Origin of the sequence: Halomonas huangheensis (genome assembly GCF_001431725.1) — a bacterium.
GTDB classification, from domain to species: domain Bacteria; phylum Pseudomonadota; class Gammaproteobacteria; order Pseudomonadales; family Halomonadaceae; genus Halomonas; species Halomonas huangheensis.
Window position 1 is genome coordinate 2,128,663 of the sequence record NZ_CP013106.1, and the last position, 230,686, is coordinate 2,359,348.

At 57.6% G+C, this 230,686-nt stretch carries 207 protein-coding genes, 5 tRNA genes and 2 pseudogenes (1 of these 214 cut by a window edge); 97 read left to right on the forward strand and 117 right to left on the reverse strand.

Features of this window, described 5'->3' with window-relative positions:
- Together AR456_RS21725 and AR456_RS09400 are read left to right on the forward strand one after the other, a co-directional pair.
- Positions 1–4,674 carry the 3' portion of a YadA-like family protein gene (locus AR456_RS21725; protein ID WP_269465165.1) on the forward strand. It extends 8,997 nt beyond the left edge of the window, so 4,674 of the gene's 13,671 nt are visible here — the last part of the coding sequence; its start codon lies beyond the left edge, outside the window; the stop codon is at positions 4,672–4,674.
- A gap of 17 nt (positions 4,675–4,691) precedes the next feature.
- Complete coding sequence (locus tag AR456_RS09400) at positions 4,692–5,507, forward strand: OmpA family protein (RefSeq protein WP_081694576.1); 816 nt, start codon at positions 4,692–4,694, stop codon at positions 5,505–5,507.
- 342 nt (positions 5,508–5,849) lie between these two features.
- Here the strand turns inward: AR456_RS09400 and AR456_RS09405 are convergent, their stop codons facing one another.
- Positions 5,850–6,764 carry an SH3 domain-containing protein gene (locus AR456_RS09405; RefSeq protein ID WP_021817661.1) on the reverse strand — a complete coding sequence of 305 codons (915 nt, stop codon included), beginning with the start codon at positions 6,762–6,764 and terminating at the stop codon, positions 5,850–5,852.
- 254 nt (positions 6,765–7,018) lie between these two features.
- On the opposite strand from AR456_RS09405, the gene AR456_RS21270 reads away from it, so the two are divergent.
- From AR456_RS21270 to AR456_RS09430, 5 genes are all read left to right on the forward strand, one after another.
- Positions 7,019–7,192, forward strand: coding sequence for a hypothetical protein (locus AR456_RS21270; protein ID WP_155829152.1), 174 nt, complete (start codon positions 7,019–7,021; stop codon positions 7,190–7,192).
- A 1,275-nt stretch (positions 7,193–8,467) separates the two neighbouring features.
- Entirely contained in the window at positions 8,468–10,429 is a 1,962-nt protein-coding gene (locus AR456_RS09415; protein WP_021817659.1) for a TolC family outer membrane protein, read from the forward strand.
- A gap of 144 nt (positions 10,430–10,573) precedes the next feature.
- Positions 10,574–12,775 (forward strand): type I secretion system permease/ATPase, encoded by a 2,202-nt coding sequence (locus AR456_RS09420; protein ID WP_021817658.1) that lies wholly within the window; start codon positions 10,574–10,576, stop codon positions 12,773–12,775.
- Positions 12,775–14,202, forward strand: coding sequence for an HlyD family type I secretion periplasmic adaptor subunit (locus AR456_RS09425; protein ID WP_021817657.1), 1,428 nt, complete (start codon positions 12,775–12,777; stop codon positions 14,200–14,202). The genes AR456_RS09420 and AR456_RS09425 overlap by 1 nt, the downstream gene beginning before the upstream one ends.
- Positions 14,203–14,808, forward strand: coding sequence for a response regulator transcription factor (locus AR456_RS09430; protein ID WP_021817656.1), 606 nt, complete (start codon positions 14,203–14,205; stop codon positions 14,806–14,808).
- Between the two features lie 92 nt (positions 14,809–14,900).
- On the opposite strand, the gene mtnN is transcribed toward AR456_RS09430, so the two are convergent.
- The 3 genes from mtnN to folD form a co-directional block, all read right to left on the reverse strand.
- Positions 14,901–15,641 (reverse strand): 5'-methylthioadenosine/S-adenosylhomocysteine nucleosidase, encoded by a 741-nt coding sequence (gene mtnN / locus AR456_RS09435; protein WP_031207098.1) that lies wholly within the window; start codon positions 15,639–15,641, stop codon positions 14,901–14,903.
- Between the two features lie 117 nt (positions 15,642–15,758).
- A complete protein-coding gene (locus tag AR456_RS09440; protein WP_031207097.1) occupies positions 15,759–16,226 on the reverse strand; it encodes an S-ribosylhomocysteine lyase in 468 nt (155 codons plus the stop codon).
- A 110-nt stretch (positions 16,227–16,336) separates the two neighbouring features.
- Entirely contained in the window at positions 16,337–17,206 is an 870-nt protein-coding gene (folD, locus tag AR456_RS09445; RefSeq protein ID WP_021817653.1) for a bifunctional methylenetetrahydrofolate dehydrogenase/methenyltetrahydrofolate cyclohydrolase FolD, read from the reverse strand.
- A gap of 356 nt (positions 17,207–17,562) precedes the next feature.
- Between folD and AR456_RS09450 the strand changes: the two genes are divergently transcribed.
- The 11 genes from AR456_RS09450 to AR456_RS09500 all read left to right on the forward strand — a co-directional run bounded on the left by AR456_RS09450 (position 17,563) and on the right by AR456_RS09500 (position 28,087).
- Positions 17,563–17,639: transfer RNA gene (locus AR456_RS09450), tRNA-Pro, on the forward strand.
- A 67-nt stretch (positions 17,640–17,706) separates the two neighbouring features.
- A tRNA-Arg gene (locus tag AR456_RS09455) sits at positions 17,707–17,783 on the forward strand.
- Positions 17,784–17,828: 45 nt separating this feature from the next.
- Positions 17,829–17,903, forward strand: a tRNA-His gene (locus AR456_RS09460).
- A gap of 44 nt (positions 17,904–17,947) precedes the next feature.
- Positions 17,948–18,022, forward strand: a tRNA-His gene (locus AR456_RS09465).
- 286 nt (positions 18,023–18,308) lie between these two features.
- Positions 18,309–19,655: a trigger factor gene (gene tig, locus AR456_RS09470; protein WP_021817652.1), complete on the forward strand. Its 1,347-nt coding sequence runs from the start codon at positions 18,309–18,311 to the stop codon at positions 19,653–19,655.
- A 71-nt stretch (positions 19,656–19,726) separates the two neighbouring features.
- Positions 19,727–20,347, forward strand: coding sequence for an ATP-dependent Clp endopeptidase proteolytic subunit ClpP (gene clpP, locus AR456_RS09475; protein ID WP_021817651.1), 621 nt, complete (start codon positions 19,727–19,729; stop codon positions 20,345–20,347).
- A gap of 79 nt (positions 20,348–20,426) precedes the next feature.
- Positions 20,427–21,713 carry an ATP-dependent Clp protease ATP-binding subunit ClpX gene (clpX, locus tag AR456_RS09480; RefSeq protein ID WP_021817650.1) on the forward strand — a complete coding sequence of 429 codons (1,287 nt, stop codon included), beginning with the start codon at positions 20,427–20,429 and terminating at the stop codon, positions 21,711–21,713.
- A 174-nt stretch (positions 21,714–21,887) separates the two neighbouring features.
- On the forward strand, positions 21,888–24,296 hold the full coding sequence (lon, locus tag AR456_RS09485; protein WP_021817649.1) for an endopeptidase La: 2,409 nt from the start codon (positions 21,888–21,890) through the stop codon (positions 24,294–24,296).
- 177 nt (positions 24,297–24,473) lie between these two features.
- Positions 24,474–24,746, forward strand: coding sequence for a nucleoid-associated protein HU-beta (hupB, locus tag AR456_RS09490; RefSeq protein WP_021817648.1), 273 nt, complete (start codon positions 24,474–24,476; stop codon positions 24,744–24,746).
- A gap of 242 nt (positions 24,747–24,988) precedes the next feature.
- Complete coding sequence (locus AR456_RS09495) at positions 24,989–26,812, forward strand: SurA N-terminal domain-containing protein (RefSeq protein WP_021817647.1); 1,824 nt, start codon at positions 24,989–24,991, stop codon at positions 26,810–26,812.
- A 255-nt stretch (positions 26,813–27,067) separates the two neighbouring features.
- Positions 27,068–28,087, forward strand: coding sequence for a CobW family GTP-binding protein (locus tag AR456_RS09500; protein WP_021817646.1), 1,020 nt, complete (start codon positions 27,068–27,070; stop codon positions 28,085–28,087).
- 22 nt (positions 28,088–28,109) lie between these two features.
- On the opposite strand, the gene AR456_RS09505 is transcribed toward AR456_RS09500, so the two are convergent.
- Positions 28,110–28,880: a UDP-2,3-diacylglucosamine diphosphatase gene (locus AR456_RS09505; protein WP_021817645.1), complete on the reverse strand. Its 771-nt coding sequence runs from the start codon at positions 28,878–28,880 to the stop codon at positions 28,110–28,112.
- 80 nt (positions 28,881–28,960) lie between these two features.
- The gene (locus AR456_RS09510; protein ID WP_021817644.1) at positions 28,961–29,461 is read right to left on the reverse strand and encodes a peptidylprolyl isomerase; all 501 of its coding nucleotides are present in this window, start codon (positions 29,459–29,461) and stop codon (positions 28,961–28,963) included.
- A 223-nt stretch (positions 29,462–29,684) separates the two neighbouring features.
- On the opposite strand from AR456_RS09510, the gene AR456_RS09515 reads away from it, so the two are divergent.
- Both AR456_RS09515 and cysS read left to right on the forward strand, forming a co-directional pair.
- The gene (locus AR456_RS09515; RefSeq protein WP_021817643.1) at positions 29,685–31,364 is read left to right on the forward strand and encodes a glutamine--tRNA ligase/YqeY domain fusion protein; all 1,680 of its coding nucleotides are present in this window, start codon (positions 29,685–29,687) and stop codon (positions 31,362–31,364) included.
- A gap of 1 nt (position 31,365) precedes the next feature.
- Entirely contained in the window at positions 31,366–32,769 is a 1,404-nt protein-coding gene (cysS, locus tag AR456_RS09520; protein ID WP_021817642.1) for a cysteine--tRNA ligase, read from the forward strand.
- Here cysS and AR456_RS09525 read toward each other — a convergent pair.
- The gene (locus AR456_RS09525) at positions 32,754–33,821 is read right to left on the reverse strand and encodes a DUF1853 family protein (protein WP_021817641.1); all 1,068 of its coding nucleotides are present in this window, start codon (positions 33,819–33,821) and stop codon (positions 32,754–32,756) included. The genes cysS and AR456_RS09525 overlap by 16 nt on opposite strands.
- Before the next feature lie 120 nt (positions 33,822–33,941).
- Between AR456_RS09525 and osmF the strand changes: the two genes are divergently transcribed.
- The 9 genes and pseudogenes from osmF (at position 33,942) to AR456_RS09565 (ending at position 43,855) form a co-directional block, all read left to right on the forward strand.
- Positions 33,942–34,817, forward strand: coding sequence for a glycine betaine ABC transporter substrate-binding protein OsmF (gene osmF, locus AR456_RS09530; protein WP_051995694.1), 876 nt, complete (start codon positions 33,942–33,944; stop codon positions 34,815–34,817).
- Positions 34,818–34,832: 15 nt separating this feature from the next.
- Positions 34,833–36,083, forward strand: coding sequence for an ABC transporter permease (locus AR456_RS09535; RefSeq protein ID WP_081694574.1), 1,251 nt, complete (start codon positions 34,833–34,835; stop codon positions 36,081–36,083).
- On the forward strand, positions 36,080–37,024 hold the full coding sequence (locus AR456_RS09540; RefSeq protein WP_021817638.1) for an ABC transporter ATP-binding protein: 945 nt from the start codon (positions 36,080–36,082) through the stop codon (positions 37,022–37,024). Before AR456_RS09535 ends, AR456_RS09540 begins: the two co-directional genes overlap by 4 nt.
- Positions 37,017–37,751: an ABC transporter permease gene (locus AR456_RS09545; protein ID WP_021817637.1), complete on the forward strand. Its 735-nt coding sequence runs from the start codon at positions 37,017–37,019 to the stop codon at positions 37,749–37,751. The genes AR456_RS09540 and AR456_RS09545 overlap by 8 nt, the downstream gene beginning before the upstream one ends.
- Before the next feature lie 295 nt (positions 37,752–38,046).
- Positions 38,047–39,261 (forward strand): thiamine pyrophosphate-dependent dehydrogenase E1 component subunit alpha, encoded by a 1,215-nt coding sequence (locus tag AR456_RS09550; RefSeq protein WP_021817636.1) that lies wholly within the window; start codon positions 38,047–38,049, stop codon positions 39,259–39,261.
- Between the two features lies 1 nt (position 39,262).
- Complete coding sequence (locus tag AR456_RS09555; protein ID WP_021817635.1) at positions 39,263–40,240, forward strand: alpha-ketoacid dehydrogenase subunit beta; 978 nt, start codon at positions 39,263–39,265, stop codon at positions 40,238–40,240.
- Positions 40,241–40,256: 16 nt separating this feature from the next.
- Positions 40,257–40,415, forward strand: a pseudogene (locus AR456_RS21815) (biotin/lipoyl-containing protein); the annotation flags it as partial.
- Positions 40,416–40,583: 168 nt separating this feature from the next.
- On the forward strand, positions 40,584–41,942 hold the full coding sequence (locus tag AR456_RS09560) for a 2-oxo acid dehydrogenase subunit E2 (protein WP_417935338.1): 1,359 nt from the start codon (positions 40,584–40,586) through the stop codon (positions 41,940–41,942).
- Positions 41,943–41,986: 44 nt separating this feature from the next.
- Positions 41,987–43,855, forward strand: a complete 1,869-nt coding sequence (locus AR456_RS09565; protein ID WP_031207091.1) for a protein kinase domain-containing protein — start codon at positions 41,987–41,989, stop codon at positions 43,853–43,855.
- Positions 43,856–43,918: 63 nt separating this feature from the next.
- Here AR456_RS09565 and AR456_RS09570 read toward each other — a convergent pair whose 3' ends face one another.
- From AR456_RS09570 to rarD, 5 genes are all read right to left on the reverse strand, one after another.
- Complete coding sequence (locus AR456_RS09570; protein ID WP_021817632.1) at positions 43,919–44,131, reverse strand: ribbon-helix-helix protein, CopG family; 213 nt, start codon at positions 44,129–44,131, stop codon at positions 43,919–43,921.
- Between the two features lie 136 nt (positions 44,132–44,267).
- Positions 44,268–44,954, reverse strand: a complete 687-nt coding sequence (gene csiR / locus AR456_RS09575; protein ID WP_021817631.1) for a DNA-binding transcriptional regulator CsiR — start codon at positions 44,952–44,954, stop codon at positions 44,268–44,270.
- A 100-nt stretch (positions 44,955–45,054) separates the two neighbouring features.
- Positions 45,055–46,767 (reverse strand): SulP family inorganic anion transporter, encoded by a 1,713-nt coding sequence (locus tag AR456_RS09580; protein WP_021817630.1) that lies wholly within the window; start codon positions 46,765–46,767, stop codon positions 45,055–45,057.
- A 51-nt stretch (positions 46,768–46,818) separates the two neighbouring features.
- A complete protein-coding gene (locus AR456_RS09585) occupies positions 46,819–47,964 on the reverse strand; it encodes an NAD(P)/FAD-dependent oxidoreductase (RefSeq protein ID WP_081694573.1) in 1,146 nt (381 codons plus the stop codon).
- A gap of 153 nt (positions 47,965–48,117) precedes the next feature.
- The gene (gene rarD, locus AR456_RS09590) at positions 48,118–48,978 is read right to left on the reverse strand and encodes an EamA family transporter RarD (RefSeq protein ID WP_021817628.1); all 861 of its coding nucleotides are present in this window, start codon (positions 48,976–48,978) and stop codon (positions 48,118–48,120) included.
- Positions 48,979–49,149: 171 nt separating this feature from the next.
- Between rarD and AR456_RS09595 the strand changes: the two genes are divergently transcribed.
- Both AR456_RS09595 and AR456_RS09600 read left to right on the forward strand, forming a co-directional pair.
- Positions 49,150–49,965 (forward strand): amidohydrolase, encoded by an 816-nt coding sequence (locus AR456_RS09595; RefSeq protein ID WP_021817627.1) that lies wholly within the window; start codon positions 49,150–49,152, stop codon positions 49,963–49,965.
- Positions 49,965–50,669 carry a pseudouridine synthase gene (locus AR456_RS09600; RefSeq protein WP_021817626.1) on the forward strand — a complete coding sequence of 235 codons (705 nt, stop codon included), beginning with the start codon at positions 49,965–49,967 and terminating at the stop codon, positions 50,667–50,669. The genes AR456_RS09595 and AR456_RS09600 overlap by 1 nt, the downstream gene beginning before the upstream one ends.
- A gap of 137 nt (positions 50,670–50,806) precedes the next feature.
- On the opposite strand, the gene AR456_RS09605 is transcribed toward AR456_RS09600, so the two are convergent.
- The 7 genes from AR456_RS09605 to gloB form a co-directional block, all read right to left on the reverse strand.
- Entirely contained in the window at positions 50,807–53,107 is a 2,301-nt protein-coding gene (locus AR456_RS09605) for a GGDEF domain-containing protein (RefSeq protein WP_021817625.1), read from the reverse strand.
- Positions 53,108–53,302: 195 nt separating this feature from the next.
- Positions 53,303–54,886, reverse strand: a complete 1,584-nt coding sequence (locus AR456_RS09610) for an ABC transporter ATP-binding protein (protein ID WP_021817624.1) — start codon at positions 54,884–54,886, stop codon at positions 53,303–53,305.
- Positions 54,876–55,970, reverse strand: a complete 1,095-nt coding sequence (locus tag AR456_RS09615; RefSeq protein ID WP_031207089.1) for an ABC transporter permease — start codon at positions 55,968–55,970, stop codon at positions 54,876–54,878. Before AR456_RS09615 ends, AR456_RS09610 begins: the two co-directional genes overlap by 11 nt.
- A 2-nt stretch (positions 55,971–55,972) precedes the next feature.
- On the reverse strand, positions 55,973–57,046 hold the full coding sequence (locus AR456_RS09620) for a microcin C ABC transporter permease YejB (protein ID WP_021817622.1): 1,074 nt from the start codon (positions 57,044–57,046) through the stop codon (positions 55,973–55,975).
- A gap of 124 nt (positions 57,047–57,170) precedes the next feature.
- The gene (locus AR456_RS09625; protein WP_021817621.1) at positions 57,171–58,997 is read right to left on the reverse strand and encodes an extracellular solute-binding protein; all 1,827 of its coding nucleotides are present in this window, start codon (positions 58,995–58,997) and stop codon (positions 57,171–57,173) included.
- 75 nt (positions 58,998–59,072) lie between these two features.
- Positions 59,073–60,260, reverse strand: coding sequence for a transglycosylase SLT domain-containing protein (locus tag AR456_RS09630; protein WP_031207088.1), 1,188 nt, complete (start codon positions 60,258–60,260; stop codon positions 59,073–59,075).
- Positions 60,261–60,336: 76 nt separating this feature from the next.
- Complete coding sequence (gene gloB, locus AR456_RS09635) at positions 60,337–61,104, reverse strand: hydroxyacylglutathione hydrolase (RefSeq protein WP_021817619.1); 768 nt, start codon at positions 61,102–61,104, stop codon at positions 60,337–60,339.
- Positions 61,105–61,228: 124 nt separating this feature from the next.
- Between gloB and AR456_RS09640 the strand changes: the two genes are divergently transcribed.
- The 4 genes from AR456_RS09640 to nudC are packed head-to-tail and all read left to right on the forward strand — an operon-like array spanning position 61,229 to position 64,171.
- Positions 61,229–62,104, forward strand: a complete 876-nt coding sequence (locus tag AR456_RS09640; RefSeq protein WP_081694572.1) for a class I SAM-dependent methyltransferase — start codon at positions 61,229–61,231, stop codon at positions 62,102–62,104.
- A 23-nt stretch (positions 62,105–62,127) separates the two neighbouring features.
- Positions 62,128–62,607: a ribonuclease HI gene (gene rnhA / locus AR456_RS09645; RefSeq protein ID WP_021817617.1), complete on the forward strand. Its 480-nt coding sequence runs from the start codon at positions 62,128–62,130 to the stop codon at positions 62,605–62,607.
- Between the two features lie 14 nt (positions 62,608–62,621).
- Complete coding sequence (dnaQ, locus tag AR456_RS09650; protein ID WP_021817616.1) at positions 62,622–63,392, forward strand: DNA polymerase III subunit epsilon; 771 nt, start codon at positions 62,622–62,624, stop codon at positions 63,390–63,392.
- The gene (gene nudC, locus AR456_RS09655) at positions 63,392–64,171 is read left to right on the forward strand and encodes an NAD(+) diphosphatase (RefSeq protein ID WP_031207085.1); all 780 of its coding nucleotides are present in this window, start codon (positions 63,392–63,394) and stop codon (positions 64,169–64,171) included. Before dnaQ ends, nudC begins: the two co-directional genes overlap by 1 nt.
- Before the next feature lie 65 nt (positions 64,172–64,236).
- On the opposite strand, the gene AR456_RS09660 is transcribed toward nudC, so the two are convergent.
- Positions 64,237–64,554 carry an SCP2 sterol-binding domain-containing protein gene (locus AR456_RS09660; RefSeq protein WP_257721117.1) on the reverse strand — a complete coding sequence of 106 codons (318 nt, stop codon included), beginning with the start codon at positions 64,552–64,554 and terminating at the stop codon, positions 64,237–64,239.
- Between the two features lie 166 nt (positions 64,555–64,720).
- Here AR456_RS09660 and sohB point away from each other — a divergent pair, with 166 nt between their 5' ends.
- Positions 64,721–65,734, forward strand: coding sequence for a protease SohB (gene sohB / locus AR456_RS09665; RefSeq protein ID WP_021817613.1), 1,014 nt, complete (start codon positions 64,721–64,723; stop codon positions 65,732–65,734).
- 38 nt (positions 65,735–65,772) lie between these two features.
- Here the strand turns inward: sohB and AR456_RS09670 are convergent, their stop codons facing one another.
- On the reverse strand, positions 65,773–66,105 hold the full coding sequence (locus AR456_RS09670; RefSeq protein ID WP_021817612.1) for an ArsR/SmtB family transcription factor: 333 nt from the start codon (positions 66,103–66,105) through the stop codon (positions 65,773–65,775).
- Between the two features lie 546 nt (positions 66,106–66,651).
- Between AR456_RS09670 and AR456_RS09675 the strand changes: the two genes are divergently transcribed.
- Together AR456_RS09675 and AR456_RS09680 are read left to right on the forward strand one after the other, a co-directional pair.
- Positions 66,652–67,338: a 7-cyano-7-deazaguanine/7-aminomethyl-7-deazaguanine transporter gene (locus AR456_RS09675; RefSeq protein ID WP_021817611.1), complete on the forward strand. Its 687-nt coding sequence runs from the start codon at positions 66,652–66,654 to the stop codon at positions 67,336–67,338.
- 116 nt (positions 67,339–67,454) lie between these two features.
- Entirely contained in the window at positions 67,455–68,228 is a 774-nt protein-coding gene (locus tag AR456_RS09680; RefSeq protein WP_021817610.1) for an alpha/beta fold hydrolase, read from the forward strand.
- A gap of 108 nt (positions 68,229–68,336) precedes the next feature.
- On the opposite strand, the gene AR456_RS09685 is transcribed toward AR456_RS09680, so the two are convergent.
- Positions 68,337–69,665 (reverse strand): ABC transporter substrate-binding protein, encoded by a 1,329-nt coding sequence (locus AR456_RS09685; protein WP_021817609.1) that lies wholly within the window; start codon positions 69,663–69,665, stop codon positions 68,337–68,339.
- A 423-nt stretch (positions 69,666–70,088) separates the two neighbouring features.
- On the opposite strand from AR456_RS09685, the gene AR456_RS09690 reads away from it, so the two are divergent.
- The 4 genes from AR456_RS09690 (at position 70,089) to AR456_RS09705 (ending at position 73,654) form a co-directional block, all read left to right on the forward strand.
- Positions 70,089–71,795 (forward strand): potassium/proton antiporter, encoded by a 1,707-nt coding sequence (locus AR456_RS09690; RefSeq protein WP_021817608.1) that lies wholly within the window; start codon positions 70,089–70,091, stop codon positions 71,793–71,795.
- 37 nt (positions 71,796–71,832) lie between these two features.
- Positions 71,833–72,624: a M48 family metallopeptidase gene (locus tag AR456_RS09695; RefSeq protein ID WP_031207082.1), complete on the forward strand. Its 792-nt coding sequence runs from the start codon at positions 71,833–71,835 to the stop codon at positions 72,622–72,624.
- A gap of 147 nt (positions 72,625–72,771) precedes the next feature.
- Positions 72,772–73,317 carry an HD domain-containing protein gene (locus AR456_RS09700; protein ID WP_021817606.1) on the forward strand — a complete coding sequence of 182 codons (546 nt, stop codon included), beginning with the start codon at positions 72,772–72,774 and terminating at the stop codon, positions 73,315–73,317.
- A 10-nt stretch (positions 73,318–73,327) separates the two neighbouring features.
- Positions 73,328–73,654, forward strand: a complete 327-nt coding sequence (locus AR456_RS09705) for a YnfA family protein (protein ID WP_021817605.1) — start codon at positions 73,328–73,330, stop codon at positions 73,652–73,654.
- Between the two features lie 127 nt (positions 73,655–73,781).
- Here the strand turns inward: AR456_RS09705 and AR456_RS09710 are convergent, their stop codons facing one another.
- Positions 73,782–74,129, reverse strand: coding sequence for a hypothetical protein (locus tag AR456_RS09710; protein WP_021817604.1), 348 nt, complete (start codon positions 74,127–74,129; stop codon positions 73,782–73,784).
- A gap of 568 nt (positions 74,130–74,697) precedes the next feature.
- On the opposite strand from AR456_RS09710, the gene AR456_RS09715 reads away from it, so the two are divergent.
- Entirely contained in the window at positions 74,698–74,886 is a 189-nt protein-coding gene (locus tag AR456_RS09715; protein WP_021817603.1) for a hypothetical protein, read from the forward strand.
- Positions 74,887–75,010: 124 nt separating this feature from the next.
- On the opposite strand, the gene AR456_RS09720 is transcribed toward AR456_RS09715, so the two are convergent.
- Positions 75,011–75,101, reverse strand: a tRNA-Ser gene (locus AR456_RS09720).
- Between the two features lie 291 nt (positions 75,102–75,392).
- Between AR456_RS09720 and AR456_RS09725 the strand changes: the two genes are divergently transcribed.
- The 9 genes from AR456_RS09725 (at position 75,393) to AR456_RS09765 (ending at position 81,717) form a co-directional block, all read left to right on the forward strand.
- Positions 75,393–75,638 carry a hypothetical protein gene (locus tag AR456_RS09725; protein WP_021817602.1) on the forward strand — a complete coding sequence of 82 codons (246 nt, stop codon included), beginning with the start codon at positions 75,393–75,395 and terminating at the stop codon, positions 75,636–75,638.
- Positions 75,635–77,107, forward strand: a complete 1,473-nt coding sequence (locus AR456_RS09730; protein ID WP_021817601.1) for a sulfotransferase — start codon at positions 75,635–75,637, stop codon at positions 77,105–77,107. The genes AR456_RS09725 and AR456_RS09730 overlap by 4 nt, the downstream gene beginning before the upstream one ends.
- Positions 77,108–77,130: 23 nt before the next feature.
- Positions 77,131–78,411 (forward strand): arylsulfotransferase family protein, encoded by a 1,281-nt coding sequence (locus AR456_RS09735; RefSeq protein WP_155829149.1) that lies wholly within the window; start codon positions 77,131–77,133, stop codon positions 78,409–78,411.
- A gap of 264 nt (positions 78,412–78,675) precedes the next feature.
- Positions 78,676–79,347 (forward strand): Bax inhibitor-1/YccA family protein, encoded by a 672-nt coding sequence (locus tag AR456_RS09740; protein ID WP_021817599.1) that lies wholly within the window; start codon positions 78,676–78,678, stop codon positions 79,345–79,347.
- 73 nt (positions 79,348–79,420) lie between these two features.
- On the forward strand, positions 79,421–79,813 hold the full coding sequence (gene tusD / locus AR456_RS09745) for a sulfurtransferase complex subunit TusD (RefSeq protein ID WP_021817598.1): 393 nt from the start codon (positions 79,421–79,423) through the stop codon (positions 79,811–79,813).
- A gap of 101 nt (positions 79,814–79,914) precedes the next feature.
- The gene (locus AR456_RS09750; protein ID WP_021817597.1) at positions 79,915–80,319 is read left to right on the forward strand and encodes a DsrE family protein; all 405 of its coding nucleotides are present in this window, start codon (positions 79,915–79,917) and stop codon (positions 80,317–80,319) included.
- 42 nt (positions 80,320–80,361) lie between these two features.
- Complete coding sequence (tusB, locus tag AR456_RS09755; RefSeq protein WP_021817596.1) at positions 80,362–80,652, forward strand: sulfurtransferase complex subunit TusB; 291 nt, start codon at positions 80,362–80,364, stop codon at positions 80,650–80,652.
- A 109-nt stretch (positions 80,653–80,761) separates the two neighbouring features.
- On the forward strand, positions 80,762–81,115 hold the full coding sequence (locus tag AR456_RS09760; RefSeq protein ID WP_021817595.1) for a TusE/DsrC/DsvC family sulfur relay protein: 354 nt from the start codon (positions 80,762–80,764) through the stop codon (positions 81,113–81,115).
- 17 nt (positions 81,116–81,132) lie between these two features.
- The gene (locus tag AR456_RS09765; RefSeq protein ID WP_021817594.1) at positions 81,133–81,717 is read left to right on the forward strand and encodes an acyl carrier protein phosphodiesterase; all 585 of its coding nucleotides are present in this window, start codon (positions 81,133–81,135) and stop codon (positions 81,715–81,717) included.
- Here AR456_RS09765 and AR456_RS09770 read toward each other — a convergent pair.
- The 5 genes from AR456_RS09770 to AR456_RS09790 all read right to left on the reverse strand — a co-directional run bounded on the left by AR456_RS09770 (position 81,709) and on the right by AR456_RS09790 (position 85,670).
- Positions 81,709–82,929 carry a molybdopterin molybdotransferase MoeA gene (locus AR456_RS09770; RefSeq protein ID WP_021817593.1) on the reverse strand — a complete coding sequence of 407 codons (1,221 nt, stop codon included), beginning with the start codon at positions 82,927–82,929 and terminating at the stop codon, positions 81,709–81,711. The genes AR456_RS09765 and AR456_RS09770 overlap by 9 nt on opposite strands.
- Positions 82,919–83,446 (reverse strand): molybdenum cofactor biosynthesis protein B, encoded by a 528-nt coding sequence (gene moaB / locus AR456_RS09775; protein ID WP_021817592.1) that lies wholly within the window; start codon positions 83,444–83,446, stop codon positions 82,919–82,921. The genes AR456_RS09770 and moaB overlap by 11 nt, the downstream gene beginning before the upstream one ends.
- Positions 83,443–83,778 carry a DUF1244 domain-containing protein gene (locus tag AR456_RS09780; protein ID WP_021817591.1) on the reverse strand — a complete coding sequence of 112 codons (336 nt, stop codon included), beginning with the start codon at positions 83,776–83,778 and terminating at the stop codon, positions 83,443–83,445. Before AR456_RS09780 ends, moaB begins: the two co-directional genes overlap by 4 nt.
- Before the next feature lie 167 nt (positions 83,779–83,945).
- Complete coding sequence (locus AR456_RS09785) at positions 83,946–84,572, reverse strand: helix-turn-helix domain-containing protein (protein WP_021817590.1); 627 nt, start codon at positions 84,570–84,572, stop codon at positions 83,946–83,948.
- Positions 84,573–84,731: 159 nt separating this feature from the next.
- The gene (locus AR456_RS09790) at positions 84,732–85,670 is read right to left on the reverse strand and encodes a histone deacetylase family protein (RefSeq protein WP_021817589.1); all 939 of its coding nucleotides are present in this window, start codon (positions 85,668–85,670) and stop codon (positions 84,732–84,734) included.
- Between the two features lie 231 nt (positions 85,671–85,901).
- On the opposite strand from AR456_RS09790, the gene AR456_RS09795 reads away from it, so the two are divergent.
- Entirely contained in the window at positions 85,902–88,643 is a 2,742-nt protein-coding gene (locus tag AR456_RS09795) for a bifunctional acetate--CoA ligase family protein/GNAT family N-acetyltransferase (RefSeq protein WP_021817588.1), read from the forward strand.
- 53 nt (positions 88,644–88,696) lie between these two features.
- On the opposite strand, the gene pdxH is transcribed toward AR456_RS09795, so the two are convergent.
- The 7 genes from pdxH to AR456_RS09830 form a co-directional block, all read right to left on the reverse strand.
- A complete protein-coding gene (gene pdxH, locus AR456_RS09800; RefSeq protein ID WP_021817587.1) occupies positions 88,697–89,338 on the reverse strand; it encodes a pyridoxamine 5'-phosphate oxidase in 642 nt (213 codons plus the stop codon).
- 193 nt (positions 89,339–89,531) lie between these two features.
- Positions 89,532–89,942 (reverse strand): DUF2069 domain-containing protein, encoded by a 411-nt coding sequence (locus AR456_RS09805; RefSeq protein ID WP_021817586.1) that lies wholly within the window; start codon positions 89,940–89,942, stop codon positions 89,532–89,534.
- Positions 89,942–90,562, reverse strand: a complete 621-nt coding sequence (gene wrbA, locus AR456_RS09810) for an NAD(P)H:quinone oxidoreductase (protein WP_021817585.1) — start codon at positions 90,560–90,562, stop codon at positions 89,942–89,944. The genes AR456_RS09805 and wrbA overlap by 1 nt, the downstream gene beginning before the upstream one ends.
- Before the next feature lie 52 nt (positions 90,563–90,614).
- The gene (locus tag AR456_RS09815; protein WP_021817584.1) at positions 90,615–90,965 is read right to left on the reverse strand and encodes an arsenate reductase family protein; all 351 of its coding nucleotides are present in this window, start codon (positions 90,963–90,965) and stop codon (positions 90,615–90,617) included.
- A gap of 98 nt (positions 90,966–91,063) precedes the next feature.
- Positions 91,064–91,498 (reverse strand): gamma-glutamylcyclotransferase family protein, encoded by a 435-nt coding sequence (locus tag AR456_RS09820; protein ID WP_021817583.1) that lies wholly within the window; start codon positions 91,496–91,498, stop codon positions 91,064–91,066.
- Positions 91,495–92,478: a GlxA family transcriptional regulator gene (locus tag AR456_RS09825; protein WP_021817582.1), complete on the reverse strand. Its 984-nt coding sequence runs from the start codon at positions 92,476–92,478 to the stop codon at positions 91,495–91,497. Before AR456_RS09825 ends, AR456_RS09820 begins: the two co-directional genes overlap by 4 nt.
- A gap of 10 nt (positions 92,479–92,488) precedes the next feature.
- Entirely contained in the window at positions 92,489–93,049 is a 561-nt protein-coding gene (locus AR456_RS09830) for an isochorismatase family protein (protein ID WP_021817581.1), read from the reverse strand.
- A gap of 211 nt (positions 93,050–93,260) precedes the next feature.
- On the opposite strand from AR456_RS09830, the gene AR456_RS09835 reads away from it, so the two are divergent.
- Positions 93,261–93,623, forward strand: a complete 363-nt coding sequence (locus tag AR456_RS09835) for a hypothetical protein (protein ID WP_021817580.1) — start codon at positions 93,261–93,263, stop codon at positions 93,621–93,623.
- Between the two features lie 123 nt (positions 93,624–93,746).
- On the forward strand, positions 93,747–94,340 hold the full coding sequence (smrA, locus tag AR456_RS09840; protein WP_021817579.1) for a DNA endonuclease SmrA: 594 nt from the start codon (positions 93,747–93,749) through the stop codon (positions 94,338–94,340).
- An 81-nt stretch (positions 94,341–94,421) separates the two neighbouring features.
- Here smrA and AR456_RS09845 read toward each other — a convergent pair whose 3' ends face one another.
- The 4 genes from AR456_RS09845 to metH form a co-directional block, all read right to left on the reverse strand.
- On the reverse strand, positions 94,422–94,955 hold the full coding sequence (locus tag AR456_RS09845; RefSeq protein ID WP_021817578.1) for a DUF934 domain-containing protein: 534 nt from the start codon (positions 94,953–94,955) through the stop codon (positions 94,422–94,424).
- The gene (locus AR456_RS09850) at positions 94,945–96,600 is read right to left on the reverse strand and encodes a nitrite/sulfite reductase (RefSeq protein WP_021817577.1); all 1,656 of its coding nucleotides are present in this window, start codon (positions 96,598–96,600) and stop codon (positions 94,945–94,947) included. Before AR456_RS09850 ends, AR456_RS09845 begins: the two co-directional genes overlap by 11 nt.
- 140 nt (positions 96,601–96,740) lie before the next feature.
- A complete protein-coding gene (locus tag AR456_RS09855) occupies positions 96,741–98,060 on the reverse strand; it encodes an MATE family efflux transporter (RefSeq protein ID WP_021817576.1) in 1,320 nt (439 codons plus the stop codon).
- Positions 98,061–98,123: 63 nt separating this feature from the next.
- Positions 98,124–101,825: a methionine synthase gene (gene metH, locus AR456_RS09860; RefSeq protein WP_021817575.1), complete on the reverse strand. Its 3,702-nt coding sequence runs from the start codon at positions 101,823–101,825 to the stop codon at positions 98,124–98,126.
- Positions 101,826–102,162: 337 nt separating this feature from the next.
- Between metH and nfuA the strand changes: the two genes are divergently transcribed.
- Together nfuA and AR456_RS09870 are read left to right on the forward strand one after the other, a co-directional pair.
- Positions 102,163–102,753 carry a Fe-S biogenesis protein NfuA gene (nfuA, locus tag AR456_RS09865; RefSeq protein WP_021817574.1) on the forward strand — a complete coding sequence of 197 codons (591 nt, stop codon included), beginning with the start codon at positions 102,163–102,165 and terminating at the stop codon, positions 102,751–102,753.
- A 207-nt stretch (positions 102,754–102,960) separates the two neighbouring features.
- Positions 102,961–103,401 (forward strand): VOC family protein, encoded by a 441-nt coding sequence (locus AR456_RS09870; protein ID WP_021817573.1) that lies wholly within the window; start codon positions 102,961–102,963, stop codon positions 103,399–103,401.
- A 20-nt stretch (positions 103,402–103,421) separates the two neighbouring features.
- Here the strand turns inward: AR456_RS09870 and AR456_RS09875 are convergent, their stop codons facing one another.
- The 3 genes from AR456_RS09875 to AR456_RS09880 form a co-directional block, all read right to left on the reverse strand.
- The gene (locus tag AR456_RS09875; protein ID WP_021817572.1) at positions 103,422–104,468 is read right to left on the reverse strand and encodes a DNA-binding protein; all 1,047 of its coding nucleotides are present in this window, start codon (positions 104,466–104,468) and stop codon (positions 103,422–103,424) included.
- 605 nt (positions 104,469–105,073) lie between these two features.
- Complete coding sequence (locus AR456_RS21275; RefSeq protein WP_021817571.1) at positions 105,074–105,217, reverse strand: hypothetical protein; 144 nt, start codon at positions 105,215–105,217, stop codon at positions 105,074–105,076.
- On the reverse strand, positions 105,217–105,627 hold the full coding sequence (locus AR456_RS09880; RefSeq protein WP_155829146.1) for a hypothetical protein: 411 nt from the start codon (positions 105,625–105,627) through the stop codon (positions 105,217–105,219). The genes AR456_RS21275 and AR456_RS09880 overlap by 1 nt, the downstream gene beginning before the upstream one ends.
- Positions 105,628–105,974: 347 nt before the next feature.
- On the opposite strand from AR456_RS09880, the gene AR456_RS09885 reads away from it, so the two are divergent.
- Entirely contained in the window at positions 105,975–107,102 is a 1,128-nt protein-coding gene (locus AR456_RS09885; RefSeq protein ID WP_051995693.1) for a tyrosine-type recombinase/integrase, read from the forward strand.
- Positions 107,103–107,174: 72 nt separating this feature from the next.
- Here the strand turns inward: AR456_RS09885 and AR456_RS09890 are convergent, their stop codons facing one another.
- Positions 107,175–108,791: an acyl-CoA dehydrogenase family protein gene (locus tag AR456_RS09890; RefSeq protein ID WP_021817568.1), complete on the reverse strand. Its 1,617-nt coding sequence runs from the start codon at positions 108,789–108,791 to the stop codon at positions 107,175–107,177.
- 231 nt (positions 108,792–109,022) lie between these two features.
- Between AR456_RS09890 and AR456_RS09895 the strand changes: the two genes are divergently transcribed.
- From AR456_RS09895 to AR456_RS09920, 6 genes are all read left to right on the forward strand, one after another.
- Positions 109,023–110,687 (forward strand): GMC family oxidoreductase, encoded by a 1,665-nt coding sequence (locus AR456_RS09895; protein ID WP_021817567.1) that lies wholly within the window; start codon positions 109,023–109,025, stop codon positions 110,685–110,687.
- Complete coding sequence (locus AR456_RS09900) at positions 110,684–112,312, forward strand: long-chain fatty acid--CoA ligase (protein ID WP_021817566.1); 1,629 nt, start codon at positions 110,684–110,686, stop codon at positions 112,310–112,312. Before AR456_RS09895 ends, AR456_RS09900 begins: the two co-directional genes overlap by 4 nt.
- Positions 112,309–114,051: an aldehyde dehydrogenase family protein gene (locus AR456_RS09905; RefSeq protein ID WP_021817565.1), complete on the forward strand. Its 1,743-nt coding sequence runs from the start codon at positions 112,309–112,311 to the stop codon at positions 114,049–114,051. Before AR456_RS09900 ends, AR456_RS09905 begins: the two co-directional genes overlap by 4 nt.
- Positions 114,052–114,216: 165 nt before the next feature.
- Complete coding sequence (locus AR456_RS09910; RefSeq protein ID WP_155829143.1) at positions 114,217–114,858, forward strand: TetR/AcrR family transcriptional regulator; 642 nt, start codon at positions 114,217–114,219, stop codon at positions 114,856–114,858.
- 168 nt (positions 114,859–115,026) lie between these two features.
- A complete protein-coding gene (locus AR456_RS09915) occupies positions 115,027–115,452 on the forward strand; it encodes a SufE family protein (RefSeq protein ID WP_021817563.1) in 426 nt (141 codons plus the stop codon).
- 44 nt (positions 115,453–115,496) lie between these two features.
- Entirely contained in the window at positions 115,497–116,018 is a 522-nt protein-coding gene (locus AR456_RS09920) for a GNAT family N-acetyltransferase (RefSeq protein WP_236995553.1), read from the forward strand.
- Positions 116,019–116,034: 16 nt separating this feature from the next.
- Here AR456_RS09920 and yidD read toward each other — a convergent pair whose 3' ends face one another.
- From yidD to AR456_RS09945, 6 genes are all read right to left on the reverse strand, one after another.
- Complete coding sequence (gene yidD / locus AR456_RS21020; protein ID WP_236995574.1) at positions 116,035–116,337, reverse strand: membrane protein insertion efficiency factor YidD; 303 nt, start codon at positions 116,335–116,337, stop codon at positions 116,035–116,037.
- Positions 116,338–116,365: 28 nt separating this feature from the next.
- Entirely contained in the window at positions 116,366–116,812 is a 447-nt protein-coding gene (hisI, locus tag AR456_RS09925) for a phosphoribosyl-AMP cyclohydrolase (protein ID WP_021817561.1), read from the reverse strand.
- A gap of 87 nt (positions 116,813–116,899) precedes the next feature.
- Complete coding sequence (locus AR456_RS09930) at positions 116,900–117,337, reverse strand: transcriptional repressor (RefSeq protein ID WP_021817560.1); 438 nt, start codon at positions 117,335–117,337, stop codon at positions 116,900–116,902.
- A gap of 79 nt (positions 117,338–117,416) precedes the next feature.
- Complete coding sequence (locus AR456_RS09935; RefSeq protein WP_021817559.1) at positions 117,417–118,400, reverse strand: alpha-L-glutamate ligase-like protein; 984 nt, start codon at positions 118,398–118,400, stop codon at positions 117,417–117,419.
- Between the two features lie 3 nt (positions 118,401–118,403).
- The gene (locus AR456_RS09940; RefSeq protein ID WP_021817558.1) at positions 118,404–119,918 is read right to left on the reverse strand and encodes an inactive transglutaminase family protein; all 1,515 of its coding nucleotides are present in this window, start codon (positions 119,916–119,918) and stop codon (positions 118,404–118,406) included.
- 107 nt (positions 119,919–120,025) lie between these two features.
- A complete protein-coding gene (locus tag AR456_RS09945) occupies positions 120,026–120,754 on the reverse strand; it encodes an ATP-dependent zinc protease family protein (RefSeq protein WP_236995554.1) in 729 nt (242 codons plus the stop codon).
- An 880-nt stretch (positions 120,755–121,634) separates the two neighbouring features.
- Between AR456_RS09945 and AR456_RS09950 the strand changes: the two genes are divergently transcribed.
- From AR456_RS09950 to AR456_RS09965, 4 genes are all read left to right on the forward strand, one after another.
- The gene (locus AR456_RS09950; protein WP_021817556.1) at positions 121,635–122,405 is read left to right on the forward strand and encodes a sugar phosphate isomerase/epimerase family protein; all 771 of its coding nucleotides are present in this window, start codon (positions 121,635–121,637) and stop codon (positions 122,403–122,405) included.
- 56 nt (positions 122,406–122,461) lie between these two features.
- Positions 122,462–124,147 carry a GMC oxidoreductase gene (locus AR456_RS09955; protein ID WP_021817555.1) on the forward strand — a complete coding sequence of 562 codons (1,686 nt, stop codon included), beginning with the start codon at positions 122,462–122,464 and terminating at the stop codon, positions 124,145–124,147.
- On the forward strand, positions 124,147–124,734 hold the full coding sequence (locus AR456_RS09960; protein WP_021817554.1) for a gluconate 2-dehydrogenase subunit 3 family protein: 588 nt from the start codon (positions 124,147–124,149) through the stop codon (positions 124,732–124,734). Before AR456_RS09955 ends, AR456_RS09960 begins: the two co-directional genes overlap by 1 nt.
- Positions 124,735–124,804: 70 nt before the next feature.
- Positions 124,805–125,617, forward strand: a complete 813-nt coding sequence (locus tag AR456_RS09965) for a 3-keto-disaccharide hydrolase (protein WP_021817553.1) — start codon at positions 124,805–124,807, stop codon at positions 125,615–125,617.
- Between the two features lie 110 nt (positions 125,618–125,727).
- On the opposite strand, the gene nhaC is transcribed toward AR456_RS09965, so the two are convergent.
- Together nhaC and AR456_RS09975 are read right to left on the reverse strand one after the other, a co-directional pair.
- On the reverse strand, positions 125,728–127,209 hold the full coding sequence (nhaC, locus tag AR456_RS09970; RefSeq protein ID WP_021817552.1) for a Na+/H+ antiporter NhaC: 1,482 nt from the start codon (positions 127,207–127,209) through the stop codon (positions 125,728–125,730).
- Positions 127,210–127,229: 20 nt separating this feature from the next.
- Complete coding sequence (locus tag AR456_RS09975; protein ID WP_021817551.1) at positions 127,230–128,369, reverse strand: trans-sulfuration enzyme family protein; 1,140 nt, start codon at positions 128,367–128,369, stop codon at positions 127,230–127,232.
- Between the two features lie 191 nt (positions 128,370–128,560).
- Here AR456_RS09975 and AR456_RS09980 point away from each other — a divergent pair, with 191 nt between their 5' ends.
- Entirely contained in the window at positions 128,561–129,235 is a 675-nt protein-coding gene (locus AR456_RS09980; RefSeq protein WP_021817550.1) for a FadR/GntR family transcriptional regulator, read from the forward strand.
- Positions 129,236–129,258: 23 nt separating this feature from the next.
- On the opposite strand, the gene fabF is transcribed toward AR456_RS09980, so the two are convergent.
- Complete coding sequence (gene fabF, locus AR456_RS09985; protein WP_021817549.1) at positions 129,259–130,530, reverse strand: beta-ketoacyl-ACP synthase II; 1,272 nt, start codon at positions 130,528–130,530, stop codon at positions 129,259–129,261.
- A 158-nt stretch (positions 130,531–130,688) separates the two neighbouring features.
- On the opposite strand from fabF, the gene AR456_RS09990 reads away from it, so the two are divergent.
- On the forward strand, positions 130,689–131,387 hold the full coding sequence (locus AR456_RS09990; RefSeq protein WP_021817548.1) for a TetR/AcrR family transcriptional regulator: 699 nt from the start codon (positions 130,689–130,691) through the stop codon (positions 131,385–131,387).
- A gap of 186 nt (positions 131,388–131,573) precedes the next feature.
- Complete coding sequence (locus AR456_RS09995) at positions 131,574–133,208, forward strand: dihydroxyacetone kinase subunit DhaK (protein WP_021817547.1); 1,635 nt, start codon at positions 131,574–131,576, stop codon at positions 133,206–133,208.
- A 15-nt stretch (positions 133,209–133,223) separates the two neighbouring features.
- Here AR456_RS09995 and AR456_RS10000 read toward each other — a convergent pair whose 3' ends face one another.
- The 3 genes from AR456_RS10000 to AR456_RS10010 form a co-directional block, all read right to left on the reverse strand.
- Positions 133,224–133,796 carry a GrpB family protein gene (locus AR456_RS10000; RefSeq protein WP_021817546.1) on the reverse strand — a complete coding sequence of 191 codons (573 nt, stop codon included), beginning with the start codon at positions 133,794–133,796 and terminating at the stop codon, positions 133,224–133,226.
- Between the two features lie 171 nt (positions 133,797–133,967).
- Positions 133,968–134,864, reverse strand: a complete 897-nt coding sequence (gene bla, locus AR456_RS10005) for a class A beta-lactamase (protein WP_021817545.1) — start codon at positions 134,862–134,864, stop codon at positions 133,968–133,970.
- A gap of 302 nt (positions 134,865–135,166) precedes the next feature.
- Positions 135,167–135,982, reverse strand: a complete 816-nt coding sequence (locus tag AR456_RS10010; RefSeq protein ID WP_021817544.1) for an aminotransferase class IV family protein — start codon at positions 135,980–135,982, stop codon at positions 135,167–135,169.
- A 92-nt stretch (positions 135,983–136,074) separates the two neighbouring features.
- Between AR456_RS10010 and AR456_RS10015 the strand changes: the two genes are divergently transcribed.
- Positions 136,075–136,428 (forward strand): MerR family transcriptional regulator, encoded by a 354-nt coding sequence (locus AR456_RS10015; RefSeq protein WP_021817543.1) that lies wholly within the window; start codon positions 136,075–136,077, stop codon positions 136,426–136,428.
- Positions 136,429–136,456: 28 nt separating this feature from the next.
- On the opposite strand, the gene AR456_RS10020 is transcribed toward AR456_RS10015, so the two are convergent.
- The 8 genes from AR456_RS10020 to AR456_RS10055 form a co-directional block, all read right to left on the reverse strand.
- Complete coding sequence (locus AR456_RS10020; protein ID WP_021817542.1) at positions 136,457–136,732, reverse strand: type II toxin-antitoxin system RelE/ParE family toxin; 276 nt, start codon at positions 136,730–136,732, stop codon at positions 136,457–136,459.
- Positions 136,732–137,007, reverse strand: a complete 276-nt coding sequence (locus AR456_RS10025; protein ID WP_236995555.1) for a CopG family ribbon-helix-helix protein — start codon at positions 137,005–137,007, stop codon at positions 136,732–136,734. The genes AR456_RS10020 and AR456_RS10025 overlap by 1 nt, the downstream gene beginning before the upstream one ends.
- 367 nt (positions 137,008–137,374) lie before the next feature.
- Positions 137,375–137,800: a YeeE/YedE family protein gene (locus AR456_RS10030; protein WP_021817540.1), complete on the reverse strand. Its 426-nt coding sequence runs from the start codon at positions 137,798–137,800 to the stop codon at positions 137,375–137,377.
- Between the two features lie 9 nt (positions 137,801–137,809).
- Positions 137,810–138,241 carry a YeeE/YedE family protein gene (locus tag AR456_RS10035; RefSeq protein ID WP_021817539.1) on the reverse strand — a complete coding sequence of 144 codons (432 nt, stop codon included), beginning with the start codon at positions 138,239–138,241 and terminating at the stop codon, positions 137,810–137,812.
- Complete coding sequence (locus AR456_RS10040) at positions 138,238–138,567, reverse strand: ArsR/SmtB family transcription factor (protein ID WP_021817538.1); 330 nt, start codon at positions 138,565–138,567, stop codon at positions 138,238–138,240. Before AR456_RS10040 ends, AR456_RS10035 begins: the two co-directional genes overlap by 4 nt.
- A 350-nt stretch (positions 138,568–138,917) precedes the next feature.
- On the reverse strand, positions 138,918–139,397 hold the full coding sequence (locus AR456_RS10045; RefSeq protein ID WP_021817537.1) for a cupin domain-containing protein: 480 nt from the start codon (positions 139,395–139,397) through the stop codon (positions 138,918–138,920).
- A 16-nt stretch (positions 139,398–139,413) separates the two neighbouring features.
- The gene (locus AR456_RS10050) at positions 139,414–141,612 is read right to left on the reverse strand and encodes a protein-disulfide reductase DsbD family protein (protein ID WP_051995692.1); all 2,199 of its coding nucleotides are present in this window, start codon (positions 141,610–141,612) and stop codon (positions 139,414–139,416) included.
- A gap of 69 nt (positions 141,613–141,681) precedes the next feature.
- Complete coding sequence (locus AR456_RS10055; RefSeq protein ID WP_021817535.1) at positions 141,682–142,785, reverse strand: redoxin domain-containing protein; 1,104 nt, start codon at positions 142,783–142,785, stop codon at positions 141,682–141,684.
- A gap of 143 nt (positions 142,786–142,928) precedes the next feature.
- Here AR456_RS10055 and pdxR point away from each other — a divergent pair, with 143 nt between their 5' ends.
- Positions 142,929–144,335 carry a MocR-like pyridoxine biosynthesis transcription factor PdxR gene (pdxR, locus tag AR456_RS10060; RefSeq protein ID WP_021817534.1) on the forward strand — a complete coding sequence of 469 codons (1,407 nt, stop codon included), beginning with the start codon at positions 142,929–142,931 and terminating at the stop codon, positions 144,333–144,335.
- A gap of 101 nt (positions 144,336–144,436) precedes the next feature.
- Here pdxR and AR456_RS10065 read toward each other — a convergent pair whose 3' ends face one another.
- Positions 144,437–144,745, reverse strand: a complete 309-nt coding sequence (locus AR456_RS10065; protein ID WP_021817533.1) for a YrhK family protein — start codon at positions 144,743–144,745, stop codon at positions 144,437–144,439.
- A gap of 275 nt (positions 144,746–145,020) precedes the next feature.
- Here AR456_RS10065 and katG point away from each other — a divergent pair, with 275 nt between their 5' ends.
- On the forward strand, positions 145,021–147,228 hold the full coding sequence (gene katG / locus AR456_RS10070; RefSeq protein ID WP_031207050.1) for a catalase/peroxidase HPI: 2,208 nt from the start codon (positions 145,021–145,023) through the stop codon (positions 147,226–147,228).
- A gap of 119 nt (positions 147,229–147,347) precedes the next feature.
- Here katG and AR456_RS10075 read toward each other — a convergent pair whose 3' ends face one another.
- The gene (locus AR456_RS10075; RefSeq protein ID WP_031207049.1) at positions 147,348–147,875 is read right to left on the reverse strand and encodes a GNAT family N-acetyltransferase; all 528 of its coding nucleotides are present in this window, start codon (positions 147,873–147,875) and stop codon (positions 147,348–147,350) included.
- A gap of 254 nt (positions 147,876–148,129) precedes the next feature.
- Between AR456_RS10075 and AR456_RS10080 the strand changes: the two genes are divergently transcribed.
- The 5 genes from AR456_RS10080 to AR456_RS10100 all read left to right on the forward strand — a co-directional run bounded on the left by AR456_RS10080 (position 148,130) and on the right by AR456_RS10100 (position 154,185).
- Positions 148,130–149,659, forward strand: a complete 1,530-nt coding sequence (locus AR456_RS10080) for an ABC transporter substrate-binding protein (protein WP_021817530.1) — start codon at positions 148,130–148,132, stop codon at positions 149,657–149,659.
- Positions 149,656–150,624, forward strand: a complete 969-nt coding sequence (locus tag AR456_RS10085) for an ABC transporter permease (RefSeq protein ID WP_021817529.1) — start codon at positions 149,656–149,658, stop codon at positions 150,622–150,624. The genes AR456_RS10080 and AR456_RS10085 overlap by 4 nt, the downstream gene beginning before the upstream one ends.
- Entirely contained in the window at positions 150,621–151,457 is an 837-nt protein-coding gene (locus tag AR456_RS10090) for an ABC transporter permease (protein WP_021817528.1), read from the forward strand. Before AR456_RS10085 ends, AR456_RS10090 begins: the two co-directional genes overlap by 4 nt.
- On the forward strand, positions 151,454–152,872 hold the full coding sequence (locus tag AR456_RS10095; protein ID WP_021817527.1) for an ABC transporter ATP-binding protein: 1,419 nt from the start codon (positions 151,454–151,456) through the stop codon (positions 152,870–152,872). The genes AR456_RS10090 and AR456_RS10095 overlap by 4 nt, the downstream gene beginning before the upstream one ends.
- A 119-nt stretch (positions 152,873–152,991) precedes the next feature.
- A complete protein-coding gene (locus AR456_RS10100) occupies positions 152,992–154,185 on the forward strand; it encodes an MFS transporter (RefSeq protein WP_021817526.1) in 1,194 nt (397 codons plus the stop codon).
- A 10-nt stretch (positions 154,186–154,195) separates the two neighbouring features.
- Here the strand turns inward: AR456_RS10100 and AR456_RS10105 are convergent, their stop codons facing one another.
- The 19 genes from AR456_RS10105 to gorA form a co-directional block, all read right to left on the reverse strand.
- Positions 154,196–155,245: an ABC transporter permease gene (locus AR456_RS10105; protein WP_051995690.1), complete on the reverse strand. Its 1,050-nt coding sequence runs from the start codon at positions 155,243–155,245 to the stop codon at positions 154,196–154,198.
- A gap of 41 nt (positions 155,246–155,286) precedes the next feature.
- Entirely contained in the window at positions 155,287–156,915 is a 1,629-nt protein-coding gene (locus tag AR456_RS10110) for a sugar ABC transporter ATP-binding protein (RefSeq protein ID WP_021817524.1), read from the reverse strand.
- A 5-nt stretch (positions 156,916–156,920) separates the two neighbouring features.
- Entirely contained in the window at positions 156,921–157,559 is a 639-nt protein-coding gene (locus AR456_RS10115; RefSeq protein ID WP_021817523.1) for a DUF2291 family protein, read from the reverse strand.
- Positions 157,560–157,830: 271 nt separating this feature from the next.
- Complete coding sequence (locus tag AR456_RS10120; protein ID WP_021817522.1) at positions 157,831–158,805, reverse strand: D-ribose ABC transporter substrate-binding protein; 975 nt, start codon at positions 158,803–158,805, stop codon at positions 157,831–157,833.
- A gap of 86 nt (positions 158,806–158,891) precedes the next feature.
- A complete protein-coding gene (locus AR456_RS10125) occupies positions 158,892–159,689 on the reverse strand; it encodes a GolD/DthD family dehydrogenase (RefSeq protein WP_021817521.1) in 798 nt (265 codons plus the stop codon).
- Between the two features lie 57 nt (positions 159,690–159,746).
- Positions 159,747–160,544, reverse strand: coding sequence for an SDR family NAD(P)-dependent oxidoreductase (locus AR456_RS10130; protein WP_021817520.1), 798 nt, complete (start codon positions 160,542–160,544; stop codon positions 159,747–159,749).
- Between the two features lie 66 nt (positions 160,545–160,610).
- Positions 160,611–161,579, reverse strand: coding sequence for a sugar-binding transcriptional regulator (locus AR456_RS10135; protein WP_021817519.1), 969 nt, complete (start codon positions 161,577–161,579; stop codon positions 160,611–160,613).
- Positions 161,576–163,114 carry an FGGY-family carbohydrate kinase gene (locus AR456_RS10140; RefSeq protein ID WP_021817518.1) on the reverse strand — a complete coding sequence of 513 codons (1,539 nt, stop codon included), beginning with the start codon at positions 163,112–163,114 and terminating at the stop codon, positions 161,576–161,578. The genes AR456_RS10135 and AR456_RS10140 overlap by 4 nt, the downstream gene beginning before the upstream one ends.
- Before the next feature lie 42 nt (positions 163,115–163,156).
- Positions 163,157–164,092: a transketolase family protein gene (locus AR456_RS10145; protein ID WP_236995556.1), complete on the reverse strand. Its 936-nt coding sequence runs from the start codon at positions 164,090–164,092 to the stop codon at positions 163,157–163,159.
- A gap of 65 nt (positions 164,093–164,157) precedes the next feature.
- Entirely contained in the window at positions 164,158–164,979 is an 822-nt protein-coding gene (locus tag AR456_RS10150) for a transketolase (RefSeq protein ID WP_031207040.1), read from the reverse strand.
- A 444-nt stretch (positions 164,980–165,423) separates the two neighbouring features.
- Positions 165,424–166,182, reverse strand: a complete 759-nt coding sequence (locus AR456_RS10155) for a FadR/GntR family transcriptional regulator (RefSeq protein ID WP_021817515.1) — start codon at positions 166,180–166,182, stop codon at positions 165,424–165,426.
- Positions 166,183–166,320: 138 nt separating this feature from the next.
- A complete protein-coding gene (locus tag AR456_RS10160) occupies positions 166,321–167,121 on the reverse strand; it encodes an NAD-dependent epimerase/dehydratase family protein (protein WP_021817514.1) in 801 nt (266 codons plus the stop codon).
- Between the two features lie 130 nt (positions 167,122–167,251).
- Entirely contained in the window at positions 167,252–168,532 is a 1,281-nt protein-coding gene (locus AR456_RS10165) for a TRAP transporter large permease (protein ID WP_021817513.1), read from the reverse strand.
- A 2-nt stretch (positions 168,533–168,534) separates the two neighbouring features.
- Positions 168,535–169,092 (reverse strand): TRAP transporter small permease, encoded by a 558-nt coding sequence (locus AR456_RS10170; RefSeq protein WP_021817512.1) that lies wholly within the window; start codon positions 169,090–169,092, stop codon positions 168,535–168,537.
- A gap of 64 nt (positions 169,093–169,156) precedes the next feature.
- Positions 169,157–170,155 (reverse strand): TRAP transporter substrate-binding protein, encoded by a 999-nt coding sequence (locus AR456_RS10175; protein WP_021817511.1) that lies wholly within the window; start codon positions 170,153–170,155, stop codon positions 169,157–169,159.
- A gap of 320 nt (positions 170,156–170,475) precedes the next feature.
- Positions 170,476–170,865, reverse strand: a complete 390-nt coding sequence (locus tag AR456_RS10180) for an ectoine synthase (RefSeq protein ID WP_021817510.1) — start codon at positions 170,863–170,865, stop codon at positions 170,476–170,478.
- 130 nt (positions 170,866–170,995) lie between these two features.
- Positions 170,996–172,261 carry a diaminobutyrate--2-oxoglutarate transaminase gene (gene ectB, locus AR456_RS10185; RefSeq protein WP_021817509.1) on the reverse strand — a complete coding sequence of 422 codons (1,266 nt, stop codon included), beginning with the start codon at positions 172,259–172,261 and terminating at the stop codon, positions 170,996–170,998.
- Between the two features lie 100 nt (positions 172,262–172,361).
- Entirely contained in the window at positions 172,362–172,940 is a 579-nt protein-coding gene (ectA, locus tag AR456_RS10190; protein ID WP_021817508.1) for a diaminobutyrate acetyltransferase, read from the reverse strand.
- 310 nt (positions 172,941–173,250) lie between these two features.
- Complete coding sequence (gene gorA, locus AR456_RS10195) at positions 173,251–174,612, reverse strand: glutathione-disulfide reductase (RefSeq protein ID WP_031207037.1); 1,362 nt, start codon at positions 174,610–174,612, stop codon at positions 173,251–173,253.
- A gap of 192 nt (positions 174,613–174,804) precedes the next feature.
- Here gorA and can point away from each other — a divergent pair, with 192 nt between their 5' ends.
- From can to AR456_RS10235, 8 genes are all read left to right on the forward strand, one after another.
- On the forward strand, positions 174,805–175,452 hold the full coding sequence (can, locus tag AR456_RS10200) for a carbonate dehydratase (RefSeq protein ID WP_021817506.1): 648 nt from the start codon (positions 174,805–174,807) through the stop codon (positions 175,450–175,452).
- Positions 175,453–175,732: 280 nt separating this feature from the next.
- Positions 175,733–177,301 (forward strand): ABC transporter substrate-binding protein, encoded by a 1,569-nt coding sequence (locus AR456_RS10205; RefSeq protein WP_021817505.1) that lies wholly within the window; start codon positions 175,733–175,735, stop codon positions 177,299–177,301.
- Between the two features lie 118 nt (positions 177,302–177,419).
- The gene (locus tag AR456_RS10210) at positions 177,420–178,466 is read left to right on the forward strand and encodes an ABC transporter permease (protein WP_021817504.1); all 1,047 of its coding nucleotides are present in this window, start codon (positions 177,420–177,422) and stop codon (positions 178,464–178,466) included.
- Complete coding sequence (locus tag AR456_RS10215; protein ID WP_031207035.1) at positions 178,463–179,422, forward strand: ABC transporter permease; 960 nt, start codon at positions 178,463–178,465, stop codon at positions 179,420–179,422. The genes AR456_RS10210 and AR456_RS10215 overlap by 4 nt, the downstream gene beginning before the upstream one ends.
- Positions 179,423–179,439: 17 nt before the next feature.
- Positions 179,440–180,462 carry an ABC transporter ATP-binding protein gene (locus tag AR456_RS10220; protein ID WP_021817502.1) on the forward strand — a complete coding sequence of 341 codons (1,023 nt, stop codon included), beginning with the start codon at positions 179,440–179,442 and terminating at the stop codon, positions 180,460–180,462.
- Positions 180,459–181,514: an ABC transporter ATP-binding protein gene (locus AR456_RS10225; RefSeq protein WP_021817501.1), complete on the forward strand. Its 1,056-nt coding sequence runs from the start codon at positions 180,459–180,461 to the stop codon at positions 181,512–181,514. Before AR456_RS10220 ends, AR456_RS10225 begins: the two co-directional genes overlap by 4 nt.
- 206 nt (positions 181,515–181,720) lie before the next feature.
- On the forward strand, positions 181,721–182,650 hold the full coding sequence (locus AR456_RS10230) for a LysR family transcriptional regulator (RefSeq protein ID WP_021817500.1): 930 nt from the start codon (positions 181,721–181,723) through the stop codon (positions 182,648–182,650).
- 2 nt (positions 182,651–182,652) lie between these two features.
- Positions 182,653–183,633, forward strand: a complete 981-nt coding sequence (locus AR456_RS10235; RefSeq protein WP_051995681.1) for a hydrolase — start codon at positions 182,653–182,655, stop codon at positions 183,631–183,633.
- 87 nt (positions 183,634–183,720) lie between these two features.
- On the opposite strand, the gene tamB is transcribed toward AR456_RS10235, so the two are convergent.
- Genes tamB through AR456_RS10250 form a run of 3 tightly spaced genes read right to left on the reverse strand, consistent with a single transcriptional unit; the run spans position 183,721 to position 190,548 of the window.
- On the reverse strand, positions 183,721–187,767 hold the full coding sequence (tamB, locus tag AR456_RS10240; RefSeq protein WP_021817498.1) for an autotransporter assembly complex protein TamB: 4,047 nt from the start codon (positions 187,765–187,767) through the stop codon (positions 183,721–183,723).
- Between the two features lie 46 nt (positions 187,768–187,813).
- Positions 187,814–189,679 carry an autotransporter assembly complex protein TamA gene (gene tamA, locus AR456_RS10245; RefSeq protein ID WP_021817497.1) on the reverse strand — a complete coding sequence of 622 codons (1,866 nt, stop codon included), beginning with the start codon at positions 189,677–189,679 and terminating at the stop codon, positions 187,814–187,816.
- 29 nt (positions 189,680–189,708) lie between these two features.
- Entirely contained in the window at positions 189,709–190,548 is an 840-nt protein-coding gene (locus AR456_RS10250; RefSeq protein ID WP_021817496.1) for a hypothetical protein, read from the reverse strand.
- 279 nt (positions 190,549–190,827) lie between these two features.
- On the opposite strand from AR456_RS10250, the gene AR456_RS10255 reads away from it, so the two are divergent.
- Positions 190,828–191,406, forward strand: a complete 579-nt coding sequence (locus tag AR456_RS10255; RefSeq protein ID WP_021817495.1) for a superoxide dismutase — start codon at positions 190,828–190,830, stop codon at positions 191,404–191,406.
- Between the two features lie 118 nt (positions 191,407–191,524).
- Here the strand turns inward: AR456_RS10255 and AR456_RS10260 are convergent, their stop codons facing one another.
- Both AR456_RS10260 and galU read right to left on the reverse strand, forming a co-directional pair.
- Entirely contained in the window at positions 191,525–192,820 is a 1,296-nt protein-coding gene (locus AR456_RS10260; RefSeq protein ID WP_021817494.1) for a nucleotide sugar dehydrogenase, read from the reverse strand.
- Between the two features lie 4 nt (positions 192,821–192,824).
- Positions 192,825–193,718: a UTP--glucose-1-phosphate uridylyltransferase GalU gene (gene galU, locus AR456_RS10265; RefSeq protein ID WP_021817493.1), complete on the reverse strand. Its 894-nt coding sequence runs from the start codon at positions 193,716–193,718 to the stop codon at positions 192,825–192,827.
- A 310-nt stretch (positions 193,719–194,028) separates the two neighbouring features.
- On the opposite strand from galU, the gene ubiG reads away from it, so the two are divergent.
- Together ubiG and AR456_RS10275 are read left to right on the forward strand one after the other, a co-directional pair.
- Entirely contained in the window at positions 194,029–194,754 is a 726-nt protein-coding gene (gene ubiG / locus AR456_RS10270; RefSeq protein ID WP_021817492.1) for a bifunctional 2-polyprenyl-6-hydroxyphenol methylase/3-demethylubiquinol 3-O-methyltransferase UbiG, read from the forward strand.
- Positions 194,751–195,434, forward strand: a complete 684-nt coding sequence (locus tag AR456_RS10275) for an HAD-IA family hydrolase (RefSeq protein WP_021817491.1) — start codon at positions 194,751–194,753, stop codon at positions 195,432–195,434. Before ubiG ends, AR456_RS10275 begins: the two co-directional genes overlap by 4 nt.
- Positions 195,435–195,591: 157 nt before the next feature.
- Here the strand turns inward: AR456_RS10275 and AR456_RS10280 are convergent, their stop codons facing one another.
- From AR456_RS10280 to ruvC, 10 genes are all read right to left on the reverse strand, one after another.
- Positions 195,592–196,368, reverse strand: coding sequence for a YciK family oxidoreductase (locus AR456_RS10280; RefSeq protein WP_021817490.1), 777 nt, complete (start codon positions 196,366–196,368; stop codon positions 195,592–195,594).
- 14 nt (positions 196,369–196,382) lie between these two features.
- Positions 196,383–197,225 (reverse strand): tol-pal system protein YbgF, encoded by an 843-nt coding sequence (gene ybgF / locus AR456_RS10285; RefSeq protein ID WP_021817489.1) that lies wholly within the window; start codon positions 197,223–197,225, stop codon positions 196,383–196,385.
- A 32-nt stretch (positions 197,226–197,257) separates the two neighbouring features.
- Complete coding sequence (gene pal / locus AR456_RS10290; protein WP_021817488.1) at positions 197,258–197,794, reverse strand: peptidoglycan-associated lipoprotein Pal; 537 nt, start codon at positions 197,792–197,794, stop codon at positions 197,258–197,260.
- A 68-nt stretch (positions 197,795–197,862) separates the two neighbouring features.
- Complete coding sequence (gene tolB / locus AR456_RS10295) at positions 197,863–199,113, reverse strand: Tol-Pal system beta propeller repeat protein TolB (protein ID WP_051995688.1); 1,251 nt, start codon at positions 199,111–199,113, stop codon at positions 197,863–197,865.
- An 89-nt stretch (positions 199,114–199,202) separates the two neighbouring features.
- Positions 199,203–200,417 (reverse strand): cell envelope integrity protein TolA, encoded by a 1,215-nt coding sequence (gene tolA, locus AR456_RS10300; RefSeq protein WP_056933002.1) that lies wholly within the window; start codon positions 200,415–200,417, stop codon positions 199,203–199,205.
- Between the two features lie 3 nt (positions 200,418–200,420).
- Positions 200,421–200,867: a protein TolR gene (gene tolR / locus AR456_RS10305; protein ID WP_021817485.1), complete on the reverse strand. Its 447-nt coding sequence runs from the start codon at positions 200,865–200,867 to the stop codon at positions 200,421–200,423.
- A gap of 13 nt (positions 200,868–200,880) precedes the next feature.
- Positions 200,881–201,570 carry a protein TolQ gene (gene tolQ / locus AR456_RS10310; protein ID WP_035587788.1) on the reverse strand — a complete coding sequence of 230 codons (690 nt, stop codon included), beginning with the start codon at positions 201,568–201,570 and terminating at the stop codon, positions 200,881–200,883.
- Positions 201,571–201,588: 18 nt separating this feature from the next.
- The gene (ruvB, locus tag AR456_RS10315) at positions 201,589–202,617 is read right to left on the reverse strand and encodes a Holliday junction branch migration DNA helicase RuvB (protein WP_021817483.1); all 1,029 of its coding nucleotides are present in this window, start codon (positions 202,615–202,617) and stop codon (positions 201,589–201,591) included.
- Positions 202,618–202,698: 81 nt separating this feature from the next.
- Positions 202,699–203,307 carry a Holliday junction branch migration protein RuvA gene (gene ruvA / locus AR456_RS10320; RefSeq protein ID WP_021817482.1) on the reverse strand — a complete coding sequence of 203 codons (609 nt, stop codon included), beginning with the start codon at positions 203,305–203,307 and terminating at the stop codon, positions 202,699–202,701.
- Positions 203,308–203,442: 135 nt separating this feature from the next.
- A complete protein-coding gene (gene ruvC / locus AR456_RS10325) occupies positions 203,443–203,979 on the reverse strand; it encodes a crossover junction endodeoxyribonuclease RuvC (protein ID WP_031207027.1) in 537 nt (178 codons plus the stop codon).
- A gap of 455 nt (positions 203,980–204,434) precedes the next feature.
- On the opposite strand from ruvC, the gene ubiM reads away from it, so the two are divergent.
- Positions 204,435–205,652 carry a 5-demethoxyubiquinol-8 5-hydroxylase UbiM gene (gene ubiM, locus AR456_RS10330; protein ID WP_021817479.1) on the forward strand — a complete coding sequence of 406 codons (1,218 nt, stop codon included), beginning with the start codon at positions 204,435–204,437 and terminating at the stop codon, positions 205,650–205,652.
- A 111-nt stretch (positions 205,653–205,763) separates the two neighbouring features.
- On the opposite strand, the gene aspS is transcribed toward ubiM, so the two are convergent.
- Positions 205,764–207,542 carry an aspartate--tRNA ligase gene (gene aspS / locus AR456_RS10335; protein WP_021817478.1) on the reverse strand — a complete coding sequence of 593 codons (1,779 nt, stop codon included), beginning with the start codon at positions 207,540–207,542 and terminating at the stop codon, positions 205,764–205,766.
- A gap of 46 nt (positions 207,543–207,588) precedes the next feature.
- Entirely contained in the window at positions 207,589–207,846 is a 258-nt protein-coding gene (locus tag AR456_RS10340; RefSeq protein ID WP_021817477.1) for an FmdB family zinc ribbon protein, read from the reverse strand.
- 171 nt (positions 207,847–208,017) lie between these two features.
- Here AR456_RS10340 and AR456_RS10345 point away from each other — a divergent pair, with 171 nt between their 5' ends.
- From AR456_RS10345 to AR456_RS10355, 3 genes are all read left to right on the forward strand, one after another.
- Positions 208,018–208,959, forward strand: coding sequence for an NAD(P)-dependent oxidoreductase (locus AR456_RS10345; RefSeq protein ID WP_031207025.1), 942 nt, complete (start codon positions 208,018–208,020; stop codon positions 208,957–208,959).
- Between the two features lie 314 nt (positions 208,960–209,273).
- Positions 209,274–210,182, forward strand: a complete 909-nt coding sequence (locus tag AR456_RS10350) for a ribokinase (RefSeq protein WP_021817474.1) — start codon at positions 209,274–209,276, stop codon at positions 210,180–210,182.
- The gene (locus AR456_RS10355) at positions 210,179–211,120 is read left to right on the forward strand and encodes a nucleoside hydrolase (protein ID WP_021817473.1); all 942 of its coding nucleotides are present in this window, start codon (positions 210,179–210,181) and stop codon (positions 211,118–211,120) included. Before AR456_RS10350 ends, AR456_RS10355 begins: the two co-directional genes overlap by 4 nt.
- A gap of 105 nt (positions 211,121–211,225) precedes the next feature.
- Here the strand turns inward: AR456_RS10355 and yccX are convergent, their stop codons facing one another.
- Both yccX and AR456_RS10365 read right to left on the reverse strand, forming a co-directional pair.
- Positions 211,226–211,495: an acylphosphatase gene (yccX, locus tag AR456_RS10360; protein ID WP_021817472.1), complete on the reverse strand. Its 270-nt coding sequence runs from the start codon at positions 211,493–211,495 to the stop codon at positions 211,226–211,228.
- 233 nt (positions 211,496–211,728) lie between these two features.
- Positions 211,729–212,625: pseudogene (locus tag AR456_RS10365) on the reverse strand (YihY/virulence factor BrkB family protein); the annotation flags it as partial.
- Positions 212,626–212,814: 189 nt separating this feature from the next.
- Between AR456_RS10365 and AR456_RS10370 the strand changes: the two are divergent.
- Complete coding sequence (locus tag AR456_RS10370; RefSeq protein ID WP_021817470.1) at positions 212,815–213,906, forward strand: bifunctional nicotinamide-nucleotide adenylyltransferase/Nudix hydroxylase; 1,092 nt, start codon at positions 212,815–212,817, stop codon at positions 213,904–213,906.
- A 37-nt stretch (positions 213,907–213,943) separates the two neighbouring features.
- Here the strand turns inward: AR456_RS10370 and AR456_RS10375 are convergent, their stop codons facing one another.
- The 8 genes from AR456_RS10375 to AR456_RS10410 form a co-directional block, all read right to left on the reverse strand.
- On the reverse strand, positions 213,944–214,861 hold the full coding sequence (locus AR456_RS10375) for a LysR substrate-binding domain-containing protein (RefSeq protein ID WP_021817469.1): 918 nt from the start codon (positions 214,859–214,861) through the stop codon (positions 213,944–213,946).
- Between the two features lie 191 nt (positions 214,862–215,052).
- A complete protein-coding gene (cls, locus tag AR456_RS10380) occupies positions 215,053–216,471 on the reverse strand; it encodes a cardiolipin synthase (protein WP_021817468.1) in 1,419 nt (472 codons plus the stop codon).
- Between the two features lie 185 nt (positions 216,472–216,656).
- Positions 216,657–218,162, reverse strand: coding sequence for a fumarate hydratase (locus AR456_RS10385; RefSeq protein WP_021817467.1), 1,506 nt, complete (start codon positions 218,160–218,162; stop codon positions 216,657–216,659).
- Between the two features lie 316 nt (positions 218,163–218,478).
- The gene (locus tag AR456_RS10390; protein WP_021817466.1) at positions 218,479–219,984 is read right to left on the reverse strand and encodes a tripartite tricarboxylate transporter permease; all 1,506 of its coding nucleotides are present in this window, start codon (positions 219,982–219,984) and stop codon (positions 218,479–218,481) included.
- Between the two features lie 9 nt (positions 219,985–219,993).
- Positions 219,994–220,464, reverse strand: coding sequence for a tripartite tricarboxylate transporter TctB family protein (locus AR456_RS10395; protein ID WP_021817465.1), 471 nt, complete (start codon positions 220,462–220,464; stop codon positions 219,994–219,996).
- A 4-nt stretch (positions 220,465–220,468) separates the two neighbouring features.
- On the reverse strand, positions 220,469–221,494 hold the full coding sequence (locus AR456_RS10400) for a Bug family tripartite tricarboxylate transporter substrate binding protein (protein ID WP_202903925.1): 1,026 nt from the start codon (positions 221,492–221,494) through the stop codon (positions 220,469–220,471).
- A gap of 121 nt (positions 221,495–221,615) precedes the next feature.
- Positions 221,616–222,296 (reverse strand): RraA family protein, encoded by a 681-nt coding sequence (locus tag AR456_RS10405; protein WP_021817463.1) that lies wholly within the window; start codon positions 222,294–222,296, stop codon positions 221,616–221,618.
- Positions 222,297–222,300: 4 nt separating this feature from the next.
- Positions 222,301–223,296: a hydroxyacid dehydrogenase gene (locus AR456_RS10410; protein WP_021817462.1), complete on the reverse strand. Its 996-nt coding sequence runs from the start codon at positions 223,294–223,296 to the stop codon at positions 222,301–222,303.
- A 165-nt stretch (positions 223,297–223,461) separates the two neighbouring features.
- Here AR456_RS10410 and AR456_RS21280 point away from each other — a divergent pair, with 165 nt between their 5' ends.
- Positions 223,462–224,121: a GntR family transcriptional regulator gene (locus tag AR456_RS21280; protein WP_021817461.1), complete on the forward strand. Its 660-nt coding sequence runs from the start codon at positions 223,462–223,464 to the stop codon at positions 224,119–224,121.
- 123 nt (positions 224,122–224,244) lie between these two features.
- Here the strand turns inward: AR456_RS21280 and uvrB are convergent, their stop codons facing one another.
- The 3 genes from uvrB to AR456_RS10430 form a co-directional block, all read right to left on the reverse strand.
- Positions 224,245–226,272, reverse strand: a complete 2,028-nt coding sequence (gene uvrB / locus AR456_RS10420; RefSeq protein ID WP_021817460.1) for an excinuclease ABC subunit UvrB — start codon at positions 226,270–226,272, stop codon at positions 224,245–224,247.
- 110 nt (positions 226,273–226,382) lie between these two features.
- Positions 226,383–226,796 carry an OsmC family protein gene (locus AR456_RS10425; RefSeq protein WP_021817459.1) on the reverse strand — a complete coding sequence of 138 codons (414 nt, stop codon included), beginning with the start codon at positions 226,794–226,796 and terminating at the stop codon, positions 226,383–226,385.
- Positions 226,796–226,993 carry a hypothetical protein gene (locus AR456_RS10430; protein WP_021817458.1) on the reverse strand — a complete coding sequence of 66 codons (198 nt, stop codon included), beginning with the start codon at positions 226,991–226,993 and terminating at the stop codon, positions 226,796–226,798. Before AR456_RS10430 ends, AR456_RS10425 begins: the two co-directional genes overlap by 1 nt.
- A gap of 199 nt (positions 226,994–227,192) precedes the next feature.
- Between AR456_RS10430 and ygfZ the strand changes: the two genes are divergently transcribed.
- Entirely contained in the window at positions 227,193–228,257 is a 1,065-nt protein-coding gene (gene ygfZ / locus AR456_RS10435) for a CAF17-like 4Fe-4S cluster assembly/insertion protein YgfZ (protein WP_021817457.1), read from the forward strand.
- On the opposite strand, the gene AR456_RS10440 is transcribed toward ygfZ, so the two are convergent.
- Together AR456_RS10440 and prfC are read right to left on the reverse strand one after the other, a co-directional pair.
- The gene (locus tag AR456_RS10440; RefSeq protein WP_021817456.1) at positions 228,240–229,019 is read right to left on the reverse strand and encodes a TatD family hydrolase; all 780 of its coding nucleotides are present in this window, start codon (positions 229,017–229,019) and stop codon (positions 228,240–228,242) included. The two genes, ygfZ and AR456_RS10440, sit on opposite strands and share 18 nt — an antisense overlap.
- 45 nt (positions 229,020–229,064) lie before the next feature.
- Positions 229,065–230,654, reverse strand: coding sequence for a peptide chain release factor 3 (gene prfC, locus AR456_RS10445; protein WP_021817455.1), 1,590 nt, complete (start codon positions 230,652–230,654; stop codon positions 229,065–229,067).
- Positions 230,655–230,686: the final 32 nt, after the last annotated feature.

Consider the following 230,686-nt stretch of genomic DNA (forward strand, 5'->3'; position numbering starts at 1 on the left):
GGGGATGTGGTGGCCGATGACACCGACGTGACGCGTTTGAGCTATGAAGATGGCGACGGCAACAACCACACCGTGGCGACGCTGGAGAATGATGGCCTGCGTTTCTCGGGCAACGACAACACCGGTACGGCTAACGGCCAGTACCTCACGCGTAACCTGAACGAGGAGCTGCCGATTGTCGGCGGTGCACAGACGGCGGGCAATTACTCCTCGGACAACATCAATACGGTGGCGACCGAAGCGGGCGGCATCGAGGTGCAACTGGCCGATTCGCCGAAGTTCGGCAATGTGACCATCAACGACGGCGACACCGGCAGGATTACCGGCGTCACGGCGGGCACTGAGGACAACGATGCGGTCAACGTCAGTCAGCTCAACGACGTCAGCGAGGTGGCCAACACCGGCTGGAACCTGACTGCCGAGGGCGCCGATGGCACCAATGTGGCGCCGGGCAACACGGTGGACTTGAGCAACAGCGACGGCAACCTGGTGATCGCCAAGAATGCCACCGATGGTGCTGAGGAAGAGGTGACCTTCGATCTGGCTGACGACGTAACGATCGGCAACAGCCTGACCGTCGAGGGTGATACCACGGTCAATGGTGACACCATCGTCAATGGCGACACCTTCCTGGGCGATAACTTCTCGGTGGTCAACAACGAGGCGTACTACGACGGCCCGATCACCGACGAGACCCACATCGTCAACAAGCAGTATGTCGACGATCAAGGCGATGCCAGCGCGGGTGGAGGCTTTGGCCTGGCCGATGCCTCTGATGTCGAGGTCAAGGAGGACCTGGGCCAGACCATCAAGATCTACGATCCGAATGGTGACATCACCACGACAGCGGACAACGCCAACGGCGAACTGCAGCTCGGCCTGTCCAGTGACCTGAGCGTAGGGGGACCGGGTGCCGACGGCGCCGACGGTGAAGATGGCTACATCGGCATCGATGGCGCGGATGGCGAGACGGGGGTTGGCATCGACGGTTCGGACGGCTCCATCGGCCTGAGAGGGCCGGCCGGCGCCGACGGCCAGACGCCAGAATTGACCCTGCGTCCGACCATCGAGCCGGGGGATGTGGTGGCCGATGACACCGACGTGACGCGTTTGAGCTATGAAGATGGCGACGGCAACAACCACACCGTGGCGACGCTGGAGAATGATGGCCTGCGTTTCTCGGGCAACGACAACACCGGTACGGCTAACGGCCAGTACCTCACGCGTAATCTGAACGAGGAGCTGCCGATTGTCGGTGGTGCACAGACGACGGGCGATTACTCCTCGGACAACATCAAGACGGTGGCGACCGAAGCGGGCGGCATCGAGGTGCAACTGGCCGATTCGCCGCAGTTCGGCAATGTGACCATCAACGACGGCGACACCGGCAGGATTACCGGCGTCACGGCGGGCACTGAGGACAACGATGCGGTCAACGTCAGTCAGCTCAACGACGTCAGCGAGGTGGCCAACACCGGCTGGAACCTGACTGCCGAGGGCGCCGATGGCACCAATGTGGCGCCGGGCAACACGGTGGACTTGAGCAATACCGACGGCAACCTGGTGATCGCCAAGAACGCCACCGATGGTGCTGAGGAAGAGGTGACCTTTGATCTCGCTGACGACGTAACGATCGGCAACAGCCTGACCGTCGAGGGTGATACCACGGTCAATGGTGACACCATCGTCAATGGCGACACCTTCCTGGGCGACAACTTCTCGGTGGTCAACAACGAGGCGTACTACGACGGCCCGATCACCGAAGAGACCCACATCGTCAACAAGCAGTATGTCGACGATCAAGGCGATGCCAGCGCGGGTGGAGGCTTTGGCCTGGCCGATGCCAGTGATGTCGAGGTCAAGGAGGACCTGGGCCAGACCATCAAGGTCTACGATCCGAATGGTGATATCACCACGACAGCGGACAACGCCAACGGCGAACTGCAGCTTGGCCTGTCCAGTGACCTGAGCGTAGGAGGGCCGGGTGCCGACGGCGCCGACGGTGAAGATGGCTACATCGGCATCGATGGCGCGGATGGCGAGACGGGGGTTGGCATCGACGGTTCGGACGGCTCCATCGGCCTGAGGGGGCCGGCCGGCGCCGACGGCCAGACGTCAGAATTGACCCTGCGTCCGACCATCGAGCCGGGCGATGTGGTGGCCGATGACACCGACGTGACGCGTTTGAGCTATGAAGATGGCGACGGCAACAACCACACCGTGGCGACGCTGGAGAATGATGGCCTGCGTTTCTCGGGCAACGACAACACCGGTACGGCTAACGGCCAGTACCTCACGCGTAATCTGAACGAGGAGCTGCCGATTATCGGTGGTGCACAGACGACGGGCGATTACTCCTCGGACAACATCAAGACGGTGGCGACCGAAGCAGGCGGCATCGAGGTGCAACTGGCCGATTCGCCGAAGTTCGGCGGCGTGACCATCAACGACGGCGACACCGGCAGGATCACCGGCGTCACGGCGGGCACTGAGGACAACGATGCGGTCAACGTCAGTCAGCTCAACGACGTCAGCGAGGTGGCCAACACCGGCTGGGAGCTGAGAGCCGGGAATGGGACGGCCAGCAACGTGGCACCGGGGGGGGAGGTCCATCTGGACAACGATGATGACAACCTGGATATCACCCGAGAGACCAGGGCGGACGGTGTCGAGCGCGTGAACTTCGCTCTGTCGGACAATGTGACGATCGCCAACAGCCTGACCGTCGAGGGTGATACCACGGTCAATGGCGACACCTTCCTGGGCGATAACTTCTCGGTGGTCAACAACGAGGCGTACTACGACGGCCCGATCACCGAAGAGACCCACATCGTCAACAAGCAGTATGTCGATGACGCCGGAAATGATCTGACCACCGCGGGTATGAATTTCTCGGGCAACGAGGGCGATAGCGTCCATCGTGACCTGGGCCAGACTCTGGCAGTGACCGGCGAGGCGAGTGCCGATGGCACCTTCAGTGGCACCAATCTGAAGACGGTGACCGATCCGGACACCGGTGCCATCCAACTGCAGATGGCGGATGCGCCGCAGTTCGGCGATGTGACCATCAACGACGGTGGCAGTGGCAAGATATCTGGGGTCGCTGATGGTGATATCAATGCAGCCAGCACCGATGCGGTGAATGGCAGTCAGCTGTGGGAAGCCCAGCAAGCCCTGGAAGGGGAGCAGGTGCACTACTACAGCGTCAACGACGGCGGCACCCAAAGTGGCAACTACGCCAACGACGGTGCGACAGGCGCGAACGCCATTGCCGCGGGGGTGGATGCTACAGCCACGGCTGATGGTGCCATCGCCATTGGCGCTGGTGCCACAGCCAGCGAAGCCGGCAGTGTAGCGCTCGGCGCTGCATCAACAACTGATGCAGTAGTCGGAACCGCCGGTACTACTATCGGAGGTCAGACTTATACCTTTGCCGGGGCTGCACCGATCGGCACGCTCAGCGTGGGCACCGCCGGTGCCGAACGCACTATTACTCACGTAGCGGCAGGGCGAATTTCGGCCGACAGCACCGATGCGGTAAATGGCAGTCAGCTGTATGCCACCAATCAGGCAGTGGAGAGTATCGATAACCGAGTGGGGGATGTCGAGGGAGACGTCAGTGTGCTTGGTGACCGAGTGACCAATGTCGAGGGTGATGTGAGTAACATCAGCAACGACCTTGGGGAGTTGGCCGATCAGGCGGTGAAGTACGATACCAACGACGACGGTAGCGTCAATTATGAATCGGTTACCCTGGCGGGTGGAGAAGGAACCACAATCACTAATCTGGCGGACGGTGAAGTGTCTGAAGGCAGTAGTGACGTGGTCAACGGCAGCCAGCTTTGGGCGGTTCAGAACCAGATCAACAACAGCCTCACAACAGGCGAGACAAAGTACTTCAAGGCCAACTCTGAAGCAGCGGCTGCGCGTGCTGAGGGTGCCGAGAGCGTGGCGATGGGGCCGGAGAGCGTGGCCGCTGGCGATAACAGCGTGGCAGTTGGCAACGGAGCTCGAGCCGAGAGCGACGGCGGGGTGGCCCTGGGGGCTGGCTCGCAGGCAACTCGCGAAGGGATGAATGGCGCAGAGGAAGCCTTCTCCAACGAATCTGTCGCCTCGACACAGGGTGCGGTTTCAGTGGGTAGTCAAGGCGGTGAGCGCCAGATCACCCATGTGGCGGGTGGTACTGAAGCCACGGATGCGGTCAACGTGCGCCAACTGAAATCGGTGCAGGCAGGCTCGGTGAACTATGATCGCCACTCGGACGGCAGCGTGGATTACAGTTCGGTGACGCTTGGTCAGAAAGGAACACCGACGCAGATCCATAACGTTGCGCCTGGCATCGCGCCGACTGATGCGGCTAACGTGGGACAGCTGCAGGAACTGAATCAGCAGTTCAGTCAGCAGTTCGGTAGTCTCAACAATCGTATCGATGATGTTGAAGACCAGGCCAACGCGGGTACGGCCAGTGCTCTTGCTGCTGCCTCTGTACCGCAAGCTTATCTGCCAGGCAAAAGCATGGTGGCGGCGGGGGCGGGCACCTATAACGGTGAATCAGCAATGGCCGTAGGGGTGTCTCGTCTTTCTGATAACGGACGTTGGGCAGTAAAGCTTAATGCCACAGGTGACACGCAGAGTAACTTTGGTGCCGGTGTCGGTGTGGGTTTCCACTGGTAATCGACTAGAGAGTGACTATGAAGTATCTAGATTATTGCAGAACGATACTGGTGTTGGGGGGAGTCGGCTTGTCGCTCTTGAGTCTACAAGGTTGTGTCACCAGTGGGCATACTGGGGGGGAGAGCCCCCCCCAGGCCGGAGACGAAGAGCAAGTGATCTTTCCTGACCCTGAAGATGCATGGATGGAAGAGGGGACCTACGTCAATATCGAGAATCTGCGCAAGATGCAGGCGGGGCTATCCAAGGACCAACTCTATGATCTGCTTGGGCGCCCGCACTTTTCCGAGGGACTGGTTGGTGTGCGTAAGTGGAACTATATCTTCCAGTTGCCCACGGGGAATGGCCATTACATGACCTGCCAGTATCAGGTGCAATTCGATGCTGACATGCTGGCCGAGCGCATGCATTGGCGTGAGTCGAGCTGTGCCGCCTTGCTTGAGCCCCAAGAGAGCGAGCCGACCCGAATGACACTATCTGCCGATACGCTTTTTGATTTCGATAGCGCCCAGTTATCGCATGAAGGGCAGCAGCGGGTAGCCGATCTGGCCGGGCGTATTCGTGACGACTTCGTCGAGCCCAGCGTCATGGTCGTAGGCCACACGGACCGATTGGGCAGCGATGCTTATAATCAGGCATTGTCTGAGCGGCGCGCTGCCACGGTCCGTTCAGCCCTGGTCAGTAATGGAATCGCACCAATGACAATGCAGAGTCGCGGTGTCGGTGAACGTCAGCCAGTGACGCATTGTGAGGGGGATCGGAGCACGCCAGGGCTGAAGGCTTGTTTACGACCCAATCGTCGTGTCGATGTTGAGGTGAGTGGCGAAGCGCGCTGAACAATGACACTTCTACCCACGGTTGGGAAAGGTTGGGTAAGCTGTAGTAATCATGCTCAATTATCATGCTATAGCTGCCATCCTGTGCAGCTATAGTCTAGATGAATAACCTTTTTATTCTAGAAGGCTTCAGGAATTCAGAAGGCCTCAAAATGCAGGGCTCAGGCACCGGTATACCGCGTTCGGACTGTGTCAGAATTTCCATGGTCCGGCTGTTGGGAGCACGAGATTTTCTATACAGAACCTTCTTGCATTCGGGGGTATGCAAAACCCAACTTTCAAGCACTCTGATGGCTCGGAGGCGGGAATGCTGACGCTGATGAGTACGTCTGTAGTTTATGGTTATTCCAGCAAGCTGGACGATATCCAGCCGAGGCGCTGCTGCTGGGGAACATAGACTTGAGTCCAACCATCTGTGCTGCCCAGGACATGGAGAGCATCTCCCCGCTGCACCTTGCTGATGACATCATGCTCGGTGGATGTGCCGGCACGAATGTTGGCGACGCGGGGCTTGACCTCCCTGGATTGCAAGTGTTCAAGGCTGGACGCTATGTTGCTTGCAGCCACCTCATTGCCTTGCTGGGCTGACATTGCAAACCAGAAAACCGCCCAGGCATGATTTCGGTCGACTCCCTTCCCACGCGCATACATCGCGCCAAGATTGTTCTGCGCGTAAGGGTCGCCGGCTCGAGCGGCTTCCTGGTACCAGCGGATGGCAGTGGAATGGTCCTGTTCAACGCCGAGGCCGTTTTCATATAGTGACCCAAGGTTGTTCTGGGCGGGAATGACATCTTGCTCGGCTGCGGCTTCGAGCCAACGTGCCGCTTCTGCTGCATCCTGTTCAACACCTCGACCATCAAGATAGAGTAGTGCCAATTGAAACTGTGCCTGAGCCTCACCTTGTTCTGCTGCACGCTTATACCAGTGGGCGGCTGTCCTGGGGCTGGCATTCGCACCGTTGCCGTTCAGAGACTGCTCGGCGAGCTTCATCTGAGAGGGGAGGTGGCCTAAGTCTGCTGCCAGTTGATACCACTTGTGGGCTTCCTCGAGGTTCCTGGTGGTGCCCTGACCGCGCTCATACATGGTGGCCAGCCGGAACTGGGAATCGGCATCACCTTGTTCGGCAGACTGTCTCCACTCATAGATAGCGGAGGCGAAATTGCCGCGCTGATATTCGTCGACACCTTGCTCGTATCCAGCTATGGACAGGGATGCGTGGAGGCCAACGAGACCGACCATGACTCGTTTCCAATACATGATTATTCCCTTCTATTCCGGCCCACAGGCGCCGCGAGTAAAGTCTGTAGAGTAAGATGCATTATATGGTGCCGATAGTGCCTGTGTACCTATCACGAAGATATCCATTTGGCGTCGTTATCGACTGGTTGTAGTTAGCAGCTATCGGCATCAGTCTACTGGCTGTCCTGAGTGGTATTCTGTGAGGAGTTTTCCTGCTGTGCCTCCATACCTGAAGCTGTGGACGTGCTGCCAGTTAGCATGTTGATTCGCTGATGAGTCATGACACACATGACACCGGCATCATTCGTGAAGATGGGGTAGTTGGTGTCACAGTAGAGAGCCGCGGTATTCAGGGTGTTGAAGGCACGAATATTTGGGTCGGGCTGTGTCAGTCGAGCCAGGAAGAGCTCACCTTCAGGGCATTCCATGGCTTGTTCATCTGTTGAAGCGATGCACAATCGAGATTGATCCACCGTTTGGGACCATGGAGCGTCGGAAAAACAGCCTGTCAACAGCAATGGAGTGCAGAGAAAAAGTATCGAGCATTGCAGTGTGCGTGTCATGTTGTAGTTGCCTATAGATTTGTGAGTTCCCGAAAGGGAGGGTGGTATTTCGTTACCGGACAAGGTGCGTAAGACAGATGATAGTACGATGTGTAAGTCGGTTGGTTTTCAGCTTGTCGTTGAAAGCTCTTTATGGCCAAGGTACATACATCCAACCCATTGGGTCTCCCGTTTCTGTCATTCCAGGAAGGCTATGTAATAGGTGTTTTCAAGTTATCATGCCTTTGATAGCGGCGTCTCTCTGCACCTTGATAAGAGTCATGGCGGGCTCTTTAGTTGCTGCCCGAGATTTTAGTCTCTCGTCTAACCAATTTACCAATACTCACCCACGTGTCACTAGAAAAAGTACGCCAGATAATTGTGTAAGGATCCCCTCCTGATTCTGCACATCCACCCAGTCAATGTAAGTTGTGCTTGGGTGCTACTCAGTCTGGAGACTGATGTGGTCGTTTTCGTGGTCGTCCCTGAATTATTGTAGTTCTTTAGCTGTGGCTCCTGATGTGTAGTATGGGATTTCGTGATCGGTCAATATCCTGGGCTGGAAATTTGAACCGATGAAGCCACATGTGCTCCGCAGGGGTGTCGTGAAATCTTGTGCAAGACGTCACCTGTGTAAGGCTTCATCAGCCTCCAATCGCGCCCTGCCTGGCTCGCTAGTTCTTATGCCGAAGGATAAGTGCGCCCTCTTCAGTATGGTTTCCAATGCTCGAATTGATATTGATCACATGGCGACCCGGCTCGGGGGACGGTAATACAGCGTTCGCCGGGCAGCCACCGCCACCGCATTGCTAACTGCTCTGGCATCCCGAAGATCAGTTGTGGATCCAGACGCCGTAGGCCTATTGAAACTTAAGAAAAATTTAATCTTCTTTGACTATCCATGTTACTAAATGTGTTTTATTGTGGCAATGTTGTTATTGGCTGTGTGCTGAATGACGCTTTTTGTGCCTGAAAGACACATGGAGAGTATTCAGGGCGAGAGCAGAGGCGGAAATAGTAGCTGGAGTGAGAATCCGCGCCTGGATAGGAGGTGTCGTACTGGCTGCAAGCGCAGCATGGGCATCGGAAAGACATCAGTTTGATGTTGTCGGCCCAGTGTATCGGCACTAGTTTCTAATAATAGCCATATCGGCAAATGATAATATCAAGAGAACGCATATGAACCCTGAACTGCAAGGAGCAAGGTATTCGGTCCTGAAGCCTATCGTCGCAGCAGTGGCTGTTGGATCGATGATGGCAGTAGTCGCTGTGGCACATGCGCAGACACAAGCTCAGGGCCAGGCCCAAGGGACTCTTCCGCCAGGCACATCGTCGCCGGGTGCGACGACATTGCGTGATGTGGTAGAGCAGACCATCAATACCAACCCTGAAGTGCTTGCTGCCTGGAACGGCTTTCAAGCGTCCGGGTACGATTCGCGCGTGGCGTTTGGTGGCTTCCTGCCGTCGGTAGATGTCAGTGGTGGTGTTGGTCTGGAAAGTCGCGAAAACGACGGTCTTGGCAGTTATGACACCGACTATGCAGAAGTGTCTTTAACGCAAATGCTCTACGATGGCTTTGCCACCGCCAACGAGGTCGAGCGTCTCGATCGTGCCGAACTGGTGAGCTATTACGAGTTGCTGGGTGCCAGTCAGAATGCAGCCCTTGAGGCGACAGGGGCCTATCTCGATGTACAGCGCTATCGTCAGTTGGTTGGCCTGGCTCAGGAAAACTACCAGAAACACCTTACTGTCTTTCAACAAATCGAAGCTCGTGCCTTGTCGGGTGCCGGGCGTCGAGTTGACCTGGAACAGATTTCCGGGCGACTTGCTCTTGCAGAGTCCAACCTGATTACTGAAGCGTCCAACCTGCATGATGTGTCTGCACGCTTCCAGCGTCTGGTCGGTGAGCTACCGCCGCAGTCGCTGGCTGAGACTCCAGATCTCTCCACGAATCTACCAGGTGATGTGTCCGAGGCACTGCGCCTGGCCTACGAAGGTAACCCGGACTTTCATGCTGCAATAGAGAACATCGAGGCGTCTCGTGCGGCGCGCGAAGGTACCAGGGCTGCGTTTCAGCCGCGACTTGATCTGGTCGGTCGTGCCGGACGGTATCGGGACGGTGACAATGACGACGCACCTCCCGGCAGCGAACCAGAATCACATGAGGATCGCAGCAGTATCGAATTGGTTGCGAGTATGAATCTGTACCGTGGCGGCAGCGATCTTGCGTCCTTCCGTGCAGCCAGTGAGCGCGTTGAACAATCCGTCAATCTGCGCGACAAGGCTTGTGTTGACATCCGGCAGACCACCTCCATTGCCTACAACGACACCAGGCGCTTGCGGGACCAGCTCTCGTATCTCAATGAGCATCAACTGACCACTGACCGCGTACGACGCGCCTACAAGCAGCAATTCGATATCGGCCAACGCTCGTTGCTCGATTTGTTGGACATCGAGAATGAGTACTTCGAAGCCAGTCGCGCATACGCCAACGCACAGTACGATGTGGCGCTGGCCGATGCTCGCACTCTGGCCGCCATGGGAGACCTCCTCGAGGTACTGGATGTGCGCAAGAAGGGATTGCCATCCCTATCTGACCTCGGTAGTGACGGCGTAGAAATTTCGCCGGAGACGATCTGTCCTGCCATGGGGGCTCGGGCCTATACGGTCGAGGAACTGACCGGTAATACCCGTGCGCCGGATGTTGTGCTGTCTTCCGATACTCTGTTCGATGTGAATAGCTACGTGCTCAGCCCTGGCGCAATGGGGGAGCTGGAAGCGCTCGCTGGCCGTATTCGTTCCCGCTCTGACCTGGAACGAGTGTTCATTGCCGGCCATGCCGACATCACCGGGTCGGACGCTATCAATGATCCCTTGTCACGTAACCGAGCTGCTGCGGTGGGTGAGTACCTGGTTAGTCAGGGCGTGGATGCTTCGCTTATCGAGTCACGTGGTTATGGCTCCCATCGTCCGACTGCAAGCAATGATACCGAACAGGGACGACGTCAGAATCGCCGTGTCGAGATTACCCTGGAGCGAACAGGGGAGAACCTTGATCTCAGCATGAAGGGAAATGCCGGTAGTGACCCTGTGTCGTTGATCTGGGCGGAGACGAGTTCACGTCAGCCTGCCTTAGGTTGAGGTGTAAGACATCAGCTACCTCGGAGTGCCTCCGAGGTAGCTGATAGCTTTTGATGCTGCTGATTGCGTTGAGCAATTTCTCAGCGACTATGGTTGCCAATAACCAGGGTTTACTGCGACCAGGGTTCCGATAGAGAGGTGAGCGTGGAGCACTCTGATGTCGAGCAACACGACGTTCCAACGTCGACCGAGACGGAATCGGAGCACGTTGATGGTACAACCTCGTCGGTAAAGGATGAGCTGTTGGCATCATTGTTGACCGTTGCACACATCCACGACCATGACGTGAGTGCGGATTCCTTGACGGCTGGCTTGCCACTCGATGAAGGCTCACTAACGCCCAGTGTCTTTCCGCGAGCCGCTGAGCGAGCAGGTTTAACGGCGCGACTGGTGAAGTCGGGAATTGTTCGTCTCAACCCGGCGTTGTTTCCTGTTGTGTTGTTACTGGAAGCGGGCCGGACCTGCGTACTTCTCGACCTGGACCTACGTCAGCGCCAGGCGCGAGTGGTCTTTCCCGATCTTGGGCATGCCGATACCGAGGTATCGCTGGATGAGTTGCAGCAGCGTTACAGCGGTAGTGCGATTTATGTCCGTCCTCGCTTCCGGTTCGACGCGCGTAGCGACGATGTAAAGCGTGACACCTCACGTCATTGGTTCTGGGGTGTCATTCGTGAGAACCGGCGTTTGTACCGGGATGTGATTCTCGGCTCGGTAGCGATCAATCTGTTCGCTCTGGCGATGCCGTTGTTTGTTCTCAATATCTATGACCGGGTTGTTCCCAACCATGCCACCGAAACACTATGGGTGTTGTCGATTGGTGTGTTTGTGGTGCTGTGTTTTGATCTCGTATTGCGCCTGATGCGCTCAAGCTTTGTCGATCTCGCGGCAAGCCGCGCCGACGTCAAACTCTCGTCGAAGATCATGGCGCGTGTATTGGGCATGCGAATGGAAGCTCGACCTCAGTCCACGGGCTCCTTTGTGGCGATGCTGCAGTCCTTTGAGTCAGTACGTTCGTTCATTGGTTCGGCAACGGTCATCGCCATGGTGGACCTGCCTTTTGTGCTGATGTTTGTAGCGATCATCGGGATTATCGGGCCAGCACTGATCATACCTCTGGTAGCGGGGATCATCTTCATTCTGCTGTACGCGCTGGCGGCTCAGGGAAAATTGCATGACCTATCTGAAACAACGCTCAAGGTAAGTGCGCAGCGCAATGCGACGCTGGTTGAGTCAGTTGCTCAGTTGGAGACGGTCAAGGCACTGCGTGGAGAGAGTCGCGTGCAGGGCTCCTGGGAGCAGGCCAGTGCCTTTCTTTCCCGCACCGGTGCGCAACTGAAGTTTCTGGGGTCTTCGGTCACCAGTATTGCCCAATGGGTTCAACATACGGTGGGCGTCTGTGTGATCTTGATTGGTGTCTATCTCATTGTGGATGGCAGTTTGACTCAAGGTGGGCTGATTGCTGCCTATATGTTGTCCTCGCGTGCATTGGCACCCATTAGCCAGGCGGCGGCTCTGCTTGCGCAGTACCACCAGTCATCGACGGCACTTGAATCGCTCAATCGGGTCATGGAGTTGCCGGTGGAGCGTTCGGAAACGGGCTATATCGATCGGCCGGTCATCAAGGGTGAGGTCAAATTCGACAAGGTTAACTTTCGGTATCCGCAGGCCGAGAACGATAGCTTGCGAGATGTCTCGATGACCATCCAGGCAGGGCAGAAAGTGGCGATTCTGGGGCGTGTCGGGTGCGGCAAGAGCACCTTGCAGAAACTGTTGCTGGGCTTCTATCAGCCGACGTCCGGTGCGGTGATGGTCGACGACATCGATATCAGGCAGTTCGATCCGTTGCAGCTGCGTCGTCACATTGGCTATGTGCCTCAGGATGTACAGCTGCTGTATGGCTCACTCAAGGACAACATTATCGCAGGCGGCGGTAGTGAGGGTGTTGATGACGAACTTCTATTGACGGCGATTCGCGTCAGTGGGCTGGAGCCCCTGATCAGCAGTCACCCTCAGGGCATCGAGCTTCAGGTTGGTGAGGGCGGACAGATGCTCTCTGGCGGCCAGCGTCAGGCGGTGGCGATTGCTCGCGCGATTGTCCACGACCCGGCGATCCTGCTGCTCGATGAGCCGACCAGTGCCATGGATCATGCCAGTGAAGAGGCCTTCAAACGTAGCCTGAGCGAATACGCTCCCGGTAAAACGCTGGTGGTAGTGACTCACCGCACCTCGCTGCTGTCGCTCGTCGACCGCATCGTGGTTATCGATTCCGGCAAGATTGTTGCTGATGGTGATCGTGATGGTGTGATGGAAGCGCTGCGTAAGGGACAGATCGGGAGGGCCAGCTGATGGCGAGCAAGAGTGCAGAACAGCGTGGCTTCGAGGGTGTTGGCAAGGTATCACGGAAGGGCAGTAAGGTCTTCCGGCCTTTCATCGACCGCATCTTCGCTCGGCGTGTCAGCGGCGCTCATTTGAACCGAGATTGGGCCAGCGATACCGATTGGGCGCGTATGCAGCAGGATCCGCTGCGTGCGCGTCTGATGCTGTACACGGTGCTGGTGGCGATGGTGGTGCTTATTGTCTGGGCGTGTTTTGCGCCGGTGGACGAGGTCACGCGTGGGGTCGGTAGCGTGATTCCGTCCACTCAGTTGCAGCGTGTACAGAGTTTTGATGGCGGTGTGGTTGACGAGATTCTCGTTCATGAAGGCGACGCTGTGGAAGCTGGACAATTGCTGATGCGCATCGATTCGACACGATTCCTGTCAACCTTCAACGAGAATCGTGTTCAGGCGGAAGCGCTGGAGGCCAGGGCGGAACGCCTGCGTGCATTGGCAACAGGCACCCAGTTTCAACCCCTGGATGATTTGATACAGCGCGCGCCGAAGATAGTTGAGCGTGAACGAGATCTCTATAACAGCAGTATGGAGACACTCGACGAGCAACGTCAGATCCTGCGGGAGCGTCTCGAACAGCGTCGCGCTGAGCTCAACGAGGCAATTTCCAGACGCGATACAGCTGGTCGGGAGTTGGGAATGGCCAGTCAGGAACTCAATATGACACGGCCATTGCTGCAGTCTGGCGCAGTGTCCGAAGTCGAGATTCTGCGTTTGCAGCGTGACGTCTCGCGTGCCAGTGGTGAACGTAACCAGGCGGCGGCGCAAGTGTCTCGGTTGGAGTCGGCTATTGATGAGGCTGAGGGTGAGTTGCGGGAAGTGGACTCTCAGGCACGCACGGAATGGCGGCAGGAATTGACGGCGACGCTCGGAGAGTTGGCAGCGCTCGATGAGTCGAGTTCAGGTTTGCAGGATCGAGTTCGTCTGGCGGAAATCCGCTCTCCAGTGGATGGCCTGGTACAGCGCTTGACCATCAATACGTTGGGTGGGGTTGTGCAGCCTGGACAGGAGGTGGTCGAGATCGTACCGACGGACGATACTCTGGTCGTCGAAGCGAGAATTGCTCCTCAGGATATTGCTTTTCTGCGTCCCGGCCTGCCGGCGACCATAAAGCTCACGGCCTATGACTTTTCGATCTACGGCGGATTGTCGGCGCAACTCGAACATATCAGCGCTTCAACGACCACGGACGAAGAAGGAAATACCTTCTATCGCGTTCGAGTACGGACGGTGGAGAGTGAAGAGGAGACGGTAAAGGAAGCCTTGGATGTCATTCCGGGTATGACCGCTCAGGTGGATATCCTGACGGGCAAGCGCACCGTGATGCAATTCCTGCTCAAACCGGTGTTGAGGGCTTGGAGTAACGCGTTGGGAGAGCGCTGAATGGGTCGATTCCTTATCTATCAGGGCAGGAGTGAAGTGCCAGATTGGTCATTAGCCTTCCCTGAGATACAGGTGGTAACGCCGCAGTCGGTTGTTGAGCAGGTTGAAAAGGGAGACCTGGTCTGGGTAGTGGTCGAGAAGGGCGACTGGAGTGCCCTGTGTTCCAGGTTGAGCTCCGTGGGAGTGTTGGTTGCTGTGATGTCGTTCAACCCCGATTCTGCAGAAGCTTACAAGGCATTCAATTCAGGTGCCCGCGGTTACGTTCATGCACTTTCGTCCCCGGAGGTGCTGCGACAGGTTGATATCGTGGTATGCAATCAGGGGTACTGGGTCTGGCACGAGTTGATGGATAGCCTGGTGGGAGGGGTGTTCAAGGCCTTTGGTGGCGCTGATGGGGTACAGGATGACGTTTTGAAGGAGCTCACGGAACGAGAGCGTGATGTTGCGTTGTCGGTTGTCGAGGGGCGCAGCAACAAGGCTGTTGCACGGGAACTTGGCATCACCGAACGTACGGTAAAGGCGCATCTTGGCGCGACCTTTCGCAAGCTTGGCGTCAAGGATCGGATGCAGCTGATTCTGCGTCTGCGTTCTTCGCGTGAGCAATGAAATGCGGTGAATGTTCAGAACTGATTGCCCGGACAGCAAACGGCCCTGTGTTGATACAGGGCCGTTTGCTGTCCGGGGCGACGAATCAGGGGTCAGGCGCTCTGAAGGCTCGCATCATGCTGTTTGGCACTGCTCGCGAGATTGGCGACCATGGCACTGACCATGCGACTGGAGTGGTCTGCAGCCCTGTCGAGGAACTCCTCAAACGACAAGTGGTTGTCCCCCTGGCCGGCGATATCCGAGAGTGCGCGAATTACGACGAATGGACAGCCATACAGGTGACAGGTCTGGGCGATAGCGGCGGCTTCCATCTCTGCTGCCAGCATGGTCGGAAAGCGACTGCGCGTTTGCGAGACGAGATCCGGGCAGGCCATGAACACATCACCAGTCGCGATCAACCCTTCTACCACCCTGACTTCATTCATCGCTTCAATGCACTCGCGGGCGACTCTGACCAGTCGTTCATCCGGCAGGTAGGCTGCTGGCATGTTCGGCACCTGGCCGTGCTCATAGCCGAACACCACGGCGTCAACATCGTGATGACGCACTTCGCTGGAGACGACGATGTCGCCAATGTTCAGGCCCTCACCGAAGCCTCCGGCCGATCCCGTGTTGATGATCGCCTGAGGCTGGTAATTGTCCAGCAGCAGGGTGGCGCCAATGGCGGCATTGACCTTGCCGATGCCGGATTGCAGAAGAATCACCTCAACACCGTGCAGGCGGCCAACATGGAAGGTCGAGCCGACGTGAGTGCGAGTGATGACGTCTTCCATCTGGCTGGCCAGCTGAGCCACTTCCTGGCTCATGGCGCCAATGATGCCGATACGTTTGATCAACTGCAGGGTCTCCTGAATGTCTCGAGGCAGTGCGGGATTACACAAGTGGTGTTCGGTGTCAGAACGCTGTGCGAGACACCGAGCCGGGCCGGGGTATAGGTTCAGACAAGAGACTCAGGCAAAAACCTGGTCCCACTCGCCACGCTTGGCGAGCAACTGGCGCGCCAGTTGTTGGGCCCCTTCGAGACTGTGGCTGGCTGCCCAGCCGCACTGTACTTCATTGCATGCCGGCACGTCGGTGGCGGTGAGCACGTCCTCGAGAGTGTTCGCGATCAGGCGCAGAACATCGTCATAGTCATCATGGTTGATCATGGCGACATAGAAGCCGGTCTGGCAGCCCATCGGGCTGATGTCGACCACCTTGTCGGAGTGGTTGCGCGACAATTCAGCCATCAGATGCTCAAGTGAGTGCAGCGCCGGCATTTCCATGTGTTCTTTATTCGGCTGACAGATGCGCAGGTCGTACTTGTGGATGCGGTCGCCGTTCTCGCCGGTCTTGATATCTGCCAGGCGAACATAGGGAGCTTTCACCTTGGTGTGATCCAGGTTGAAGCTTTCTACGTTCATTTTCTTGTCACTCATGATGAAACCTCGCGAGACACTGGTGAGAGTGGGAAGGGGCGCCATTCTACTCAATGACGCCGCTTATCGCATCTACTGTGGTTCTCTCCATGGGGCGCTACTGGAGTTTGTCAGGACAGATGCTGTTCGGCGTCATGAATCTCTGCGGCCATCAGAGTATTCTCGAGTAGGCAGGCGACGGTCATCGGTCCGACTCCTCCGGGCACCGGTGTGATATAGCTGGCTCGCTCGGCAGCGGTATTGAAATCGACATCGCCCACCAGACGGCCATCATTCTGACGGTTGATGCCTACATCGATAACGATGGCGTCGTCGCGCACCCATTCTCCTTTCACCAGGCCGGGCTTGCCCACTGCCACGACCAGCAGTTCCGCGCGGCGGACGTGTTCCTCCAGGTCGCGTGTAAAGCGATGGCATACCGTTGTGGTGCAGCCGGCCAGCATCAGCTCGAGCGCCATTGGACGGCCGACGATGTTCGAGGCGCCCACTACAGTGGCATTGAGGCCGCGAACGGAAATGCCGCTGTGCTGCAGCATTGTAATCACTCCCTTGGGAGTGCAGGGGCGCAGTAGCGGCAAGCGTTGGGCGAGACGACCAAGGTTGTAGGGATGAAAGCCATCAACATCCTTGTTGGGTAGGATGCGCTCGAGAATCGGGCGAGGGTCGAGATGTTCAGGGAGTGGTAGCTGTACCAGAATGCCGTCGATGGCGGGGTCGGCATTGAGCTGATCGACCATCGTCTCCAGTTCCTGCTGGGTGGTAGTGGCGGGAAGCGTGTGCTTGACCGATGCAATCCCGGCTTCTTCGCAGGCCTTATGTTTATTGCGTACATAAACCTCGGATGCCGGGTCCTCGCCAACCAGTACCACGGCCAGCCCGGGGACACGTGCTCCGGCGTCGCGTCTCGCCTGAACCTGGCGCGCGACTTGCTGGCGGACGGAGGCGGCAATCGATTTGCCATCGATCAGTTGGGCGGTCATTGGCTTCCCTCGACAATGTCGGTAGTTCAGAAAATAGGTACAGGAAAAATTGGCCGGGAGATTTTCGCATGAGCGCAGGCTCAGGCAAAGGGCAACCGGTAAAAGCCACGCAGGTGTGAGGTGCGGAAAGGTTGGCGCGGGTTTGCGCTGCAAGCAGTGCTTCTATCTGTAAGCAGTGCTTCTATCTGTAAGCTGTGAGGAGTTGCCGGACGATCTCGGAGTTCGCTCCCTTCCCGCTAACCTCGGGCTGGAACAAACAAATTTCCTCATGTGCTTGACTCCAGGGCAAACTTCCGTAGAATACGCAGCGCTTGGCAAGGCCAGTAAGCGGTTGGCCAGGTAGTGCAGCAAGCCGGCGGGGTGTAGCGCAGTCTGGTAGCGCGCCTGCTTTGGGAGCAGGATGTCGGGGGTTCGAATCCCTCCACCCCGACCACAACTTGTTGTTTGGTCAGGATAAAATCTGATCTGGAGTTGTGGTCAGGCGTTCGGTTTTGTAGAATGCGCCCATAGCTCAACCGGATAGAGCAACGGCCTTCTAAGCCGTAGGTTGCAGGTTCGAGTCCTGCTGGGCGCGCCATGCAATGGTGTGCGGCAGGCCGGGCTAATCACAGGCACTGATATGGTGGATGTAGCTCAGTGGTAGAGCCCCGGATTGTGGCTCCGGTGGTCGTGGGTTCGATCCCCATCATCCACCCCATTCATTGTCCTGTGTCAGATTTTCAGGTGTTACCTGAGGTTATGGTGGATGTAGCTCAGTGGTAGAGCCCCGGATTGTGGCTCCGGTGGTCGTGGGTTCGATCCCCATCATCCACCCCATTTCCTCTTCCCTTCTGTAAGACCCTCTTTTTTGTCGATATTCCACCGTTGCACCATTTCGTGCGTTGGGTATGCTATTTGGCATCGCTCCGGTGTTTTTGCTTTCCTGGAATCCCTGTTTGATTGATGCTGTATTGCTCGGGTTTTGCATCCGGGCCTTGTAATATTCAATCGTGCCCCCATGTTCCGCGGTATGGCGCTTGCCAGTGCCCCGCAGGATTCTTAAAATCACCCTTTTGGTGTTTTCACGTCTTTCCAGTACGCCCTAGTCGGTAGAGGATTATTCATGCAAGTTTCCGTCGATACGACCTCCCAGATCGAACGCCGCATCAATGTACAAGTGCCGGCCGCCGAGATCGATGAGGCCGTAGCCACCCGGCTCCAGGAAGCCGCCAAAAACGTCCGTCTCGACGGCTTCCGCAAGGGCAGGGTGCCTATGTCGGTGGTTCGTCAGCGTTACGGTAGCGAAGTGCGCAATGAGGTTGTTGGCGAGGTGATGCGTGAGCGCTACGTGCGTGCCATCACTGATGAAGCCCTCAATCCTGCCGGCTACCCGCAGATCGAGGCAACCGTCAACGAAGCGGGCAAGGACCTGGAGTTCACCGCGATTCTGGAGATCTACCCAGAGGTGGAGCTGGCTTCCATTGAAGGCACTGAAGTCGAGCGTCCTGTGACTGAAATCGGCGATGCCGATGTCGAGGAAATGATCGAGACACTGCGCAAGCAGAATGCTTCCTGGCAGGAAGTCGAGCGTGCCGCTGAAGATGGTGATCAGGTCAACATCGATTTCCAGGGGTTCCTGGGCGATGAGCCGTTTGAAGGTGGCAGTGCCGAAGGTCACGATCTGGTGCTGGGCTCCAACAGCTTTATCCCCGGTTTCGAGGAACAGCTGATTGGCGCTTCTGCCGGTGATGACAAGGAAATCAAGGTTACCTTCCCTGAGGACTACCAGGCCGAGCAGCTTGCTGGTCAAGAAGCGACTTTCAAGGTCAAGGTCCATGCGATCAAGGGCCAGCAGTTGCCTGAAATCGACGAGGACTTCATCAGCAAGTTCGGCGTTGAAGCTGGCGATGTTGACGCTTTCCGTGCAGAAATTCGCAAGAACATGACTCGTGAAGCTGCTCAGGCCGTTGAGAATCGCGTCAAGCAGCAGGTGCTCGAGGCGTTGAAAAATGCCAATGACATCCCGGTTCCGCAAGCGCTGATTCAGCAGGAAACCGATGGCCTCAAGCGTCAGGCGGCTCAGCAGTTTGGTCTTGGCGAGGACTTCGACGTCAGCCAATTGCCCAACGAGCTGTTCGCTGAGCAGGCCCGTAGCCGCGTGCAGGTTGGCCTGTTGCTGGCTGAAGTCATCAAGTCCAACGAGTTGGACGCCAGTGATGACGAGATCAAGGCGCGTGTTGAGCAACTCGCTGAGCAGTATCAGCAGCCTGAGCAGGTTGTTGAGTATTATATGAGTAACGAGCAGATGAAGACCCAGGTCAAATCTGCGCTGCTCGAAGAAAAGGCGGTAGAGAAGCTGCTCGAGCAGGCTACCGTCAAGGACGTGGAAATGTCCTATCAGGACGCACTGGCTGCTGCGCAGCAGCAGTCGGGTGATGAGGCCGAAGAGGAAGATGGCGACGAAGCCTGATCTGACTCAGGGCTGGTCGAGTGACCAGCCCCTTGTTTCTTCCCCACTCACCGCAAGCAAGGACATCTCCCATGAGCAATGAATTCGATATTCGCGCCGCAGGTGGTCTGGTGCCCATGGTGGTCGAGCAGAGCGCCCGCGGCGAGCGCGCCTATGACATCTACTCCAGGTTGCTGAAGGAACGTGTCATCTTCCTCGTTGGCCCGGTGGAAGATTACATGGCGAATCTGCTGGTGGCGCAGCTGCTGTTTCTTGAGTCCGAGAACCCGGATAAAGATATCCACCTCTATATCAACTCCCCCGGTGGTGCGGTGACTGCTGGCATGGCGATCTATGACACCATGCAGTTCATCAAACCTGATGTCTCGACACTGTGTATCGGTCAGGCTGCCAGCATGGGAGCCTTGTTGTTGGCAGGGGGCGCGGCAGGCAAGCGTTACTGTGTGCCCAACTCGCGGATGATGATTCACCAGCCCCTCGGCGGCTACCAGGGGCAGGCAAGTGATATCGAGATTCACACCCGTGAAATCCTCGGTATCCGCGAGAAGCTCAATCATATTCTGGCTCAGCATACTGGTCAGGATATCGAGACCATCGCTCGAGATACCGATCGTGACAACTTCATGAGCGGTGCTCAGGCGGCGGAATATGGCTTGATCGATGCGGTGCTGGATAAGCGTCCGGCATCCTGATAGCGTGGTATATCCCACGCGATGATTACCGATTACCCGGTGGCCCCTCAGGGGCCACCGCTGCCAGAGAGGTACGCGAATGGCCGACGGCAAAGGCAAGGACGATAATGGCAAGCTGCTGTATTGCTCGTTCTGTGGCAAGAACCAGAACGAAGTACGCAAGCTGATTGCCGGTCCGTCCGTATATATCTGCGACGAGTGTGTCGACCTGTGCAATGACATCATTCGCGAGGAAGTTCTCGATGCCGATGCCGAGAGCGATGAGGAGCGTCTGCCTGTTCCGCGCGAGATTCGGCACACCCTGGATGATTATGTGATCGGTCAGGACCGCGCCAAGATGGTGCTGTCCGTTGCGGTCTACAATCACTACAAGCGCCTGCGTCACAGTAGCAAGGACGATGTCGAACTCGGCAAGTCCAATATTCTGCTGATTGGCCCGACGGGTAGCGGTAAAACGCTGCTGGCCGAAACATTGGCGCGCTTGCTCAATGTTCCCTTCACCATTGCTGATGCCACCACGCTGACTGAAGCGGGTTATGTCGGTGAGGATGTCGAGAACATCATCCAGAAGTTGCTGCAGAAGTGTGACTATGATGTCGACAAGGCCGAGCGAGGCATCGTCTACATCGATGAGATCGACAAGATCTCGCGCAAGTCAGACAATCCCTCGATTACCCGGGATGTTTCCGGTGAGGGTGTGCAGCAGGCACTGCTGAAGCTGATCGAAGGGACCACCGCTTCGGTTCCGCCTCAGGGTGGTCGCAAGCATCCGCAGCAGGAGTTCCTGCAGGTCGACACCGGCAATATCCTGTTCATCGTCGGTGGCGCTTTCGCCGGGCTGGACAAGGTGATCCGTGATCGTGCCGAGAAAGGTGGTATTGGCTTCAATGCTGAGGTCAAGACCAAGGATGAGACACGGGGCGTTGGCGAGCTGTTGCTCGACGTCGAACCGGAAGACCTCGTCAAGTTTGGTCTGATCCCGGAGTTTGTTGGCCGCTTGCCGGTAATTGCCACTCTTACTGAGCTGAGTGAAGAGGCTCTGATCCAGATACTGGTCGAGCCGCGCAACTCGCTGATCAAGCAGTACTCCCTCCTGTTCGACATGGAAGGAGTGGAGTTGGACTTCCGCGAGGATGCACTGCGTGCGGTGGCTCAGAAGGCCATGAAACGCAAGACAGGGGCTCGTGGTCTGCGCTCGATTCTCGAGTCGGTGCTGCTCGATACCATGTACGAGATTCCCTCGCTGGAGGGCGTGTCGAAAGTGGTAATTGATGCTTCTGTGATTGCTGGTGAAAGCGAACCATTGCTGATCTACTCTCAGCAGGAAGCGGAAGAGCAGCCGCGCGTCGACGGTACCGACGGTTGATTGATTCGCTCTTTGTCTGCGACGTCGATGGGGGCCGCTCATGCGGCCCCCTCGTTTTCTGGAACAGATAGTTTTCCAGGTCGGATAGCCAAAGAGCGGCCTTCGCCCTTGTAATGCCTTGGGAATGGCCCCATTCCTGAGGGATTCATCCGCTATGTTTGAGGAACGTCTGCGATGCAGCAGAACGCCGAAAAGACCTTGAGTCTGCCCCTTTTGCCACTACGCGATGTGGTGGTCTACCCGCAGATGGTTATCCCGCTGTTCGTCGGGCGAGAGAAGTCGATCCAGGCGCTGGAAGCGGCTATGGCAGCCGACAAGCGGGTGCTGCTGGTCGCTCAGCGTGAGGCGAGCAAGGACGATCCCGACAACGAGGACCTTTTCGCAATCGGCACCGTGGCTGAGATCATGCAATTGCTCAAGCTGCCCGATGGTACCGTCAAGGTGCTTATCGAAGGTGAATCGCGTGCCGATATTCAACGTATTGATATCGTTGAGGAAGGTTATAGCCTTGCTGAAGTCGTGCTGCGGGATAGCGAGCCACTCAGTGAGCGCGAACAGGAATCTCTGGTTCGTGTGCTGCTCAATCAGTTCGAGCAGTACGTCAAGATGTCGAAGAAGGTACCCAACGAGGTGCTGAATTCGCTATCCGGTATCGAGGACCCGAGTCGTTTGGTGGACACCATCTGTGCCCATCTATCGCTGCGTATTGGTGACAAGCAGGAATTGCTCGAGATGGATCGCGTGCGCGATCGTGTCGAGCACCTGATGGCGTTGATCGAAGCCGAGATTGATCTGCTGCAGGTAGAAAAGCGCATTCGCTCCAGGGTCAAGGACCAGATGGAGAAGTCTCAGCGCGAGTACTACCTCAATGAGCAGATGAAGGCCATCCAGAAAGAAATGGGTGAGCTGGAAAATGTGCCCAACGAGGCCGACAAGTACGAGCAGGCGATCAACGAATCAGGAATGCCGAAAGAGGCTGCCGACAAGGCAAATCAGGAGCTCGGCAAGTTGCGCATGATGTCACCGTCCTCAGCCGAGGCAACGGTGGTGCGCTCCTATCTGGATTGGCTGGTATCGGTACCCTGGAAGAAGCGCACCCGGGTCAAGCATGATCTGGTACATGCCCAGCAGGTCCTCGACGAGGACCACTATGGGCTGGATGAGGTCAAGGAACGTATTCTTGAGTATCTTGCCGTGCACAAGCGCGTCAAGAAGCTCAAGGGGCCGGTACTGTGCCTGGTTGGGCCTCCGGGCGTCGGCAAGACTTCTCTGGGTAAGTCGATTGCACGTGCTACCAATCGTAAGTATGTGCGTCTGGCGCTGGGTGGAGTGCGCGACGAGTCCGAAATCCGCGGACATCGTCGTACCTATATCGGCTCGTTGCCTGGTAAGCCGGTTCAGCGTATGGCCAAGGCCGGTGTCAAGAACCCGTTGTTCCTGCTTGATGAGGTCGACAAGGTCGGCATGGATCATCGCGGCGACCCCGCTTCGGCGTTGCTGGAGGTGCTTGATCCAGAGCAGAACAATGCGTTCAGTGACCACTACCTGGAATTGGACTACGATCTATCGGAAACGCTGTTTATCTGTACCGCCAACTCGATGAACATCCCGGGGCCGCTGCTGGACCGGATGGAAGTCATTCGGCTGCCTGGCTATACCGAAGATGAGAAGCTGGCGATTGCCACTCGCTATCTGGTCCCCAAGCAGTTGAAGGCCAATGGTTTCAAGGACGATGAGCTACATTTCGGCGAAGATGCCCTGTTGGAGCTGATCCGTTACTACTCCCGTGAGGCGGGCGTGCGTGAACTCGAGCGCCAGATCGCCAAGGTCTGCCGTAAGGTGCTGCGTGAGCGCCTCGAGAAGGAGGGTAAGGAAGGCGCCCTGGCACCTCAGTCGTTGGCGGCTGAGGATATCGAGTCATACGCTGGAGTGCGTCGCTACAGCTATGGTCTGGCCGATCAGCAGGATCAGGTAGGTCGCGTAACAGGCCTGGCCTGGACTTCTGTGGGTGGCGAGCTGCTCAATATCGAGTCAGTGGTGACTCCAGGCAAGGGGCGTATCAACAAGACCGGTTCGCTGGGCGATGTGATGAAAGAGTCGGTCAGTGCGGCTCAGACCGTGGTTCGTGCGCGTGCAGAGGCGTTTGGTGTTGATCCTGAGCGCTTCGAGAAGGAAGATCTGCACATTCATGTTCCCGAAGGTGCAACACCGAAAGATGGTCCCAGCGCAGGCGTTGCCATGGTGACGGCTATGGTGTCTGCTTATACTGGTCGTGCTGTGCGCTGTGATGTGGCCATGACCGGCGAGGTTAACCTGCGTGGTGAAGTCATGCCGATCGGTGGCCTGAAGGAGAAATTGCTGGCTGCCAGGCGCGGTGGTATAAAGACAGTGTTGATTCCGGAAGAGAACCGAAGGGATCTCAAGGAAGTTCCGGAAAATATCAAGGACGCATTGAATATTTGTCCTGTTCGCTGGATTGATGAGGTTCTCGAAGTGGCATTGTCGGAAAGGGCTGACGCAAAATCAGATGATTCATTAGCCTCCGATTCCACGTCGTCTCATTCAATGGTCAGCACACACTAGTGACTTTTTCGTCATGATGTCGGTCGGAAAAAGCCGTTATCATGCGGATTGGCAAGGAAGGTTGCTTGACAGGTCTTTTGCTGCATTGCTATAAACTACCGCCATGCAGCGATCCTACCTGTCGGCAGGAATAATCGCCGTTTTGTATCAATATCCGTAACAGTCAAGGGGTGAAGTGTGAACAAGTCCGAGCTGATCGATGCCATTGCCGCGTCTGCCGATATTCCGAAAGCCGCCGCTTCTCGTGCACTGGACGCTATGGTTCAGTCTGTCACTGACAGCTTGAAGAGTGGTGACAGCGTTTCTCTGGTCGGTTTCGGTACCTTCTCTGTCAAGGAGCGTGCCGCGCGTACCGGCCGTAACCCGCAGACTGGTAAGCCGATTGAAATCAAGGCTGCCAAGGTGCCCAGCTTCAAGGCCGGTAAGGCCCTGAAGGATTCCGTCAACTAAGGACTCTGTCCCGGTTGGCTTGAGCGGTCTTGTGCAGAATTGAGACCGGTCTCTAAAAGGCGCATCGCTTGAGCGGTGCGCCTTTTTTCGATAGTTGACCTTTCCAGGGATCGTTGATCTTTCTGGGGATAGTTGACCTTCGCAAGGATAGTTGACCTTGGTAAGTCGGCCATGGTCGCAGTAACTGGCCTATCGCGTATAATGTGGCGCGACCCGAATCAAACCCTTTCGCAGAGGCGTGCATGCTGCAGAGTATTCGCGAGCGGTCCCAGAGCTGGATCGCCAAGGTAATTGTTGGAGCCGTGATCGTGGCGCTGGCGCTGTTCGGCGTCGAGTCCCTGATCGGCCTGTTTACAAACTCCGGCGACGATGCGGCCAAGGTCAATGGACAGTCGATCAGCCGCCAGCAGGTCGAGCGTTCAGTGCAGCGGGCGATCCGCAGTGGCCAGGTTCCGCCAGAGCAGGAGCGCGCCTTGCGTGGTCAGGTTCTGGACCAGATGATCGTCCAACAGCTGATGACCAGCTATGCCGAGGACGGTGGCCTGGCGCTATCAGAAGGTCAGTCGGATCAATTGATCGTCAATTTGCCTCAGTTCCACAATGATGAAGGTAAATTCGACAGCGATCTGTATAAGCAGCGCCTGCAGCAGATGGGCTATACGCCGCTGTCATTCCGTGAGCAACTACGTCTGGATGTTCTCCATCAGCAAGTCCAGCAGGGACTGGCCGCCAGTGATTTCACGCTGGAAGGCGAGCAGCAGCGTATGCTGGCGTTGCAGAGCCAGTCGCGTACCTTTCGCTATCACACGCTGACGGCGGATGACCTTCAGGCGCCAGTGGAAGTCAGTGAGTCGGAGGAGTCTGCCTACTACGCGGAGCACCAACAGGAGTTTCAGCGTCCGGAGCAGGTCCAGCTCAACTACGTGGTATTGGATCGCGCTGAACTGGTGGACTCCGTGGAAGTGAGCGAGGATGAGCTGCGTACCGCCTGGGAGCAGCAGCAGGCAGAGGCTCCGCGGACAGTGTCACATGTCATGGTGGCCTTCGGTGGGGATCGCAGTCACGAACAGGCCATGGCTGTCATGGATGAGGTGAAGCAGCGCCTTGCCGATGGTGACAGCTTCGCCGACCTCGCGAAGGAATATTCCGATGATAGTGGTACCGCTGACAACGGTGGTGACCTTGGTGAACTGGTTCGTGGTGCTCTCGGAGAACAGGCATTCGACGATGCGGCCTTTGCTCTCGGTGAGGGTGAGGTTTCCGACGTAGTCGAGACCGATAGTGCACTGCACTTGATCAAGGTGACTTCCATCGAGAGTCAGCCGTTTGACGAAGTGCGTGATCAGCTGCGTCAGCAGGTCGCGGCTAGCCAGGTAGACGGCGCATTCAACGACAAGGCGCAGCGGCTGATCGACGAGAGCTATGCCGCGGACGATCTCGCCAGCGTTGCTGAAGATCTGGGGCTTGAGTTGCAGCAGAGTGATTGGGTCAGTCGTGATGGCCAGGAAGGCGTGCTCGCTGAGCCGGGCGTGATGGATGCTGCCTTCGGCTCTGAAGTGCTCGACGATGGCTATAACAGCGAGGTCATTGACCTTGATGATGACCGTCGACTGGTGTTGCGTGTCGCTGATCATCGTGAAGCCACAACCTTGCCGCTGGAACAGGTCAAGGAACAGGTTCAGGCATCGGTGCGCAGCGACAAGACTCGCAAGGCGCTGTTGGCATTGGCCGAAGAGCGCATTGAACAGCTCAAGGCCGACTCAGCCCCTGAGATGGACTGGCAGCGCGCCGACAAGGCTATGCGCCAACGATCCAATCTATCTGCAGCGGTACTGAACACAGCGTTCCGCCTGCCGCATCCTGAAACCGATTCCGTGGTTTATGGCCGTGCGGTAGATGGTGACGAGGTGACCCTGGTCGCACTTGAGAACGTTGGGCAGGGCGAGGTGACGGAGCAGATGAAGGAGCAATTCTCCAACATCGGCCTGGATGTTCGTCGTCGCAGCGCAGTGCAAGGCTGGGTTGAGTATCTGCAGGACACCGGTGATATCGAGCGACTGCAGTAGTCTGCTTGTTCAGCAGTACAGCAGCAGAAAAAGGGACGCCAGATGGCGTCCCTTTTTTTGTTGTCAGGCGCCAGCGAGGTAGTTTGCACTGCAGATCGTTGTCCGTTTGTGGTCATGACTTTTATACCGTTATCTTGAGGTGTGCGCTCATGCACATTGCAAATTCGGTGGGAGTCATCTGTTTCATCATGTGGTTCGTCGGCGCTGATGTGCGAGGACTGGTATGCTGGTGTCTTGTGTTCGAGGAGGGTTCTGGTGCAGCCGATTCCATGTCATATCGTCAGCGGGTTTCTAGGCAGCGGCAAGACGACCCTGATTCGCCATCTGATTCGTCACAAGCCTCATGATGAGCGGTGGGCGGTACTGGTCAATGAGTTTGGCGAGGCAGGCATCGACCAGGCCATGCTGCCGGAGTCGGACGACCTGGTAGTGCGCACGCTGCCGGGGGGCTGCCTATGTTGCCAGCTTGCCGTGACACTCAAGGCGACCCTGGTGCAACTGATCCGTCGGCACCGACCTGAGCGGTTGTTGATCGAGCCTTCCGGGTTAGGCCATCCAGCAGGGTTGGTTGAGGTGTTACAGGATGAAGACCTGGCGCCGGTGATCGATTTACGCCCTATGATTGCAATGTTGGATCCCCGAAAACTGGATGATGCACGTTATACCGGGCACCAGACCTTTCGTGACCAACTGGCCATGGCCGATGCTGTAGTGATCAGCAAGCCGGACCTGGCGACAGCGGCACAGATAGACAAGGCTGAGCAATGGGTAGCGACGCGCTGGCCACCTCTGCAGTGGGTGGAGAAGGTCTGTCAGGGAGAGCTATCGATTGGCCGCCTACTGGCGTCTTCCTCACGTGTCCGCGAAGCGCATGCGCGTGCCAGCGATCATCCGTTGCCGAGCGATGGCGGCAATGATCAAGTGACGCTTGAGCTGGATATGGCGGTAACGCCGGGGGAGGGAGAAGTCGCGGTTCAGCAACGTAGCGCGTTGGGATACCGCACTCTCAGTCTGCGCTGGCACCCACGACAGTGCTTTGTACTTGGGCAGCTGTTGGCAAGGCTCGAAGAGCTGCCGGGGGAGTACCGCATCAAGGCGGTGATTCATGCCGGCGAAGGTTGGCGGATCGTCAATAATGCAGACGACAGCTTGCATTGCGATACCACCGCGTGGCGCAGAGACTCACGACTGGAGATTATCTGGCCAGAGCACTCCACGCTGGATACCGAGGAACTGGTCGTGAAGTGCCAGGCATGTCGAGTAGAAAACGATTAACGCATGGCGTTGATCAAAGGGCTTAGTCGCTCAACTCGGTGAAGGAAAATTTTCTGAGCTCGAACTGGTTGGCATCGGCACGGATTTCCCAACCATGTTCTCGGGACCAGTCGCCGAGCACTACGCGCTTGCCCTGGTCATCGGCCAACGACAGCTCGTGGACTGCCGGACGATGGGTGTGGCCATGGATCAAAGTGGTCACCTGATGGTCCTGCATCACACGTATCACCTCGTCTGGGGTGACATCCATGATGTCCTCGGCCTTGTTGCTGTTGGCCTCGCCGGATTGCTCTCGCATGCGCTGGGCAAGCGCCAGTCGCTCTGGGATAGGCAGGGCCAGCACTCCGGCTTGCCATTCAGGATTGCGCGCCTGGGCGCGAAATGCCATGTAGGCTTCATCGCGGGTGCATAGACTATCGCCATGCATCAAGAGCACCGGTTGCCCAGCCAGTTCAATGACACAGGATTCCGGTAGCAGTTCTGCACCGGCGGCAGCGGCGAACTGTTCGCCGAGCAGGAAATCACGGTTGCCATGCATCAGGTAAATTCGGCAACCACGCTCGCTGGCGCCTCGCAAGCGGGACGCCACCATATTGGCGAGAGCAGCATGCCCGGTAGGGTCCTGGTCGCCCAATGCCATCAGGTCATCACCAATCCAGGCATCGAAGAAGTCACCAAGGATGTACAGTGTTACCGGAGTCTGAGTGTTGCGCTCCAGCCAGGCGAGAAAGCCTTCGGTGATCTCGGGGGCGGCCGGGTGCAGATGCAGGTCGGAAATCAGCAGCGTGGTCATGAACTAGCTCATCTGGCGGGGAGGCTGAGGTGCACGCCCGCAGGACGGGCGTGCGGCGGCAGAAATCAGGTTGCCGGTGATCAGGCGTCTTCCTTGACCCATGCACGCTCGATGATCACATCGTCGGCAGGGACGTCGGCATGCATGCCGCGGCGAGTCGTGGGAACTTGCTTGATACGCTCGACGACGTCCATACCATCCACGACGCGACCGAAGACACAATAGCCCCAACCCTGCATGTTCTTGCCGGTGTGGTTGAGAAAGTCGTTGTCGGCGACGTTGATGAAGAACTGCGCGGTAGCGGAGTTCGGGTCCTGAGTACGGGCCATGGCGAGGGTGCCGACGGTGTTCTTCAGGCCGTTGTCAGCTTCGTTCTCGATCGGAGCACGGGTTGGCTTCTGCTCGAAGTTGGTGTCGAAGCCGCCGCCCTGGACCATGAAGCCACTGATTACGCGGTGAAAGAGGGTGCCATCATAGAAGCCCTCACGAACGTACTGCTCGAAATTGGCCGCTGTCTGCGGTGCTTCTTCATGGTTGAGCTCAATGCTGATATCACCAAAATTGGTTTGCAGAATGATCATTGACGGTTCCTGGTCGATGATTGCAGCGGTTCCCTGAAATGGATTCAACGATTTTCGGGAACTGTGCTGACAAGATGACTGGCACGGCTTGGCGCCGCACCGGGGCGTGACGCTATAATAGCGGTTTTGCTTCCTGGCGCGAAGCCGGGACAATTAGAGAAGCTGCGACCAGAAAGCTGTTCTGGCTTCCACTCCGACCATCACCAGAGGTTGTTCCATCAACATGACCACCGAGAGCACTAGCGCGCCGAATTTCATTCGCAACCAGATTCGCGAGGAAATCGAGGCCGGACGGTCGCAAAAGATCGTGACGCGATTCCCTCCCGAGCCCAACGGTTTTCTACACATCGGGCATGCCAAGTCGATCTGTCTCAACTTCGGGCTCGCGCAACAATTCGGTGGTGACTGTCATCTGCGTTTTGACGATACCAACCCGGCGAAGGAAGAGCAGGCTTACATCGATGCGATCAAGGAAGATGTGCACTGGCTGGGGTTTGAGTGGGCTGGTGAGGTACGCCATGCCTCTGATTACTTCGACCAGCTCTACGCCTGGGCACAGCACCTGATCCGTGAGGGCAAGGCTTATGTCGATGATCTGTCGCCCGATGAAATGCGTGAGTATCGCGGCACCCTGACCGAACCAGGACGACCAAGCCCGTGGCGGGAGCGCAGTGTCGAGGAGAACCTCGATCTGCTTGAGCGCATGCGTGTCGGTGAGTTTGCTGAAGGTGAGAAGGTGCTGCGGGCGAAGATCGATATGGCGTCGCCGAACATCAATATGCGTGACCCGATCCTCTATCGTATTCGCCATGCGACCCATCATCAGACCGGCGACAAGTGGAAGATCTACCCGTCCTACGACTTCACCCATGGTCAGTCGGATGCTATCGAAGGCATCTCACACTCGGTCTGCACCCTGGAGTTCGAGGATCATCGCCCGTTGTATGAGTGGTTCCTGAACAACTTGCCGGTGCCGACCAAGCCGCGTCAGATCGAGTTCGCGCGTCTTAACCTCAACTACACGCTGACCTCCAAGCGCAAGCTCAAGCTATTGGTGGATCAAGGGATCGTGGATGGTTGGGATGATCCGCGCATGCCGACCATTTCCGGGATGCGTCGCCGTGGCTACACCGCGGCCTCGATTCGTCGCTTCTGCGAGATGATCGGTGTGACTCGCGCCGACGGTGGTCTGGTCGATATTGCCATGCTGACTCATGCCATTCGCTCTGACCTCGAGGAAAATGCACCGCGCGCCATGTGTGTGATCAACCCACTCAAGGTGGTGTTGACCAATGTCGCCGAGGATCACGAAGAGGTTTACGAGGTGCCGGGCCATCCCGGGCGTGAAGATATGCCGGTCCGCAAGGTGCCGTTCAATCGTGAGTTGTGGATCGATCGCGATGATTTCATGGAAGAGCCGCCGAAGAAGTTCTTCCGTCTTGCCCCCGGCAAGGAAGTACGCCTGCGCAACAGCTATGTGATTCGCTGTGATGAGGTGGTCAAGGATGCTGAGGGTGAGATCGTCGAACTGCATTGCAGCGTGGATTTCGACACCCTCGGAAAGAACCCGGAAGGTCGCAAGGTCAAGGGTGTCATTCACTGGGTCAGCGCCATCCATGGCGTGCCGGTTGAGGTTCGCCTGTATGACAACCTGTTCATGGTCGAGCAACCGGACAAGGACAAGGATACCGACTTCCTCGAGCACCTGAATCCCGAGTCACTGGTAACGGTACAGGCAATGGCCGAGCCGAGTCTCGCCGGCGCAGGGCCGGAAGATCGTTACCAATTCGAGCGCGTGGGCTACTTCTGCGCCGATCGTCACGCGAGTCGTCCTGGACAGTTGGTGTTCAACCGCACCGTGGGGCTCAAGGACAGTTGGGCAAAGATCCAGAAGAAGGGCTGATATGCAGATCTACAACACCCTGACCCGTACCCGGCAAGCGTTCAATCCCATTGAGCCAGGCAAGGTGCGCATGTATGTCTGCGGTATGACCGTTTACGACTACTGCCACCTGGGTCACGCCCGGGTAATGGTGGCGTTTGACGTCATTACTCGCTACTTGCGTCACCGCGGCTTCGAGGTCACCTATGTGCGCAATATCACCGACATCGACGACAAGATCCTGCGTCGAGCGGAGGAGAATGGTGAGAGCATCGGCGAGCTGACTGCGCGCATGATCGACGCCATGCACGAGGATGAGCAGCGCTTGTTCGTGCTGCGGCCCGATCAGGAGCCGCGTGCCACCGCGCATATCGACGAGATTGTCGCCATGATCAGTACGCTGATCGACAAGGGATATGCCTACGCTGCGGACAATGGTGATGTCTATTATCGAGTGCGCAAGTTCGACGGCTACGGCAAGCTCAACAACCGTGACCTCGACGATATGCGTGCCGGGGCACGTATCGACATCGATGAGCATAAGGAAGATCCGCTGGACTTCGTGCTGTGGAAGGCCGCAAAGCCTGGTGAAGCCAGTTGGACATCTCCCTGGAGTGAAGGACGCCCAGGCTGGCATATCGAGTGTTCGGCGATGTCGACCTGCTGCCTTGGTGAGACTTTTGATATCCATGGTGGTGGGCCGGATCTGACCTTCCCGCACCACGAGAACGAGATCGCTCAGAGCGAAGCAGCCACCGGCAAGCCCTACGTCAATACCTGGATGCATGCCGGTGCCGTGCGTGTCGACAGTGAGAAGATGTCAAAATCGTTGGGCAACTTCTTTACCATCCGTGAAGTGCTCGAACATCATGATCCGGAAGTGGTGCGTTATCTGCTGGTTGCCAGCCATTACCGTAGCCCGATCAACTATGCTCCGGCATCGTTGAGTGAGGCACGCAAGTCGCTGGAGCGGTTCTATACCGCACTGGATGGCATTGAGGTCGATGACAGTGACACGATTGAAGTCGGGCCTGGCGATTACGCGGCACGCTTTACGGCGGTGATGGATGATGATTTCAACACACCAGAAGCGTTGTCGGTGATGTTCGATCTGGCTCGCGAGCTCAATCGTGCGCGTCAGGACAACCCCGAGCAGGCGCCAGTGCTTGCGCGCGAGCTCAAGCGTCTTGGCTCGGTGCTGGGATTGTTGCAGCAATCGCCAGCGGCGTTTCTCAAGGGAGCTTCTGGTAACCTTGCGCTTGGCGAAGATGAGATCGAAGCTCGTATCGTGGCTCGTGCCGAGGCCAAGAAAGCACGTGATTTCGCGGAAGCTGATCGCATTCGCGATGAGCTGGCAGCCATGGGAATTGTTCTCAAGGATTCCCGCGAAGGAACCACCTGGGTGGTGGATCACAGCGTAAGCTGATGCCCTGGGTCACAGGATGTGGCGGGAGGTAATGGTATCTGCCTCGGCCAATCATCGCTGACCACAAAGATGCGCCGTCCGACCTGTTCGGGCGGCGCATTGTCGTTTGCAGGGTGTGGAAGGGGACTGGCGGCAAACTCCAGCGGATCTCGACACAGCATCAACTGAACCGGCGTTGCCCAGGTGGCGAAGTGGGCTGCAAGAGTGCGACTCAGTGTGCGCTGCGATTGCCAATGGTCAGGACGTGGCGGTGCCAGCCAGTGGGGGCGGGTCAGGCAACTGCCGAACTGCAGTGTCGGATGTTCACTACACAGCTTTGACCAGTCTCGCCAGTGGCACCACAGGCCCTGAAGAGCGCCAGGCGCGGTGATTGCGGGCAAAGGGAGGGAAGGGGCGTGCCAGGGGCGAAATAACACCCCAGGCATGGCCAGTTGAGGTTGTGGTGGCTGGGGTGGCTGCTGTATGCCCAGCTCCGTGAACCGCTCTGTCAGGGCGAGTCGAGCGGCTGGAGAAAACATCAATGGTAATTGGTGCCGACTGAGATGGCTGACCTTGAGCGCAAGGCTATCCAGGCCGCCTGGACCAATCCAGCGTGCGGCACTGTCTGGCTGCTGTGGCCCTTGTGGAATTCCGAGGTAGAACTTGACGGCGACTTCAAGGTGTCGAAGGTCACTGTCGTGAGCGCGATAGATTAGATCCAGTTCGCCCAGGGTTCGTCGCTCTACGCGGACTGGAATGTTATGCGCCAGCAATTCGGTGTTGGGTGAAGTGTGCAACAGGAATTGCCACAGATGCTCGTGATAAGGACCAAGTCGACGTGAACTGTTGTTGCCCAGCCAATCCTCCAATGGTTGTGGGTGGCTATCCAATTGTTGCAGGAAGGTCTCAAGCGCACCGCTGCTCTCGAAACCCAACGTTGCAAGATCTGGTCGACCCGGCCAGCGCGTCTGCACGAGGTCGGGTGCCGCCATCAACCATGCCAGATCGCGAACCAATGGGTGCTTCAAGGTTTTTCCCAGCGGATTGATCAGAATGTCCGGTTGCAATGGCATGGCGTTTTTCCTGCGTTTGAAGGCTATCTGCATCCACCGGATATAGGCCGTATACTCCAGCATACACACACAAGGAATCGGGTGATAAAAATGAACCGTCCACTCGCATTGCTGACGGGAATGGTCCTGCCGGTCATGATGGCATCCGCCCAGGCTGCGGACCCGGTAGTGGTCTCGTCGAAAATCGATACTGAAGGCTCGGTGCTTGGCCAGATCATTCTGCAGAGCCTGGTGGATGCTGGTATCGAGGTGGAGGAGCGTCTTCAACTAGGCGGAACCAGTATCGTTCGCTCCGCGCTGATCAACGGCGAAATCGACATATACCCGGAGTACACCGGCAACGGTGCCTTCTTCCATGATATGGCTGATAGTCCAGTCTGGCATGATGCGAAACAGGCTTATGCCACGGTCCAGGAGAAGGACGCTGAGCAGGACCTGGTGTGGTTGACCCCCGCGTCGGCCAACAACACCTATGCCATCAGTCTGCGCGGTGACGTTGCCCGTGACAATCAACTGACAACACTCGACGACGTTGCTGGCTATATCAATGATGGTGGCGCATTCAAGCTGGCGGGCAGCACCGAATTCGTGGAGTCGGCATTTGCCTTGCCGGCTTTTGAGGAAGCCTATGGCTTCGATCTCGAGGATGATCAGTTACTGGTGCTTTCCGGAGGCAACACCGCTGCGACCATGCGCGCGGCAGCGCAACAGACCAGTGGCGTAAATGCCGCGATGACCTACGGCACTGATGGTGGACTCCAGGCATTGGATCTGGTCGTGATGGAGGATACCCGTGGCGTGCAACCGGTCTATCAGCCGGCCCCAGTGGTGCGTCGTGAGGTTCTCGAGGCCTATCCCGAGATCGCGGACACACTGGCTCCGGTATTCGAGTCTCTCGACCTGGAAACTCTACAGCGGCTCAATGGGGATGTGGCGGTCAACGGATATGATCCTGCTCAGGTGGCCGCCGACTACCTGGCCACACTCGACGACTGAGCGATAGACGTTCGCATGGAAAGCCAACGTAGTTACCCCGTATTGGTAACCCTGATGGGGTTGGCACTGATCGCCTGGTGGTGGTTGCCCAGTGTTGGTGTCGCCCCCAACCGCATTGTTTCCGGAACCCCCTTTACGGCATCACAGGTGGCGGGCTGGCCCATGGCCATGCTTGCCGGCCTGCCGTTGCTCCTGACCGTCTGGGGCGCGATGCGCATGGATCACCAGCGGCTTGCCTGGCTGCTTGGGTTGGTAGTGCTGTGTTTGGTCGGCTGGCCGCTGTGGCTGCTGTTGGCGGCGGTGCAGCTTGTTGATCCCCAGTTGCCCCAGGCGCGTCTGGCGATAGGGTCCGGGATGTGGCTGGCACTGTTCCTGCTGTTGCTGGCGCTGATTGAACTGCGTACCCGGATGCAATTGTCGGCATGGCGAAGTTGGGCGCTGTTTCTACTGCCGGTGTTGGTGCTTGCCGCCTGTATTCCGGCGGGGCTCGATCGGCTGGCGTTGTGGCAGGAATTCGTCGGGCGTCGTCAGGATTTTTTCACCGCGATTGGTGTGCATCTGCTGCTGGTGATTGCGACAGTGGCGTTGAGCCTGATTGTCGGGGTTGCTACCGCATTGATGGTCCGGCGGGTTCCTCAACTGCAACGTGCTGTTATCGCCACCCTTAATTTCCTGCAGACGATTCCCAGCCTGGCATTGTTTGGTTTGCTGCTGGGTCCCCTTGCCTGGTTATCCAATCGTTATGACTGGCTTGATGCGTTGGGCGTCAGCGGCATCGGTTGGGCTCCGGCATTGCTGGCATTGGTGGCCTATAGCTTGTTGCCGATAGTGCGGAATACCCTGGTGGCACTCGACGGCGTCGATGAGGGAGTAATTGAATCCGCGCGAGGAATGGGAATGAGTCGTCGGCAAGTTTTTCTCCAGGTGCGTCTGCCGCTGGCGGTGCCGGTAATACTTGAAGGTATTCGTATCACCACTGTGCAGGCGATTGGCCTTACCGCTGTTGCGGCCTTGATCGGTGCCGGTGGGCTGGGCAGGTTTGTGTTTCAAGGGTTGGGGCAGGCAGCGATGGACCTGGTGCTGCTGGGGGCCTTGCCGATCGTGATCATGGCAGTGGCTGCCGATGCACTATTGGCTGGAGTAACGAGAAAACTGCAACCAGAGCTTCAACCAGAAATACAAACAGAAATACAACCTCAGCCAGAACTGAAAACCCAGTCACAGACACAGCTGAAACCAGAACGACAGCCGGAGAGCGGTGAATGATCGAGTTGATTGGGGTATCGAAACGCTTTGGCGAGAGCACGGCTGTGGATGAGATTTCGCTGAAGGTGGAGAGTGGTGAATTCTGTTGTCTGGTGGGCACATCCGGCTGCGGAAAATCGACCACCTTGCGCATGATCAACCGGCTTATCGAACACAGTGGCGGCGAGATTCATATCGATCAACAGCCGATTCGGACCTTCCGAGAGGAAGTGCTGCGACGTCGGATCGGCTATGCCATTCAGAGCACAGGGCTGTTTCCGCACTGGACGGTGGCGCGCAATATCGGTCTGGTGCCACGTTTGCTCAAGTGGTCTCAGGCGGCCATCGATGCGCGTGTCGAGGAACTGATGGTGCTGCTGAGGCTGGATATGGACGAGTTCGCCGGAAAATACCCTCATCAATTATCTGGTGGTCAGGCGCAGCGTGTTGGTGTTGCACGAGCGCTGGCCGCGGACCCGGACATTCTGCTGATGGATGAGCCTTTCGGTGCGCTGGATCCGATCACTCGCGAGAACCTGCAACTCGAGTTGCGAGATCTTCAAGCTCGCCTGAACAAGACCATCGTTTTTGTGACCCATGATATGGACGAGGCGTTACGTCTCGCCGATCACCTGGTGGTCATGCACGAGGGGCGTATTGTGCAGCAGGGACATCCGCTGGAATTGCTGCGTGAGCCAGCTGACGATTTCGTGACTTCGCTGCTCGGCGGTGAAGATCGCGGTCTCAAGGAAGCGTCATTGTTGTTGGTCAGTGAGCGGATGACGCCACTCGGGGTTGGTGGCGTGGCTCGTGACCGTATTGTCCAGACGGCGTCGTTGCGCGATGCGTTGTCGATGATGTTATGGCGTCGAGTGGAGAGACTTGCGGTAGTGGATGATGAGGATATTCCCATCGGCGAGTTGAGTTTTCGGCGGTTGGTGGGAGCGCGTGGACATGAGTGAGCGTCACGCCACCGGTTGGATTGCGCCACTTTGTTGGGCGCTGTTGTTGGTCGCGGGCTGTTTACTGATGCGTTTCCTTGAGGTTCCTCTGCGCATCATAGAGCCGGATAGCCGTGTGGTGGTTTTCGAACGCGTTGACCTGCTTGTATTGCTGGGCCGGCACTTGCTGGTGGTGATGGTGGCAGCCTTGCTTTCGGTGGTGATCGGGGTTGGCGCTGCGATTGCTGTCACTCGTGAGCGCGGCCGGGAATTCCTGCCATTGGTGGCTCAGGTGGCTTCCATGGGGCAGACCTTTCCACCGGTTGCTGTACTCGCTTTGGCAGTACCGGTACTGGGATTCGGTACCGTACCGATTATTGTCGCCTTGATGCTTTACGGCTTGCTGCCCATTGTGCGCAACACCCTCGCCGGTATCGAGGGTATCGATCCGGCAGTAAGGGAAGCTGCCCGTGGCATGGGAATGACAGCGCGGCAGATTCTGTGGCAGGTAGAGCTGCCGTTGGCAAGCCCCGTGATCGTCGCGGGTATTCGTACTTCGGTCACCATCAACATTGCGACAGCCGCATTGGGAGCGACGGTTGGCGCGAGCAACCTGGGGGAGCCGATCATCGCCGGTATTGTCAACGGCAACACCGCTTACATCGTCCAGGGCGCAGTATTGATCGCCTTGCTGGCGCTGGCTGTCGACAGCCTGTTTGCGAGGCTATCTCCTCGGCAGGTGGGGTAACGAGCTGCTTCAGCAGCTCGAGCTGTAAGCTGTAAGCCACAAGAGGAAAGAGGTCAGCGATAAGAGGTAAGTAACCCCGAATCCCCGAAGGATTTTGTCTGTGCTCTATGGGGCGGCGCTGGATAGCTAGCCGCTCGAAGCTCGTTGCCTATCTGCGACTAAAGTTGTGGCTGTGCATGTATTCCGTTTACGTTAACGTCAATCTTGTGCGTGCCCCTTCCAGGGCAATCCCCTGGCGAGGTGGGGGAATAACGACAACACTGCCCTCACAAGGGGTAGGGATAGGATCATAGCCATGACCACGACCGCACGGACTCACCAACCGGAGTTTCTGTCCGGTGACGAATTCAGCATTCCCACCTACGGTGTGCTGGCGCAGGATGGCAGCCTCTATGAAGGGGCTGACGAACCAGACCTGGACAAGGCCAAAGCACTGCGCATCTATCATTCGATGATTGTCACCCGGGTGCTTGACGAGCGCATGCTGGCGGCTCAGCGGCAGGGGCGCCTGAGCTTCTATATGCAATGCACTGGGGAGGAAGCCGCCGTGATCGGCAGCGCCGCGGCGCTGGATGATGACGATATGATCATGGCGCAGTATCGCGAGCAGGGTGCACTGGCGTATCGCGGGTTCACCTTCGACGAGTTCATGAACCAGTTGTTCGGCAACGAGATGGACTACGGCAAGGGCCGTCAGATGCCGATCCACTATGGCTCGCGCAAGCTCCATTACATGACCATTTCCTCGCCGCTGGCGACCCAGATCCCCCAGGCAACGGGCTATGCCTATGGCCAGAAACTGGCAGGAGAAGGGTTGTGCACCATCGTCTATTTCGGCGAGGGAGCGGCATCGGAAGGGGACTTCCACGCCGCCCTGAACATGGCTGCGGTGCACGAGGCTCCAGTGATCTTCTTCTGCCGTAACAATGGCTATGCGATTTCGACGCCTTCAGTGGAGCAGTTCGCCGCAGATGGTGTCGCACCGCGTGCCTTCGGTTATCGCATGCATGTGATCCGGGTGGACGGCAACGATATCCTCGCGGTGTATCGCGCCACCCAGCGAGCGAGAGAGCTGGCCGTCAAGGATAACAAGCCGGTATTGATCGAGGCCATGACGTATCGCCTTGCGGCGCACTCCTCATCGGATGACCCCTCCGGCTATCGCTCACGCAAGGAAGAAGAGGTCTGGCGTGACAAGGACCCGATTCGTCGCATGCGAAGCTGGTTGGAACACAAGGGATGGTGGGACGATGATCAGGAAAAATCGCTCCAGGAGCGGTTGCGCGCTGAGGTGCTGGAAACCATGAAACGTGCCGAGAAGCGTCCTCCTCCGCCTCTCGATAGCCTGGTGACGGATGTTTACGCCGATGTCACTCCGGCATTGCAGCGTCAGTTGGACCAGCTCAAGTGGCATATCCGCCGTCACCCCGAGGCGTATCCGCGAGGAGCTCGGTCGCTGGACCCGGTATTGGCTTCAGCCGATAACACCGATGACCAGGGAGGGGAGTGACATGGCGACCATCAATATGCTGCAGGCGATCAATCAGGCACTGGATATCGCCATGGCCGAAGATGAACGGGTGTTGTGTTTCGGTGAAGATGTCGGCAGCTTTGGCGGGGTTTTCCGGGCAACCAGTCATCTTCAGGAAAAGTACGGCAAGGCCCGTTGCTTCAATACACCACTGGTCGAACAGGGCATCGTCGGCTTTGCCAATGGTCTCGCGGCGCAAGGATCGGTGCCGGTTGCCGAGATCCAGTTTGCCGATTATATCTTTCCGGCCTTCGACCAGATCGTCAACGAGACTGCCAAGTTCCGCTATCGCTCCGGCGATCTGTTCAATGTCGGTGGCCTGACCATTCGCGCGCCTTATGGCGGCGGTATTTCCGGCGGCCATTATCATTCACAGTCACCAGAAGCCTATTTTGCGCACACGCCTGGCATCAAGATTGTGGTGCCGCGTAATCCCTATGAAGCCAAGGGCTTGCTGCTGGCGTCGATCCGCGACCCCGATCCGGTGTTGTTCTTCGAACCCAAGCGTCTGTATCGCGCTGCAGTGGGAGAAGTGCCCGAAGAGGACTATCAACTTCCCATTGGCGAGGCTGAAGTCACCAAGGAGGGTAGTGACATCACCCTCGTAGGTTGGGGTGCGCAGATGGAAGTCATCGACAAGGCGGTAGAGCTTGCCGAGAAGGAAGGCATTTCCTGCGAGGTCATCGACCTGCGTAGTATTCTTCCCTGGGATGAGGACACCATCGCCGAGTCAGTGCTCAAGACCGGACGTCTGGTGATTACCCATGAAGCCCCTCGCACCGGTGGCTTTGCCGCCGAGATTTCCGCGGCCATTCAGGAGCGCTGTTTTCTGTACCTGGAATCACCCATTGAACGGGTGACAGGGCTGGATACGCCTTTCCCGCTGACGTTGGAAAAGGAATATCTACCCGATCATCTCAAGATTCTTGAAGCCATTCGTGCCTCAGTGAACTTCTGAGCCCAGGAGACAGACGATGAAGGAATTCAGATTGCCTGATATCGGCGAGGGGATCGTCGAGTGTGAAGTGGTCGAGTGGAAGGTCTCGGAGGGCGATAGTATTGCTGAGGATCAACCCGTCGTCGAGGTCATGACCGATAAGGCGCTGGTGGAGATCACCGCACCGGAGGCCGGGGTTGTTTCTCGCCTGCACGTCGCGGCGGGAGAGATGGCCAGAGTGCACGAGCCACTGTTCGCCTATGCCGCTTCGGATGACGAGTCTGGCGCTTATATTGGTGGTGACGCATCAGCGGACGCTGAGGCGTCATCAAACACCTCCGCCACAGATGACGAGGCTGATCGCTTGGGTGCCGTCGCTGAAACCGCTGCAGAAGGTTCGGCAGAGCGCCGTGTAGATTTTATCCTGCCGGATATCGGTGAAGGGATCGTCGAGTGCGAGATCGTTGAATGGCATGCAAGAGCCGGCGATACCATTGAAGAAGATCAGCGACTGGTCGATGTGATGACCGACAAGGCGCTGGTCGAGATTACTGCGCCTGAGCATGGCGTCGTTGCTGAGTTGTATGTCGCTCAGGGCCAGATGGCCAGAGTGCACTCGCCACTCTTTGCGTATATTACTGAAGGTGGTAGCGATGCCTCAGGAGCCACGAACTCAACAGATCGCGGATCTGGCACGGCTGTAGGCTCGCATAAGCCTGATTCGCATGGAGCTTCTTCGAGCAGCCCGTTGTCGAGCAGCCCATTGTCGAACACTCCCACGCCGAAAAATCGTTATGGTCGTACGCCGGCGAGTCCAGCGGTACGCCGAATGGTTCGTGAGCACCATCTCCGGTTGGAAGAGATTCCTGGTAGTGGGCGTGATGGTCGGGTACTAAAGGAAGATGTGCTTGGCTGGTTGGAAAATGGACAAGGAGGTGAGAAGCGCTCCAGCAACAAGGTCTGTGCTGCCGATCAGCATCGGGCGGGTGACACTTCTCCTGGTCGCGTCGAGCCCCTGCCCACTCGCGTCGAGCCCCTGAAAGGTATTCGGGCTGCCATGGCACGCCAGATGGTGGCCTCGGCCAGTACTATTCCGCACTTCCAGTATGGTGAGGAATTCGATATCACTGAGCTGTTGGCACTGAGGGAGCGATTGAAGCCTCGTGCCGAAGCCCGCGAGCTGCGCCTGACGCTGATGCCGTTTTTCATGAAAGCCATGGCCCTGGCGGTGACCGAGTACCCGCTACTGAATGCACGCCTGGCCAACGACGCCAGCGAGATCCACTACCAGTCCGGGTGCAATATCGGTATGGCCGTGGATGGCAAGGCGGGCTTGATGGTCCCCAATGTCAAGGGCGTAGAAGGGCTCAGCCTGTTGGATATCGCAGCGGAGGTACAGCGTCTGACAGCGGCGGCACGTGAAGGCCGTGTCAGTCAGCAGGACCTGAGTGGTGGCACCATCAGCATTTCCAATATTGGTGCTCTTGGGGGAACCTACGCTGCACCGATCATCAATGCGCCAGAAGTCGCCATCGTTGCGATCGGCAAGACGCAATGGTTGCCGCGTTTCAATGAGCAGGATGAGGTGGTCAAGCGGGCGATCCTCACCGTGACCTGGGCCGGCGATCATCGCTTGCTGGATGGCGGCACCATTGCACGCTTCTGCAACAGCTGGAAGGGTTATCTGGAGCAGCCCGAAAGCATGCTGCTGGAAATGAGGTAGGCGGATTGCTGCCCGGCTCAGGCCGGGCAGCACCGCGTATGCATATGTCTCAGGCTTCCCTGCAGCAGTTCTATATTCCCGAGGAGCAGTCAGTCTATCTGCTCAGCCAGGATGACGCTCGCAAGCTGCGTGAGTGGGTCGCGTTGTGTCAGGCTCAGCTCGAACAGCTTGGTTATCGCGATATCGAACTGATCGGCAAAGGGGCTTATGGCTTTGTGTTTGCTGGTGTTACCGCGACTCACCAGCGTTATGTGTTCAAGTTCACCCGAGTCACATTACCGCAGCATCTACAGGACCGTCTCGAGGAAGAGGCGTTCATGCTTGAGCAGGTCGAGCACCCGCGGGTACCTCGTCTCGTTGCTTACCAGCGTGTGCGACATCAGCCGATTCTGGTCATGGAGCGGGCGCCAGGCCTCAATCTCGAGGAAGTGTCCTTGAACGAGGGGCGTCTTTCTCCCCGTCTTGTGGTGCGAATTGCCGATCAGCTTGCCGATATTCTGCGCGTGCTGCGTCGCGAACACAGCACAGACAGCACTGATTGGCGTCGTCCGGTGGTGCATGGAGACATCAAGCCTTCCAATCTGGTGTACGACGCCGCCAGCGAGACAGTGGCACTGATCGACTGGGGCTCGTCGGTGTTCGCTCAGCTTGATGCACAACTTCAATTCGTGCACGCCAATGTCATGGAACTGATGTCGGACAACCTGCAGCAGACCAATGCGCGGCTCGGCGATGTCTACTTCATTGGCGAGGACCAACTCAACGGTGCTTTGTCATCGCCGCGTTTCGATGAGCAGGGAGTGGCAGGAACCCTCTATGCGCTGGCGTCCGCTCAGTCCTGCCGCTTTGGGCACCGGGCCATCCCGGCGACGTCGCTGGGTCTGCCGATGGAGTTTGCCCGCATGCTGGACCGCATGCTGGACCCCGATCCGGAGGTGCGACTCAGGGCCGGAGACTACTTCATCCGGGAAATGCCACGTATGGCGAAAATGGTGATGCTGGAGCTACCTGTGGCAACGGAGTTGCCGTTGGTACCGGTGTGGAGCCGTTCGGCAGCGCGTGGTATCGACACGGTCGTCTACAGCTCGCGCAAGTCCTTTCTACGCGAAGAGGGGGTGGAAGAGACCCTCAACGACGTCAATGATGTGCAGCTCGATCGCTACTATCGCAATTTCATGCAGGGCATGGGGGAAACAGAAAAGGCTTTTCTGGCTGCGGTGAGTCGTCTTGGCAAGTACCCGGTGGTTGGAGGCCTGGCGGTGCGCTGGGAGGCGGATGGCGTCTACATCGACTCGTCACTGAACCTGCACGATCCCGAGCGCAAGCCGGCTTTCATCGCTGCGGTCAACAATATGGTGACCCTGGCGCGGGCGATCCATCGTCAAGGAATATTCAAGAGCTGCCTGTTCAATGCGCGAGATACCTTGCACCTCGAGCGCGAGGGCGTGGATCAACCGTTTCTCATCGCCCCCACCATGCGTCTGGCCTATGAGGTCAGTGCTGTGCCAGAGCTGGAGGATCATTCCCGTCTACACAGTTACTTCGAAGATGGCCCTGATCCCGAGGAGTTTCTGGTACTGCCCGAGGCCATCATCAGCTCCCTGGAAGCTCTCAACGAGATTCACCATACCGGCATGATCATCTTCGAGGCGCTGCCCTCACACCTCAAGATTCATCACCACTATCGGCTTCTCGATCCCTCGCGAGAGCGAGAGTTTCGTGACCGGCTGGAAGATATTCTCGATGCAGTACGCTTGATCGAAGGTCTGGGCGTGTCGGGATTCATGAAGATGCCCTACAAGGACACCCGATTCTTCCCTCACGTGGCCCGGCAGCCGGACCGATACTACCCGCGCGACCCACGTGCCTGGTTGGTACGCCACCAGGCAGAACGCGGGGAAGATCCAGGCTGAACCAGCAGCCAGAACCTGAGGTTCACCCCGTATTCTCGAACGGTACTGGAGACGCTGGGCGCTTCAGGCGCCGAGACCGCTTTCGCGCAACAATTGATCCAGAGAACGTTCGGCCTGACGAGGACCGGCCCCTTCATGATGCAACTCTGCATCAAGCACGTTGGCGCCTTCGGAAATCAGCTGCTCGATAAGCTCGTTCTTGTTGAGTCCGGTGTGTCTGGCAAGTCGATCGAGCCGTTCCTCGAGCTCCCGGGATAAACGAATCAGATGAGGCATGGCAGATCTCCTGGCCAGTGGCGACACGCAAGGTGCGTGACAGTCCCATCACTGACTTTCATCATATCAGGATTATTCGGGATACTGTCCAGATCCTGCAACGGTAAGATCTGCCTGCAAAGTCCACGAGGCGGGATCAGGACAGCCCCTGTCGCTCCATGACCTCGGTAATGATCGGTACCGGTGTCATCAAGTGTTCGCGCATCATGCGTCGTGCCCTGGAGCGGTCGCGCGACAGGACCGCTTCGGTCAGCGCTGCATGCTCCTCGCGCTTGGCTTGCAACGCTGCGCTGGAGAACACCGTCTCGCATAGCCACAGATGACGGTAGCGTTCCACTTGATCGAACAGCGAGTCACGGACCTGCATCAGGTGTGGCGAGCGACAGCCGGCGACAATTGCTGTGTGATACGCCTTGTGACGAGCGTCCCACAGGTCCAGCTGTTCTTCGGCGCTGGTGACTTCGACCACCTTGGATAGCGTATGAGCTGTAGCGAGAATCTCCGCTTCCCAACTGTCATCGCCGCGTTCGATAGCCAGTTCGAGCATCAGACCCTCGAGTTGGGCGCGAGCATCATAGATGTCCGTCAGTTCTGCCAGTGACATAGGCGCGACGCGGTAGCCACGTTGACTGATGGCAACCACCAGCCGCTCTGCCACCAGTTGCGACAGCGCTTCACGCATGGGACCGACACCTAGATCGTAGCGCTGCTTGAGGCGTGCCATCAGCAGTTTTTCACCGGGGGCGTAGACGCCGCGAATAATATCCTTCTTCAGGCTTTGATAGGCACTGATAGCCAGGTTCTGTCTGGGCAAATGTTCCATGCGTGTGAAATCTGTCCGTGAATGACCTTGTCATCATACCGAAAGCAGCGCTGTCAGACAGCGGCGTTGCATCAGGTGTGATGCGTTTGCCATCAGCGCATCAGTTGCGTTGACGATGCAGTTCGCTCCAGGCGGCGTAAGTGCTCAAGAATGCCCGGCCGGTAAGGTCATCGAGAAAGTCCGACAGCTTGAGACGGTCCATCACCGGCCCCTTGACCTCAGCCAGGTGCAAGGTAACTCGTGAATCCTTGAGACGAGCATTGATGGCGTCGAGGCTCTCGAGCGCTGAAGCATCAATCAGGTTGACCGCGGAACAGATCAACACCACATCGGAGAGCTCTGGACGACTGGCGACCAGGGAGTAGACGGTGTCCTCGAGATAACGGGCGTTGGCGAAGTAGAGGCTCTCATCGATACGTAACAAGGCCAGATGACTGACCGTTTCGACATCATGCCGTGTGACCGATCGGAAGTGTTCAGTGCCTGGGATGCGACCGACAATAGCGCTGTGTGGACGGCTGGTTCGATACAGGAACAGGCCGATGGACAAGACCACGCCAGAGATGATGCCGGCTTCAACGCCCTCGATCAGGGTCATGGCCATGGTCACCGCCAGTGCCGAGAAGTCGCTGCGCGAATAACGCCAGGTCTGACGCAGCAGGGGAATATCGACCAGGGTCAGAATCGCCACGGTAATGGTTGCGGCCAGTGTGGCAATTGGCAAGTGCTCCAGCAATGGTGTGAAAGCGAGGGTAACAATACCGATGCCGATTGCGGCAAACAGCCCGGCAAGCGGCGTCTGGGCTCCGGATTCATGATTGATCACTGTGCGTGACAGGCCTCCGGTCACCGGCATTCCAGCGCTGAAGGCGGCAGCAATATTGGCGCCTCCCAGACCCAGCAGTTCCTGGTTGGGGGCTATTCGGTCGCGCCGCTTTGCGGCGAGCATCTGTGCCATCGAAATCGATTCGACGAAGCCGACCACGCTGATCAACAGCGCCGGGACGAGTAAGGTATGCCACAGCGATAGGTCGAGAACGGGTAGCGTCAGGCCCGGAAGTCCGGCGGGAATCATGCCTACTGTTGCTACACCACTGGCGGCGAGATCGAAGCGCCAACTGATGAGTGTGGTTGCCAGCACGGCGATAACCGGGCCCGCACGCACCAGCATACTCGCCAGCCCTTCAGGGACGTGCAGTGCGGCCAGCGCCCTGGCGCCGAAGCCACGCACCACGTATAGGAAGGTCAGGCTGCCGAGACCTACCAGCATGGTTGGCCAGTGGCTGTTGGCGAGGTTGTGGGCAAGGCTGTCGACCAGCGCCAGTGCCGTATAGCCTCCGGCTTCGATGCCGAGGATGTGTGACAGCTGGCTGATGGCAATCAACAGGCCAGAGGCGGACAGGAAACCGCCGATGACGGGGTGGCTGAGGAAGTTGGCAAAAAAGCCCAGGCGCAGAAAACCCATGGCGGCCAGCATCAGTCCGGACAATAACGACAGCACTAGTGCGGCGGCAAGGTACTCATCGCTACCGGGTACCGCAACGCGTGATAGGGCGGCGCCTGTCATCAGGGCGATGATTGCCACAGGGCCAACCGCCAGGCTACGGCTGGTGCCGAGCATCGCGTAGACGACAGCAGGCAGCAGGCTGGCATAGAGTCCAACTACGGCGGGTAACCCGGCGAGAATGGCGTAGGCCAGTGATTGGGGGATCACCATGATCGTGACGATCACCCCGGCGATCAGGTCGCTACCCAGCAGGCGAGGAGTGTAATGTGGCAGCCAGGCGAGAATCGGTAAGTAGCGCTTGATCATTGCGTTGGGCTTTCCTTCCTTGAGTGGGCGGAGCGTGGAGTTACGCTGCTGTCAGCGGTCAACGCGGTGATGCTCGAGAAAGCGCTGATCCAACCAGCTTTTCCAGTGGCTGGCTAGACGTCCGCCCCACCAGTGTCGGCCATACAAGGCCAGCGCCTGGTTGGCGCCAAGGTTGAGAATCGACAGTGCCTGCTCGGGTGGCTGATACGGTTGTAATGGTTGGTCATTCAGCACAGCTTGTAGATTGTGCAGCAGAACAGGCCCCTGGCGCACCCCATGAACGCCGATTCGGGCCAATTCCTGCCCGGCGAAATCGATACAATCTCCTGCGGCGAAGATATTGTTCTGCCCTTCGACTCGCAGCTGGTGATCGACCAATAGACCATGTTTTCTGGCTGAGGGCAGGCCCAGAGTGTCGCTCGGAGTCTGGAGCCCGGTAGCGAACAGCAGATGGTCGACATCCTCGAGCAAGGCTGTAGGGGCTCCGTGCGGATAGCCGTGTGGATTTGGATTGGCTTTCAACTGGATCTCACGCTCCAGCAGGCATTTGGCAAGCCAGTTCCGACAAGTGGAAGGCGTGTTCGGTAGCAGGCCTTCAGCGCTGTGGAGCAGGGTGATGGCCAGGCGCTGGTCGTCGACGCCATGATGTCTGCCAAGCTGGCGCAATGCACAGGCCATCTCGATACCACTGGCGCCGCCTCCTTGCACCACGATGTTGATCTGGCGTCGCTCGCTGAACTGTCGACGCAAGCGGTTGTGAAGTGACCTCAGTCGTGAAATCGGTTTGACGCCCCACATTTCGGTATTGGGCAACCTATGGTCGGGAACCTGTACCATCGATCCAAGGTTCATGCTCAGTACGTCGTAGTACACCTCCGTGCCGTTGCCGAGCATGAGACACTGGCGTTCAGGCGTGACCTTCATTGCACGCTGACGGATCAGCTTTATACCTCGTTGACGGCATGTCCGTGCAGGATCGATCCTCATGTCTCTGGCGTTGATGTCTCCGGCCAGCATGGCGCTCGCGCTTCCAGAGTACCAGAACGCTCTGGGTTCAATCAGAGTGACGCTATAGCGGCTCGTGTCGAGGTGCTTGATGAGATGCAGGTGGCTGTGTCCTGCACCTACAAGCAGGATACGAGGTGCCTTGTCGGGGCAGGCTGAAGGGGAGGCGGTGACGTGGTTAACAGCGGGCATCCATATTCTTCCGATGGGATGAAGAGGGGCCTGGATATCTCGATATACATCGACTCTGGTTATACATCAGATGCTCGAGGTGGGCACACGGCCAGCCTGAATCCTGTCCGCGAGCTGCAATGAAACTCGCGGACAGGATTCAGCTCTGGATCGCTAGCGCCAGCTCGACACCGAGTAGAGCAGCAGGCCAATCCAGATCAGTGCGAAAGTCGTCAACTGCTCTATCTGTAGTGGCTCACCAAGCACCCAGATCGCCACGACAAACTGCAAGCTGGGGTTGATATACATCAGGAAACCTACAGTGCCGAGACTGAGACGCCTTGCTGCTCCGGCAAAGGCCAACAGGGGAATGGCTGTCAGGATGCCGCTGCTGATCAGCAGTAGACTGGTGCTGGAAAGCCCCGTGAAGTTCGATGTGCCGTTCGCTGTCAGCCAGCCGACCATCATCAAGGCGAAAGGCAGCAGCAGCAGTGTCTCAACCAGCAGTCCCGAGAGACCATCCAACTGTACTTGCTTGCGCAACAAGCCATAGGTACCGAATGAGGCCGCCAGAACCAGACTGATCCAGGGCAGGCTGCCGAGCTGAACCAGTTGTATACCAATCGCCATCAGTGCCAGCAGGATCGCCACTCCCTGCATGGGTTTGATGCGCTCCTTGAGCACCAGCATGCCCAGAGCCACATTGACCAGAGGCGTCATGAAGTAGCCGAGACTGGCCTGTAGGACGTGCTGGGTTTCCACCGAATAGATGTAGAGCCCCCAGTTGAGAGCAATCAGGATCGCACAACCCAGGACGCGGCCGAGACGACGTGGATGCGTCAGCGCATCGCGAATGGGTGACCAGCGGCGCAGCAGGGAGATTACGACTGCCAGAAACACGCAAGACCAGAGGATGCGGTGGGTGAGGATTTCCACGGCAGGCACATTGTCGAATAGCGCGAAGAACAGTGGAAACAGGCCCCACATGCTGTATGCAGCCAGGCCCAGTGCAACGCCTCTGGTTGATTCGGACATCCTTGCCACTCGTGGTTCTCCTGATGGGGCTTGCCGAGAAAAGAGCGATGGAAAGGAGCCGGATTCTAGCACAGCAACGCCGGCCTGGCGCCGAACTGGAAGGCAATGGCTGCGGTAAGCGCCTGGGTCAGTTAGCCTATAGGTAGACAACCCATGGCTGAGATATCTGCAATGACACAGCTGCGTACAACTCTGGTGCAATGTGACCTGCGTTGGGAAGACCCAGAGACCAATTGCCAACGACTGGCAGAGCTGCTCGGGGGGATGGGGAGTGCCGAGACTGACTTGATCGTACTCCCGGAAATGTTTGCCACCGGCTTCACCATGAACTCGCGGGAGATGGCGCAGCCCATGCAGTCCAGTGCTGTCGTGGCCTGGCTGCGTGGGCAGGCGCAACAGCGCGGATGTGTAGTGACTGGCAGTGTGGCGATTGAAGAAGGCGGCGAATATTACAACCGTCTGATCTGGGCGACACCGGACGGTGAGTTGGTGCATTACGACAAGCGCCACCTATTCCGCATGGCTGGTGAGCATGAACGCTATGCGATGGGGGATCGTCGGGTCGTCGTCGAGCTCAAGGGGTTTCGTATCCTGCTGTCGGTCTGCTATGACCTGCGTTTTCCGGTGTGGCTGCGACAGCAGTCCTCCGCACAGGATGCCTTCGAGTATGACGCTCTACTGTGTGTCGCCAATTGGCCTGCACCACGTCGCCATCCCTGGCGAGTGCTGCTGCAGGCGCGGGCAATCGAGAACCTGTGTGCGGTGATCGGCGTTAATCGCGTTGGCGAGGATGCGCGCGGTCTCGGCTATGCGGGGGACTCGATGCTGCTCAACGCCAAAGGAGAAGCGTTGATTGACGGCGGTGATGGACAGACCATGGTTTCGACAGCGGTACTGGAGCGTGAAGAACTTGAAGAATTTCGCCAGCGCTTTCCTGCCTGGCAGGATGCCGATGAATTCAGCCTGGCTATGGGAGAGCAGTCCTGATGCGCCTGGATCGCTTTCTCGCTGAAACCACCGAACTGACTCGTGGCCTGGCCCGTCGTGTACTCACTGCAGGAGAAGTCACGGTCAATGGTGAGGTGGCGCGCAAGGGGGCGCGACACGTGAGTGAAGAGGATAGTGTGTGCTGGCGGGAGGAGCGCCTGGCACTGACCGGACTGCGCTATGTCATGCTACACAAGCCATTGGGGGTGGAATGCAGTGCACGACGTAGTCTCTATCCTCGTGCTGTCGACCTGATTGAGCTTCCTCATCATGATCGCTTGCAGCCGGTGGGGCGTCTGGATGTGGAGACATCAGGGCTATTGCTGTTCAGCGATGATGGCCAGTGGTCTCACCGGGTGACATCTCCGCGTTATCGCTGCGCCAAGGTCTATCACGCCAGGTTGGCGCGATCACTTGAGGGCGATGCAGCGCTGGAAGCTATCAACCAATTTGCCGAAGGAATTCAGTTGGAGGGTGATGACACGCCAACTCGGCCCGCGCAACTGGAGTGTCTGACGCCACATGAGGTGCGATTGACCATCCATGAGGGGCGTTACCATCAAGTGCGCCGTATGCTTGCTGCGATTGGCAATCATGTTGAAGTCTTGCACCGCGAATCGATCGGGCAGCTGGTGCTGGACCCTGACCTGGCACCGGGGCAGTGGCGTGAGTTGACTGACGCGGAAATCGCCTTGTTCCAATAGTGCCCGGTTCCTATAGCGCTTGTTCCTATAGTGCCTGGTTCCTATAGTGCTTGTTTCAATAGAGGAATCGTCGGTTGCGTTGTTCGAATCAGTGCCTTTGAGCGAATGGGGCGGTGTGGTCCATTCAGTTGTAGCCGCTAGTCGATGATCTTTATCCGCGCCCGGCCCTCGGCCTTGGCGCGGTAAAGCGCCTGGTCGGCCAGCGTCAGCAATGTATTCGGGTCGTTGGTATTCATGGGATAGCTGGCAATACCACAGGATACCGATACTGTTCCCAGTGGCGTCTCTTCATAGCGGAAGGCAGACTCGGACAGTGCCTCGGTCATGCGTGAGATGCGCCGCTGGGCGTCTTCTGCCTGGGCGCCCGGCAGCAAGACGACAAACTCCTCTCCGCCCAGACGGCATACCACGTCAATGTCGCGAAAGCTGTTTGACAGCATCCGCGAAACGTTACGCAGCACAGCATCTCCGGCTGCATGGCCAAAGCGGTCATTGAACAGTTTGAAATGATCGATATCGATGATCGCCAGCGAAAGAGAGGAGTTCTGACGGAGGGCGATAGCAGCTTCATGGGCCATCAATTCATCGAAGTAACGGCGATTGTGTAGTCCGGTCAGGCCATCCTGGTAGGACATGGTGGCCAGTTCTTCCTGCAGTGAAATGCTCGACAGCACGAGGGAAAGTCGGCCGAGCCCCATTTCAATGAATTGTAGCGTTCGATCGCTGTGAGCCATCTTCCAGCGTTGCGTTTCACGGGGCAGCAGGTAGAGCACACCGAGTCGCTGGAACTGTTGGTTGGCACGAGGAATATCCAACGGCAGCAACCAGTGGGGTTGTTGCTGCGAACCGCCTGCCGCAGATGCATGTTGTGAGTTGCCAACAGAGCCGGCCGGGTCGCTATTGACCGGTCTGGAGGAGGCTCGAGGATGACTGGCGGATAGATACCGAATCGGAGGTGTTGGGTTGAGGCGGTCAGGAGCCTGATGATGGTCAGGCCAGGCAGTTGCCAGAATCAGGTTGCCCGTTTTAGGGTCTGGCCGATAAAAGGCACCGTGCAAGGGGTGAAGAATATCGGGCATAGCCTCCATCGCATGGTGAAGGGCGCTTTCCAGAGCCGCCGAGCCTTGCAGGCGATCAATCAGGTTAGCCAGTTCCTGGCTCTTGTGATGTTCCACCGCCAGGATCGATGCGCGTTCACGCTCGCGTTCGGCATGGGCTTCCAGCGCTTTGGTGCGTGCATCGATCTCTCGCTCGAGAAAGGTGTTGAGGTGACTCAGTTCCTGTTGTGAGCGCGCGAAGAAGCGTATAGAGATCAACACGATGACCAGCACGAAAGCCAGGGCTCCGAGATTTACCGGGACGCTGTACCAATTGACCAGGCCGTGAGCCACCAGCATGTCGACGATCAGCACTCCGGCGAAGGCTGCATAGCTGATGATGACCAGCCATTGGTCGGTGTCGTAGGTGCGGTAGTATCTTAAGAGTATCAAGCCGATCAGGCTTAGACTGACCAGTAGCAGAATATCGAAGACCGGAAAGGCCATGGTCAGTGATGTCAGTCCCAGCAAAGCCAGGCCGATGGCGGCAATGGCATAGGCAAGGTGGGCGACCCAGATGCTGTGCAGTAGCCAGTGGCGACACTGGGGAAGCCAGTGTTCCAGCATCAGTGCCATGGCAATCGGCAGGGAAAAATAGCTGATGGCAGCCAGGTAGTCCCAGAGCAGAGGTCTTTCCAGCAACAACTGGCTGGCATCGCTCTCGGCGATAACCATGATACCGGTCGCCAGCGCAAAGAGACCGATACTTGCCAATCGCCATTGCTGTGGACGTGCGATGATCAGTAGTCCGGCGAGACAGGCGATGACCATGCAAAGTGCCGAGACGGCCAGGTCGCCACGGGTATCAGCGACAATCATCGGTAGGACATCGGCCTTTTCCATGACCGCCACCTTGCCCCAGAGGCCGATGTCCTTGTACGTCGAATGCAGGCGTAGATAGAGATGCTCTCCGGCCGAATCAACAGGTAGCTCGATGGCATGCCAGACCCAGCCGGCAAAACTACCGGAACCATCCTCATCCAGTTGGCCGTGTCGGTAGATGAGCCGTCCGTCGACATAGGCTTCGCCAATCAGGTTGAGGCTCGAAATGAACAGCACAGGTTGCAGCCATTCGCCGACTGGTAAACGATGACGCATCCACAGGTTGTCCTGTTGGTTGCGACCGGGAGGGTTGCCAATCCCTGCCATCGGCTGCCAGAGATCTGTCGCATCATCGGCAACTGACCATTGAGGTACGCCATCGGCAGAGAGCGGAGAATCGCCCCAACGATACTCCCAGCCCTCTTCAAGAGGCATCTCGGGTGCAGATGCGGTAGCAGCACCGCATAACAGCACTCCAAGCAGAAGGGTGCCGATTACATGAAGCACCAAGCGAGTCATAACGTATCCAAGCGTAACAGACCTGGGCAGTATAGAACGGTGGGGCGTGGAAGATCTGGTAGGTTCTGGTGTCGCTACATCAACGCAACAGAATGCTCGAACGTAATCTGTATTTATACCGTTATCTTGTGAGCTGAGACCAAGGCGATAAGCCTACTTCCTGAAACTCGATCAGTCAGCAGAGGGAGTCTGGCGTCATGTCGCTAGACTCGATGCTGCAATCAATGCCTTGGTGTAGTCGCTGCCAGGGTTGGCAAGAACCTGCTCACTGTCGCCCTGTTCGACAAGCTGTCCATCCTTCAGCACGAGAATTCGATGCGCCATGGCACGAACAACAGAGAGGTCGTGGCTGATGAATACATAGCTGACCCCATGACGATGTTGCAGATTGCGTAACAATTCCACCAGTTGCTTCTGTATGGTGCGATCGAGCGCTGAAGTCGGCTCGTCGAGAATGATCAAGTGAGGTTCAAGAATGATCGCTCGAGCCACGGCAATTCGTTGCCGCTGACCACCTGAAAATTCGTGAGGATAGCGTTCGGCGACATCTTCCGGCAGTCCAACTTCGCGAAGTGTTCGGCGGACTCGCTCGTTGACCTCATCATCACTGAGCTCAGGGTGATGGAAGCGTAGCCCTTCGCTGACGATATCGGCGACTGGCATGCGTGGTGATAACGAACCGAAAGGATCCTGGAACACGACCTGAATCTCCTTGCGCTGTCGGCGCAGAGACTCTCCCCGTAATTGATCGAGTCGTTGACCATTGAAGTCGATCTCACCTTGACTGGTCACCAGCCGCAGTAGTGCCAGGGCAAGGGTGGTCTTGCCTGAACCGGACTCGCCAACAATGCCAAGCGTTTCACCGGGGGCGACTTGGAGGTCCAGAGGCACTAGCGCTTCAAACGCTGGAGGTCGTCGACGCAATAGACGTTTAGGGCGCTGGAAACTGACACCCAACTGCCGCGCGGCGAGTAGGGAACCACTCTGGGTCACCGGTGTTGGACGACCCACGGGCTCCGCATCCAGCAGATCACGCGTGTGTGCGCTGCGAGGCTGGCTGAAGACCTGCTGGACGCTGCCGGTCTCCTGGTGTTCACCATGATGGAGAACACAGACGCGGTCGGCATGTCGGCGCACCAGATTCAGGTCATGGGTGATGAACAGCATTCCCATAGCGTGGTGGTCGCGCAGTTCTGCGAGCAACGCGAGGATTTCCTGCTGGACGGTGACGTCGAGCGCAGTGGTCGGTTCATCGGCGACCAGCAGTTGAGGGTTGTTGGCGATGGCCATGGCGATCATCACGCGCTGGCGCTGGCCGCCGGAGAGCTGGTGTGGCCAGGCGGCGAGTAGCTCGCTGGCCCGCGGCAGTTTGACCTGCTCAAGAAGCTCCTGGCAGCGCTGCCAGGCCTGGGGCCCACGTAATCCCTGGTGCAGACGCAGGGCTTCCCCGAGTTGCCGTCCGATGGTATGCAGGGGATTGAGGGAGGTCATCGGCTCCTGAAAGATGAAGCCGATACGGTTGCCGAGCACCGTTTGCCATTGGCGTCGAGTCAAGCCAGCCAGGTCGAGTTCAGCGAGACGTCGCTTGCCGCTGACAACAGCGTTGTCTGGAAGCAGATTGAGTGCCGCCAGCGCTGCGACTGTCTTGCCGGAACCGGATTCACCGACCAATGCCAGAGTTTCGCCAGCAGCGACGGACAGCGACAGGCGGTTGACGACAGTTTTACCGTCAAAGACCACGCTGACATCGTCGAGGGCAAACAGCGAATCAGTGGTCATCGGCGGCTCCTGTGCCTGCGGTGCTGACATGTTGTACATGGCGTGGGTCGAAGGCATCGCGCACACCTTCGCCGATAAACACCAACAGCGAAAGCATGGTGGCGAGCGTCATGAACGCAGTGATCCCCAACCAGGGCGCCTGAAGGTTATTCTTTCCCTGAGCGACCAACTCCCCCAGTGAAGGTGAGCCGGGAGGGAGGCCAAAGCCGAGGAAGTCCAGCGATGTCAGCGTGGTAATGGCACCGGTGAACAGGAAGGGCACAAAGGTCAGAGTCGCCACCATGGCGTTGGGTAGAACGTGACGCCACATGATCAGGCGAGAATGCAGGCCCATGGCCTTCGCTGCACGAACGTACTCGAGATTGCGTGCTCGCAGGAACTCGGCGCGCACGATGTCCACCAGCCCGAGCCACGAAAACAGTAGCATGATGCCCAACAGCCACCAGATATTGGGTTCGACCAGGCTGGCGAGAATGATCAGCAGGAACAGCACGGGCAGGCCAGACCAGATTTCGGTGAAACGCTGGCCGATCAGGTCGACCTTGCCGCCGAAGTACCCTTGGACTCCACCAATGACGACGCCCAGAACCAGTGAGCCTGCGGTTAGTGTCAAGGCGAAGACCACCGACAAGCGGAAGCCGTAGATGACCCTGGCCAATACATCGCGACCCTGGTCATCGGTGCCCAGCCAGTGGCGTGCATCGGGTGGCGCGGGTGATGGACGAGAGAGGTGCATGTCGATGGTGTTGTAGGAGAAGGGAATCAGAGGCCACAGCATCCAGCCTTTGCTGTTTATCTCCTGTTGAGTGAAAGGGTCGTGATAGTCCGCTGACGTGGGTAGTCGCCCGGCAAAGTCAGTGTCCTTGTAGTCATTCCACAATGGGAAGTACATCTGCTGCTCGTAGTGCACCAGCAGGGGCCGGTCATTGGCGACCAGCTCTGCACCAAGGCTGATCACCAGAAGAATCGAGAACAACCACAGTGACCACCAGCCACGACGATGGTGGCGGAACACCTGTATTCGTCGACGAGTTATGGGCGAAGCCTTGGGGAGAAAGGGCCTTGTGAGAGATCGTGACTGCATGCTCAGGACTCCCGGGAAGCAAAGTCGATACGTGGATCGATCCACACGTAAGTGAGATCCGAGACCAACTTGAGAACGAGGCCGATCAGCGTATAGAGATACAGGGTGCCGAAGATGACGGGATAGTCGCGCTGGGTAACTGCTTCAAAGCCCAGTAGCCCGAGCCCATCCAGTGAGAAGATCACCTCGATCAGCAAGGAGCCGGTGAAGAAGATGCCAATCAGCGCCGACGGCAGGCCAGCGATGATGATCAACATGGCATTGCGGAAGACATGGCCGTAGAGGATTCGGTTCTCGCTGGCGCCCTTGGCACGAGCGGTGAGCACATACTGTCGATGGATCTCGTCGAGGAAGCTGTTCTTGGTGAGCATGGTCAGAGTGGCAAAGCTACCGATCGCGGATGCGCTTACCGGCAGCACGATATGCCACAGGTAGTCCTTTATTTTCCCCCAGGTGCTCAGGTCTGCGAAGTCCGGGGAGGTCAGCCCGCGCAGCGGGAACAGATCCCAATAGCTGCCGCCGGCAAAGAGTACGATCAGCAGTAGGGCGAACAGGAATCCAGGCACCGCATAGCCGACAATCACCACCCCCGATGTCCAGACATCAAATGCCGAGCCGTGGCGCAAGGCCTTGCGGATACCCAGCGGAATGGAGATCAGGTAGACCAGCAGTGTGGTCCATAGTCCCAGCGATATCGATACCGGCAATCGCTCAATCATCAGGCTGATCACCGGCTGACCGCGAAAGAAGCTCTCTCCGAAGTCGAAGGTCGCGTAGTTGCCCATCATGTCGATGAAGCGTTCGTGGGCCGGCTTGTCAAAGCCGAACTGATGCTCGAGCTGCTCGATGTATTGCTGAGGAATACCGCGACTGCCTCGGCTGGTACCACTGGATTCCAGGGTATCCCCGCCACCGCCGAGGTGTGTGCTGGATTCGGCGGAAAGACCCTCGAAGCGAGCCAATATCTGGTCGATGGGGCCGCCAGGCGCAGCCTGAACGATGAGGAAGTTGAGCAGCATGACGCCAACCAGGGTCGGTATCATCAGTAACAGGCGGCGCAGGATATAGGCGGCCACGGCATTTCCTTACTTGTGCTCGAGTGGTAGTACTTACGAGTTGTAGTACTTACGAGTTGTAGTACTCGCGAGTTGCAGTGCTCACGAGTGGATTGTATCCGGCGGACTGGGGCTGTCCAGGCCGTCAGCGGTTACGCTGACGGCTCTCGACGCGCTTGGCTCGTTCCGGGTCAATCCACCACGAGGATAGATCCAGTGCGTACGGTGAGAAAGGTTCTCGGTAGCCAAACTTGTCCCAGATCGCGATACGATACGCTGCCAGATGGAACTGGGGGATCACATAAAAGCCCCAGCGTAATACTCGGTCCAACGCCTGGGCTGCAGCATCCATTTCCTCACGCGAGGAAGCCGCGATCAAATCATCGACCAGCGTATCGATCACCGGGTCCTCAAGACCAATCAAGTTTCGGCTCTGCGGCCGTTCAGCGTATTCGCTACCCCAGTATTCACGCTGTTCGTTCCCGGGATTGGCAGATTGAGGAAAACTGCCGACAACCATGTCGAAATCGAAGTTACGCAGTCGGTTCAGGTACTGATTGACGTCCACGGTGCGTACCCGGGCCCGGATACCGATGCGTGCCAGGTTGCGTACCAGCGGCTGAGCAATGCGCTCGAATTGGGTGCTGTAGAGCAGGATCTCAATATTCAACGGCTGGTTGGTAGCGGTGTTGATCATTACACCGTCACGTGCCTCATAACCCGCTGCTCGCAATAGATCCATTGCCTTGTACAGACGTTGACGCAGGTCATCGGGCTGTTTGATGGGCAAAGGTTCGTTGAACAGTCGCTCCGGCAGTTCGTCACTCAGTGGTTCGAGTAATTCGAGTTCGCCCGGCGATGGAAGCCCTGTGGCTTCCATCTCGGAATTCTCGAAATAACTGTCGGTAGCCTGATAGGCGCCATAGAACAGGTTCTGGTTGAGCCAGTCGAAGTCGAATGCCAGGGTAATGGCCTCGCGCACTCGAACATCGTCGAACCTGGGCTCACGCAGGTTCATCACGAACGACTGCATGCCTGCGGGCTGACCGTCAGGAACAATTATCTGCTTGACCAGACCCTCCTCATGAGCGGGGAAGTCATAGGCGGTTGCCCAGTTGCTGGCCGAAGATTCGAGTCGAAAGTCGATCAGTCCGGCCTTGAAGGCCTCCAGCGCCACCGACTGGTCGCGATAGTAGTCGTATTCGAGACGTTCGATGTTATAGCGGCCGCGATTCAGGCCCAACTCCTTGCCCCAGTAGCTGTCGTCGCGTTGATAGACGATGCGGCGCCCTGGCGACACTTCAGAAATACGATAGGGGCCTGAGCCAAACAGTGGGGCGCGGGTCACTGCCTCAAAATCGCGCCCCGCCCAGAAGTGTTCGGGAAGTACCGGCAGTTGGCCGATGATCAGTGGCAGCTCACGGGACTCACTGTCACCCAGCTCGAAGCGGACGGTGTCTCGATCGACAGCGATGGCGTCAGTGACGTCGGAATAGTAGGCGCGGTAGAAGGGACTGCCTTTGGTGGTCAGGGTGTCAAAACTGAAGACGACATCCTCGGCCAGTACCGGTTCCCCATCCTGGAAATGCGCTTCTGGACGCAGGTCGAATTCGACCCAGCGACGATCCGGGTCAAGACGAATACCGCCTGCCAGCAACCCATACATGGTGAAGGGCTCATTGGGGCTGGATTCGAGCAGAGTATCGTATACCTGCATCAACCCTGACGCAGGTGTACCCCGGACAATGAAGGGGTTGGTCGAGTCGAAGCTGCCCTGTGCGGCTTGAGCCATGGTGCCGCCATGGGGAGCATCTGGGTTGACGTGTGGCAAGTGGTCGAAGCCTGGCGGCAAGGCGGGGTCACCAAAGAGCGCCAGAGCATGAACGGTGGGGACTTCCGCAGGTTCAGCAGCCTGTAGCGTAGTGCTGAGCACGATGCTCAGCAAGCCCAGGCCAGTCACCACATTTCGCATCAAGCTGCTTTCCTTCCTTTGCCGGAGTCGTGAACAGGGCCTCCAGAGTGAGGCCCTGTTCACGGCATGAAAGTGTTACGAGCCGGAAATGGTAAGGCGCTGCCCGGGATGTATGGCCTGGGAATCATCAATGCCATTCCAGCGCGCTAGATCACTGGTAGACACAGAATGTAGCACGGCAATGCGTGAAAGGGTGTCGCCCTGTTCAACGACATGCGTGCCGCTACTATTGCTTGCCACTTGAGTCTCGCCGATCAACTGGTCGCTGAGGCTTGCGCGCAGTGATTCGGCGTTGGCGGTTGGCACCAGCAATTGGCGTGCGTGTCGCGGATCCACAGTGGATGTCTTGACGCCTGGATTGAGCCTTGCCAGTTCTGATGTGGTGACACCCGCCAGGTTAGCGGCCTCGCTGAGGCTGATCGGCGAGGTCAGAGTAATGCGGGCGAAGGCTGCAGAGCCACTGATTTCCGGCAGGTTGATGGCGTACTGTTCGGGGTCGCTGATGATGTGAGAGATGGCAATCAGCTTGGGTACATAGGCCATGGTCTCAGCGGGAAGGTTCAGATCCCAGTAATCGCCAGCCAGACCGCGGGCTTGTGCAGCTCGGCGAGCGTTGTTGACGGTTCCTGCGCCTGCGTTATAGGCAGCCAGGGACAGTAGAAGATCGCCGTCATACCACTCGTCGGCTTGCGTCTCGATATAATCGAGGGCAGCACCGGTTGACGTGACCACATCGACACGGCCATCCCAGCTGCCGTTGCGCTTGAGGCCAAGGGCATCGCCAGTGCGCGGCATGATCTGCCACAGGCCAGCTGCACCAAAGTGGCTGCGTGCAGTGGGGTCGAAGGAGCTTTCGATGAAAGGAATCAGGGCGATTTCGCCCGGCAGGCCCCGTGCTTCCACCTGTTGGCTGATCCATGCCAGCCATGGGCGTGCACGCTCGGTAATCTCGGCAATATTTTCGGGGCTGGATTGATAGTAGTCAATCCACTCCTGAACCCTCGCGTTGAATGCCTGGTCCTGCCAGCGGAAGTCGCCGCGTAGACTGGTCCATACATCTTGAGGCTCTAGTTCCAGTGCCTCCCAGAAGTGCGAAGTGAGATGCTGAGGTGGCGATACAGACGTCGTGGAGCTTGTGCTGTAGCGACTATCCATTGGCAGAGTAGAGGCTTGACTGGACCAGGCACTGGTCATCAGCGAACCAATAAGGGCAAGGCTACTGGCCATGCCCAACAATCGTCTTCGGCTTGTGTGATATGTCATACGTACAGCATTCTCCCGACCAGCAGGCTTGGCTGCTGGCCTTGTATAAGCTCATTGAGTCGGGCAATCCTTCGGTCTAGAACGAATCCTTCCATGCGCGCAGAGTGGCGAACGTCTGCTGGTCATTGTCTGTTGCGCCATGTTGAGATGCTGCGCGCCTTACTCCTGCGTTATCACAACGCAGGAATGGATTGATGCGGCGTTCGCGCTCGAGGGTAGTCGGCAACGTTGGCCGTTCCAGTTCGCGAACCTTTTCGCATTCACGAAGAGCGCTCGCCACATCATCGTTATCCGGGTCCGCCGCTCGCGCAAAGGCGAGGTTGGACAGCGTATATTCATGGGCCGCGAAGATGAGCGTTTCCGCAGGCAGGGCATTGATACGCGCCAGTGATTCATTCATCTGCTCCGCGCTACCTTCGAACAGTCTTCCGCAGCCGGCGCTGAAAAGGGTGTCGCCACAGAACAACAGCGGGGGGATTCCCGCGGTGAAGAAGGCGATATGGTCAAGCGTGTGCCCCGGTACCGTCATTACCTCGAAGCGACGACCCATGACACGAAACTCGTCGCCATCGCCGACACGTTCGCTGATGCCCTTGATATCCGGGTTTTGAGGACCGATGACCCTTGGGGAATAGCGTTTGATCAGCTCTGCCAGACCACCAGTATGGTCCTGGTGATGATGGGTGATCAGTACAGCCCCCAGCGACAGACCTTCGCGTTCGAGCACCTGAATTACGGCTTGGGCGTCGCCCGGGTCGACCACGCACACTCGGTCGCTCGTGTCCTGGCGCAGTACCCAGATATAGTTGTCGCTAAAGGCCGGAATCGGTGTCACGCTTAGCATGGTCAATGGCATCCTCTGGTCACGCCGTCAGGTCCGCAAAGCGCCCGGCCAGCGTGATGTCACAATCGCTGACTATGGTAAAAACGACGTGCAAAATCCGACACTCTGGGGGTAGCGGACGATCATGTCAAATGCATCAAAGGTGATGGATACGGTATCGCTTGTCCCGAGGGCCCGTCGTTTCTGGGCTGATGACTTCGGTAGAGCTTTATACCTGGCTGAACGAGCCTGCCTGGGGCCCCAGGCCGAACGCTGGAGTGGTGTACATGGTCTGGAAATATCGCTAGCTGAACCCATCGTTGATATGTCATCCGTTCGTCATCTCATGCGTTGGGCTCCGACCCATGAGCTGGCGGAAAGTTCCTCGACCATCGTTTGTCATCCGGATCGCTTGCCACTGCCTGATGGCGCTCTTGACCTTGTAGTTCTGCATCATGTGCTTGAGATCGTCGACTGCCCGCATCAGCTATTGCAGGAGGCGGCGCGTGTTACCGCGGCGGATGGTCGACTGATTATTTTCGGTTGGTCGCCTGTGTCAGCGGGCGGGTTGGCGCGCTGTTTGCCGCAGACTCGCAAGGCGTTGCCGGGGGTGGGATGTTGGCGCAGTGCACGGCGCATGCGCGACTGGTTGTCGTTTGTCGAGTTCGAGATTGAACGGTTAGACTATTGCGGCTTTCATCTTCCCGGTCTGGCGCCGCACAACGCTCTGCTCGAGACGCTTGGGCGGCGGCACAATCTGCCATTGGGTGATAGCTACGTCATACAGGCGCGCAGCCGTTCGCAGTTGGCGCGTCGTCAGCCACAACGACCGCTTTTCGGTACCGCTGTGGGTGCTGGCACTCTAGGAGCGACTCGTGTTGAGCCGAGTTCCCAAGTGCATGGCTCTCAAGTGCATGGCTTGAGGGTTGGGTTTTCCAGTAGACGTAACTCGAGAACAGAGAGCTCTGGAGAAGGTAGCTCGAGAGATGGCTCGAGAGAGCGCGACAGCAACGAACGATAAACCCGCGGTGACCGAGGTGAGCAGTGAGTGAGGCGCAAGAAGATACAGTGGTGACCATCTATACCGATGGTGGCTGCCGTGGTAATCCCGGTCCGGGTGGCTGGGGGGCGTTGTTGCAGAGTGGTACGCACGAGAAAGCCCTGAAAGGGGCCGAACCATCCACGACCAACAACCGCATGGAGTTGACCGCTGCAATCATGGCACTCAAGGCCTTGAAGCGTTCCTGCAAGGTTACCCTGTGGACCGATTCGGAATACCTGCGCAAAGGCATTACCGAGTGGATTCATGGTTGGGTAAAGCGTGGCTGGAAGACGGCATCGAAGCAGCCGGTGAAGAATGCCGACCTCTGGCAACAACTGCTGGAACAGAGCGAACGTCATCAGATCGACTGGCGTTGGGTGAAAGGTCATAGTGGTCATCCCGGAAACGAGATGGCTGATACGCTCGTCAACCAGGCGATTGATGAGCTGCTGACAGGCGCCACGGCGCAGGATCGAGCTTAATAACGGAATACGCGATGCGTCAGATAGTACTGGATACGGAAACCACCGGTATCGAGACCCGTGAAGGTCACCGCCTGATCGAGATTGGTGCTGTCGAGGTGATCAACCGTCGCCTGACCGGTAACAGTTATCACCAATACATCAACCCCGAACGGGAAATCGATGCCGAGGCGGTATCGATCCACGGCATCACCAATGAACGGGTTGCCAATGAGCCAGTATTTGGTCAGGTTGCCAAAGAGTTCTGGGACTTCATTCGAGGCGCGGAGCTGGTCATCCACAATGCGCCCTTTGACGTAGGCTTTATTGATCACGAGTTCAAGATGCTGCGTGAGGCGGACCCGAGTCTCGACTTCGGCCCGGTGAGTGAGCATTGTCGTGTACTCGATACCCTTGTCATGGCGCGGGGAATGCACCCCGGTCAACGCAACAGCCTTGACGCGCTATGTAAACGTTACGACATCGACAATGGCCACCGGGTGCTGCACGGCGCCTTGCTTGATGCCGAAATTCTGTCGGATGTCTATCTGGCGATGACCGGGGGGCAAACTGCCCTGACACTGGATTCCGGCAATGATGACAAGGCCGCCGAGAACGAGCATGGGGAGTTCGCTGTGCGACGCCTTTCGCTTGAGCCAGGGCGTCTGAAGGTCCTCCACCCAACGGAGAGCGAAATGGGCGCGCATCTGGCCAAACTCGCCAAGGTGCGAGACAAGGCGGGGACATGCCTGTGGGATCAACTTGGTTCTCCAGTCGGGCAAACCGGTGATCAGGGGCAGGGATGATGCTGAGGCGCGAGATTCCGCATCAGGAAAGCCGGGGGAGAGTGATTCGCTATTCCGGTGGACGCATTCAACCTGGGCCAGAAGGGTTGCCGTTCGGCTTGGTCGAACCCTGGGAAGAGGGCGTGCAGCCGCTGTGCTGGTGGAATGACGAGCCGGTTGGGCTGATGGTCCTTGATGCACCTGATGACGACTGGATCGATGGACGAGACTGGTTGACCAGGCTCCCGGAAAGTTGGTTTCCATTGCTCTCCACGGCCCTCCAGGTGGCTGCATGGTCCGCCAATCATCGCTTCTGCGGCCGGTGTGGGAGCCCTGCACGGCGGCTTGCCGCTGAGTTCGCCATGCATTGTGACCACTGTGGCCATCGTAATTACCCACGTATCTCGCCGTGCATCATTACCCTGGTGACCCACGGCGAGTCGCTGTTGCTGGCACGCAGCCCTCGCTTTCCACCGGGACGCTATTCGACGCTGGCTGGTTTTATCGAGCCAGGCGAATCAGCAGAACAAGCTCTGCATCGTGAGGTCTACGAGGAAGTCGGGATCAGTATCGGCCGGATGCGCTATATCCGTAGCCAGGCCTGGCCATTTCCTCATTCATTGATGCTGGGATATCTGGTCGAGGCTGCCAGTCGCCGTATTCGAATTGATGGTCATGAAATACAGGACGCCGCCTGGTTCTCACCGAACCGATTGCCGCAGTTGCCTCCGTTGTATTCCATATCGCGAGAGCTGATCGAATTGCATCTCGCTGAAGTACGAGATGGCCGTCAGGGCTGAATCCAGAAAAGCGAGAACCGGTGGTGCGTGGCGCCAGGCAGAAGCCTGGCGCCACGACGGCCGGATCAGTTCGAGGGGAATATTTCGTTCAGGCGAGTGGCCAGCATGATGTTTCCAGTAGCCTTGAGTTTGCCGGTCATGAAAGCGGTCATCCCATTGACTTCACCGCTGATGATGCCCTTGAGCGTATCGGTGCTCATGCTCAGGCTGACAGAGGGATCATCGTGCTCTCCCGGCTGGATATCGAGAGTGCCATCATTGATCACCACATAATGGTCGTCGGCGTCGCTGAAATGGAACTGAAAGACTTCCTGAACACCGCTGGCGGCTTGTGGGTCAAAACGCGAGCGGAGAGTGTCGAGTGTCTGTGACATGGGGATCATCCTGGCATGTGAGCGGTGATGGTCAATGAGAGTATTTCAAACGATTGTTTTAATCAAGGGCACCAGTGAGTAGACACCAGCGGACGGCTCACTGAAGCGACTGGATGCAATCAATTTGCGAAACACCACACCTGGGGGTAGTGCTATGGGTCAATGGCTTACGGAGATGGGAACCTTTCTGGTGCAACTGTTGAGTGTTGCTGTGGTGGTGACGATTGCCACTCTTGTCATTCTTCGTGCTAGAGGAGCAGGGCGTCGTAGCGGTACTACGCGTTTGCGCATTACGGACCTTGGGCGTCAGCATGAGCAGCGCCAGCAGAAGTTGAGCATGATTGACATGCCAGCTCGAGCCAGACGTCGATTGGCGCGGCGTATGAAACGTGATGAGCGCCGACAGTCACGAACCGGCAAGGGAACACCGAGTACGACCTGGGTGCTGGATTTTCACGGCAACATCAAGGCGTCAGGCGTCACGCGTCTGGCGCAGGAAATCTCGCTACTGCTGCCGGTCGTTGGTAGCCAGGATGAAGTGGTGCTGCGCCTGGAGTCGCCAGGTGGCCTGGTGCATGCCTATGGATTGGCCGCAGCCGAGCTTGACCGCCTGCGCGAAGCAGGGCTGTCCACCACTGTCTGTGTTGATAAGGTAGCGGCCAGTGGGGGCTATTTGATGGCCTGCAATGCCGATCGAATTCGCGTCGCACCGTTTGCGGTCATCGGCTCGATCGGTGTCGTTGCACAGGTGCCGAATGTTCACCGTCTTCTCCAACGGCACGATGTTGATGTTGAGTTGCATACCGCGGGGCGCTTCAAGCGTACCCTGACGGTACTGGGAGAAAACACTGAAGAGGGGCGAGAGAAGTTTCGCGACGATCTCGAGAGTACCCACGACAAGTTCAAGCAGTATGTAGCCGCACGCCGGCCGCAATTGGACATCGAGTCGGTTGCAACAGGGGAAATCTGGTATGGGCAAGAAGCTGTCACTAGAGGGCTGGCTGATGATGTCGGTACCAGCGAGGCCTACTTGATGGAAGCCATGAAGAAAGGCCGGGTCATCGCCGTGGGATTGGAAGCTGAACGGTCGCTGACTTCGCGTATTGGAGTGGGGTCGGCACGGCTGGTGGATCATCTGTGGGAACGACTGGAAGAACGCCTTGATGCGGCACGGTGGGAGCGGCGCTGAGGTAGGTGTGGGGCCGCTCCCTGGGTTGGCACGGGAGGTCAGGCCTGGTCATTGGCCGCGTTGAGTTGCACCAGGGCTGCGATCATGATGCTGGCAGTCTCGCCGTTGAGTGAGTAATAGATGGTCTGTGACGCTCGTCGTGTAGAAACCAGTTCTGCACGACGCAGGATGGCCAAGTGCTGTGATAAAGCTGATTGGCTGAGGCTGAGACGTTGGTTGAGCTCAGTGACGGACAACTCATTACCTTCAAGCAGGCAAAGAATGCGCAGGCGATTGTCATTGGCAATGGCTTTCAGCAAGGTGCTGGCCTTGTCGACAGTGGAATCGCCTCCTTCGAGTAGGCGTTCTGCCTGGCGCTGAGAGTCGATCATTTACCTTCCCCTTTCCAGATAACCCCGTGGGCATCAAATATGTTGGTGTTATGGTCTCTGCACCATCACGTTGGCGTGGCCTGTGTCTGTTCTGGTGTGCGCCTGTTCTGTTATGCCCCTGTTCTGTTATGCCCCCGTGCTGGCAAGTACCGAGGTGGAAAACGGGGGCTGGTATCCGCTTCTATCGCCTGCGTGCTTTTTATTATTCAGTATGTCCTCAAGAATAGCGCATTGCCTGTTGTGGCGCGCCTGAAACGCTGTTGGATGCCCGTCTGAGCAGAGTTCCAGGTGCTTCTTCTGAGGTAATGTTGTGAATCGTTCTTCTGTTGTGCTGTTTTGCTCGTAGTGAAGTGAATAAAACTCCCTTCCATATCGAAAATGGCGAGTGGGTTGGCAGCTTGGCTGGGCTTTCCCATGAGCGAGTGCGCGAACTGGCAAAATCGTCATGGCTGGATACTACAAACGAAGGTGCGTAGAATATGCCGCCACTTTGTTCTGCTTTGTCATTCATAGGGTTCCCTCACCCCTTGCCAAAAAAGGTACTGCATGTTCGAACTGTCCGCGCTTCAGAGACGTCGCCTGTTGGCGATCATGGTTGCTTTCCACATTACAGTGATTGCGGCCAGCAACTATCTGGTACAGCTTCCCTTTACGCTGTTCGGGCTGCATACCACATGGGGGGCTTTCAGTTTCCCGTTCATCTTTCTTGCCACGGACTTGACCGTACGCCTGTTCGGCAAAGGGCCAGCTCGCACCATTGTGTTGCGCGTCATGCTTCCGGCGTTGGTGGTTTCCTACGTTGTATCTGTTGTTTTTCCGCGTGGCAGCTTCGTAGGGCTTGGTGCTCTCGGTGAATGGAACCTGTTCGTTGCTCGTATTGCTCTGGCCAGCTTCATGGCCTATCTACTGGGGCAACTGCTTGATGTTCGGGTATTTGATCGGTTACGCCGCCTAAAGGCCTGGTGGGTGGCACCAGCTGCGTCCACGGTGTTGGGCAACCTGGTCGACACTCTGGCGTTCTTCTCCATTGCCTTTCACGAGGGCCCGGATCCGTTCATGGCCTCTCACTGGCCAGAGATTGCGGCAGTCGACTACGCCATCAAACTGGGCATCAGCCTACTGTTCTTCCTGCCGCTGTATGGCATTCTGCTACGTTGGCTGAGCCAGCGGCTGGTGGCATTGAGTGCCAACCAGGGTCAGTGGGCTATCGATGTTGAAGGGACAAGGTCCTGATGAGTGGGTTAAGGGAGTATCTAGCCAGACTGGTTCTGGAGTGATGACTTTCTGGTCCCTGGAATGGTGGATGGATAACGCTACGTCTCGGTATTACGGACTCATTGGGAGACCTCATGTCTGTTGCATTGAACTTCTCGGATAGTGGTGGCGAAGGCGTCCCGTTGGTCATCATTCATGGCCTGTTGGGCAGCGCGGACAATTGGCGTTCGCATATCAAGTACTTCTCCGCACGTTACCGAGTCATTGCCGTGGACCTGCGCAATCATGGTGCGTCGCCTCATGCACAAGGCATGAGTTATGACGAGATGGCTGCCGATATATTGGCGGTGCTGGGCCGCTGTGGAGTCGATCAGGCGCACCTGCTGGGGCATTCCATGGGGGGCAAGGTCGTCATGACGTTCGCGCGACGGAACCCCGATCGAGTGGCTTCATTGATGGTGGCTGATATTGCGCCTGTGGCTTATGAGCATCTTCACGATACCGTCTTTGCGGCGATGCGTGCGGTTGAACAGGGAGCGCCAGGCGACCGCCGGGAGGCCGATGCCTTGATGGCTGAGTTTGTCAGTGACAAGCCTACGCGCATGTTCCTTGCGACCAACCTCAAGCGTGATGACGGTGGTGTACTGCGTCTTCGCGTCAATATGGATGCGATCGAGCAGGGCTACCCCGATATCATGGCGGCTCCGGCTGGTGAGGGTGCGATTGATGCTCCCAGTCTGGTGATACGTGGTTCTCGTTCTGACTATGTCAGTGATGAGCGTTTGGCAGCAGTGAGAGAGGTATTACCCCGTACCGAGTTGGTGACGCTTGATGCTGGCCATTGGCTGCATACCGAGAAGGCAGAGGATTTTCGCGCTGCCATCGGGGACTTTCTCGCCGCTCACTGACGTCGAGATCAGTAGTCGCATATAGTAGTCGCATATAACAACGGGCACCTTTCGGTGCCCGTCTGTATTGGTACTGTTGCAGGTATTGGTATCGGCTCGAGTCGGCTTTCAGCCTGGGTCTTTTGCCAGCTTCTCGGGAGGCGTCAAGGTCTCGATGATGTCGTGCTCCCATAGATAGTGCTCCAGGCGGCGATAACGAGCCATATCGACGGCGCCGGGGCGTAGTGCAAGGCGTCGTCGAATATTCGGCCAGGCCTCGGCATTGGCTGTGCTGTCGATAGTTGGCTCCTGCTCGACCATGATCTCCCACGCCATGTCTGGATGGGCAGTAATCCATTCAGTGGCTTCCTGAAGCGCCGAGACGAATCGCCTGATGGAACTCTTCCTTGCCGCAAGATGATCAACATTGGCGACCATGATCAATCCGTCGTGAATGGGAAAACCCAACTCTTCCAGCGGCAATATCCGAGTGGCTACTCCCAGGTCCGCCAGTTGGCGGGGGAGACTGAATCGTGAGCCCGCTACCAGAGCGTCCACGCGACCTTCGCTCATCGCGGTGATGGTAGAGAAGTGCACGTCCCGTGCCTCAACGTGTGACAGATTGAGGCGTTCCTCGGAAAGTATCGCTCGCAGAATCACATCGTGACTGGCCTGGGTGGAGTATCCGACTCGTTGGTCGATCAGCGATAGCGCCGAGCGGATGCCGCTATCTTGACTGGCCACAACTGCCGCCAATGGCAGTTCGATCAGTGTCGCTACACGAATCAGAGGCTTACCCTCATCGACCAGTTGGTGCAGCGTTGCCTGGTCCGTCAGCGCCAGGTCAACACGCGAAGCTGCAACCAGCTTCGCGGGGATATCGGGATCTGCAGGCGGACGCATCTTGACATCGAGCCCGCGCCGGGTGAACAACCCAAGAGCGTCAGCCACCAGTAGAGCGGCATGGCGTGGCCCTGGATGCCAATCCAACACCAGCTCGAGATGCGTAACCGGCGGCGGTAGGAGAGGGTCGGGCGGCGTGCTGGTCATCGATGGAGCGGCAGGCATGGTGGGGGTGTCTACGCCCGGCCCTCGAGGATAATTGAGATAGGCGCGGTCGATGCTGGTTGGCTCGTCGATGCCAGGTTCGTCGATGTTGGGTTCGTCGATGTTGGGTTCGTCGATGGCTGCTGGTTGTTCTGTAATGTCTCCCTCGAGTTCATCCGTCCCTGACTCTGACTGGCCTTGTATGGCGGTCTCACTTGTTGTCTCGGCAGTAGTCCCTGTTTGGTCGTTGTTTACGACGGGAGACTGTTCATCCGCAACAGCCTCTTCAATCGTTTGGGGGGTGCCGCTTTCCTGTGCGTGTGCGGCCTGCACTGTGAGTGCAGCGCCGACGATGAGCGCGAGGCTCAGCGCGCCGGACAGCAATATGCACCGGCGTAGGGCCATCGGCATGAGTATCTCCAGGCTAATTATCCAGAAGCATCAGGCGCATATTCTAACGGCGCCTGCCAGCCGGGGGAATGTTCATGATGTGTCAGTTGGCGCGGGAATTGCCAGGGGCCGCACTTTCGCGGTAATTCCCTAGCCACTGCCCGAAGCCTGGGGGAACCGTGAGCGGCGCGGAAGAGTCCCGGGTGGGAGGTGCTGGCGAGTTTGAAGATCTTCGCCGGTGCCAAACTGGCTCAACGCTTATCTTCTACACAACAGCGAATGGTATGCATTTAACCACCGCACCGCATCCCGCCGTGCCAACCGAGATTCCGGATAGATCGGCTTTTGATTATGGTCTGCTGTATTACGATATATGCTGTGCTGGCGTCGCGTGTTCCCGTCATGCATGGGATAATCGTGCCCTGATCCAGGCAAGGGATGCATATGGACATCATCAACAGTCTCTTTCTTTTTGCAGGCACCTTGATTGCCCTGAGTGTGTTGGCCAGTCGCCTTTCGGCAATGGCTGGGGTGCCGCTGCTGGTCCTGTTCCTCGTGTTGGGGATGCTGGCCGGCGAGGAAGGCGTGTTGGGCATCAACTTCGACAATTATTCGCTGGCCTTCATCATTGGCCATCTTGCGTTGGCCATGATTCTGCTGGATGGCGGCTTGCGTACGCGTTTGACCACTTTCCGGGTTGGCTTTCGTCCGGCATTGGGCCTGGCCACGATAGGGGTGTTCATCACCAGTGGTCTAGTCGGCCTTATTTCCATGTGGGTGTTCGACCTGACGTTGATGCAGGGGTTGCTGGTAGGAGCAATCGTTGGCTCCACTGATGCTGCGGCAGTATTTTCCATGCTCAGCGGGAGCGGCCTGAATCTCAACGAACGTGTTGCAGCCACACTGGAGATTGAGTCGGGTACCAACGATCCCATGGCCATCTTCCTGACACTGGTGCTGGTCGAAAGCCTGGTTGGGGGCGTCGGCACCCCAGTGGAAATGTTGTTGCTGTTCACCCAGCAATTTGCGGTTGCCATCATTCTGGGTCTTGGTGGTGGGTGGCTGAGCGCACGCTTGTTATCGTGGCTCGACCTGGCACCCGGCCTCTATTCCCTGCTTGCGCTGGCATTGGGCATGTGTGTGTTCGGTATGACCAGCGCTCTTGGCGGAAGTGGCTTCCTTGCGATCTATCTCACCGGATTGATGATAGGTAATCGGCCCGGACGGCATCTGAATTTCATCCTGCCGGTTCACGATGGGCTGGCCTGGCTCAGTCAGATTGGCCTGTTCCTTGTGTTGGGCCTGCTGGTGACGCCGAGCGCATTGTTCGATGTCATTCTACCGGCATCGATTGTTGCCCTTGCGCTGATATTCATCGCGCGCCCGTTGGCGGTGATCATCACTCTCAAGCCATTTTTTCGCTTCCGCTGGCGAGAAGTGATCTTTATCTCCTGGGTGGGCTTGCGAGGAGCAGTTCCCATCGTGCTGGCCATCTTTCCGGTAATTGGTGGAGTAGAGAACTCACAGCTGTACTTCAATGTCGCATTCGCCGTGGTGTTGTTGTCGCTGTTGATTCAGGGAGGGAGTTTGCCCTGGATGGCGCGACGCATGCGGGTCATGGTGCCCAACACGGCAGAGCCCAATTATCGCGGTCCGTTGGGGATACTGCCGGAAAACGACTTCGAGATGTTCGTCTACCGAGTCGAGAACCCCGATCTCGAGGGTGTGCCGATTCGCTTGATGCGCTTTCCATCCGGGGCCTTGATCTCTGCCCTGTTTCGCAAACATGTCATGCTTCACCCCAAGGGAAGCACCCAGCTCAAGGTCGATGACGTGATCTGTGTCATTGGTCGCAATGATGACCTTCCCGCGTTGAACAGGCTGTTTGATGGTGAGGCGAAGTTGAAGCAGCGTAAGGACTTCTTCGGTACCTTTACCCTTGATGGAGGCGCCAGTATGCGAGATGTCGCCGATGCCTATGGCCTGACGCTGAGTCCGGCAGAAGCGGGTCTGACATTGGGGCACTTCCTGGCATTGCGTGTTGGAGGCTATCCCGTGGTTGGGGATGATGTGGATTGGCACGGCATTCACTGGGTGATCAGTGGCATGCAGGGCAACCGTATCACCCATGTGGGTATCAGGCTTTATTGAGCCGCGACACGGCGAAAACGCAGGAGAGGCCATTGTGGTGAGGTGGATCGCAATCAGCGCGCTGTCGCTGTTGTTGGCAGGTTGTGATGAAACGCCAACGGGGCGTAGTCGTATCGCCTGGGTACCGCACGGCATGATGGCTGAGCTGGGAAGCGATACTTTTGAGCAAATGCGACAGTTCACACCGGTTACCACTGACCCAGCTATCAAGCGCCTGGCTGAATGCGTTTCGGCGGAACTCATCAGCGCCCTGGCCGATTCCTGGCCGGAACTTGGTGTTCCTGAGCATTGGAATGTTGTGGTGTTCGAGGATCCGGTACCGAATGCCTTCGCGTTGCCCGGCGGGCGTATCGGCATCAATACCGGGCTGCTGAAGGTGGCGGAGAACCCCGACCAACTGGCTGCGGTGGTGGGTCATGAGATTGGTCACGTTATAGCGCGGCATGGTAACGAACGTTTGACCCAGCAGTTGGGCATTCAAGGGGTGCTGATGGTGATTGGTCTTGCCAGTGATGGAGATGTCAGCAACGATGCATTGATGCGAGCATTGGGATTAGGCTCACAGCTCGGCATCACCTTGCCTTTCAGTCGCGCGCATGAGGTCGAAGCCGATCGCATTGGCTTGAAGTTGATGGCTCAGGCCGGTTTCAACCCCAAGCAGAGTGTCGAGCTATGGCGCAATATGATGGAAGTTGCTGACGATCAGCCGTTCGAACTGCTGTCGACGCATCCTCACCATGAGTCGCGAATTGCCGTGTTACAGGAATACATGCCGGATGCGGCGGCGATATTCTCCAGCGTCCCCAGGGCGGCATGCACTCCTCTCTAGATTTGCCTGCCTCTGATGCAGCCAAGCTCGTTCCTGCCCAGGCGCTCGGACAGAGCGATCCCGCCGCCAGCACCAACACGCTATCTTGCCGCCTGCCCCGGAATGCTGACATGATCGAGAATGGACAACCTTCATGGATGACAGCCAATGCATCCTGACCTTGTGGAACGTGCGCGTCTTTTTGCTACTGCCGCGCATGCGGCGATCGACCAACGCCGCAAGTATAGTGGCGCACCTTATATCGAGCATCCCGAAGCCGTTGCTCGACTGGTCGCTGAGCATGGGGCCGATGAGGTGATGATTGCCGCGGCATGGTTGCATGATGTAGTAGAGGATACCGAGGTCTCGCTCGAGCTGGTGAGTGAGGAGTTCGGCAAGGAAGTTTCCGACCTGGTGGATGCCCTGAGTGACTTGCAGACAGCGGAAGATGGCAATCGCAGGGTGCGCAAGCAGCGTGCCGCCGAGCGCCTCGCCCAGGCGGATCCACGAGCTCAGACCATCAAATACGCAGACTTGATTCACAATACCTCGAGTATCGTGAGGCACGATCGCGGTTTCGCGTATATCTACCTGGAAGAGAAGCGTTATCTGTTGGAGATGATGACGCAGGGGGAGCCTGGGCTTCGCCAGAAGGCTTTCCAGATGCTGGAAGTGGCAGAAGGTGAACTGTCCAGTCCTCGCCGTTGCTCCTGAAGGAATCGATATGCTGGCCTTGCCTACCTTTGTAGTTGCCGCTCTGGCAGAAATCGGTGGCTGTTTTGCCTTTTGGGCATGGTTACGTCTGGGACGCTCTCCACTGTGGTTGATTCCCGGAGTGATCAGTCTGCTGCTGTTTGCCTGGTTGTTGACTCGTGTCGATGCCGAGATGGCTGGGCGGGCCTATGCCGCATATGGCGGCATCTATATCGGTACGTCCTTGATGTGGATGTGGCTGGTAGAGGGCAGTCGTCCGGATCGTTGGGATGGCATTGGCGCGACTATCTGCCTGGTGGGCGCCATGGTGATCCTGCTGGGGCCACGAGGAGCGTGACGCCTGCTGGACCTTTCCACTTACAACCTCTTGCCCTCGAAGCGCTATATGCAAGGTAGTGCCAGAGAATCTGGCAAGCACAGAAGCTGACTGGGCCGTAACAGGCCCGCCTCAGGGCGACTATGACCTAGGAGTCGGTGGAGAGCACGCAGTCCAGACTGTTGAGCTCGACCTTCTCCTCGTCGTCCACCGCTTTCATCACATCCATGATGCGGATCGTGCGGTTATCCACCTGGCCTGCGGCATATTGCCGAGCCTTGGCGCAGACTTCTTCCGCCAGAGCCTGACCTTGATCCGCCTGCTCCGCCTTGAGACCGATAAAGATATCCTGGTGGTCCTCGGACACTGCAGCGGCCTGGATCTCGGGGTTGCTGCGCAAATCCTCAATCAATCCCTCGGCATCGAAGACGCCACTTTCGTCACTACCACAGCCCGTCAGCGCAATGGCGAGTCCGAGCGCAATCCATGGTTTCATCAGACTATATCTCTCTGGTCATCAATGCAGGACATCTAAAGAAGGCAGATATGGGACCACCGATGCGTGCATTGTGCAAGATGCCCAGTGCCGGTACATCGATGCAGTGACGCCATGTTGACACGGGCTTGCCGAGTCATGGGCAAATGGATGTCATGCATGAAAAACTCCGCGCTCGCAAGGAGCGCGGAGCAGGGGCCAGGGGAACAGGAGTCAGTCGCTGAGGATTACTCCTCGACCTTCACCAGCTCGCCTGGCTTCCAACTGCCATCAAGTGCAGCCTGCTGTGGGAGATAGAGCCTCGATATCGAGAAAAGCCGCCTGGTGGTTTTTTCACTTTCGGTCGGTGGGGCTTCATTCTCCTGAGCACAGTTTCATTCGAGGATGCGCGAATGAGAGGAATTCCATGTGGGGTGGGCTACGTTAAAAAATAGCGATGGCAATAACATGGCTGGATGAGGGTAGTGGCAGGGAGTTGTAAAGCGAGGGGCGGTATCAATGGTCCTGCCTCTGGCTCTTGGGTCGATCCGATATGGTGCTTGTATAAACAAGCCGGAGGAGGCGATCAATGATCAAGCTTATGTGCTTTCATGATAAGTGTCCCATCTATCTCAACCCGGCACATATTGTGTGGATGAAGCGGGAGGGTGAGGAGAGCTGTACCAAGATCGTCACGGTAGAAGATCCAGAGGGGTACTACGCGGTTCAGGAAACTCCGGAGGATATCCTGGGCATGATAAGAGAAGAGAGCATCTAGACGGGCCATGTGGACGAGACCGTCCAGCCTGGTGGCGTCAATCACGCTCGCAGGCCGATAGGAATAAGGGAGTTCTGAAAAGCAGAAAGCGGAGAACCTGGGTTCTCCGCTTTCAAGAAAAAGGTGGCGGAGGGACAGGGATTCGAACCCTGGGTAGGCTATTAACCTACGCCGGTTTTCAAGACCGGTGCATTCAACCGCTCTGCCATCCCTCCGGCTTACGGCGGTGTACTCTACCAGCTTTTCTTGAAACGTCAACAGTTGTTTTCGATCAACATGTTAGCCCTCTGTGTCAGACCGCTTTTCGAAACGGGGTACATCCAGCCGTTCAGCCATTTTGTGCCCAGACCAGAAGCATGGTTGATGACGGAGTCAAGTCGTTAACTTGCGACAGGTATGCTTGCCTGGTGATAAGCACTGGCGCGAGAAAAGGAACGTCATCAGCATGTCTTCAGTCAATGCAAATACGGAAGCTGCATCAATTTCTGATGGAAAGGAGTCATCACATGCTACGACGTCCCACTCGCAACGCTCTGTTGCTCTGCGCAATTCTCGCGATGTATACCGCCCCCGCACTGGCCTACGTAGGTCCGGGTGCAGGTCTTACTGCTATCGGTACAATGATCGCGGTTATCGCCGCACTGGTGTTGGCGGTTATTGGCTTTGTCTGGTACCCACTGAAACGTGTCATGCGCCGCAGGCGTGCCGAGCGCACCAGCGCTGATGAAGATAGCCAGAAGCCTGGCGAATGATGGTGTGGTTAGCGCTCTTTGCCAGTCTTGTGGCCTTTATCGGCGTTCTCAAGGGGCTGGCCGCGCAACAGCATGCTGTGAACGCCGTCCGGTTAGCGCAGGGAGCGCTGGCCGTCATCTCCGATCCAGAGTTGGATGATGATACCAAGGAGCACCAGGTTCAGCGTGCCTCCATCTCATTGCTCAAGAGTTTCGTCATCCTGCTGGGCATTGGTATCGCTGCCTGTGTCAGCGCCTATGTGCTGGTTGCCGGCGGCAACCTGATTGGTCTGTATAGCATGGATGATGTATGGCAGGTGGCGACCAGTGCGGTTTTCCTGGTGGTCTCGACGATTGCCGCTGTGCTGCTGTGGATTGTGTTGTCTCGTCGTCGCAGTGACGGTGGAGCAGAGCAAGCCAGCGAGGCGCGAGATGAGGTGCCTTATTCGCCGATGGACAAGGCGCTGCATCTCTATGCCTTCTCGTCATCCTCGGCGCAGGGCACCCTGGCCAGCATGGAGAATCATCTCTGGCGTAAACGTATTCAGAGTACGCCCAACCAGTGCCCGGTATTTGTTACCTCGCTGCCGCGTGCAGGAACCACCATCCTGCTGGAGCTATTGGCACGGCAGAGCGAGTTTGCCTCGCCAACCTATCGCCATATGCCTTTCACCATGGCGCCTCTGTTGTGGGGACGCTACTCGCGCCTGCTGCGCAAGAGCGGCACCAGGGCCGAGCGCGCCCATGGAGATGGCATCGAGGTCGATTTCGAAAGCCCTGAGGCCTTCGAGGAAATGGTATGGATGGCGTACTGGAAAGAGAAGTATGGCAGCCAGCATATTGAGACCTGGCAGGCCGATGATCGCAACGCCGAGTTCGAGGAGTTCTTCGATCAGCATCTGCGCAAGGTGATCATCGGTAAACCCGGCTCTACCTGCTACGTCTCCAAGAACAACGCCAATATCGCGCGCTTACCGTTGCTCAAGGCGATGTATCCCGAATCTCGCATTCTGATTCCGGTGCGTGAGCCACTGGCTCAGGTTCAATCACTGATGCGCCAACATCAACGCTTCTCTGATCTCCATGAACGCGATCGTTTCGCGCGCCAGTATATGGAGGGCATTGGCCACTTCGAGTTCGGTGGCGCGCTGAAGCCGATAGCCTTTGCTGGAGCACCGGAAGATACAGAAGGCTCTGAGCAGGTTGATTATTGGCTGCGCTACTGGATAGCGGCTTACGAACACGTGCTGAGTCAGGCACCTCGAGATGCCGTATTCGTTGATCACGAAGCGCTGAGTCAGACACCGGCACTGCAGTTGCCGAGGATCGCCGAAGCGCTGGTGGTGAATGACCAGGCTGCCATGGTGACCTGCAGCGATATGTTCCGTGCTTCTCGTGAGGTCCGAACATTACCTGATGCAAGTCCCGAGCTCCTGCGTCGAGCTCGAGAGGTCCATGCCGAGCTGCTGGAACGCACCCTCAAGGCATAAGTTGACGACAAGGAACGCATATTGTGGCTAGAAAACCGATTGGCGAACGCCTTGGCCCCGTAATGTTCGTGGCATCGCTTGGTGTGATTGCAGTGATCTATGGTGCGGTGGCCAGCGAGAGAAACTGGTTCCCAGCTCCTCAGATCAGCCTGGCGCAACGAACCATGATGGACATTTCCCATAACTGGAAGAATGACCTGGCGCTCGAGCCGACACGCCATCTGGTCAAACCGGTGGGAGACAACCCAGGTACCGATCGTGGTCTCGAAGGAAAGCCGAGTGGTGCCTCCAGTGAAGGATATGTACTGGTGGCAGGCCTCAACGAAGATCAGGACGAGTCTTTCCATGTGGTGCGTCTCTACGACCGCGAGGGGAATGAAGTGCACCGCTGGCCAGTGCACTACGACTGGTTGGAAGATGAGCACAAACCTCAGAACGTCATGCTGCATGGCATGGAAGTCTTCGAGGACGGTTCGCTGGCAGTGACGTTTGATGCCGGTAACGTGATTGCGCGCATCGATGCCTGTGGCAAGCCGATGTGGACACGCAAGGGGAGCTTTCACCATTCAATCAACCGTGATGGGGACGGGCAGTTGGTGACGCTGCTCGGCGAGGGTATCGCCTGGTTGGATGAAGATACCGGCGAGATCACCCACAAGCTCGATATCGTCAAGGACCTTGCCGAATATTCCGGCGGAGACCAGCGTGCGACCTTCGATATCCGCACGCGTACACCAGATAACCTCGACCAGGAAGTTCGGTATCTGATGGATCCCTTCCACCCGAATGATGCCGAACCGCTTCGGGCCGAGATGGCAGATGCCTTCCCCATGTTTGATGCCGGCGATGTGCTGCTCAGTTTGCGCGAGTTGAACCTGCTTGCGGTCGTTGATCCGCAGACGGGACAAATGAAGTGGCATCGCCATGGTCCGTGGTTCAAGCAGCATGACCCGGATTTCGAGCCGGATGGCACCATCAGCGTCTTCGACAACGCCACTGGTACCGGCGCGACTCGTATCCTGAGCATCCGTCCCGGTGAAGAAGACGTCGAAACACTATTCTCCGGGTCCGAGGATCAGCCGTTCTACAGCTGGCGACGTGGTAAGCATCAGGTACTGGAGGATGGCAGCATATTGCTTACTGAAGCCGAGGGCGGTCGGGTGCTGGACGTTTCTGGTGATGGAGAAGTGCTCTGGCAGCGACATATGAAATGGGACGCCGAGAATAATTTGATCATTACCGAAGCGCGTTTCGTACCAGACGATTTCTTTGACAAGGAGCTACCACGGTGTTCCTCATCCTGAAGTACTGAGTAATCATTGCGGCGCAGTATCGAGAGATATCGCGTCGCAATGGCTGAAGTTGGTGCTTTTTCGCCCGCTAACGGCTAACTGGTGAAAAAATATACGAATAATCGGAAACACTGTTCGATCCGCCTGGGCCGGGACCTGGGGCATATCCTGGCATGTTGCAGAAGATCCACTGGTGTTGCCAATGGCTTGCGCCGGGAACTGAGGGGCGGCATTCTGTGTCTTATAGCTTGTCTACCAACAGGGAGCTCTGGATACATGGCTTATCAAGAGACACAGATGAGTCGTCAGACGACGACGCAGGTTGCTGCAACGAACAAGGTTCTGCGCAACACCTACGGCCTACTGGCGATGACACTCCTGTTCTCTGCCATGACCGCCGCTGCTGCTGTAGCAATGGGCGTTCAGCAGATGAACATTCTGGTGTTCTTTATCGGTGCTTACGGTCTGATGTTCCTCGTGCACAAGACCGCCAACTCGGCCATGGGACTGCTGGCCACGTTTGCCTTTACCGGCTTCATGGGCTTCACCCTGGGACCAATTCTCAGCGCTTATCTTACGCTGGCCAACGGCCCGCAACTGATCATGACCGCATTGGGCATGACTGGCCTGACCTTCTTTGGGCTGTCTGCCGTTGCCTTGATCACCCGCAAGGACTTCAGCTTCCTCGCCAATTTCATGATGGCTGGCGCTATCGTGTTGGTGTTGGCGATGGTGGCGGCACTGATCTTCAACATTCCAACGCTGTCTCTGATGGTTTCCGCAGGGTTCGTGCTGTTCTCCTCGGCGGCAATCCTCTACCAGACCAGCGAAATCGTGCACCGTGCTGGCCAGACGAACTACATTCTCGCCACCATCACGCTGTACGTTTCAATCTACAACCTGTTTGTCAGCCTGCTGTCTCTGCTGGGCGTCGTCAGTCAGGACTGATGATTCTCTGAGCAGGTGGTTTATCTGGCCCCGCCTCTATAGGCGGGGCCAGTGCGTTATACGGGGATAACTCATGCGTTATGGCATTCTTCTGCTGGGAGCGCCCTACAGTAGTCAGGCAGCGCATAGTGCACAGCGATTTGCTCGTGCAGTGATTGCCGGTGGGCATCAGCTCGACAGCGTGTTCTTTTACCATGATGGTGTATACAACGCTTCGCGCCTGTCGGCACCGCCTCTGGATGAGCCGCATCTGGTTGATGGCTGGATCGAACTGCATCGTGAGCATGGCGTGCAACTCGATGTCTGCATCGCCGCAGCGTTGCGTCGGGGGCTGATGGATCAGGAGCAGGCTGAACGTCATGGCAAGCAGGGCTGCAGTGTCGAGCCTCCTTTCCAGTTGACCGGGTTGGGGCAATTGGTCGATCTTGGTCTACGCTGCGACCGCCTGGTGACTTTTGCTCCCTGAGCCGGTGCCTCGAGCCTTGATGAACTCTGGCCCTTGAACCAGACCTGCCGATATTCGAAATACCCGCTTGTACAGCGAATGACAGCATGAGCAATGTCGACATGAATAGTGACCACATAAATGGCGTCAGCAGCGATCCGTTGCCACCAGCAGGTGATCTGCTGGTGATTATCAGTCACGGCCCGCACGGCTCCAGCCTATTGCGCGAAGGGTTGGATATGGCGCTGGTTGCCGCAGCCTTCGGGCGTCGCGTGTCTCTGTTGTTCATGGGGCAAGGTTGCTGGGCATTGCATCCCGGCCAGGGGGCGGGGGCACTGGGTCAGAAAGGGGCCCACGCCACGCTGGCGATGCTTGAGATGTATGATATTGATCAGCTGATGGTTGAAGCGGCAGGGTTTGAACAGCTGGGTCTTGAGGTTGCCGACTGCCAGCTGCCGATCAGCGTTGTTGATAATGTCACCGTTCAGGCGGTGGTAACTTCTCATCAGCTGGTGATGAACTTTTGATAACGAACTTTTGATGATGAGCTTCTGAAGCAGGACAATGCCATGCAGCTGCACACCCTGAATCGAACTCCCGCGCAGAGCCTGGTCTATCGCCAGGTTTTGACTGCAATGGGTGCCGATGATTACCTGTTATTGATCGAGGATGCTGTTCAGGGTGCCTTGCCTCAATTGGTCGGGCACTTCGAGGGACTTCGCGGGCGTCTCTATGTCCAGGAGGAGGATCTCACGGCTCGCGGTCTGCTCGAACGTTGCGATAGCTCGGTTAAAGTCGTGAACGTCGATGGCTTTGTCGCTCTGACAGAACAGGCCGATAAGGTTCTCAGCTGGTACTGAACTGCCATTCGTCATCATGAATCGCATGTGTGAGAAGGCAGAGGTGGAAAACGCGTAAGTGAGGAACGCAAGTTGAAGCAGGATAAGGGCAAGAGAGAAGAGAGCACGCATGGCTAGTACGGAAATTGCCCGCTACCTCGACGTGGGAGCGGAGCGCGTAGCCCTTGATCCCGAGGGATATCTGGTGGATCTGCAGCAGTGGTCACCTGATGTGGCCGAGGCGCTTGCCGCGGAAGACCAATTGACGCTGACGGCGGATCACTGGGATGTGATTGACGTGTTACGCAGCTTCTACCAACGCTTTGAGCAGGCGCCGGCCATGCGACCGTTGGTCAAGGCCGTAGGTCAGCAGCTGGGGGCGGACAAGGGCAATTCGATTTTCCTGATGCGGCTGTTCCCTGACAGCCCGGCAAAGGTCGGTGCGCGCCTCGCAGGCTTGCCTAAACCCACCAACTGCCTATAGGCCGAGAGCCTCCTCCAATGAATTTTCTTGCCCATGCTGCATTGGTTCGTGCAGGCAGTGATGACTTCCTCTATGGCAATCTCATCGCTGATGGGATCAAGGGGCCGGATCTCAGTGGCTGGCGAGAGGATGTCGCCGCAGGCGTCCAGCATCATCGACGTGTCGATGCCTTTGTCGACGCTCATCCAGCAGTACTGGCGGCGCGGCGAAGAGCCCCTCCGGCTCAGCGTCGCTATGCCGCTATCGCGCTGGATATTCTCTGGGATCATTTCCTGTTGCAGGAGCTGGAAGTGAAGGAGCGCGATGTTCTGATTCAGCGTTGTTATCGCGTGTTGGAACGAGAGCGGGCCCCGGCACGCCTTGAGCAGATGATTCCAGCGTTGGTCCGTGAAGATTGGTTGCACCGTTATAGCGAGCGTGACTTTACCTACCGCGCGATTGCTGGCATCGGCTCGCGACTGTCGGGGCCCAATCGGTTGGCCGAGTTGGTGCCTCACCTACGGCAGGACCATCCGCGGTTGGCGGAAGATTTCCAGCAGCTGTGGGGGGATGTGCGTCAGGTGCTGGAAGTCAACAGGGCGCCGACAGGCTATTCAAGGTGAAGTGAGCCATAGGCATTCAAGTGAATCGCCGGGGGCAATCTGCGACTCCGGAGGCACTACTGCCAGCGCATTGGCTCCGACACAGGACGACAGCACGCCTGAGTTCTGATCGGCGAAGGCATGGGCGTGAATCCCATCCCGAGAGAAGCTGAGGCGCACTCGCATATAGTGTTGTCGCGGCCCGGTCGAGGTGCTGAAATCGCTGGTGGCCCAAAGACTCGGCAATTCTGCCATGGCGTTGCAGCTGAGCATGGCGCCAATCAATGGCCGCAGGAACAGCCAGGCTCCCACGAATCCTGATACCGGGTTGCCCGGTAGGCCCACCACTCGCACCACCTGATTATGGCTGTTGGTGATACGTCCGAGCGCCAGCGGTTTGCCGGGACGGATCGCCAATCGCCATAGGTTGAGCTTTCCCAACGCTTCCAGCGCGGCTTTGACGTGATCTTCTTCCCCCACGCTGACGCCACCAGTGGATACCACGATGTCTGCAATCTCGGCCGCCTCTCGTAAGCAGGTACGCGTACCCTGAGCGTCGTCGGGAACATGACGTGTCTGAACGACCTCGGCGCCGAATCGCTCCAATAGGCTGACGAGCATCGGGCGGTTGGTGTTGTAGATCTGGCCGGGCGCCAATGGTATTCCGGGATCAATGATTTCATCGCCCGTCGATAGTAGGGCTACACGCGGCTTTTTCCGCACATTCACCACATTGATTCCCTGGCCAGCCAGGTGTCCCAGTGCAGCGGCCTCGAGTCGTGTGCCGGCCTCCAGCAACAGATTTCCTGCGGTAACATCGCGCCCACGGCGGCGCACGTTGTCGCCTTGCGGAATATCTCCGGGGAGCGTCGCAATGCCATCGGTGACCGTCACCTTCTCCTGCATGACCACACAGTCCGCGCCGCGGGGTAGAGCGCCACCGGTAAAGATACGCGCGCAGGTACCTCGCTCGAGGGCCAGCGGAGTATCTCCAGCGGCAACACGACTCGCGATCGGCAAGCTGCTGCCGGCATCAGCATGATGTAGCGCGTAGCCGTCCATTGCACTGTTATCGAACGGTGGTACGTCCATCTGCGCCGCAACCGGTTCCGCCAGTACCCGCCCAGCGGCATCAGCCAATGGGATGTTCTCACTGATCAACGGGCCTACCTCATGCAGTAATGCTTGCATGGCCTGTTTGATCGGGGCGAGTGCATTCGACTCAGATGCCATGCTGACCTCGCTCGGGGATCACCAGGTTAGCGAAGTTGCATGGGCGGTGTCGGCTGTCGAGCTGCTCGGTAAGAATGGCATCCCAGGCGGTCCGACAGGCTCCGGTGGAGCCCGGCAGACAGAACACTACAGTGGCATTGGCCATACCACCCAGGCAGCGGCTCTGTACCGTGGAACTGCCGATCTCGGCAAAGGAAAGCTGTCGAAATAACTCGCCAAAGCCCTCGATGCGCTTGTCGAGCAGCACAGATACTGCCTCGGGAGTGGAGTCGCGCCCAGTAAAGCCTGTTCCGCCGGTGGTCAGGATGACTTGTATCTCGGGATCAGCGATCCACGCTGATATCTCGGCGCGAATGCGGTAGACATCGTCCGGCACGATACGCTTGTCAGCGAGTTGGTGACCTGAGTTGGTCAGGCGTTCGACCAGCGTCTGACCACTGCGATCGGTATCCTCGCTGCGGGTGTCAGAGACAGTCAGGACTGCGATCTTGAGCGGAATCATGGCTTCGTCGCTCATTGTCCATCCGGCTCCTGTGCGTCCTGCTTGCGAGCCTGCTGTCGAGCGTCGAGGGCGGCCAGCTGCTCTGGTGTGGCCTTGCCCTGGTAGAGCTCTTTCCACTCGCTGTACGGCATGCCATAGACATACTCGCGGGCCGCTTCGTAATCGAGGCTTTCTCCGCGCTCCTCTGCTGCTGCGACCAACCATTTGGACAGGCAGTTGCGACAGAAGTCGGCCAGAATCATCAGGTCGATGTTCTGCACGTCCTTGTTGTCATCGAGGTGACGCAGCAGGCGCCGAAAGGCCGCGGCTTCCAACTCAGTACGTGTGGCGTCATCAATGTGTTGCATGATCAGCTCCGCGATTCGATTGCGTTTGACGGTTGAGTTGCATTCCTGGTTAACGAATGTGATCTGTGCTGCTGGTTTCCACACCAGCGGCGGCGCAGCTGCAATGGCCCCGAGTCGGGAGCAATGCACTGGCTTGAGTTCCGCCGTTCAGTGTTGTTCAGAGGGTGTTATTCGTTACGCGTGCATACCGACAGGATAGTGGCATCTTCATCGCTGATCGACACCAGGGCATGGCCCATATCGCTGTCGAAATAGATGCTGTCTCCGGTTACCAGCGGCAGAGGCTCATAGAACTCGGAATACAACAGAACCTCACCCTCAAGCACCATCAGAAACTCCTCGCCATCATGGCGAACCCACTCGTTGAAATCCTCGAAGCTGCGTGCCCGCACGATGGTCTTGAAAGGAATCATGCGCTTCTGTGCCAGCTCACAGCTGAGCAACTCATGTTCGTAGGTTGGCGTAGGGTGCATCTGCCCCTCGCCACGCCGGGTAAGATCGCGCCGGCCCATGGTGCGACTCTGCTGGCGCGGTCGTGACAGCAACTGAGGCAGATCGATACCCAGGCCATTGATCAGCTTCTGCACCGCAGTGAAGGTCGGTGATATCTGATCGTTCTCGATCTTGGACAGGGTAGATCTTGCCAGCCCGGTGCGCTGACTGACATCTTCCAGGGTCCATTGATTGGCAAGGCGAATCTCCTTGACCCGATCGCCGAGCCGAAGGGGCTCGACGAAGGCCTTGCGCCCGCCGGCTATTTTCATTGCCGCCTGTTGGTCAGTACTTTGGGTCATTGAGGTTCACGATAGGAAACAGATTTCCTCTTAGGCTAACACAAGGCTACAGCGAAGTGCCTACGCTAACGTATGTCAGTCGAGTGTGTTGGTGTGACAATCCAGTCGAGGTTTCGCGGGGCCAGGAAACGGCTCAACGAGACCATTCAGATCAATGACTCAGCTTTCGGGCCAGGGGTGCCCAAGCAGGGCGCGTATATGGGCCTCTACGCAGCGGCCCAGCGCGTTGAGGTGGTAACCGCCCTCGAGAACCGAGACCAGGCGACCCTCGGCGTGGCGACGAGCAATCTCGATGGACTTGAGTGTGACCCAGTAGTAGTCCTGATCCTCGAGACACAGCTCGGCCATGGGATCCTCACGATGGGCATCGAATCCGGCAGAGATCAGCACCAGTTGAGGACGAAACTCCTCCAGTGCCGGCAACCAGTCATGTTCGATGGCGTGACGGAACTCGGAACTGCCGCTACCGGCAGCCAGCGGGGTGTTGATCACGTTGGGGTAGTCGCCTTCCAGGTACCGCCACGGATAGAAGGGGGACTGGAAGCTGGTGCAGATCAGAACGTCGCTGTCATTCTTGAAGATATCGACGGTACCGTTGCACTGATGAACATCGAAATCGAGGATGGCGATACGCTTCACGCCGTACTCGTTACGAGCGTGGGCGGCTGCGACAGCAATGTTGTTGAATAGGCAAAAACCCATGGCCTTATCGGTCTCGGCATGATGCCCTGGTGGGCGCACGGCGCAGAAGACATTGTCCGCCTTTTCGCGCATGACCTGGTCGACGCCCTTGACCACGGCACCTGCGGCCAGGCGTGCCGCCCGGAGGCTATCGGGCGTCATCAGCGTGTCGCCGTCGACCGATGCCAGACCGCTGTCCGGTGACTTGTGAGTTAGCGCCTGCAGATGCTCGGCGGTATGTACACGCAACAGCTGCTCATCGGTGGCTTCACGCGCATCAGCCTGCATGGTCTGCTGCAGCAGTCCTGAGCGCATCAGCTGCACGCGAATGGCATCAAGGCGCATCGGGCATTCGGGGTGCTCCGGCCCCACGTCGTGGAGGCTGAAGTCAGGATGAGTCAGGTAGGCTGTGATCATTGTTGGCGATATTCCTGTGCGGGGAGTCCGGCCCCATGGCACTGCCTTTACTGGGCGGTTTGGTGTTCCTGGCCTCACGATAGGGGTAGGCCGGTCATCTCAGTAGTGGCAAAAGGTAGCATGTCAGGAACCATGCTGGAGCCTGCGCACGCAGCCATTCACGGCTATGATGGCACTGTTCGATCAAGTTCGTTTTATTGAATTCGTTTCCCTGGATTCGGGAGTGTCTCCTTGAGTACCCAATTCCTGCGCCGGTTCTTCAGTCCATCATCGATTGCAGTGATCGGAGCCTCGGAAAAGCCGAACTCGCTGGGCGGTCAGGTGATTCGCAATCTGCTCGATAGCGGTTTTCGTGGCAACATCTGGGCGGTAAACCCGAAGGGATACGAGTCGGTGTTGGGAGTCGACTGTGTCAGTCGTCCCTCACAGCTGCCGCAGACACCAGACCTTGCGGTGATCTGTTCTCCGCTGCCGACTGTGCCGAAGGTGCTGACCCAGTTGGGTGAGCAGGGCGTAAGAGCAGCATTGGTTCTTTCTGGTGGCAGTGATCTCGACGAACTGCGTGGCGGTTCACTGCGTCAGCGCTTGATCAAGGCCGCTCGCAATACCGGTATTCGCGTGTTGGGGCCCGAATGCATGGGCTTGATCGTGCCCGGAACCAGGCTCAATGCGTCGTACTCCAGCCATAGTATACCGCGTGGCAAGGTTGCCTATCTTGGGCAGTCGGGAATGCTGGCCAATGCCATGATCGATTGGGCTGCAGGCAAGGGGATTGGCTTTTCTCACCTGGTCACGGTGGGGGATAGTGTCGATGTACTTCTTGCAGATCTTCTCGATTACATCAATCAGAGCTCACCAGCCCAATCCATCCTGCTGCATCTGGAGCGTGTCCAGGATGCCCAGCATCTGATGACGGCGGTGCGTGATGCCTCTCGCAATCACCTGGTGCTGGTCATCAAGAGCGGGCGCACGCCCGCTTCTGATCTCAGTGGCTTGCCACCGACACCAGGTATCGCCAATCGCGACCAGGTATTCGATGCCGCATTTGCCCGTGCTGGTGTGGTCAGAGTCAATGATTCCGATGATCTGTTTGATGCGCTGGAAACGCTCTCACGCATGAAGCCGTTGCGCGGAGACCGTCTGGCGATCGTTGCCAACGGCCTGGGTCCGGCCATGCTGGCTATCGACAAACTACTCAACGCCGGTGGGCGGCTGGCTGAATTTACCCCGGCGACGCAGAAGATCCTGCGCGATCGAGACCTCGACTTGAGCAAGCCTGGCGAGAACCCGGTGGATCTAGGGGGAAACGCAACACCTGAACGTTTTGTCACTGCGCTGGATGTCGTCGCCAATGATCCCAATGTCGATGCTGTACTGGTGGTTCATGCCCCGACACGTATGGCGCCGTCCTCGGCGACAGCGAAACTGCTGATCGAGCAGCGCGGCCGATTCAAACGTAATCTACTGACCAGTTGGATGGGCTTTGAGCAGGCTTCAGGAGCACGAAGGCTGTGCCATGACGCAGGAATTCCGACCTACCTGTCGCCGGAAAAAGCGGTAAAGGCCTTTATGCATATGGTCGACTATCAGCGCGTTCAGGCCCTGTTGCAGGAAACGCCTCCCAGTCTTCCCTTTACCACGACTGCGGCGAGTCGCGCAGAGTCACACCAATTGATCGACAAGGCGTTGAAAGAGGGGCGGCAGAGTCTGTTGCACTCGGAAACCAGTCGTGTGCTGGATGCCTATGGTTTACCCGTCGCGACTGGTCGTTATGTTCAAACCGCGGAGGAAGCCCGCGAGGTCGCGGGTGACCTGCAAGGCCCCTTTGCCCTCAAGGTGGTGCACGACGGCAATTGCCGCCCGTTCCGTTATCGCCAGCACCCCCACAAGATATCCGCGGGATTATTGCAGGACCTCGAGAATCCGGGCCAGGTAGCGACAGGGCTCGAGCATCTGGCAACCCGTGTAGCCGAGAAGTTTCCTGGCTTCAACATCGCCGAGTATTGTCTGCAGCCTATGCAGCGCGGCAAACACTCGATGCAGTTGTGCGCCGGTATTACTCGCGATCCAGTATTCGGGCCCGTGATCGTTTTTGGTATCGGTGGTTACAAGGTCAATATTCTGGCCGACCGCCAGGTGGCATTGCCGCCACTCAATATGTCCCTCGCCGCTGACATGATCAGCAGGACTCATGCCGCGCGCCTGATTCGTGCCCACTCCAGTGATCCCGAGCGGGATGAGCAGCATCTGTGTCGTTTGCTGGTCACCCTGTCGCAAATCGCCACAGATCTTCCGCAGCTGCGGGGATTGGAGATCAACCCCTTGCTGCTCAATCGTGATGGCATGTTGGCTGTCGACTTCGCCATGGATCTCGGACCGCCAGCACGCTTTGCGATCATGCCTTACCCGGAAGAGCTGCGTGAGTGGGTAAAGCTGAGCAACGGCTGGGATGTCGAGGTGAGGCCAATTCGAGCCGAAGACGCACCGTTGATCACGGCTTTCCATCAGCGGTTATCCGAGCAGAGCATTCGCTTTCGCTATTTCCACAACAAGGCAGACCTCAGCCAGCGCGATCTCTCGACGCTGGCTCACATCAATTACGACCGCCAGATGGCTTTTATCGCCGAACGGCTATGTGAGGATGGCAGCAAGGAAATGCTGGGAGTGGTGCGCGTCTGGAATGATGTGGACAATATTCGTACCGAGTTCTCGGTCATCATTCGTGATGATCTACAGGGGCTGGGCATCGGCAAATTACTGATGAACAAGATGATTGGCTACAGCCGTCGTATCGGTACTCTGGAGATGTACGGCAAGATCATGGTCGACAATCACCCGATGAGGGCACTGATCAAGCGTCTGGGCTTTCGCCAGAAATTCAATATGGAAGAGCAGGTGGTTGATGCCGTATTGCGCCTCAACGAACCCGAGAGTGACTGGCAGCGCCATCGTCTCGAGAGGCCCGTGGAGTAGGGGGCATCATCGGCCGTAAGGCACGGCCGATGGTGGCAGGTTCAGCGAGGAACCTAAGGGGCCAGGCGCATCACTTCCCAATTGCCATCACGTCGCTCGTAACGCACACGATCATGCAGACGACTGGGTTGCCCCTGCCAGAACTCGATCATCTCCGGTGAGACTCTGTAGCCTCCCCAATGCACCGGGCGCGGAATTTCCTGACCTTCATAGGCCTGTTCGAAGCGCTGTTGGCGCTCCTCGATCCAGGTTCGGTTGGGAATGACAACGCTCTGGGTCGCGATCCAGGCCCCTAGCTGGCTACCTCGTGGTCGGCTGGAAAAATACTCATCGGATTCCTCTTCGGAGACGCGCTCGACGCTACCTTCAATGCGCACCTGGCGAGACAGTCTGGGCCACCAGAAGGTCAGTGCGGCTTTGGGAACATTAGCCAATTCACTGCCTTTGTGGCTGTTGTAGTTAGTGAAGAACACCATGCCACGCTCATCGAAGCCCTTGAGCAGTACCACTCGAGCGTGGGGAAGCCCCTGGCTATCCGCAGTGGCCAGCGTCATGGCATTGGCGTCGTCCGGGTCGGCGTCCCGAGCCAGCGCGAACCAGTCGTCGAACATCGACAGCGGGTCCTGGGGCACCCCGGACTCGTCGAGGCTGCCGCCCTCGTAGTCGCGCCTGATGTCAGCGATATCTCGGGTCATGGGGTTCTCCGTCTGGTTCGATGGTATTTAACAGCAATGGGGTCTGGTAGCCTGGAGTTCAATGACCTGAGGCCAATAACGTGGGACCAATGCCTGAGGGCCATCACGTGGCTGGGCGATATACACGTGGCTGGGCGATATAATAGTGCCATGAACTGACTTATGGCACTGTCGTCACTGGTGGTTGTTACTTTCAGATATTCTCTGAGGGTGGCTGGGCGCGCATTTGACGTGAGCGGAAGCGAGCGTAGCCCATGCAGCCGATGAATAGCGCCAGTGATACGATGGCCTCGACCATTCCTCTCCATCCCTGGCTGGGTAATGTCGCCACCATGACCCCTTGGGCGAAATAAAGCAGACTGACAAAAGCCAACCAGGCGTGCCCCCGGGGACGTCGCACGAGGATTGATGGTAGAAACAGCACCAGCGGCAACACGAATGCCAGCATCGGCCCAAAGCGTAAGTTGCTGGATTCGATAGCCCATCCTCGATAGACCATCAACAGCAACAATATGCCAAAGCTGACCAGCACCAGACGGCGTGAGCGTTGCACCAGGTGATCGAGTCCCTTGCGTTTCTCGAAGTCCTCCAGCCAGGCCCTCATCAGCGTATCTCCCGCATTTTTTCGAGTGCAAGCGCAAGGCGGGCAAGTCGTGCTCCCTGGGCTGTGGCCAGCTCACTCTCCTCGGCATCGACCGGGCGATCACTACGCGTACCCGCCAGGTGGCTGACTCCGTAGGGCGTACCGCCTCCCTGAGTACGTGTCAGCGCTGTTTCACTGTAGGGCAAGCCAGCATAGACCATGCCATGGTGGAGTAGCGGCAGCAGCATGGAGATCAAGGTGGTTTCCTGGCCGCCATGCAAACTTGATGTTGAAGTAAACGCCGTTGCGGGCTTGTCGATCAAGGCACCGCTCAGCCACAGCTCAGTGGTCGAATCCAGAAAGTGTTTGAGCGGCGCAGCCATGTTGCCGAAGCGTGTCGGGCTACCCAGTGCCAAGCCGCTGGCGTGGCGTAGATCATCCAGGCTGACGTAGACCGCACCTTCTTCGGGAATTTCGGGATCGACAGCTTCACAGGTGGGTGACACGGGGGGGACAGTCCGGATTCGAGCATCGATTCCTGCAACAGAGGTGATGCCAGCAGCAATCCGCTCCGCCAGCGCTCGAGTCGCGCCCTGACGTGAATAGTAGAGCACGAGGATATAGGGAAAGCGGTCAGGCATGGGGCTTCCTTGGGTCAAGGACAGATAAGCAGGAGATGATTCAGCGGCGTTTTCACTCGCCGATCAGAGCCTGAATGGCTTCCGGCGGACGACCGATGATGGCGCGCTTGCCATCGTCGGCAATCGGTCGTTGCATGATGCGTGGATGAGCGACAATAGCATCGATCACCTGGTCGAGATTGCTGCTGTCGGCTCCCAGGGTTTTCCAATCAGTCTCATTGCTGCGCACCAGTTGGCTGATATTGCCGTCGAGTCGAGCGACCAGGGCGCGCAGTTCCTCTCCATTCAATGGTTCGTCCAGGTAGCGCCTGATCTGGAGTTCGACGTCGGCAGATTCGAGCAGGGCCAGAGCTTCACGGGACTTGGAGCAACGTGGGTTATGTAGGAGAGTGATTGTCTTCATGAGACTTTCCTGAATATCGTCTAGTGCCTTGTATTCTAGGGGGGACACCTTGCCATAACAACAAGTCGGCACCAGGTGTTTCACCAGGATGGCGGGGCTCAGTCGCTGGCAAGCCGCTGATACAGCCATGCCTGCTGCCCGTTCGCCAGCTCGACGCGAATTCGTTGGTAGCGAATACCGAGGCGCTCGTAACGATCCAGTTCCAGCAGGGTGTCGCGGTCGACCACCAGCAACTCACCCTTCACCTGGCTTCCTGGATCGATCCTCACATCAAGGCCGTCGCGCCGGTAGTCCTCAAGCATGGCGGGAGTCGATGCAAGGAAGTCGGTGGTGACCAACCATCTCACCACCGGGTAGCGCAGCGTGCCATAGACGAACACTTCGTGCGGGCCGGCGTCGACGGTAGGAAGGTTCTCGGGGCGGTCGTAGCCCAGTGGGCTGCGCCAGACCAGCCAGGCTCCACCGAGCATCAGGCTCAACAGCAGTAGGATGACCAGTGCGAGCCGGCTCGAAAATCGGAGAATAGTGGTCATGACAGGTAGCCCTGTTGTCGGCGCCACTGACCGGGAGAACCTACTTCATGGCGTGACCAGAGTCGGCGCAGTTGACGGTCATCTCCCAGGCCTACACGTGCGGCGATGTCGCCCAGGCCCAGCGACGTTTCCAACATCAACTGCCGCGCCAGTTGAAGGCGGAGGGCCGCCAGGTAATCTCCCAACGACATTCCCGTCAGCGCCAAAAAGCGGCGCCTCAGGTGTCGTTCACTCATTGCCGCCTGTCTTGCCATCTGTGGAACGCTCCAGCCCTGCTGCGGGGCCATGGCAAGTTGATCCTGAAGGCGGTGAATACGGGCATCGACGTGGTTTCTGCCGCGCAGCCAGATACCGAGCTGCGGCTCCTGCCCACTACGGCGTAGATACAGCACCATGTCTCGCGCCACGGCGAGGGCCAACTCGTGGCCGGCGTGACGTGTCAGCCAATGCAGCATGGTATCGATACCGGTGGAAATGCCTGCACTGGTCAGAAAGCGGCCGTCATCAGTGAAGATACAGTCCTCTTGCACTCTGGCAGCAGGAGCAATTTGTCTGAGTCGTTCGAGGAGCTCATGGTGACTGGTACAGCGACGGTTATCGAGCAGCCCTGCCTCGGCGAGCAACAGCGTCCCCGAGCATACCGACATGATGGTCCGGGCCTGATGGCCGATGGTTCGCAGCCAGTGCAGTGCGAGCTGCTGTACTCCGATCTCGATGGCATTGCGGTACTGGCCGGGCACGACCAACAGCTCCAGGTCCGAGGCATCCTCGGGGAGTGGCGCAATTCCCTGCAACTGGAGTGGCCCCATCCAGTCGAGGCTGTTGTGTGGGCCAAAATAGTCGATCTGGTATCTGCCACTAATGCGTGCCGCGCAGTGCAGGACCTGCCAGGGCCCGACCAGGTCAAGCGGGACCTGGCCGGGCAGCATCAGCACGCCGATACGGCACGTGGTGTCGTCCCTGATGGGAAGCACGGGCATTGAGTCTCCTTCAGACGCTCGAGGCAGCAAGCGATTCGTTCTCCAGAGTACTCACATCCACGATACGAGCAAAACGTTTCTCCAGTACCAGTTCCGTTCGCGCTCGGATGTCATCGGCGCTCCAGGTGATGCCAGCGCGCGACATGGGGAATGTCAGGGTGGCTTCACTGACGAAATCGACCACAAAGCCGAGATCCGATGCGACACGAGTGGTGGTTTCACAGCATTGCTCGGTACGGATACCACTGATCCACAGTTTGCCGATTCGCCGCTGACGCAGCCAGGATTCCAGCCCGGTGCCGGTGAAGGCATTGTGCACCGTCTTGTAGAAGGTGGTCTGTGCCGGGTCGTCAAATCCAGCCAGCGGACGTATCAGGCCATGGCTGGGGTCGAAGGGAGTCCCGCTGGCAGGCTCGGTATGATAGATCCGTACCAGAGGTATGCCGCTGGTATGAGCAAGGTCAATCAGGCGGCGCTGTGCATCGCACCAGCCGCGAGTCTCCTCAGGTTGCCAGTAGTCACGTTGAGTAAAGGATTGTTGTACATCGATCAACAGTAACGCTGTGTCCATGATGAGTGCTCCGTCTCCAGTTCAGGGTAGGCTTACCAGGATACGAGCAATCGGACGCTTTCAGCAGGGGAAGCAAGGACAACCAGCGGACTGAAACGGACATGTTGTGACCAGGCGGAATGGATCACAACGGTGGTATGGCACAGTTACTGTTCGACTTTTCACGCCACCGGGCCAGAATTCAACCCAGGCCATTACCAGGGAGGGTGACATGGATAGCGACAAGGCACTGCAGATCATCAATACACTGGCTTCTGGCGTGGACCCGATAACCGGCGAGATTCATCCTGACGGCGGCACTCTGCAACACCCGGATATCATTCGTGCCCTGTATATGGCCTCCATGGCGATACAGGCGCAGATGGACGCTGGGAAGCCCGGAAAGACCGCTTCACGACCAGGTAGAGCAGGAGAAGCCTGGACCACGGAAGAGGATCGGCAACTGGCTCAAGGCTTCGATGAAGGCCTGAACATGAGTGAGCTGGGTAGGCAGCATCAGAGAAGCCGTGGCGCCATTCAGGCGCGCCTGGTCAAGCTGGGCAGGATCACGGAAGATGTCGGCGAGCACGACTGAGCGTTGATGGTGGTGAGAGGGTGGGAAAATGCTGGCGAGGGGGTAGTGATGGGGCAATGGTTCAGTTTCCCCATCACTCCTGCCAGGATAGGAAGTCTGACCACAGGTGAGAGGAGGTGTCACATGACGCAGAGTTGCCAGGAAGATGTGGATTTTCGGGCACTGATGGGCGATGTGCAGCCCCTCAACCGGGAGCGCAACAGGGCAGACCTCGGTCATCATCGCGGCACTCCCAGTGAGTCCCAGATGGCGCGTCGTCAGTATGCCATTGCCGGGGGGGATGGATTGGACACGCTATCAGACGAGTTCATTGATCTGGTACCGCCTTTCGATCCACTGGAATATCGTCGTGATGGTATTCAGATCGGCGTTCTGGAGCGTCTGCGCCAGGGTGGCTATCCGGTTCAGGCCAGTCTCCATCTGCTGCGGCGCCCTCTGCAGGAATGCCGCCGCGAGTTGCCGGTATTCATTCGCGATGCCTATGCATCGGATCTGCGTTCGGTGTTGATCATCCACGGTCGTGGGCGAGATATTGATAGCCCGCCCAATATCCTGCGTTCCTGTCTGGCCAGGTGGCTCACGCTACTCGATGAAGTCCAGGCCTATGCTTCCGCCCAGGAGCGCGACGGCGGCCTGGGAGCCACTTGGGTAATGCTGCGCAAGAGTGAGAGGGCGAGGGCCAATAACCGTGAACGGCAACAGAAGCGCCGAGGCTAGGCGTTATCTTCTTCAAAGGTATTGAAATGACAACGCCGCCCGATAATGGGCGGCGTTGTCGTTCAGGAACATGCGAGGGTGTCAGGCCAGCGCAGCCTCGGGCTGACGTTCGCGTGCTTCGCGTTGGCGGCGTCGGAACATCGGCTCGGGGTTGTCGATGGAAACCTGATAGTGGCGGCTGAAAGCATTGAAAGCATTCAGCGCGTCCTCGACGATTTGATCTTCACGCATCGACCAGGCATCGAAGCCACAGCGCTTCATGTACACCAGTTGATCGATCAGCACATCACCAACCGCACGGATCTCTCCGGTGAAGCCATGGCGCTCACGCAGCACTCGCGCGATGGAATAACCACGGCCATCGGTAAACTTCGGAAAGTCGATCGCTACCAGAGGTGCCTCACGCAGTGCCGCGATGGTCTCTGTGTCCAGCTCGGTATCGCTGGGCAGCCAGGGTGCCAGAGAATCGCGTCGCTCGGCGGCCAGCCACACATCGAGACGTACGATGGCATAGCCTTGTGCCGGAGCGGCGTCTTCGTCATGGCGCAGCCACTGATCCTCGACCTGCCGGCCATTCTTGATCAGTGGGCGTGGGGGCGTCTGCTCAGGCAGCATACACAAACTCCTTGAACGGCTTGAGACCGATACGGCGATAAGTGTCGATGAACGTTTCATCAGGCTGGCGCTCGCCGACATAGACCTGCAGGACCTTGTCGATAACGCCTGGCACGTCTTCACGGAAGAAGGACGGACCGAGAATCTTGCCCAGCGAGGCGCCATTGCCCTGGCTGCCGCCGAGAGATATCTGGTAGTACTCTTCGCCCTTCTTGTCGACCCCGAGAATACCGATGTGGCCGACGTGGTGGTGACCGCAGGCGTTCATGCAACCAGAGATGTTCAGGTCGAGAGGCCCGAGGTCATAGAGGAAATCGAGGCTCTCGAAGCGTTCCTGAATCGCCTGGGCTACCGGAATCGATTTGGCATTGGCCAGCGCGCAATAGTCGCCGCCGGGGCAGCAGATCAGGTCGGCGAGGGTGCCCACGGTGGGGTTTGCCAGGCCAAGGGCTTCGAGCTTGTGCCACAACTCCTCGATCTGATCGACAGCGACATCGGTCAATACCAGGTTCTGCTCGTGGGTCACACGTAGTTCGCCAAAGCTGTAGTCATCGGCCAGGTCGGCAATGTCGGCCATCTGCTGTGACGTTACGTCTCCCGGTGATTGTTCGCTGCGCTTGAGTGACAGAGTCACAGCCTTGTAACCACGGACCTTGTGATCAGTGACGTTGTTGGTCACGAAGCGTGCGAAGGCACGGTTATCGCCACGCAGCGTCTCATAGGCATCGATGGTCGATTCATCGATCTCGCGGCGTGGCGGTTCGATGAAGTGGTCCGCCATTTCATCAATGGCCTGTTGATTGAGAGTCTGCGGGCCGTCCTTGAGGTGCGCCCACTCTTCCTCGACACGGCGACGCATTTCATCAACGCCAAGCGCCTTGGTCAGGATCTTGATACGTGCCTTGAACTTGTTGTCACGTCTACCGAACTGGTTGTAGACGCGTACAATCGCCTCGAGATAGGTCAGCAGGTGCTGCCAGGGAAGGTCCTCGCAGATGGTTTCGCCGATCATTGGCGTGCGGCCGAGACCACCTCCCACCAGTACTTTGACGCGCACCTCTCCAGCATCGTCGCGCCAGAAGCGCAGGCCCACATCATGAACCTGAATGGCTGCGCGATCTTCGCTGGCTCCCGTCACCGCAATCTTGAACTTGCGGGGCAGGTAGAAGAATTCCGGGTGGAAAGTCGACCACTGACGGATCAGCTCACACCAGGGACGTGGATCAACTTCCTCGTCACCGGCGATGCCAGAGAACTGGTCGGTAGTGGTATTGCGAATATCGTTGCCGCTGGTCTGGATCGCATGCATCTGCACCGACGCCAGTTCGGCAAGGATGTCCGGTACGTCTTCCAGCTTCGGCCAGTTCAACTGAAGATTGGTACGCGTGGTGAAGTGGCCATAGCCACGGTCATAGCGCGCGGCAATCTCGCCAAGCTTGCGCAATTGATAAGAAGCCAGCATGCCGTAGGGAATGGCGATACGCAGCATTGGCGCATAGCGCTGCACATACAGACCGTTCTGCACGCGCAGCGGCAGAAATTCCTCATCGCTGATCTTGCCATCAAGATAGCGGCGCATCTGGTCACGGAACTGTTCGACGCGTTCGTCGACCAGTGTCTGGTCATGATTGTCGTAGCGGTACATTCAGCGCTTTCCTGCAGCATGAGAATGACGGGACGTTGCCCGCTACCTTACTCTTTCGCCATTATTCTATAAAAGAATAAATCCTTATAGTTTTCGCGCAAAAAGTAATTAGGGGCATCTTTCTAGTTGGAGTCGCCATTCTAGATTGTCACGGTTTGCCATCGTCGCCGTTGCCAGATCAGCACGAAAGCCAGCGAGTTGAGCGTGCGATAGCCTAACTGACACCACCATATGCCGACCAGCCCCCATCCCTGGTGGACACCGATCCACCAGGCCAGTGGTAGAAATACCAGCCACTGAGTCGATAGCGTCAGCAACATGACGGTGCGTTGAGCCCCTGCACCCAGCAATGCCTGGGTAAACACCAGCGCAGCCGCATCAACCACGATCATCAACGCTGTCAGGCGCAGGGGATCAACTCCCATTTCGATCATCTCTGGCTGATGCAGAAACAACCCCAATACCTGATGGGGAAAGACCAGCATCGGCAGTGATAGTGCGGCAAGGGAAAGCCAGGTCAGACGAACCACATCCCAGCCCCAGCGGTGAGCAGTTTCAGGATTATCGCGTCCGAGGGCTTCCCCGACGAGGCTCATGGCGGCCATGCCGAAACCAACGCCGGGGAGGATCAGCAGTAATGAGAGGTTGACCAGTACATGACCCACCGCGACGCTCGCAGTACTCACTTGACCGAGAATCCAGAACAGCATCGCATAGCCAGCGGCAAACCATAGCTGCTGAAAGGAGTGCGGTGTCGCCAGGCGCAGGGTCGTCAATAGATCGCCAGTAGAAGGCCAGCCTCGAGGCAATGCAAGGTGATGATGTGTAACAGCGGCCCACAGTATCAAGCCGGTAACCAGAGATAGCGTTGTCCCCAGACCGGCGCCGCTGGTGCCCATTTCCGGCAGTCCCCATCGCCCGAAGATCAGCCCGATGCTGGCGACCAGGTTCACCAGGTGCATGACCAGCATGATACGCAGGTAGATGCCGGTCTCCTGCACGCCATTCCAGTAGCCCCGAAAGCAGAAGATCAGGGCAATCGGCAGTAGTGATGCCACGCGCCAGCGGAAATAGTCGACCGCAATACCACCGACCAACGGGTCGTCGTTGATCAATGCCAACAGTCTGGGGGCCTGCCAGATACATAGCGCGCTCAGCGGCAGGGCAACGGCCAGTGCAATGACCAGTCCGGCATGCAGGGGGGCGCTGCAGCGCTCAACAGCCTGTTCACCATGGCGGCGTGCGACCTGGGCCTGGACACCGGACATCAGCCCGAACACCGTTGCCGAGATCAGGAACATGGCATAGCCGCCGATACCCACGGCAGCCAGCTCGTTGGGGCCCAGGCTGCCGACCAGTGCGGCATCGACCAGGTTGAGCAGGCTCTGAGTCAGCATGCCCGCCATGATTGGCAGGGCAAGGCGCATGATAGTCCGGCGCCGTGTCGTATCAGGCAGCATCACGCCCCCGGTCATTGCCCGTGGGGCGTGCTTGCAGTTTCGGTCGTGGACGTGCAGTTGATGTCATGCTGGATCGTAGGACAGCACCGGCGACAACCAACGCTCCATGTCACCGATATCTCGTCCCTTACGCTCGGCAATGCGCTCGACCTGGTCGCGAGTGATTCTGCCGGTGGAGAAGTACTTCGACTTCGGGTGCGAGAAATACCAGCCGGATACCGCTGCAGCCGGCCACATGGCAAAGCTCTCGGTCAGATCCAGGCCAGTATTGGTGGTGGCATCGAGCATGCGGAACAGAGTTGCCTTCTCGGTGTGATCCGGACAGGCCGGATAGCCGGGAGCAGGGCGGATGCCCTGGTACTTCTCGGCGATCAAGGCCTCGTTATCGAGGCTTTCCTCCGGAACATAGCCCCAGAATTCGCGGCGTACGCGCTCATGCATATGCTCGGCAAAGGCTTCGGCGAGACGGTCAGCCAATGCCTGGACCATGATGGCGTTGTAGTCGTCGCCATTCGCCTTGTACTGCGCTGACAGCTCTTCAACGCCATGGCCGGCAGTGACAGCGAAACCACCGATCCAGTCGGCCTTGCCGCTGTCCTGGGGTGCGATGAAGTCGGCGAGACTGTAGCAGACGCCTTCGCGGTTCTTCGTGGTCTGTTGGCGAATATGATGCAGCCGTTCGATGACCTGCTGACGGGATTCATCGGCATAGACCTCGATGACATCGTGATCCACGGTATTGGCAGGCCACATCCCGATCACACCACGAGCCTGGATCAGCTTCTCATCGATCAAGCGCTTGAGCATCGCCTGGGCATCGGCATACAGGTTTCGAGCAGCCTCACCGACGACCTCGTCATTGAGGATCTTCGGATACTTGCCGGCCAGCTCCCAGCTCATGAAGAATGGCGTCCAGTCGATGCGTTCGACCAGCGAATCGAGATCGTAGTCGTCGAAGACCTTGAGGCCGGTAAAGGTCGGTGCTGGTGGCGTATAGCTGCCCCACTCGAGAGGCGGCTTGCGTTCGCAGGCGCTGGCGTAGTCCAGGTCCGCCGCCTTGGGTCGACGCTTCGCATTGCGCTCGCGGACCTTCTCGTATTCTTCCTTTATATCGGCAACGTAGGCTGGCTTGAGAGTTGGCGAAAGCAGGCGGCTAGCGACACCCACCGCACGTGAAGCGTCGGTCACGTAGATGACCGGCTGATCGTATTGTGGCTCGATCTTGACCGCAGTGTGCGCCTTGGAGGTCGTCGCACCGCCAATCAGCAGGGGCAGGGTATGCCCCTGGCGCTGCATTTCCCTGGCGACGTGTACCATCTCGTCGAGTGACGGTGTGATCAGCCCGGATAGGCCGATCAGATCTGCCTTCTCCTCGATGGCGGTCTTGAGGATCTTCTCGGCGGGCACCATCACGCCGAGATCGACAACATCGTAGTTGTTGCATTGCAAGACGACGCCAACGATATTCTTGCCGATATCGTGAACATCACCCTTGACCGTGGCCATGACGATCTTGCCCTTGGCCTGAGTACCCTCACTCTTCTCGGCTTCAATAAACGGGATGAGATAGGCAACTGCCTGCTTCATGACGCGAGCGGACTTGACCACCTGAGGCAGGAACATCTTACCGGCACCGAACAGATCACCGACCACGTTCATGCCATCCATCAACGGGCCTTCAATGACCTGAATCGGGCGTTCGACGCGTTGGCGAGCCTGTTCGGCGTCTTCCTCGATGTAGCTGGTAATCCCCTTGACCAGGGCGTGAGAAATACGTTTTTCGACCTCCCAGCTACGCCATTCAAGATCTTCCTTCTTCTCGGCACTGCTGCCGTCGCCCTTGTAGCGCTCGGCAATCTCGAGCAGGCGCTCGGTGCCGTCGCTGCGGCGATTGAGCACTACATCCTCGACCGCCTCACGCAGCTCATCCGGCAGGTCATCATAGACGGCCAACTGGCCAGCATTGACGATACCCATGGTCATGCCGGCACGAATGGCGTAGTAGAGAAACACCGAGTGAATGGCTTCGCGTACCGCATTGTTGCCACGAAACGAGAAGGAAACGTTGGAAACACCACCAGACACCATGGCGTGCGGTAGGTGTTCAGTGATCCAGCGCGTCGCTTCGATGAAATCGACCGCGTAGTTGTCGTGCTCCTCGATACCGGTAGCGATGGCGAAGATGTTGGGGTCGAAGATGATGTCTTCCGGAGGAAAACCGATCTCGTCGACCAGTACCTGGTAGGCGCGCTGACAGATCTCGGTCTTGCGCGCAAAAGTGTCGGCCTGACCTTCCTCGTCAAAGGCCATGACCACCACTGCGGCACCATGCCGACGGCACTCGGTCGCTTGATGGCGAAAAGCTTCCTCGCCTTCCTTCAGCGAGATCGAGTTGACGATGGCCTTGCCCTGGATGCACTTGAGGCCAGCTTCGATGATGTCCCATTTGGAGGAGTCGACCATGATCGGCACGCGAGCGATATCCGGCTCTCCGGCGATCAGATTCAGGAAGCGCACCATGGCTTCCTGGGACTCGAGCATGCCCTCGTCCATGTTGATGTCGATGACCTGAGCGCCGTTCTCTACCTGTTCCAGTGCGACTTCCAGCGCTGTGGTGAAGTCATCTTCGACAACGAGTCGCTTGAAGCGAGCAGAACCGGTGACATTGGTACGCTCGCCGACGTTGACGAACAGCGAATCCTTCTCGATGTTGAAGGGCTCGAGGCCGGACAGGCGGCAGGCGAGAGACCGCTCGGGAAGGATGCGTGGCGGCAGATCCTTGATCGCCGCGTGAATGGCCGCAATGTGCTCGGGTGTGGAGCCACAGCAACCGCCGATGATGTTCACCAGGCCACTACGCGCAAACTCGGCGACAATCTCTGCCATTTCTTCCGGCGTCTGGTCGTATTCACCGAACTCATTGGGCAGGCCAGCGTTGGGGTGGGCGGAGACAAAGGTTTCCGCCTTGTTGGAGAGCTCCTCGACGTAAGGTCGCAGCTCCTCGGCACCCAGCGCACAGTTGAGACCGACAGTCAGCGGCCTGGCATGACGCACTGAGTTCCAGAATGCCTCAGTGGTCTGGCCGGACAGGGTGCGGCCCGAGGCATCGGTGATGGTGCCGGAGATCATCACCGGAAAGCGCACGCCAGTTTCGTCGAAAATCTCTTCCAATGCGTAGATAGCGGCCTTGGCATTGAGCGTATCGAAGATGGTCTCGATCATGATCAGATCGGCGCCGCCTTCCATCAGTGCCAACGCTGACTCGCGGTAATTGTCGCGCAGCTCGTCGAAGGTCACGTTGCGCCTGGCGGGGTCATTGACGTCTGGCGATAGCGAGGCCGTGCGCGAAGTGGGGCCGAGGACACCCGCCACATAACGCGGAACCCCGGTCTCGTTACCTACGGCATCGCAGACCTCTCGGGCCACTCGAGCGGCCTCGCGATTCAGTTCGGCCACCAGCTCTTCCATGCCGTAGTCCGACTGGGAAAGCCGTGTGGCATTGAAGGTGTTGGTCTCGATGATATCTGCACCGGCCTCGAGGTAATCGCGATGAATGCGGCTTACCAACTCAGGGCAGGTCAGTACCAACAGGTCATTGTTGCCCTTGAGATCACTGGGCCAATCGCTGAAACGCTCGCCGCGAAACTCCTCTTCGCTTAGCGAGGCATTCTGCAGCATCGTCCCCATGCCGCCATCCAGCATCAGGATGCGCTGTTTGAGGCTTTCGTTCAGGCGGGCGGTCTGGTCAGTGGCAACAGCAACCATGGGCAGAGGTATCTCCAGCAATGCGCTAACATCAGGTCGGCGATTAGTTTTTATACAAGCAGGCTATTGTATCGAACGGTGTTCGTACCCATCTATGGGGGGACCACCGGAGCCCGTCAGCAGCAATCAGAATGTTGATATACTCCTGCGCTTCGGCAGGTAAGTACCGTAAAGGGCTGGTATCTTACCAAATCGGTGAGGCTGGCGGCAGGGAAAAGGCATACCCGACTAATTCACTCGGGATTGTATCGAGCCATGGTGTCGCTTACCATGAAGAAAATATACCCGCTGTGGTAATGGCAAAGTGCCGGCGGGAGCTGACAGCAGTGAGAGACACATGAGCGAGAACATCCAGATTACCGACAGCGCACAGGAATACCTGGCAGAACTGCTCGAGAAGCAGGGTGTCGAGGGTATTGCGGTGCGCATCTTCATCACCCAGCCGGGCACCCCTTACGCCGAAACCTGTCTGGCCTATTGTCGACCCGGTGAAGAAGAGCCCACTGATGAGCTTCTTAACCTCGACAAGATCAACGTCTACCTTGATTCCAATAGTGTTCCGTTTCTGGAAGAAGGTGTCGTCGACTTCAATGCGGATCGTATGGGAGGGCAGCTGACCATCAAGGCGCCCAATGCCAAGATGCCCAAGGTCAACGCCGATAGCCCGCTGGAAGATCGCATCAACTATGTCCTCTACAGTGAGATCAATCCGGGGCTTGCGGCTCACGGCGGCGAGATCAAGCTGGTTCAGATGACCGAGGAGCAAGTGGCAGTACTGGCCTTTGGTGGCGGTTGCCAGGGCTGTGCCGCTGTCGACCTGACGTTGAAGGAAGGTGTCGAGAAGACACTGATGGAGCGTATTCCCGAGCTTGCCGGCATCCGTGATGTGACTGACCATACGGATACCACCAACGCTTACTATCGTTAGGCCTGCTCTACAGAGTCGCAATGAATGGTGGCGATGTGCTGCCTTGACCAATAGTCGCATAATGCCGCCCTCTGAGGCGGCATTATGCTTTTATGGGAACAGGTTGGCATGGATGCGTATTCAGGCAGCTATGCGCAGCACCAATATGTTGCTGTTGTCCGCCAGGTTATTGCCCGCCTGTACTGATCGGGAATGGAGGAAAGATAGATGGGGTTTCCGCGACAGCGAGTCACGTTGATCACATTGAGTGTCACAGATCTGGCACGGGCAAAGGCGTTCTATGCTGGCTGGGGCTGGCAGCCACATGGCGAATCCCAGCCGGGCATAGTGTTCTATCAGATGAATGGGGCAGCATTGGCACTGTTCGGGCGTGCCGAACTTGCTGCTGACCAGGCGCGCTCCGAGCAGGAGTTGGGCACCGGAGCGATGACGTTGGCGCAGAACTGTCTGGATGCAGCAGAGGTGGACCAGGTGTTTGCAGCAGCGCTTGCGGCTGGAGCGACATGCTTGAAGAAACCCGAAACGGTTTTCTGGGGTGGCTATTCCGGTTACTTTGCTGACCCCGATGGTCATGTCTGGGAGGTCGCCGCCAATCCCTTCTGGCCACTGGCGGACGATGGTTCCCTGATCCTGCCTGAACCAGACTGACATCCAGCGCACTCAGACGCTTATTCGATATCTGAGCTCGGTCCGTTCTTCGTGCTTGTATCACTGTGTTGGCCGGCCAGTTCCCGAGACTGATCCGGGGAAGACTTGCCCGTCAGCGTCCAGAGTTTCTCGTCCAGACGTGCTTCGAGAAGATTGAGACGCTCCGATTGCATTGCCATCTGCCGGCGCTGTTCTTCTATACGCTCGTTGAGTAGGTCAACCTCATGACCGCGAGCTCGTGCGCTTTCCTCGGCCCGTGAACGAGCGGTTTGAGTCTCGCGATGACGCTTCTCTTCGTCCCCTAGATCTGCGCGCGCAGCCTGTAGCTGTTGCTGAAGAGCGTCCTGCCGATGTTCGGCCTGCTTCAGGCGCTGGGCATGAGCCTTCTCCAGAGCCTGGCGTTCCTGGCGGGCATCGTCGAGCATTGCCATCAGGCGTGCTTCGGCAGCTTCATGACGCTGTTCTTCCTGATGCAGTTTCTCGCGCTGCTCCTTTTCCAGTTGTGCCACCGCGGCCAGGTGTTGCGCGGCCTGGCGTTCATTGTCCTGCTGCAGGCGGGTTAACTGGTCGCCAAGCTGGCCGGCGCGCTGACGCTCCTTTTCTGCTTGCTGCTCCAGGTTCTGCGCTGCCGCTTCCATGCGCGCACTTTCCGCACTGCATTGCTGCAGGCGTTGCTCTGTGCTGCTGAGGTGCGCGGCGAGGGCTGATTCGCGTTGTTCAGCATCTTCAGAGCGTCGCAACGCATCTGCAACACGTTCTTGAGCAGATTCCACCTGCCGATCGGCTTCCTCACGATAGTGAGCAAGGTTCTCGGTCGCTGCCTGCTGTGCCTGTTGCCAGAGCTCTTCCGCCAGCTGCTGCAATTCCACCGGCATACCCTGGGGGGGAGGCACATCACGGCGCTCATCGCGGCGTGATCGCCATTCGCGAAGGTGGTCGCTGATGGTGGTGTAACTGCCGGTGCCGAGAATCTCGCGCACCTTCTGCACGCTGGGGGCTTCCTGGCGCTGCAGCAAAGTGTCCACGGCGCGTTGGACGTCTTCGAACGTAATCCCGGTTCGGGCCATGTGTCTCTCCTTGAGTGGCACAAACAAGCGGCGCCAACACAGATAATGCCCGAAACCTGCCCCGGGGTGCCATGCCCTGAGTGTAGATCGGATGTTGCTGGTGTTTATCTGCATGGTCTATGACAAGCGATCCTGGTGGTTACTGGTGTTCGCCGGTGATGAATTGTAGCGCAATATCTGTAATTACATAAATCATAAATACGTAATAATATTTATGAAATTGAATATAAAATCAAGATTACTCGCATTATCATGACTATTGAGGTGTACAGATCGCCAGGAAATGCGGCTGATAAAGCCCGTAGTGACGGGGCAAGGGGGGACGCAAATGGAGTGAAGTGCTGGAAATGGTTGGGTAAGGCTGACTGTAATGCCGGAAGACTGGCCACAGCGGGCCATATGCCCTGAGCGAGGAACAGCCCGTCCACGCTCAAATAGCGCGGGTTACCAGTAGAAGCAGGTTGCCAGAACCCATGTTGTCGAGCATGTGCTGGGCACAAACGTCTGCCACGCAAGCAGAAAGAGCCTGGCGGGAAGGGAGGGTAGACTGAGAGTAGTTACATCAGCCGAGAACGAGTCTCGGCTGTGAGCTGCAGAAGGAAGGGTTACTGCCGGCTGTCGAGGTACTGGTGTGCGAACTTGCGCAATTCCTTGACGTCGGATTGGTAAGCTCTATCCAGTCGCCAGGCAGCGAAGCCGGTCGCTGCAGTAAAGGCAGCCATGGCCGCGAGAATGATGTAGAACGCCATTATTTGTCCCTCCAGGTGAGGATGGCCTTGCAATAGGATGCCACCAATGCGAGCAGAAATCCAAAAGCGGCGCCCCATAACGGCTTGGAGGTGCTGGCAACCAACAAGGTTCCTTGCGTGTTGGTCTTGTCGGCAAAGAACAAGGCAATCAGTGACAGCGAACCCACGGTGGTGCCAGCGCGATCAATGAGATCCAGCAGGTTGCTGAGAATCGCCGCATGCTTCGCCTTGCGCTCTGCAGCGAGATGCTCGGTGATTTCCTCCAACTCCTGCTCGGTCAGTGCTCTTGAGCGTAATGAACCGCCCTCACGCGACTGAGGATCGACGGCAGAGCGCTCTTCGATGAAGCGAATCAACTCACCCTTGAGCTCATCAAGCTGCCTGTCGTGTGCATCCTTGTGGTCAGACATCCGTATTCTCTGAAATTGAGTACTCTTGAATGATGTGGAGGCGGTCATCCGCTGCTTTCGCGTGACAGGCCGTGTGTGCCCGGCGCGGCAGTGCAAGTCCAATACGTTACCAGCCTCATGCGTCACCAGGCTCGTACCATGGTAACTGCTGCGGCTGGCTGAGGTGTAGGACAACGAACTGCTCTGCGCATCAAAGCCCAGCATCGGCGGCGAGGTATCCTCTCGGCGTTGTCTGTATAATCGCCGTCAGTCGGTGTTGGCGCCGGCATTCCTGCTCCACACCGAAAGATTTGAAGCCGATGTCTCGATCCGATCCCGCTGCTGCTGTCCCGATACCGACGCTGGATATGCCAACTGTTGCTGAGGGGCGTGGGCATCAGCCAGCGCCTTTCGGGGCAGCGATTCTGGCCAACAGTGATGCAGAGGCCGTAGCGGCCTGGCTGCAGGAATATCGAGCCAGTCCGCAGACATTGCGCAGTTACCGGCGTGAGGCAGAGCGCTTGTTGTTGTGGTTGGATAGTCGCGACATGCGGCTATGTGAGTTACGGCGCCCACATCTCGATGAGTTCGAGGCTTTTCTCGCCGACCCGCAGCCGCACCACTATTGGATTGGGCCGGTCAAACCGCGTCGTAATCCACAGTGGCGACCGTTTCGTGGCCCACTATCGCCAGCCAGTCGTCGCCAGAGCCTGGTTATCCTGCAGGGAATGGTCGGTTGGTTACTGGAGGCCGGCTGGTTGACGCATAACCCTTTTCGACTGATGCGTGACAAGCGCCGGCGCCTGGACAATAGCCGTGATACGCGAATCGAACGCTACCTGGAACGCCCGTTATGGGAGTGGCTATGGAGCTGGTTGAATCGCCCGCTTGCTGATGGAGCGTCAGACAGGCAGGTGAAACTCTGGCAGCGCCGGCGTCTGGTGTTTGGCTTTGCGTATCTGCTTGCACCTCGCATCTCGGAGATGAGCGAGGCACGGCTCAGTGACCTGGCCCTGCGAGAAGGCCGTTGGTGGTGGCGCGTGGTGGGCAAGGGAGGTAAGTACGCCGAGATCCCCGTGCCTCCGGACATGATGCAGCTGATAAAATCAGCATGTGAACACTACGGGCCAGGCGAGGCGCCGGGCTACAGCGAAGGTCCGATACTACGGCGACTCGATGGCAAGACGGCGCTGGGGGCGAATCATCTTTATCGTCTGATTCGCAAGGCCTTTGCAGATGCGGCGGACACCATGGAGCAGCAGGGCGGCGATGAACTGGCCACCGCTCGGCTGCGACAGGCAACGCCGCATTGGCTGCGCCATACCGCCTTGACCCACCAGGCGCAGGCCGGAGTTGAGCTGCGTTATCTTGCTGAGTCGGCACGACACTCACGACTCGATACCACCGCACGTTATCTACACACCGAAGACGAGGAATGGCACCGCCAGCAATCCTGGCATCGACTGCCGGGGGCTGGTGACAGGGAGCCGGACTGAAGCCGGCCCCTGCGGGGTCCATGTTGATAACGAATAGAGTTATTGATGAATATGGCACCATTTGGCAGGCGTTCAGATACGAGCAAGCAACTCGCTGCTCATGTCCCCGCCTAGAGCTCCTATTACATGTCCGCGCTCTCCGGCGATTCGAGTGGTGACAAAGGTGTCCGAAACGGCAGCAACTCCTGCACGTATCAGTACCGATGCCGTCAGCAGCAGTGCCGTGCGCTCGACAAACCAACGCGCCTCACTCTCCGCTGGCAAACCGGGCCAGCGCTCCAGGTGCGCGCGGAGCGCGGCATCATAACGGCGATCACTTCCCTGGGCTGCCATCAGGTCGGCACGCAGTGCTTCTGCTGCTAGCGGCTCTTTCGCCAGGGTGCGCAGAATATCCAGACAGATGACATTGCCCGAACCTTCCCAGATGCCATTCAGTGGGGCTTCACGATAGTAAAGTGGCAGGCCAGTCTCTTCGACGTAGCCCATGCCTCCCAGTACTTCCATTGCCTCGTAGGTCACCAGGGGACAACGCTTGTTGCCAAGGAATTTGGCCAGCGCGACACCGATACGTGCCATGGCTCGGTCTTCTGCGCTGTCGCCATCAAAGGCTCTGGCAACGCGCAAGCCCAGTGCAAGAGCTCCTTCGACTTCAAGTGCCAGATCGCCAAGCACGGAGCGCATCAGAGGCTGATCGACGAGGTTGCGGTTGAAGGCGCTACGATGAGACGCCCAGTGGTGAGCAGTTGCGAGAGCACCACGCATCAGACCTGCAGGTGCCATGGCGGTATCGAGGCGAGTGTGATGAACCATCTCGATAATGGTTCGGACCCCAGCACCTTCATCACCCAAGCGCCAACCCAGAGCGTTGTGATACTCGATCTCCGACGATGCATTGGAGCGGTTGCCGAGCTTATCCTTGAGGCGCTGGATATGAATAGCGTTGCGCTCACCTTCAAGCCAGCGAGGCACAAGGAAGCAGGTCAGCCCGCCAGGTGCCTGAGCCAGAGTCAGGAATCCGTCGGACATTGGTGCAGAACAGAACCACTTGTGGCCGGAAAGGCGATAGGCATCGCATTCAGGCTCTGCACGAGTGGTATTGCTACGTAGATCTGATCCTCCCTGTTTTTCAGTCATGGCCATGCCTAACGTGGCTGATGACTTCTGCTCGATGGGACGCGGTGAAGGATCGTACTGGGTTGCTGTCAAACGCGGACGCCAGATATCGGCCAGCGCCGAGTTGGCGGAAAGTGCGGGAACGGCAGCATAGGTCATGGTCATGGGACAGCAATGCCCCGGCTCAACCTGGCTGGCGAGGTAGACCATGGCGGCATGGGTAACATGGCCACCAGAGGTGCCTTGCCAGGCGATGCTGGCATAGCCCGCGCTTTGGCTGGCTTGCATCAACTTGTGCCATGCCGGATGAAAACGCACCTCGTCGAGCCTACGTCCGCCCTGATCGAACAGCACCAGCTCCGGCGGATGACGATTGGCATCCATTCCGGCGTCGCGCATCTCTGCGCTCCCCATCATCCGCGCATAATTCGTTACGACAGCGGTCTGGCCTCCTTCACGGCTCATGGCCTCGCGTAGAGCCGAGTCTGTTGACCACAGGTCGATGTCACCACGTAGCGGGGGTTGGTTGTGCACCTCGTGGGTTGCCAATGTTGAGCGTGGTGTTGAGTCAGTCATGGGATCTCCACAGTGTCGATGTTGTCATTGTCAGTGTTGTCACTTGTTGGGCATCACCTGCGAGCAACCCATATCAGGGCGCTGCTCGGATGAGTCGTAGATGGGCTATTGAGTGCCACCTGGACTAAAGTTCGTACGTTTTTATTGGTCAAGTGTACGAATTTTTTCTAGAGTTCAGCACAGAACAGAAACATACGCCAGCACAACAACAAGCATCTTCGTGAGGTAAGTATGGACTACGACTACATCATTGTCGGTGGAGGGTCGGCCGGTGCCACACTGGCAAATCGGCTGAGCGCGGACCCAGACAACAGCGTATGCCTGCTCGAAGCCGGAACGAACGGCAATGGGCTATTGGTACGAGCCCCGGTAGGAGTGGTGGCCATGCTACCGGGTTACGGAAAGCTCAATAACTGGGCGTTCAAGACGGTACCGCAGCCGGGTATGAATGGACGCCGAGGGTACCAGCCTCGCGGCCGTTGTCTGGGAGGCTCTTCGGCCATCAATGCCATGCTGTACGTGCGAGGTCATCGTGCTGACTACGATGACTGGGCTGATCTGGGCAATGAAGGCTGGGACTGGGAGTCTGTGCTGCCTTACTTCCGCAAGGCCGAGAATAATGTGCGTGGCGCCAGTGTTGTACACGGTGGTGATGGTCCTCTACAGGTTGCCGACCAGGAACAACCTCGACCCATTTCGCGCGCCTTTATTGATGCTGCTGCGTCGCTGCAGATCCCTGAGACGAATGATTTCAACGCCGGCGACAATGAGGGGGTCGGCTATTTTCAGGTGACTCAGTTCCATGAAGGAAAGCATAAGGGCGAGCGCTGCTCCGCAGCACACGGGTATTTGAGCCCGATCACCGGCACACGCCCGAACCTGACGGTTATTACCCAGGCACATGCGACGAGAATTCTGTTCGAAGGCAAGCGTGCCTTTGGCCTGGTCTATACACGCAATGGAGAAGAGCAGCGAATCAAGGCCAGGCGTGAAGTCATACTCGCCGGTGGAGCCTTCGGCTCTCCCCAGTTGCTACAGCTCTCTGGTGTTGGTCGTCCCGAAGATATTCAGCCTCACGGCATCGAAATGGTTCATGAGCTGACTGGCGTCGGGCAGAACCTGCAGGACCATTTCGACTACATTCAGGCCTACAAGACAAAAGATACCAACCTGTTCGGCTTTGGTATTCAGGGTGGTATGCGACTGTTGAGCCACATACCGCGCTGGAGTCGGCACGGCAATGGCATGATTGCTTCACCTATCGGTGAGGCCGGAGCCTTCCTCAAGACGGATCCCTCACTCGACCGTCCTGATATCCAGCTGCATTTTGTGGCTGCGATTGTCGATGACCATGCCCGCAACCTGCATTGGGGTTATGGCTATTCCGTTCATGTATGCCAGCTGCAGCCCTGGTCGCGAGGTTCTGTGTTTCTTGAGTCGGCAGATCCTCATGCCGCACCGGGCATCAACCCGAACTTCCTTGATGATCCGCGTGACCTCGATGTCATGATCCGTGGCGCCAGACTGACGCGTGAGATCATGCATGCATCACCACTGGTCGAATACAAGAGCCAGGAGCTTTTCGGGATTCACGACAGCATGACCGACGCTGAGTGGGAAGCCAACATCCGGGCACGTGGTGACACCATCTACCATCCCATCGGAACCTGCCGTATGGGCCGCGACGAGATGGCTGTGGTCGATTCCGAGCTACGCGTGCATGGTCTCGAAGGCTTGCGGGTCGTCGATGCTTCGGTGATGCCCAAACTGGTCAGCGGCAATACCAATGCCCCCACCATCATGATCGCGGAGAAGGCTGCCGATATGATCCTCAGCGAGAAAATCAGCGGTCAGAGTGCGATGCAGAGCGTCGTTGCAGAGGAGGGCGTGTCATGAATGGTCAAATGATGTATCGAGCGCTGACCACTGGCTCGCTGATCGAGCATGCTGAGCATTACCATGCTTCCACCGAGATCGTTTCCGTAGACACCGGTGGTGGAATCGAGCGTACCTGCTGGGGAGACGTAGCAGCCAACGCCCGTCGTCTGGCATCGGCGCTGGATAAGTTAGGCGTCTCGGCTGGAGCTCGCTGTGGCACCATCGCCTGGAATAATCGCCGCCACCTTGAGATCTATTTCGGGGTCGGGGCCGGTGGCCGCGTCACTCATACCGTGAATCCACGACTGACCCCCGAGCATCTTATCTACATCATCAATGATGCTGCCGATGAAGTGTTGTTCTTTGATCACACCTTCCTGGCGCTGATCCCTCATTTGCTGCCTCACCTGACCACCGTGAAGCATCTGGTATTGATGGGGCCACGTGATGAGGAGGCGCTGACGGTCGTCGAATCACTGAAATTCTTCGACGAATTGATTGCCGAGGGCGATGCGCAGCACGCATGGCCCGAGCTGGATGAGACGACGCCAGCAGCACTATGCTACACCTCCGGCACCACTGGCAGGCCCAAGGGTGTACTCAACTCGCACCGTTCGCTGGTCCTGCATGCCCTGGGAGGCAACCAGCCAGACGGGACCTGCATCTCAGCGGGAGACGCACTACTGCCGGTGGTTCCGATGTTCCACGTCAACGCGTGGGGCATTCCATTTATCGCCGCTATTGCAGGGGCACGGCTGGTGTTGCCCGGACCGAATCTGGATGGTGACAGTCTGCTGCGTCTCTTGAATGACGAGAAGGTCAACGTGGCGTTCGGCGTACCTACCATCTGGATGGGGTTGTTGGCAGCACTCAAGGCATCCGATGCTCAACTACCTCATCTCGAACGCTCCTTCGTTGGTGGTACTGCGCTGCCGCCTTCAATGATCAATGTCTTCCGCGACGATTATGGTGTCGAGCTGATCCATGCCTGGGGAATGACCGAAACCTCGCCGATTGGCACGATCAACCAGCCATTGTACAAGCACCGAGCGCTACCTCTGGAACAGCAACGGAAACTGCGCCAGGGACAGGGGCGCCCCATCTTCGGTGTCGAGCTCCGTGTTGTAGATGCCGATGGCAATCCGCTGCCTCATGACGGTTCGAGTCAAGGGTTGCTGCAGATTCGTGGACACTGGGTGGTCGATACCTATTACGGGAAAGATGAGGATGCCCTGACTCAGGACGGCTGGTTCGACACCGGTGATATCGCCACCCTCGATGAGAACGGCTACCTGGTGATTCGTGATCGCGCCAAGGACATCATCAAGTCTGGTGGTGAGTGGATTTCCACCGTCGATCTCGAAAATATCGCCATCGCGCATCCCGGTGTGGCCAATGCGGCAGCCATCGCCGCCTGGCATCCCAAATGGGATGAACGTCCGATATTGGTCTGCGTCAGGGCAAATGGCTCCGATGTAGGAGAAACGCAACTGTTGGCAGACTTCGAGGGCAAGGTCGCCAAATGGCAGATCCCGGATCGAGTCATCTTCGTCGATGCATTACCAATGAGTGCTACGGGTAAAGTGCTGAAAAACAAACTGCGCGACCAATATGGGCAGGTTCTGACGGAGGAAAAGACATGACGATCGCCGAGCAGGAAGCGCAGAGGGCAACCACCGATCCCCGGTATCCGCAGCATGAGGCCGCGTTGGAATCGCTTTACCTGGCGAAAGATGACTGGGCCAGAACGACAGTAGAACAGCGAATCACCATCCTCAAGCAGATCAAGGATGCATTGCTGGTGGTTGCTGAAGACTGGGCACGGGCGGCCAGCAGCGCCAAGGGGATAGCACCTGGCAGTCCTTTGATGGGAGAGGAGTGGTTAGCCGGCCCGGGCGCGATGATGGCTGGGTGCAATGGCTTGATTGCGACTCTGGAGCAGATCGAGGGTAAGGCATTCCTTGATAGCATTCGTCGACGCCATATGCCCGGTGGACGTTTAGCACTGCGAGTGATGCCATCGACGCTCTGGGATCGTCTGCTGTTGTCGGGGGTAACGGCTGATGTATGGATGCAGCCTGGCATTTCGGAGAGCAATCTCGCTGAGCATGCGGCATTGATCTACGACGTGCCCATGGAGCAACGTCACGGCAAGGTGGCGCTGATTCTGGGCGCTGGTAACGTTGCCTCGATTGCGCCTCTGGACGTGTTCCACAAGTTGTTTATCGAAAACCAGGTCTGCCTGCTCAAGTTGAACCCGGTAAACGATTACCTGTTGCCGTTGCTGGAAAAAGCGTTGGCAGTGCTGATCGACCGCAATGCGCTACACATCGTCAAGGGCGATGGCGCAGTCGGTGCATGGTTGACTGAGCACCCCTGGGTTGAGGAAATGCATATCACCGGCTCCCAGACCACGCATGACGCCATTGTCTGGGGGACTGGCGACGAGGCGAAACGCAATCGTGAGGCTGGCACTCCACGTAACAGCAAGCGGTTTACTTCTGAACTGGGCGCAGTGTGTCCGACGATTGTCGTTCCCGGCCCCTGGAGCAAGGCGGACATCGCTTTTCAAGCCGAACAGCTTGCCACTCAGAAACTGCACAACTCCGGCTTCAACTGTGTAGCTTGTCAGGTGTTGATAATGCCGCGTAGTTGGAAGCATGGAGCTGAGCTGATCGAGAGAACCTCAAGTGTTATGGCACGCTCTACACGTCCAGCATATTACCCGGGCGTCGAGGATCGGTTGGCAGCCTTCCAGGCTGAAGCGGGTAATAGTACTGAGGTGTCACGTGGGGATGCGCCTCCGGTGACGATTGCCGAGACCGCTGATTCCGATTACTTCCGAAAGACGGAAGTGTTTGGCCCCGCCATGTCGATAACCGAGTTGGATGCCGCCGATGCCGAGAGCTTTCTGCGCGCGGCGATTGATTACGCCAATCAGGAGTTACATGGCACCCTGGGAGCCAACATTGTCATTCATCCCGCGACACGGCGAGCAATCGGCAAGCAACGCTTCAACGAACTTCTCAGTGAACTGCGTTATGGCACCATTGCCATCAATAGCTGGTCGGGGGTCGGTTTCCTGCTGGCCCAATGTCCTTGGGGGGCATTCCCCGGCCATAGCCTGCAGGATGTGCAAAGCGGCATAGGCACCGTGCATAATAGCTTCATGTTGGAAAAGACCGAACGCACTGTGGTCGAAGCGCCATTCCGGCCTTTTCCCCGCAGTCTGGCGAGTCGGCGACCGACACTGTTGCCAAAACCGCCTTGGTTCATCACCAACAGTAGACAGGATAAGGTGGCGCGGCTGTTGGTCGATTTTTACCATAGCCCTGGCTGGCACAAGGTGCCGCGAATCTTCTATCACGCCATCCTGGGATAGCGGGAAGCTGAGACTGGCCAGAGCTGGATGTTATCCCGAAGGCGTGAATCACGCGCATGCAGATCGTCTTCGGGCTCCGGCTCACGGGAGGAGAGCATTGCAGGGTGACAGGGCAGGGTGCAGGAGTATGTACTGATCTCCGCGGATACCAGAGCAGACGAACACATGAATCAACAACTGTCAGACCCGGAAACAAGGCTTGAGGAACGCGCGCGGCGCAAGGCGGCGAAGCGTGAGTCGAAGAAGACGGAAATTGCTGTCAGTACTCTGGATGCGCTGAAGCGCATTGGGTATGCCAATACCACCATGCGGGATATTGCTGCGCATTCCGGCATGTCACTGGGCAGTTTGACCTACTACTTCACCGACAAGGCAGAGCTGATCACCTATTGTGTGCGCCTCTACAAGTCCGAGTTCATCGGTCGCATCGAGGATGCCGTACGTATCCACCATGATACCGGTAAGGTGCTCGACAGCCTTGCCGAGGAATTGGCGCGCTCGATCACCGATGATCTGTCTACCCATCGGCTGTGGTACGACATTCGCAGCCAGGCGATGTTTGATCCGGCATTCCGACCGGTGGTGGCGGAGATCGAGGACAAGTTGAAGGAAACGGTAGGGATTGCGCTACAGGCTGCTGGGATGCAGGACGAGTACTTCTCACAACTTGGTTATGCCATGCTCGACGGCGTGTTTCGCTTGTTACTGCAGAACACTTCAGGCGATGAGCAGCAACACGAGCAACTGGTACGCCAGCTACGCTCTGCGCTGACAGGCATCGTCCAGATGAAATCCTCATCATCGTGATTACGGCTGGCGCATGATCATATCTTTCTGACCGCTTTTCGTGGCGAATGCCGGCATGGCTCCGAGTGCCTCAGGTACCGGGAGTGCCGGTGGCAGGGAAGATAGGCCCTATGGGACGACGTGCAGTCGCTGTGGAGGTATAATCGACGCAACAATCTCGGAGGCGTCATGACCAGCATTACCACCGCAGAACAGGCTCAGCAGGAACTGCTCGAGGAGTTCGAACTGTTCGACAACTGGATGGACCGTTATCAGTACATCATCGACCTGGGCAAGGCTCTACCGAGCTTTCCTGATGACTGGAAAACCGATGAGCTGAAGATCCAGGGGTGCCAGTCGAATGTCTGGGTACATCACGAGCGGCAGGGCGACAATCTGCACTTTGATGCCATTTCGGATGCGGCGATTGTCTCGGGGCTCATCGCCGTACTCATGCGCATCTACAATGATCGTCAACCTGCTGACATTGTTGCGACCAGCCCGCACTTCCTGAAAGATCTTGGTCTCGATAAGCACTTGTCTCCAACACGCAGTAATGGCCTCAATGCGATGCTGGAGCGTATCTATCTGGTCGCTCGCCAGGAGCAGTCGTAACCCTGTTTTCGTGCTCGAGAGGAGGAGGATCGATGGAGCTATGCGTGCGTGATGCTACTGATGTGGATATGCCGGCAGTCCAACAAGTTTATGCGCATCACGTCCTCCACGGTCTTGCTTCCTTCGAGGAAGTACCGCCCTCGACCAGCGAACTGCTGACGAGGCGTGCCGTCATACTGGATGCCGGACTGCCGTATCTCGTTGCCGAACAGCATGGTGAGGTAGTTGGCTATGCCTATGCTGCCAGCTATCGACCGCGAGCCGCATATCGATTCACTGTAGAGAATTCCGTGTATATCGCCGCAGGTCAGGAAGGTAATGGCATCGGCAGTATTCTGCTGGATGCATTGATTCGGCATTGCGAACAGGGGCCCTGGCGTCAGATGTTGGCGGTTATCGGCAACAGTGAGAACGCGGCCTCTATCGCTTTGCACCGTCGTATGGGGTTCACGGTAGTCGGGACCTTCGAAGCGGTGGGCTTCAAACATGGCCGTTGGGTGGATAGCGTTCTGATGCAGCGTGCGCTGGGCGATGGCGCGAGTTGCTACCCTTGCGAGTCACGTTGAATCTTTCAATCGGGGTTCAATCCGGTCTGTCTGTTCGCGTGCGAAACTGCTCATCGAGTTCCGGGTCTTCCTGACACATTCTTTCGCTGGGGCCTCCCGGGACCGGATCTATTCCGCTCCTTGACCACGGATGACAGCGCAACAGGCGCTTGAAAGCCATCCAGCCGCCCTTGAAGGGGCCATGCACACTGATCGCTTCACTGGCGTAATGCGAGCAGCTCGGCCAGTAACGGCAGCGTGGCCCCAGTATCGGGCTGATTACCCATTGATAGAAGCGTATCGGCAGGATGAACAGCCCGCCAGCCAGCCGTTTCACCATGGCTGGCGGTTGGTGCTTACGTGACGGATCAGGCGCCTGGTTTGCCATACAGTGCGTCGGGATCGATGAGAGGGGTAGTGGTGATCCGTGCCTCATCACCTTCCAGTGCGATGTAGAAGCAGCTTCTGCGGCCGGTATGGCAGGCAGGACCGGTCTGTTCCACTTGCAGCAGCAGGGTGTCGCCGTCACAGTCCAGCGCGGCTCCCTTGAGATGTTGCTGCTGTCCCGAGGATTCTCCCTTGCGCCAGAGCTTGTTGCGCGAGCGGGAAAAATAGCAGACACGACCGGTGTGCAATGTTTCCTCGAGCGCCTCACGGTTCATCCACGCCATCATCAATATCTCGCCGCTGTCATGCTGCTGGGCGATCGCCGGGAGCAAACCATCAGCATTGAAGCGCACGGCAGCCAGCACATCACTCAGGTTGTGGCGGCTATCCACCGGCGCTCGCTCGAGTTCCTTGAATAGGGTCGTCATGCTGTCATTTCCCGTGACGTATGGGTGGCTGAAGATCAAAGTAGATGAGCTGAACACCAGCTGGCCAGCAACTCGCGTGGCCGAAAATCAGTGTGGCTGACAATTGTGGCACAGACCGAGCAGCTCGATCGTCTGGCGCTGGACCTGAAAACCGAGTGATTTGGCACGAGCGGTGAGCTGATCATTGACGTCATCCAGATGTAGCTCTTCAACGTGTCCGCATTCACGGCAGATCAGCAACTGGAAACGGTGGGTATGCTCGGGGCAAGGGCAGGCGACGTAGGCATTGAGAGACTCGATGCGATGTACCAGCCCCTGATCAATGAGAAAGTCGAGCGCACGATAGACAGTGGGGGGCCGTGCCGCAGCATGGTCCTGAGCGAGCAGGTCGAGTAGATCATAGGCCTTGAGCCCACCACTGGTGTCGGCGATCAACTCCAGTACACGACGCCGGATTGGCGTGAAGCGAACGCCGCGGCGCGCACAGTGCTGTTCGGCCTGATGAAGCAGGGCAGTTTCTGTCATGATGTCCCGGTCACAAGAATCAGGCGTCTAGTCTACGCGCTGGCCGATGTTCGGGCCAGCGGCGGATACGGGTCGATTATCAGACGACGGCTTCCAGAGCATCGCTCTGCAACTCACCCTGACGGGCGAATTCATGCTGGGCGAAAGCGACACGTTCGGCGACCGGCACTCCCTCTGGTTGCTGTTCGATCAACTCAAGACGTTCCCGCAACCCTTCACCATTGGCCATCTGAATGGCGAGGCCTGGGCGTGCGTTGAGTTCCAGCAGCATTGGGCCGTGGTCCCGATCAAGGACCATATCGGTACCCAGGTAGCCAAGCCCGGTCATCTCATAGCAGCTTGAAGCCAGCTCGAGCAGCGTATCCCAGCCAGTGATGTGTAAACTGGCCAACTCATGGCCAGTATCCGGGTGGTCTGTACGCGGACGATCGAATTGCACGCCGCGCACAGCACGACCACTGGCAATATCGATACCAACGCCCACCGCGCCCTGGTGCAGGTTGGCCTTGCCATCTGATGCCGCCGTGGACAGACGCATCATCGCCATCACCGGGTAACCCTTGAATACGATGACGCGAATGTCCGGCACACCTTCATAAGAGTAGGCTGCGAAGCTGGTATCGAAGTTGATCAGCGCTTCGACCAGCGCAACATCCGGGGCTCCACCCAACGAGTAGAGACCGGAAAGGATATTCGACACGTGGCGCTCGATATCCTTGATATCGAGCTCGGCACCGCTGGGCTTGATGAAGTGTTTACCCTCGACGCGTTCGATAACAAGGATTCCCTTGCCACCACTACCTTTCGCCGGCTTGATGACGAAGCCATTGTGACCAGCGAGCATCTCGGCGATATGCTTGACCCCAAACTGGGTGGTCACCGTCCCGATCAACTGCGGGGTAGCGATTCCGTATTCCTGCGCCACCAGCTTGGTCTGCAGCTTGTCATCAACCAGCGGATATAGCTTGCGGTCGTTATAGCGGCCTATGTAGCGAATATTCCGCCGGTTCATGCCGATGATGCCCTTGGCGCGAAGCTTGCTGGGCATAGTCCAGTTCTTCATCTCTCAGTCCTCCGTCACCGGTTTGAAGCGGCGCAGCTCGAGGAGACGATAACCGGTGTAGTTACCCAGCAACAGAATGCAGGCCATCAGGATCAACTGGACACCGAGGAAGTTGAAAGTGATATGACGAATCCACGGATTATTCATGGCAAGGTAGGCCAGTACCGCGGTAATCAGACTGCCTCCGCCCTGGATCAGCACTTCCTTGGGGCCTTCCTCTTCCCAGAGGATCGACATTCTCTCAATAGTCCATGAGAGGATGATCATCGGGAAGAAGGTGATGGTCAGGCCGGCATTGAGTCCAAAACGGTAAGCCGCCACGGTGAATATCGAGATGATCGCAATCACCGTTATTATCACCGCGGTAACTCGCGCTACCAGTAATAGGTTGAGATGCGAAAGATAACTTCGGATGACCAGTCCAGTCGCCACCACCAGCAGGAAGCCGAGCAAACCGGTCAGCAGTGAGGTCTGAATGAATGCCAATGCGATCAGCACCGGCATGAAAGTACCGGATGTCTTGAGGCCGACCAGAACTCGCAGGAGCACCACCACCAGAGCGCCGATCGGGATCAGCAGAATGGTCTGGAACAACGCCTGCTCTTCCAGTGGCAGGCTGTGAATCGAGAAGTTCAGCAACGTATCACTGTCCTTGGCCTGCTGAGTTCTCACTGCCGAGGAGGCTGACTGGTTGCGTACCAGCATCGAGAAGGAGATGTGTGAATTGCTGCCGCCCTCAACCTCGAGTACTGCGTTACCGGCACCTTCCCACATCAGCAGGTTATCGGGACGCCGCTGCTCACCGGTTGCGGGATTGAACAGCGCCTGCTTGTCACCATCATAGACCTGTACCCATGGGGTGAGGCTCTGCCGCCGACGCCCGCTTTCCAGTATCAACACGCTGACGTCACGTGCCGAAACACCCGCCTGGTTGAGTAGACGTACCAATAGAGGCACGCGGTCAAACTGAGTGAGCAGCAAGCGTGCGTTTTCCCCTTGTTCGTCGTCGGTAAACTCTCCCAGCAACTGCTGCGCAAAGGTGAAAGCATCGGAGGAGCGAGCCCATGCCTGGTCGATTACCTGCTTCGCGGCAGTGTCATAAGGGCGCTGCCAGACGACGTCCTGCACCGGAGGCGGTGGGGGAGCGCTCATGGCCTTGTTGGAGTTGCTGGTCACCAGTAGCTGTGAGCTGTAATAGAGACGCTGGTCTCCCTCTGCATTGCGCGTAGACCATACGGCACGGCGACCGCCATTCTGCTCTTCAAAGCTCAGGCCATAGCCAGGCGATGCAGTGTGCTCGGTGACAATGCGGAAACCGGGCTGCGAGGAGGGCAGCGCCATATTGACCTTGGCCGGACCGCCATTGCCATCAAAAGTGACCTGGGCTTCGATATCCCAGACCTGGCGTTGCTCACCTGGCGTCCAGGGGACCTCGAACTCGACATGACGATGAATGCTCATGGCGATACCTACCACCATCAGCAGGGCAACAATGAAATAGAACGGGAATCTGGACATGGGTCTTCCTTGCGGGGAGCGTAAGGCCGGAAACATCCTCTCGAGCACATTTCCGGCTCATGCATCCAGCAACCAGAGCCTGGCTGGCTGTCTTTTGTGCGTACGGCTTATTCGCCGTCAGTAAATTCCGGGCGCTTGTGAAGATTACTCTGAGAGACATCGACGATGGCGATATCCATCAGGAAGCGCCTTCCGAGCAACACGGGGAAATCATCACTCGGGCGGTCACTGAGAATGAAATCAACCTGTTCACGGATCGGGCCAAGGGTCATCAGCAGGCTGACCACGGGACGTGCCTCTTCCCCGGATTCCTGCGCGATTGTAGCCTCACGCTCGATGGGCGCTTCAATCCACTCATCGCGAACACTGTTGACGACGTCATCTGCGTCGTTGAGACCCAGCTTGAAGCGCACCCAGGATTCACCGTCACGTTCAAAATTGGTGATTTCACGCGCAGAAATGATCGAGGTGTTGGCTCCCGAAGCGACTCGCGCATTGAGGTATGTACCGACACTCGGCAGACCTATCCACTCGCTGCGTCCCAACAGTTCCTTGTTGGCAAGGCCCTCCATCGCGGGCTGACACTGGCTAAGGGCAGGCTGCGCCTTTTGAGGAGCCGTATCCATCGAGGCGAGCTGGCTGCGCAAACTGCGTAGCTGGGAACCGACTTCGCGAATATCTGCAGTCATAGCCGCGTTCTGGGCAGAGGTACCTGCAAGCAACTGCTGGCTGGCACTGCACTGGCCAGCAATCTGCGCTTCGAGGCGTGACATGCCGGCATTGAACTCGACTGGAGTGACGGGATTCGGCGGAGGCGTACGATCGACCGGCGCCAAGGCGCACCCACCCAACAGTAGGGCGCCCGCGAGGGGAAGGAGGGGAAACGGTCGAAAGAGCATGACGCTGGCGTCCTTGTGTCGAAAAGATACACAGTGTGCACGTACTGCCCCGTACAGGCGAGCAGCCGGCGACGATAAATTGAAGCGATGATAAGGAGCCCAACGAGTCCTGTCCATGCTGGTCGGCTTATAGTGCATTGATACCCCTTTACCTGATTTGCTGGTCGAAGCACCAGGCTACGCTGAGTACTGTCCTGCACCAGCTCTGGCAATGCCGTCATTTCAGGCGCGGGGTACAGCAGTTTTCAGCACCGCACGCGAGATGTTCACGCGGCGACTTCCTTCCAACAGGACACACAAGGCTCCGAACAATCGGGAAATTGTCTCGTAAATCAGATGTGTCTGCACCCTGTGGCACATTTGCGACGCCTTCTATTACAAGTTGTTGCGCGAAAGGCGGTAGCCGATTGCACTGAGAACACTGGTCCTCTGCATGGAGAACTTCACTACCGCTCTCGATCTATCGCTGTGCAACAAGCGCCTGATCCTGCAGCCGCAAGATGCCCTACGAAGGTGGATAGAACTAATGTCTTATGGAGAACGTTCTGTAGGAAATTTTTTTGTATCTTTTTGATAAGAAAGTCTTTTATAGGAAGCTGTGTCTTTTGAGGTGAACTGCGTCACACCACGCGGGGTTGCGAGTAGAGGGGCGATCATCTATTACAATGTAACCGGTTACATCACTTCCCTGAAACGGAGTTCACCGACGATGCACATCCACGACAATAAATCACAACGCACTCTGCTTATTGGTAGCTTTCTCGTTCCCTTGCTTGGGGGCTCCATGATTCCCATGGCTGTAGCCAACGAGGGGAGCATGGACGCCCCCATAGCGGTGCAGATGTACACCTTGCGTGACTACGGAACGCTCGAAGAACAATTTGCCACTGTCGCCGAGGCAGGCGTTGGTGCCGTCGAACTGGTGGGTGATCAGGGCGTATCGGCGGAGCAATTGAATCAATTGCTGGATGCCAATGGCCTTGATGTGGTGTCCAGCCACGTGCAGCTGGATGACCTGCGTCAGGACCTCGCCAGTGTCGCCGCCTTCCACAAGGCAATCGACAACGACACCATCGTGATTCCTTACCTGGACGAATCCCAGCGGCCCATGGATGAGGCTGGATGGCAGGCTCTCGGCGAAGAGATGGGTGAAATGGCTGACAAGCTTGCCGAGCAGGATCTGCGGCTTGCCTACCACAACCATGATTTCGAGATGCAGACCTATGGCGACCAGACGGCATTGGAGATCCTGCTGGATGCGGCTGGCCCAGAACTGCTGGCGGAAGTCGATGTGGCCTGGGTGTCCCGAGGAGGGCAAGACCCAGCGGAATACCTGGGTAACTTCGACGATCAGCTGTTTGCCATCCACGTGAAGGACAATGCTCCTGAAGGCGAAGCCGAAGATGAGAAAGGGTTCGCCATTCCGGGGCAAGGTGTCATGGATTGGCAGAGCATTCTGCCGGCCGCCGATGATGCCGGCGTCGAGTGGTACATCATCGAGCACGACCTGCCGGCAGATGCCGCAGCAGTGGTTGTTCAAGGCGCCGAATTTCTTGAACAGGCGCTGGCATCGGACACCGCTGAGTGATCGTCGCCGCAAGACAATAAATACAATGGAATCAAAAATATAAAAGGAGATTTACCGTGGCAGACAATCACTATGATGCCATCGTAGTTGGTTCAGGTATCAGCGGAGGCTGGGCCGCCAAGGAACTGACGGAAAAGGGCCTCAAGGTGTTGCTCCTTGAGCGTGGCCGCAATATCGAGCATATAAAGGACTACCAGAACGCCCAGAAGGAGGCCTGGGATTACCCTCATCGCGATGTTCCCACTCAGCGAATGAAGGATGAGTACCCGGTGCTGAGTCGCGATTATCCGCTCAATGAATCCACCATGGGCATGTGGGTAAATGAGCAGGAATCTCCCTATGTCGAGGAGAAGCGCTTCGATTGGTTCCGAGGCTACCATGTAGGTGGCAGGTCTCTCATGTGGGGGCGCCATAGCTACCGTTGGTCGGATCTCGACTTCGAAGCCAACCAACGCGAAGGCGTCGCCATCGACTGGCCAATCCGCTATGCGGATCTGGCCCCCTGGTATGACTACGTGGAAAGCTTCGCAGGCATCTCGGGAACACGGGAAAACCTCGATGTTCTTCCTGACGGCCAGTTCTTGCCGCCAATTCCGCTCAACTGCGTCGAAGAGGATGTTGCCGAGCGCATCAAGCAGTCTTTCGATGGCTCGAGACGATTGATACACAGCCGTGTTGCCAACATCACCCAGCCGAAGCCGGAGCAGCAGCGCACCAATTGCCAGTATCGCAACAAATGCTGGCTGGGTTGCCCATTCGGTGCTTATTTCAGCACTCAGTCCGCGACATTGCCGGCGGCCGTGGCCACCGGCAATCTGACCCTTCGACCGCACTCCATCGTCACTCAGGTGCTCTACGACCGCGATCGTGGCCGCGCCACCGGTGTTGAGGTGCTCGACGCCGAGACCAACGAGACCTACGAGTACACAGCCAACGTCATCTTCCTCAATGCCTCGACCTTCAACTCGACCTGGATTCTGATGAATTCGGCGACCGATGTCTGGCCTGGAGGCCTTGGCAGCAGCAGTGGGGAGTTGGGTCACAACGTCATGGACCATCACTTCCGGGTAGGCGCCAGCGGCGATGTGGAAGGGTACATGGATCGTTATTACTTCGGGCGACGGCCCGCAGGTTTCTATATTCCTCGCTTCCGTAACGTCGGTGATGATCGCCGCGACTACCTGCGTGGCTTCGGCTATCAAGGATCGGCGAGCCGTGAGCGTTGGGATCGTGATATCGCAGAGCTCAACCATGGTGCGGACTTCAAGAATGCCCTGAGTCAGCCGGGTGCCTGGACTATCGGTATGACGGCTTTCGGTGAAATGTTGCCGCACCACGATAACCGCATTCATCTCGATTCACAGATCACCGACAAGTGGGGACTACCTGTACTGGCGATGAACGTCGAGCTGCGTGACAACGAGAAGGCCATGCGCAAGGACATGATGCAGGACGCCGTTGATCTTCTCGAGGCCGGCGGCATTCGCAATGTTAAACCCGAAGAGGGCGATTACGGTGTAGGTATGGGCATACATGAGATGGGTACGGCCCGAATGGGGCGCGATCCAGCAACTTCCGTCCTCAACGCCCACAACCAGGTCTGGGACGCACCCAACGTCTTCGTTACCGATGGCGCCTGCATGAGCTCTTCCTCTTGCGTCAACCCGTCTTTGACCTACATGGCCTTGACTGCTCGTGCAGCAGACTTCGCCGTCAACGAAATGAAGCGGGGGAATCTGTAATGCATCGTCGTGAACTACTCAAACTGATCGCCGCCACGACTGGCACCGCGTTGATCGGTGGCAACGTTCTCGTTGCTCACAGTAGCGAGAGTGGCGTCGGTGGCGAGGTTCTCTCGGCAAAGGATATCGAACTGCTGGATGCCGTAGCCGAAACAATTCTTCCGCGTACCGACACACCCGGTGCCAGCGACGCTAAAGTCGCTGAGTTCATGAAAGTGTTCGTCCGCGATTGCTATACCTCTGCCGAACAGGATCGTTTCATCAGCGGACCCGTGGATATTCGCGAGCGTTGCCAGCAGCAATATGGACGTAGCTTCCAGCAACTTGAAGATACTGAGCGCAGCGCATTGATAGACACACTTGACCAGGAAGCACTTGCGCTACTGGAGGACGTGGGTGAAGGAAACTCGCAGCTCGATGCGCCTGGCGATGTGCACTACTTCACCATGATCAAGCAATTGACCTTGTTCGGCTTCTTTACCTCAGAGGTCGGCGCAACAGAAGTGTTGCGCTATGTCGCTGTACCCGGACGTTATGACGGCAATGCCCCCTATCAGGAGGGTGAGCCCGCCTGGGCCACCACATAATTGCCACGACTCTGTCGGGGCACGTTCTGCGTGTCCCCGATGCCCACGATCAGTTGCGAGAGTATTAGTGATGAACTCAACATTCCTTGTGCGCAGCAAATGGAGCGCCTGGTGCCTCGGCGGCCTGATGGTCGCTGCCTCTGGCGGATTGTCCGCCGCTGAGAGCAACGATGCCTCCGAGCAGGAGCGTCACCGCCAGGCCTCTCTGACCGAAGTCTGGGAGCCGGTACCGGAAATGGTGGAAGCCCCCCGCGAGGGCCCCCCTTCGGATGCCATCGTGCTGTTCAATGGCGAGAACCTGGATAGTTGGCAGAACGAGCAGGGCGAAGCCGCTGAATGGCTTATCGAAGACGGTGCCATGACAGTTGCGCGTGGCAGTGGCGGGATCGAGACACGTGAGTCCTTCTGTGACGTACAGCTGCATGTCGAATGGCGCGCGCCAGAGGATACCGCTGGCTATGAGGGTCAGGATCGTGGCAACAGCGGCATCTTTCTGCAGCAACGCTACGAGGTCCAGGTGTTGGACTCATGGCACAACCCGACCTATCCCAATGGTCAAGCGGCGTCGATCTACAAGCAGCACATTCCACTGGTCAACGCGTCACGTGAACCGGGTGAGTGGCAGAGCTATGACATTGTCTTCACCGCACCACGTTTCGATGATAGTGGCGAGTTGAACAGCCCGGCCAATGTGACCGTACTGCACAACGGCGTGCTGGTGCAGAATCACGTGGAAATCGAAGGTAGCACCGAGTGGATCGGAGCACCGGAGTACGAGGCGCATGGCTGTGCGCCGATCTTTCTTCAGGACCACGACGCCGATGTCAGCTATCGCAACATCTGGGTCAGACCGCTTGATTCTGCATCCGAAGCGGAAAGTTGATGGCGGGGTGTAGTTGATGGTGTTGATGAAAATGGTGGAATGAAATAGTAAGGGCCCCGATGGAATATCGGGGCCCTTATTGTTGCAAGGAACTCAATCCGAAGGGCTATTTAGCGAGTTGCGGGTTCCATGGCAGGGGCCACGGTTGACTCCTCCTCAACAGGAATACGACGGACGCCAAACCATCCAAACCATGGGCCTGCCAGCGCCAGCAGGATCGAGAACACCAACCCCAGATAATTGAACAGCGCCCAGGGAGCGTATTCGATTGTTGCGACCCCCAGCGTTGCGGCCATATACACCGCGGATACCGTCCACGGAGCCAGCGGCTCTGGAATCATGCCGCCATCTTCCAGGCTGCGCGATAGATTGAGAGGGTGCAGGCCGCGCTTGCGATACTGCTCCGCGAACAGCTCGCGAGTCAGGAAGAAGGTCACATAGCTGTTGCCGGTCGCCAGAATGATCGCCATGCCCGCCGCCAACGATGCCAGAATGGTGCCGGTCGCCGAGCGTACATACGCTAGTGTACGGTTGAGTACCACATGCAGGATGCCTGAGGCTTCGAGCGCCGAGGCGAAGAAGAACGCACAGAATACAAACAGCACCGCGCCATGCATGCTATAGAGCCCGCCACGATTAAGCAGCGTCAGCAGGGCCGGGTAGAGACTATCCACCTCGACGTCAGGGCGAATCACGCTCAACAGGTCGACATTGAAACCCGACACCGCAGCGGTTGCCACAGCCGAAAGCGGGGCATGCTGCACGATCATCGCCAACACGATGGCGCACAGCGTGGCAAGAAACAGCACTACCAGCGTGGGTTTCTTGAGGATCGAGCCGGTCAGCACGATAACTACCGGTAGCATCAACAACAGGTTGAGATCGAAGATCGAGCGAATCTGATCAGCGCCCTGCGATATTGCCGCCGAGGTGGCCGCACCATCTCCCATGTTCAGGCCCAGCATGAGATAGACCACAGCAGCAAGTGTGGCGGCCGGCAATGAGGTGTACATCAGGTAGCGAATATGGCGGTACAGGTCTACTCCCACCACCATCGATGCCATGATGGTGGTATCAGACAGCGGTGACAGCTTGTCACCAAAGTAGGCCCCGGAAAGCACTGCACCTGCAGCAATCGCCAGATTGACATCCATGGCGGTGGCAATGCCCATTATCGCTACCCCCAGGGTACCGGCAGAACCCCAGGAGGTGCCGGTGAAGGTCGATACAATCGCCGTGCCGAAGAATGCCATGACGTACAGGTAGCGAGGGTCGACCAGTTCAAGGCCGTGATAGATGAAGTAGGGGATGGTTCCCGAGATCATCCAGGTGCCGATGATCATGCCAATACTGTAAAGCACAAGGATGGCGGTCAGCGCCGTCTTGATCTTGTGCCCCATGATGTCCATCACCAACTGCCAGCTGCCGCCGTGAAGGACAGTGAAAAGCGTTGCTATCGCACCGCAACTGATCAATACCAGTTCAGTGGGAAGCCCGGAAATGACGATACCGAAGATGATCCCCGCGGCAATGGCGACCAAAAGTAGTAGCGAAGGTGTGAAGCCTGGTTGTAGTTGTTGCTGAGCTGGCATTGGAAATCCTCCTGATACGCTCAGTGGTTGAGGGCGTTCAACCCCCTATCGAGGTCGGCGAGGATGTCATCAATATCCTCGAGTCCTACGGCAAGGCGAATAAGTGGCTGACCACTGCCGTTCGGGCGCATGGGCGAAACCACAAGGCTCTCGTAGCCACCCCAACTGACACCGATGCGGAACAACTGCAGGGCGTCGATGAAGCTGGCGATGCGAGAGTAGGTCGGTTGGTTGATACGGAAGCTCAGCAGGCCCGCGTGACCGCTAAGCTGTTTGGCCACCCACTCTGCGGGTTGCCCCTGAGCGAGGCTGGGATGGAACACCTCTTCTACACATGCCTGGTCGGCAAGGAAGCGCGCTACACGTAACCCATTGCGGTGGTGCTCGCTCATGCGTAGTGGCAGAGTACGCAGCCCACGCAGTACCAGCGCGGCATTCTGGGGGGCTAGAGCGGCTCCGAGCAGTTGATGTCCAATCGCGAATAGCCGATCGATCATCTCGGCGGAGCCAATGACAGCCCCGCCAACGACGTCACTGTGGCCGCCGATATACTTGGACAGTGAATGGATGACGAGATCGAATCCGTGTTGCAACGGCTTTTGAAACAGAGGCGTCGCCCAGGTGTTGTCGATCATCGTGAGGATATTGCGTGCCTTGGCAATTCGGGCAATGGCATCGAGGTCTGCCAGTTCCATCGACAGTGACGAAGGACTCTCCACATAAATGATACGCGTGGAAGGCTGCAGTGATGCTTCAATATCGTCGGTACCGCTGATGCCATCATGTTTGACGCCATAATGTTCGAGCTGATCGAGCAGTTCGACGCCAGGCCCATACGTCTGATTGATGCGCAGCACATGGTCGCCTTGACGCAGTAGGGAGAACAGCGTGGCGGCGACGGCACCCATTCCCGAAGCGAACGCCTTGCAGGCTTCGCCACGCTCGAGAGCGGCCAACTTGCGTTCAACCAGGTGAACACCGGGATTGAGGCCCCGACTATAGATATAGTGCTCGCGCTCCTTCATCTGCGAGCGGCTGAAGGTTTCCAGGTCCGGAAAGGTGAAGATACTGGTCTGATAGACCGGCGGTGTGACTGCGCCATGATGGCCAGCATCATCTTCGAAGGCATGTTGGCAGATGTAACGATCCCGGCTATCCAATGGCGCACCTCATGTTTCGTCTCGATGCTGATTCTGTCGCAAATTTCGAGAGCTATCAGCCTGTCTGATAGGTCAAGCTAGCACGGAGTTTTACTCGCATCAATTGATACAGCACCGCTTTGGCGATAACTTGCCGTAGATGATCGATCAAACAGTACGTCAGGGTTCGTTGACAGGGTGTATCTCACGGAATGAAACGACTTTATTTATCCGATACCGTTGCCGGCGAGATCAGCGCCTGGATCAGCGAGAATCAGTTGCAGGCTGGTGATCAGCTACCTTCCGCATCCGAGTGGATGAGCCGTCTGGAGGTGGGACGATCGACACTGCGAGAAGGGCTCAAGAAACTCCAGGCCGAAGGCATCATCGAGGTCATCAACGGCAAAGGGATATTCGTCAGCGAAAGCAAGACCTTTCAGCTGTTGGAGACGTTGGGGCTCAGCGACGCACGTGAGCATCTACTGGAAATGCTCGATGTTCGCCAGGCATTGGAAGAGAGGGCCATCGTCCTGGCAACCCGGCGTGGCTCGGAGAGTGACTTCGCGATCATGTCCGAGCATCTGTCGGACTATCGTGAGGCACGTGAAAAGGACGACTTCCTCGGTGTCAGTGAAGCGGACGCCGCCTTCCATCTGGCGATCTATGAGACCTGCGGAAACAGCGTGTTGGTCGGGCTGATCAAGCTGATGCATGACGACCTGTATGTCTCCTGGGACAGCCTGGAAGATCGTATGCAAGTATTCGATGCCAGCTTCGAGCACCACGTCACCTTGCTGGAAACCATGCGCCGAGGGGATGAGACAGGTGCCATTGAAGCTTTCGGCACGCTGATCGACGCCACTCGACGTACCGTCGAGGCCATGTAAGACCTCGACGGGATCGCCACTCATCAATCGTCGAAGCGGCTGATGATCAACGCTGCATTGACGCCACCAAAGCCAAAACCATTACACAGCACGTGCCGAGTAGCCTTTTCGCGCGCCGTACAGGGCACGAAATCCAGCTCCTGCATGTCTTCGTCGGCGTGCTCCATGTTCAATGTTGGTGGCAGCACACCCGTCATCGCCGCCATGGCGCTGAACAAACTCTCTACACCGCCAGCAGCACCAAGCAGGTGGCCGGTCGCTGATTTTGTCGATGAGATTGGTGTATCGCGCAATCTGTCGCCGAATACCTGACGTAGCGAGGCAATCTCGGCACGATCACCCACCGGAGTGGACGTGGCATGGGCATTGACGTAGTCGATGTCCTGCGGGGCGAGTCCCCCCATACGCAGTGCGGCTCGGATGGCCTGAGCGGCGCCGGCGCCATCCTCGGGGCCAGCGGTGATATGCCAGGCATCAGCACTGGTGCCATAACCGCTGATGACTGCCAGAGGCGTGGCGCCGCGTTGGCGAGCATGCTCCAGCGTTTCGATCACCATCAGTCCTGCGCCTTCGCCCATGACGAAGCCGTTGCGTGACTGATCGAAGGGCCGTGATGCGCTGGCCGGTTGCTGCTGTTCGGTGGATAGCGCCTTGAGCGCGTTGAAGCCTGCCAGTGACAGCGGATCGACACAGGACTCGGCTCCTCCGACCAGAGCAATCTCGGCTTCGCCGCTACGGATCAGACGCATGCCGTCTCCGATGGCCTGCAGGCCTGCGGCACAGGCCGTGACTGGACATCCCAGCGGGCCACGTAAGCCATAGCGAATCGATAACTGTCCGGCCGCCATATTGGCGAGGAAGGCCGGCACGGTGAAGGGCGACAAGCGACGATGACCACGCTCGGTCAGCGTCTGTTGCGCTTGAGTAATGGTCGGAAAACCGCCGATACCCGTCCCCACAATGGTGGCTGTAGCACTCTGGTCAGCAGCATTGTCCGGAAACCAGTTCGCCTGCTGCAGGGCCTCCTCGGCGGCTGCCAGCGCGTAGAGTGAGAACAGGTCCTGCTTGCGTCGCTCTCGGGGGTCCGCCACCTGGTCGATGTCGAATCCTGCCTCGGGATCGGCACTGATATCGGGCACCAGGCCAGCAATCTTGATCGGTAGATCATCCGTCGCGAAGCGCGTGATGGAACCGATACCGGAATGTCCGGCCACCAGACGCTGCCAGACCTTGTTGACTCCACATCCAAGCGGACTGACCATGCCCATGCCGGTAATGACGATAGGGGATTCCATACTGCCTCCTGAGAATCGGATATCGTCGTGAAGCTAACATCAGACTTGATATGATCAAGATAATATTCAATCTGCGTAGTAGAATACCGGAGCTGTCGGCCCGATATAGGCACTGGATATAAACCCTGTTTGTTCAATGGATCAGTGGCGAGACTCCCATGCCATATTCTCCAACTCGCAAGGCCAGTAGTCGTGAGCGGATCCTGGCGTCCGCGACCGAGCTTTTCTGTCGCGATGGTTTCAACAAGGTGTCGATTGGTCAGATCATGAAGCTGGCCAGAATGACCCATGGCGCTTTCTATGCCCACTTTGAGTCAAAGGAAGCGCTGTACAGTGCATCCATCGGCGAAACGCTCAAGAATAGCCGCGCGGCACGCCTGGTAAAGGGCCCTCTGTCGATCAAGCATCTGACGGCGCTGGTCACCAATTACTGCAATCTTCAGGAACTGGAGCGCAGGAATAGTCCGGGCCCGGAGAATGTACTATTCAATGAGATCGGCAATGACAACGGCGAGGTCAAGGCCCAGTTCGAGGCCTCGTATCGTCGTATCAAGAAAATGGTCGAAACGCGTCTGATTGCGCTGAGCAAGCTGAAGAAGTTGCCCTTCGAACCAGATCGCGAAGTCATCTCCGAGAAGGCGCGGGCTATCCTTGCCTCTCTAGTGGGCGCGGTGGCCATTGCCCGCAGCCTGCCGGACGATCAGGAGCGCACTCAAATCCTCGAAGCCGCCCAGAAGCAGATTCTACGCATGCTGGGAGTCGATGAGCAGGAAATGGGTACGCTGTTGCGCAGTGACGAATCCACCGATGGACGACGGCTGTGGGCCGACCTGGTGCCGGAAATGCAGTCTTCCTGAGCATCCGCCTGTCAGGCACTTGGGGAGGGGGGAGAAAGAGGGCGAGTACGACGCTGATTGCGGGCTCATTTGAACCTGCTGAGGGCTCGTCTTATTGAACCCGCTGAGGGCTCGTCTTATTGAACCCGCTGAGGGCTCTATGCCAACCTGAGCAGCGTTTTCCTCCATCCTCATCAGGAACCCGTCATGGATCAGTTCATCAACGATCGCAATACTCTTGTCACGGATGCCATCGAAGGCGTGCTGAGAAGCTCGGGGCCGGGAGTCGCTCGCCTCGATGGCTATCCGCATATCAAGGTGGTGGTGCGAACCGACCATCAACGCGGCAAGGTCGCGCTGGTCTCTGGAGGGGGTTCCGGACATGAGCCTAGTCACGCCGGCTTTGTGGGACGAGGCATGCTTACTGCCGCGGTCTGCGGTGAGGTATTCGCGTCACCCTCTGTAGAAGCGGTATTGGCCGGGATATTGGCGGTGACAGGAGAGGCGGGGTGCCTGTTGATCGTCAAGAATTACACTGGTGATCGGCTCAATTTCGGTCTGGCGGCGGAAAGGGCACGAGCATTGGGGCTGCAGGTCAGAATGGTGATTGTCGATGACGATATCGCATTGCCTGACAATCCGCAGGCACGTGGGCTGGCTGGAACTCTATTCGTCCACAAGATAGCCGGAGCGCTGGCAGAGCAGGGCGCTGATCTCGATAGTGTGGCCGACGCTGCGCAGGCAGTTGTCGATCACACCATGTCCATCGGTATGGCGTTGGATACCTGTACCGTGCCCGGTTCCCGCAAGGAGCAGCGACTGGCCGACGGCAAGGCCGAGCTGGGCCTGGGCATTCATGGTGAGCCAGGCGTTGAGCAGGTCGACTTCATCAATGCGCAGCAGGCAATGGCGCTGGTGGTCGATAAGCTCGGTCAGTATCTCGACACCGGTGGCGGATCAAGCCGCTACGTGGCATTGATCAATAATCTCGGCGGATGCACACAGCTGGAAATGTCGATCCTCACTGAGGCACTGCTGAGTTCCGCTATCGGCGACAGAATTGGTTGGGCAGTCGGCCCTGCATCATTGATGACATCGCTGGATATGCGTGGCTTCTCGATCTCGTTACTGGCGGCAGATGAGGTCATGCAGAAGGCCATACACACCGACGTCGCATCTGCTTACTGGCCGGGGTGCAGCTCGGTGGTGAGGGAGCCTGAGGTATTGCCGTTACCGGAGGGGCTGGCACCGACTCGCCCGACGGCGTCTTCCTGCGAATCCGTTCGATTGCTGATCGACGCCAGTTGTTCAATCCTGATCGAGGCTGAAGCCGAGCTCAATACGCTGGATGCCAAATCCGGTGACGGAGATACCGGTAGCACGCTGGCAACCGCCGCGCATGCATTGCGCAACCGCCTTGATGACATGCCGCTCGCGGATACCCCGCAACTGCTGCGCAGTCTGGCATCAGAGTTGAGCCAGACCATGGGCGGTTCGTCAGGTGTCCTGTTGGCGATCTTCTTCGCCGCTGCAGGTGATGCCGCCTCTCAGGGCAGCAATCTACAGGATGCACTCAAGGCTGGATTGGCGCGCATGCAGCAGATCGGTGGCGCCAGGCCCGGAGATCGCACCATGATCGATGCCCTGGCACCTGCTCTGGAGATCCTGGACCAGGGGATGACTCACGCTGCTGCAGCCGCTCGTCAGGGAGCCAATGCCACCGCGAGCATGACCCACGCTCGCGCCGGGCGCGCCAGCTATGTCAGTGAAGCCAATCTGGTGGGTCACAACGACCCCGGTGCCGAAGCGGTTGCCAGGCTTCTCGAGCAGCTGTCGAAGTAGACAATCATCGAGTCGCTACTCGGCATTCACGCCAGGCTGAGTCGCCTCCAGCCTGGCCAGTGAAATGACGTGCTCGATGAACTCTGTTTTGGCCGCGGCATAAGCATTCATATCGGCCCAATCGACACGACTCAGATCATGTTTCAGAGCGGCGTAGCGATCTCGCATACCCCCATGGCGTCGAAGATAGTCGCGTAACAGTAGATAACGCTGGCATTCAATGGAGTCCGGGGGAAAGACATGAATATGAACATCCCGCTGTGGAGTGCGAAACATCCGGTGCTCGTCGAAGTCCGGATCTCGAACTCGCAGTTCATATCCAGCAGCCTGCATAGCGGCAAGGTAACAGTCTTCATCTGATGGATCCGCGACCACAGCAAGGATGTCAATGATCGGCTTGGCATCCAACTCTTCCACCGCGGTCGAGCCGATATGCTCAATACGCTGCAAAATGGTCCCGAGCACCTGACAAATACGTTGAGCATGGCATTGATACAGGCCGGGCCACTCGCTACGCCACGCTACAATCTCGATGCGGCGCTTTTCAACGCCGCCTATCAAACCGACTTCCAGTGTTTTTTCTGACATACAGCTTGTCCAACCAGTGTCACTTCACAAGAAACTCCTGGGGCCCTGGCGGGTGGGGTATGGGGGCCCCCGGAGTAGTGCTGCCACTTTTCAAACAAGCCTTGTATCTATCCGGGCTTGTGGATCAGCGACCAGTAGGTCCTGGCATCAGGGTGATGCCACGCACAGACCCTAGATTAACGTGGCCAACTTACCGATCTCGGCGATGACCTCGTCACGTTGCTCCGGCTCTGCATCCGGCAGCCAGGTATAAGCCACGGCAATGACTGCACCCCGATCCATCGGCCAGGCAACGCCAGCGTCATTGGCGTTGCCGACGCTGTTGGTACCGGTTTTTTCTCCGACAAGCCAGTTCGGAGGCATGCCTGCTCGCAGGCGATTATCTCCCGTTTTGCCCTCGACCATCCAGGCAACGAGCTGATGACGGGATTGAGGCGATAGTGTGTCGCCGAATATCAGCGTGCGCAGCGTTTGAAGCATGGCCAGTGGCGTGGTGGTATCCCGTTCGTCACCTTCATGGTCGTGCTCATTCAACTCCGGTTCCATGCGATCCAGATGCGTGACCTCGTCACCGATGGAACGCAGATATTCGGTGATTGCAGCCGGGCCACCTGCATCGGTAACCAACACATTGGCAGCAGCGTTGTCGCTCCATGCGACTGCTGCCTGACACAGCTCGGCAACCGTCATGCCTGGTTCGCCCAGGTGTTGTTCGGTGATCGGGGTCCAGCCACCGAGGTCCGACTCGGAGACAACGAGACGGCTATCGAGACTTATTTCGCCACGATCGACACGCGACAGCATGGCGGCAGCGATGACTGTCTTGATGGTGCTGTTGAAAAGCACACGTTCATCACCGCGGTGGCTGGCGACTACACCGGAAGACAGGTTCATCAGCGCGATACCCAGACGACCGCTATGACGTTGCTCGAGTGCCTCGAACTCAGCCCCCAGGTCGGGAGTACTGTTGTGGCCACTTTCAGCAGCCAGAGTTGCAGGCACAACCAATGCGGAAGCAGTCAGTACAGAAGCACTGGAAAGAAAACAGCGACGTGTCAGAGAGGGCATGGGGAGTTCCTTTCGTGGTTGGATTTTATTCCATCAAACGATTCATCAAACCAATTACATCAGCAGCGCGGCCATAGCGGTGAAACTGTATTCAACCAGGCTGCATTTATCCAATAAATGGAACATTTCTGATCGGTGATGTTCCCGCAATGGCTGAAATTTGGGCGTGTGCCGACAACAGGCTTCGAAAGAGGATGCGAGAAGCAAGATGGAAGGGCAGCTGGGGACGTTCTGAGCAACTTGCCAAGAACGTCCCTGATGCAGCTGTCTGGACTCGCAGAACTGGCGGTTGGGTCCAGCGACTACGGATAATCAGCAGGTTCTTCGGCGAGAGCTTCGTGCAGCAACCTGATGAAGGATTCCGATTCCGGAATTTCCTGCGAAGCAATGGCTGTTACGGCAATTCCGGGTGTCCATGAGTTCATCACTGCTGCGCCGGACAGAGAACCAAGATGCTCCAGGCTAACATCCTCATAAGCCTGAGGAATGCCGCGACTCTCCAGCTGTCGCTGAACGATGCCCATCATGGTGCCTTTCAGCATCTCAGCCCTGGGCCAGATAACGGTTTCACCGTCCTGGAAGACAAGATTCCAGATAGTCGCCTCACTCAAGCGTCCTTGCGTATCCACAAAAGCCGCATCGTCAAAGCCCCGGCGTATGGCCTGATGCAGATAATAGGTCTTGCCGGACTCGCCAACATGTTTGATTCTGGCCAGAGGCCTCTCATGTTGTATTGCGTCCAGCCTCAACGGCCCCGTCGGACCATTGAAGGACTCAGCCGTTCGAACCAGAACCGCAGGTTCCGTATCCATACTGTCAGCAGAGAACTCTCCACCACGGGAGAAGACCGTCGCCGTCAATGACTGATCTTCCGGTCCCGCGTCGATAGCCATCTTGATATAGGATCGAATCTGCTCGTCGGGCACGGCTCGACCGAAGAATTCCAATGAGGCTTCCCGTAGGCGAGTCAGGTGCAGGTCCAGGCCCTTGACCTTGCGGTTTCGAACTTGCATCGCCGTGAAATGCGCAAACCCGGCGAAGGCCATTGGTGTCAGTGCCTCGGACGTTACCGGCTGTCCATTGAGCAGCGCTGGAGAGTGACTGGATGGAATCGTCATGATGTCTTGCTCCTCGGTGATTTCACATCAAAGAGCCTGTACCTTAGACCCTGACAGTGCTGTCAGGGTCAAGAGCAAAAAGGTGAAGCGAGATGAAAATAGGCGAGTTGGCGACGCGCACTGGCGTGAGTGTGCGCATGCTGCGCTATTACGAGACCGAAGGATTGCTGAAGCCAGCGCGCACCGAAAGTGGCTATCGCGATTACGAGCCCACCGAAGTGCGAACGGTCGAACGGATCAAGCTGCTTGGCTCGGCGGGCATGACGTTGGCGACGATCCGGGAATTCCTGCCGTGCGTGAGGGGAGATGGCCCTGTGTTTGAACCCTGTGATGAACTACGCAACGTCTTGCATGAACAGATTCATCTGGTTGACCAGAAGGTGGAGAAACTGATGCAAAGTCAGCGAGTCCTGAAGAGTTTTCTGCAGGAGATTGAAGAAGGTTGAGCTGAACCTACAACATTGGCATCCAGGGCTAGCGCTCCTCACGGGTATGCCACAGACGTAGCAGATAGATGCTAGAACCCGTGATCTCGTAGCGCATCTCGTAATGGCCGACCAGAATCCGCCGCACGTCACGCGGCTTGAATTCTTCCAGCAGCTCGCCGATACGCGGGTTGGTCAGCAGAGTCGTGGGTGCCGCTGTGAGCTGTTGCACCGTACGGGCTGCTGCGGGCTGATTCACTGTCGCCAGGAACTCGTAGAGGCGTGCCAAATCGGATAGGGCCTTACTCGTCCACTTCAATTCCATCAGCGTGGTACCGGCAGCGGAGTATCGGTACTCAGACTGTCGGCCCAGGCTTGCACGGCCTGATGGTCAATGACACGACCGGCATCCACATCGGTCAGAGCCTCGCGGGTCAGGCGGTCGCGTTCCTCTTCCTGGTCAAGCCAGGCGGCCAGGGCTTGTTTGACGATCCAGTTTTTGGAGCGATCCAGTCGGTTGGAAATTTCATCGACCCGTTCAGCCAGCTCTATAGGGACATGGGCGGTAACGGATCTAGTCTTGGCAGTGGAGGCCATCATGATGTCCTTTGCTGAAAAGCGATTCATTTTGGATCATAGTAAATAGCTCTACACCGTCAAGTCGAATTGTCAGGGTCTCGATGTCACCATCAATGCTGTTATCAATGACCTTATTTAACATAATATACATTATGCGAACACACGGCGGTATGATATGACGGTATGGCAAGTGGCTGCGGTCATCGACCTCCGTCGCGATATTGATATCTACCTACAGATGGCGAAAGCGCGTGCCCTGCGCATCACCTATGTCATCGAAACGCACCTTCGTGTGCGGTGCCCAAGGCTGGCGAGCCGCACCGGGGCGCAGATTATTGGCAGCGTTCCCCCTCGGACGCCTTGGTTTCGCGAGTACGAACGCAATCGATCACTGCGGCTTTTCCGACAAGCGCGTCTGGAACTCATACAGTGCCATGCCCGCCAGCATCGCAACGAAGAAAATCAGCGGTTCGCTGCGACCGCTCAAGAGCGACGCTACCACTGGTCCCGGGCAATAACCGGCCAGTCCCCAACCCACTCCGAACGCCAGGCTACCCAAAACGAGACGGCGATCTATCCGGGTGGCAGTCGGCAAACGCATCGGGTCGCCGAGCACCGCCCGGGACCGCTTGGACGCGAAGTAGAACCCAATACTCGCGACGGTGATGGCGCCGCCCATGACGAACGCGAGCGAGGGGTCCCATACCCCGGCCAGATCAAGGAATGCAATCACCTTCGATGGGTCGGTCATGCCTGACAGAATCAGGCCAAGTCCGAAAATCAGCCCCGCTACAAATGCGCTTGGCAATTTCATCGCAGCTCCTCAACCCAGCAAATGGCGGACGACAAACACGGTGAGAAAGCCACTGGCCATGAATGCGACAGTCGCCATCAGTGAGCGCGGCGATCGGCGTGACAACCCACAGACGCCATGTCCGCTCGTACAACCGGAGCCGTACCGCGTGCCGATACCGACCAACACCCCGGCCGCGATCAGGGTCAAGGGGTTCGCCACCATCTCAATGTCGGGCCGCTCGAAAACCGCCTGAAACAATACCGGTGCGAGGACCAGCCCCGCGATGAATGAAACACGCCACAACACATCACCTTTCGTTGGTCTCAGCAAACCGCCCACCACACCGCTGACACCTGCAATTCGCCCGTTCAGGAGGATCAACAAGGTTGCCGCAAGGCCGATGAGCGCGCCTCCGGCGAGCGAATACCACGGTGTAAAATTCGCCCAGTTAATGGTCATTTCATTGGCTCCTTGCGCTCGGGATCCTGGCAGTAAAGTCGGTAAAGCACCTGCATGACTTCCATTGCCTGGTGGCTGGCGATGCTGTAATTGACCTGCTTGCCTTCGCGCCGAGTGCTGACCAAGCCGTTGTGCCGCAAAACCGTGAGCTGTTGAGAGAGCGTCGGTTGCTCGATGCCCGTCGCACTGGCGAGGTCACCTACGCAGTGTTCACCCTGGGTGAGCTGGCACAGCAGCAGCAGGCGGTCAGGGTTGCCAAGTACCTTCAATAGAGCGCAGGCATCCACAGCGCTGCCTCGAAGCGTTTCGATATCCAGATCTGCCATGGGAAGACATGTTCTTCAGGTGGTCGGAGGAATATTCATAATATAATTTATCTATATATATAACAATATATCGTAAGCTCTAGACTGCAATGAGCACACGGAACTGGACGTCCGCCACAGTCACCTAAACATTGCGATATCGCTTTGGCTCTCTCACCTCGCAGGTCCGGTCCAAGCCGGCGCAAACCAGGAAATCGAAATGTCATCGATACAATAAAGCAGTACGACGCATGACGCGATTGCCGCTCAACCTCCCTCCCCGTCAACCCGTCAACCCGTCAATCCGTCAACTCGGAAGGTGTGAGGACACCAGCACAGCGGCAATTGCACTGAGTCTGCGATGCTTTAGTCTAGTGTGCTCCGGCGTCATCCAAACCACCCTTTGGCGCTGGTTGGCGGACTCCTTGCGCCATTTCCACCAGTTCCTTCTGCTGAGTATCCGAGATAAAGATCGCAAGGATTCTGGCCGGTTGCGTTTCGCTGGCATTCTCGCTGACTTCGTGTGAAGCCCCGGGATCTTCTGTCCAACTTTCTCCTACGCCGTAGATATTCGTCTCACCGTCGACGCGACTCCTGATCGAGCCTTCCAGCACATAGCCGATCACGAAGGAATCGCCGTGCATATGCGCTGGTGTCGATGCCCCCGGTGGATACTCGACAACAAGGCCGGTGACGACCTTTCCCGGGACATTCGGGATCTCATGGCGGAACTCCTGCTCGACGGTTTCCCTGGTGGTGTCGCTCACAGTGCTTTCATGCGCCTGTGACATCGATCCGGTGCCGGTGAGCATGATCAGGGAAATGGCCATCAATGGCAGTTTCTTCATCATTTCTTCCTCCTGGTGGTCATTCGGCGACCAGATCAGTGAGTGATGTCGGCGTGAGCAACTGTGGTAACACTCTGGGCTTGTCTGTCCCAGGCGCATACCACAGATAAAGCGGCACACCGTTTCGGCCATGGCGATTGAGAAACGCCGTTATAACAGGGTCTCCATTGGTCCAGTCTCCCACCATGGTGGTCACGCCGGCCTGTTGGAAGGCGTCACGTGTCGTCTGACGATCAATGGCGGTCTTTTCATTCACCTTGCAGGTAACGCACCAGTCTGCGGTGAAATACACGAATAACGGCGTGTTCTGCTGACGTAACGCCTCGAGACGGCTTTCATCAAAACTCAATAGCTGACGAGATTCGTTGGCGGCGTCGGCAATCGGTGAATCAGGACTCTGTGAACCAGAATTTCTTGAGTCAGCGCTCTGTGAAAATGCCGCAGGCACCAGCCAGCCAAGGCACAGCGCTATCACGGCAGTGAAGACCGACGGCACCCAGGGCCAGCGTTTGGCACTACGTTGGCGCAGGCCTGTCAGCCACAGTCCTGTCACCAGCAGCATGACTACGGCCAGGCTAGCCACCAGACCATCACTGGAGAGTTGCTGCCCCAGCACCCAGAACAGCGCCAGTGCGGTGATGAACATTGGAATGGCCAGGGCATGCCTGACGCTCTGCATCCATGGCCCGGGGCGTGGCAGCTTGCGACTTAGCGCAGGGAAATAGCCGAAGATCAGAAAAGGCAGCGCAATGCCGAACCCCAGCCCCGCAAAAATCGTCAGTGCGGCCAGCGGTGGCAGCAATATTGCGGCACCCAGTGCCGTCGCCATGAACGGCCCCGAACAGGGCGTGGCGACAAAGGCTGCCAGCACCCCGGTCCAGAATGCACCGACGGCACCGCCCTTCTCGGCCAACTGAGCCCCGCCGTTGAAGCCGCCGAGTTCAAACAATCCCGCCAGGTTGAAGGCAATAGCGCTGATCAGTAGCGTCAAGCCGACGATGACGCGAGGGTCCTGGAGCTGAAAGGCCCAACCAACCTGAGTCCCGGCAGCGCGTAAGGCCAGAATCCCTGCTCCGAGCAGTATGCATACGCCGATGACTCCTGCCGTATAAGCAAGCGCTTCTCGCCTTGCCTCGCGCGGGCCGCCAGACAATCTTGCCAGGCTAAGCACCTTGAGGCTCAGGATCGGAAATACGCACGGCATGATATTGAGCAGGACTCCCCCGGCAATGGCACCCAGCAGCGCTGTCAGCATCACACCCACAGTGCTGCTGGCTTGTTCTTCCTCAGCACTATTACCGGCGACATGCCTGGCGGTGCTCAGGGCTGCTACAGATCCGGCATCCGCCTGGAAAGCCAGGCCGGTGCCTCCGGCAATGGTCACAACCGCCTCGAGAGGCTCGTCAGGCAACGTCTCTCCTGCCACGGTCTCGACGATAAGCTTATCGCCCTCGCGGTTGAAATCCTGCCTGGCAGCCGGATCGACGGCACCATCATTGGCGACGAACAGGTGCGGTTGCTCCAGCTTGACGTTGGCTGGCAACGGAATGGCGATACGAATGCGCTCGCCTGTGTCTTCCTTGTCAATGTACTCATAGGTGGCTCGTGCACCCAACGGCCGCGGCAAGGCCTGGCGCCAATCATCAAAGTCCGCTTGATGACGAGCCGATGCCTCGCCATCACCGACTGTCAGCCGCGTTGATAGCGTTGCTCGCTCAGGAATGCAGGCATCATCGCGGCAGGCCAGATACTGAAGGTTGACCCGGACAGCAAGCGGCGTCCCCTCATCCAGATCGTCCGGTATATTCAGCGGCACCAGAATGGCATACGGATGTTCGTAGACATGATTCATCAAGTCATCGATGAGCAGTGTCTCGGGGACCGGATATGCCGGCTCTGCTACCGTTACGCCATCGGGTAGCTGCCAGTCATACTGTGGTGCTAGCCCGATGCTTCCGGGCTGTTTCCAGTAGCCGTGCCACCCATCCTGCGGTTGCATGACGATGGCCAGCGTTGTCTGCTCTCCCGCCGCAGGACGAGCACTCTCTGCCACCAGCGATGTGCGAATCATCACATCGCTGTGACCCTCGGCAGCGCCCTGTGCCACGGCGGTGCCGGGCAGCATCGAGATCAGTATGCTTGCGATCAGCACAGCGGCTATAGAGAGCAGGCGTGGCAGAGGTGCTGCTGCAAGAGCGCGCAAATTGGTGGTTGGCATAGACAACAGCCCCATCAGCGATGGGCTTCTCCGTCGAGTGGATGGGTCAGCATTGGCCATCGGTGGGTATCACTTGGCAACGACGCTCTGTACGGCCTCTGCCAACGCCGTATCTTCGGGTTCCAGGCGTTTGGCCACATGGCCACTGCTGTCGATCAGCACGACGGTAGGAATCTGCCGGACGCCGAAGGCACGATAGAAGTCACCACTGGCATCAAGGGCGAGGGGAATATCGACGTCGTTGTCGTCACGATAAGCTTCAAGGTTCGCCTGTGATGCCCAGAGCCCGGATGACACACCGATCCAGTCGATGTCTCCCTGCCCGGCGAGACCATCCACGGCTTCACGTACACGGCGACAGGCTTGAGAGGTTTCCGGCTGACTCTCCTCTAGATACCCCTCGCACCAGGGGGCAAGAAATACGATGCCACGCGGCCTGTCCGTGGAAGGATCGGACACGTTGACAACATCACCAGACAATGTGCTTAGCGTGAGTCCTTCGATATTCTCGACGCCATCGCCAACCTGCAGCGCCTGCAGCTGTGCGGCCTCGGCACCTTGAGTGGCATCATCAGCATCATCGCTGCTCTGCACGACCTGCTGGAGAGCATCCTCGAATTCCTGATCGTCCAGATGCCCGACGTAGGCGATATGTCCGCTACGGTCGATGAGCACATGCTGGGGAGTGACTCGCAGATGGAGGGCTTCAGCGAGGGTGCCATCATCAACCGTGATCGGCATGCCAAGGCCCATTTCCTCGCGATACTTGCGAGCGGCATCGGCGGTATCGCTGAAGCCGGTATTGACCGCGATGACTTGCATATCATCACCGTATGTCTCGTAGATCTCCTGGAACCCCGGCATCTGCTGACGACAAGGCACGCACCAGGTTGCCCAGAACTTTAGATACACGGGCTTGTTGCCATACAGGTCGGACAGGTCAATCTGCTCACCATCCAGAGTGGTGACCGTGACATCGGGTCCCGGCTGGCCGATCAGAGACTCCCCGGCACTCCTTGCACGACGCTCGCCGTCGGCATCCTGATCGTAGGCTTCAGCGGCCTGCTCCTCACTTTGCGTATCGCTGGCGGCGTTCGCTACGGAGATACTGCAAAGACTGACCAACAGCGTCAGTAGCAGTCCATAGCGGGTTGCAGGTTTTCCAGTTGGCATGTCGAGATTCCTTGTCGGCCCGAACAGCGGCTGATTACCGCTGTTCAGCAGCAGTGGCGGGTGATTGGGCAGGAGAGTAGTCTGGGCGCTGGACGGTGCAGAAAAAAGCACCAAGAACTGACGTTATCGGTATACCATGAATCATGAATTCTCTTCGTATCGCCGTTGACCGCCTCCAGCGACGTTCGCTGGCCGAGCAAATACACGACAGTATTGCCACTGCCATCCGCGATGGGCATCTCTATGAAGGTGCTCGCCTCCCCTCCTGGCATGACCTTGCCACGCAACTGGGCGTCTCCCGAGGGACGGTAAAGAGTGCCTATGAACGACTGGCTGACAAGCAACTGATCGTCGCTCGTGGTGCTGCGGGAACCTTTGTTGCCAGTCCACTCCCGGCGTTCCAGAGCCACCTCGAGGAAGCTCCAGTGCGATTGCCGCTGCCGGAGCTATATCGCGATTTCCACAGCGCGCCCAAACCCTTTCAGGTCGGCGTTCCGGCGTCGGACATGTTTCCCTACAAGGTGTGGTCACGCACCATCGTTCGCTATTCGCGACAGGCCGCCATGCAGGCGACTCGTTACCACGATCCGCGTGGAGAGATGGAACTACGCAAGGAAGTTGCCGCCTATCTATCGGTCGCTCGCGGCCTGCAGTGTTCCGCCGACCAGGTCATCATCACCAGCGGTTATGCCGGAGCACTGGGTCTTGCCCTGCATGCGCTCAGGCTGGATAGCCAGCAGGTCTGGATGGAAGAGCCAGGCTACCCGTTGGCCAATCGAGCGATATCACTGGCCGGTTACACTCCGGTTCCTGTCCCGGTCGACATGGAGGGGCTGGATGTCGCTGAAGGAACAAGGCGCGCCCCCAATGCCTCTCTGGCCATTGTCACCGCCAGTCAACAGGCACCGCTGGGCATGGCGCTCTCAGTCGCCAGACGCTATGCCCTGCTCCAATGGGCAACGGCGGCAAACGCCTGGATCATCGAAGACGACTACCTCAGTGAATTGAAGCTCAGCGGTAAGGCGGCTCCGTCATTGGCATCACTGGATGGTGACGGACGTGTCATCCATATTGGAACCTTCAGCAAGACCCTCACCCCGACTCTGCGGCTCGGCTTCATGGTCGTGCCTCCAGCGCTGGTCAACCTTTTTGGAGACGTCGCTGCTGCTCTGTCGCCAACCTCATCGTTGGCTACTCAGAGTGCCGTTGCCGCGTTTATGCGTGATGGCAACTACCTGCGCCATATTCGGCGCATGAAGCGGCTCTATGCACAGCGTCGTGATGCCTTGTTACACCAGCTGGGACAAGAGCTGTCATCCAACACCATGGCAGGATTATCACTACTGTTGCCGTTACCGGATGGCACCGATGATGTGGCGATCGCAGAAGCCGCTGAGGCATGGGAGCTTGCCCCTGCGCCGCTGTCGCCCTGGTATGCCGACAAGGGATTGGCGAGGAGTGGATTACTGTTGGGTGTGACCAACCTGTCGGATGCGGTGCTCGAGAGCAGCTGCCGACACCTCGAAGCTCTGGTTCAGCGTCACTTGTAGCGCTTGTGCTCTGTTCTCCAGTCTTGTCGTAGGCATCGACCTTGTTCGGATATAACGGCGGTTGCTCTCAAGCTCCCCGACGTCTATCCGGTCACGGGAATCTAGAAATCGTGTCCGGCATCCACTGCTCCGGTGGTTTCGGGCTGGAACCGTTTGAGGTGGACTCTCCGTGCAAGGCGGATGACTGGGCGTATCATCATTTCGATACTGCCGATCAGAAAGAGCCAGGTACCGTAATAAGCAAGGGAATCGTAGAAGAATAAAATAGAGCCAATGATGAACCAGATGCCGATAAATATATCGTTGATGATGCTGATCACTTCATAGCGCTGACGAATGATGAGTTCTTCGCGACCAAAATACAGCGTGACGGTGTTCGAGGCGCTACTGTCTGTCGACGTGCGGGGCATGACAACCTCTTTCAGTGGTATCTCGTACTTCTGGAGTGTAACAGCCCTGGGCTGGGAGCTGCCCTTCTCCAGCCAGACTTGCGTCATGACTGAGTACGGCGCCAGAACCTGCGGTTTGTTCCAGCACAACGGCTCTGGCGGCAAATCCTGACTTTCTATGGGGGGAATAGGCAGGATCCATTATCGCTTACGTCGGAACCGAACTAGTTTTATTCGTACAGGTTTGGCGACGAACAAACCGACAAGACACTGGCAACCGTGGAGCAAAACCAGCAATGAGCGAACAATCCTCTTCTTCCAAGTGCCCTTTTCACAGCACCGGCGCCTCCATACCAGCTCCCGGCGGCGGTACGACCAACAGAGATTGGTGGCCATCCCAGCTGCGCATTGACCTCCTCCATCAACATTCTTCGCGCTCCAACCCGATGGGCGAGAATTTCAACTACGCCGAAGAATTCAAGAGCCTCGACCTGGATGCCGTCAAGGCAGATCTGCGTGCCTTGATGACCGACTCTCAGGAATGGTGGCCGGCTGATTTCGGTCACTATGGTCCTCAGTTCATTCGCATGGCATGGCATGCTGCCGGTACCTACCGCACCTTCGACGGACGTGGCGGGGCTCGTCGCGGTCAACAGCGTTTCGCTCCGCTCAATTCCTGGCCGGACAACGTCAATATCGATAAGTCACGGCGTCTGTTGTGGCCGATCAAGCAGAAGTATGGCCGCAAGATTTCCTGGGCAGACTTGATGATTCTTACCGGGAATGTGGCGTTGGAGTCCATGGGCTTCAAGACTTTCGGCTTCGCTGGCGGCCGCGAGGATATCTGGGAACCGGATCAGGATGTCTACTGGGGGTCAGAAACGGCATGGTTGGGCAGTGACAAGCGTATTCTCTCCGAGGATCGTGACCTCGAGAAGCCGCTCGGCGCGACCCATATGGGCCTGATCTATGTCAATCCAGAAGGCCCGGAAGGTAATCCGGATCCTGTAGCTGCGGCTCATGACATTCGCGAAACCTTCGCTCGCATGGCGATGGACGATGAGGAAACAGTGGCCCTGATTGCTGGCGGGCATACCTTCGGCAAGACTCACGGCGCGGCCCCCGACAGTCATCTTGACGCTGCCCCGGAAGCTGCCGGACTCGAGACTCAAGGACTTGGTTGGGCCAGCCGCTATGGTTCGGGCTTCGCAGGAGATGCCATCGGTAGTGGCCTCGAAGTGACGTGGACCGCGACTCCGACTCGTTGGAGCTACTATTTCTTCGAGAACCTGTTCAAGTATGACTGGGAGCTGGTCAAGAGCCCGGGCGGTGCGTGGCAGTGGCAAGCCACCAATGCTGACAAGTCGATTCCCGACGCCCATGATCCGAGCAGCAAGCGTCTCCCGACCATGCTGACTACTGATCTATCACTGCGCTTCGATCCAGCCTACGAGAAGATCTCACGGCATTTCTACGAGAACCCGCAGGAGTTCGCTGACGCCTTTTCCCGTGCCTGGTTCAAGTTGACCCACCGCGATATGGGACCGCGCTCGCGCTATCTCGGCCCGGAAGTCCCCAGCGAAGTGCTGATCTGGCAGGATCCGATTCCCGATGTGGATCATGAACTGGTCAACGACCAGGACATCGCGGCACTCAAGGCCAAGGCACTGGCATCAGGCTTGTCGGTTTCAGAGTTGGTGTCAACTGCCTGGGCCGCAGCCTCTACGTTCCGTGGTTCCGATCTGCGTGGTGGTGCCGATGGTGGCCGCATTCGTCTGGCACCGCAGAAGGACTGGGAAGTCAACCAGCCGGAACAATTAGGCAGAGTGCTCGACACCCTGGAGAATATCCAGAGCGAGTTCAATGCCGCCCAATCCGACGGCAAGAAGATTTCGCTGGCAGACATGATTGTGTTGGCGGGTGCTGCTGGAGTCGAGAAAGCAGCGAAGGATGGCGGTCACGAGGTGACGGTGCCCTTCTCTCCAGGACGTATGGATGCTTCCGCTGAGCAAACCGACGTGGAGTCCTTCAGCTTCCTTGAGCCAGTCGCCGATGGCTTCCGCAACTACATCAGCAAGGATGTCGATACCCGCGGCGAGGAACTGCTTATCGACAAGTCGCAGCTACTGACCTTGAGTGCGCCAGAAATGACGGTGTTGATTGGTGGACTGCGCATGCTGGGCACCAATGTCGAAGGCGCTCAGCACGGTGTCTTCACTCAACGCCCGGGAGTGCTGAGTAACGACTTCTTCCGCAACCTGCTCGACATGGGCACGGTCTGGAGTGCGGTTGATGATGACCAGACCTTGTATGAGGGACGGGATCGTCGCAACGGAGACCTCAAATGGACTGCGACCCGCGTCGACCTGGTGTTCGGTTCGAACTCCCAGTTGCGTTCGCTGGCCGAGGTTTATGCTACGGAGGATGCTGGGCAGAAGTTTGTCGAGGACTTTGTTGCTGCCTGGACAAGAGTGATGAACCTGGACCGCTTTGACCTCGCCTGATCAAGCGATCGATAATCTGAGTACGTGATACAGAAACAGCCCGACCTTTCAAAGGTCGGGCTGTTTTCTTGAACACGGCGATATCGAGTGTTGATGACTTGTGTCATTCACTGGATGTGTCATTCGCTTGATTGCAGCCACTGTTCTCGCGTTATTCGATAACAGCGCACATGCCGTTCATGAAAGGTCATCTCGGTGTAATCGCAAAAGCCGATCTTTTCTGCAACCTTCCAGGACGCTGGGTTCTCCGGCTGAATCAAGGTGATGATGCTTTCAACACCGAGCTGAGTGAAGGCATGTTCCAGTGCGGCGCTATTGGCCTCTGTGGCCAGCCCCTGGTTCCAATACCGCCTTGCCAGGCGATAACCGAGACTGACTTCCCTGCATTCATCTACCATCTCGTAGCAGATACCACAGAACCCCACCAGATCACCGGCTCCCTTGTCGACGATGGCCAAGGGGCCAAACCCATACTCGGAATAGCTGGCCAGACAGCCCTCTATAAAACTGCGCGTAGCCTTCTGATCACAGATCCCCCGGATCGAGAACCGCATGACCTCTGGGTCTGAGAGGATGGTCGTCAGGTCAACGAGATCCTGATCAAGAAACCGCCGAAGCTGTATGCGCTCAGTCTCTATCAGCCACATGATTATTGCCCCTTCCATGGACATGAGTGAAGTTTACCTGCGGAGTCATTCAGTATTGCCGAAAAACTCTCACCTTTTACGAAATTAGCCGCAACAAGTCGAATATTCAGCACTACTTCCTGAAATTTGAGGAGTGCAGGATAGCTTATGCTTTGTCCTTGAAAGGATCTGGGCTGACGCCACAAAGTGATATGGTATAACATACCCTCTCTGACACCCTCTGACTCAACATCCAGAATGACAAGGAACTTCGAATGAACACGACCCGTCGTGGATTCGCGGCTGGCCTGCTGTGCTATGCCCTATTCCAGCCCATGGTCGGCTTTGCCGAGGAACGACTCGATGTGGTGGCGCCCTGGGAGATCAACAGTATCGACCCCGTGCAGGCAGGCCATATCTTTGGGCGCATGCAGGTGGCAGAAACTCTGTTGGATACCGACCTCAAGGGGAATCTGGTACCGGGCCTTGCGACTCAATGGAGCGCTGCGGACGATGGGCTGAGTTGGCAATTCACGCTACGCGAAGGTGTTCATTTCCATGACAACAGCGAGATGACTGTCGAAGCTGTCGCGCAGTCGCTCAACCGTACTCTGAACAACCCTGGTGTCCTCTCCCAGGCCGAGATCGAGAGCATTGAAGCGGTTGACGGTGGTGTGCGCATCTCGCTTGCCGCGCCCTATTCCGCTCTTCCGGCACTGATGACGCACTACTCGACGCAGATTCTGGCTCCGGCGGCCTATGGTGAAGATGGCAAGGTCCAGGAACTGATCGCCACAGGCCCTTTCCGCATCGTCAGCCTCCAGACACCTCAACGCCTTGAGGCTGAGCGCTTCGACGATTACTGGGGCGAAGCACCTGAAATCCCGGCTGTCAGCTATCTCGCTGCGCCACGTGGAGAGACTCGTGCGCTGATGGCTCAGAGCGGTGATGCCGATATCGCCTTCACTCTGGATGCTGCCAGCCAGGCTCGCTTGCGCATGACACCCAGCGTCGAGCTGTTTGCGGAACCCATCCCACGTACCGTCACCGTGAAGCTCAACGCTGCGCGTGAAGGCTTCGACAGTGTCGAGGAACGGCGTGCTCTGAGCCTTGCCATCAACCGTCAAGGTATCGCGCGAGGTGTCATGCGGGTCGAGGACGCAGCGACTGACCAGTTGATGCCAGCGGGTCTGGGAGCGTGGCACCTGGATGGTCTCGGCCAACCTGAGCAGGACCTGGAGGAAGCCCGTAATCTACTGGCCTCCCAAGGCTGGGCTCCCGGAGAGGACGGCATCCTGCAACTCGACGGCAAGCCTTTCAGTGTGACGCTGACGACCTTTGCTGACCGCCCGGAGCTTCCGGTAATAGCCACAGCGCTACAGGAGCAGTGGAGTCAGTTGGGGGTCGATGTCAGTGTGAATGTCGGCAACTCCAGCGAGATCCCATCCAGCCATCAGGATGGCTCACTCGATATGGGGCTGTTGGCACGTAACTTCGGTCTGGTCCCTGATCCGCTGGCGACCATCCGCCAGGATTTCGGACCTGAAGGCGGTGATTGGGGTGCCATGAACTGGAACAGTTCTGAACTCGAAGGCATCGTCTCGGAGCTGGTCAATGCCACTGATGAGAGCCGTAAGGCTTCCCTCGCCCACGATGCCGCCGAGATTCTGCACGACCAGCTGCCGGTCATTGCTGTGGCGTCATATGTGCAGACGGCTGCGGTCAACGCACGCCTGAATGGGTTTGCCATTGATCCTTTCGAGCGTAGCTATCGCCTGTCCGAGCTGTCCTGGGAGGCGGAATGAGTCGTGCCATTTCCACTACTACTCTCCGCCTACAACGCCTGCTGCTGCAGCGCTTTTTCCAGGCAGGCCTGGTGGCATGGGTGGTCGGCACCCTGACCTTCATTCTGACCCGTGCGTTACCCGGTGACATGGCCTTTCGCATCGCCGCGGGACGCTATGGTTACGAGCAGGTGGATGCGCAGGCGGCCGCGGCGGTACGCGCCGAGCTGGGGTTGGATCAGTCCGCTATCGCGGCGTACTTTCAATGGTTCAGTGATCTGTTGTCGCTGGATCTTGGTCGTTCGCTGGTCAGCGGCGAAAGCGTAGTCAGCGAGCTTTACCACCAATTGGGGCATTCGCTGGATCTAGCGTTGATGGCGGTGCTGTTGGCACTGGTCATCGGTGTTCCGTTGGGCATCCTCTGCGGCCTCAAACCCAATGGCTGGTTGGACCGCGCCGCGCTGGTTGCGGCGGTCGCTCTGCGTTCCTTGCCGCCGTTCGTGATCGGACTACTGTTGATTCTACTGTTTGCGATAAGCCTTGGTTGGTTACCCGCGGCTGGCCATGGCAGCGGTGGGCACCTGTGGCTGCCTGCATTGACGCTGGCATTGGGCCTCGCTGCAGTATCGGCGCGGGTCAGTCGCCACTCCATGGCGCGTGTCGCATCATCGCCCTATTACGCTTTTTCCCGCACCAAAGGACTCGGTGAACGGCAAACGCTTACCCGCCACGGGCTGCGTAACGTCGCGGTTCCTGTCATTGCCTACCTTGCTGTACAGCTGGTGTACCTCGTTGAAGGAGTGGTGGTCATTGAATCGCTGTTTGCGTGGCCCGGCATCGGCCATGCGCTTGTCCATGCCGTTGTTGCGAGGGACGTGCCAATGATCCAGGGCACTGCATTGGTCATGGGATTGCTGTTCGTCGCCTTGAATACGCTGGTGGACCTTATCACTCTATACCTTGACCCCAGGAGGCGTCTGGCATGATCGCATCTCGTTCTCCGAGCCTGTTGCTCTCGGTTTCGCGCTTTCGTTGGCGCTTCGCCGGAGCAAGGCAGTGCGGCCTGGCGCTTCTCGTCGCCCTTGTGGCCTTTGCCTGGCTTGCACCACTGTTGTTCAACGTGGATTCATCACGCCAGGACCTGATGAATACTCTCGCCGCTCCCGGCATCCAGCACCCACTGGGTACTGATCACCTCGGACGTAGCATGTTGGCTCGGGTCGCGTCAGCCATCCGCCTGTCGCTTGGCCTGGCGTTGTTGAGCGTTGCCACTGCTGCCCTACCCGGTCTGTTGGCTGGTGTTGTTGCCGGCTGGCGCGGTGGTTGGACGGATCGACTACTCAGCACCGCTGCAGATTGTGTGCTGGCACTGCCGGGATTGCTGTTGGTGCTGATGTTGGCGGCGATTGCTCCCGGCAACTTCTGGACGCTGTATATCGGTATCGCGCTGGTGCTGTGGGTCGAATACTTCCGGGTCGTACGCAGCGCTACGCGACTGCTGGCCGCCTCTCCGCAAGTCGAGTCGTCGCAACTGCTCGGCTTCAGCCGTTGGTATATCTTCCGTCGCCACCTATGGCCTGAGTTGGCCCCTCAGGTTACAACGCTTGCCGCCTTCGGTGCTGCCACCTCTATTCTGGCGGTGTCGTCGCTGGGATTTGTCAGTATCGGCCTCAAACCGCCTACCGCAGAACTCGGCTTGATGATGACCGAGCTGTTTCCCTACTACCAGGAAGCACCGTGGGTTCTGGCCCAGCCGGTACTGGCCTTGTTCTTGATGGTACTGAGCTTTCATCTACTGGCTGGGAAGGAGCCGCAATGAAGACGATCATGGAAGTTCGTGATCTCAGTGTCACCACCAGCGACAACACCACACTGGTATGGCCGATCTCCTTTACTCTCCAGCCCGGTATTCCGCTGACATTGCTCGGCGAGACGGGGTCCGGCAAGAGCCTGTTGGCCCAGGCGCTGATGGGAAATCTGCCATCGGGACTCAAGGCTAGCGGCGTCGTCATGATCGATGGTGAAGACTTGATGAGCATGCCGGAGAATCAGCGTCGCAGCTGGTGGGGACGGCGTATGACCATGCTACCTCAGGAACCCTGGCATGCCCTTGACCCGATCATGCGCGTCGGCGCGCAGATTCAGGAGGGCCATCAACTGGTGGCGGGACTGGAGGCTTCCGCTGCGCGGAATGCCATGCTCGACGATCTGGCGACGCTGGGGCTGAACGATAGTGAATTCAAACTGCCGATGCAGTTGTCCGGCGGTATGGCCCAGCGAGCAGCTTTCGCGGCGGCACGTGCTGGTAATGCTCCCATTGTTATCGCCGATGAGCCCACCAAGGGGCTGGACAGTGCGCGTCGTGATGATGTCGTGCGACTGCTTCGCGAAGCGCTGGGGTCGGCCGGTGGCCTATTGACCATCACTCACGACATGGCGGTGGCCGAGCAATTGGGCGGCATGGTCATGATCATGCGCCGTGGAGAGTGTCTCGAAAGCGGCAAGTCCGAGACAGTGCTGGCAGCGCCACAAAGTGCTTACGGTCAACAGTTGATGGCCGCCAACCCGGAACGCTGGCCAGCACGGCAGCTGCCGCCGTCCGCTTCAGCGGATGTGGTGCTCGACGCCAGAGAAGTGTCACTGCAGCGTGGTGGCAAAGCGCTGTTCAAGGACCTTTCTCTTGCATTGCATCGTGGCGAGATCCTTGGCGTCAATGGTGCCAGCGGCAGTGGCAAGAGCAGTCTTGGTGATCTGCTGCTGGGCTTGATTCCGCCCGACAGTGGACAGGTCCTGCGCGCGGAAGGCATTGCCGCGACGCGCTTCCTGAAGCTCTACCAGGACCCGCCCGCAGCCTTCTCTCCCTGGTGGCGATTGGGCACCTTGCTCAAGGATCTATGCAAACTGCACAAACTGAGCTGGGCTATCATCCCGCCACTGATGGAGCGTCTGAGTCTGGCACCGGAGCTGCTGGAGCGACGCCCGGACAGCATCTCCGGAGGCGAGCTGCAGCGCTTCTCGATTCTAAGAGCACTGATGCTCGAACCGGTGTTTCTGTTTGCCGACGAGCCGACCTCGCGACTGGACCCCATCACTCAGCAACAGACGCTGGAATTGTTGATCGAACTGGCTCGAGAGCGTGACTGCGCGCTGCTGCTCGTCAGCCATGATCGCGCTCTGGTCGATCATGCCTGTGACCGGCAGATTTCTCTGCAGACCTCAGCTATCTGCGTGTAACGCATGGGCGGATAACTGCTGCTGGCTCTCCTGATCGGGCTATGCCAGCATATTTGGCATTGTGAAAGTGGGCTCCCCAGCGGAGTCCACTCTTGCGCCACTCGGTCAGGGAAGTTCCGATGACGACATTACAGGAGTATGAGTTCACCGCTGTGCAATCACGACGCGAGCGCGCCACTCGCCTGATCTTTCTGATCGCCGGAATTTCCATGGCTTGCTGGGCTCCGTTGGTTCCCTATCTCAAGACACGCCTGGCGATTGATGCCGGTGATCTTGGGTTGCTGCTGCTGTGCCTGGGAATCGGTTCGCTGGTTGCGATGCCAATGACTGGCGCAATGGTCGCACGCTACGGAGCACGCCGAGTGATTGCAGTCAGTGCGCTGGCAAGCCTGGTGTGTCTACCGCTGCTCGCCAGCCTGACCTGGCTGTGGGCAGCGTTTGCCACATTGCTGGTGTTCGGGGCGGCCATAGGCATGCTCGATGTGGCGATGAATCTACAGGCGGTGGTCGTCGAACGTGATAGTGGGCGTAACATCATGTCTGGCTTTCATGGCTTGTTCAGTCTTGGCTCGATCATCGGCGTAGGCATCATGATGGCACTACTCGCCTGGGGGATGCTGCCTTGGATGGCGACCCTGATGGTGGTAGTGGTGTCGCTGGCCGCCCTCGCCATGGCATGGAATGGCCTGATGACTGAAGTTGCCGCCCCTTCCGAGGCCCCTGCTTTTGCCATGCCGAGAGGCATCGTGCTGTTGCTGGGTAGCGTTTGCGCCGTGAGCTTTCTCGTCGAAGGCGCAATGCTCGATTGGGTGGCGGTACTGCTGCATGAATATCGCCATGTCGATACCGCTCATGCTGGCCTCGGTTATGGCGTATTCTCAGTGGCAATGACCATTGGTCGGCTGACCGGTGACAAGGTGACGGCTCAGCTCGGGTATATCCGTGTCGCTGTGCTTGGAGGGTTTGTGGCTGCAGTTGGCATGCTACTGGTTGGATTGGTGCCACATTGGTCGGGTGCTGCAGCCGGTTGCATTCTGGTCGGCTTCGGCTGCGCGAATCTGGTGCCGATCATGTTCACATTGGCCGGTCGTCAGTCGTTGATGCCGGATGCGATTGCCCTGCCTGCGGTGGCCACCATGGGCTATGCCGGAATTCTGGCCGGACCGGCGGCGATCGGCTTTGTCGCCAGCGGCACCAGCCTGGTAACGGCCCTGCTGATGCTGGTTGTGCTGCTGATCCTCGCCAGCCTGGTGGCGGCGAGGATCAAGCATTCACCCCATCTATCGTTGGACAATCAGTCCGCGAATTCCTGAGCGGGCGGTATCAAGTGGCGACCATCACGCGTTTCTGAAGTCGCTGCTGCAACTGATCGATCACTACAGCGATGATGATGACCAGGCCCATGATAACCATCTGCCAGAAGTTGCTGACGCCGGACATCACCATGCCATCGTTGAGAATACTGATCACACAGGCACCGATCACCGAGCCGATGACTGATCCTCGTCCGCCTGCCAGTGCGGTACCTCCCAGTACAACAGCGGCGATGGCGCGCAGTTCATAGGTATCGCCGGTCATCGGATGGCCGGTCTGCAATTGAGAGGTCACGATCAGACCCACGATAGCGGCACAGAACCCTGAGAAGACATACACCCAGAGTTTGATTCTTCTGACACGAAGGCCAGAGAATACTGCCGCGCTCTCGTTGCCGCCGATGGCGTAAACGTAGCGACCAAAGGGCGTCTTGAGACTGACCAGCCAGGCCGCCAGTGTCAGGCCCAGCAGCAACCACACCGGAATGCCGATACCAAGAAACTGGCCATTGCCGAGCATCGAAAAGCCGGTATTTCCCAGCGCTTCGTGTCCCGCAAGCTTCGAGAAGGTGCCGCCATTGTTGAACAGCAGCGCTGCACCGCGTACCACATAGAGCATGCCGAGGGTGGCGATGAATGGCGCTACGTTCAGCCAGGTAATCAGCGCGCCGTTGATAAAGCCAATCGCTGCACCCACCAGGCAGGTCAACAGAATAACTTCGGGCACGCTGAAGAACAGCGTGTAGTCACCGAAGGAAATCCCCTGCATCAGTAGAAAGCCCGCAAACATGCCGCTGAAGCCAACCGTCGAACCAACCGATAGATCGATGCCCCCGGTCAGAATCACCAGCGTCATGCCGATCGATAGAATCCCGATCACAGTGATGTGTTGGGCCATGATCAGCATGTTGCCTGTGGTCAGGAAGTTGTCCACGGTAATCGAGAAGAACAACACCACCGCGATCAAGGCGACAAAGATCCGTAACTTGAGAACCTTCAGCAATACACGCGAGGCCTGACGGCTACTGCCCTGCTGCTGTGCCTGATCTGGCTTGTGCATCTCACCTGATGATGCCGGCTCTGAAATGGAAGTAGTGGACATCATCCGACTCCTTGAGTGTCGTGAGGCATCTCTTGCCGTGTTGAGGGGAAATCGCCGTTCAGCCGAGTAGCCGTCGGTGACGCCTGGCGGGTGATCAAGTCCCGCTCCGCCTTGTCGCGTGGCAGATCGGCGGTGATGCGCCCAGCAGCCATGACCAGTACCCGGTCGGATACGGCCAACACCTCATCGAGTTCCGAAGTGGTATAGATGATCGCCACTCCCTGCTGGGCGATGGCATTCATGGCGCGATAGATTTCGGCCTTGGCACCGACATCGACGCCCCTGGTCGGCTCATCGAACAACAGCACTCGAGGATTGGTCAGCAGCGCCTTGCCGATTACGACCTTCTGCATATTGCCGCCACTCAGCGTGGTGATGGCATGCTGTGCATGTGGAGCCTTGATGCCCAACTGTTCGATCATCTCGTCGCAATGCTGAATTTCCTGGTGACGCTTGATCAACCGCAGACCAAACAGTCGGCTGCAACAGCGGCCGATACTCGACAGGGTCATGTTGTCGCGTACCGACATCGGTTGGATCATACCGTCGCCTTGACGGTCTTCGGGGACCAGCGCGATACCGGCACGAATACGCTCTGCCGGTGGCGAGCGACCGAGCAGCGAGCCATCGAAATGAATATCGCCAGAGGCGCTGCCGTGCAGACCCATCAATGTTTCCATCAGCTCGGTGCGGCCAGCTCCCATCAGGCCGTAGATGCCAACCACCTCTCCACGGCATAGTTCAAGGTCAACCTGATCCAGCGCCATTGTCCCGTTCGGGCGCTTGAGCATCAGCTTGCTCACCTGGAGGATCGGTTCGCCGATCTGGCGCGATTGATAATCGAAGGCGCGTCGTTCGTCGCCGACCATCTGTCGCACGATCCATGGAATATCGATGTTGTGCACTTCATCGACACCGACGATGCGTCCATTGCGCAATACGGTGATATGGTCACCGATACGAATGATCTCCTCGAGACGGTGGGAGATGTAGATGATCGCCACGCCCTGGCTACGCAGGGTATCGATGATCCCGAACAGCACCTCGACTTCCTTCTGACTCAGCGCCGAGGTCGGTTCATCCATGATCAGCACATTAACGTCGCGACTAAGCACCCGCGCGATCTCGATCAGCTGTTGCTGGCCGACATACAAGTCACCGACGCGAGTGAAGGGATCGACATCCAGACCAACGCGCTCCAGCAGCTGCTGGGCTTCGCGGTACTGGGCCTTGACGTCAATCAGCCCTGCACGACGCTTCTCTCGACCAATGAACAGGTTTTCTGCGATAGACAGGTCCTGAAACAGGTTCAGTTCCTGAAAGACGATACCGATTCCGGCGCGTTCTGCCGCACGCACGCTGTGAAAGTGTACCGGGCTGCCCTTGACCAGAATCTGGCCACTGGAAGGACGTTCCACACCGGCGAGCAGCTTCATCAATGTCGATTTGCCCGCGCCGTTCTCACCAATCAGCACGTTGACGCTAGCGGGGAAGACCTCGTAGTCGACGTTATCCAGCGCCAGGGTGCCGGGATAGCGTTTGCTTGCCCCCTTGACCTGGATCAGCGCATGGTCACTGCAATCCGGGGGAAAGGCCGAATGGTTGGCGATATCTGCTGAGGCAGCCATACGTCTTACCTCCTCTCCAGCGTCACTGGCGTTATCTGTAGGGTCCGTTCTCCGCCCGCCCAACTGGCGTAGGCCCCAATCACATGAATGGGCTCTTCGACCTTGAACTCTCCAGCAGCATTCACCAGCGCCAGAACCTCACTATTGAGGTCGTCGGATAGCGTAGCGAAGTCGTTCTGGTTGCCGACATCGCTGTACTTCAATTCGGGGTAACCGTCACGAACCGCAGTGCCAGGCACTACCGGTCCGGTCAGCACTTCGACCTGGGTGCCACCATCGGTGGAGAAACCGATCTTGCCAACACGTGAAGACGTATCAACGGATGCCACTACGCCGGAAGCCTCTACCCAGAAAGTACAGGGAAAGGCCTGGCTGGCCTGGGTACCGTACTCGCTGCATGCAGCGTCATAGCCCTGCTGCTCAATGGCAGCGACGACGTCATCAATCGCATGGGCATGGTCCGTCGCCCAGGGGAGTATCTGGTCATTCAGCAACGCAGTGACATCAATGGCCTCGACAGTACCTTCATTGCGTATCGCCTCTAGTTCAGCGGACGAGACCAACTTGAACCCGGTCGTTGCCAATACGCTGACCAGGGCTGTCGCCAGCAGCGCAGGCTTGAGACTGATTGTTGATGTATTCATTGGTGCACCGCCATGCGTGTTCAGCAAAAAGCACTATGGGAAAAAAGCACTATGGAAAGGACCGCCAGGCAAATGGATCAAGCCAGTGACCAAAGCAATTGATCCAGGAGTAACTGACCCAAGAGCAGCTGACCCAGGAGAAACGGTCTAACACCGGGAGGCTTTCGCTATGCAGGGAAAGCTCCCGGTGGATCAACAGTGCTCTCAGTTATCCGGGTATTTATCTGTCCTGATATTCAGCTGCTCTGATATTCAACTGTCCTGGCATTGATCAGTTGTCCTGGTACTCGAATCCATTGACGTGACTGGCGTTGTCTTTGGTAATCAGAATGCCGCGGAACAACTGGCGCTCAGGTTGGCCGGTCTCGCCGTTTTCCAGCCAGGCATCCAACTGAACCATGCCCTGACGAGCCAGCTCCTGGGCCTGTAACATCGCGGTGGCGTAGAGCTTGCCTTCCTGCACGGCGTCACGCTCATCGTTGCTGCCATCGATACCCACCACCACAACATCGGACTTGCCAGCGGCTTCCAAGGAAGCGATGGCGCCTAGTGCGACGGGACCGTTACCGGCGACCACACCAGTAATGTCCGGGTGTTCCTGGAGAATGGAATCCATGGCCTGCTTGGCCTTGAGCAACTCACCACCGGCATCCTGACGGGCGACCATCTGTAGATCGGGATATTGATCCAGCACGCGGTGGAAGGATGTCGAGCGCGTGACACAATTGTTGTCGGCAAGATTACAGGTCAGCTCGACGTATTTGCCGGACTCACCAACCTTCTCGATAAAGGTCTGGGCGACCTGGGATGCGGCCTGAACGTTATTGTGGGTTAGCTGGGCAATGGCGATGCCGTCTTCAGGAATCTCGCGATTGATCAGTACAACAGGGACATCATGCTCGGTGGCATAACGAACGGCAGCCACACTGGCGGAGGAATCGGCATTGTCGAGAATGATGCCATCGGCACCCTGCCCGACTACTGAACTGATCAGCTCACGCTGACGGTTCACATCCTCATTATGCGAGTAGATTCTCGCCTTGTAGCCCATCTCCTCCGCCTGTGCCTTGGCTGAATTGGCTTCTGCCGAGTAGTAGGGGTTGTCCAGTGAGTTGACCAGAATAGCGATGTTACCCTTGCTATCCTCCTGCGCCTGTACCGCCGGAGAAGAAATGGCGAGTACCGATGCACCGACACAGGCGGCGAATGAGAATTTCTTGACGAGCTGGTGCGCTATTGTCTTCATTATCCTGCTCCTTCTTCTTGTATATATCAGCGATGCTGTGTGAAGCGTTAATGTGTCAAATAATCAGATATTCATTGGTCTGTTTATCACCAGATTGTGTACCCTCCATCTATCATCATGTCGGCACCATTGATCATGTCGCTGGCATTGGATGCGAGAAACAGAATGCTGGCGGCGATTTCATCGGTGTAGGCAAAACGCCCCATGGGAATCATGGTTTTCATCTGCTCGCCCTTTTCTCCCGCCCATGCTGCTGCCCCCATCGGAGTCAGTACGACAGTGGGAGAAATGCTGTTGACGTTGATGCCATGCGGTCCCCACTCCTTGGCGAGGCTTTTTGTCATACCGATCAAACCAGCTTTGGCTGAGGTATAGGCGCAATGGTGATCGATGGCGACACTGGCAGCCTGCGAGGCAATATTGATGATCTTGCCACCCTTACCTCGCTGCAGCATGTGACGACCGACAGCTTTCGAACATAGAAAAGGTGCAGTCAAACAGACATCAATCTGGCGCCGCCATTCTTCGAGCGGGATATCTTTAGCTGGAGTCAGAGTGATGGTTCCCGCAGCATTGACCAGTACATCAATTGCACCAAAGTGCTCGATAACCTGTTCTACGCAGGCATTGACCTGAGTTTCATCGGTAACATCACAACACCAGGCTTTTACCGAATTCTGCGGATATTCGGCGAGCGAATCGGTGACTCTATCCTGCTCAAATTCGGGGTAGAGAATCGCTATAGACGCGCCTTTACTGATCAGTGCTTCGTTGGTCGCCGTAGCGATTCCTCCCAGACCCCCGGTGACTAGTACGACCTTTCCGGCCATCGAAAAATCGAGGTCAACCCCATGCTTTAGCGACATATCGTAGGATGTGGACATGACTACACCTGTTTTTAATGCCTATCGTTGTGATTGCCAAGCATCTCTGCCGCGGCTTCACGACATGATCAAACCACCATCAACATTGATTGCCTGCCCGGTGATATAGCGAGCATCTTCTGAGGCAAGAAAGGCGGCGGTACCGGCAACTTCTTCGGGAGCGGCGGCACGCTTCATGGGAATGTTATCTACCCACTCCTGCATCAACTCACCCGGCCCATAGTCGCCAAGAAGCTCGCCCCAGACCTTGTCGTTGTAAGCCCACATATCGGTATCGACGATGCCGGGGCAAATGGCGTTGATGGTCACTCCATTGGCGGCAAACTCGCGCGCCAGGCTCTGGGTAATACCCAGTACACCGAATTTGCTGGCGGCGTAGTGGGGCGTGTAGATGAAGCCCTGGCGCGCTTGACCAGACGCCATATTGATCAGACAACCGCGCCCTGCAGCGGCCATGTATCTGAGGGCAGCCCGGCAACACAGGAACACGCCCTTGGTGTTGACCTCCATGACCTTGTCCCAATCGCTTTCAGGCAGTTGCTGGAGCGGTGCGATCGTGATGATGCCAGCATTCTGTACCGAGATATCCAGCCGCGAGAAGCGCTCGATGACGGCTGCGTAGAAGGCATCAACCTGTTCGCTCTGTGTCACATCGATCTGCATCGACATCACCTGACCCGACAGCCCCGCTTCCTTGACTTGCTGTTGCAGGACGTCTGCTACTTCCGCTACCTCACTGCGGTTCGAGGCCAGTGCGACATTGGCCCCTTCCATGGCAAAGCGTTCGGCAATCGCCAGGCCAATGCCTCGATCCGCACCAATTACCACTGCGGTTTGATCACAAAAACGCTGCATTTCATATCTCCTTGGTTCTGCCGTTGTGCCTGCACCTGGTCATGAATGGAAAGTGTCTGTAGGCATTTAGTCAGTGCTTTCCAGAGTTCTGGCGAGTGCCTCTGCGGTATAGCTGTCGGTGACCAGCACATGAATCCAGCCCCCTAGCGCAGCGGCACGGATTGCCCCAATCTTTTGAATGCCTCCGGCGAGGCCGACAATGCGGGGTATGCGCTGTAACTGTTCTGCCGGAATGGCCACCACTCGTTCATCAAGGGCGTGTTCGACCCGGTGCCCCTGCTCATCGAAGAAACGCAGACAAACGTCACCGATGGCACCACAGTCGGCGAGCTCTCTACGCTCCTCATCGGAGAAGGCATTGCCGCTGCGCGCCAGGTAGGGAGAAGGCTCCAGGGTGCCGATACCCACCAGCGCCACACTCAATTGATCGAACAACGCCATGGTGTCGCGGACATAAGGTTCTGCGCAGAACACCCGCCCTGCGGCCGAGGTACTGGCAATGCCCGGCACATGCAGAAAAGCGGGATGAGCGGCCATACGCATGGCCAACTGCAGAATCAGGTTTTCCGCCAGGTGTTCGGCGCGACCGTGGGAAATACCGCCCATCAGCTGTACCACTCGCGCCACCTTGACCTGGCCTGCACTAGAAAGGTGTTCCGCCAGTGCCACCAGCGCGGAACTCCAACTGGAAATCCCGACGAGGTCTTCTTCGTTGAGCGTCGACTCAAGATACTGAGCGGCCGCCTCGCCAATGCTGGACAGCATTGCGCCATTGCTGTCGTTGGGGCTGGCGGCGACAACCACTTCCTGCAACCCCAGGCCCTTGGCGAGTTGTTCTTCGAGCAGGTGATAAGTGCCTTCCGGCGGCTTGATGGTGATCGAGACAATGCCTTCCTTCTGCGCACGTCTCAACAAGCGCGATACCCCTGCCTGGGAGACATTCAAACGCGCAGCAATATCGACCTGACGCATCTGTTCTACCCAGTAGAGATGTGCAGCCTTGGTGGCCAGGCGCAACTCGAATTCAGGTTTCATTGGCGCACCCCGCGGCTGTCGATCCTCGTGCTCGAATCGAGGTGTGACAAGGTGCGCTCCACCGAGGCTAGCCAGTTCTGATGCCGCTCCATTGAGTGTGTATCCGCCCCGTAGGTGAAGGTATCGAAGGACGATACGACCTGGTCGAGCTGCTCCAGGGTTGTCCAGTGCCCCAACTGCCAACCGGCAAGCAATGCAGCGCCCAGTGCCGATAGCTCTGCCTGCCTGGCGCGCTGTACATCAATGGCCAGGGTGTCGGCCTGCAGCTGCATCAACCAGTCATTGGCGCTGGCGCCTCCATCCGCCTTGAGCGCGGAGAGTGGCGGCAGTCCTTGCGAGTGTCCGGCAACCTGCATCACATCGACCACGTCCTTGATCTGAAAGACGATGGACTCAAAAGCCGCGCGCGCCACATGTTCTGGCCCGGTGTTGAAACTCAGGCCATCCAGCAGACCACTCAGATTGCCAATCCAGCGCGGGGCACCAAGACCGACCATCGCCGGAACCAACACCTCACTCCCGTCTTCTTCTGCGCTGGCGGCAAGCTCCGCGAGTTTGTCGATGCTGTTTTTGTCGATACTGCTGTCGATGCCCAGCAGGCGAGCCGTCCACGGCAAGATAGCTGCACTCACCGTAATATTGCCTTCCAGGGCGTAAGTGCATTCCTGCCCGGTCTGCCAGGCAATTGTCGAGGCAAGTCCCTCAGCCTCGAGGCGGCGTTGGCCGGTCATGGTCATCACTGACGAGCCGGTACCATAGGTGGCCTTGACGATTCCTGGTCGGAATCCTCCCTGGGCAAATAATGCTGCATGTGAATCACCGACCATCGAAAGAATCGGCGTGTCCTCGGGCAGTGAGCCAAACACACAACTGTTGCCGAACTCATGTCGTGACGGACAGATTCGCGGCAACAAGGCTTCCGGGATGCCGAATATATCCAGCAATTCAGGTGACCACTGGCCGCTTTCAATCGCACACAATTGGGTGCGCGAGGCATTCGAGGCATCGGTGAGGTGCGCAGCGCCGTCGGTCAAGTTCCACAGCAACCAGCTATCGACATTGCCGAGGCGGATATCCTCGCCTGGCACATCCGCTGGCATGGCATCCAGCAACCAGCGAAATTTAGATCCCGAGAACAGTGGATCGATGGGCAGCCCTGATAGTTGCTGAATGCGAGCGTTCAGCCCGTCACTCTGGAGCTGTTCACAGAACGGCTGACTGCGGCGACACTGCCAACTGATAACAGGGGCGAGAGGCTCGCCATTGCTTGCCGACCATGCGACGGCCGACTCGCGCTGGGAAGAAATGCCCAGGGCGACAACTTCAAACCCTGCTGCTTCGGCCAGACAGGCATCCACGGCGCGCTGGACACTAGCCACAATCTCCAGCGCATCCTGCTCTACCCAACCGGATCGCGGGTAATGGCAACCGAGCGGTGACGTCCCTCTGGCGATAATCCTGCCGTCAAGGTCAACCAGTACGGCTTTCGAGTTGGTCGTGCCCTGGTCAATGGCCAGAATCGCGGGTGTTGTCATTGTTCTTCGCCTATTTCGTTCTTCGCTTATTTCGTTCTTCGTTTATTTCAACAGGGCTTGCGCTGCGTCGACGATGCCTTCCACTGACATGCCAACGTGATCCAACAACCATTCCGGGCTGCCGGTTGGCGCAAACTCGGGGAAGCCCAACAGCTTCATGCGGCAAGGAGTGTTCTCCACCACCACCTCAGCAACCGCGCTCCCCATACCGCCACGCACACTGTGCTCCTCGATGGTCAAGATATGGCCAGTGTCTCGCGCACAATCGATGATCGTCTGCTGGTCCAGCGGTGAAATGCTGGAGACATTGACGACTCGCGCCCGAATACCCTGCTCGGCGAGTCGCTCGGCAGCGTCCAGCGCTCGGCATACGGTGACGCCGCATGCCAGCAAGCTGATGTCGTTGCCCTCGCGCAGTGTGACGGCCTTGCCCGGCTCAAATTGGTAGTCCTCGGGCAGCAGCGAGGGCACTCCCATACGACTGAGGCGAACGAAGGCGGGTCGATCGTTGGTCGCAACATGCCGGATGATGGCTGCGGTCTCGACATCATCCGCTGGAACAAAGATGTCGAGGCCTGCCAGCGGGCGAGTCCAGGCGAGATCCTCTATGGAATGGTGAGTCGGCCCCAGCTCACCATAGGCGACACCACTACTCATGCCACACAGCTTGACGTTGGCGTTGGAATACACCACATCGGCCTTGATCTGCTCGAGTGCGCGCCCGGTCAGGAAGCAGGACGCCGCGCACACAAAGGGAATCATGCCAGCGTTGGCCAGGCCAGCACCGACACCGACCAGGGTCTGCTCGGCAATACCGACATTGACCAACCGTTGGGGCCACTTGCTGCGAAAACCGCCTAACTTACTGGAGCCAATCGAGTCGTTGACCACCGTCACGATGTTGGCGTCCTGATCCGCCAGCGCCTCAAGAGTCTCGGCGAAGGCATTACGACAGTCGTGCAGTTCTCGGGTGTCCATGATCGGCATTGCCTGCATTGATACGGTTTGAGAGGACGTACTTTTTGATGACATGCGCTAGTGCCTCACTCCAGTTCGCTCAGAGCCTGCTGTACCTGTTCGGCTGTCGGCACCTTGTGGTGCCACTCCACGCGATCCTCGATAAAGGACACGCCTTTGCCCTTGAAGGTGTTGGCGATGATGCAGCGCGGCAGGCCGGAACCACGCGGACGTTCCAGCAGTTCGGCCAGTGCGGCATGATCATGGCCATCGATCTCGAAGGCTTCCCAACCGAAAGCCCTGAAGCGCTCCGCCAAAGGGTCCATTGAGGTGACATCCTGGGTGCGATCCCCCTGCTGCAACCGATTGCGATCAACGATCAGCGTCAGGTTGTCCAGATCGCCATGCGCGGCGGTCATCGCTGCTTCCCAGTTGCTGCCTTCCTGAAGCTCGCCATCTCCAACCACCACAAACACGCGCCACGCCTCGGACTTGAGCTTGGCACCAGTGGCAGCGCCAACCGCGACCGGCAAGCCGTGACCCAATGGCCCGGTACTGGTCTCCACTCCGGCAACTTTCATATTGCATGGATGCCCGTTGAGCCGGGAATGGGGCTGAATGAAGCTGGATAGCTCTTCAATCGGAAAGTAACCGGCGTGAGCCATTACCGTATATAGAGCCACGGCACAATGGCCTTTGCTGAGGATGAAGCGATCACGCTGTGGGCTACGAGGTTGCTGTGGATCGATGTCCAGGACGTGGAAATACAAGGTCCCGAGAATATCGATGACCGACAGATCACCACCGATATGCCCCATGTTGGCATCACCAATCGTCTTGACGATGGTCCTGCGCATCTCGCGACATTTTCTCGGTAGCTCATCAGTAGCGAGTTTTTGTCTGGTCATTAGCTGAATCCTTCCCATGAATAAATATTCAATAAAAGAATATAAATTTATGGGCCAAGTATTTGTCTTGAATGATTGCAGCGTCAAGACTCTAAAAGACAGGAAGCAATATCAATTAGTCTAATGATTGCGCAAAAACACAGCGACCAAGATGTAGCAAGCACATGTTTTTAATGGTTTTTATTCGAAGTCAGTCAAAAAATGAGTCGGCGTGGAATAGACAGAATATTTCTGAATAATTATTCAAAACATGATTACTGAAATTTAATTCTCCTACTGATTTCTGAATATTTAAAAGAAGAATCTACAGCATGACTATGCTGAAACGGAAAATTAATACGACAATTATGCCAAAAAGCCCCACCAATCCCTGTGCTGATACAGAAGGATTGGTAGGGCCTGGAAGTGGAGCTGAGGGCTAAAATCCAAAAGCAGAGAAACGCATTATTGCGTGGTCTGAAACTGCTCGTAGGTCTGGCGGGCGCGGTTCAGATGTTGCTGCATGGCTTCTCGCGCCTGTTGCGGATCACGAGCAAGGATGGCGTCAACTACGGCCTGATGTTCGTCTTCGACTCGCTTGAGATAGACATCCGCGGTGGCCGTGTTGACCTCGCTGCTGACCAGTTTTGAGCGTGGAATGGCGCTGAGGTTGAGTTGCTCGAACAGTACCGAGAAGAACGGGTTGTGAGTGGCCTGGGCGATGGCGTGATGAAACTCGAAGTCTTCTTCTCTCGCCAGGGTATGCTGGGCACGCGCTTCAACAAAGGCTGCGTGTCGCGCCACTATACGCTCACGATCCTCTTCGGTATGGCGCTCAGCCGCCAGGGCCGCTGCGGCGGGCTCAATGTTCATGCGCAGCTCGAGGACATGTAGAATATCCTCGACGGTGGTTGGCCGAATACGCTTGGCCGGCATCGCTTCCGCAGGGGCGGTGCGAAGCACTGTGGTACCGACTCCGCGGCGCGCTTCGACCAGGCCGAGTGATTTGAGGTGAGCCACCGCTTCGCGGATGACGGTCCGGCTAACGCCAAACGACTCACATAAACCGCTTTCGGTCGGCAAGCGATCTCCTACCGAAAAACTGCCGCCGGTAATCAGGCCCTCGAGTTGATCGGCCACATGCATCGACAGACTGCCCTCTCGGGTGAGCTTCTTGACGTTGAGCGTTGCCGTACCGCTGCGGGGCTCAGGCTTGGCTGCCATGATGTGATTCCTCATTCGATACCGAAGTCCCTTTACGTACATAACAAAGGATTATGTACGCCTCGAGTGTACCAGCCCTTGCAGAGAGGGTCGCCCTGTTGCCAGGGCGTACGCCATTACTGATGGCACTCTTGATGCTCATTTGTCATCGGGGTGGCCTTGACTGACAAACTTGCCGCCTTGATAGACGACCGCCGGGTCGTTGGGGTCCAAACCGGCATCACGTGCCTCGATCTCGGCCCGCCAGGGCTCCGAGCTATCCTCGGGTACCCAACCCAGAAAGGCTGCCTTGCCATTGTCCCACCACTGTTCCTTGTTGTTCGAGGCGCCATAGACCACCGTATAGCCGAGTTTGGGAGCGACAAACGCTCGTTCCAGCAAAGCCACGAAATCTTCCACGCTCATCCAGGTTGCCAGCATGCGAGTATCGGCTGGCTTGGGAAAGCAGGAACCAATACGAACAGAGAGCGTTTCAAGACCAAACTTGTCGTAATACAGGCTGGCAAGGTCTTCACCGAAGCACTTGGAAACGCCATACAGTGAGTCGGGACGGCGCGGCACCTGATTGTCCAGTTTCTCGGTCCGCGGATAGAAGCCGATCGTATGGTTGGAGCTGGCAAACACCACGCGAGGTTTGCTGTGCTGGCGCGCCGCCTCATACAGGTTATAGGTGCCCATGATGTTGGCTGGCAGAATCTGCTGCCAGGAGCGCTCCACCGATACGCCACCCAAGTGAATGATCCCGTCGCACCCTTCCACAAGTGAGGCGACTTCTTCGGCATTGGCAAGGTCGCATATCACGATCTCCTCGTTGCCGTCGCCTGGCTCGATTGAAGCGATATCAGATAGGCGCACATTGCTGGCAAGGCGATTCAAATACGGGCGAATTGCCTTGCCCAGCCCACCTGCTGCACCGGTCACCAGTAGTCGATTCAGCATTCTTGCCTCCCTGATAGTTTGTGTTGGTACTTTTGAGTTACGTCATGCAGGAAACTCCCGCAATGATTGTCTGCCACCAGGGCCTGCCCGCCTGCTACCTCCAGCAGGGCCCTGGTGCAGTGGATGCCATTTACTCCATGAGGTTCGGCAGTGTCATGGACAGCGCCGGGACATAGGTCACCAGCATCAGCGCCGCAAACAGCGCCAGGTAGAACGGCCAGATGGTCCGTACCGCGTGTTCCATCCGTATCTTGCCGATCACACTGCCGACGAACAGGCAGCCTCCCACTGGTGGTGTGCATAGGCCAAGGCCCAGGTTCATCATCATGATGATGCCAAACTGGATCGGGTCCATTCCAAACTGAGCAGCGATCGGCAGAAAGATCGGTGTACAGATCAGAATCAGTGCTGCCATATCCATCACCATGCCCAGCGCCAACAGGATCAGATTCAGCATCAACAGAATCATCAGCGGATTGTCGGTAATACCGAGCAAGGCATCACTGAGCAACTGCGGCACGCTGTACAGGGCCAGCATGTAAGAGAACGCTGAAGCACAGCCCACCAGAATCATTACCAGCGCGGTGGTACGTACCGATTGATAGACGGCCTGCTTGAAGGACTCCCAACGCAATTCGCGATATACCAGCGCGGTAATGACAATGGCATAGATCGCGCCGAAGGCGCCGGACTCGGTCACTGTCAGCACGCCGGACAACACGCCCCCGACAATGATCACGGCGGTGAACAGGCCCGGTAATGCCACTGCCAGACTGAGTACCAGGGCACTCCAGCCAGGAAAAGGTTCGCCGCCGTAGCCACGCTTGACGGCGACCAGGTATGCGGCAAGTGCCAACAGTCCGCACATCAGGATACCCGGCAGGATGCCAGCCACGAACAGCTTGGTGATCGAAATGCCACCACCTGCCGCTACCGCATACAGAATCATGTTGTGGCTGGGTGGAATCACAACACCGGCAATCGACGAGGTCACCGTCACATTCACGGCGTAATCTGCGTCATAGCCCTTCTCCTTCATTACCGGAATCAGGATCGAGCCCAATGCAGAGGTGTCGGCTACGGCCGAGCCGGAGATGCCACCGAACAGCATCGATGAACTGACATTGACCATACCTAGACCACCGCGCACACGCCCTACTGCGGCAGAAGCCAGTCGTACCAGACGCTGCGAGATACCACCATGCAACATCAGCTCACCGGCGAAGATAAAGAACGGAATCGCCAGCAGCGAGAACACAGAGATGCCTGACAATATGCGTTGAAAGGCCACAAACATCGGCAGCCCTTCATAAAGAAAGGCCACAACAGCAGCGAGACCAACGGCAAAAGCCACCGGTGCGCCAATGATGAGCCCTAATGCGAAAACTCCGAACAGGATTGCCAGTCCCATGCCTATTGCTCCTCTTCAGAGTGAGATGTGCTGGAGGGTACCGATAGGCCCCGACCGACAATATTGGCCACGCTGAACACCACCATCAATACACCGCAGATCACCAGTGGCGCTGCACGCCAACTTTCGGAAAGCCCAATCATGGGAATGGCGCGATCAAGGTTATCCATCACCAACAAGCCACCCTGCCAACTCATGAACCCACCGAATGCGATGACGAACAGGTCGGCGAGATGAAACATCACCAGACGTGGAATAGCCGGCATCGCTTCGCGGACCATCTCGATACTCAGGTGGGTGCCCTGACGTACCCCTGCGGCAGCGCCGAGGCAGGTGATGTAAACCACGCACAGCAAGGCCGACTGCTCTACCCAGGTGGGGGTGTTATTGAGGATGTAGCGACCAAATACCAGCCAGCCGAATGAAGCAATCAGATAGACGAGTAGGACACCCGCTACGAGGATGCACAGATGTGCAAGACCATCCAGCACACGATCAAGCGGCCCGGCCGGAGTTCGGGGCGCGCTGACGGGATCGGAAAATTCACCGGAAGACGTCACAGGATTCAACCTCTCGAAAGGCCCCCAGCGAGATGCTGGAGGCACTTGATGGACAGCGATTCGATCAGTTGGCCTGAGCGGCCTGAATTTCCTCTACCAGAGGTTCGAGGTCAGGATGCTGGGCAAGGAAGTCGTCATAGACAGGCTGCATTGCTTGCAGGAATGCTGCCTTGTCGGCAACGTCGTTGATCTGAGCACCGGCCTCGGTCACCGCATCGCGGCTTGCACGAGATCCCTCTGCCCAAAGTTCTCGCTGTTCCTGAGCGGCATTCTCGGCGGCTTCGCGGACGATCTGCTGATCTTCCTCCGGGAGTTCCTCCCAGGAAGCCTTCGACACACACAGGCATTCGGGAAGAATCAAGTGATCTGTGTTCGAGTAGAACCCGGCCACCTCGAAGTGACCGCTGGAATCATAGGACGGAAAGTTGTTCTCGGCACCGTCGATCACTCCAGTCTTGAGTGACTGATACACCTCGCTGTAAGCCATCGGTGTAGCGTTGCCGCCAAGAGCGTCGATCATGTCAACATAGAGATCGTTGTTCATCACCCGCACCTTGAGCCCTTTCACGTCGTCCGGAGTCTCGATGGGATGATCGGTGTTGTACAGGCTACGCGCGCCGGATCCGAACCAGGACAGAGCCACCAGTCCTTTCTCTGCCAGTGCAGCCTCGAATTTATCGCCGATTTCACCGTCCATCAGGCGATACATGTCTTGTTCGCTGTTGAACAGGAATGGTAACGACAATACGTTGGTCTCGGGCACGATCGGCCCCATCGGACCCATATTGAAATTACCGAAATTCAGCGCACCATTGCGGGCCTGTTCGATAGCATCAGGCTGAGCGCCAAGCACCCCATTGTGATAGACCTTGGGCTCGATACGCCCTTCTGTCTTTTCAGCGACTTCGGCAGCAAAGCTATCCAGGGCAACGCTGTTGGGATATTCAGGAGGATGAACGTTCCAGCCACGCCACTGTTCGGCCATAGCTGGCGCTGAGGCCAGTGCCACAGTAGCGGCTACTGCACTGAGTTGAGCGAAGCGGGCAAGACGGGTATGACGCATGATAAAGGCTCCAGGGGTTGTCATTATTGTGGCCCTTCCCTCAGGAGGGGCTTCCAATCACCCGATGAGGCTGCAAGGCATCATCGAGCATTGATCTCTTATCTGACGTAATATGTATGACAAAGTAGATAAGATTCACGGCCCCATGCAAGAGCTAATGCCCAATGTTTCGACTAAAGTGCCAGGAAAAAGCGGTTATTCGCACCTGGTTACCAGCAGAAGGCCTCCAGCAACCAAATCGGCGCCGGGCTCAAAAGCCCGGCGCCGATAATAGACTGCCATTCCAGCTGTTCAGGCCAGCGCCAGGCTAGCCCTTTTCTTCATTCGGCAGGTGCGTAGGAACCGTCTTCGCGATGCACTTCCTTACCGCTCAGACCAGGCGTAAATACACAGGCAAGGTGTAGGGTCTTCTTTGCGCGCAGCAAGTGGTCATCATGCTGGTCAAGGATATAGATATCACCCGGTTTGATCGGCCAGATCTTGCCATCTGCCAGGGTCTCCACCTCGCCCTCACCTTCGATGCAATAAACCGCTTCGAAGTGGTGCTTGTAATGGATGTGCGTCTCGGTGCCTTCAAAGATACGAGTGATGTGGAAGGAACAGTTGCCACCATCATCCACCAACGAAAGACGTGTGCTGTCCCAGTTACCGTTCTCGGCCTTCACCAGGCGGTCGGTCTTGCGGCATTCCTCGAGATTACGGACGATCATGAAGGTTCTCTCCGTGTGGCTTGATTGGGTGTGCTGGTTGGGAAGTGATGACGCTGCTCGTGCCCTTGCGTCATCAATGAAACAACTGGCGGGCGACACGCTGGTGCCGCCCTGACAGAAAGGTTATTGCTCAGTTGAGCACTTCTTCGACGCTGCGCTCGAGAATATCGAGGCCCTCAATCAGGTCTTCGTCAGTAATCGTCAGCGGACACAGACATTTAACGACTTCACCGCCCTGACCACTGGTCTCGATAACCAGACCGTTCTCGAAAGCACGCGCCGTAATGCGGTCGGCCAGTTCGCCGGTGCCGACATCGATACCACGCATCAGGCCACGGCCACGTTCGCTGGCAGGATGGCCCTTCTCGCTGATCAGACGTGCGAGCTTCTGGAAACGCTCCTCGACAATACGTCCCTTACGCTGCACATCACGCTCAAAGGTATCGTCACTCCAGTACTTGCGCATCGCCGCAGCGGCTGTGACGAAGGCCAGATTGAAGCCACGGAACGTGCCGTTGTACTGTCCCGGCTTCCATTTGTCGAGCTCCGGGCGCATCAATACGTGAGCGAACGGCAGGCCAAACCCAGACAGCGACTTGGAGTTGGTCACGATATCCGGTGTGATGCCGGCGTGTTCGAAGCTGAAGAACTTTCCGGTACGGCCACAACCCGCCTGAATGTCATCGATAATCAGCAGGATGTCGTTATCGCGACAGATACCTTCCAGACGTTGGAGCCATTTGTCACCGGCAACGTTGATACCGCCCTCGCCTTGCACTGTCTCGACGATCACTGCTGCCGGCACGTCCAGACCGCCGGACTTGTCACCCAGCAGTTTCTCGAAGTAATCCAGCGTATCAGTGTGATCACCCATATAGCCGTCGAACGGCATGAAGGCACCACCCACTGTCGGCACGCCGCCGGTAGCTTCGCGGAACTTGCGATTTCCGGTCACCGCCAGCGCGCCCATGGTCACACCATGAAAACCGTTGGTGAATGACACAATGTTGTGGCGCCCCTTGACCACACGGGCCAGACGAATGGCCGCTTCGACAGCATTGGTTCCGGTCGGACCAGGTAGATGAACCTTGTAGTCGAGCCCGCGTGGCTTGAGGATCACTTCCTCAAGCGTTTCCAGGTACTCACGCTTGGCAACAGTCCAGAAGTCGAGCCCGTGAATGATGCCGTCAGTCATTAGATAGTCCGCCAGCGCCTGCTTGATGTGCGGATTGTTGTGGCCGTAGTTGAGGGTTCCAGCACCGGCCAGGAAGTCGATGTATTCGCGTCCATCTTCATCGGACAGACGCGCATTCACCGCCTTGTTGAATACCACTGGAAAGGAACGCGAATAAGTACGTACTTCGGATTCCATACGTTCGAGGGTCTGGGTCTGCATTTGCGACCTCCTGTTGCTATTCATGGAAAAGGGTAACGAGGGCGCGCAGCACAGAGCATCGATTTCGACCCCAGTGCTACACGTAGAAAAGAGATGGCGCTTAGATACGAGCGGTCGCGAAGGGACCGATGCGTACCAGATTCTCGGGATCATGCTCACCACCGAGCTGCTCCGTCGAGAAGTATTCGCGGCTGTTGAGCGGTACCTGCCAGCGTTCGGCCAGGCGTCGGAAAAGACCCCAGGACGCCTGGTTATCCGGTGTGATGGTAGTTTCGAGGTGATGGACCTCGGCAAGCTCTGGTCGGGTCATGACTGCCTCGACAAGGCGGCGTGCCAACCCGGTGCCACGGGCCTTGTCACCGACTGCTACCTGCCACAGGAAATAGGTGTCCGGCGCATTGGCCTTCACGTAACCAGAGACGAAGCCAACGATTTCACCGTCTTCATTGGTAGCCACAGCACAGCTGTCACGAAATTGTGTTGCCAGCAACAGATAGGCATAGGCCGAATTCACGTCCAGTGGCGGACAGGCCTTGACCAATTCGTAGATCCCCCACCCGTCGTCCGGATTGGGCTTGCGAATGAAAAGTGATGCCGCGCTGTTGCCAACCACTGCATCAGCCACTGTCGGCTTTGCGAGGTCGGCGGAAGGTGTGAAAGGCTCTGTGCTTGCGGTCATTTAGTTATGCTTCGCTGTAGCGATTTCGATCAAGGATTATAACAGCTGAATGTAGCATTTCAAATTCGTCATTATTCTTCAGGTGCTTACCCATAACAGAAAATTATACCAGTTGCGTTTCAGCCCTCTCATTCATCGTGCTGTTGGTGCTCCGTGTTGGTGCTCCGTGTTGGTGCTCAGCCGACTGTCATCTCAGTTTAGTTGCTTTTCGTGACTCTGGAGTTGCAAACGCAGCAACGAGCTGCGAATGCCACCAACAAAAAAAGGGCCGCCCCATCGTGGAGCGGCCCTTTCGTCTTGTCTGACGAGATCAGTTGCGTGTCGGAGTCCGCATGGTCACGAATTCCTCTGCGCCAGTCGGATGAATTCCGACAGTGGCGTCGAAATCCGCTTTGGTCAGGCCTGCTCGCACCGCGATGCCGATCCCCTGGATGACCTCCCCTGCTTCCTCACCCACCATATGCGCACCCACGACCACATCACTGGCGTCATCGACAATCAGCTTCATCAAGCAGCGTTCATCACTGCCTGAAAGGGTATGCTTCATGGGCCGGAAATCTGCGCTATAGACACGAATGGCAGCATACTTCTCGCGCGCCTTTTCTTCCGACAGTCCTACGGTACCGATATTGGGGTGGCAGAACACGGCAGTAGCGATGTTGTCGTAGTTCATCGGCTCTTTGGGAGCCTCGCCGAAATGATGCGCGACCATGTGCATCGCCTCGGCCAGCGCGACCGGGGTCAGTTCTGGCCCACCTGTGACGTCACCCAATGCGAGGATCGATGGTACCGAAGTCTCGAAGCGGTCATTGACCTCGATGGAACCTTCATCGTTGAGCGCGATGTCCAACTGATCCAGCCCCAACCCCTGCAGATGTGGTTTACGGCCCGTTGCAGCCAGCACGGCATCCACTTCATGCACATCGCCATTGGTCAGGGTGACCTTCAGTCCGGAATCCTGCTTCTCGATGGCTTCGATATTGGCGCCGAAGTGCAGGTTGACGCCCTTCTTGCCCATCTCGTCACGCGTGAACTCGCGGACTTCCTGGTCGAAGCCACGCAGGAACAGGTCTCCGCGATATACCAGATGAGTCTCGGCACCCAGGCCGTTGAAGATGCTGGCAAACTCCACGGCGATGTAGCCACCACCCAGCACCAGAAAGCGCTTCGGGAAGCTGTCCAGATCAAAGATCTGGTTGGAGTTCAGCGTATGTTCCTTGCCGGGGAAGTCCGGTACCCACGGCCATCCACCAACAGCGACCAGGATCTTCTCGGCACTGATCTGCTCGCCGGCAACCTCCACGGTATGTGCATCGACGACCCGAGCCCGACCATTGATCAGGCGCACACCGGCGTTATCGAGCAGCTTCGCATAGATGCCGTTGAGGCGTTTGATTTCGCCGATCTTGTTGTCGCGCAACGTCGACCAGTCAAAAACTGGTGCTTGATCGAGTTGCCAACCGAAACCGTGCGCATCCTCAAAAGCATCATGGAAATGCGCAGCATACGAATAGAGTTTCTTCGGTACACAACCCACATTGACGCAGGTTCCGCCCAAGTAGCGATCTTCTGCAACAGCCACGCGAGCGCCGGTAGCGGCGGCCGTTCGAGCAGCGCGTACGCCGCCGGATCCCGCGCCGATGACGAACAGGTCGTAATCGAAGTTGGACACAGGTTTCTCCCAGTGTTGCTGGCCTGGCTGGCCTGGATGAATGATATAGCGCAACATGATACCACTGCGGAACTGTTAATGACCCCCGTGGCTTGCCCTCGTGTCTTGACCACCCATGTCTTGACCCCTCGCGATACCACGGGTAAAAAAAGCTCCGCTGAATGACGTTCCTACTACTGCCGGGATATGGATATGAGTGATATCGACAATCTGTTGGCCAACAACCGCGCCTGGGCTGATCGGATGTGCCAGTCCGATCCAGACTTCTTCAAGCGCCTGGCCAATCAGCAGACGCCCGAGTATCTGTGGATTGGATGCTCCGATAGCCGCGTTCCGGCCAACCAGATCATAGATCTGCCCCCCGGCGAAGTCTTTGTTCACCGCAATGTCGCCAACCTCCTGCATCACAATGACATGAACGCTCTCTCGGTGGTCCAGTTCGCCGTGGATGTGCTCAAGGTGCGTCATATCATGATCGTCGGCCACTACGGATGTGGTGGTATCCGTGCCGCTGTTACCGGTGGTGAATGCGGTGTTGTCGATTATTGGTTGCACAGCGTGCGTGAACTTTACAGCCGTTATCGCCAGGACCTCGAATCCTTGCCATTGGATGAGCAGGTCAACCGGATGTGTGAGCTCAATGCTGAAGCTCAGGTCAAGAACCTGTGTCGTACCAAGATCATCCAGCGTGCCTGGCAGCGTGGTCAGGAATTGTCGGTACATGGCTGGGTCTATGGCCTTGAGGATGGCCACGTCACCGACCTGAAATGCAGTGTGCACGGACTCGACCAGGTAGCGCAGCTGTACCGCATTGATCGTCTCTCTGCGCCGGAGGATTAAGCGCCGCGGGACACTTCCTACTCCGTAAGCCTGGGTGTTCGCCCGGGCTTGCGGCCCTGTTTGCTGTATGTCGTCTACTTCGACTCTCTCCTTCCCTGGCCTTGCTGCCATGCGACTTCGCCGACCAGTATTCATCCTCTGAATGATGCCTCTCACAATTTCGATTGTGCACCAGCCCAGGTCATCTCTATCTTCTGTCTGACAGTGACTGGCGTTGATCTCCAACATCGCTTGTTACCGCAGGACCATACAACAACCTCAATAAGCAGGAATCCTTCCGATGTTCAAGAAGACTCTACTGGCTGGCGCGCTTGGCGCAGCCATGTTGACGGCTGCGTTGCCACAGGCAGCCATGGCCGAAAACACACTGCGCATGGCCTACGACGCTGATCCGGTCAGCCTCGATATCCACGAACAGCTCTCGGGCGGCATTCTGCAGCTGTCTCACATGTCCTTCGACCCACTGGTGCGCTGGACCAGTGACTTCGAATTTGAACCGCGTCTGGCAACTGAGTGGGAACAGGTCAACGACACCACCATGCGCATGACGCTGCGCGAGGGTGTGACTTTCCATTCCGGCAACCCGTTCACTGCTGAAGATGTTGCCTGGACCATCGATCGCCTCAAGCGCAGTCCCGACTTCAAGGCGATCTTCGAGCCGATTGAAACGGTCAATGTCATCGACGACCACACCGTCGAGATTGTCAGCAAGAGGCCCAACCCCCTGCTGCTCAACATGGCGACCTATATCTTCCCGTTGGACAGTCAGTTCTATAGCGGTGAGACGGATAACGGCAAAGAGCGTGATGAGATCGTCAAGAATGGCAACTCATTCGCCTCGCGCAACATGTCTGGTACCGGTCCCTTCCGGGTGACCAGCCGTCAACAAGGCGTTCGGCTGGAATTCGAACGCTTCGAGGATTACTGGGACACAGAATCACCCGGCAACGTCGACAATATCGTGCTGACGCCAATCAACGAGAGCGCCACACGGGTTGCCGCCCTGCTTTCCGGTGATGTCGACTTCATTGCACCGGTACCGCCCAACGACCTGGAGCGTGTCGAGAGTGATGCTGACAGTAATCTGGTCACCATGTCGGGCACTCGTATCATTCTGCTGCACATGAACCAGGAACGTGTTGAGGCATTCAAGGACCCGCGTGTGCGTCAGGCCTTTACCTATGCCATCAATCAGCAAGGCATCGCCGACCGCTTGATGAAGGGCTTCGCCACTCCTGCGTCACAGCTTTCCCCGGAGGGGTATGTCGGCCATAACCCCGACCTGGAGCTGCGCTTCGACCTGGAACACGCCAGGGAGCTGATGGCTGAAGCCGGCTATGAAGATGGCTTCTCGATCAGCATGATGGCACCCAACAACCGCTACGTTAACGATGCCAAGATTGCTCAGGCGGTGGCCGCCATGCTGGCACGGATCAACGTCACTGTTGACCTCAAGACGCTACCCAAGGCGCAGTACTGGGGTGAGTACGATGATCGTGCAGCAGACGTGATGATGATTGGCTGGCACTCAGACACCGAGGATTCGGCCAACTTCTTCCAGTATATTACTGAGTGCCCCAACGCAGAAACCGGCGCAGGCCAGTATAACGCCGGCAACTACTGCAACCCGGAACTCGATCAGTTGCTGGCAGACGCCAACCTCGAGCTTGACCTCGAAAAGCGTGGCGAGATGCTCCAGCAGATCGAACAGGGTTTGTACGACGATGCTGCCTTCGTCCCGCTGCATTGGCAGGATCTGGCCTGGGCTTCTGCATCCAATATCGATATAGAGCCCGTTCTCAATGTGATGAACTTCCCGTATCTCGGGGACCTGGTCATCGAAGAGTAAGACTCGACCCGGCCCTTCTTTTCGGGGCCGGGACTATCGAACCCATCAATGCACAGTCCGCTAACGAGGATGGCCATTGCCATCCTGCGTTATCGGCTGTCGTATCCGGTAACGCCCCATGATCGCATTTCTGATCAAGCGCCTGTTTCATGCGCTGCTGGTGATGTTTGTCATCAGCCTGATCGCCTTCGCCATTCAAGACAATCTTGGCGATCCCATACAACAGATGGTGGGACAGTCGGTCCCCGAAAGTGAGCGTGCGGCGCTGCGTGAGCAGTTGGGACTCAACGACCCCTTTCTGGTTCAGTACTTGCGCTTCGCCGGCAACGCACTGCACTTCGATTTCGGCTACTCCTACGTCTTCAATGAGCCAACCACGGAAGTCATCCTGCGCCATCTGCCAGCGACACTGGAACTGGTATTCGCCTCGACGTTGCTGATCGTTCTGCTATCGGTGCCAATTGGTGTGTACAGCGCCATCCGTCCGCGCGCCTGGTTGTCGCGTTTTTTCATGGGGGTATCGATCGTCGGTATCTCCGTCCCGGTATTCCTGACCGCCATCGTCTTGATCCAGCTGTTCGCTATTGGTATCAGCTGGTCACCCTTCCCCGCTGATACCGGCTGGGGGGTATGGCTCAACGGGATATTGTCCACTGATGGTGGAATGCCTGCCTATGGACGTGGCAATCCAACCCATGTGTTTGGCACCTGGTACACCAACTTCTCGTCGCTGAGCGGTATGGCCTATCTGGTGTTACCGGCGATCTCCCTGGCCTCGATCATGCTGCCGCTGTTCATTCGCCTGATTCGCGCGGAGATGCTTGAGGTTCTGCAGTCGGAGTACGTCAAGTTTGCCCGTGCCAAGGGTATCTCCATGCGCCGGATCTACTTTCTGCATGCGCTGAAGAACACCATGTTGCCGGTCATAACGGTCGGCGGTGTCCAGATCGGTACTCTGGTGGCCTACACCATCCTCACCGAGACCGTCTTCCAGTGGCCGGGGATGGGACTGATGTTCCTCGACGCCATCGAGCGTTCAGACATTCCGCTGATCGTTACCTATCTGATGATCGTTGGCTTGATCTTCGTGATCACCAATACTCTCGTCGACCTGATCTACGGGCTGGTCAATCCCACCGTCAAGCTCACAGGTAAGCCCGCATGAGCACTACAACGACAACAACGCCAGCAACCACAGTGCCACCCGGCCGCTGGCAGCGCTTCCGTGACTCCTTTGTGCTGTACAGTTTCAAACGTGACCTGGTCGCCCAGCTCAGTCTATTGGTGTTCATTCTGATGGTCGCCGCGGCAGTACTGGCTCCCTGGCTAGCGAGTATGAACCCTTATGACCTGGCACAGATCGACATCCTGGCCTCCGAATTGCCGCCGTTCTGGGTCGAGGGTAGCGACTCGATGTATGTCCTCGGCACGGATGCTCAAGGACGCGACATGCTGTCGACCATTCTCTACGGTTTACGTGTCTCGCTGATTATCGGTTTCGGGGCCGTCTTGCTGCAGGCCACTTTAGGAGTCTGCTTCGGTCTTCTGGCGGGCTACATGGGTGGGCGTATCGATGCCTTCCTTATGCGACTGGCCGATATTCAACTGTCCTTCTCGACGCTGATGGTCGCAATCATCGTTGGTGCACTGGTCAAGGCGATCTTCGGTGGTGCCACTTTCAGTGACTATGCCATCTGGCTGCTGGTATTGATCATCGGCCTCGCCGAATGGCCGCAGTATGCACGTACCGTACGCGCTTCGGTACTTGCCGAGAAATCCAAGGAGTATGTCGATGCCGCCCGGGTAATGGGGCTACGCAGTCGACGAATCATGTTCCGTCACATCCTGCCCAACACCCTGTCGCCGATCTTTGTTATCTCCACGGTACAGGTGGCCAATGCCATCATCTCCGAGGCGGCGCTCTCGTTCCTCGGTCTGGGGATGCCGGAAACCGATCCGTCACTGGGCTCACTGATCAAATCCGGCTTCGACTACCTCCAATCCGGATCCTGGTGGATCACCCTGATTCCTGGCCTGGTACTGGTAGTGCTGGTGCTGGTTATCAACCTGCTGGGCGACTGGCTGCGCGACGTGCTCAATCCGCGTCTGTACAAGGGCTGAGGCCAGGAGGAAAAAACATGGCATTACTCGAAGTCAACAATCTCGATGTGCGCTTCGCCCTGCGCCAGGGTGACGTGAAGGCACTGCGCGATGTGTGTTTCAGCCTCGATCGCGGGGAACGCCTGGGCATTGTCGGAGAGTCCGGCGCAGGCAAGTCGGTCGCCGCCTTCAGCCTGTTGAACCTGATCGCCAAACCCGGCTATATCGCTGGCGGCAGCATCACGTTCGATGGCCAGGAGCTGACCAGCATGAGCGACCGAGCGTTGCGCAAGGTTCGTGGTCATCGTATCTCGATGATCTTTCAGGATCCGATGATGACGCTCAACCCGGTGTTGACCATTGGCGAGCAGATGATCGAGTGTCTCAAGGCACATCGTCGTATCTCCTCGCGCGAGGCGCGGGCCATTTCCCTGCGCAAGCTTGAGCAGGTACAGATTCCCTCTCCGGAGAAGCGCCTCAACCACTATCCGCATGAGCTTTCCGGCGGTATGCGTCAACGCATCATCATTGCCATCGCCCTCCTGCTGGATCCGGATATCATCATTGCCGATGAACCGACCACAGCACTCGATGTGACGATTCAGGCGGAGATCATGGCGTTGTTGCTGGAACTGTGTGAAAAGCACAACGTGGCATTGGTGTTGATCACTCATGATCTCGGTGTGGTCAGCCAGGTCACCCAACGCATGCTGGTCATGTACGCAGGCCGGGTCATCGAGGAAGGCCCGACACGCGAAATCATCAATGATCCTCAGCACCCCTACACCCAGGGCCTGATGAACGCTCTGCCGCAGATGGCAACACCCGGCGCTCGCTTGAACCAGATTCGTGGCAGCATGCCATCACTCAACAAGCTACCCACTGGCTGCGCCTTCCATCCTCGTTGTGACTTTGCCACTCGACCAGAAGGAACACCCCGTGCGGCGTGCACTGACGAGGTGCCTGGCTTTGTCAGCTCGGGCAATTGCCGAGTCGCCTGCCACATGGTGGCTGAAATGCAGCACGCTGAACGTATTCCCGTTGAGGAGAAGCCATCATGAGTGCAGCCGCAGCTGTCGATCAGGCCCCGGAACAGCAGCACAGCGAGGCGCTGCTGGAGATTCGTGGCCTCGAAAAGCGCTTCTCGCTATCGGGCGATTTCCTGGAGCAGTTGAAGTTTCGCCGTGGGCGCCTTGTCCGGGAACAGTCGCATGTCCATGCCATCAACGGCGTCGATCTAACAATCCAACGCGGCGAAGCGCTCTGCGTTGTCGGCGAATCCGGTTGCGGCAAGTCGACCGTGGCACGCACGGTAATGGGCCTACTGCGCCCCAGTGGCGGTGAGATCCATTATGACGGCGAGCGTATCGACCATCTGGACTCGCGTGCCCTGCTTCCTTATCGCAAACGCATGCAGATGATCTTCCAGAACCCCTATGCTTCGCTGAACCCGCGCATGACCATTCAGCAGACGCTGGAAGAACCGATCAGGCTGCATCACGCCGACTGGAGTCCACAGCAGGTCAGGGACAAGGTGGCCGAAGTGATGACCGATGTCGGCATCGCGCCAGACTGGGGGAGTCGCTATGGGCACGAATTTTCCGGTGGTCAGCGTCAGCGTATTGCCATTGCGCGTGCGCTGGCCGTGGACCCGGAGTTCATTGTTGCCGATGAGCCGATATCGGCGCTCGACGTCTCGATTCAGGCTCAGGTATTGAACCTGCTGATGGAAGCGCAGCAGGAGCGCAATCTTACCTACCTGTTCATTACCCACGATCTCGCTGTTGTCGAACACTTCGGTACGCGAGTTGCGGTCATGTATCTGGGGCGAGTGTGTGAGGTCGCATCAACGGCAACCCTGTTTGCTCGACCGCGGCATCCTTACACTCAGGCACTGATGTCGGCAATTCCACGCCTCGAGGATGACCGGCCACAGCATATTCGTTTGACTGGTGAGGTGCCGACTCCAGTCAACCTGCCGACAGGTTGTGTGTTCCACGGGCGCTGCCCATCAGCCAATGAGCGTTGTCGCAGGGAAATCCCCCACTTGATCGCCACTGATGATGGTAGCCTGGTTGCCTGCCATGGCGTAGAGGAAGGCCGTCTTACCTGATTTGCCATCTCCTTTGCCATATCACCAGAGGCGCCAATCGGTAGCCTCTGGTGTTCTTATGCAACTGACATAACTGCAGTAACTGATATTGACGTAACTGATGTGGACGTAACTGATGTGGACGTAACCCAGACGGACCCACGCACAACGTGCGTGGGTTAAGGTTCTGGCATAATAATCAAATACGCAGGTAACTTGAGGCCCTAATGGAAATCCGTTGGCTGGAAGATTTTCTGGCATTGGCTCGGACACGACATTTTTCCCGTGCGGCCGAAGAGCAGAATGTGACACAGCCCACTTTCTCGAGACGCATCAAGCTGCTCGAGGAAGAGATGGGCACAACTCTGATCAACCGCCAGACTCTACCACTGTCACTGACTCCCGCAGGGGAAGCCTTTCTGGGGATGTGTCACGACGTGACCCGCCGTGTCGAAGTGGCTCGGCAGCGTCTTGCGCAGATGGCAGAGGAACAGGCAGGACAACTGCGCCTGGGAGCACCTCAGGGACTACTGACGAGTTTTCTGCCACATTGGCTGGCCAATTGGGAGTCTCCGCCTCCGCTTGTGCCCTATCTCCGTGCCACCGCCTGGTTGATGGGAGACTACTTCCACGCGCTGGCCTCCGGTGAAATTGATATAGCTATCTGCTACTGGCCAGTATCCGGCAGTCCTCTGGAACTGGCCAATGACGAGACGGAGTACGTGGTACTTGGCCGTGAACGCTTCATGCCGGTTTGTTTACCCAACGACAAGGGTAATCCACGGTTTGCGTTGGATAACGGCAAGTCCGGCCCCCTACCGTTGATCGCCTATCATCCACGCGGCATGATCGACGCCGCCATACGCGCTCACCTTGATCGACTTGGCGATTGCCCGACGCTTACGGTACTCAATGAGAGTATCCAGAGTGGCAACATTCGTGAACTGGTGATGCTGGGTTACGGTCTCGGCTGGCTACCAGAGCGCAGCCTGGGCAACGCCCTGACCAATGGAGAGCTGGTGCCAGCGGGCCATCAACGCTGGAATGTTGAGTTCGAAATACGCCTCTATCGCCACCTGAGCACCGGAAGGGCTTCCGTGGATGATGCCTGGCAACAGATTCGGGAACACTGCAGAGACTCAGGAATGACAGAGTGACCATGACTGCTCGATTGTCGGATATGACAGGGTTCCGTGCACCGTCGCTGATTCGTAACCCTCATGTACAAACGCTTTTGCCGCGTATATTGCGGCCCCCACCACTCGTCTGGCGCGGCGAGTGGTTCGACCTGCCTGATGGTGATGAAGTGGAGCTGGGCTGGGTAAGCCCTGAGCCACAGGATGACGAGGCGCCGATTCTGGTGATGTTTCACGGACTGGAAGGCAGCATTGCTTCGCCCTATGCATCCGCCATTCTTGGCACGGCCGCACACGTCGGTCACCGAGCGCTGATCATGCATTTCAGAGGCTGCGGCTCGCGGCCCAATCGCCGCCCTCGCGCTTACCATAGCGGTGATACCGGTGATGCCCGAGTGGTGCTTGAGGAACTGCGCCGCCGCTATCCTCTTGCGCCCTTGCGGGTCTGTGGCGTCTCGCTGGGTGGCAATATGCTACTCAGGCTGCTTGCCGAACCCGGCAGTGAGGTGCTCGGTATTGCCTCGGCATTGGTGATCAGTGCCCCTCTGGACCTCGCTGCCTGCTCCGAACGCCTGAGCCAGGGGTTTTCCAGGGTTTATGAGCGCCATCTTCTCAAGTCACTCAAGCGCAAGGTGATTCCCCGTCTAGTGAGTGGCGAGCTACCACTCGAGGCCAGCGCGGAGCAGGTCGCCAGAGTCAAACGCCTAAGAGACTATGACGACATCATCACCGCCCCACTGCATGGCTTCGCCAATGCCGAAGACTATTACACGCGGGCCTCGAGTGGACCGGTGCTCGACCGTATCGCTGTGCCTACGTGGCTTGTACATGCCGAGGATGATCCCTTCATGCCGGCGGATCTTCTACAGCGTTTCCCACGCCGTTCAGCAAAGCTGAAAGTGGAAGTCAGCCGTCATGGAGGACATGTCGGCTTCATGCGTGGCAGTGGCTGGCGCTACACTCCTTGGCTTGAAGAACGAACGATCCAGTTTCTTGGAGGCTGAACCGGACGCTGTCTTCCGAGAAAAGCACTTTATGGCCTCCTGTATGCAAAACGCCCGACCTTCTCAGGTCGGGCGTCTGTTTATCGATTAATCAAGATCGGGGGGATTACCCGGGAAGCTGAAGGTATAGATCAGATCCACTGCCTGAGACGATCCAGATACTGCTTCGAGATACAGGTCGCGCCATAGCTGGTAGGTCAAGGTAAGCTCGGCAATCGGCGAGAACACACCTACGCCATAGCCCACCTCGAGACGGTCGGTAAGACGGCCACTGACCACTACCTGGCTATCGTCACCACTACCCGAGGTATCCAGACTCAAATCTTCAATGCCGAAGGTCTCCCCCAGGGCTCCCACTGCGCCGCCTGTCTTGCCGAGCGTAATCCCGATCAAGGCCGAGGTCAGAGCACCGCCGGAACCACCGCCGCCATCTTCCGGTGCGCGACCGGTAAGTACATAGGACAGTGCTCGAGTCTCATCCATCGACGGCTCCGAGAAGATTTCCAGATCAGGTTGGGATGCGACACCTGTCACTCGAAGACCGGCAATGACGCCGTCAGCAGTGTTGGCCGGATTACGGATAGCCTCGAAGTCGAGCAGAGGTTGCGCCGGTGCACCACCGAAGATGATGGTGCCCTCACGAATCTGAAGGTCCTGACCGTAAGCGCGGAAGCGGCCATCGACAAGATTGACGTCGCCAAACAGCTGCAGAGGTCCATTGACCTGGCGCACCTCGAGATTGCCTTCCAGCTCGGTCTCCAGGCCATAGGCCTCCAGTTTCATGTCAGGACCAAGGCGCAGGTTGACACGAATATCGATCGCCATACCGGCATCGGCCATGGCTTGCGCTGTCGAGGCGCCCGGTTCAGCCTCTGCGGCTGCTGCATTGGCTTCGCGAGCAGCCTCATCCATCTCTCGCGTGATGATGATTTCATCACCACTGGGTGCCACTGCTGATGGCGGTAGCTTACCGACTTCGAGACGCGCCCATGGGATCGTCACATCGCCCCTGACACGCAATAGCGAAGGAGTGGCGCGGATGGTCAGGTCCGGAGCCAACTTGATACGACCGAATGCAGGCATGGTGGCCAACAGCGGATCCTGTACCGCCGACAACGCCACATTGGCTTCCCAACTACCTTGTGGCCAGGTGGCATCGCCATCGATATTCAGTCGTCCCTGCTCGGCATTGAGGTAACCGGAGATATCGGCACGATCACCGGCGAGACGGATATCGAGGTCGCCGTCGGTCACCGCCACTGGGATGTCGACTCCGTGTACTCGCAGACTCGATAGATTGATGTCACCACTGAGATTGGGAGCCGCACGAGTACCTGCAATGGTGATATTGCCATTGAGTGCTCCTTCAAGCTCGTCCACACCAGTGGCCAGTGGGCGGTATGGATCAAGACGCACATTACTGATATTCAGTTGACCATCGAGTGCGCCGTTGCCCATGGGATCATTGATCGCTAGGTCAAGACCGAGATCACCATTATCGGCGAGCCCCACATCCAGATTGACATCAATACGTGCTTCGCTGGCGTCAGCCTGCAAGGCAAGTGTCGTTGCTGGTACAGTCCATGCCTTGCCGTAGGCATCGACGCCAGTGACACTGACATCACTGTCGATATCCGCCTGTGCCTGCCAGCGGCTGCCGCCCGATGACCAGCCCGCCGTCAAGTCGGCTTGAGTGTCACCATCGATGCTCCAGCCATCGGGTAGTGACTCGTTGACCAGATCCATCGGTAGTTCATTGATCGTCAGCACAACCCGGCCACTATCAGCAGAAGCCTTCAGCGGCTCGGTAATGCAGACAGCGCCGCCCTGCTCACGACGCAGACAGAACGGATCGGCTTCGACGGAAGATTGCGCAATATTGGCATTGAAAGCCAGCGGCTGGTCGAGGGTGATACGACCTTGCGGCACGACGATCTCAAGTGGTGTCAGAGTGCCGCGATAGCGATCACGTGCCGCATTCATCGCCCCATCCATTGCCAACGTCAGGCTATTGAGCGGCCCGTCATCGTTACCATCCACATCCAGTGCCAGTTGATGGTTGGAGAGACGACCATCGAGTGTCAGTGCCACTGAGTTGAACTGCTGACCACCCGCTTCAAGGGCATCGGCATCCAGGCGAATATCGAGCGTGGGATCCTCAAGGCCAGCAACCCTGGCGACCAGATTCAGTCTACCGACCCGGTTGTCCTGGAAGCCAGTGCCGGAACCTTCCAACGCCACATCCAACTGTGGCGCCTTGAGGCTACCGCCGGCATCGATCCTGCCATTCAGGCTGCCCGCCAGCCCCGGATAGAGTTCAGCCATCTTCGGCAGGTCGATCTGGCCGTTGACATCAAGGCGCGACTCACTGATCAGTCCCGCGAGGGTGATGCGATTGTCGCCCTGACGGAAATCGAAGTCCTTGATGTTCCACTGCATATCGCTATTGCCGGACAGCTCGCCTTGCAGCGACAGCTGGCGATCATCGAGACTGCCATGAATATCCAGCACAGGCACTTCAACTTCCCAGTCATTCTCGACCAACTGGAAAGCCACCTGCGCTTCACCACTGAGATCACCTTCAAGGCCTTCGACAAAGGGCGCTGGATTGACGGAATCCAGATTCAGATCAGCGTTGACATCAATACCATCTTCCCAGCTCACTTCGCCTTCGGTAATCAGCTTTCCAGCGTCCATGCTCACCGACAGCGGAGCCCAACGGAAATGCTTGAAATCACCGCCTCCCTCAAGGGCAACCTGTGTAGGCGGCAGCTCAGGGCCTTCGGCATTCAGGGCCAGCTGTATCTGATGCCCCACCAGACTTCCGGATGACTTGATATCAATATCCGTGATGATCCACGGTTGCTGCTCGCTGACTGGCTTGTGGTCCTCGTCAGCTGAAGTCTCACCCTCTGTCGTTTCCTCTGCCGTTTCCTCGGAGCCATCGGCCACCGTTGGCTGCATACCTTCCATAGGCCATTGCAGCCGTGGACTGGTGAAAGTGGCTTCAAAGGGAAACGTGGGGTCCAGAGCGTCGACCCGAGCGGTCAACTGTGACTCGACCGGGCCGGAGAGATTCAGGTCAACCTGAAGTTCGCCAAGGCTGCCTCCCAATTGCAGCTCTACCCGCTCACCGTCGAGCGCCGGGAAACGCTGCGGCAGATAGAGATCTGCTTCCAGCAAGGCGTTCAGCGGATAATCTCCGCTCAGGGTGACATCGGCCCGCAGCCGAGCGTCGGCATCCACCGATGACACGGCCAGTGGTTTGATGGTGACTCGTTGGTCGCGGGCTTCAAGCGACAGGTTGAGACGCTCAACACCATACTCCGCGGCACCGTCCAGTGCAGCGTCCTCCACCAGCAACTCGGGAACCTCCACTGCCAGCGGCAAAGTGATTTCCGGCAGTTCAATACGAGGCCGTTCTTCCAGCGGGCGGCTTGCGAGCCCTTGCAGCTCGGCTGCCAGGGGAGAGCTGACATCAATAGCAGCATCGATGGCGTCGGAACTGATGACAGGCCCCTCGTGCTCCGAGGCACTGAGCGCCAACATCGCTCCCGGCGTCAGCGGCAATATGACGCGCAAACCCGCGAGGCGGGTTGGCTCGACCGCGACGGTTCCCCCTTCGGCAATCGCACCAGTGGTGAAGCTCTTCCACTCAAGGCGAGTGCCGTCGGCAAGATAGATCGTCACATCATCAAGACCAACTTCACGGATCTCGATCGGGAATGGCAGCTCCATACGGGTCAATCCGTCACCAGCAGGCTCTTCTTCGACGGGTTCTTCCTTGCCCTCACTTTCGCCGATGCGAACATCAGCACCGGCGACACGTAGGTGATCAAGGCATACGCGACCCTGCAGCAGACAGTCTTCCGCCCAGGCCAGTGACAAGTCGTCAACCGAGACGCGAATACTGCCCACTTCGAGGCGAAATCCTTGTAGATCCATGCTGTCGAGCAGAGCGCCTTCGACACTCTCGTATTGCAGCATGCCCATACGTGCGCCCTGATCCAGGGCAAATTTGGTACCCCAGGGAGTGAGCACCAGGCCAACCAGTAACAACGCCAGGCCTACCAGCCACAGCGGCAAGAAGATCACCAGCCGGATCAGCGCCCAGGCAAAACGTCCTGTCTTCATGAAGGGCTCTCGTCAGCTTTGTTGTTCGCGAGGAATGTCTCGCAGCTCAGAATTCGGGGCCGATGGCAAAATGGAATCGAACGCTGTCGTCATTATCAAACGGATGTGCCAGATCCACTCGAATCGGCCCTACCGGAGATATCCAGCGCACACCAAGGCCTGCACTCTTGTTCAGCGTATCAGGCCACCATTCGTCGAAGGCATCACCGGCATCCACGAATGCCGCCGCCCACCACTTGCCCTTGATGCGACGCTGGGCTTCGATGCTGCCAGTCACCAGGTTCTGACCACCGGTCAGCTTGCCGTTATCATCCTCGGGTGACAGAGACTCGTAGCTATACCCCCTGACCGTGGTGTCGCCGCCAGTGAAAAAACGCAGAGATGGCGGAATATTGGCGAAATCATCGGTCTCGATCATGCCGACTCCCAGACGACCGATGAAACGATTGTCGTCACCCAGCATACGAATCCATGCGGTATCGCCGGTCATGCGAAAGAACTCGGCGTCTGAGCCCCAGGATTCGCTGGAATACTGCAGGTTCAGGGACTGGCGATCGCCCCAGGAGGGAAACTGCGGATTACGCGTGCGGGTCCGGGACCACTGCACACCGGGGTACAACAGCAATACCTGGTTGGATTCATCGGCCTGCGTGAAGTCCTCATAGGTGGCACGCAAGTAGATAACCTGCTCCCAGCCATTATCAAACTCCCAACGTCGACCGAAATCGACCGTGCTCTCGAAGCTTTCGGTATCTTCGATATCCTGGTTGCGCAGGCCATACTGCAGGCGATAACTATCGCGAAGCGGGTCATCCAGTGGAATATTGTAAGTACCGCTGAACTGCTGATCCGGTCCTGACAGATAAAGCTTGTGATCGAGACTATGCCCATAGCGGTTGATCCAGGGCTGGTCCCAGGAAAACTGCAGCCTTGGCCCGACATCCGTGGCAAAACCAATACCAGTCTGAAACTGATGTCGGTCCGCGGGTGTAACCACGACATCAACCGGCATATAGGGGTGCTCCGGCGCATACAGCGACGTCGCTGAGGTCAATGCCGATCGACTGACCCTGGGGCCTTGTACAGGCTCGGAGATGCCATCGACATCCAGGGCATACCACCAGGAATCGTGCTCCGGTAGCGCCAACGCGCCCTTCTGGCGATCCAGGCGCGGGCGCACGCTGATCGAGCCAAACCACTCTGTGGAGCCGAGATTATTGTTCAGCTCGGCGACGTCACTGGCGAGATAGGGATCGCCATAATCGAATGGCACCAGGTTACGCAGGCGCTCTTCCAGAATGTGATTGCCCTTGATCGATACATTACCGAAGCGGTAGCGCGGCCCACTGTTCACGCCCAGATAGAGGCGCGCACTGTGGGCCCATGGACGAACCTCCATGCGCTCATCAGTAAACTGCCAATCGAAGTAGCCACGTTCGATGTTCAGCGCCTGCAAGCGGCTCTTGAGACTTCCATAGGGCTCATGCAGCAGTACATCGCCGAGCTCTTGAGGATAGTCGTCAATGGCCTGCTGGAATGGTTCGTCACTGGCAGCATCGCCTTTCAGCGAGAAGTCGATGACTTCAAGAGTAACCGGCTCTCCCTTGTTGATGAGCAATGCTACTTCTTCCGGATCTTCTTCGCTGTCGAACTGGATTTCGACCTGTGGCTCGTAATAGCCATAGACTCGCATGGCTTCCTGAGTCAGCCTCAAGACCTCCGCACGCAAGCGGTTGATGCTATATACACCGCCATCGAGGTTCTTCAGGTAGATCTCGACGTTATCGGCCATGTCCCCTTCAATACCCTCGATCTTCGCATCGAGAGCCACCGCGGACACGGGAACGGTCAGCATCATCAGAGCCGAGCCCCAGTACAGCAACTTCCCTCGTAAGGGCTGACGATTGTCCATAATCCTCGCTTTCCTGACGGTGGTGCCGTTCAACGCAACGCTTCGAGTTGAGCCGTCAGGGCCAACTGGTTGCGATTCAGTTCGTTTACCTGTGATGCCAGGTCATCCAGACGCTGTTCAAGAGCCTTGCTCTGCGTCCGGTCATCTTCCAATGATTGACTCACAGCATCAATGTCGCCGGAAAGACTTTCCAGTTCTTCATCATGGGATTCCATGCGTGGAACCAGTTGGCCCAACCGATTGTCCTGACGGCCTACGACCTCATCCACCCGCGTGGTCAAGGAGGCCAGACGACCCGCTATCGACTCACGTGCATCATCCAAACGTGAAAGCCGTGAACCCAGCGCGCCACGGGCGGCATTACCCGACTGCTCAACGGCTGCAAGCGATGAACGTGTCGCGGTCAGAGTGGTGTTGAGGGTGGCCAATTGCTGATTGATATCTACCTGGGCGTCATTCAGGTCCTGAACGCTTGCTGCCAGCTGTTGTGCATTCTCGGCATGTCGCGCATCCATCTGGCTTTTTAACTGACTCAGCACAGTTGATTGCGACTCCTGCTGGGTATCAAGCTGGTCCAGACGCTGATCAAGTTCCTTGATGATGTCGCTGCCTCCGTCCTGGGAATCAAAACGCGCATGCATATTGGAGATATCTGCCTTGAGGCGGACAATTTCATGCTGAAATTGCTGGCGTTCCTGCCAGGCAAACCATCCTCCAGCCGACACTACAGCCAACAGCACGAGGATCAGTAACCACAGCGGCCAGACGCGTGGTCCTCTCGGACGGAGGTAGCGAGTGGCGGATACACTCTCCCCAGGATCTGCCACAATCGGCCGTGGACGCTGCCCAGTGTCCGGTGGCTGTGCCATTCTGTTCTCCTCATTCCAGTACCTCGAGATCTATCTGCATGACTCAGGCCTGAGCTCTCCATGCCTGCCGGTGCTTCTTGCCGCTATTCCACCACTGTTGCTCGGAAGATCACCAGATTGCTGATAGTGTAAGTTTTTTTGGCATCAAATCGTACGTTCATTTGTTTCGAGGCCGAACAATTCCTGACATGTCTCAAACTGTTGCTGGCGAATTACTGGCCATGGCGCTATTGTCTGCGACCGCTATCTCTGACATCCGCAATACACGAGGAAGCCTGCATGCGCTTCGAGCTCCCGGCGTTGCCCTATGATCGCCACTCTCTCGAGCCTCATCTATCGGCAGCGATGGTGGACGCCCATTATTCGGGCTATCACCTGGCCTGCATCCAGCGTCTGAACACACGGCTGGAGTGTCTGAACCCAACTGCCGATTCTCTGGAAGAATTGCTTGATTCCACTGATGACGAAATAGCCTATCTCGCCGCAGAAGTCTGGAATCATGCCTTCTATTGGCACTGTCTCACCCCTTGGGGAAATACAACACCAGCTGCTGAACTGAAGGCCGATATCGATGGAGCCTTTGGCTCTCTCGCAGGATTCCATCAGGCCTTCAAGACCAGCGCGTTGGCACACATCGGCAGCGGTTGGATATGGCTGATCAGAAACCACGACGGACAGCTGACAATTATCACCACCAACGATGGGCAGGCACCGCTAGCACAAGGAATCAAGCCGCTGATCGGCATAGACCTCTGGGAACATGCCTGGTATCTCGACTTCCAGAATAATCGTGACGCCTATCTGGACGCCATCAGCACGCTGATCAACTGGGATTTTGTAACCTTGAACAACGGTTGAGTGTCTAGCCGGAACCTGCTGAAGGCAAGACCAGCATTCGGAAACATGGTGCAACTGGAAACCCAACGCGGCGCTCATTGAGCGCCGCGTTGGGTTTCAGCCAGACAATACAGGAATCTCAATGCTCCCGTGGGTCTGCGCGCCGCCCGATACCTCGATAGTGAAGCCCTTGAGCCGCCACAAATTGCGGGTCATAGATATTGCGGCCATCCAGTACCAGACGCCCCGAAAGACGCATGCTCAAGGCTTCCCAATCAGGGTTCCAATAAGCCTTCCACTCGGTCACCAGCATCAGGGCGTCGACGTCCTCGCAGGCAACAAGGGGGTCTCCCTCGCATAGTGTCAGCAATGGATGATCACCGATGGCCTCACGTACTGCCGGAAGCGCTGCGGGGTCGTGCAGTCGCACATGAACCCCCTGAGCAAAGAGTGCTCGCAGCAGCGTCAGCACCGGGGCTTGATCTATGCGCGCAGTTCCCGGCTTGAAAGCGGCTCCCCAGATCGCCACACGGCGACCTTCCAGACGCCCGTGGAAATGAGCCCAGAGCTTGCGGAACAGGGTTTCCTTCTTGTGCTCGTTGATCTCGAGCACTTGATCGAGAAGTTCTGAATGCCGACCACTCGAGGATTGGACATCGGCCAGTCCCATCAGATCGCGACTGAAGTTGGGCCCGCCGAACCCACATCCCGGATAGAGATACTCGTAGCCGATCCGGGGGTCCGCGCCCATTCCCTGACGCACATGTTCGACATCGACCCCAAGCGTATCCGCCAGCCCTGCCATCTCGTTCATGTAGCTGATGCGTGTAGCCAACATGCCGTTGATTGCCAGCTTGGTCAGCTCCGCAGCACGGCGAGGCATACGTTGGAACACTTCATGGCGGCGATTGAAGGCACGCATGAGTTCTCGCACTTGCCGTTCTGCGCGATCATCATCGCATCCCAGTAGCCACTGCCGTGCACGAGTAAAGGTTTCCCAGGCACGTCCTTCCTCAAGAGTATCCGGTAGCGCAACGGCAACCGTCCCCCTATCGGCTACCAGCGACTCGAGTCGCTCGGTGTCTCCAACCGGGAAAGTCGCGTTGTTGATCAAGATCGATTGAGGGCTCAGGCGCTCGGCCGAGCCTTCCACAACGCGTGTAGCTTCCTCGCGTTGATCAGGAGACAATGCCAACCAAAGCACATCAATGGGCGAGCCGGACAGGCTCTGCTGTTCATCGATACGCAGACGACCATTGGCCAGTGCATCCTCGATGTGTTGCGTCAACAACGGCTCTCGAACAAGCCAGCCTCTACCGCGCAACTCCTGCCAGGTGTTACCCAGCGGTTGCCAGCAAACCTGATGCCCAACCCAGGATAATGCCGCCGCTGCAGTTGCCGCTGACAGTTCACTGCCGTGAATCATCACGCGCATGACTTCAGTCCTCTTCAGCAGCGTATTGCTGGAGCAACTCAACGAAGCCAGTACCATAGCGCGGATGACGACGACCGTAGGCCAGAATGGCTTCGAGATAACCCAACTGGTGACCACAGTCGAAGGTCTTGCCCTGCATCCGGTAGGCGTCGACCCCAGCTTCCTGACGCAATTGCTCAATAGCATCGGTCAACTGGATCTCATTGCCGGCGCCTGGCGCAGTTTCAGCCAGCATCGGGAAAATGCGCCCCGGCAAGACATAGCGACCGATTACCGATAGCGTCGAGGGAGCATCCTCTACCGCGGGCTTCTCGACGACCCCGTTGAGTTCACAGGATTGACCCGGAGCCGGCTCATCACCTCGGGGAGCAACGATACCGTACTTGTGGACCAGTTCACGCGGCACTTCCTCAACCATCAATTGGGCGCGACCGGTTTTCTCGTAGGCGCTGATCATGCCAGCGAGATCGTTGCGTGACAGTCCCTCGTCGTCGACCAGCACGTCGGGCAGCAATACCACAAAGGGCTCTTCATCGCCCACCACCGGACGTGCACAGAGCACCGCATGGCCAAGGCCCAGCGGCTCAGGCTGACGGACACTGATGATATTGACATCGGCGGGGACTATGGCGCGCAGTTCCTCAAGCAACTCGGTCTTGCCCTTGGCCTCGAGGCTGGCTTCCAACTCAAAATGCTTGTCGAAGTGGTTCTCGATCGCGCTCTTGGTGCCATGTGTCACCAGAACGATATCCCGAATACCGGCGGCTACGGCTTCCTGGACAACGTACTGAATCACTGGCCGGTCAACGATCGTGATCATTTCCTTCGGAATCGCCTTGGATGCCGGCAGACAGCGAGTACCGAAACCAGCGACGGGGAGGACGGCCTTGCGAATCATAGGATACTTCCCTTCCTTTCTGTCATTCAGTCGAATTTATGTCCATGCTCATCACCGTCATGGGAAACCGGGGATGGGAATGCGTAGAATAGCGCATCATACTGAACAAGTGCCCTGCATCAGAAGCTGTCGGCTAGTGGAGACGGAGTTGTACGACATCTGTCGCGCTCATACTACACCTCAAGAGTTGCATCGACGCTTGCTGCGATGCCTACTCTCATAGCTTTCTGTCACAGCTTTCTGTCACAGCTTTTTGCAACAGGGTATGTACCTCTACCCCGTGAATAAATGGGTAGCCCCGGAGACACAGATGACTGTATCGAACATGCGTACTGACAACGTTGACCACAGCGAGATCGACAAGTTCTCTGCGTTAGCGGATCGCTGGTGGGATCGTGAAGGTGAGTTCAAACCACTCCATGAGATCAACCCCCTGCGCCTCGACTTCATCGATGCCCGCGCCAACATTGCAGGCCGCAAGGTATTGGATGTGGGTTGTGGTGGCGGAATTCTGGCCGAATCCATGGCCCATCGTGGCGCGAAAGTCACTGGTATTGATCTATCGGAAGCAGCTTTGGAGGCTGGTCGTCGTCATGCCGAAAGCCAGAGCATCGAGGTTGATTATCGCCTGGTCAGTGTCGAGCAATTGGCCGAGGAAATGCCGCAGCAATTCGATGTCGTGACTTGCATGGAAATGCTTGAGCATGTCCCGAATCCCGAATCGGTCATCAAGGCCTGTCTACGCCTGCTCAAACCCGGTGGCCACCTGATGCTGTCAACGATCAACCGCAACCCCAAAGCCTATGCATTGGCCATTCTGGGGGCTGAATACCTACTTGGTATGGTGCCGCGCGGCACTCATGATTATGCGCGCTTCATCCGCCCCTCGGAGCTGGCACTCTGGTGTCGCAATGCCGGGGCACGGGTATATGAGCAGAGTGGCCTGGTCTATAACCCACTGACTCGCCGTTTCCGCCTTGACAAGAAAGATGTCGCGGTCAACTACTTGATGCATACCCGCAGGGAGGTCGAATGACGACACAGGCCTCGCCACGAGCACTGCTTTTCGATCTTGATGGAACACTGGTGGATACCGCGCCGGACCTGGCGAGGGCCACCAACGCCCTGCGACAGCATCATGGTCTGACAGAGCTGTCCTACGCGCATATTCGCGCTCAGGTATCCAATGGTGGCAGCGCGCTGGTGAAACTGGCGCTGGGGCTGGAAGTTGATGACCCAGGCCACCAGCAGGCACGACAGTTTCTGCTCGACGCCTATGGCCAGTCTGTTGCCGCTGAAAGTCAGATCTTTGCCCCGCTGGAGCGACTGTTGGAACACTGGAGCCGCGAAGGACGTTGTTGGGGCATCGTGACCAACAAGCCCCGTATTTATGCAGAGCCGCTGGTGGCAGCTCTTGAACTTACCCCCGAGGCCCTGTTGTGTGCCGATGACCTGCCGTTGCGCAAGCCACACCCGGAACCGCTATGGGAAGCGGCTCGACGGATGAACGTGACGGCTGAGGAGTGCTGGTATATCGGTGATCATGTCCGCGATATGGAAGCGGCACGTGCTGCCGGCATGGCTGCCATTGCAGTGGGTTACGGCTATATCGCCGAAAATGATGATTATCGACAGTGGCCAGCCGATCAGTGGTTTGACAGTACTGAGGCACTGGTTGAGGCACTACTACCCTCTTCTTCTCGGATCACTGCCTGACAATTGAGATTGAGAGAGTGATCCACCAGCGCCGGCAATGCCGGCGCAATCTTTACTCAGGGCTATTCCAAGCTCTATTAACTCAAGCCCTGTGAACTCAAGCCCTATTTTGCCAAGCCCTGTGAACTCAAGCCCTATTTTGCCAAGCCCTGTGAACTCAAGCCCCACTGGATGGCTTGGGAGGCTGAGCATCGAACTTTTCACCACTGTGCCCCTGACTATCCGGGCCCATCAGCCATAGATAGGTTGGCATGATGTCTTCTGGAGTGCGCAACAACAAGGGATCCTCTCCCGGATAGGCCGACTTGCGCATCGCGGTCCTGGTGCCACCCGGGTTCAACGAGTTGACTCGAACGGTGCCAAGGTGCTCCAGTTCATCGGCCAGTAGCTCGACAAAGCCTTCGGTAGCAAATTTCGACACCGAGTATGCCCCCCAGTAAGCACGGCCCTTGCGCCCTACGCTGGACGATGTGAATACCACCGAGGCATCCGCTGACTTCTCCAATACCGGAATCAGCGCCTGAGTCATCCAGATCGGGCCATTGATATTGACCTGCATGACCTGTTCCCAGAGCTCAGGATTGTATTGCACGAATGGGGTGATGCGGCCCAGCAGACTGGCGTTGTGCAGAATGCCATCGAGACGGCCGAACTCCTTGTCCAACGCCTCGGCCATGTCGTGATAGTCCTTGAGCGTGGCGCCCTCGAGATTGAGTGGAATGATCGCCGGTTTCGGCGCACCTTCCGCGAGGATCTCATCGTAGACCTTCTCGAGTTTGCTGGTCGTGCGACCGAGCAATACCACCGTTGCTCCATGGCGAGCGAAACTCATCGCCGCAACCTTACCGATACCATCGCCAGCACCGGTCACCAGAATCACCCTGTCTCTGAGTAGATCCGGCGCGGCCTGATAGTCAATCCTGCAACTGCTCATGCGCGCTCCTGATGTCAGGCGCCAGACTGGCGCAGATAGCCGTCAGCCAGTGCCGCGGCGTTACTGTCAGGATAGTCTTCCTTTACCGAGCGCAACAACGCCAAACCAGCATCCTCATCGCCATTGCGTGCTTTCAGGATACCCAATTTGTACATGGCATCCGGTACCTTGGAGCTGTCCGGAAAATCGCTGAGGACCTTCTCGAAGGCGGCTGTTGCCTCGCCTGGGGAGGACTGGGCAGTGTGTAGCTCACCCAGCCAATACCAGGCATTGGCTGTCAGCGAGGTATCGGGATAACGCTCGACAAAAGCATCGAACTCACTGATGGCCTGGTCGAAGTCACGTGCCTGAACCTTGCTGAAGGCTGATTGGTAGGCATCACGCGCATCGCCACTGGCGCTGCTGGAGTTCCCGGAATCACCGCGAGAAGCGTTATCGCCACCACTGGAATTCTGTGAGCTGGAACCGGATTCACGACTATCAGAATCACTATTCCCAGAGTCGTTATCACCAGAGCTGGCCGCAGGTGCACTGCGTGAAGGCTGCTCCGATAGCCGCGAGTCCAGATCCATATACTGCTGACGACTCTGCTGCTTCAATTGCTCGAGCTGGTAACGTAATTCTTCCACCTGACCACGCAATTCGCGCAATTCCCGGGAATGACTTTCCACCTGGTTGAACAACTGCAGGCTACCACCGGGCTGATTACTGGTGGCGGCTTGATCGTAGAATGAGTTGCCACCGACCACTGACTGCTGAGCCAGAGCATTACCACTCAATGCCAATGCTGACACCATGACGGACAACGGGAGCACCAGGGCTCCCGCGCCGCACAGTCTCTTGAGACCGTGTTTCATCGATTACTCCCGTGTCGTGAGGGATCCGCCTATCAGTAGGCGAATACCACGCGGCGGTTCTGGGCGAAGGAGTCTTCGTTGCTGCCCCGCGCTGCAGGACGCTCTTCACCGTAGCTGACTACCTCTACCTGAGACGGCGAAACACCGCGCAGGTTCAGATAGCGCTCGACAGCTCCGGCACGACGCTCGCCCAGAGCCAGGTTGTACTCACGAGTACCACGCTCGTCAGTATGCCCCTGAAGGACAACTTGAGCGTTGGGGTTATTGCTGAGGTAGGCAGCGTGCGAGTTGACCAGCGACTCGAACTCAGGACGAATGCTGTCGCTGTCGTAGTCGAAGTAGATGGTACGACTCTGCGGAATTTGAGCACCGGCCATCTGACCTGCGCCGCTACCATTGACACCTGTTCCGCTCACCTGCCCAGTTCCGGCAGTACCAGTACCGGCGCCGCCGGCAGTGCCGGTGCCGTCCATACTACCATCCTGCGTGCCGCCAGTGCTGGAGCAACCCGCGAGTACCGCCAGGGAAGCAGCAGCGACCAGCGAACGGGCATAGGGCTTCAGAAACATCGTATGACTCCTTGCTTGATGTATCAAAGTCGATTCGTTAACCAGTTTATTATGGGTGAGCGAATCAATCAGTTCAGAAATGGCGACCACGCAGGTTCACGTACGTCACCCTGTGCAGCGGGGAGTCGGAATTGAGCTCGCCCATCTGCGGTTACTGCTCCCAACACGCCGGTATTACCCTGTTGAGTGGCAAAGATTACCATGGTGCCATTGGGCGCGACACTGGGCGATTCAGCCTGTTGTGCCTCGCTGATCTCAACCAGGCGCTGGCTGTTCAGATCCTGCTTGGCAACCTGATATCCGTTGTTGCCACGATGAATCAGGAACAGCGACTCTCCATCAGGTGAGAAACGCGCACGAGCGTTGTAATTGCCTGTATAAGTCACACGCTCGGCACTGCCGCCTGAGGCACTCATGCGATAGATCTGGGGGCCACCCGAACGGTCTGACGTGAAGACAATGCTCTGACCATCCGGTGACCATGCGGGCTCGGTTTCAATGCTGTTGCTGTTGGTCAGTCGCTGTACGTTACGCGAACCGATATCCATGACATAGATTTCCGGCTGACCATCCTGTGACAGCGCCATGGCCAGACGACGTCCATCCGGGGACCAGGCCGGTGCGCTATTGAGGCCTTCGAACTCGGTCAGTTTGACACGCTGACCAGTGGCCAGATTCTGCACGTAGATCGAAGGACGCTCGGTCTCGAAGGACACATAGGCCAGTTTCTGACCATCCGGAGACCAGTTCGGCGACATGATCGGCTCATCGGAGTTCAGAACCTGCTGACTGTTGCGGCCGTCGGCATCAGCCACATATAGCGCGTACTGAGTGTCATCACCCACTCCCTGGGACGTGACGTAGGCGATACGTGTAGAGAAAGCACCCCGAATCCCGGTGATCTCCTCGAAGATCTGGTCAGCAATGTAGTGCCCTGTGGCCCGTGGGTTGGAGCCATTACCGGTGACGGTCTCACCGATCAGTCGTGACTCGCCATTGACGTCCAGCAACTCATACTGGATCTCCAACTGCCCACCGTTCTGCGTGACCTTGCCGACTACGAGATAACGTGTATCCAACGCCTTCCAGTCACCATAACGGACGTCATCACCACTGCTCGGTTGTTCAAACATGGCCGACCGTGGCAACGGCTCGAAATAACCACTGCGCTCGAGATCATCGGCAACGACCTGAGCAATATCTTCGGGCAGGTTACCGCCCTCACTGGCAAAAGGCACAACGGCAATCGGCGTTGCCTGCTCATTGCCCTGGGTAATATTGATGGTCAGATCGGCCTGCGCCGCTGTACCCGACAACATTGCCAACAGTGCCAGAACGGCAACGACGCCCCCTCTGGCAGACTTCCTTGTGCCACTGGTTGCCCACCAACTCGCAAACAAGACTCTCATCAGCGAATGCCTCCTGGACTGAAGTTCAAACTGAATTGACGATAATCACGCTGTATCCCGCTGGGCAGCTGCAACAGTTCCGAAAACGGACCAGCAGCTTCAACAGCATCGATAGCCGAATTATCAAAACCGCTATTCCCACTGGACCGACTTACGGTCACGGTGAAAACCTCTCCCGACGGCCCCAAACGTACCTGTAGAGTTGCCGAGGTTCCATCACTCACATTAGGTGGAATATTCCACGCTTGCTCAACCGCTGCCTTTACGGTCTGGATAAAACCATTGGCAGCCTCTTCTCCCTGGGCGGCATTTGAGACTGCATCAGTGTCACCTTCAATAATGCGTTGAAGTTCCCGCTCGGCTTCCTGCTGCGCCTGACGATCAGCTTCCTGCTGGGCCTTGCGTTCAGCTTCCTCGCGGGCCTGACGTTCGGCTTCTTCCTTGGCCTTGCGTTCAGCTTCCTCGCGGGCTTGACGTTCGGCTTCTTCCTCGGCCTTGCGCTCAGCTTCCTCGCGGGCCTGACGTTCGGCTTCTTCCTCGGCCTTGCGCTCAGCTTCCTCGCGGGCCTGACGTTCGGCTTCTTCCTCGGCCTTGCGCTCAGCTTCCTCGCGGGCCTGACGTTCGGCTTCTTCCTCGGCCTTGCGTTCAGCTTCCTCACGGGCTTGACGTTCGGCTTCAGCTTCCTCTCGAGCCTGACGCTCCGCCTCTCGTTGACGTTCTGCCTCTTGCTGCGCAGCCTGACGGCTCGCTTCCTCTTCAGCCTCCTGCTGACGCGCTGCTTCCGCTTCCGCCTGGCGGCGCTCCGCTTCGGCTTGAGCCTGCTCCGCTGCTTGCTGGCGTTCAGCTTCAGCCTGTTTCTCGGCTTCCGCCTGGCGCTGGGCTTCTTGCTCAGCGTCTTGCTCGGCTTGCTGGCGAGCCTGCTCTTCAGCCTGCTCTTGTGCCTGACGCTCCGCCTCCGCAGCTGCTGCTTCCTCCGCCGCACGCTCGGCGGCGCGAGTGCGAGCCTCTGCAGCTTGCTGTGCCTGGTCGGTCGTGGTCTCCGTGCTGATCAAAGTCGCCTGCACAATTGCGGTATTGGGGGTCTCCGGCTCAGAAGTCGGCCAGTCAATGACGCTGAGGATCAGCACCACTAGATGCAGCCCAACCGCCAATACTGCAGGCAACGCATAGCCTTCGCCCGGCGCCTTGACACGACGACGCTGTCCTTTTGCCATGTATTACCCCTGACCGTCCGAGGGAGGAGGTTCGGAGATCAAGCCGACATTCTCAACACCGGCCACCTGCAGCGTGCTCATCAAGGTGACGATCTGTCCGTAGGCGACATTGCGGTCTCCCCTTACCATCACCGGCGTTCCTGGATTGCGCTCAAGAAGGATGATTACGCGATCGCTGATTTCCTCAAGACTGACCTGAGTCTCGTCACCGCCTAACGCAATGAAGTACTGACCGTCACGATCCACCGAAACAATAATCGGATCCTTGTTCTCGGTGTCCTCGATGGGTTCGGAGGCAACCTGAGGTAAATCGACTTTCACCCCTTGAGTGAGCATTGGCGCGGTGATCATGAAGATCACCAGCAACACCAGCATCACATCGATGAAGGGCACAACATTGATCTCGCCCATGGGCTTGCTTCGCCCACGACGATTGAAGGGTCCGAGCATCGATCGTCCTCCCTCAGTCGTTGCCGCTATCTGAACGGCCCTGCAGATTACGATGCAGGATCGAATGGAATTCCTCAGCGAAATCCTCGTATTTGCCCAGCAGACGCGAGGATTCGGAAGACAGACGGTTATAGAAGATCACTGCAGGAATCGCCGCAAACAGCCCCATCGCGGTGGCGACAAGCGCCTCGGCGATCCATGGTGCCACCGTCGCCAATGTCGCCTGCTGCGCCATGGACAGCGACTGGAACGAGCCCATGATGCCCCATACCGTGCCGAACAGGCCGATATATGGACTAGCAGAGGCCACCGTGGCGAGGAACACCAGGTGCAGGTTGAGGCGCTCTTCCTCACGCGACCAGGCCACTCGCATGCTGCGTTGCACGCCATCCAGAATTGCCTGGGGGCTACGCGTCTTGGGCATCAGCCTGTTGAATTCGCGGAAACCGGCACGAAAGAGGTGCTCAGCACCAAGAGTTTCCTGTTCCGCTGGCGTCTCACGGTAGAGCTCGTTAAGGTCGACTCCGGACCAGAAACGGTCCTCGAACTCTCGGTGAGCCTTGCGCGCCTTTCGCATCACGAAGCTGCGCTGGAAGACCACCACCCAGGAAAGAATGGAGGCAATCAGCAACAGCAACATCACCAGCTGGACCACGCCGCTGGCGTTCATGATCAGATGTGGAATGGACATGGAATCGTTCACGGGAATCCTCGTCTCGTGTCAATCAGTGGTCGCATCAACAGCCCTGTCATCAGGGGCGATGCCGAAATGGTGCCAGGCCTGACGAGTCACTACGCGTCCACGCGCGGTGCGCATCATCAGACCCTGCTGAATCAGATAGGGTTCGATCACATCTTCAATGGTGTCTCGCTCCTCACCAATCGCAGCAGACAACGAGTCCACTCCGACCGGGCCTCCATCAAACTTCTCGAGCATGGCAAGCAACAGACGGCGATCCATATGATCAAGACCGTGATGGTCAACATGCAGCATGTTGAGCGCCTCATCCGCGACTTGTGCGGTAATACGCCCCTCCGCACGAACCTCGGCAAAATCACGCACACGTCGCAGCAAGCGGTTGGCGATCCGCGGCGTACCCCGCGAACGACGCGCGATTTCATGAGCGCCGCCTTCTTCAGTGCCCACTCCGAGCAGACGTGCTGAGCGAGAAACGATCTCGGTCAGTTCATCGATGGCGTAGAATTCAAGACGCTGCACAATACCGAAACGGTCTCGCAGCGGGGATGTCAGGCGCCCTGCCCGTGTCGTTGCCCCCACCAGAGTAAAAGGCGGCAGATCAAGCTTGATCGAACGTGCTGCCGGACCTTCGCCAATGACAATATCGAGCTGAAAGTCCTCCATTGCCGGATACAGAATTTCCTCGACAACCGGCGAAAGTCGATGAATTTCATCGATGAACAGCACATCACCAGCCTTGAGGTTGGTCAACATTGCCGCCAGGTCTCCCGCCCGCTCAAGCACAGGACCGGAGGTCGATGTCAGACCTGCACCCATTTCGGTGGCGATGATATTGGCCAGAGTCGTCTTTCCCAATCCAGGCGGGCCGAACACCAGGGTATGGTCGAGGCTCTCTTCGCGCGCACGCGCCGCATGAATGAATATTTCCAGCTGCTCTCGCACACGCGGCTGGCCAATGTAGTCCGCCAGGTGGCGAGGACGAATGGCATGATCAACGCGCTGCTCACCATCTCGAACATCCGCGGCGACTAGCCGATCGCTGTCAATCATGCTGCCCCCTGTCTTTGAATGACTCTTGCGCCTGCACGGTATTACCGCGCGGGCGCTGAAGATTATTGCAAACCGTCATGGCTATCCAGCCATGCGCCTGGCCAATGCGGCCTTGATCATGGCTTCGGTCGACCCCTCGCCTTCGAGGCCAGACAACATGCGGCTGGCTTCGGTGGGCTTGTAGCCCAGGCTGACCAACGCGGCTTCGGCATCTGCCTGCGGGTCGCGGGTGGTCTCAATCGTCGTGGTGGAGCCGGCAGCAACCGTTGAAGTGTCCGGATGCTGCCAATGCGGAAAGCGGTCACGCATCTCGATAATCAAGCGTTCTGCAGTCTTCTTGCCAACACCGGGCAATCGAGTCAACGACTTGATGTCGTCATCCATGACACAGCGAACAAAGGCGTCCTCGTCCATTCCAGAGAGAATGCCCAGCGCAAGCTTGGGCCCCACACCGTTGACTTTGATCAATGCACGGAATAGTGCTCGCTCCTGCTCTCTGGCAAAGCCATACAGCAGATGAGCGTCCTCACGGACGGTGAGGTGCGTATACAGAGACACTTTCTCGCCTGGAGCGGGAAGTGCGACCAGGGTGGTCATCGAGGCCTCCAGCTCATAGCCGATGCCCCCTACGTCGACCACCAACCAAGGCGGTTGAGTCTCGAGCAGAATGCCCGTGATGCGTCCAATCATGGCGCGCTACTTTCCTTGAAGTTTCGAGGCTTTGACTGCCCACTATAACTGTCGAACATACTGTGACACCAGATGAATCAAACAGCGTTCGACAATCAGTATGTCTCTATCTGGAGACGCCGGGTCGTCAAGCACTTATGGTCGATACTGTCGCCATGACGAACTTTTCGTGCGCCGACGGCCACCGTAGTTGCCCTGCGTGACAAGCCCACGACAGCTGTGCAAGTGGGTCAGAGCAATTGCCAGCGCATCCGCCGCATCGGCCTGAGGGGTTGCCGACAAATGCAAAGCAGCAGTCACCATGTGCTGCACCAGAGCCTTGTCAGCGGCTCCGGTTCCGGTCACTGCCTGTTTGATCTGCCTTGCCGCATACTCGCTGACCGGTAGTCCATGGTTGGCAGCACACACTATTGCCGCTCCCCGCGCCTGCCCCAACTTCAACGCCGAATCCGCGTTCTTCGACATGAATACTCGTTCGATTGCCACTTCGGCCGGCTTGTGTATCGCAATCAGCTCGCTGATACCGGCATAGACCTGCGCCAGGCGCTGGGCCAACTCATCATCCCGCAGCCGGATACAACCACTGGCGACGTAGCGAGGCTCACGCTCGCTGGCGTCGATCACCCCGAATCCGGTAATACGTGATCCCGGGTCTATTCCCAATATCAGCACTGCTCATCGGCTCCCGAATCATGCGACACGCATGGCACAAGAATCGCATCATTGCGCTGTTCATTGGTGAAAGAATCTTGCATCTTTCTCATGGAGTCGCTCCCTCCCAACAGCTGTTTCGTGTACCAGATTCGTGTACCAGAGCTCACCACCATTCCAGCGCATGGATTTCCGAACTCCCTTGCGTAGACCAACCTCGGCGAGATGATGACACAGTCTGCCTCAGACACACCGGCAACAGAAGACATCAACAGATGTATGTGGAATGCCGCTCTGGATCAAGTTCTGCCTTGAATCCATTCGTGATTCTCCCGCTGCTCGAATAGCATAGGCAGCTGAACTGCATAGGCTACCGAACTGCATTGTCTGTCGATGGCGTTTCGGTCAGGAATCAGCCAACTGGCTGCCTGAGACATCCATACTGAAAGCAGGATTTTTATCCAGAGGAGAGAAGCGTGAGGGATGTAGCGATCATAGGTGCAGGCCCCGTCGGACTCTGCCTTGCCAGACACCTGGCCACAGCGGGACTCAGCGTTACCCTGCTCGATCGACTGTCTGCCGAGGAACTCTCTCGACCGGCACCTGACGGACGTGAAATCGCACTTACCCACGACTCCTGCCGATTGCTCGATGCGCTGGGTATTCGGCAGCGCCTCGAGAACGACGAGATCGCACCGCTCAATGAGGCGCGTGTCTTCAATGGACAGTCGAGCTGGTTCATGGGCTTCGGCGAAGGCCATGGCACCACTCAGCCCTTGGGCTTCATGGTGCCCAATCATGCCATTCGCCGAGCCGCATGGCAGGCCGTCAGCGAACTCGACGGCATCGAATATCTGCCTGTCGGCGTGGCCAGTGTCTCGAGCCACTCATACGCAGCGCAGCTCGAACTCGAGGATGGTTCCCACCACCAGGCACGGCTGGTGGTGGCCGCGGATAGCCGTTTTTCCATCAGTCGACGTCAGATGGGGATCGCTGCGGAGATGCGAGACAACGGTCGCACAATGATGGTGTGCCGCATAAACCATGAAGTGGAGCATGACCAGTCTGCCTGGGAGTGGTTCGACCATGGGCAAACGCTGGCACTGCTGCCGATCTCTGCTCACCTATCATCAGCCGTGGTCACCTTGCCGGAAAAAGAGATGGCCGAGCTGATGCAGCTTGATGATGACGCCTTCAGCGCGCAATTGACCGAACGCTATGCCGGTCGCCTCGGGCGCATGACACTGGAGGGCAAGGCCCACGTCTATCCGCTGGTCAGCACCTACGCGGAACGCTTCCACGCTCGCCGTTTTGCGCTGGTCGGTGATGCCGCCGTTGGCATGCATCCTGTCACCGCCCACGGTTTCAATTTTGGTGTGCAGAGTCAGCAACGTCTGGCACGGTGCATTATTGATGCCTTCCAGCGTGGCGAGGATATCGCTTCAGAGCGTCTGCTGGCGGCCTATAGTCATGAACATCGTCTCGCCACTCGTCCGCTGTATCTGGCCACCCAGGCCATCGTCAAACTGTATACGGATGAACGAGTCCCGGCTCGACTACTGCGCCACCTGGGACTGCGGGTGGGCGATAAGTTGTCACCTGTACGCGAGTTGGTATCACGCCATCTTCAGGGCGAGACTCCACATTTCCGACTACCGCACCCGACGTTGCCCAGACTCCCCTTCCTTCGCTGACGGCCTTCCTCACGCTTACCCAGCCCCCAGACGACATCAGCCCCGCTTGAGCGGGGCTGATGTCGTCTGGGGGCATTCCGAGCACTGGCGTAACCAGTGCTCGGAGGTTGATCACTCGCTGTCTTCAACCTTGGCCTTCTGACGCAAACGGATATTCAGGTCCTTGAGCTGGTCCGCACTGACCTCGCCTGGGGCATCGGTCATCAGACAAGCGGCGCTCTGGGTCTTCGGGAAGGCGATGACTTCGCGGATGGTACGCGCACCGGTCATCAGCATCACCAGACGGTCGAGGCCGAAGGCCAGACCGCCATGGGGCGGAGCGCCGTATTGCAGCGCATCGAGCAGGAAGCCGAATTTCTCGCGAGCCTCGTCCTCGGCAATGCCGAGAATCTCGAATACCACCTTCTGCATGGCCTGGTCGTGGATACGAATCGATCCACCGCCCAGTTCGGTACCGTTGAGCACCATATCATAGGCACGCGACAGCGCCTCGGCAGGGTTGGATTTGAGTTCATCCGGGCTACAGGAAGGCGATGTAAAGGGATGGTGCAATGGGCTCAGACGACCATTGTCATCAGCCTCGAACATCGGGAAGTCCACCACCCACAGCGGGGACCACTCGCAGGTGTAGAGGTTGAGATCCTCACCTAACTTGACACGCAGTGCGCCCAGCGCCTCATTGACGATGCGCGCCTTGTCGGCACCGAAGAAGACGATATCGCCGTCCTTCGCATCGACACGATCCAGAAGGGTCTCGATGACATCTTCCATGAACTTGACGATTGGCGACTGCAGACCTTCGATGCCCCTGGCCCGCTCGTTGACCTTGATCCATGCCAGACCGCGAGCGCCGTAGATACCGACGAATTTCGTATATTCGTCGATTTCCTTGCGTGACAGGCTGGCACCACCACTGACTTTCAAAGCCGCTACACGGCCATCATCGGCGTTTGCTGGACCGGAGAAGACCTTGAAGTCAACATCCTTCATCAGGTCATCGACGTCGACCAGTTCCAATGGGATACGCAGGTCAGGCTTGTCGGAGCCGAACCGCTGCATGGCGTCATGCCAGGTCATGCGCGGGAAGTCACCCAACTCAACATCCAGCACGTCCTTGAACAGCGAGCGAATCATGGACTCAGTGATACCCATGATATCGGCTTCCTCAACGAAGGAGGCCTCGATATCGATCTGGGTGAATTCCGGCTGACGATCGGCACGCAGGTCTTCATCGCGGAAACACTTGGCAATCTGGTAGTACCGATCGAACCCAGCCACCATCAGTAGCTGCTTGAACAGCTGAGGAGACTGCGGCAAGGCAAAGAAGCTGCCTGCATGAGTACGACTCGGCACCAGATAGTCGCGAGCACCCTCAGGAGTGGCACGGGTCAGTACTGGCGTCTCGATGTCGAGGAAGCCCTCGCCCTCGAGGAAGGCACGCACACTATGAGAGATGCGTGAACGCAGACGCAGCTTTTCGATCATCTCTGGACGGCGCAGATCGATATAGCGGTGCTTGAGACGAACTTCCTCGCCTACTTTACCGTGCTCATCCAACTGGAAAGGCGGCGTTGCGGCGGCATTGAGCACTTCCACCTGCTTGGCCAGAACCTCGATCATGCCAGTCGGCATATTGGGGTTCTGGGTGCCTTCAGGGCGCAACCGCACACGGCCTTCGATACGCAGCACAAACTCACTGCGAGCGCGGTCGGCATTGGCGAAGGCCTCGGCGGTATCGGGATCGACCACAACCTGGGCGATACCGTCACGGTCGCGAAGGTCGAGGAAGATAACCCCACCGTGGTCACGACGGCGGTGGACCCAGCCGCACAGGGTGACCGTCTGGTCCACCAGAGTTTCGTTGAGCTGGCCGCAATAATGGCTGCGCATGTTTCGTCCTGTCTGTTTGCGTAATGAAAGAATGCGGGTAATCGACTCAGGCAGCTGCGCCGTCACCAGATGAAGAGCCGGAGGTGCTGGAACTGCTGTCCCCCGCCAGATTCTTCTTACCGTTGGTCTTGAAATCGGTCTCGTACCAGCCACCTCCTGCAAGGCGGAAGCCAGCGGCCGAGACCAGGCGATTCAGCTCGGGCGCTTCGCAGGAAGGACAATCGGTCAGAGGTGCCGCACTGATTTTCTGCAGCTTTTCCAGGCGATGACCGCAAGCCTTGCACTGATATTCGTAGATGGGCATGGTAAAAATCTCCAATCGCATCGGATGATAGAGAAAGATAATGAAGACCGATGAGCGATATAGGGCCGGAATGCGCAGATTCCAAGCCCAGTTCAAGGCGTCATATTATAGCCTGTCGAAGGCCGCCAGTCCCACCCCTGACTACGTTATTCCCTCGCTCAGCAAGGAGACATGATGAAAGCCGTTATGCTTGACGCCGATAGTCTTGGTACAGATATCGATCTCACACCGATTCGAGATCATGTCAATGAACTCGAAGTCTTCGCCACCAGCACCTCCCAGGAGGCGCGTCAAAGGTTGGAGGGCGCCGAGATTGCGCTGGTCAACAAGGTCGTACTCGATGGCGAGGCGCTGGCCGCTCTGCCAACTCTCAGGCATATCTGTGTGCTGGCCACCGGCACCAACAATATCGACATGGAAGCCGCCAGGAAACTAGGTATCCGCGTAGATAACGTGAGCGCTTACGGTACAGCGAGTGTGGCTCAGCACACACTGATGCTGATCCTCACTCTGGCCACACGCCTACCCTGCTACCAGCGCGATGTGGCCCAAGGCGCCTGGGGACGCAGTCCTTTCTTTTGCCTGATGGACCATACCACGCTGCAACTTGCTGGAAAGAAGCTGGTGGTCGTTGGCCAGGGGGAGCTGGGCTCGGAGGTGGCCAGACTCGCCGAGGCGTTCGGCATGCGCGTCGATTTTGCGGCGCGGCCAGGCCATGAGGCAAATGACCCACGCTCGGCTCTCGATGATCTACTTCCCGAAGCAGATGTCGTCAGCCTGCATTGCCCATTGACTGAGCAGACCCGGCACCTGATTGGCCAGCATCGATTGCAGCAGATGAAAGACAATGCGCTACTGGTCAACTGTGCACGAGGCAGCGTTATCGATGAAGATGCGGCGCTCGCGGCACTGAAAGCAGGAAAGCTGGGCGGGCTTGCCGTGGATGTATTGCCTGCAGAACCACCTCGCGAAGGTCACGCACTGATCGATGCTCTAAGCGAATCTTCCGCGCTGAACCTGATTGTTACACCACATAGTGCCTGGATCACTCCGGAAGCACGCCAGAACATCATCCAACTGACGGCTGATAACCTCGCACGCGCTGCATCCTGAACATTGACTACCCGATGGAGCGCAGGCATTCGCGACCGCCAGCGAAGATCTGTGCTCCATCACCCATCATCACCCCTGACACTCCTCCTCACGAGCTGATGACATTTGCAGGGCCATCACTATGGCAAGGAGTTTTACGTTGAAAGATAACGGTATAAATACAGAAAACACTATCCATACCTTGCATGCATCAGTGGAGATTCCGATACTGCGCTCTATGTTCAGCCAGGGCGCCGCACGACATGCGGTCACTTGCTGAAATCTACACGAGAGTGCTGGTTGCTCTCGTCATTCGTATGCCAGGCAGAAATCGCATGCTCTACAACTACGGGTCGATCAATCTCGACCATGTCTATCGTGTCCCTCACCTGGTACGCCCAGGTGAAACTCTCGCCAGCCACGGCTACCTGGTCGGCCTGGGCGGTAAAGGGGCCAATCAGTCTCTGGCTCTGGCTCGCGCCGGCGGACAGGTCGCGCACTGGGGTCACCTCAACGCCAATGACTTCTGGGCTCGTGCCCTCCTCGCCGAAGCCGGAGTCAATGTTGACGGCATTCTCGAGACCAGGGGCCCCTCCGGCCACGCCATTATCCAGGTTGATGACCAGGCCGAAAACAGCATCCTGCTGTTCCCGGGTGCCAATCACGTCTGTGGCCGCGATGAGCTCAAGAATATGCTGACACAGGCGTCCGCCGGTGATTGGCTATTGTTGCAGAATGAGTGCAGTGCGCTGGCCGATGCCATTGAGCTGGCTCATGACGCCGGACTCAAGGTGGCCTTCAATCCGGCGCCCATGACTGATGCCGTGCTGAAACTGCCACTGGAATCCTGTGACCTGCTGTTCGTCAATCAAGGCGAGGCTGCATGGCTGGCTGGTCTTCCTGAAGACTCCAGCGCCGAACGGTTGCTGGACGCACTCAACAGTAAACTGCCGGGATGTCAGTTGGTTCTGACCCTGGGAGGCGATGGCGCCTGGTATCAGTGCAACGGCCAGCGTCACTTCCAGCCTGCGAACAAGGTCCAGGCAGTGGACACTACCGCTGCTGGTGATACGTTCATTGGTTACTACCTGGCCGCGGTACAGGAAGGTTGTGGAATCGAAGATTGTCTGTCACTAGCCGCTGCCGCCGCATCGCTGGGTGTACAGCAACAAGGCGCAGCCGACAGCATCCCCTATCGCAGGGAAGTCGAACAGGTTCTGGCCAGCATAAGGAGCACCACGTGAGCCACCCGATCATCTTTGATACCGACCCCGGCGTTGATGACGCTCAGGCCATTGCCATCGCCCTGCGTCATCCCGAGATCGAACTGCTCGGTATGACCACGACCTTTGGCAATGTTGATGTCGAGACAGCCACCCACAATGCCCTGCTACTGGCTCAGCTCGCCGGCGATGATATTCCTGTCGCTCAGGGTGCCGCCTGCCCCATGGTCAAACCGCGCCACCCGGCTCCGAAACACATTCACGGCGATAATGGACTGGGTAACATCGAGCTACCGGAAGTGACCGGTCAGGCTGACCCTCGCAGCGCAGCGCAGTTCATTGTCGATACCGTCAATCAGCGCCCAGGCGAAGTTACCCTCGTCGCCGTTGGCCCTCTGGGGAATCTTGCCGCAGCACTGCAACTTGATCCGGCCATTACCGGCAAGGTCAAGAATGTCATCGTCATGGGCGGCTCGATTCGCGAAGGCGGCAATGTGACTCCTGTCGCAGAAGCCAACATCTTCAATGATGCGCATGCCGCCCAGCGAGTGCTGACCGCCGCCTGGCCGCTGACCCTGGTGGGCCTGGACGTCACTCATCGCTGCGTGCTCACACCAGCACACATGGCCCGCATAGAAAGCGCCCAGGGTAAATTGGGCAAAGTCCTGGCTGGCAGCTATGCCTTCTACCGCGAATTCTATCGAGGAGCGTTGGGCATTGATGGCTGCTGCCCTCATGACAGCGTGGCACTTGCCTGGCTGGTCAAGCCCGAGCTATTTACCACGGCGCAGGGCCACCTGCATGTAGTTACAGAAGGCGCTGCTGAAGGCCAGACGCTCTTCGCGCCCATGGGCCGAAAATTCATCGAAGAACGCTGGTCCATGACTCCGGAACAAACCGTGTGCCTGGACGTGGATGGCGAAGCTGCCAGCAACTGGATCGCAGATACGCTCTCCTGACCCCCAGGACGCGTAACGCAGCAGCCCCCTTCAAGCAGCTCTACCTGAAACACCACCGCCAGCCCGGAAGGCTGGCGGTGGTGTTTCAATGGAACAAAAGCAGACTCAGCCCACCGTAAACTCGGTGGGGGGATTGTCGAGGCTCACAGCAACCACTTCCACCGCAGTTACCTGAGCAAGATCAGAACCCTGCCATAACCATTGAGCCATCTGTTCAACGCATGGCTGGTCACCACACAGCAGTACTTCGACACGTCCATCATCAAGGTTGACCGCATAGCCCGTAACACCGAGCTGCCGGGCCTGTTCACGAGTTGTCCAGCGGTAGCTGACCCCTTGTACTCGTCCACTGACCAATGCCTTGACGCAATACATTCCGACCTCCCTCAATGTTCACGTGGCACAGTCTTATTGCCCTCCGAGGCCTCTGACCTCCTGTCCTGCTGAGTCTGATCCACGCTCTCTTCATTGAACTCGTCACCAAACTCACCACTTTCCTCACCAGACTCACCACTCTCCTCAGCAGCTTCCCGCTCGCGAAGACGATGTTCCTCATCGTATTGACGACGCTCCGCCGCCGAGAGCTCCTCTCGAGCACTGGCTTGATCAATGAGTTCCTGCTTGATCAACACTGCACTGTTGCGTGGAATTATGGGGCAACGACGCTGCAGTAGATGACATTTGGTGAAAGCAGCACCAAACAACAATATCAATGAGGAATAGTAGACCCACAGTAATACGATCACGACCGAACCCGCCGCACCGTATGTCGATGCGGTAGCCGTGTAGGCCAGGTAAGTGGCAATAGCCAGGCGTCCAATCATGAACAGCACTGAGGTGACGATGGCGCCAATGAGGACATCGCGCCAACGCAATACCACATCCGGCAGCACCCGAAAAATAGTCGCGAACAAGGCAGTCGTCACCGCCAGGGAAACAAGCACTTCCGCCGCTTTTGTCAGCAAACTGACGAAAGGTAGAATGTCGTGGGCTGCATTTAGCGCCGCTCTGACAAAGACCCCCAACCCCACCGAGACCAGCAGAATAAATCCAATCGAAAGGACAATGGTCAGCGACAGCAGACGCTTCTTGATGAACAGAAACAGGCTATTACTGTTTGGTCTAGCGGCAACCCCCCAGATTGTATTCAACGAGAATTGCATCTGGCCAAACACGGTAGTCGCACCAATGGCCAGCGCCGCAAACCCCATCAGGGTCGGAAACAGCCCGGATTGGTCAATACTGGATTGTGCCACGGCCTGCTCAACGGCTCTCGCCGCCTCAGCCCCCATGGTTTCATGGAGCTGGGCGAATATCTGCCCCTGCGCGGCATCCTCCCCCAGCACCAGGCCGATGACCGTGACTGCAATAATGATCGTGGGCGCCAGGGAAAACAGCGTATAGAACGCCAGAGAACCTGCGTAACTGAAGGCATTTCGTTCCAACCATAACTGGATGGAATTACGTACGACATGCCACCAGAAAAGTACAATATCCTTGATCATGGAGTTCCCTCATCCGTTTTTCTGGCTACAGCATAACGAACCTGATCGCTGGTGGCTGCAAAACAAACAACTGCGCACATTGCACAGCCTATATGCCACCACCATAATGGCAGTGTCTTGAACTCGTGTGGTGCCTGGTGGCTCTGAAATACGATCAACTTACGCAAAACCACACATCTGGAGTACGGCATGTCATCTGAGCAAGAGCCCACGCCGACGGACAGCGACTTCGACTGTCTGGTGTTTATTGGACGTTTCCAGCCGCCTCACTTCGGCCATCTGGCGGTAATCCGCGCAGCCCTGAAGCGTGCACGCCAGGTGATCGTACTGGTCGGATCCGCATGGCAGGCCAGGTCATTACGTAATCCGTGGCGATTCGATGAACGTCGCAGCATGCTGCGCAGCGCATTCGATGATGAAGACAATGCCCGTCTCGAGATAGTGCCCTTGCTGGATGCACTCTACAACGATGACGTCTGGGTTCATGATGTACAACGCAAGGTGCGTGACCTCGCACATCCGGAACATGCTCGTCTTCCGCGCATTGGTCTGATCGGCGCCAGTCGCGGCCAGTCCAGTTATTATCTGTCGCTCTTCCCTCAGTGGGAGTCGATCAGTGTTCCGCTGGTCGAGGCAATCTCTGCCAGCCAGCTGCGCCAACGCCTGTTTCGCTCCGAAGCCTCGGCTATCGAGTATTTGAGTACCAATGCCGCGCACGATCTGCCACCACCGGTCGTGGCCAGCCTGCGTGATTTCATGCATGACCTGCCTTTCCGGCAACTGATTGAGGAGCAGCAACTGCTCGACCAATATCGCTCGGCATGGGCACATGCCCCCTATCCGCCGATCTTCGTAACGGTCTGCGCAGTGGTGGTTCAGTCTGGGCACGTGCTGTTGGTCAGACGCACATCGGCTCCCGGCAAGGGGCTCTACGCGCTGCCGGGTGGGTTCATCAATGCTCAGGAAAGGTTGATGGATGCCTGCCTGCGTGAATTACGCGAGCGAATTCGTCTAAAGGTCCCCGAACCCGTGCTCAAGGGGTCACTCCGCGGTCAGCGCCTGTTCGATGAGCCCCATCGCAGCTGGAGAGGCCGTACTCTCGCCGAAGCGTTCTATTTCGCCCTGCGTCCGGATCAACAACTGCCGAAGATCAAATCAGTAAAGGGCGGCGACCACGCACGCTGGGTCCCCCTCGCCGAGCTGGAACCAGAAAGCCTGTTTGAGGACCATTTCTTCATCATCCAGAACTTCCTGGGCCTGCCGGCAGACCAACGCAGCTGACGGGATTGAAGCGAGCCCCTTCGGCCAACGGGTAGGCTCAAGCCTCAAGGAAATCGCGCGGCAGCTTCATCATCTGCCGCCAGAGCTTTTCAACACCTGGCTTGTGGACCAACGAACAGCGGTACAGGCGAATTTCCAGCGGCACATCCCAATTCTCTCCTCCTGCACGCACCACGCGGCCCTCATTGAGCTCCTGACGCAGACAGAAGTCTGGAATCCAGGCCATGCCCACTCCCTGCATCATCATACCCTTGAGCCCCTCGGCCATGGCCGTCTCATAGACAGTGCGCAGGCGCATGCGCAGCGGGTCATTCTTCAGCAGCATGCGTACACTGCGGCCGAGGAAAGCCCCCTGGGTATAAGCAAGATAAGGCAGTGGATCACTGCCTTCCAATGAGAACATCGGTTTGCCCTGCTCATCCGGTAGACAAACCGGAATCATCTTGACACTACCGATGGAGAACGAGGGAAACACCTCAGCATCCAGCTGCATGCTCGCGTACGGATCGTAATAGGCAAGCATCAGGTCGCAATTGCCTTCACGCAGAACATGGATCGCCTCACCAACATTCATGGCAATCAGCCGAGTCGGTAGCTCGCCCAGCCCTTTCTGCAGACGCGATATCCAGGGTGGGAAGAAGCTCAACGCCAGTGAGTGGGCGGCAACGATATCCAATGCCTCGTTGGCCATGGACAGTCCACGCAGATGGCCAAGTGATTCGTTGAGTTGCTCGACGACATTGCGTGCCGTTACCAGGAACAGCTGTCCTTGTGGGGTCAGATCAATCGGCGTGGTCGAACGATCCACCAGCGTCACGCCTACCGCCTGCTCCAGCGACCTGATTCGGCGGCTGAACGCCGGCTGAGTCACATGCCGTTGACGTGCCGAAGCAGAAAAACTGCGTGTATTGGACAAGGCCACAAAGTCTTCCAGCCATTTGGTCTCGAGATTCACTACCGCTCCTCGCAGTGCACACTGGTATTCCAGCGGGATATTATGCCTGTAACATCTCCGCCATCGAAGGCTGAGTATTCAAGCACACCTCTTTTAACCAGCTACTCAGGGAGTTTCCTGTGCTTGCTGCGCTCAAGAGCCCTTCTACGCCCTGAGCATTCCAACGCTGTACTCACTGTACTGGGTTGTACTCACTGTATTGGAGCCAATAGATAGGCTCCGCGTGAAATCAACTTGCGCCACAGTGGGCGCGCACGCAGCTCCTGGAGCGTCACTTCGCGACAGTTGCTCAGATCTACCTCGAGCATCTCCGCCACCTCTGCAGCAAAATCAGCATCCGCCACGAGAGCGGTGATCTCGAAATTGAGCCGAAAGGAACGATTATCGAGATTGACAGTTCCGACACTGGCCGCCTCCTCGTCGATCAACATGACCTTCTGATGTAGAAATCCCGGAAGATATCGGTATACCCGAACTCCGGCCTTGAGCATTGCCGGCAGGAAAGCGAAGGCCGACAGGAACACCAGCAAATGGTCGGGCCGCTCCGGAATCATGATTCGCACATCAACACCACGCATCGCGGCCAGGCGCAACGCATCCTGCACGCCTTCGTCCGGCACGAAATAGGGGCTGGTCACCCACAAGCGTTGATTGGCACTATGGATCAGGTGCTGTATCAACAGGCTGGCGGTTTCCTGAGGGTCTGCCGGGCCGGATGGCACTATCACCACGCGGCGTCCCACCTCTTCAAAGGGCAGCGGCTGCCAACTCAAGTTGAGCATGGAGCCGGTAGCCCAGTGCCAGTCTTCCCAGAAGGCTTCCTGAAGGCCCAGCACACTAGGCCCCATCAGTTTGAGATGAGTGTCACGCCAGGCACCATGGCGTTTGCTCTGACCAAGATACTCGACACCAACATTGAGGCCACCCAGCCACCCCTGCTGTCCATCGGCAACAAGAATCTTGCGATGATTGCGGAAGTTGAGTTGGAAGCGATTACGCCAACCGCGAGAGGAATGAAAGGCACTAACCTCGATGCCCACGTTACGAAGGTCCTTGAGATAGCCATCGCTCAACTGATGGCTACCGATTTCATCATACAGAAAATACACTCGAACCTTGCGGCGCGCGGCTTTGACCAGGTGAGTCTTGAGTCGCCGACCCAGCTCATCATTACGCACGATGAAGAACTGAATCAGAATGTATGACTGGGCTGCGTCGATACCAGCAAAAAGGCTATCAAAGGCGGCCTCGCCGTCGACGAGAAGTTCGGTCTGATTCCCTCTGGTCAAGGGCATCATGGCCAGCTTCTCAACTGCTCGGATATCCGGGTCTTCATTCTTGACCACGTGCGAGTCGAAGCGGTCACGATAGCGCTGCAACACTCGGCGCAGTACGTTATCACGCTGGCCTCGAGCCGAGACATAACCGTAGAAGCGAGGACGACCGAATATCCAGTATGCCGGAAGTGCTAGATAGGGCACCGTCACCAGAGAGATGATCCAGGCAATTGCCCCCTGGGAGGTACGACTGGACATCAACGCCAGCACAGCCGACAGAGCTCCGCCTGCATGCATCAGAAAAATGACCAATCCAAACAGCCATGCGGCCATTGCCTATCTCCATCGTCCTTGTGAGGTTTGCAGGAGGCACCGCCTCGATCCACTCCAGGCCCAACCGAACCAGCATACTCGGAAACGCAACGACCCCGCTACCGAGCGGGGTCGTTGTACATACGGTCAGGTGAGCGCAATGAATGATGCGGGCTGACCAGTGGGCCTGGATAGCACCCGGGAACTCACGCCGTCTGCGCGATGATCTCCTTCCACTTTGCCGGACCAGTCTGGTGCACGGACGTACCCTGACTATCGACCGCCACAGTGACCGGCATGTCCTCGACTTCAAACTCGTAGATCGCTTCCATTCCCAGGTCTTCGAAACCTACGACACGCGAAGCCTTGATCGCCTGGGATACCAGGTAGGCTGCACCACCCACGGCCATCAGATAGACCGCCTGATTGTCGCGAATTGCCTCGATGGCCAACGAGCCGCGCTCAGCCTTGCCGACCATCCCCAACAAACCCGTCTCTTCGAGCATGGTCCGCGTGAACTTGTCCATACGCGTCGCGGTCGTCGGGCCTGCCGGACCCACAACTTCATCACCCACCGGGTCAACCGGGCCAACGTAGTAGATGAAACGCCCCTTGAGGTCCACCGGTAGGCTTTCCCCCTTGGCAAGCATGTCGATCATACGCTTATGTGCAGCATCACGACCGGTCAGCAATTTACCATTGAGCAGCAGAGTATCGCCCGGCTGCCAGGTCTTGACCTCTTCAGGCGTGATTTCGTCGAGATTGACACGCTTGACGTTGTCGCCAGCCTCGCGAGTGATTTCCGGCCAATCCTCCAGGCGCGGAGCCTTGAGTGCGGCAGGCCCGGAACCATCCAGAGTGAAATGCGCATGTCGGGTTGCTGCACAGTTGGGGATGATCGCCACCGGCTTGTTGGCCGCGTGTGTCGGGTAATCCTTGACCTTGATATCCAGCACGGTGGTCAAGCCGCCCAAGCCCTGAGCGCCAATACCACTGCTGTTGACCTTGTCGAACAACTCCAGGCGCAGCTCCTCGGCACGATTGGAGGCACCGCGAGCCTGCAGGTCTTGAATATCAATCGGATCAAGCAGTGCTTCCTTGGCCAGTTCCATGGCCTTCTCGGCAGTACCACCCACACCAATTCCCAGCATGCCGGGCGGACACCAGCCAGCGCCCATCTTCGGCAACTGCTCCATGACCCAATCGACCACCGAGTCGGAAGGATTGAGCATCGCGAATTTGGACTTGGCCTCGCTACCACCGCCCTTTGCTGCCACGTGCACTTCAACGCTATCGCCCGGCACCAGCTTGTGGTGAATCACCGCTGGCGTGTTGTCACGGGTGTTCTGGCGCTTGCCGTCTGGATCGGCCAGCACCGAAGCACGCAGCACGTTGTCGGGGAAGTTGTAGGCGCGGCGTACGCCTTCATTGATCATATCGTCGAGGCTCATTTCGGCCTCGAAGCGCACGTTCATGCCAACATGCACAAAGACCGTCACGATTCCGGTGTCCTGACAGATCGGGCGATGACCCATGGCACACATGCGCGAGTTGATCAGAATCTGTGCGATCGCATCCTTGGCCGCCGGGTTCTCCTCACGCTCATACGCCGCCGCCATGGCGTCGATGAAATCCTTGGGGTGGTAATAGGAAATGTACTGTAGAGCGTCGGCGACGCTCGTGATGAGGTCGTCCTGGCGAATCACGGTCATGACTGACTCCTTGGATGGGTCGGGCGAGCCCGTTTCTTTGCGGCGGAACACCGGCTTGTCGGGCTTTCAAGGTGCAGTATTGTACCCCATTCGAATCGACTCGACAGGTTCGAAGCAGCCGAGGCTTTCTGTACCCACAAACAAGATAACGGTATAAATATCGATAACCCCAGCGTTGCACGGCTAATTACGCGGCGGCCACCACAACCATCCCACAGCAACAACGACAAGGGCTTCGCCCTTCGGCGAAGCCCTTGTCGTCATCCTGCCAATGATTACCACCGCATCCACGCAGCAGCGACTGTCCGTGTGCCGATTACAGACGCTGCTCCAGGCTGCGATTCCTGAACAGCAGCGGCTTGACCATGCCGAACAGAATGACCACGCCTACGGCGATGGTGAAGCTCATGGTCAGAGGTCTGGCAATGAAGATCTCCCAGGAGCCCTGGCCCAGACGTATCGACTGACGCAGATAGTTCTCGGCCAGCGGGCTGAGTACCAACGCCAGAATGAAGGGCCCTGCCGGATAATCGGCCTTCTTCATCAGATAGCCGATGACCCCGAAGATCAACACGATCCAGATTTCGAACTCGCTGTAGTTGATGGCGTAGGCGCCGACCAGACAGAACGCCACCACAATCGCCGACAGGTGCTTCTGCACCACCCGTAGGGCATTGACGAACAGCGGAATCAACAGCACGTTCGAACCCAACAGGAAGAAGTTGGCGATTACCAGACTAGCAATCGTGCCCCAGACGATATCCGCCGACTGGATCATCAACAGCGGGCCGGGATTGAGCCCGAACATGATCAACGCGCCCAGCATGATTGCCGTGCCACCGGAGCCGGGAATACCCAACGTCAGCAACGGAATCAGTGAGCCCGGTACCGCCGCATTGTTCGCCGCTTCCGGTGCCGCCAGTCCCGCTATCGCGCCGTTGCCGAATTCATCCGGCTTCTTCGATAGCTTCTTCTCGGTAATGTAGGTCATGAAGGTAGCGATGGTCGCACCAGCCCCCGGCAGCACGCCGATTGCAGTACCAAGCACGGAACCACGCGCGATGGGCGCAGCCGCCTCCTTCAGCTCCTTGCGTCCTGGAATGAACTCGCCCATGCGGAAGCGCGGCTTGCCCATGTTCAGCACCACGCGCTCTTCGATGTTGACCAGCACTTCGCCGACACCGAACAGCCCGATGATCACCGCGACGAAATCGATTCCGTCGATCAACTCCGGCACCACCGCGTAACGCACCTCACCCGAGACGTAATCACTGCCAATGGTACTGAGCACTACCCCGAACAGCGTGGCTATAAGCGCCTTGAGCGGATCGGCCCCAGCCAGCACAATGATCATGCTCAGGCCAAGGACCATCAGCAGGAAGTACTCGGGCGGCCCGAGGAAGATCGCGTACTCGGCGATCACCGGTGCAAAGAAGATCAGCATCAACAGACCGAAGCAACCGCCGACGAACGAAGCGATGGCCGAAAGCCCCAGTGCTAGCCCTCCCCGCCCCTGCTGCATCATCGGATAACCATCCAATGCCGTGACAATGGCCGGGGCATCACCTGGCGTATTGATCAGGATCGCCGTCAAGCGTCCGCCATACATGGTGCCGAGGTAAACACCGGTAAGCAGCGACAGTCCACCCACAGGGTCCATGCCGAAGGTCAAGGGCATCATCAAGGCAATGCCTGCCGACGGCCCCAGTCCCGGCAAGGCGCCGACAACGGTACCGACCAGACCGGCAACAAATATCACCAACAGGTTTTCGGGTGTTACCACCACGCTGAAGGCATAGAGAAGTTCAGATAGACCGGACATGGTTGCTCCTCATTGCACCGGCAAACCGAGCCAAAGCGCAAAAATCACGTAGATGACAGCATTCGTGCCAACGGCAACCACCAGCGAACGCCCCAGCCCATGGCCGAGGACCAGCCAGGACAGCAGCACCGTGATGATGAATACCGGAATCAACACCGAACCAAGTACCATGGCCGCCGCTCCGGCGACCAGAATCGCCAGTGCCAGCAGCATTCCCCGATAGTTGGGGCGATGATCCTCTAGACTCTGGTCATCAACACCAGCCGCATTCGAGCCATGAACGCTGGATGCGGCGGCACTGCGACGGCGTTGCCGCAGTGCCTGAACCACACAGCTCAGCGCCAGCGCCGCACCTGTGACCACAGGTACGAAGCCGGGGCCAAAGGCGATATCCGCCCTGAAAGCCAGCCCCTGGCCGCCCAGCACGAAGGCGGCGCCGAGCAGTGCAAGTAATGCCAGCAGTATCCGTTCGACGCCCATGTCCTCAACCTCCAATCAAGCCAAGACGTGTGAGCATGGTTTCGTACAGCTCATTGGTCTCTTCCAGGTACTCACCGAACTCTTTGCCATTGAGATAGCCGGGGACAATGGCGTTGGGATCGAGATAGTTGGCCTTCCATTCCGGAGTCGCCTGCACGCGCTCGACCAGATCACCCAGCCATGCCTTGGCTTCGTCACTGATATCGGCAGGAGCCACCAGACCACGGAACACATAAGCGACCACGTCATAGCCCTGTTCGGTGAAGGTCGGCAGATCCGGGAACAGCTCGGAACGCTCGTCGGTCGTAATCGCCAGAGCATTCAGGCGACCAGAAGAGACGAAGTCTGCTACGGCGCCCGGGTTGACCATGGCAAAGTCGACCTGCCTGGAAAGCAGTGCAGTGGTCACCTCACCATCACCCTGGAAGGGGATGTAGTTCAGGTCGACACCCAGCGCATCGCTGACCATCAAGGTCGCGATATGCTCGATCCCCCCAGCGCCACCACCGGCGACATTGAGCTTACGATCCGCATTGCGGATATCGTCAAGACTGCTGATCGATGAGCCCGCCGCAACGACCAGAATGGTCGGGTCGATGCCCAGACGCGCGATAGGCGTGAAGTCCTGGTAGTCAAGCCCAACATTGACCGACAGCGGCGTGGTAATGAATGACGAGGTCGCCGCCATCAGATAGTGACCATCGCCCTTGTGGGAGTTGAGATAGCCCATCGAGGTTGCACCCGACCCGCCCGGCTTGTTGACTACCGAAATCGGCGTATCGGTCAGATCCTGGTCACGAATCAGTTTGGCCATGGAACGCAGCATGGTGTCGTGTCCACCACCAGGACCATAACCGGCAACGAATTCGATACCACGACCCGGAAAATCATCGGCAGCCGCAGCCGGCAACGCCCAACCGCCGAATGCCATGACCATGGCCATTCCCGCCCCCAGTATCCTGCGACGTGACAAGCTTCTGGCAGTGCCTTGAGTGGTGTTGTTTGATGTCTCTTCCGGCATGATCTTCATCCTGTCTCTCCCAACCGCATGTTGTGTTCGTTGTTCGTACTAGTTGTTCGTACTGGTTCTTCGTACTAGTAGTTGGATACTTGTTGCCATTCATTGAGTGCATCTGTTCAGCGGATGACCACTACTGCTCGTCAATGCTGCAACCGCCGGCCTTGAGGGCGGCATCAATCCAGGCTCCGTCATAGTTGCCACTCAAGGTCTGTTCGAGTTGCTGCATTTCCGCAGCATGCTTGGCCTCGGCACGGTCCAGGACCTCGCGAGCTGTCGCTGCCGGAATCGAGATCACTCCATCGTCATCGCCAACGATCAGATCACCGGGTTCAACGACCATCCCGCCCAGCGATATGGCATAACCGATTTCTCCCGGACCATCCTTGTAGGGGCCACGATGGTTGACTCCCGCGGCAAATACCGGAACATCCTGCTCGGCGATTGCCGCGGTATCACGAATCGCGCCATTGATGACGACTCCAGCAACCTGTGCCTGCACAGCGCGCGCCAGCATCAGTTCGCCCATGATGGCGTTATCCAGTGCCCCACCGGCATCAACCACAATCACGTCACCGGGCTGGGCCATCAGCAGCGCCTTGTGCAGCATCAGGTTGTCCCCCGGACGACAGCGCACCGTGAAGGCCGGGCCGGATAGCGCACCGCCGCGATGGAACGGGCGAAGACCAGCCGGTGCTCCATTCATGCGAGCCATGACATCGGAAATATTGGATACCGCAATACCGCGTGCCCGAGCGACGTCGTCACTATCGGCACGCTTCCAGTGCTGGCGAATACGAAACCCTTCACTCATCAGTCTATTCCTCCAATCCGCCCAGTGCGGCCTGTGTGGCCCGGAAGCGTGCATCGATCTCGCATCCGGCAAAGTGGTCAATGATGTGTTGCGCCGCCGTCATGGCCATGGCTCGCTCGGCACCCGGTGTCAGGCCCGCTGCATGGGGAGTGGCGATCAGGTTGGGGGCCTGCCACAACGGCAGATCAGCGGCCGGTGGCTCGACTTCAAAGCTGTCCAGAGCGGCACCGGCGATGATGCCTTCATGCAGTGCTTCAGCCAGTGCCTGCTCGTCAACCACGCCGCCACGCGCCGTGTTGACCAGCACCGACTCACGCTTCATCAGGCGCAGACGCTCGGCGTTGATCAGGTGGCGGGTCTGTGGTGTCAGCGGACAATGCAGCGACACCATGTCGGAAGTCGCCAGCAGGGTCTCCAGCTCCATGACTCGCTCGATCCCCGGCAGGGATTCACTGAACGCCGGGTCCAGTACCTGCACCTTCATGCCCAGCGCCAGCGCCATGTTTGCCACTTCGCGTCCGATGGCGCCAAAGCCCACCAGGCCGATGACTGCTCCCTGGATATCACGGCCAATGAATTCGCCCTTGAGCCAGTTGCCGCTGCGCGTTGCGGTATCCAGTCGCGGAAGTGACTTCCACAGCGCCAGCGACAGCGTGATCGCCTGTTCGGCCACTGCTCGCGCATTGGCACCGAGGCTACGGTATACCGGAATATTCAGTGATTCCGCGGCGCCAAGGTTGATATTGTTCACCCCACTACCGTGCTTGACGACGATCTTCAGCGCGTCACTTGCCAAGATCACCTCACGGGTCATCTGCCCCTGGGACACCATCAGCGCCTGAGCTCCCGTCTCACGCAAGCGCTCAGCCACCTCCGCCGGCGAGGCATAGGGCGGCGAGAAAATACATTCGAAGCCATGTTCCGCAAGCATCTCCACCGCCTTCTCGTCGATGCGTGCCCGAGTGATCAACACCTTGTGCGACCCGTCTGTATGCGTCACTTGCGCTATCCTACCCTGCCGATTATTGGATACATTAAAGCTGTTTATTTACATTTCGGTATACATATATCGTTAATTTTTTGTCTTTGGTATTCAACAAAAGGTGAAGAGCATGAGGTACCCTGTATCCAGATCAGCATCGATAGGCACTTTTCAGGAGGCTTGATGGACATTGATGAGCAGCAGAACACAGAGCTTCCTCTTGGCGAGCAGGCCTATATTCGCCTGCGCGACCTGCTCCGACACGGCAATCTCAAGTCAGGCCAGCGTCTGAGTGAAAGTGAAATCTGTGATCGCTTTGCGATGAGCCGAACACCGGTGCGCGAGGCTATTCGTCGCTTGCAGTCGGAGGGCTTACTGGGGTCGACACCCGGCGGAAGGATTGTGGTGGCAGAGATTGATCTTGAACGGGTCGAAGAAATCTATGACATGCGTGAGGCAGTCGAAGGACTGGCCGCACGACTCGCAGCACGCAATGCCCGCACTCCGGATTTGATGCGGCTCGAGAAGATTCTGCAGGAGCAACGTGCTGAACCGGATACCGAAGTCAGGTTTCTCAACATCAATGACCGCTTCCACGGCGCCATCTATACGTTGTCACGCAACCGCTACGTGATCCACGATGCCGAGGTATTGCTGAACTCGGCCAGCATGATTCGTGGCTCAACCCATGGACGGTACGACTATGAGAGCTGGTCGCTCCAGGACCACGAAGCGATCTTCAATGCCATCTGCAATGGCGATACCGCAGGAGCTGAAACAGCCATGCGCCAACATATCCGACGTGGACGCTGGCAGCGTACGCGGTTGCTGTTGGCAGAATAGGAGCAGAGGCCGGTACTGCTTGGGTCAGCCTGTACCAAGGGGAAAGCGAAGCACAGGATTACAACGTAAGCCGGGCGGCTCCGAAGAGCCGCCCGGCTTGGTGCTGCCTCATCTCGGGTCAGGCTAGACCGCGCCCAGCACCAACTGCTGTTCGCGTAGTTCATGCAGACGATCACGCAGCCTCGCGGCTTCCTCGAATTCGAGATTCTGGGCTGCCTCCAGCATCTCATTCTCGAGTCGACTCATCTCCTTGCGTAGGTCCTCGACGGACAGCGAACTGACATCGTAGCCGGCCTTGTCCTCGGCCACCTTGCGTTCGCCCTTGCGCCCCTTGCGACGACTACCTGGTGCCTGGGCCGCTTCGAGAATATCGGCCACCGAGCGCGTCACGGTGCGCGGCGTAATGCCATGCTCTTCGTTGAATGCAGTCTGCTTCTCTCGCCGACGCGCGGTTTCATCAATCGCCTTGCGCATCGAGTCGGTAATCCGGTCGCCATACAGAATCGCCTTGCCATTGGCGTTACGCGCAGCACGGCCAATGGTCTGAATCAGTGAACGCTCGGCACGCAGGAAGCCCTCCTTGTCGGCATCCAGAATCGCCACCAGCGACACTTCCGGAATATCCAGACCTTCACGCAGCAGGTTGATGCCTACCAGTACGTCGAACTTACCAAGACGTAGATCGCGAATGATCTCGACACGCTCCACGGTATCGATATCCGAGTGCAGATAACGCACCCTGACACCGTGCTCATCCAGATACTCGGTCAGGTCCTCTGCCATGCGCTTGGTCAGCGTGGTTACCAACACGCGCTCCTCAACGCTGGTCCGCTTGCGAATCTCCGACAGTAGATCATCCACCTGGGTCGACGCCGGTCGTACCTCGATCTCAGGGTCGAGCAGTCCGGTCGGACGCACGACCTGCTCGACCACCTGACCGGCATGCTCGGCCTCATAGGCACCGGGGGTCGCCGAGACAAAGATGGTCTGCGGAGAGATTGCCTCCCATTCTTCGAACTTCATCGGCCGGTTGTCGAGTGCCGATGGAAGACGGAATCCATACTCGACCAGCGTCTCCTTGCGCGAACGGTCACCACGGTACATACCGCCCACCTGGGGCACGCTGACATGTGACTCATCAATGAACAGCAGCGACTCAGCCGGTAGATAGTCGAAGAAAGTCGGCGGCGGCTCGCCCGGCGCGCGCCCGGACAGATAACGCGAGTAGTTCTCCACCCCGTTGCAGTAGCCCAGCTCCATCATCATCTCGATGTCATACAGCGAGCGTTGTTCGAGGCGCTGTGCCTCGACCAGGCGGTCTTCCTTGCGTAGGAAGGCCAGCCGCTCGGCCAGCTCCGACTTGATGCCATCGATAGCGCCAAGGATGGTCTCGCGAGGTGTGACGTAATGACTCTTGGGATAGATGGTCATGCGCGGCACCTTGCCACGCAGCTCGCCAGTCAAGGGATCGAACAGGCTGATCGAGTCGATCTCATCATCGAACAGCTCGACACGTACCGCTTCGTCCTCGGCATCGGCGGGAAAGATATCAATGACATCGCCGCGCACCCGATAGGTACCACGCTTGAAGTCCATGTCGTTGCGGGTGTACTGCAGTTCCGCGAGGCGGCGCAGGAAGGCGCGCTGGTCGATCAATTCCCCGCGTGTGAAGTGCAGGCGCATCTTCAGATACTGCTCAGGATCACCGAGACCGTAGATGGCGGACACCGATACCACGATCAGCGCATCGCGACGCTCCAGCAGCGCCTTGGTCGCCGATAGGCGCATCTGTTCGATGTGGTCATTGATCGAGGCATCCTTCTCGATGAAGGTATCCGATGAAGGCACATAGGCCTCAGGCTGGTAGTAGTCGTAGTAGGAAACGAAATACTCGACCGCATTGTCGGGAAAGAACGCCTTGAACTCGCCATACAGCTGCGCGGCCAAGGTCTTGTTATGCGCCATGACAATCGTGGGACGCTGCATACGCTCAACGATATTGGCCATGGTGAAGGTCTTGCCGGACCCCGTAACACCCAGTAGCGTCTGGTGGGCCAATCCCGACTCCAGTCCCTGGACCAGCCCCTCGATTGCAGCAGGCTGATCGCCCGCAGGCTGGAATTTCGATGCCAGTCGAAATGGCTTGCTCATCTCAGCTCCTGATATCAGGCATAGCGCCCATTCACGATAATCACTCGGGGTAGCAACAGGGCAACCGCTGTCGCCAGGCCCCCGGCCGAGGTTCCGAACTCAAGAAGAACTCAAGTCTCCGGATCGAGAGTGCGCGTAGTGATTTCCACTGTCGATGTTGTCATCAATCGATGAATCGGGCATTTATGGCTGATCTCTTCAAGACGCGCCAACTGCTCGGCGACCTCGATGCCGTGAAAGGTCATCGCCACGTCCAGACGATAGACACCGCGCCTTTCATCACGTTCATCCCGAGTCACCACTACACTGACATCGGTCAGTGGCCACTCCTTGCGCCTGGCATACATCTGCGCAGTGATGGCCTTGCATGCACCCAGCGAGAGATCGAAATAGTCATGAGGGTCCGGCGCCAGCCCTTCGCCACCAAAGGCCTGAGGAACATCGACCAGCAGATCATCGAAACTCTCGATACTGACCCGCTGACGCAGGATTCCATCACGTTCACTGCGAAGATGAATCGTCATTATTGAACCTCGACTCCCGGCACCTGGGCCTTGACCGCCGCGATAAGCTGCTCACGCGTGGCACGCCCTTCCACGTCGGCACCATGACGACCAACTTCGGCACTATCGACACCATCGAGCATCATCAAGACAGTGGTGATCCTGTTGACCTGGTCTGCGTTTTCCACGCCCTTGAACGTCAATGACTGGTAGGCCATGTACAACTCTCCTTCAATCTGCAATTGCCTGCCTCCACCGGCAGACAGCAATCGCACAAGCTTAGCATGACGCCACTTTTCAGGGCACAGATCGACACGCTTGCAAATGCCTCACATCGACCGCACATTCATTAAAGAGAACGAACGCGACCGTCGAGGCAGCCGCGCCCTGAAGCCTTGCGACAACGACAGGAATTTCATGACTACCTGGATCACCACTCATGGGGGACGACTCAGTTCCCCTGCATGTGTCGAATTCGATACGCCGGACCCAGCTCGTACCGCGCTGGAGCGCACAGTTGTTACGCCATTGGTACATCTTGGTGCATTGGATATCCAGGGCCCAGACACCCAGCGCTTTCTACAAGGTCAGACCAGCGCCCAACTGGATCTGGTCAACGGTCAGTTCGCACCACTGACCGCCTTCTGCTCCGCCAAAGGCAGAGTGATTGCCAATGCTCAGGTCCTGCAGGTCAACGCCGAGCATTACCGTCTGATCCTCGACCGCAGCCTGGTAGAGCCACTGGCGCAACACCTCGGGCGCTTCGCCGCGTTCTACAAGACCGAGCTGGTGCCTCACCCGGAGGTTGCCTTGATCGGCATTATCGGCAGCGAATCTGCGGCGCTCACCGAGGTCGATTGCGATCTGAACGCGCCGGAGGTCTGGCACCAGGCCAGCAACGATGATGCCATTGCCCTCGGCTACCCCGGTCCCCAGTCACGCTATCTGGTGATGGTCTCGGAATCCCACGCAGACGCGCTGTTCGAGCGCCTACTCAAGCAATGTGTCGCGGTTGGCAACACCATCTGGAAGCTCGCGGATATCCAGTCGGGGCTACATTTCATCACGGCAGATCAGCAGGACACCTGGTTGCCGCAGATGCTCAACTGGGAAGCGCTGGCGGGAATCAGCTTCAAGAAGGGTTGCTATACCGGGCAGGAAGTAGTGGCACGCGCGCACTTCCGCGGCCAGGTGAAGAAACGCCTGTTCCGCGGCCAACTGGAAGGCAGTGAGCCGCTGCCGGTGGGTAGCGCGGTGATCAATGCCGACGACAAACGCATGGGCGAGATCATCGCCTGCCAGTTGGATGCCTACGGCCAGACCGAGACGCTTGCCGTGCTCTCGACCAGTGCCGAGGACATGGAGTTGTCCAGCGAAGGGCGTCAGTTTCAGACTCTCAAGTTGCCCTACACCATCGAGCGTCTTGATCCCGAGAATCTGGCATCGACAAACGCCGGGAGCGACTCAGCTCAAACCGAATAGCCGCCGAGCGTTGGCCGAGCTTGCCTCGGCCACATCGGCACAGGACTGACCTCTCAGCTCTGCAACCACCCTGCATACCTCGGCCACCCGCGCCGGCTCATTGCGCTGCCCTTGATAACCGGCCAGCGGCATATCGGGGCTATCGGTTTCCAGCACGAAGCCGCTATCCGGCAATGCCGCCACGGCACGGCGCAGGCGAGTAGCGCGCGGATAGGTCACCGCGCCTCCCAGTCCCAGTACGTATCCCAACTGGTGAAAACGCATGGCCTGCTGACTTGAGCCGGAGAAGGCGTGGATCAGCCCGCCTTCCGGCAAATCAAACTGGCGCAGGCGGGCAGCGACTTCGTCATTGGCCCGCACACAATGCACTACAACAGGAAGCTGGTGTTTTCGCGCCAGCCGCAACTGGGCATCGAACAACGACCACTGGCGCTCCAACTGCTCGGGATAACGAGCATCAATCCCGCACTCGCCCAGCGCCACGACCTCGGAGGATGCCTCCAGCGTCTGGGCCAGGGCATCGAGATCATTGTCCTGACCCGAGAGGCAATGCTCATCGAGAAACACCGGATGCAGCCCCAGGCAAGGATGGCCACCATGACGACGGCTGACGTCCAGCACCTCTGACCAGCGTGCACGCGTTGTGGCAGCGACTATCCATTGCTCAACCCCCGCCTGCCGCGCCCGTGCCAGCACCTGGTCGCGATCTTCATCGAAGACCGCGAAATCCAGGTGGCAGTGAGCGTCGATAAGGGTGGGCATATCAGAACACCGAATGATTCCATGGATGGAATTGTTCAGTAAAACCTAGTGCTCGCGAGTCTCGCCGAAGCGCACATCAGGCCAGCGCTCTTGAGTCATCTGCAGATTGACTCTGGTCGGGGCGATATAGGTGAGATAACCGCCACCGTCGATCGCCAGATTGGTACTGGCTTTACGCTTGAACTCCTCGAGCATCTTCGCGTCTTCACAATATACCCAACGCGCGGTGTGCACGTTGACACCCTCATAGATGCAGTCGACCTTGTACTCTTCCTTGAGCCGGTGCGCGACAACATCAAACTGCAGAGTACCAACGGCACCCAGAATCAGATCATTGTTGTCGATCGGCATGAAGACCTGGGTCGCGCCTTCCTCGGAGAGCTGCTGCAGGCCCTTCTGCAGCGCCTTCATCTTCAGCGGATCCTTGAGACGAACACGCTTGAACAGTTCCGGTGCAAAGTGCGGAATACCGGTAAAGCGCATGTCCTCACCCTGAGTGAAGGTATCACCGATCTGGATGGTGCCATGGTTATGTAGACCAATGATGTCGCCAGGCCAGGCTTCTTCAACATGGGAGCGGTCAGAAGCCATGAACGTCAATGCATCGGCGATTTTCACATCCTTGCCGATCCGCACATGGCGCATCTTCATGTTCTTCTCGTACTTGCCCGAACAGACTCGCAGGAAGGCGATACGGTCACGGTGATTAGGGTCCATATTGGCCTGAATCTTGAACACGAAGCCGGTGAAGCGTTCGTCTATCGCCTCCACATTGCGTGTATCCGTCTCGCGAGGCTGGGGCTCAGGAGCGTACTCGACAAAACCATCGAGCATCTCGCGTACACCAAAATTGCCCATCGCGGTACCGAAATACACTGGTGTCAATTCGCCACGCAGATAGGCTCCATGATCAAAGGTGTGAGAAGCACCACGCACGAGTTCCACCTCCATGCGTAACTCCTCGGCGAGATCCTCACCCAGAACGGCGTCCACTTGCGGGTTATCGAGACCCTCGATGCGCTTGTCATCGGGAATGCGGCTTCCCTGCCCTTGAGTGTAGAGATGCACCACATCGTTATAGAGGTGATACACGCCCTTGAAGTGACGCCCCATACCGATCGGCCAGGTCATGGGTGCGCACTGGATATTGAGCACCGTCTCGACTTCATCCATGACTTCGATGGGGTCACGAATATCGCGGTCCATCTTGTTGACGAAGGTCAGGATCGGCGTGGTTCGCAGTCGACAGACTTCCATCAGCTTGATGGTACGGTCCTCGACGCCCTTGGCTCCGTCGATGACCATCAGCGCCGAATCCACTGCGGTCAGAGTGCGGTAGGTATCCTCGGAGAAATCCTCGTGCCCCGGCGTATCCAGCAGGTTGACCATACGTCCACCGTAGGGGAACTGCATGACCGAGGTGGTCACCGAGATGCCACGCTCCTGCTCCATTTTCATCCAATCCGACGTCGCGTGCCGGTCATCGCGTTTGCTCTTGACCGACCCTGCCATCTGGATGGCGTTTCCAAACAACAGCATCTTTTCGGTGATGGTGGTCTTGCCCGCATCCGGGTGACTGATGATAGCGAAAGTGCGTCGAAGCCTGGTCTGCTGGGCCTGGATCGGGTTGGACATGAAGGACGTCGCCTGGTGTTGAAAAGAGATCA

Coding starts and splice junctions, on each gene's coding strand:
- AR456_RS09905 (WP_021817565.1), top strand. CDS start 112,309: ATGACGATCGCCGAGCAGGAAGCGCAGAGGGCAACCACCGATCCCCGG.
- AR456_RS09830 (WP_021817581.1), bottom strand. CDS start 93,049: ATGGACACAGCGTTACTGTTGATCGATGTACAACAATCCTTTACTCAA.
- AR456_RS10280 (WP_021817490.1), bottom strand. CDS start 196,368: ATGAGCAGTTGCAGGATTGACTATCAGGCCGCGCCGGATCTACTCAGA.
- AR456_RS09585 (WP_081694573.1), bottom strand. CDS start 47,964: ATGCCCGCTGTTAACCACGTCACCGCCTCCCCTTCAGCCTGCCCCGAC.
- AR456_RS21275 (WP_021817571.1), bottom strand. CDS start 105,217: ATGGCGTTCTACATCATTCTCGCGGCCATGGCTGCCTTTACTGCAGCG.
- metH (WP_021817575.1), bottom strand. CDS start 101,825: ATGGTTGCTGTTGCCACTGACCAGACCGCCCGCCTGAACGAAAGCCTC.
- AR456_RS10430 (WP_021817458.1), bottom strand. CDS start 226,993: ATGGCCTACCAGTCATTGACGTTCAAGGGCGTGGAAAACGCAGACCAG.
- rarD (WP_021817628.1), bottom strand. CDS start 48,978: ATGTCCGAATCAACCAGAGGCGTTGCACTGGGCCTGGCTGCATACAGC.
- moaB (WP_021817592.1), bottom strand. CDS start 83,446: ATGAGCGACGAAGCCATGATTCCGCTCAAGATCGCAGTCCTGACTGTC.
- dnaQ (WP_021817616.1), top strand. CDS start 62,622: ATGCGTCAGATAGTACTGGATACGGAAACCACCGGTATCGAGACCCGT.
- AR456_RS10230 (WP_021817500.1), top strand. CDS start 181,721: ATGGAAATCCGTTGGCTGGAAGATTTTCTGGCATTGGCTCGGACACGA.
- AR456_RS09705 (WP_021817605.1), top strand. CDS start 73,328: ATGCTGGCCTTGCCTACCTTTGTAGTTGCCGCTCTGGCAGAAATCGGT.
- AR456_RS09850 (WP_021817577.1), bottom strand. CDS start 96,600: ATGTACCGCTACGACAATCATGACCAGACACTGGTCGACGAACGCGTC.
- AR456_RS10225 (WP_021817501.1), top strand. CDS start 180,459: ATGAGTGCAGCCGCAGCTGTCGATCAGGCCCCGGAACAGCAGCACAGC.
- ubiG (WP_021817492.1), top strand. CDS start 194,029: ATGACTGTATCGAACATGCGTACTGACAACGTTGACCACAGCGAGATC.
- AR456_RS09580 (WP_021817630.1), bottom strand. CDS start 46,767: ATGATCAAGCGCTACTTACCGATTCTCGCCTGGCTGCCACATTACACT.
- AR456_RS10440 (WP_021817456.1), bottom strand. CDS start 229,019: ATGCCCACCCTTATCGACGCTCACTGCCACCTGGATTTCGCGGTCTTC.
- AR456_RS09440 (WP_031207097.1), bottom strand. CDS start 16,226: ATGAGTGACAAGAAAATGAACGTAGAAAGCTTCAACCTGGATCACACC.
- AR456_RS09910 (WP_155829143.1), top strand. CDS start 114,217: ATGAATCAACAACTGTCAGACCCGGAAACAAGGCTTGAGGAACGCGCG.
- AR456_RS09610 (WP_021817624.1), bottom strand. CDS start 54,886: ATGACCACTGATTCGCTGTTTGCCCTCGACGATGTCAGCGTGGTCTTT.
- tig (WP_021817652.1), top strand. CDS start 18,309: ATGCAAGTTTCCGTCGATACGACCTCCCAGATCGAACGCCGCATCAAT.
- AR456_RS10015 (WP_021817543.1), top strand. CDS start 136,075: ATGAAAATAGGCGAGTTGGCGACGCGCACTGGCGTGAGTGTGCGCATG.
- clpP (WP_021817651.1), top strand. CDS start 19,727: ATGAGCAATGAATTCGATATTCGCGCCGCAGGTGGTCTGGTGCCCATG.
- AR456_RS10150 (WP_031207040.1), bottom strand. CDS start 164,979: ATGACCAGACAAAAACTCGCTACTGATGAGCTACCGAGAAAATGTCGC.
- uvrB (WP_021817460.1), bottom strand. CDS start 226,272: ATGAGCAAGCCATTTCGACTGGCATCGAAATTCCAGCCTGCGGGCGAT.
- AR456_RS10250 (WP_021817496.1), bottom strand. CDS start 190,548: ATGGCACAGCCACCGGACACTGGGCAGCGTCCACGGCCGATTGTGGCA.
- AR456_RS10385 (WP_021817467.1), bottom strand. CDS start 218,162: ATGACCGTGATTCGCCAGGACGACCTCATCACGAGCGTCGCCGACGCT.
- AR456_RS10160 (WP_021817514.1), bottom strand. CDS start 167,121: ATGCTGAATCGACTACTGGTGACCGGTGCAGCAGGTGGGCTGGGCAAG.
- AR456_RS09915 (WP_021817563.1), top strand. CDS start 115,027: ATGACCAGCATTACCACCGCAGAACAGGCTCAGCAGGAACTGCTCGAG.
- AR456_RS10085 (WP_021817529.1), top strand. CDS start 149,656: ATGAGTCGTGCCATTTCCACTACTACTCTCCGCCTACAACGCCTGCTG.
- folD (WP_021817653.1), bottom strand. CDS start 17,206: ATGACCGCCCAACTGATCGATGGCAAATCGATTGCCGCCTCCGTCCGC.
- cls (WP_021817468.1), bottom strand. CDS start 216,471: ATGGCCGCATGGCTGTTTGGATTGGTCATTTTTCTGATGCATGCAGGC.
- AR456_RS10120 (WP_021817522.1), bottom strand. CDS start 158,805: ATGAAGACAATAGCGCACCAGCTCGTCAAGAAATTCTCATTCGCCGCC.
- AR456_RS09815 (WP_021817584.1), bottom strand. CDS start 90,965: ATGAAGACAATCACTCTCCTACATAACCCACGTTGCTCCAAGTCCCGT.
- AR456_RS09835 (WP_021817580.1), top strand. CDS start 93,261: ATGGATAGCGACAAGGCACTGCAGATCATCAATACACTGGCTTCTGGC.
- AR456_RS09555 (WP_021817635.1), top strand. CDS start 39,263: ATGGCGACCATCAATATGCTGCAGGCGATCAATCAGGCACTGGATATC.
- ybgF (WP_021817489.1), bottom strand. CDS start 197,225: ATGAAACACGGTCTCAAGAGACTGTGCGGCGCGGGAGCCCTGGTGCTC.
- AR456_RS09930 (WP_021817560.1), bottom strand. CDS start 117,337: ATGACAGAAACTGCCCTGCTTCATCAGGCCGAACAGCACTGTGCGCGC.
- lon (WP_021817649.1), top strand. CDS start 21,888: ATGCAGCAGAACGCCGAAAAGACCTTGAGTCTGCCCCTTTTGCCACTA.
- AR456_RS09855 (WP_021817576.1), bottom strand. CDS start 98,060: ATGCTGCCTGATACGACACGGCGCCGGACTATCATGCGCCTTGCCCTG.
- ectA (WP_021817508.1), bottom strand. CDS start 172,940: ATGACCGCAAGCACAGAGCCTTTCACACCTTCCGCCGACCTCGCAAAG.
- AR456_RS09625 (WP_021817621.1), bottom strand. CDS start 58,997: ATGCGAAATGTGGTGACTGGCCTGGGCTTGCTGAGCATCGTGCTCAGC.
- AR456_RS10275 (WP_021817491.1), top strand. CDS start 194,751: ATGACGACACAGGCCTCGCCACGAGCACTGCTTTTCGATCTTGATGGA.
- pdxH (WP_021817587.1), bottom strand. CDS start 89,338: ATGACCCGAGATATCGCTGACATCAGGCGCGACTACGAGGGCGGCAGC.
- AR456_RS10000 (WP_021817546.1), bottom strand. CDS start 133,796: ATGTCAGAAAAAACACTGGAAGTCGGTTTGATAGGCGGCGTTGAAAAG.
- AR456_RS09605 (WP_021817625.1), bottom strand. CDS start 53,107: ATGACTCGCTTGGTGCTTCATGTAATCGGCACCCTTCTGCTTGGAGTG.
- AR456_RS10010 (WP_021817544.1), bottom strand. CDS start 135,982: ATGACGATTCCATCCAGTCACTCTCCAGCGCTGCTCAATGGACAGCCG.
- AR456_RS09750 (WP_021817597.1), top strand. CDS start 79,915: ATGAATAGTGACCACATAAATGGCGTCAGCAGCGATCCGTTGCCACCA.
- AR456_RS09885 (WP_051995693.1), top strand. CDS start 105,975: ATGCCAACTGTTGCTGAGGGGCGTGGGCATCAGCCAGCGCCTTTCGGG.
- AR456_RS09510 (WP_021817644.1), bottom strand. CDS start 29,461: ATGATCATTCTGCAAACCAATTTTGGTGATATCAGCATTGAGCTCAAC.
- AR456_RS09980 (WP_021817550.1), top strand. CDS start 128,561: ATGAAACGACTTTATTTATCCGATACCGTTGCCGGCGAGATCAGCGCC.
- AR456_RS09505 (WP_021817645.1), bottom strand. CDS start 28,880: ATGACCACGCTGCTGATTTCCGACCTGCATCTGCACCCGGCCGCCCCC.
- AR456_RS09615 (WP_031207089.1), bottom strand. CDS start 55,970: ATGCAGTCACGATCTCTCACAAGGCCCTTTCTCCCCAAGGCTTCGCCC.
- tusD (WP_021817598.1), top strand. CDS start 79,421: ATGCGTTATGGCATTCTTCTGCTGGGAGCGCCCTACAGTAGTCAGGCA.
- AR456_RS09765 (WP_021817594.1), top strand. CDS start 81,133: ATGAATTTTCTTGCCCATGCTGCATTGGTTCGTGCAGGCAGTGATGAC.
- AR456_RS09670 (WP_021817612.1), bottom strand. CDS start 66,105: ATGATCGACTCTCAGCGCCAGGCAGAACGCCTACTCGAAGGAGGCGAT.
- AR456_RS10055 (WP_021817535.1), bottom strand. CDS start 142,785: ATGCCAACTGGAAAACCTGCAACCCGCTATGGACTGCTACTGACGCTG.
- AR456_RS09760 (WP_021817595.1), top strand. CDS start 80,762: ATGGCTAGTACGGAAATTGCCCGCTACCTCGACGTGGGAGCGGAGCGC.
- AR456_RS09890 (WP_021817568.1), bottom strand. CDS start 108,791: ATGACTGACTCAACACCACGCTCAACATTGGCAACCCACGAGGTGCAC.
- AR456_RS09600 (WP_021817626.1), top strand. CDS start 49,965: ATGCGCCTGGATCGCTTTCTCGCTGAAACCACCGAACTGACTCGTGGC.
- nfuA (WP_021817574.1), top strand. CDS start 102,163: ATGAGCGAGAACATCCAGATTACCGACAGCGCACAGGAATACCTGGCA.
- AR456_RS10405 (WP_021817463.1), bottom strand. CDS start 222,296: ATGAGTGAAGGGTTTCGTATTCGCCAGCACTGGAAGCGTGCCGATAGT.
- AR456_RS09965 (WP_021817553.1), top strand. CDS start 124,805: ATGAACTCAACATTCCTTGTGCGCAGCAAATGGAGCGCCTGGTGCCTC.
- AR456_RS09495 (WP_021817647.1), top strand. CDS start 24,989: ATGCTGCAGAGTATTCGCGAGCGGTCCCAGAGCTGGATCGCCAAGGTA.
- AR456_RS10180 (WP_021817510.1), bottom strand. CDS start 170,865: ATGATCGTCCGTAATCTCGAGGAATGCCGCAAGACCGACCGCCTGGTG.
- AR456_RS10215 (WP_031207035.1), top strand. CDS start 178,463: ATGAGCACTACAACGACAACAACGCCAGCAACCACAGTGCCACCCGGC.
- AR456_RS10135 (WP_021817519.1), bottom strand. CDS start 161,579: ATGAAACCTGAATTCGAGTTGCGCCTGGCCACCAAGGCTGCACATCTC.
- AR456_RS09710 (WP_021817604.1), bottom strand. CDS start 74,129: ATGAAACCATGGATTGCGCTCGGACTCGCCATTGCGCTGACGGGCTGT.
- pdxR (WP_021817534.1), top strand. CDS start 142,929: ATGAATTCTCTTCGTATCGCCGTTGACCGCCTCCAGCGACGTTCGCTG.
- gloB (WP_021817619.1), bottom strand. CDS start 61,104: ATGCTAAGCGTGACACCGATTCCGGCCTTTAGCGACAACTATATCTGG.
- AR456_RS09685 (WP_021817609.1), bottom strand. CDS start 69,665: ATGCCGATGGCCCTACGCCGGTGCATATTGCTGTCCGGCGCGCTGAGC.
- AR456_RS21270 (WP_155829152.1), top strand. CDS start 7,019: ATGAGTCATGACACACATGACACCGGCATCATTCGTGAAGATGGGGTA.
- AR456_RS10155 (WP_021817515.1), bottom strand. CDS start 166,182: ATGGCAGCCAAGCCTGAGCCCCGCAGCGGTACGGCAACGCTCAACGTC.
- AR456_RS09415 (WP_021817659.1), top strand. CDS start 8,468: ATGAACCCTGAACTGCAAGGAGCAAGGTATTCGGTCCTGAAGCCTATC.
- yidD (WP_236995574.1), bottom strand. CDS start 116,337: ATGGTGAAACGGCTGGCTGGCGGGCTGTTCATCCTGCCGATACGCTTC.
- ygfZ (WP_021817457.1), top strand. CDS start 227,193: ATGACTACCTGGATCACCACTCATGGGGGACGACTCAGTTCCCCTGCA.
- AR456_RS10390 (WP_021817466.1), bottom strand. CDS start 219,984: ATGTCCGGTCTATCTGAACTTCTCTATGCCTTCAGCGTGGTGGTAACA.
- AR456_RS09900 (WP_021817566.1), top strand. CDS start 110,684: ATGAATGGTCAAATGATGTATCGAGCGCTGACCACTGGCTCGCTGATC.
- AR456_RS09525 (WP_021817641.1), bottom strand. CDS start 33,821: ATGCCATTGCAACCGGACATTCTGATCAATCCGCTGGGAAAAACCTTG.
- AR456_RS09675 (WP_021817611.1), top strand. CDS start 66,652: ATGTTCGAACTGTCCGCGCTTCAGAGACGTCGCCTGTTGGCGATCATG.
- tamA (WP_021817497.1), bottom strand. CDS start 189,679: ATGGACAATCGTCAGCCCTTACGAGGGAAGTTGCTGTACTGGGGCTCG.
- AR456_RS10105 (WP_051995690.1), bottom strand. CDS start 155,245: ATGCACAAGCCAGATCAGGCACAGCAGCAGGGCAGTAGCCGTCAGGCC.
- AR456_RS09770 (WP_021817593.1), bottom strand. CDS start 82,929: ATGGCATCTGAGTCGAATGCACTCGCCCCGATCAAACAGGCCATGCAA.
- sohB (WP_021817613.1), top strand. CDS start 64,721: ATGGGAACCTTTCTGGTGCAACTGTTGAGTGTTGCTGTGGTGGTGACG.
- AR456_RS09515 (WP_021817643.1), top strand. CDS start 29,685: ATGACCACCGAGAGCACTAGCGCGCCGAATTTCATTCGCAACCAGATT.
- can (WP_021817506.1), top strand. CDS start 174,805: ATGAGTGATATCGACAATCTGTTGGCCAACAACCGCGCCTGGGCTGAT.
- AR456_RS10350 (WP_021817474.1), top strand. CDS start 209,274: ATGCTCTACAACTACGGGTCGATCAATCTCGACCATGTCTATCGTGTC.
- AR456_RS21280 (WP_021817461.1), top strand. CDS start 223,462: ATGGACATTGATGAGCAGCAGAACACAGAGCTTCCTCTTGGCGAGCAG.
- AR456_RS09690 (WP_021817608.1), top strand. CDS start 70,089: ATGGACATCATCAACAGTCTCTTTCTTTTTGCAGGCACCTTGATTGCC.
- AR456_RS09640 (WP_081694572.1), top strand. CDS start 61,229: ATGTCAAATGCATCAAAGGTGATGGATACGGTATCGCTTGTCCCGAGG.
- AR456_RS09430 (WP_021817656.1), top strand. CDS start 14,203: ATGGGTCGATTCCTTATCTATCAGGGCAGGAGTGAAGTGCCAGATTGG.
- AR456_RS09845 (WP_021817578.1), bottom strand. CDS start 94,955: ATGCTGCCTGAGCAGACGCCCCCACGCCCACTGATCAAGAATGGCCGG.
- AR456_RS09820 (WP_021817583.1), bottom strand. CDS start 91,498: ATGACCACTATTCTCCGATTTTCGAGCCGGCTCGCACTGGTCATCCTA.
- AR456_RS10370 (WP_021817470.1), top strand. CDS start 212,815: ATGTCATCTGAGCAAGAGCCCACGCCGACGGACAGCGACTTCGACTGT.
- ruvA (WP_021817482.1), bottom strand. CDS start 203,307: ATGATTGGACGCATCACGGGCATTCTGCTCGAGACTCAACCGCCTTGG.
- tolB (WP_051995688.1), bottom strand. CDS start 199,113: ATGTTGTCGGGTACAGCGGCGCAGGCCGATCTGACCATCAATATTACC.
- AR456_RS09805 (WP_021817586.1), bottom strand. CDS start 89,942: ATGAGGGCCTGGCTGGAGGACTTCGAGAAACGCAAGGGACTCGATCAC.
- AR456_RS09630 (WP_031207088.1), bottom strand. CDS start 60,260: ATGACATATCACACAAGCCGAAGACGATTGTTGGGCATGGCCAGTAGC.
- AR456_RS09940 (WP_021817558.1), bottom strand. CDS start 119,918: ATGTCCAGATTCCCGTTCTATTTCATTGTTGCCCTGCTGATGGTGGTA.
- AR456_RS10175 (WP_021817511.1), bottom strand. CDS start 170,155: ATGCGTCATACCCGTCTTGCCCGCTTCGCTCAACTCAGTGCAGTAGCC.
- AR456_RS10125 (WP_021817521.1), bottom strand. CDS start 159,689: ATGTCCACATCCTACGATATGTCGCTAAAGCATGGGGTTGACCTCGAT.
- AR456_RS10255 (WP_021817495.1), top strand. CDS start 190,828: ATGCGCTTCGAGCTCCCGGCGTTGCCCTATGATCGCCACTCTCTCGAG.
- AR456_RS09400 (WP_081694576.1), top strand. CDS start 4,692: ATGAAGTATCTAGATTATTGCAGAACGATACTGGTGTTGGGGGGAGTC.
- aspS (WP_021817478.1), bottom strand. CDS start 207,542: ATGCGCAGCCATTATTGCGGCCAGCTCAACGAAACTCTGGTGGACCAG.
- AR456_RS09740 (WP_021817599.1), top strand. CDS start 78,676: ATGGCTTATCAAGAGACACAGATGAGTCGTCAGACGACGACGCAGGTT.
- AR456_RS10100 (WP_021817526.1), top strand. CDS start 152,992: ATGACGACATTACAGGAGTATGAGTTCACCGCTGTGCAATCACGACGC.
- katG (WP_031207050.1), top strand. CDS start 145,021: ATGAGCGAACAATCCTCTTCTTCCAAGTGCCCTTTTCACAGCACCGGC.
- ectB (WP_021817509.1), bottom strand. CDS start 172,261: ATGCAGACCCAGACCCTCGAACGTATGGAATCCGAAGTACGTACTTAT.
- AR456_RS09540 (WP_021817638.1), top strand. CDS start 36,080: ATGATCGAGTTGATTGGGGTATCGAAACGCTTTGGCGAGAGCACGGCT.
- AR456_RS09595 (WP_021817627.1), top strand. CDS start 49,150: ATGACACAGCTGCGTACAACTCTGGTGCAATGTGACCTGCGTTGGGAA.
- AR456_RS10050 (WP_051995692.1), bottom strand. CDS start 141,612: ATGCCAACCACCAATTTGCGCGCTCTTGCAGCAGCACCTCTGCCACGC.
- AR456_RS10035 (WP_021817539.1), bottom strand. CDS start 138,241: ATGACCATTAACTGGGCGAATTTTACACCGTGGTATTCGCTCGCCGGA.
- AR456_RS09550 (WP_021817636.1), top strand. CDS start 38,047: ATGACCACGACCGCACGGACTCACCAACCGGAGTTTCTGTCCGGTGAC.
- AR456_RS09425 (WP_021817657.1), top strand. CDS start 12,775: ATGGCGAGCAAGAGTGCAGAACAGCGTGGCTTCGAGGGTGTTGGCAAG.
- hisI (WP_021817561.1), bottom strand. CDS start 116,812: ATGACGACCCTATTCAAGGAACTCGAGCGAGCGCCGGTGGATAGCCGC.
- AR456_RS09780 (WP_021817591.1), bottom strand. CDS start 83,778: ATGCAACACATTGATGACGCCACACGTACTGAGTTGGAAGCCGCGGCC.
- AR456_RS10030 (WP_021817540.1), bottom strand. CDS start 137,800: ATGAAATTGCCAAGCGCATTTGTAGCGGGGCTGATTTTCGGACTTGGC.
- AR456_RS09790 (WP_021817589.1), bottom strand. CDS start 85,670: ATGATCACAGCCTACCTGACTCATCCTGACTTCAGCCTCCACGACGTG.
- AR456_RS10110 (WP_021817524.1), bottom strand. CDS start 156,915: ATGGCTGCCTCAGCAGATATCGCCAACCATTCGGCCTTTCCCCCGGAT.
- AR456_RS09730 (WP_021817601.1), top strand. CDS start 75,635: ATGATGGTGTGGTTAGCGCTCTTTGCCAGTCTTGTGGCCTTTATCGGC.
- AR456_RS10065 (WP_021817533.1), bottom strand. CDS start 144,745: ATGCCCCGCACGTCGACAGACAGTAGCGCCTCGAACACCGTCACGCTG.
- AR456_RS10080 (WP_021817530.1), top strand. CDS start 148,130: ATGAACACGACCCGTCGTGGATTCGCGGCTGGCCTGCTGTGCTATGCC.
- AR456_RS09880 (WP_155829146.1), bottom strand. CDS start 105,627: ATGTCTGACCACAAGGATGCACACGACAGGCAGCTTGATGAGCTCAAG.
- cysS (WP_021817642.1), top strand. CDS start 31,366: ATGCAGATCTACAACACCCTGACCCGTACCCGGCAAGCGTTCAATCCC.
- AR456_RS10340 (WP_021817477.1), bottom strand. CDS start 207,846: ATGCCCATCTACGAATATCAGTGCAAGGCTTGCGGTCATCGCCTGGAA.
- pal (WP_021817488.1), bottom strand. CDS start 197,794: ATGTTTCTGAAGCCCTATGCCCGTTCGCTGGTCGCTGCTGCTTCCCTG.
- AR456_RS09535 (WP_081694574.1), top strand. CDS start 34,833: ATGGAAAGCCAACGTAGTTACCCCGTATTGGTAACCCTGATGGGGTTG.
- AR456_RS09870 (WP_021817573.1), top strand. CDS start 102,961: ATGGGGTTTCCGCGACAGCGAGTCACGTTGATCACATTGAGTGTCACA.
- AR456_RS10145 (WP_236995556.1), bottom strand. CDS start 164,092: ATGGACACCCGAGAACTGCACGACTGTCGTAATGCCTTCGCCGAGACT.
- AR456_RS09785 (WP_021817590.1), bottom strand. CDS start 84,572: ATGACCCAAAGTACTGACCAACAGGCGGCAATGAAAATAGCCGGCGGG.
- ruvB (WP_021817483.1), bottom strand. CDS start 202,617: ATGATTGACAGCGATCGGCTAGTCGCCGCGGATGTTCGAGATGGTGAG.
- AR456_RS09825 (WP_021817582.1), bottom strand. CDS start 92,478: ATGCCCGTGCTTCCCATCAGGGACGACACCACGTGCCGTATCGGCGTG.
- AR456_RS10260 (WP_021817494.1), bottom strand. CDS start 192,820: ATGCGCGTGATGATTCACGGCAGTGAACTGTCAGCGGCAACTGCAGCG.
- AR456_RS09995 (WP_021817547.1), top strand. CDS start 131,574: ATGGATCAGTTCATCAACGATCGCAATACTCTTGTCACGGATGCCATC.
- AR456_RS10040 (WP_021817538.1), bottom strand. CDS start 138,567: ATGGCAGATCTGGATATCGAAACGCTTCGAGGCAGCGCTGTGGATGCC.
- prfC (WP_021817455.1), bottom strand. CDS start 230,654: ATGTCCAACCCGATCCAGGCCCAGCAGACCAGGCTTCGACGCACTTTC.
- AR456_RS10130 (WP_021817520.1), bottom strand. CDS start 160,544: ATGCAGCGTTTTTGTGATCAAACCGCAGTGGTAATTGGTGCGGATCGA.
- AR456_RS09680 (WP_021817610.1), top strand. CDS start 67,455: ATGTCTGTTGCATTGAACTTCTCGGATAGTGGTGGCGAAGGCGTCCCG.
- AR456_RS10425 (WP_021817459.1), bottom strand. CDS start 226,796: ATGACGATTCATCTTCGCAGTGAACGTGATGGAATCCTGCGTCAGCGG.
- AR456_RS09960 (WP_021817554.1), top strand. CDS start 124,147: ATGCATCGTCGTGAACTACTCAAACTGATCGCCGCCACGACTGGCACC.
- AR456_RS09875 (WP_021817572.1), bottom strand. CDS start 104,468: ATGGCCCGAACCGGGATTACGTTCGAAGACGTCCAACGCGCCGTGGAC.
- AR456_RS10075 (WP_031207049.1), bottom strand. CDS start 147,875: ATGTGGCTGATAGAGACTGAGCGCATACAGCTTCGGCGGTTTCTTGAT.
- AR456_RS10165 (WP_021817513.1), bottom strand. CDS start 168,532: ATGGGACTGGCAATCCTGTTCGGAGTTTTCGCATTAGGGCTCATCATT.
- tolR (WP_021817485.1), bottom strand. CDS start 200,867: ATGCTCGGACCCTTCAATCGTCGTGGGCGAAGCAAGCCCATGGGCGAG.
- bla (WP_021817545.1), bottom strand. CDS start 134,864: ATGCCCTCTCTGACACGTCGCTGTTTTCTTTCCAGTGCTTCTGTACTG.
- nudC (WP_031207085.1), top strand. CDS start 63,392: ATGCTGAGGCGCGAGATTCCGCATCAGGAAAGCCGGGGGAGAGTGATT.
- AR456_RS09950 (WP_021817556.1), top strand. CDS start 121,635: ATGGACGCCCCCATAGCGGTGCAGATGTACACCTTGCGTGACTACGGA.
- AR456_RS09660 (WP_257721117.1), bottom strand. CDS start 64,554: ATGATCCCCATGTCACAGACACTCGACACTCTCCGCTCGCGTTTTGAC.
- AR456_RS10210 (WP_021817504.1), top strand. CDS start 177,420: ATGATCGCATTTCTGATCAAGCGCCTGTTTCATGCGCTGCTGGTGATG.
- AR456_RS10235 (WP_051995681.1), top strand. CDS start 182,653: ATGACTGCTCGATTGTCGGATATGACAGGGTTCCGTGCACCGTCGCTG.
- AR456_RS10115 (WP_021817523.1), bottom strand. CDS start 157,559: ATGAATACATCAACAATCAGTCTCAAGCCTGCGCTGCTGGCGACAGCC.
- wrbA (WP_021817585.1), bottom strand. CDS start 90,562: ATGCCTGACCGCTTTCCCTATATCCTCGTGCTCTACTATTCACGTCAG.
- tamB (WP_021817498.1), bottom strand. CDS start 187,767: ATGAAGACAGGACGTTTTGCCTGGGCGCTGATCCGGCTGGTGATCTTC.
- osmF (WP_051995694.1), top strand. CDS start 33,942: ATGGTCCTGCCGGTCATGATGGCATCCGCCCAGGCTGCGGACCCGGTA.
- AR456_RS10395 (WP_021817465.1), bottom strand. CDS start 220,464: ATGGGCGTCGAACGGATACTGCTGGCATTACTTGCACTGCTCGGCGCC.
- AR456_RS10220 (WP_021817502.1), top strand. CDS start 179,440: ATGGCATTACTCGAAGTCAACAATCTCGATGTGCGCTTCGCCCTGCGC.
- AR456_RS10090 (WP_021817528.1), top strand. CDS start 150,621: ATGATCGCATCTCGTTCTCCGAGCCTGTTGCTCTCGGTTTCGCGCTTT.
- AR456_RS09405 (WP_021817661.1), bottom strand. CDS start 6,764: ATGTATTGGAAACGAGTCATGGTCGGTCTCGTTGGCCTCCACGCATCC.
- nhaC (WP_021817552.1), bottom strand. CDS start 127,209: ATGCCAGCTCAGCAACAACTACAACCAGGCTTCACACCTTCGCTACTA.
- AR456_RS10345 (WP_031207025.1), top strand. CDS start 208,018: ATGATGAAAGCCGTTATGCTTGACGCCGATAGTCTTGGTACAGATATC.
- tolA (WP_056933002.1), bottom strand. CDS start 200,417: ATGGCAAAAGGACAGCGTCGTCGTGTCAAGGCGCCGGGCGAAGGCTAT.
- AR456_RS09990 (WP_021817548.1), top strand. CDS start 130,689: ATGCCATATTCTCCAACTCGCAAGGCCAGTAGTCGTGAGCGGATCCTG.
- galU (WP_021817493.1), bottom strand. CDS start 193,718: ATGATTCGCAAGGCCGTCCTCCCCGTCGCTGGTTTCGGTACTCGCTGT.
- AR456_RS09935 (WP_021817559.1), bottom strand. CDS start 118,400: ATGAAGAACTGGACTATGCCCAGCAAGCTTCGCGCCAAGGGCATCATC.
- AR456_RS09565 (WP_031207091.1), top strand. CDS start 41,987: ATGTCTCAGGCTTCCCTGCAGCAGTTCTATATTCCCGAGGAGCAGTCA.
- AR456_RS09895 (WP_021817567.1), top strand. CDS start 109,023: ATGGACTACGACTACATCATTGTCGGTGGAGGGTCGGCCGGTGCCACA.
- AR456_RS10205 (WP_021817505.1), top strand. CDS start 175,733: ATGTTCAAGAAGACTCTACTGGCTGGCGCGCTTGGCGCAGCCATGTTG.
- AR456_RS09715 (WP_021817603.1), top strand. CDS start 74,698: ATGATCAAGCTTATGTGCTTTCATGATAAGTGTCCCATCTATCTCAAC.
- clpX (WP_021817650.1), top strand. CDS start 20,427: ATGGCCGACGGCAAAGGCAAGGACGATAATGGCAAGCTGCTGTATTGC.
- AR456_RS09570 (WP_021817632.1), bottom strand. CDS start 44,131: ATGCCTCATCTGATTCGTTTATCCCGGGAGCTCGAGGAACGGCTCGAT.
- fabF (WP_021817549.1), bottom strand. CDS start 130,530: ATGGAATCCCCTATCGTCATTACCGGCATGGGCATGGTCAGTCCGCTT.
- AR456_RS10045 (WP_021817537.1), bottom strand. CDS start 139,397: ATGATGAAGAAACTGCCATTGATGGCCATTTCCCTGATCATGCTCACC.
- AR456_RS10400 (WP_202903925.1), bottom strand. CDS start 221,494: ATGAAGATCATGCCGGAAGAGACATCAAACAACACCACTCAAGGCACT.
- AR456_RS09725 (WP_021817602.1), top strand. CDS start 75,393: ATGCTACGACGTCCCACTCGCAACGCTCTGTTGCTCTGCGCAATTCTC.
- AR456_RS09700 (WP_021817606.1), top strand. CDS start 72,772: ATGCATCCTGACCTTGTGGAACGTGCGCGTCTTTTTGCTACTGCCGCG.
- csiR (WP_021817631.1), bottom strand. CDS start 44,954: ATGGAACATTTGCCCAGACAGAACCTGGCTATCAGTGCCTATCAAAGC.
- AR456_RS09545 (WP_021817637.1), top strand. CDS start 37,017: ATGAGTGAGCGTCACGCCACCGGTTGGATTGCGCCACTTTGTTGGGCG.
- AR456_RS10140 (WP_021817518.1), bottom strand. CDS start 163,114: ATGACAACACCCGCGATTCTGGCCATTGACCAGGGCACGACCAACTCG.
- AR456_RS10025 (WP_236995555.1), bottom strand. CDS start 137,007: ATGATGGCCTCCACTGCCAAGACTAGATCCGTTACCGCCCATGTCCCT.
- AR456_RS10095 (WP_021817527.1), top strand. CDS start 151,454: ATGAAGACGATCATGGAAGTTCGTGATCTCAGTGTCACCACCAGCGAC.
- AR456_RS10020 (WP_021817542.1), bottom strand. CDS start 136,732: ATGGAATTGAAGTGGACGAGTAAGGCCCTATCCGATTTGGCACGCCTC.
- tusB (WP_021817596.1), top strand. CDS start 80,362: ATGCAGCTGCACACCCTGAATCGAACTCCCGCGCAGAGCCTGGTCTAT.
- yccX (WP_021817472.1), bottom strand. CDS start 211,495: ATGTATTGCGTCAAGGCATTGGTCAGTGGACGAGTACAAGGGGTCAGC.
- smrA (WP_021817579.1), top strand. CDS start 93,747: ATGACGCAGAGTTGCCAGGAAGATGTGGATTTTCGGGCACTGATGGGC.